Raw genomic sequence first — 225960 nt, 5'->3', positions numbered from 1 at the left:
GAGATTCGCGTCGAGGTCGGACGGGAACCTGCCAACGCGTTCATCCCGCAAGAGCACCTCCCGGGCCGCGAGGCCGAGGTTGACTTCGGCGACGTCGCCATCCGCCTGCGCGGCGAGCTCGTAACCTGCGCGCTGTTCAGCCTTCGGCTCTCCTACTCGGGCAAGGCCGTGCACAGGGTCAGTGCCTCGGCTGGGCAGGAAGCCTTCTTCGAGGGTCACGTCCACGCCTTCAACGTGCTCGGCGGGGTGCCGACCGGGAAGATCCGCTACGACAACCTCAAGGCCGCCGTCGCGAGCGTGATCGGGTTCTCCCGCCAGCGGGTCGAGGCCGACAGGTGGACCGCCGTCCGTTCCCACTACGGCATCGAAGCCTTCTATTGCCAGCCCGGAATCCAAGGTGCGCACGAGAAGGGCGGCGTCGAGGGGCAGATCGGCTGGTTCCGACGCAACCACCTCGTCCCTATCCCCGAGGTCGACTCCCTCGCCGAGCGAATGCCCACCATCCGCAACTCCTTCACCGACTACGCCGACCGGGCGGGGCGTGAGCAGATGTCTTACCGCGGGTTCCTCGCCGAACTATTGCTTGCCGAGTGCGACGATCGCGCCCGACGCCGGTCCGAACGCCGGATCAAGGCCGCCAAGTTCCCCCGCGAGAAGTCCCTGCGGGCCTTCGACTTCGACGCCAACCCCAACATCGATCCCGCCGTGATCCACACCCTCGCCAAGTGCGAATGGGTCCAGAAGGGACAGCCGCTTTGTCTGATCGGGGACTCCGGCACCGGCAAGTCCCATCTGCTGATCGCACTCGGCACCGAGGCCGCCATGGCCGGCTACCGGGTCAAGTACACCCTGGCGACCCAGCTTGCCAACGAGCTCGTCGAGGCCGCCGACGAGATGACGCTGGCGAAGACCATCGCCCGCTACGGCCGCGTCGACCTGCTGTGCATCGACGAACTCGGCTACATGCAACTCGACCGCCGCGGCGCGGAACTCCTCTTCCAGGTCCTCACCGAGCGTGAGGAGAAGGCCTCGGTCGCGATCGCGTCCAATGAGTCCTTCGGCGGCTGGACCAAGACCTTCACCGACCCCCGGCTATGCGCAGCCATCGTCGACCGACTCACCTTCGGCGGCACCATCCTCGAGACCGGCACCGACTCCTACCGTCTGGCCCAAGCCACAAAGCAGCGGACAACCTGACACCCGTCGGGCGCGGAAGCGGTGTCGACGCAAACCAACATCCGCGGCACCGACACGTGCCCGGCGGTGTCAGAACTCGCCAACAAGCGGTGTCGGACGAAACCTCCGCAGCCACGCTGCCGACTCCCATACGCCAACTCGTCGACCTGTCTGCGGGGGCTTACTCCGACCTCTCCACACGGACGCTGCGCCGCTACATGGCCCAAGGCAGCTCACCGGCTACCGGGTCGGTCCCCGCCTGGTGAAGGTCGACCTGAGCGAGCTGGACCACTCGCTCGTCCCATCCCCACGGCGCGTGGTCCCGGATGACGGCGGATGGCACGGCGAGGCATCTGGCACACAGCTGGCACGAAAAAAGTCAGCCCCGGTGATACCGGGGCTGACCTGGCCTTACAGCGGTGGGCGATACTGGGATCGAACCAGTGACCTCTTCGGTGTGAACGAAGCGCTCTCCCCCTGAGCTAATCGCCCGTGCCGTCGAAGACCTTACCTCACGCGAAGAAGGGGCTCTGCAACCAGGTCCAGTGTTCGAGCCCCACGACCGTGGCGACCAGGTAGAAGGCGTTCAGCAGGTACAGGGTGGCCACGACGACGAGGCCGGTGAGGGTGAGCACGACCAGGCGCACGAGCAGGGACTGGCGGCCGAGCCAGTCGGTCCAGGCGTCGTACTTCCCCCGTGCGTAGTCGAGCACGCGACGGGCCCAGATGAACTCCGTGGAGAGGATCGCGAGGCCCGCGAACACGACGAGCCAGCCGGGGCCGGGGTACGGGATCATGATCACACCCGCCGCGAGGACGAGTCCTCCCAGCAGGGCGACACCCACCTGGTAGGTGCGCCGCAGCGTGGGCCTCTCCTCGATGCGGGCGCGGAAGCCCATCCGCTTCCCGTACTCGTTGCCGCTCAGCTCTCCACCGCCTCGTCCGACCTGCCCCGAATCCTACTGATTGGGAGCGCGCGGGTTGGCCGCACGTCGCGTCAGCGGAACCGTTCGTCGTGGGGCACTGCGCCGTCAGAGTGACCGAGGGCCCGCGTGGAGGGGTCTTCCGACTTCGACCCGTCACGCCTTCCACCGACAGTCGTTTTCCGCATGACGAGCCACGCAGGACCCAGAAAGAGGACGTACGATGCGCGACGAGCACACGGTCATCTGCTCACCGGCGGTGTTCGAACTGATCGCCCCGGACGCCCCGGCGGTGCCCGTCAATGTGGAACTGACCTACAACAGCCGGGACCCGTACGCCGTGCAGGCGTCGTTCCGGACCGGCTCCACCACGGCGGTCGAGTGGGTGTTCGCCCGGGACCTCCTGCACGAGGGGCTGATCGCTCCGGCGGGGACGGGTGACGTCCAGGTCCAGCCGGTGCCGCTCGACCCGGACAAGGTGCAGCTCGAGCTCTCCTCGCCGTCCGGCCACGCCGTCTTCATGACGTGCGCGAAGACCCTCGGCGACTTCCTGCACCGCACGTACCTCACCGTGCCGGCGGGCAGCGAGTACGCCTGGCTCGACTTCGACCTGGCCCTCTCCGATCTCCTCAACGACCCCGCGCGGGACTGAACGCGCAGGTCAGAGGCCCTTCGCGCAGCAAAGGGGGGGTGGTTTGAAACCCCCTCGGGGCCTGCGCTAAGGTTCTCCCATCGCCGCAGCGGAAACGCTGCACACGCGGACGTAGCGCAGTTGGTAGCGCATCACCTTGCCAAGGTGAGGGTCGCGGGTTCGAGTCCCGTCGTCCGCTCGGAGGAACCTCGGGTCCCGTCGGACCTCCACGGATCGAAATCCACGGACCTCTCCAAGGACGAGGATCCAGACTCCGGCGGAGTGGCCGAGTGGCTTAGGCAAGGGCCTGCAAAGCCCTGTACGCGGGTTCGATTCCCGCCTCCGCCTCGGGCGATTAGCTCAGTGGGAGAGCGCTTCCTTGACACGGAAGAGGTCACTGGTTCAATCCCAGTATCGCCCACCAGCATTGGTGCAGGTCAGCCCCGGCAGAGCCGGGGCTGACCTTTTTTCGGGCCACGGCCCGAGGTGATGCCCGTGAGCTCACAGCCGAAGTTGCATCTCACGGTCGGCTTACCCGGCGTGGGCAAGACGACCCTTGCTCGCGAGCTGGAGCGGGCCAGCGGTGCCTTGCGGCTGACACCCGACGAGTGGATGCTGCCGCTGTTCGGGGTTCGGTGGGCCGACTTCGGTGGGAAGCGCGACGTTCTGGAAGGCCGGCTCGTCTGGGTCGCCCACCAGGTGTTGCGAGCGGGCGGGTCCGTGATCCTCGACTTCGGCTGCTGGTCCCCCGAGGAGCGATACGCCCTCCGTGCGATCGCCGACCTCGCCGGCGCCGACTTCGAGCTGCACTACGTGACTCTTCCCGAGGACGAGCGCAGGAAGCGAGCAACGGCGCGGTGGCGCGAGGCTCCGGAGGAGACGTTCGAGATGACGCTCGACGACCACGAGCGGTTCCGCACCTCGTTCACGCCGCCCACGACCGACGAGCTCCAAGGCTGCTCACCTCCTCCGCCTCCGATACCGTTCGAGAGCTGGCCCGCCTGGGCTTCCGACCGGTGGCCCACGCTCCCACGCCTGGACATCTGAGCGGTGACCAGGCGCCGACGCGGCTCGGGCCGCCAGGCCCTCGGCCGACCCGCGCAGGGGTTTGCTGCCGGCCCAGCTCGTTTCGTGTCACCTGATCGACAGGGCGGGGATCACGCCGCCACCGCCGCGGGCAGCCCGAACGCCGCCACCATCTCGACGCCGAACGTGGTGAGCTCGACGATCTGCCCGTCCTCGATCCGCAGCACGGAGAAGGCGAACGGTTCGAACGGCCCGTCGCTGCCCGCTCCCCTGGCGTAGACGCCGTAGGCGGGCGCGTTGTTCGCGCGGGTTAGCACGAACCGCAGGTCCTGCGCGTGCGGCCCGTGCAGGATCGGCGCCCAACCCTCGATGACGGTCGCGCGGCCCGAGTACCAGACCGGCACCGCTTCGGAGTTGCCACCGGCGTGGCCCTGGTGCGCCACCAGCACGTCCTCGTGCAGCAGCGCCGCGATCGCGTCGTCGTCCGCTCGTTCCAGCGCGCTCATGAGCTGCCGCACGACCGCGAGCTGGGCACCGGGCTCGGTGGCGGCGCTCCAGTCGGCCCGCCGCTCCGGCAGGTGCACCCGCATGGTCACCCGAGCGCGCTGCAGCCGGCTCGTGACGGCCCCGACGCTCGCGCCGAGCACCTCAGCGGCCTCCGGGGCCGACCAACCCAGCACGTCCCGCAGGATCAGCACCGCCCGTTCCTTCGGGCTGAGGTGCTGCAGCGCGGCGAGGAAGGCGAGCTCGACCGTCTCGTTCGCGACCGCGACGCTGTCCGGCGTCGGCTCAGCAGCGACGAGATCGAGCGTGCCGTCGTCCGGGTATGGCTGCAGCCACGGCACCCGCAGCGCGGGCCCGTCCGAACCGAGCGGCTCCCGCGGGTGCTTGGCGAGGAAGTCCAGGCAGGCGTTGGTCGCGATCCGGTAGAGCCACGCGCGCAGCGTGGCGTCGCCGCGGAACGTGCTGCGCCCGGTCCACGCGCGCAGGAACGTCTCCTGGGTGAGGTCGCGCGCCTCCTCGAAGGAGCCGAGCATCCGGTAGCAGTGCACCTGCAACTCGCGCTGGTGGCGGCCGACCGCCCGCCCGAACGCCGCCTCGTCCCCCGCACGGATCGCGTCCACTCCGTCCGCGCCGCCGGTCATGCCGCCGCTTGTGCCTGGTCCCATACCGCCGCTCCTCTCGTGGTGTCCTCCCCTGTGTGACGGCGCGCAGCCCGGACCCTCATTGCGCGGAGCGTGACCATCGATAGACGTTGCGTATAGGGGCCGACGGCCAGGAACAGGACCCCGCGTCAGCGCCCGAGCTCCGTACAGCACCCGTCGGTGCATCCGGTCTCGCCGGGCGCGTCGTCCTCGTCGAGGTGGACGGGCGGGCAGCAGGTCTCCCCGCGCAGCGCCTCCCGCCCTTCGCGGATCGCGACGGCGGCGAGGCCGAGAGCGACGACCGGGTCGGCCCACCACCAGCCCAGCGCGGAGTTCAGGACGAGCCCGATCAGCACGGCCGCGGACAGGTAGGTGCACAGCAGCGTCTGCTTGGAGTCGGCGACGGCCGACGCCGAGCCCAGCTCGCGACCCGCCCGGCGTTGCGCCCAGGACAGCACCGGCATCACGACGACGCTGATCGCGACGAGCACGATCCCGACGCTGGAGTGATCGGGGTGGTCGCCTGCGACGAGCGGCCGCAACGCCTCCACGGTGACGTAGGCGGCGAGCGCGAAGAACGAGCCCGCGATCACGCGCAGCGCCACCTTCTCGCGGCGTTCCGGGTCGGGGCCGGCGAACTGCCAGGCGACGGCGGCGGCGGAACTGACCTCGATCAGGGAGTCGAGCCCGAACCCGATGAGCGCGACCGACGACGCGATCGTCCCTGCCGCGATCGCCACGACGGCTTCGACGACGTTGTAGGTGATCGTGGCGGCGACGAGCCATCGGATCCGGCGCCGCAGCAGCGCGCGGCGCTCCGGGGCCGTCCCGACGCTGCTCACCGCGCCACACCCAGTGGTTCGGCAACCGCCTCGCCGTAGACGGGACAGAGCGCCACCGCCTCCCCGGTCTCCGCGAGCAGCAGCTCGGCGCTGCGCAGCAGGTCGATCAGCTCCGGGCGGGTCAGCGAGTAGAACGACTGACGCCCCTGCGTCCTGAAGTCGATCAACCCGCAGTCGCGCAAGCACGCGAGGTGTTTCGACACCGTCGACTGCGCCAGCCCGAGCGACCGGGTCAGATCGACCACCCGCGCCTCTCCGTGGGCCAGCCGCTGCACGATCGCCAACCGCGCCGGGTCGGCCAGGGAGCGGAACAGCGCCACCGCCGGGGTGAGGTCCTGCCCACAGCAATCCATCGTCACGCGGCGATGCTATCCCGGCACAGCGATGATCGGTTTCGCTAATCTCGGCGCGTGACGGTGAGCACAGATGAACCAGCCATCACGCCGGATGCTGTCCGGAGCGCGCTGGTGGAAGCATGCCCCGGCGTCCGGGTGGCCACGATCCGGCCGCTCGACGCCGGATACACCAGCAGGCAGTGGGTCGCCGACACCGACGAGGGCCCTCTCCTGGTCAAGGCACCCGTGCGGGACACCGACCCCGAGCACCTCCGGCGGTTGATCGCCACCACTCGTCGAGCCGGCGAAGGCGGGGTCCCGGTGGTGCGGTTCCGCGCCTTCGCGCCGAGGAGCACGGCCCTCCAGCGCCCGGTGCTCGTGCAGGAGTTCCAGGAGGGCACGCCCGCCGACGAGGCGTGGGAGTCGATGGGTCTCGCCGAACGCACGAGGTTCGCCGAGGACCTCGGCCAGGTCGTGGGGCGGGTCCACTCCTGTTCCGGCCCGTGGTTCGGCGACGTGCTCGGCGCGGAGAGATACCCGGACATGCCGAGCTTCCTGCACGCCTTGGTCGACTCCCGGCTGGCCGAGGCTCCGGAGGACCTCACCTCGGCCGGTCGCGGCGGCGTGGCGGCAGCGCTGCACCGGGCGGTGGAGGCCGTGCCCGCGGACGGCACACCGTCGCTGACCCACGGCGACCTCTGGCGCCAGAACGTCATCCTCCGCAACGGGCGGATCGCCTGCCTGCTCGACTTCGAGCACGGCCGCTACGCGGACCGCTTCCTCGACTTCGGCAAGCTCGACGAGCACATCTTCGACGAGTTCCCCGAGGGGAGGCCTGCGTTCCTCGACGCGTACGACGCGGTCTGCCCGCTCCCGGACGGCTGGGAGTCCCGGGTCCGGCTGGGGCACGCCATCCACGCGTTGTCCATGGGCGTCTACTTCCTGCGGTGGACGCCGAAGTGGGCGCCGCAGTACGTGCGGGAGCTGGAGGCCTGGCTGGCCTTGCAGACGTGAATCCGCTTGCGTCCTGAACCGAACGAGCCCCATGCTCCGCGCAATGACGCTCTCCCCTGACGACCGCTCGGCGATCGCCGAGCTGATCTCGCTGCACGGTCACGTCTTCGACGACGGCGATCTCGACCGGCTGGACGTGCTGTTCACCCCGTCGGTCGTCTACGACGTGTCGGAGCTCGGCGGCGGTGCGCTGCACGGCATCGAGGCCATCCGCACGGCAGCGCTCGCGCTCGGCGAACACAACCCGCTCGGCCACCACGTCACCAACATCGTCATCACCGAGCACGGGGACGGCACCGCCCGCGTCCGGTCCAAGGGCATCGGGGTCAACACCGACGGCACGGTGGGCACCGTCACGTACGAGGACGGGGTCGTCGCCACCGAGGCGGGCTGGCGGATCGACCATCGCCGCGTCGTGCCCCGGCGCGTTCCGCTGAACGGTCGGCGCGCCTGACCCGGCCGCTGCCGAGACCTCAGGCGGGGGTCGCTTTCTCCCCCTGCGGCGTGACCACGAACCACGTGCCGTCGGCGCCGTTGTGGCCTGCGTTCGCGAGGGTCCCGTCGTCGTCCCGGTTGCGGTAGAGCGGCCACCCGGCGAGCGTGAGCTGGAAGCTGCCGTCCGCCCGCTGCAACCGCCCGACCAGCTCCTCCTTGACGCCGGCGAGGTCGAGCTCCTGGTCCGGCGGGGCGGTGATCGGGATCCAGTTCTGCGCGCACTGGTCGACGCAGGTGGACGTCGGCGGATCGGCGCGGTCGGCGTCCGAGCGGTACACGAGGCGGCCGGAGCCGTCGGTGAGGACGATGCCGAGCGGGCCGGTCTGCACCGCGTACAGCGTGGGCGCGGGGATGACGGCACCGGAGCCGTGGCCACCACCATGGCCACCGCCGTGCCCGCCCTGGGCTTCGGGCGCTGCGGCAGCGGCTGGTTGATGGCCGGCGTGTTCGGCGTGCTCGTCCGGTTCGGAGGGACCGCAGGCCGCGATACCGAAGGCTGCGATGCAGGCCGAGGCCACGAGCAGGAGGCGTGACAGGGGGGAGCGAATCACGGAACTCGATCCTGCTGCACACGAGTCGAGTCGCCGCCGGAAGCGGGGACGGCAGTCGCTCGGCGGCGCCCGTCGCGCCGTCGGCGGTTCTCGATCGGTGCGGTCGGCCCAGTGGGGCCCATCGACGCTATCCGCCACCTGGCCGAACGTCGACGTCCTGCGTCACCGCCTCGGAACATAACGACAATCATTGTCGTTACTGTGGTGTCCATCAAGCCGTCCCGATGCAGGAGGCAGCCATGCGCCGCGACATCCACCCCGCCTACGGTCCCGTCGTCTACCAGGACCGCTCGACCGGCGATGCGTTCCTCACCCGCTCCACGGCGAGGTCCGCGGAGACGATCGCCTGGGAGGACGGCAACACCTACCCCCTGGTCCGCGTGGACATCACCGCGTACTCGCACCCGTACTGGACCGGGGCGCAGCGCGTCCTGGACGCGGCGGGTCAGGTGGAGAAGTTCCGCCGTCGCTACGGCACGCGCCGTTGATCAGGCGGTCGGCAGGATCCGGCGCGGCAGCAGGTCGGTGACCACCGTGCCGTTGCGGGCGTCGCGCGGCTGCCACTCGCGCGGGTAGCCGAGCGACGCCTCCACGAAGCGCACGCCGTCCTCCCACGTCACGCGTGGGATGTGCAGGTGCCCGTACACGACGGCCGCTGCCCGGTAGCGCACGTGCCAGTCGGCGGTGCGCGTCGTGCCGCACCAGAGCGCGAACTCGGGGTGGCGGAGCACGTCGGTGGGGTGGCGGGTGAGCGGCCAGTGGTTCACCAGGACGGTGGGCAGGTCCGGGTCGCACTCGTCGAGCCGGCGCTCCGACTCCTCGATCCGGGCGGCGCACCACGCCGCCCGGTCCGGGTACGGGTCGGGGTGCAGCAGGTGCTCGTCGGTGCAGATCACCCCGGCGGCGTACGCGGCGGCGAGCCCCTCCTCCGCCGTCATCGTGCCGGCCGGGAGGAACGAGTAGTCGTAGAACGCGAAGAGCGGCGCGACGGTAACCGGGCCACCGGGCCCGTCCCAGACCGGGAACGGGTCCTCGGGCGTGAGCACGTCCAGCTCGCGGCAGGCCTGCACGAGCGCGAGGTAGCGCTGCACGCCGCGCAGCTGCACCGGGTCCTTCCCGCGCGTCCACAGCTCGTGGTTGCCGGGCACCCACACCACGCGGGCGAACCGCTCCCGCAGCAGACCGAGCGCCCAGACGACGTCCCCGACCTCCTCGGCGACGTCGCCCGCGACGATCAACCAGTCGTCGTCGCTGGTGGGATGCAGGGACTCGACCACAGCGCGGTTGTCGGGGTAGCGCACGTGCAGGTCGCTGACGGCCACGAGCCGCGGGTCGCTCACCCCACAGTCGTACCCGACCGCTGCCGAACGGGCTGGCCGACACCGACTTACCGGCGGTAACTTCGGTCACGGGCGACGATCGGGGAGGCGCGATGAACGCGGTTGCACAGGTGCGGCAGGCGATTCGGTGGGGCGTGCGGCACGGGTTCATCCGGCGGGCGCTCGGCAAGCGCCGGCAGGCGGGTGATGTCACCGCCCGGCTCATGCTCGACCCCGGCTTCGTCGCCGACCCGTTCCCCCACTACGCGACGCTGCGCGCGCAGGGCCGCGTCGTCGACAACGGCATCGTGCTCAACACGGCCCACCACGACCTCACCACCGCGATCCTGCGCAGCCCCGACTTCGGCGTGGTCGGCGGCCCGAGCGGGCGGCCACCGGCGATGCTGCGCCTCGCCGTCGCGGCCGGGGGCGACGGCCCGCACGGACCGGTGGATCCCCCGTCGATGCTGGCGACCGACCCGCCCGACCACACCCGCTACCGCAAACTCGTCACCAGGGCGTTCAGCGCCAAGGCGGTGGCCGCGCTGCGGTCGCGGACCGAGGAGATCGCGGCCGAGCTGCTGGACCGGATGGCAGCGAGAGGACCTGCCGCGGACGTGATCGAGGACTACGCCAGCCTGCTGCCCGCCACCGTCATCGCCGAGATGCTCGGGGCGCCGGTCGAGATGCGCCGGCAGTTCCTGCACTGGGGGGAGGGCGCCGCGCTGTCGCTGGACGCCGGCCTGACCTACGCGCAGTTCCGCCGGTCCGAGCGGGACCTCGCCGCCCTGCAGTCGTGGATGGAAGCCCACTTCGCCCACCTGCGCCGGAACCCGGGCGACAACATCCTCTCGGCGCTCGTGCACGCCCGGGACGGCGAGGGGCGGCTCAGCGAGGACGAGCTGATCAGCATCGCGATGCTGCTGCTCGCCGCCGGCTTCGAGACCACGGTGAACCTCATCGGCAACGGTGTCGGGCTCCTCACGGCCCACCCCGACCAGCTCGCGCTGCTGCGGGCCCAGCCGCAGCACTGGGCGCGTGCCGTCGACGAGGTGCTGCGCATCGACTCCCCCGTCCAGCGCACGGGCCGCATCGCGCACCGCGACACCGAGGCGGCGGGCGAGCGCATCCGCGCAGGCCGGCTCGTCGTGCTCATGCTCGGCGGGGCCAACCGCGACCCGGCGGTGTTCCCCGACCCGGACCGGTTCGACGTCACCCGGCCCAACGCGGGCGAGCACGTCGCGTTCTCCAGCGGGCCGCACTTCTGCCTGGGCGCCGCGCTCGCGAGGATGGAGGGCGAGGTCGGCCTGCGGGCCCTCTTCGACCGGTTCCCCGACCTCACCCCCGCCGGCCCGCCCCGCCGCCGTCCCACCCGCGTGCTGCGCGGCTACGCCACGATGCCGGTGCGCCTCTCCCCCGCCACGGTCGACGTCTGAGCCGCTCGTGCTACCGGGGTAACGGCAGGACCAGGGTGGTGAGCAGGTGCTCCAGCTCCGCCTCCGGGTCGGCGGTCAGGCCGGTGTGCACCGGCCCGGCCTGGACGATCGTGCTGCGCGGCGCGGTCAGCCTGCGGAAGCGGCGGCCGCGGTCCTCCCGGCCTGCCGGCGCCGCGTGCCGGGCCTCGACGCGCTCGTGCGAGCAGTGCGACTGCACCGCCTCGAGCGCGGCCGTGATCAGCGCCGGGTCGGCGGCCGGGTCGAGCGCGTGGAGGCGCTGGACGTCGAGGTGGACGCGGGCGCCGAGGAAGTCGAGTGGACGGCTGTAGAGGACGACCCCGGCGTTCAGGGACTCCCCGCGCTCGATCCGCGGCACGACGCGCAGCAGCGCGTACTCGAACGGATGCCTCGTGCTCATCGGCCCGCCCAGAACGGTGTGCCGGGACCGCGGGTGGAGGGCGGGCCCCCGGCCTCGACCCGCTCGTCGATCGCCGCCCGGACGCCGGGGAGCCAGGCGGCGCGCGTGTCGCACCGGGCCACGAGCTGCGTGACGAACGCCGCCCGGACTTCGTCCGCGTCGGCGAAGCCGGGCTCGCCGGCCAGCCACTGGTCGGGCACCGCGTCGGCCGCGGTCCGCACCAGCTCCGGCGTGACCCGCGGGGCGAAGGCTGCATCGGCGGCGTCGAGGTCGGGCTCGCAGCCGAGCAGCACGTGGTCGGCTGCGTCGTAGGACCGCTCCACCCAGGCCGCCGCCCCGGACCAGGCGTGCTGGAAGGTCAGGGTGGCGCCGTGGTCGATCAGGTACGGGCTGCCGTGCCAGAAGAGCATGTTGGTGTTGCGCCACGAGCGGTCGACGTTGCCGACCAGGGCGTCGAACCACAGCACGCGCCCGGCGAATCCGGGGTCGATCGGGAAGGCCTGCGGATCGAGGTCGAGCGCGCCGGGCAGGAAGTCGATCCCGAGGTTGAGCCCCGGGCTCGCGCGCAGCAGCTCCTGCACCTCCTGGTCCGGTTCGGCGACCCCGAGCGCCGGGTCCAGCTCGACGGTGACCAGCTCCGGGACCGGCAGCCCCAGCCCGCGGGCGAGCTCGCCGGTGACGATCTCCGCGACGAGCACCTTCCGGCCCTGCCCGGCCCCGATGTACTTGACGACGTAGGTGCCCAGGTCGTCGGCCTCCATCAGCCCGGGCAGGGAGCCGCCCTCGCGCAGCGGCGTGACGTACCGGGTGGCTGTGACGTGGCGCAGCACCGGATCATCCTCGCACTCGGCCGAGGAAAGCACTGTGGGGCCGCCCTCCCCGAGCGACCCCACTCCCTGCGTGCCGGTTCAGCGGCGGTGCGCCGCCAGGTGCCCAGCGTGCTGCGCCATCATCGGCTGCGGTGCGTGGAACCGTTCGATCTCGCGGCGGTGCTGAGCCTGCCGCCTGCGGACCAGGTGGTCGATGCTGATGCGGCCCGGGCCGACCGCCGCGAGCGCGATGAGGCCCGCGCCGATCACGCCGACGAGCTCCCACCCGCCGTTCGAGATGAAGATGCCGTTGGCGCCGTGCACGAAGACCGCGGCGCCGACCATGATGACGAGCTGAAGTCCGCACATCAGCGGGGTGAGGGCGCCCAGGATCAGCAGCACGCTGCCGGCGAACTCGACCACGGTCACGAACGACGCCGACACGATCGCGAGCGGGATGCTCAGGTTCTCGAAACCCTCGGTGGTGCGGCCGATGCCGTTGATCACCATCTTCTGGTAGCCGTGGGCGAACATCACGACGCCGATGAGGACGCGGGTGATCAGCAGCGCCCAGTCACTAGCTGGCATGGGAAGCGGACGGTTCAACAGATACCTCCATACGGTCTGTGATCGAAGTACCTCAAGGAGTGATCGCAGTTAACCCGAGGGATGCGGCCGGACACGGCCTGTCGGACGAGGACGGCGGCGGCCGAACGGATCTGCGCGACGAGCTGGACCCCCGGTAACAGAGCGATCGTGCAACTGCACGTGCTCGGTCAGTCACCCCGCGCGAGGAACCGCTCGTCGTGATCAAGCCGTTACCGAAGGGGTTGTAACGGTCATGCTTCCGGCCACGGGCCTCACAACCGCCTGTGACCGGTCCCGCTAGGCTCCGCGCCCTGATGATCCCGCCGGAGGATCGAGGAGCGGGGAGGCCCCGTGGGCACTGAGTTGGACTGGTCGAGCGAGTGGCTCACCAGCAGCATCTGGATCGTCAGCGTCTTCGTGGCGACCGCGCTCGGCTCTGCACTGCTGCTCGTGCTGCTGACGCGGTACACGGTGTGGGGGCGGCAGTTCCGCCGCCTCGCCTTCCCCTACTTCTCGCCGCGCGGCGACGAAGGGTGGCGGCCGCTGCTCAGCGTGCTGCTGATCCTCCTACTGGCGATCATGTCGGTCCGCCTCAACGTGCTGCTGTCCTACCAGGGCAACGGCATGCTCACGGCCTTGCAGAACCTCGACGCTCCGAGCTTCTGGCGGTACATCGGCATCTTCTGCATCCTCGCCACGATCCACGTCGTTCGGTCGATGTACGAGGTCTACGTCCAGACCGCCCTCATCATCCGGTGGCGGGTGTGGCTCACGGATCGGATGATCACCGATTGGCTGGACGGGCGCGCCTACCACAAGGGCCGCTACACCCCCGCGGCCGTGGACAACCCGGACCAGCGCATCCAGGAGGACATCAACTCGTTCCCCAACGACTCGATCACACTCGGCGTCGGGGCGGTCAGCTCACTGGTGTCCCTGGTGTCGTTCACGCTCATCCTCTGGCAGCTGTCCGGGCCGCTGACCCTCCTCGGCGTCGAGGTCCCGCGCGCGATGACATTCATCGTGTTCGCCTTCGTGATCATCGCGTCGGTGTTCGCGTTCCGGATCGGGCGCCCGCTGATCCTGCTGAACTTCCTCCAGGAGAGGTTCAACGCGTCCTTCCGCTACGCCCTCGTGCGGCTGCGGGAGAACTCGGAGAACGTCGCGTTCCAGCGGGGTGAGCGGGTGGAGCGGGGAGTTCTGGGCACCCGCTTCAGCGACGTGATCGCCAACGCATGGGCGGTCCTGTTCCGCCTCATCAAGTTCAGGGGCTTCAACCTGTCGGTCAGCCAGATCTCGGTGGTGCTGCCCTACATCATCCAGGCCCCCCGGTTCTTCAGCCAGCAGATCACGCTCGGCGACCTCAACCAGACCTCGAGCGCCTTCGGCGAGGTGCACGACGCCCTGTCGTTCTTCCGCAACGCATACGACGAGTTCGCCAGCTACCGCGCAGTCCTCAACCGCCTCACGGGCCTGATGGACGCCGACGAAGCGGCCCGCGCCCTGCCCGCCGCGGATGTCGAGGAGGCCGACGACCTGCAGGTGCACGACCTCACCGTGCGCCGCCCTGACGAGGGCGTGCTGGTAGACGACCTGGACCTCGAGCTAGCTGCCGGCGCGTCGCTGCTGGTCACCGGCCCGTCGGGCGGCGGGAAGACCACGCTCATGCGCAGCCTGGCCCAGCTGTGGCCGTATGCAGCAGGGTCCGTGCGCCGCCCGACCGGCGACGGCTCGCTCTTCCTCCCCCAGCAGCCCTACCTGCCGCTGGGCACCCTCCGCGACGCGCTCGCCTACCCCGGTCCGGGAACCGAGATGGACGACGCCAGGGCGGCGGACCTGCTGCGCAAGGTGCAGCTGCCGCAGCTGGCCGACCAGCTCGACGAGGTCGACGACTGGTCCCGGCGCCTCTCGCCCGGCGAGCAGCAGCGCCTCGGGTTCGCCCGCATCCTGGTGGTGCGGCCGAAGGTGGCGTTCCTGGACGAGGCCACCTCGGCCCTCGACGAGGGCCTCGAGCAGAGCCTCTACAACCTGCTGCGCGAGGAGCTGCCCGACATGGTCATCGTCAGCGTCGGGCACCGCAGCTCGCTGCGCCGCTTCCACGACGAGCTGCTCGAGCTGGACACCGACGGCCGCTGGGAGCGGTCGGCCCTCCAGCAGCAGTAGCTACCAGGAGGCGAGCGACCCGTCCTCGTGCCGCCACAGCGGCGTGCGCCATGCGTGCCCGCGCTCGGCCGCCCGCCGGACCTCGGCCTCGTCCACCTCGATGCCGAGGCCGGGGCCGGTGGGCCGCTCGATGCTGCCGTGGGTGAACGTGAAGGGTCTCGCGTCGACGAGGTAGCCGAGCAGGCCCGAGTCGTCGCCGTAGCCGATGCCGAGCGACTGCTCCTGGATGAGGAAGTTCGGCGCGGCGAAGTCGACCTGCAGGCATGCGGCGAGCGCGATCGGGCCGAGCGGGCAGTGCGGGGCGAGCAGGACGTCGTGGGTCTCGGCCATCGCCGCGATGCGCCGGGTCTCGGAGATGCCGCCCGCGTGGCTCACGTCGGGCTGGGCGACCGAGATCCCCGCCTCGAACGCCGGCCGGAAGTCCCACCTGGAGTAGAGGCGCTCGCCGGTGGCGACGGGGATCGTCGTGGCCTGCACGACGGCGCCCAGGTCGGGGGTGTGCTCGGGCAGCACCGGTTCCTCGACGAACAGCGGCTGCAGCGGCTCCAGGAGCGGAAGGACCCGGCGGGACATCGCCGTTGAGAAGCGGCCGTGGCAGTCGATGGCGACGTCGACGCCCGGGCCCACGGCGTCCCGCACGGCGGTGACCCGCTCGATCACGCGCTGGATGGCGGCCGGGGTGTCGAGGGGTGCGAGCAGCTCCGACGGCGTCATCTTGACCGCCGTCAGGCCCTTCTCGACCTGCGCCCGCGCGGCGTCGGCCAGCTCGGCCGGCTCGCTGCCGTGCACCCAGCCGTAGACCCGGGCCCGGTCACGCACCGCGCCGCCGAGCAGCTGGTGGACCGGGACGCCGAGGGCGCGGCCCGCGATGTCCCACAGCGCCTGGTCGATCCCCGACACCGCGGAGTTGAGCACCGGCCCACCGCGGTAGAAGCCGCCCTTGGTGAGCACCTGCCAGTGGTCCTCGATGCGGGTGGCGTCCCCGCCGACGAGGTACTCCATGGCCTCCTCGACCGCCCGGGCCGTGGTGGCCGCGCGGCCCTCCACGATCGGCTCGCCCCAGCCGCTGACGCCCTCGTCGGTGTCGAGGCGCAGGAAGAGCCAGCGGGGCGCGACGGCGAAGAGCTCGTAGCCGGTGATCTTCACCGCTGCACCCCCTGCGGGAAGACGAGGATCTTGCTGGCCTGCGCGGTGCCGCGAGCCAGCGCCTCGAACGACGCCGGACCGCCGTCGAGGTCGGTGCGGCTCTCGATCAAGGTGTCCAGGGCGTCCGGCACGCTCGCCGCCCACGCCGCGGTGTCGCGGAACTCGTCGGCGCTGTAGCAGAAGCTGCCGACCACCGAACGTTCCTTCGTCGAGATCTCGTACGCGGCGACGTCGAGCGTCGGCGCACCCATGCCCACCAGCACGACGGTGGTGCCGATCGGAGCGCAGTCGAAGGCGGCGGCGAGCGTCTGCGGGGTGCCGACCGCGTCGACGACGAGGGTCGGCTCCCCGTCGAGCGCGGTGCGCACCGCCGCCGCGAAGTCGTCGGTCGCGGACGGGTTGATGACGGCGGCGCCGAGCCGCGCGTTCAGCTCCCGCCGGTGCGATGCCGGCTCGGAGACCGCCACCCGCTCCGCGCCCTGCCGCCGCGCCGCGAGCACGCAGGCCTGCCCGATGGGTCCCCCGCCGATCACCAGGACGGCCTCGCCCTCGCGGCAGCCGCCGCGGACCAGCGCGTGGTAGCCGACCGCCAGCGGCTCCACGAGCGCGCCGTGCTCGATCGGCATGCCGGCCGGGAGCTTCACGACGTTGCGGGCGGGCACCGCCATCCGTTCCGCGAACGCGGAGTGCAGCTCGGGGGTGACGCCGACGATCCGCTTGTCCGGGCACGACTGCTCCCGCCCCACCCCGCACTGGCGGCAGTTCCCGCACCACAGCACCGGGTTGACGGTCACCGCGTCACCGGCCGCCAGATCCTGGCCCGCCTCGGAACCGACGGCGAGCACCCGTCCGACGGTCTCGTGCCCCATGACCTGCCCGCGCACCCGCCGCCCGTTCTCGCCGGTGTAGCCGTGGACGTCGGACCCGCAGATGCCGGTGGCCACCACCTCGATCAGCACGTCCGCCTGCCCGGGCTCCGGCTCGGGCACGTCGTCGACGGTCAGCTTCCAGAAGTCGGCAAGCACCAGTGCGCGCATGGTCCGACCGTAATCCCGTACCGGGAGACTCGGCGTGGACCGACCACTTTCCGGAAGTGGCAGTGTCCATCCATACGTGAGAGTCACACGAGGGAAAGAGCCACCCATGCCCGGGGCAGCGGACCTGCTCGCGCTGGCGCGCGACGGAGACGGTGACGCGTTCCGCGCGCTCGTCGAGCCGTACCGGCGCGAGCTCGAGGTGCACTGCTACCGCATCCTCGGCTCGGTGCAGGACGCCGAGGACCTGCTGCAGGAGACGTTGCTGGCCGCGTGGCGCGGGATCGGCGGCTACGAGGAGCGCGCATCCCTGCGGACCTGGCTGTACCGGATCGCCACCAACCGCTGCCTCAACGCGCTGCGGGCAGGCGCGCGCCGTCCGCCCGAGTACGCGGACTACCGACCGGAGGTCGCGTTGCCCGAGCCGTCGCACCGGCGAGCGGAACCGAGCTGGCTCGAGCCATACCCGGACGTGCTGCTCGACGAGATCACCGACCACACGCCAGGGCCGGAGGCGCGCTACGAGCTGAGGGAGTCGGTGTCGCTGGCGTTCCTCGCGGCGCTGCAGGATCTGCCGCCGAAGCAGCGGGTGGTGCTGGTGCTGCGGGACGTGCTGGGATACCGGGCCGCCGAGGTGGCGGCGATGCTCGACACCACCGAGGACGCGGTGGCGGGCGCGCTGAAACGAGCACGGCGCGGGATGCCGGGCCCCGGCGGCGGCAGCGCGCCGCTCCCCAGCTCGCCGCAGGAGCGCCGCATCGTGGCCGACTTCGTCCGCGCCTTCGAGGCCGGTGACGTGGATGCGGTCGTCGCCCTGCTGACCGACGACGCGTGGCTGACGATGCCGCCGCTGCCGCTGGAGTACCAGGGCCTGGACGCCGTGCGGAACTTCCTGGCCACAGTCGCGCTCCGGGACGGCAAGCGGCACGTGCTGATCCCGACCAGGGCCAACGGCCAACCGGCGTTCGGCTGCTACCAGCGCGACCCGCGCACCCCGATCCTGCACGCGCACGGCGTGATCGTGCTGACCCTGTCCGGCGACCGGGTCGCCGCGGTGACGCGGTTCATCGACAACTCGCTCCTGGCGACGTTCGGGCTTCCCCGGTCGCTGCGCCCGACGGACGGGCAGGGGTGAACCGATGACCTCGAAGCAGGCATGGGGCCTCGGCCTGGCAGCACTCGCGTCGTTCATGATGGCGCTGGACAGCTCGGTCGTGACGACGGTGCTGGGCACGATCCGGCAGGACCTGGCGGCATCGGTCGAGTCGCTCGAGTGGACGGTCAATGCGTACAACCTGACGTTCGCGGTGCTGCTGCTGACCGGAGCGGCACTGGGCGACCGGTTCGGCCGCCGCCGGATGTTCGCCGTCGGGCTGGCGATCTTCACCGTCGCGTCGGCCGGCTGCGCGCTGTCCCCCGACATCGGCGTTCTCGTCGCGTCCCGGGCGCTGCAGGGGGTGGGCGCCGCGGTGGTGCTGCCGCTGTCGCTCACGCTGATCAGCGCCCTGTTCCCACCGCAGCAGCGCGGCAAGGCGATGGGGCTCTACCTGGGCATCACCGGTCTGGCCACGTTCAGCGGCCCGTTCATCGGTGGCGTCATCGCCGAGGGACTGGCCTGGCAGTGGATCTTCTGGCTGAACGTGCCGGTCGGCCTGGTCGCGATCGTCTTGACGGCGCGGCGGGTCGACGAGAGCTTCGGCCCCAACACCCGGTTCGACCTGGGTGGCGTCCTGCTCGTGACCCTCGGGGCGTTCGGCATCGTCTGGGGCCTCGTGCGCGGGAACGCGGCGGGGTGGAGCAGCGCGGAGGTGCTGGCTGCGCTGGTGCTCGGGGCCGCGCTGGTGGTCGGCTTCGTGCTCTGGGAACGACGCACGCAGGCACCGATGCTGCCGATGCGGTTCTTCCGGGCCAGGGCGTTCGCCACGGCCAACCCGGCGACGTTCGGCCTGTACGCCTCGCTGTACGGCACCCTGTTCTTCCTCGCGCAGTACTTCCAGACGGTTCTCGGGGACGGGCCGCTCGACGCCGGCCTGAAGCTGATGCCGTGGACCGCGACGCTGATGGTGTGCGCACCGATCGCCGGCCGGCTGGTCGACCGGTACGGCGAGCGGACGTTCCTGGTCGGCGGGCTCCTTCTGCAGAGCATCGGCATGGGCTGGATCACCCTGGTCGCCGACACCGACACCGGCTACCTCGAGGTGCTGCCCGCACTGGTCATCGGTGGGATCGGGCTGACCATGGCCATGCCCGCTGCGCAGAAGGCAGTGGTCGGCGCGGTGCAGCCGCGGGAGATCGGCCAGGCCTCCGGCGTGTTCATGACGCTGCGGATCCTCGGCGGGGTGTTCGGCGTCGCCGTCACGGTCGCCGTCTTCGCCGGTGTCGGGAGCTACGCATCGGCCGAGGAGTTCAGTTCGGGCTTCACCGCGGGGATGGGCACCGTCACCGCGTTCGCGATCATCGGCATGCTCGTCGCGCTCGGCATGCCGGGCAGGCGGCCGGCCACCGGCACCGTCACCGCGGACGCGGTGGCTCAGGATGAGAGGGCTCAACTGTGACGGATCTGAAGGATCGGGCCGAGCGGCTCCGGGAGCTGCACGGTGGGGAGATGCTGGTGCTCCCCAACGCGTGGGACGCCGCCAGCGCGGCGGTGGTGGCCGAGGCCGGGTTCCCGGCCGTCGCCACCGCCAGCAACGCCATCGCCGCGATGCTCGGCTATCCCGACGGCGAGGGTGCGCCGTGGCAGGAGATGTTCGCCGCGGCCGGGCGGGTGGCCAGGGCGGTGTCGGTGCCGGTCACCGTGGACGCCGAGGCCGGGTACCTCATGCAGCCGCGGGAGCTGGTGGACCGACTGCTGGAGATCGGAGCGGTCGGCTGCAACCTGGAGGACTCCGACCACCGGGCGGGCGGCCTCGCCGACGCCGAGAAGCACGCCGAGTGGCTCGCGGGCGTCCGCTCCGCAGCCGGCGACGCTGACGTGCCGATCGTGATCAACGCGCGCGTCGACACGTTCCTGCCGAGCAGCGGGATCCCGGAACCGGAGCGGCTTCCGGAGGCGATTCGGCGGGGCCGGCTCTACCGGGAGGCGGGCGCCGACTGCATCTACCCGATCGCGGTGCGGAGCAAGGCGGACATCGCCGAACTCGTCGCAGAACTGCCCGGCCCGGTCAACGGCAACACCGGCGAGGAGCTGGACCTGGCCACGCTCCGGGGCCTGGGTGTCGCGCGGGTGTCCTACGGCCCTCGCTTCTACCACGCGGGCATCGCCGGTTTCCGGGCCGCCGTGCAGGAGCTGCGCGCCTGAGATCACGCGAGCGCGGTGGCGACCCAGCGCGACAGGTCGTCACCGCGGATCGCGGCGGCCATCAGGTCGGGGAAGAGCTCCGGGGTGCAGGCGAACGCGGGGACGCCCAGTGCGGTGAGCGCGGCGGCGTTGTCGTGGTCGTAGGCCGGGGCGCCGCTGTCGGACAGGGCGAGCAGCGCCACCACCTGCACCCCGGCCGCGACCAGCGCGCCGACCCGCCGCAGCAGGTCGGCGCGCGCCCCGCCCTCGTACAGGTCGCTGATCAGCACCAACAGCGTCTCGGTGGGGCGGGCGACGAGGGACTGGCAGTAGGCGATCGCCCGGTTGATGTCGGTGCCGCCGCCGAGCTGGGTGCCGAAGAGCAGCTCGACCGGGTCGCCGAGGGAGTCGGTGAGGTCGGCGACGGCGGTGTCGAACGCGACGAAGCGGGTGCGCAGCGCCGACATCGACGCCAGCACCGCGCCGAACAGGCCCGCGTAGACCACCGACTCGGCCATCGAGCCCGACTGGTCGACCGCGAGGATCACGTCGCGCTGCACGCTCCGGCGCTTCCGCCCGTGCCCGATCAGCCGCTCCGGCACGATCGTGCGCAGGTCGGGCGAGTAGTGCTGCAGGTTGGCCCGGACGGTGCGGGCCAGGTCGATGTCGGCGGGGCGCGGGCGGCGGGTGCGGGCGGAGCGGTCGAGCGCGCCCGTGACGGCCGCGCGGGTGCGGTCGGCGACGCGGCGCTCCAGCTCGCTCACCACGGTGCGTACGACCTCCCGCGCGGTCTCCTTCGTCCGTTCCGGCAGCACGCCCTTCAGCGACAGCAAGGTGCCGACCAGGTGCACGTCCGGCTCGACGGCGGCGAGCAGCTCCGGCTCGAGCAGCATCCGCGTGAGCCCCAGCCGCTCGACGGCGTCGCGCTGCATCACCTGCACCACCGACGTCGGGAAGTACTGCCGGATGTCGCCGAGCCAACGCGCCACCTGGGGCGCCGAGCCGCCGAGGCCGCCCGTCCGGGGACCGCTGCCTTCGCCTCCCCCGCCGTCGTAGAGGGCCGCGAGGGCGGCGTCGACGCGGCGGTCGTCGGGGCTCAGCCCGACGCCGGTGCCGTCCGCGGTGTCGTCCGGGCCGCCGCCCAGCACCATGCGCCACCGCCGCAGCCGCTCGTCGTCACTCATGCACTCACCCCCAGCAGACGCGCGAACACCGGGATCACCAGCTCGGCCCGCTTCTCGTCCAGCCCCTCGGCGACCCGCGCGGCCGGCGCGGGGCCCGCGAGCGCCGCGGCCCGCTCCCCGATCGCCCGCTTCTCGGGGTCGGCGAACGCGCCGAACGTGCGGCGCAGCAGCGGCAGCACCTCGTCGAACTGGTCGGCCGCCACCTCGGCGAGCCAGCGGTCGACCACCCGCAGCAGCCGGTCGTCGTGCACGAGCAGCAACGCGCCACCCGCGAAGAACCCCTCGACGTACGCACCGGCGTGCGCAGCGGGCGTACCGGGCGTGAGCGCGCGGGCCAGCCGCCGCTCGACCTCGTCGGCCGCCATCCGGTCGGTGTCGGCGAGCAACCGCGCCAGCCGGCCGGCGAGCAGCGGCGGCAGCGCGGGCCGCTCCGCGAGCCGTTCGAGCGCCGAGAGCCAGCGGCCGGTGGCCGCCTCGCCGAGCAGACCCGTGACGTCGTGCACGCCGTCGACGAGCCCGGACAGGCGCGCCGCCTCGTCGTCGTCGATCCCGTGCGCCGCGGGCGGCAGGCCGGCGCAGATCCGGGCCAGCACCCGCTCGGCGACGGTGCCGAGCGATCCGGTGTCGGTGCCTCGCACGTCGCCGTAGCGGGTGGCTCGGGCGAGCGCGGGGAAGGCCGCCATGAGGTGGGCGACGTCGGCGTCGCCCGCGGCCCGGGCGTCCAGGGCGGCGAGCGCGTCCGGGAGGGCGTCCGGCAGGTCGGCGAGCAGGCAGCGCTCGACGGCGGCGGTGACGTCGGAGAGCGCGGGTGCGTCGGCCACTGCGGCCCGGACGCGGGCGGTGGCCGCGCCTGCGACCGTGGTGCCGTGGACGCCGGCCGCCACCAGGTCGACCTCGAACTCCGGCTGCCAGGCGAGCTGCCAGGTCTCGCGGAACGTGCCGGTGCTGCGGCGGGCGCTCGCGGCGGGCCTCCCCCACGGGATCCCGAGCACGCGCAGCCGATGCAGCAGCCGGGAGCGTTCCAGCCCACCGGGGTTGCGCAGGTCGAGGTCGAGCTCGCGGGGCTGGGGCTCGCGCTTGAGGCGCAGCCGGCGGGCGGTGGCGGCGAGGTCGGCCGCCAGTGGCGTGAGCGGGGCGTCGTCGGGAACCGCGCCCATCCGCTCTCCGACGACAAGACGCCGGGTGACTAGGTCGAGCTGCACCTCGTCGCCCCCGCACAGCACGGAGAGCGTGGCCTCGGTGACCTCGGCGAGCCCGGCGGACACGCGGTCGCGCAGCGCGGCGAGCGTGTCGGCGAGGCGCACCGCCTCGATCACGTGTGCGGTGGAGACGGGCAGGTCCTCGGCTCGCAGCACCCCCGCCACCGCGGTGAGCCAGCGCGCGGTGACGTCCTCGTCCGCTGTGAAGAGGTGGTGGTACCAGCCGGGGGACGTCACGCCTGCCCCGTAGCCGCTGGAGGCCGCCAGCCGGCCGTGGGTCCAGGGCACCCAGGCGCAGGCCGTCTTGCGCTTCGGCAGCCCGCGCAGCAGGGCCTGGTCGCGGGAAGCGGGCGGGAGCGGGTCGGTGAGCGCCGGCACGTGCCACGCGCCGCAGACGACCGCGATCCGCTCGAAGCCGTCCTTGCGGGTGCGGCGCAGCACCGTGCGCATGTAGGCCTCGCGGCGAGCGTCGTGGTCGCCGACCGGATCGTCCGCACGCAGGGCGGCCATCGCATCGGCGATCACGTCGAACGCGGGCTCCCTGCGGTGCTCGATCATGTCGTCCCACCAGCGCTCGGGGTCGTCGTAGCCCGCGACGGCGGCGAGTCGCGCCAGTGGGTCGCCGGAGCCGCCGGGACGGCCGTCGAGAGCGAACTGGTGGGCGGCCGGCAGGTCGCAGAACCGCACCGGCACACCGGCGTCCACGGCGTGGCGGATGGCCTGCCACTCGGGGCTGAACACGGCGAACGGCCAGAACGCGGCCCGCGAGACGTCGTCGACGACGTAGGCGAGCAGCGCGACGGGCGGCTCGAGGGCGGGGTCGACGGCCATGGGCACGAGTGCGTCGGCCTCGGGCGGTCCCTCGATCAGCACGACGTCCGGTCGGAACGCCACCAGCTCCGCGGTGAGGGCCCGGGACGAGCCGGGGCCGTGGTGGCGGATCCCGAACAGGCGGGTGTCGCTCACCCGCTGACCTCCAGGCCGGCCCGGTAGAAGTCGGCCCAGCCCTCCCGCTCGCGCACCACTGTCTCCAGGTACTCCACCCACACCGCGCGGTCGGCCACCGGGTCCTTGACGACCGCGCCGAGGATGCCGGCGGCGACGTCGTCCGCGCGCAGCACGCCGTCGCCGAAGTGCGCCGCGAGTGCGAGGCCCCCGGTGAGCACGCTGATCGCCTCGGCGGTGGACAGCGTGCCCGACGGCGACTTCACGGCCGTGCGCCCGTCCTCGGTGCGCCCGGACCGCAGCTCCCGGAACACGGTGACCACCCGGCGGACCTCGGCGAGCGCCGCGACGTCCGACGGCAGTTCGAGGGACGCGCCCAGCTGCGCCACCCGGCGGGCGACGATCTCCACCTCGGCGTCGGCCGTGTCCGGCAGCGGCAGCACGACGGTGTTGAACCGGCGGCGCAGCGCGCTGGAGAGCTCGTTGACGCCGCGGTCGCGGTTGTTGGCGGTGGCGATGAGGTTGAAGCCGGGCCGGGCCTGCACCTCGCTACCCAGCTCCGGCACCGGCATCGTCTTCTCGGACAGGATCGTGATCAGGGAGTCCTGCACGTCGGCGGCGATGCGGGTGAGCTCCTCGAGCCGGGCGATCTTGCCGTCGCGCATGGCGCGCAGCACCGGGCTCTCCACCAGCGCGGCGGGGCTCGGCCCTTCGGCGATCAGGCGGGCGTAGTTCCAGCCGTAGCGGATCGCCTCCTCGGCGGTGCCCGCGGTGCCCTGCACGAGCAGCGTGGAGTCGCCGCTGATCGCGGCGGCCAGGTGCTCGGACACCCAGGTCTTCGCCGTGCCGGGCACGCCGAGCAGCAGCAGCGCGCGGTCGGTGGCGAGCGTGGCCACGGCGACCTCGACCAGCCGCCGCGGGCCGACGTACTTGGGCGTGATCTCCGTGCCGTCGGGGAGCGTGCCGCCGAGCAGGTAGGTGACCACCGCCCACGGGGAGAGCCGCCATGAGGGCGGGCGCGGCCGGTCGTCGGCGGCGGCGAGCGCGGCGAGCTCGTCGGCGTGGTCCTGCTCGGCGTGCGGCCGCAACACGGCCGCAGCCATCGATCCGGTCATCGGTCCAGCTCCTCGTGCATCTCACGGCGGAAGGTCAGGGTGGTGGCGAGCTCCCGCCACCAGGGGGCGGCGCCGACCGGGAGGGGCGCGGTGGCGATCGGGTGGCGCAGGCAGCCGATCGGGACGGTGCGGCCGGCCGTGCGGGCGGCGCCACCGAGGCCCCGGTTGCCGGGATGGCTCGCGAGCCAGTCGAGCACGCCGGCGCCCAGCTCGACGGTCCACGGCGCGGGCAGCAGCGCCACCGCCGACGCCATCGCCTGCGGCGTGAGCTTCGCGGCGAGCACCGCCACGGCCGGCCGGTGCAGCCGGGCGGGCAGCAGGCGCACCATCTCGGTGACCGTGCCGTCGATGCTCGCCGGGTCGGCGGCGGCGAGCAGAGCGGCGCCCCACGGCGCGTCGCCCTGCCGCCCGGCTGCGAGGACCCAGCCGCCGCGCAGCACCCCGGGTTCGGCACGGGCGAGCACCTGCTCGGGGGTGCCGTACCGCGTCCAGTGGTCGAGCGGGGTGGCGCCGACGATCCTGCGCAGCAGCTCAGCGGGATGCCGGACGCCGCCTGCGTCGCGCAGGAGGCCGGCATCGTCGGGGTCGGGCAGCGTGACGGCCCACCGCTCCCCGGCCGGCTGCACGAGCCGGGCGGCCCGCTCGCGCATCCGAGCCGCGAGGCGCGACCCGGGCAGCCGGGCCAGCAGCTCGGCGGCCATCTCCCGCACCTGCCCGGCCCGGTCGTCCAGCGCCGTCTCCAGGAACGGTTCGTCGTCGGGGACGAGGTGCTCGCCCAGCACGGCGATCAGCTCGGCCCGCTCCCCTGCCGGCTCGCGCGTCCAGGTCGACCCCAGCGCGGTGCGGGCGGCGCCGGGGTCGGTGGCGAGCGTGCGGCGGAGCCACTCCCGGCGCTGCAGCGGGGTGCCGTACTCCCAGGCGCGGTCGCCGGTGACCGTGACGAGGAACGACCACTCCGGGTTGCGCTCCCCCAGCCAGCTCCCGGCCGGGCCGGCCACGGCCGCGAGCGGCGGGCGGAGCCCCGGCCTGGTGCGCGCGGCCTCGGCGAGCGCGGGCAGGTGCTCCGGCGGCACCCGCATTCCCTTCTGGTGCACCGCCCGCAGCCACTCACCGAGGAGCTCGGAGGGCATGCGCAGCAGTCGCCGCCGGGCCGCGGGCGGGACGAGCGGGCGGACGTCGCGCTCAGCTGCCGGCAGCCTGTTGTCGGGCCGGGCGGGCACGTGGCCGGCGCGCCGGTAGTTCGCGAGCACCGCCGCCGCTGTCAGCAGGGCCTCCTCGGCCTCCCCGGTGACCAGCGGGCGCACCGCCGCCGGCAGCCCCGCCGGATCGACGCGTCGCCGCCCCGTGCCGAGCAGCGCGGTGCTCACGAGATCGTCCCACCCGTTCACAGCCGCATCGCCCGGTCGCCGTCCCAGCAGGTCAGGGGGCGGAGCCCGGCGGCGTTCCACTCGCACGCGACGGTGACCGGGGCGCCCGCCGACACCGCGAGGAGCGGCCACGGGTCCACCCGCTCAGCCAGCGGCAGCGCGGCACCCTCGGGGTCGACGAGGACCCAGTCTGCGCCGTCGGCCACCGGGGCGACGTCGGCGAGGAGGACGGGCCAGCGCTCCAGCCAGGGATCGGCGGCCAGCGCGTCGGCGAAGGACTGCAACGCCGCGCTCACCGAGTCGCCGTCCGGCCGGCCAGCACGAACCGGCTCGTCCATGTCGGCGGCGAGGGCTCGCAGCGGCGCGGCACCCGGGTAGAAGGCGAGCTGCCCGCGGACGACGTGCCCTGCGGGGAACGTGCGGGGCAGCGGCTGGCCGGGCGGGGCGAACGCCAGCACGAGCGCCGGCCGGCCGGTGACCTGCCCGCGCAGCCAGGTGCGGCGCGTGGTGAGGCGCTCGGTGACCTCGTCGGTGACCGCGGCGACCAGCCACTCGTCGGCCACCCGCTCACCGGTCGCGAGCACCCCGGCCGTGTCGATGGGGAAGCCCAGGCGCGTCCGGACCGTGGCGGCGAGGTCGGCGGGCAGGGTGGACAGCCGGGTGCCGGCCCCTGCGAGCACGTGCAGGAGCGCGAGCTCGGCGAGCAGGCGACCGGGCCAGTCGCGACCCCGGCCGATCAGGCCGGCGGCGCGCCGCAGCCCGCCCGCCAGGCCGGGCGCCTGCGCGTCGACCATGCGGGCGGCGACGCCGTACAGCTCCTCCACGTCTGCCCCCGCCAGGCCGCCGCGCACCCGGTCGGCCAGCCATTCGCGCAGCTCCGCGGCGCCTGCGGCGACGCGGTCGGCGCGCTGCTCGGCCCGGCGCGCGGCGGCTTCCGGGTCGCGCGGCGCCTCGGGCTGCGTCGCGCGCCGACCGACCCGCCGAGCCCGCTCGGCCAGCCACGTGCGGACCCACTCCGGTTCCTCCCCCACCGGCACCGCGCCGTCGGTCCACAGGAAGAGCAGGCCGAGCGCGTGCTTGCAGGGGAACTTGCGGCTCGGGCACGAACACCGGAACGCGGGCTCGGCCAGGTCGACGCAGGTCAGGTAGGGGTCCTTGCCACTACCCGAACAGGCACCCCACACGGCGGCATCCGACGCGCCGAGGCCGGTCCATCCGGCGGCCACCGCCTGCGCGCGTCCGGCGGCAACGGACGGGGGATCGGGTGCGACCGCGAGCACCTGGTCCACGCTCCACCGCACCCGCGTCACAATAGGACGCACCTGTGACAGCCCGCGCTGCGGCGATTACCGTGCCCCGACGTGGAGCAGGGGCACGAGGAGGACGCACGCATGGACGGACCGCGCACGCTGGCGATCGACATCGGCGGGTCCGGGCTCAAGGCGATCGTGCTGGAGCCCGACGGCGAGATGGCGTCGGAGCGTACGCGCCGGGAGACGCCCTACCCGTGCACGCCGCCCGTCCTGCTCGACGAGCTGACCGCCCTGGTGGCGACCCAGCCCGAGCACGACCGCATCTCCGTGGGCTTCCCCGGCGCGATCCGGAACGGCCGGGTGCGCGAGGTGCCGGCGTTCTCCCGGCGGGGGCCCGGGCTCCCGCCGGACCCGGAGCTGGTGGCGATGTGGACCGGCTTCGAGCTGGAGGCCGCGCTCGCGGAGCGGTTGGCCAAGCCGATCCGCGTGGCCAACGACGCCGACGTGCAGGGCTGCGCGGTCATCGAGGGCCGGGGCATGGAGCTGGTGATCACCCTCGGTACCGGCGTCGGGTGCGCGGTGTTCTTCGACGGCAGGCTGCTGCCGCACATGGAGCTGTCGCACGGCACGTTCGGCGGCACGTCCATCGAGGTCGCCTGCGGCGACAACGAACGCCAGAAGATCGGCAAGGACCACTGGCGCAAGCGGGTGCACGAGGCGCTCGACGCGTTCGAGGCGATGGTGCTGCCCGACCACCTGTACATCGGGGGTGGCAACGCGAAGAAGCTCGACCCCGACACCATCGGCCCCAACCGGACGATCGTGCCCAACATCTCGGGGCTGCTGGGCGGCATCGCGCTCTGGGAGCGGACGGGTGACAGCCCGCGCGTCCCGACCGCCGCCCCGTCCTGAGGACGCGGCACTATGGCGTCCGTGTCCTCCGACGTCCATGCGACCGACATCACCGCCACCCCTGAGTGGACGGCCCTCGCCGAGCACCACGCGGCCGTCTCCGGCCGCCACCTGCGGGAGCTCTTCGCCGACGACCCCGAGCGCGCCACCGCCCTCACCGCCGCGGGGGCCGACCTCGTCCTCGACTACTCCAAGCACCGCATCACCCGAGACACCCTGCCGCTGCTCGCCGCGCTCGCCCGCGCCGCCGGGCTGCCCGAGCGCACGGAGGCGATGTTCGCGGGCGAGCACATCAACACCAGCGAGGACCGCGCGGTGCTGCACACCGCCCTGCGCGCCCCGGAGGCCACGGCGCTCGCCGTCGACGGCGTGGACGTGCCCGTCGAGGTCCACACCGTGCTCAGGCGGATGGGCGAGTTCACCGACGCCGTGCGGTCCGGGCAGTGGACCGGCCACACCGGTGAGCGGATCCGCGCCGTGGTCAACATCGGGATCGGGGGCTCGGACCTCGGCCCGGTGATGGCGTACGAGGCGCTGCGCGCCTACGCCGACCGCTCGTTCACCATGCGGTTCGTCTCCAACATCGACCCCACGGACATCGCCGAGGCCACCCGCGACCTCGACCCGGCCACCACCCTGTTCATCGTCTCGTCCAAGACGTTCACCACGCTGGAGACGCTCACCAACGCCAAGGTGGCCCGCCACTGGCTGGTCGACGGGCTCGGCGGCGACGAGTCGGCCGTGGCCAAGCACTTCGTGGCCGTGTCGACGAACGCGAAGGAGGTCCGCGCGTTCGGCATCGACGAGGCCAACATGTTCGGCTTCTGGGACTGGGTCGGCGGCCGCTACTCCGTCGACTCCGCGATCGGCCTCTCGCTGATGGTCGCGATCGGCAAGGAGCAGTTCGCCGAGTTCCTCGCCGGCATGTACGCGATGGATTCGCACTTCCGCAAGGCCCCCCTCGAGGAGAACCTCCCGGCGATCCAGGGCCTGCTCAACGTCTGGTACGTCAACTTCTTCGGCACCGAGACCCACGCGGTGCTCCCCTACAGCCAGTACCTGCACCGGCTGCCCGCGTACCTGCAGCAGCTCACGATGGAGAGCAACGGCAAGTCCGTCCGCGGCGACGGCAGCCCGGTCACCACGGTCACCGGCGAGATCTTCTGGGGCGAGCCGGGCACCAACGGCCAGCACGCCTTCTACCAGCTGCTGCACCAGGGCAAGCGGCTCGTGCCCGCCGACTTCATCGGCTTCGCCCAGCCCAACCACGGGATCGACGTGGACGGCGACGGGGACATGCACGACCTGTTCATGTCCAACCTGTTCGCGCAGTCCCAGGCACTGGCGTTCGGCAAGACCGCCGAGGAGATCGCCGCCGAGGGCACCCCCGAGCACGTCGTGCCGCACAAGGTGATGCCGGGCAACCGCCCGTCGTCCACGATCCTCGCGCCGAAGCTGACCCCCTCCACCCTCGGCCAGATCATCGCCTTCTACGAGCACGTCACATTCGTCGAGGGCACGATCTGGGGCATCGACTCGTTCGACCAATGGGGCGTGGAGCTGGGCAAGGTGCTCGCCAAGCAGCTCGCCCCCGTGTTGGCCGCCGACAAGGCCGACACCGGAGGCCTCGACGCCTCCACCGCGGCGCTCGTGCGCCGCTACCGGGAGATGCGGGGGCGCCCCGCCTGACCTGACCGCGAGGAAGGATGGCTGGACCCGACGACGATCGCCCCGCCGGGCTGCGGGAACCGACACCGCTCCCGCGCCCGCGACCCGGTGTCGGCGTGGCCGTCACCGTCCTCCTCGCGCTCGCGGCGCTGGCCGGGCTCTGGGCCGCGTTCACCGGCGTCGGCCCGGCCCAGCTCGACGCCGCGGTGCTCCACGAGTCGGTCGAGTCCCGCACCGACCCGCTCACCGCGGCGGCCGTCGTCGTCACCCACCTGGGCAGCACGGCCGCGATGGCCGTGCTCGCCGTCGTGGCCGGTGTTCGGCTGTGGATCACCGGCCGGCGGGCCGACGCCGTGCTCGTCATCGGTGCGATGGCAGGCGCCCAGCTCGTCTTCCGGGGCCTCAAGCTGCTGCTCGACCGCCCCCGGCCCCCGGAGAGCGGCCGGCTCGTGCACGCCGTGAGCGAGTCGCTGCCCTCCGGGCACGCCACCACGGCCGTCGTCGTGATCGGCACGCTCGTGGTGCTGGCCTGGCCGGGGCGAACCCCCGCCGTCCGCGCCGCCATGGTGGCGGCCGCCGCGGTGTGGGTCGGCGCGGTCGGCCTCACCCGCATCTACCTGGGCGTGCACTGGTTCAGCGACGTGATCGCGGGATGGCTGGTCGGCGGAGCATGGCTCGCGATCTGCGTGGTGGCGTGGAGCTGGTGGCGCGCCCGCGTAACCATGGCCGCCCCCGGAGCGAGAGCAGGGTGATGCCGCGCTCTCGCGGCCGGCTGGTGGTGGTTCGAGATGGGCTGGTTCTGGTTCGACGTCGTGGGCATCCTCGTCATCCTCACGGTCGTCTACCTCCTGGTGGTGGGCGCGGAGCGGCACCGCTGACGGCCGTGCGGATGCTGACGCCGGTTGGTCAGGTTGGCGCGATCCTCGACCGCGCCACGCGTCGGGCGCTCGGAGATGCACGACCCCAGTCGCCCGCCCTCCTGGTTTCGCCATCGGGACTCCCGTGGGAGTGCCGCGCGCTGCGATGCCGCGGTGGCCGGCTAGGAGAAGATCGATCCGGTGGGCGCTCTGGGAGATGCTCGTCTTGCCTCCCAGGGGGAATGCACGGCGACTGTCGGTGGTCACCCCCGTGGGATCGGGTCGGGACCACCGGATAGTTGCGCAGGCACCCGGCGGTGACGGTCTCTCCGCGAACCGCCGTGCCCTCCAGTCGGGGACGGCCGCCCGCGCAACCACGGAACTCGGTCGTTCTACCAACCTGACCCGCTGCTGACGCGAGGGGTCGGGCGAACCGGTGGGACTACTCGGTGGGCCGGGAGCGGGGCACCGAGGGCATCGGGGCGCGGGGTGTCGGGAACGGCGCGCCAAGCCGACGTTCCATGATCAGATCGACACCGCGGGCCGGGTCCGCGACCGAAGACCCAGAGCGGCAACTTGATCACGCCCTCGCCCAGGTGATCGTTCCGAGGTGCGGTTCTCCGCCCCGACCAGGGCGATCCACCTTTCTCCCGGGTCGATCATGGTGCGTTGATCACCGTGAGAGCACGCTTTGCGCCCGCGACCGGGCGATCGTCGCCACCTCGGATCGATCATGCGCACCGGGCTCCTGCCGATCCGCCCCCGCCCGACCGCCGCGGCCGCGGGTGCGCAGCCCAGCTCGAGGCCTCGACCGAACATGATCGCCGCCTGTGGTGCGAGAGCGACAGCTGGCTGCCGGGAACAGGCGCCTCGGCGGACCGGTTGACTCCCCTCGTGGGTCGATCACGGGTGCGGGCGCCTGAGCTGCGGGGGCGTCGCTGGCTGAACACCGGGGGCGCGGACCTCACGCTCGCCGGGCTGCGCGGGAAGATCGTGCTGCTCGACTTCTGGACGTTCTGCTGCATCAACTGCCTGCACGTCCTCGACGAGCTGCGCGAGCTGGAGGAGCGCTACGCGGACGTGCTGGTGACGGTCGGCGTGCACTCGCCGAAGTTCGTGCACGAGGCCGACCCGGACGCCGTCGCGGCCGCGGTCGAGCGGTACGCGGTGCACCACCCGGTGCTCGACGACCCGGAGCTCGTGACATGGGACGCCTACGCGGCGCGGGCCTGGCCGACGCTCGTGGTGGTCGACCCGACCGGCTACGTCGTGGCCCAGCTGTCCGGCGAGGGGCATGCGCACGGGCTCGGGGTGCTGATCGAGGAGCTCGTGGCCGAGCACGAGGCCGCCGGCACCCTGCACCGCGGTGACGGCCCGTACGTCGCCCCGCCGGAGCCCGCGACCGCGCTGCGCTTCCCCGGCAAGGCGATCGCGCTGCCCGGCGGGACGTTCCTCGTCTCCGACACCGCGCACCACCAGCTCGTCGAGCTCGAGCCCGACCTCGTCACCGAGCGGCGGCGGATCGGCACCGGGGAACGCGGCTTCTCCGACTCCCCCGCTCGCTTCTCGGAGCCGCAGGGTCTCCTCCTGCTGCCCGAGCCGGCGAGCGGGTACGACGTCGTGGTCGCCGACACCGTCAACCACGCGCTGCGCGGCGTGCGGCTCGCCGACGGGACGGTCACCACGCTCGCCGGCACCGGGGAGCAGCTGCGCGACCGGGTGGAGCCCGGCGCGAGCGCGGCCCAGCTGTCGTCTCCGTGGGACCTCGCCTGGTGGCGGGGCCGCGTCGTCGTCGCGATGGCCGGCAGCCACCAGCTGTGGTCGTTCGACCCGGCCTCCGGCACGGTCGAGGTGCTCGCGGGCACGACGAACGAGGGCCTGCGCGACGGCCCGTGCGAGGACGCGTTCTTCGCGCAGCCCTCCGGCCTCGCGACCGGCCCGGACGGCGCGCTCTGGGTGGCCGACTCCGAGGTCTCGGCCCTGCGGTCCGTGCACGCCGCCCCCGCCGCGGGCGCCCAGGTGGCGACGGCGGTCGGGATGGGCCTGTTCGACTTCGGGTTCCGGGACGGGCCGGCCGAGCAGGCTCTGCTGCAGCACCCGCTGGGCGTCGCCGTCCTGCCGGACGGATCCGTGGCCGTCGCCGACACCTACAACGGTGCGGTGCGCCGGTTCGACCCCGCGACCCGCACCGTCAGCACCCTCGCCAGGGACCTGCGGGAGCCGAGCGACCTGCTCGTCGACGGGGACACGCTCGTCGTGGTCGAGTCGGCCGGGCACCGGCTCGTCCGGCTGGCGATCCCGGCGAGCACCCGGGTCGATGGCGGTGCTCACCAGGTCCGGCGGGCCCGCACCGACCTCGCCCCTGGCACGCTGGCGCTGCGGATCGACTTCACGCCGCCAACCGGCCAGCACCTCGACGCACGCTTCGGCGACCCCACGTCCCTCACCGTGGCCGCATCCCCGCCCGAGCTGCTCGCCGACGGTGCGGGCACGGCCCCGGGTCTCGCGCGCACGGTGCGGTTCGCCCCGGACGCCCCCGCCGAGGGCGTGCTGCAGGTGAGCGTGGCGGCCGCCGCGTGCGACGACGGCGACGGGGTGTTCGCCGCGTGCCACCGCTACCAGCAGGACTGGGGCATCCCGGTGCGACTGGTCGACGGTGCCGCGGACGAGCTGGTGCTGGACCTGCGGGCGGTGCGCTAGGACCCGGTGGCGCTCGGCAGCAACGCAGGGCAGCCGGACGTCGTGTAGGCGGGGTCGTACTCGAAGTGCCACGGCTCGTTCTCGTAGCGGCGGCACCACCCGTGGGCGACTCCGTTGCGCTCGACCCACGCAGCGGAAGCAAGCGGCTGGATGTCCACCGCGATGCCTCGGACGTGCATCGACTCGTCGGGCTGCAGCACGTACTTGCTGGCCAGCTCCGCGCTGCCGAACTGCTGCACCGCGTCGGCGAACTGCCGCGCCTGCTGTTCCCGGCTCCGCTTGCCGTCGTTGACGCAGAGCTGCACGCCCTGCCCGCCCGCCGCGGTCCGCAGCCGCTGCCAGGCGGCGAGGACGTCCGGGCGCAGCTTCACCGCGGGCTCGTCGACGTAGCGCGCGTCGAGCGGGCACACCGGACCGGTCTCCGGGCCGGGGATCTCCTCGACGATCGCGATCGGCCGCCCCACGACCGGCACCCAGACGAGCACCATCCGACCGGTGGCGCCCAGCGCCGTCACCGCGGCGAGGGCGCCGAACAGCGACGCCACGAGCATTCCGACCACGGCGCGTCGGGTCCTGGCTGAGCGCGCGGTCGACACCGGTTCGAACCTACAGATCGACGATCAGCCGAGCTCCTGCGCCACCACGGCCGCGGCTTGCGCGAGGAGGGCGTAGTCCCGGGTCGCGTCCTCGGCCGCCCTGGACGTCAGCACCGCGAGCGCGATGGGCGCCCCGTCGGGCGGCCACAGGATCGCCACGTCGTTGGCGGTGCCGTAGCTGCCCGTGCCGGTCTTGTCGCCCACCCGCCAGCCCGGGGGCATCCCGGCGCGGATCCGCTCGTCGCCGGTCGTGTTGCCGACCAGCCACTGGGTGAACAGGTCGCGGTCGGCCGGGTCGAGGTGGTCGCCGAGCACCAGCGCCCGGAAGCTCCCCGCGATCGCCCGCGGGGTGGTGGTGTCGCGCTCGTCGCCGGGGATCGCGGTGTTCAGCTCGGGTTCCGCGCGGTCGAGCCGGGAGACCTGGTCGCCGAGCGAGCGGGCGAACGCGGTGATCCCGGGCGGCCCGCCGACGTCGGCCAGCAGCAGGTTGCCCGCGGTGTTGTCGCTGTAGCGGACGGCGGCGTCGCAGAGCTCGCGGATCGTCATGCCGTCGGCGACGTGCTGCGCCGCGACCGGCGAGGGATCGACGAGGTCGGCCTGGGTGAACCGCACGCGCTCGTCCAGGTACTCGGGCGGCGTGCGGTGCAGCACCGCGGCCGCGGCCAGCGCCTTGAACACCGAGCACATCGCGAACCGCTCGTCCGCGCGGTGGGCCAGCTCCCGCCCGGTGCCGGTGTCCACCGCGTAGACCCCGAGGCGCGCGTCGAAGCGCTGCTCCAGCTCGGCCAGCCGATCCGTGCGTACGGGTTCGGGGGCCGGCGGCGCGAGCGGCGGGGACGGGGGCGGGGACGCCGTGGCGCACCCGGCCAGCGGCAGCAGCAGCGCCGCGCCGAGGACGGAACGGCGACTGAGCTTCTTCTCGATCATGCGCAACAGGCAAGCAACGGCCGAGCGATAGCGCAAATATGACGACACGCGGGGCGCGATATGGATCGGCTATCGCCGCTGCTACCGTCTCGCCGTGGATCTCCTCCGGCACCTGGAGTTCTTCGTCACGATCGCCGAGGAGGAGCACTTCGGGCACGCCGCCGCCCGGCTCGGGATCGCGCAGCCCCCGCTCTCGCAGGGGCTGCAGCGGCTGGAGCGGTCGCTCGGCGTGGTGCTGGTCGACCGCAGCTCCCGCGGCGCCCGGCTCAACGCAGCAGGCCGCGACCTCCTCCCGCGGGCCAGAGCCCTCCTGGAGGGAGCCGAGGACCTGCGCCGAGCGGCGAGCGCGCACGGCTCGGCGCCGGTCCGGATCGGCGCCGTGCCGCAGCTCCCGATCCGGACGCTCGCCGCGCTCGTCACCGCGTGCAGCAACCCGCCGGAGATCGTCACCGCGCCGTCCACCGAGCTCCTCGACGCGCTCTCGGCGGGCCGGCTCGACCTCGCCGTCGTGCTGCACCCCGCGCTCCTCGGCTCGCTGCAGAGCGGGCCGGTCCACCACCTCGCCACCACGCTGCTCCTCCCGGCCGGCCACCCGGCGCCGGGTCCCGTGGTCCTGCGGTCGCTGCGTGGGCTGGCGCTCGCCGCTCCCCCGCGGGCCCACGCACCGGCGGCGCACGACCTCCTGCTCGACACGCTGGAACAGCGCGGGCTCGTCACCACCCCGCTGGGCGCTCCGGACGACCGCGCCGCACTGGCGCTCGTCGCCGCCGGGCGGGCGTTCGCGCTCACCGCCGAACCGGATCTCGACGCGCCCGGCGTCGTCCGGCGCGAGATCGCAGGTGAGCCGCTGCCGCTACGGCTGCGCGTGGCGTGGCGGGGTCCGAGGCCCGCCGTCCTCGACGCCGTGCTGGACGTCCTGCCGTGACGGGGCTGGAGCGGGAGATCCGCCGCACGTTCGCCGACGCAGGCGTCCAGGGCCGGCTGCACGCCGCACCGATCGACGGGCCGACCCGCGAGGTCGGGGTGGACCCGGACGAGCCGGCCGTGATGGCGTCGGTCTACAAGCTGCCGTTGCTCGTCGCGTTCTGCCGGCGCGTGGACGCCGGTGAGATCGACCCGCGCGAGCGGGTCACCGTCCACCCGGCCGAGCACACGGCCGGCCCCACCGGCCTGTCCGTACTGCGCGACCCCGTGACGATGTCGTGGCGCGACCTCGCCTGCTCGATGATCAGCGTGTCGGACAACACCGCGGCCGACGTCCTGCTCCGGCGCGTCGGCCTCGCGCACGTGAACGAGACCCTGAGCGACCTCGGGCTGGAGCGCACGCGCGTGCTCGGCGGCACGGCCGACGTCCACCGCAGCCTCGTGACCGACACCGCCACCGCCGACACCGCCGCCGCGTTCCGCGCACTGACCAGCAACGACGCCGCACCGGCCGTTCGTGCGTACGACGCCGTGCTCGCCAGCGCCACGACCCCGCGCGAGATGACCCGCCTGCTCGCCGCCGTCTGGTCCGACCGCGCGGCCTCGCCCGAACGGTGCCGGTTCGCCCGGGAACTGCTCGGCGCGCAGGCATGGCAGCACCGGCTGCGCTCGGGCTTCCCCCCGGTCGGGGTGCGGGTGGCCGGCAAGACCGGCACCCTGGCCGCGGTCCGCAACGAGGTGGGCGTGGTGCAGTTCGACGGCGAGCGCCCGGTCGCGGTCGCGGTGTTCACCCGCGCCGCCCGCGCCGAGGAGCTGCTGCCCCGGGCCGACGCCGTGATCGGCCAGGCCGCTCGCCTCGCGGTCACGGAGCTGCGCTCCGGCCGCCTGTGAGAGCAAGGCATCAGTGGGCGGCCGTGGCGAGCCGGACGGCGACGGTGGCCAGCACCAGCCCGGTGAACTGCTCGATGCGCGCCTTCACGCGCGGGCGCCGCAACCAGCGGCCGAGCCGGTCGACCACGGCGACGTACAGGCCGAACCAGGCCACGAAGAGCACCGCGAAGATCGCGGACAGCAGCAAGGCCTCGACCCGCGGCGAGGCGCTGTCGACGGAGAGGAACTGCGGCAGGAAGGTGACGAAGAACAGCGCCACCTTCACGTTGAGCGCGTTCGACAGGAAGCCCTGCCGCACGTAGGCCGTCCACCGCTGCGGCACCGCGACCACCGCGGCGTCGTCCGGCTCGCGGCTGGTTCGCCTCGCCGACCGCAGCATCTGCACGGCGAGCCACAGCAGGTACACCGCACCGACGATCTTCAGCGCGGTGAACGCCGTTGCCGACGCGATCAGCAGCGCCGACAGCCCGAGCGCGGCACCTGCGGCGTGCACCGCCACGCCCAGCACGCCGCCGAGCATGGTCAGCAACCCGCCCCGGCGGCCGCCGCGCAGCGAGTTGCCGGTGATCAAGGCCTGGTCCGGGCCCGGCATCATGATCAGCAACAGGGCCGCGACCGCGAATGTCGTCATGAAGCGAGCATGGCGGCGGCCGACGAATTAATCCAATGTCAAAATCAGCGGATACTCATTCACATGCTCTATGAATGCCTTTCCCGCGCACGGTGACGACCTCGCCGCTTTCGAGGGCGACGAGCACCGCGCCGTCGGGAGCAACGGCCACGCCGTGCGGCTCGCTCCCCGCTCCGAGGTCGTGCACGGCGGTCACGGCGCCGTCCACGTCGAGGTGGGCCAGGGCGCTCGCGGCCCACAGCGTGACCCAGCAGCCGCCTTCGCCGTCCGGTGCGACGGCGTGCGGGCGAGCGCCCCGGTCCGGCAGGTCGAACTCCTGCAACGGCTCCCCCGGGACGAGCCGCCCGACGCGCCCGGCGCCGATCTCGGCGAACCACAGCGCGTCGCGGTCTGCCGCGATCCCCACGGGGCCGCACCCGGGATCCGGGAGGGGGTGGACGGTGATCTCGCCCGAGGCGTCGACGCGGCCGAGCGCGGCGCCCCGGTTGAGGGTGAACCACATCGCGCCGTCCGGCCCCGCTGTGACCATCGCGGGCATGCCGCTGTCACCGGGCACCGGCGTGAGCGCGACCTCCCCGTCCGGAGCGAGCCGGCCGACGGCGTCCGCGCCGGTGGCCGTGAACCAGACGGCGCCATCAGGCGCGACGGCGATCCCGAACGGCCCGCCGCTGACGGGGAAGCTGCGTCCCGCCCCGCCGAGGCGGTCGATGCGGTCGTCGCCGCCCCGGGTGACCCACACGGCCCCGTCCGGTCCGACCGCGAGCAGCGACGGCCGGGAGGCCGGGTTCCCGAGGTCGTGCAGCTCGGCCGGGCCGTCGGATGGCAGGCGAGCGACCTGGCCGGAGTGCACGAGCGTGACCCAGGCATCGCCCGCGGCATCGACGGCAACGGCGTACGGGCCGGCGCCGGCTTCACCGACCGGGGTTCGAATGAGCATCAGACCTCCTAGACGCGACTGATGTCGCAATAGGAGGATAGAGGCATGTCGATCGCGCGCCGGCCCGGGGGCCGCACCGCTCGCACCCGGACCGCGGTACTGGCCGCCGTCGAGGCCGAACTGCTCGACCACGGTGTCGACGGGCTCACGGTCGACGGGGTGGCGGAGCGGTCGGGCGTGCACCGGGCCACGGTGTACCGGCGGTGGCACGACGTCGGCGGCCTCCTCGCCGACGCGCTGGCCGCCGGCCGGGAGGACGACTGGCAGCCTGCCGACCACGGCTCGCTCGCCGCCGACCTCGTCGCGCTCAACCGGGACGTCGTCGAGCACCTGGCCGGGGAGCGTTCACTGAGCCGGGCGCTGATCATCGCCTCGTACCGCTCCCCCGCGGCCGCCGCCGCCCTGCGCGAGTTCCTCGACGACCGGTACCGCCGCTGCGAGGTGGTCGTCGCCCGGGCCGTGGCCCGCGGCGAGGCGCCGGCAGACACCGACGCCCGACGCCTGCTCGTGGCCGCCACCGCCCCGCTGTACCACGAGATCCTGCTGCTGGGCGGCACCGTCGACGACGCGCTCGCCGTCCGATGCGCCACGGACGCCGCCCGCGCCGCCGCGACGGGTGTCTACACCTGATGCCCCTGAGCGCTAGACGCCCAGCCAGGTCAGCACCGCCATGACGCGGCGGTGGTCGTCGCCCGACGGCGGTAGGGCGAGCTTGGTGAAGATCGACGAGATGTGCTTCTCCACCGCTCCCTGGCTGATCACCAGTGCGCGGCCGATGGCGGTGTTGGTGCGCCCCTCCGCCATGAGCGCCATCACTTCGCGCTCGCGCGGGGAGAGCTCGGCGAGGGGGTCGCGGCGTCGGCGGTGTGCGAACAGGGCCGAGACGACCTCCGGGTCGAGGACGGTGCCGCCGTCGACCACCCGCTGCAGCGCGTCGGAGAGATCGGCGAGCTTGGAGACCCGGTCCTTCAGCAGGTAGCCGACGCCCCCGCCCGCGGTGAGCAGGTCGGAGGCGTAGGACTCCTCGACGTACTGCGAGAGGACCAGGATCGCCGTGCCGGGCACCGTGCGGCGAACTTCCAGTGCCGCGCGCAGGCCCTCGTCGGTGAACGACGGGGGCATCCGCACGTCGACGACGGCGACGTCGGGCTTGTGCTCCTGCACGGCCGTCACCAGGCTCTCGCCGTCGCCGACGGCGGCCACCACGGTGGCCCCTGCCTCGTCGAGGAGGCGGACGAGCCCCTCCCTGAGCAGGAGCGAGTCCTCGGCGAGCACCACACGCATTTAGTGTCCCCCACCCGAAGTCCGGCACCTGCCTCGACGGCCCAGCTCCCCGCTGGGCGCACCGGCGAACCGACCGAGTACGCCCGGTACGAGGCCGGCCCGCCGGCACACCCAGCGGAAAGCTGGATCCGCCGACGCAGGCACCGGACCTCGGGTGGGGAACACTACCGATCATCCCCCACCCCGCGCAGCGGGATCTCGGCGGTCAGCACGGTGGGTCCGCCGGGCGGGCTCACCACGTCCAGCACACCCTCGACGGTGGCGAGGCGGTCGGCGAGCCCGGCGAGGCCGTGGCCCTTCCCGAGGTGGGCGCCGCCGCGACCGTTGTCGCGCACCTGCACCAGCACGCGGCTGCCGTCGGCGCTGACCATCACCGTCACGAGGGAGGCGTTGGCGTGCTTCGCGACGTTCGTGAGCGCCTCGGTGACCACGAAGTACGCGGTGTTCTCGACGGCGGCCGCGAGGCGCTGCCCGTGCGGGAGCGCGACGTCGAGGGAGACCTCCACCGGGCAGCGCGCGGCGGCGGCGGCGAGGGCGGGGCCGAGGCCGCGGTCGGCGAGGATCGGCGGCGCGATGCCGCGGGAGAGGGCGCGCAGCTCGTCGAGGGCCTCGCGGCTCTGCGTCAGGGCCTCCGCCACCAGCGGGCGCGCCTTGTCGGGGTTGTCGTCGAGGCGCCGGGCGACCGCCTCGAGGTCCATGTTCAACCGGACGAGCCGCTGCTGCGGGCCGTCGTGGATGTCGCGCTCGAGCCGGCGCAGGGTCTGCGCCTCGGCCTGCACGGCGGCGCGCCTGCTGGACTCCAGCTGGGCGGCGCGGGCGCGCAGAGCGGCGGTCTGGTTGGTGAGCAGGCCACGCGCCAGGCCCGCCCGGGCGGCGACCAGCCCGCGGATCACCAGCGGTGCCGTCGCCACCATGATCACGCCGAGCGCCGTGTTGAGCACGATCTCGCCCAGCCGGAACTGGTAGCCGAAGATCAGCCAGAACAGGCCACCGTCGCCGTCTCCTCGGGGGAGCGACCACTCCCACGTGACGTACAGCACCGAGCCGAGCCCCCCGACCGTCCAGACCACGGCGATGACGAACATCGCGAGCCGCACCGGGAAGGCCACCACGGCGTGCAGGAGGTCGCGCCAGGACTGCGGGTCGGCGAGCATGCTGAACAGGCGGCCGATGCCCCGGCCGCGCGTCTCGCGGTAGTGGTGCGGCGGCAGCGGGCGGCCCGTGGCCCACTCGGCACCCCGCCGCTCGACGCCCGCCAGCCCGCGCGAGGCCCGCAACGTGCCGGCGAGGATCGGCAGCCCGAGCCACACCACGATCGTGCCGACCCCGGCGGCGAACCCCGCGACCGCGATCACGAACGCGACGATGGCGAGCGGGAGGCCACCGAGCAGGTAGCCGAGACCCCGCCAGAACCGCTGCGAGGCGGTCATGGGCCCGGTGACGGGCACGTATTCGGTCATACCGCGACTCTCGTCCCCCCTCGCGACGCAACCCAGCCGGTGCGCCTCCCGCTGAGGGTAGGGCGAACCCGAACTCGGGCGCGCATAGGCTGATCACCATGGAGAGGCAGACCTGGGAAAGGGTCGACGAGTACTTCACCGGGCAGCTGCTCGGGCCCGATCCGGTGCTCGACGCGGCGCAGGAGGCGAACGCACTCGCCGGGCTGCCTGCGATCGACGTCAGCCCGGCGCAGGGCAAGCTGCTGCACCTGCTCGCCCGCACGGTCGGCGCCCGCCGGATCCTCGAGATCGGCACGCTCGGCGGCTACTCGACGATCTGGCTCGCCCGCGCGCTCCCGGCCGACGGCGAGCTCGTGACGTGCGAGATCAACCCGGCCCACGCCGAGGTGGCCCGCGAGAACGTCGCCCGCGCCGGGCTCGGCGGCGTCGTCGACGTGCGGGTCGGGCCCGCGATCGACACCCTCCCCACCCTCGACGGGCCGTTCGACCTGGTCTTCATCGACGCCGACAAGCAGTCGAACGCGGAGTACTTCCGGCACGCCCTACGCCTGTCGCGGCCCGGCACGATGATCGTGGTGGACAACGTGGTGCGTGGCGGTCGGGTCGCCGACACCTACAACTCCGACCCGGACGTCCGCGGCACGCGGGAGGTGGCCGAGGTGATCGCGCAGGAGCCGCGTGTCGACGCCACCGTCGTCCAGACGGTGGGGAGCAAGGGCTACGACGGCTTCCTCCTCGCGCTCGTCCGACAAGACGCTTAGTCGTTTGCCATAATGCCTTCGTGCTCGACGTGGATCTGGTGAAGGCGCTCGCCAACGACAAGCGCCTGCAGATCCTGGACTGGCTGCGCGACCCGGAGGCGCACTTCCCGCCCCAGCGCGACGGCGACCTGGTCCGCGACGGCGTGTGCTCCCTGTTCATCGCCGAGAAGCTCGGGGTCAGCCAGCCCACGTGCGGCGAGCACCTGAAGGTCCTCAGCCGGGCCGGGCTGATCCACGGCAGGAGGATCAAGCAGTGGGTCTTCTACCGCCGCGACGAGGAGCGGATCGCGGCGGCGAAGGGGCAGCTCGCCGGTGGATGGTGAGAACGACGTCGATCGGATAGCAGCCGCCGGATAATCGCTGCCGGTTCGGCGGAACGCGATGCCAGGATCGCGGCCATGGTCCTCGACCCGAACCGGCGGCTGCAGTCCGTGTACGTCCCGGTCGGCGATGGCGTACGGCTCGCTGTCGACGTCTGGTTGCCGGTCGAGCGGGTCGCGGCCGGCGAGGCGGTCGGTGCGGTTGTCCGGACCACCCGCTACCACCGCGCGCAGGAGCCGGCTCGCGCCGGTCCCGAGTTCGATTCCAACCGGGCGGAGGCCGAGCTGTGGAACGCCGCCGGGTTCGCGTTCGTCGTGGCCGACGCGCGCGGCACGGGCGCGTCGTTCGGGATGCGGGCCGGCGAGCTCGGTGAACGCGAGATCGCCGACTTCGGGGAGCTGGTCGACTGGGTGGCGAAGTGGCCGTGGTCGAACGGCCGGGTCGGTGTCCACGGCACGTCCTACGAAGGCCAGGCCGCCGAGCTCGTCGCGCGGCTCCGCAACCCGCACGTGGCTGCCGTCGCAGCGTTGTTCAGCCCGAACGACCCATATCGGCAGCTCTTCTACCCGGGCGGAGCCGCCACTGCCGGCCGCTTCGCACGGTGGATGTGCGAGAGCCGGCTGAAGGACGGCGTGATCGGGGCTCGCGAGCGACTGGCCGAGATGCAGGGCCTGCCCGCGGAGGCGATCGAACGTCCGACGCCGGTCAAACCGGTCGACGGCCCGGACGGGCGGGCCCTGCTGGCCGAGGCGGTCGCGGAGCACCAGTCGAACACCGACGTGCACGAGCTGATGGACCAGGTGCCGTTCCACGACGACCGGGTGGAAGGGCTCGACTGGGCGGTCACCACACCGGCCGCCGCGTACGAGGCGATCGCCTCGACCGGTGTCCCCCTGTTCGTGCGGGTCGGCTGGGTCGACGGCGCCTTCGTCGCCGGCGCTCTGACCCGCTTCGCCACCCTGCCCAACCACCAGACCGTCGAGATCGGGCCGTGGGGACACGGCGGCCGCACGTACGCCGACCCCCTGCTGCCCGCCGGTCCGCACGACGGAAGTGATCTCGCCACCCTGGAGGGCCAGGACCGCCGCCTGGTGGAGTTCTTCGCGCGATACCTCGAAGCGGACTCGGCGCCGCCTGCGGGAGGCGGCACGCTGACGTACAGCACGCTCGGCACGGGTCAGTGGCGGACCGTGGACTCATGGCCGCCCGACAACCTCGAAGTACGCCGGCTGTACCCGGGTCCGGCCGGCGAGCTGGCGGACGACGCGGGGTACGGGTCGTCGGTCCGGTACGCCGTCGATCCCGGCTCGTCGACCGGTCCCACCAACCGATGGCTCGCCGGCGAGATCGGCCGGGGCGCGGCCTACCCGGACCGGCGGGGCTCCGACGAGACGGTGCTCACCTTCACCTCCGCACCCCTCCCGGCCGACCTCCACGTTCTCGGCTTCCCGGTGATGACGCTCCGCATGGCGACGAACGGCACCGACGGCGTGGTCTACGTCTACCTGGAGGACGTCGGTCCCGACGGTTCGGTTACCTACCTGACCGAGGGCTGCCTGCGGTTCCTCCAGCGCGCGACGGCCGGCCCGCCCGAGCCCACGGGTCTGGGCGTACCGCGCAGCTTCGCACGCGCCGACCGTCTCCCGGTCGAACCCGGGGAGGACCTCGACCTGGTCGTCGAGCTCCTGCCGGTGTCCGCGTTGCTCCGTGCCGGCCACGGGCTCCGGATCGCGATCGCCGGCAACGACGCCTCCTGTTTCTCCTACTACGGCTCGCCGGGCGAGACCTTCACCCTCACGCTGGGCGGGTCCACGCACCTGGACCTTCCCGTCCTACGAACGGGATGATGCGCCGGCCTACCGCGGGTAAGTTCCCCCCATGGAGCCCTCCGACCTCGCCGACATCCTGTCCGCGGTGCGCGACTTCGTCCGCAAGGAGGTCGTGCCGATCGAGGAGCAGATCGACGCCGAGGATGCGATCCCGGAGCGCGTGATCGCCACGTGCAAGGAGATGGGCCTGTACGGCTTCGCGATCCCGCAGGAGTACGGCGGGCTCGGCATGACGCTCACCGAGGAGGCGCAGCTCGCGTTCGAGCTGGGCTGGACCACGCCCGCGCTGCGGTCGCTCTTCGGCACCAACAACGGCATCGCGGGGCAGGTGCTGCTGGTCGGCGGCACGGAGGACCAGAAGCAGGGGTGGCTGCCGCGGCTCGCCTCTGGCGAGGTCACGGCGTCGTTCGGGCTGACGGAGGCCGACGCCGGTTCCGACCCGGCCGGGCTGGCCACCACCGCCCGCCGGGACGGTTCCGACTGGGTGCTGAACGGCTCGAAGCGCTACATCACCAACGCGCCGATCGCGGACGTGATCATGGTGTTCGCCCGCACCAACCCGGACGCCGCCGGCAACCGGGGCATCTCCACGTTCCTCGTCCCCGCCGGCACGAAAGGGCTCACGGTAGGGCCGCGGGACCACAAGATGGGCCAGTTCGGCGCCTGGACCGCCGACGTGTACCTCGACGACGTGCGGGTGCCGGCCGAGGCACTCGTCGGCGGGGCCGACGGCGTGGACCGCGGCTTCCAGACGGCGGCCAGGTGCCTTGCCCACGGCCGCGCGCACATCGCGGCGCTGTGCGTCGGGATGGCGGGACGCCTCGTCCACGAGTCGGTCGAGTTCGCGCGGACCCGCGAGCAGGGTGGCCGGCTGATCGCGTCGTTCCAGCTGGTGCAGGGCCTGATCGCCGACTCGGTGACCGACCACATGGCCGGCCGCTCGCTCGTCCTCGACGTCGCGCGGGCGTACGACGCAGGCACCGACAAGGTGCAGGGCCCGTCGGTCGCCAAGTACTTCGCGAGCGAGATGGTGGGCCGGGTCGCCGACCGCGCGGTGCAGGTGCACGGCGGCGCCGGCTACATCCGCGGCGTGGCGGTCGAGCGGTTCTACCGCGACGCGCGGCTGTTCCGGATCTACGAGGGCACGAGCCAGATCCAGCAGGTGATCATCGCGCGGCAGGCGCTCGGCGACGCCGCCCGTGCCTGAACGGACCTTGCCGCGAGCCCGGAAGTTGACCAAGGTGCTGGACATGGCCGACTTCCTCGAGGACCTCACCCGCAGGGCACTCGCTCGCGAGCCCATCCCCCGCGACGCGGCCCTGCGGGTGCTCGCCGGCGGCGACGAGCTGCTCGACGTCGTCGCCGCGGGTTTCCGCGTGCGGCGGGAGTTCTTCGGCCGCCGGGTCAAGCTCAACACGATCATCAACCTCAAGAGCGGGATGTGTCCCGAGGACTGCGGCTACTGCTCGCAGCGGCTGGGATCCGAGGCGGACGTCCTCAAGTACTCGTGGGTCGCGCCCGACGAGGCGGCGAGCATCGCCGACCGCGCGGTACGAGCGGGCGCCAAGCGCGTGTGCCTGGTCGCGAGCGGCCGCGGGCCGGGCGAGCGCGACATCACCCGCGTGGAACGCACGATCGACGCGATCAAGGCCGACCAGCCCGACGTCGAGGTGTGCGTGTGCCTCGGCCTGCTCTCCGACGGCCAGGCCGACCGGCTGCTGGCCGCGGGCGCGCACGCCTACAGCCACAACCTCAACACCAGCGAGGCCCGCTACCGCGACATCTGCTCCACCCACACGTTCGCCGACCGCGTCGACACGGTGGAGCGGGCGGCTGCTGCCGGCCTCTCCCCCTGCTCCGGCGCGATCTTCGGGATGGGCGAGTCCGACGAGGACGTGCTCGACCTCGCCTTCGCGCTGCGCGACCTCGACCCGGACTCGGTGCCGGTCAACTTCCTGATCCCGTTCGCCGGCACCCCGCTCCAGGGTCGCTGGGAGCTCACCCCCGAACGCTGCCTGCGGATCCTCGCGGTGTTCCGGTTCGTGTTCCCCGACGTCGAGGTCCGGCTCGCCGGCGGCCGGGAGATCCACCTGCGCAGCCTGCAGCCGCTCGCGCTGCACCTCGCCAACTCGATCTTCCTCGGCGACTACCTCACCAGCGAGGGTCAGCCGGGCGCCGACGACCGGCAGATGATCGCCGACGCCGGGTTCACGATCGAGGGCCTCGACGAGCAGACCCTGCCGGACGCCCGTCACGACCTCGTGGTGGTGCGACGCCGGGGCGCGGGCACCGATCTCCCCGCTAACGCCTGATGTCGCTCTTGATGTCGCGCACGATGTCGTAGCGGTCCAGGTTCATCACCTTGTCCCACGCGGCCACGAAGTCGCGCACGAACCTCTCCCGCGCGTCCCGGCTCGCGTAGACCTCGGCGATGGCCCGCAGCTCGGAGTTCGAGCCGAACACCAGGTCGACGCGGCTGGCCGTCCACCTGACCTCGCCGGTCGCGCGGTCCCGGCCCTCGTACGTCTCGGCGCCCTTGGCCGTCGGCTTCCACGTGGTGCGCATGTCGAGCAGGTTCACGAAGAAGTCGTTGGTCAGCGCCCCCGGTGTCGTGGTGAGCACGCCGAGCGGGGACCGGCGGTGGGTCGCCCCCAGCACGCGCAGGCCTCCGACGAGGACGGTCATCTCGGGTGGGCTCAGGCCCAGCAGGTTGGCGCGGTCGACCAGCAGGAACTCCGACGGGAGCCGGTCGCCCTTGCCGCGGTAGTTGCGGAACCCGTCCGCGCGCGGTTCCAGCGGGGCGAACCACTCCACGTCCGTCTGGTCCTGGGTCGCGTCGGTGCGCCCCGGGACGAAGGGCACCTCGACGTCGTGACCCGCTTCCCCCGCCGCCTGCTCCACGGCAGCGCACCCGCCGAGCACGATCAGATCGGCCAGCGAGATCCGCTTGCCGAACGACTCCTGGATCCCTTCGAGGGTGTTCAGCACGTGGGTCAGGTCGTCCGGGTCGTTGACCTCCCAGCCGCGCTGCGGTTGCAGGCGGATGCGGGCCCCGTTGGCCCCGCCGCGCTTGTCGCTGGAGCGGAAGGTCGAGGCCGAAGCCCACGCCGTGGACACCAGCTGGGAGACCGACAAGCCGGAGCCGAGGATCTCCCGCTTGAGCGCGGCGACGTCCTCGGCGTCCACCAGTTCGTGGTCGACGGCGGGGACCGGGTCCTGCCAGATCAGCGTCTCCTGTGGCACCAGCGGGCCCAGGTAGCGCTGGATCGGTCCCATGTCGAGGTGCGTCAGCTTGAACCAGACCCGGGCGAACGCGTCCGCCAGCAGGTCCGGGTCCTCGTGGAACCGGCGCGCGATGGGCCCGTAGACCGGGTCGAGCCGCAGCGCGAGGTCCGTGGTCAGGATCGTCGGGGCGTGCGACTTCGACGGGTCGTGCGCGTCCGGCACGGTGCCCGCCCCTGCGCCGCCTCGCGGAATCCACTGCCACAGTCCGGCGGGGCTCAGCGCCACGTCCCACTCGTAGTCGAACAGGGTGCGGAAGAAGCTGTCGTCCCACCGGGTCGGGGTGGGGGTCCACGTCCCCTCGAGCCCGCTGGTGACGGTGTCCGGCCCCTTCCCGGTGCCGTGGCCGCACCGCCAGCCCAGCCCCTGCTCCTCGAGCGGGGCGCCCTCGGGTTCGGGCCCGAGGTGCTTCTCCGGGTCGGCCGCGCCGTGGGTCTTGCCGAAGGTGTGGCCGCCTGCGATCAGTGCGACGGTCTCCTCGTCGTCGAACCCCATGCGCCGGAACGTCTCGCGGATGTCGCGGGCCGACGTGATCGGGTCGGGGACGGTGTTCGGGCCCTCCGGGTTGACGTAGATGAGCCCCATCTGGTCGGCGGCCAGCGGGCCCGTCAGCTCCCGGACGCCGGTGTGGCGCTCATCGCCGAGCCAGGCGCGCTCGGGGCCCCAGTACACGTCGTCGTCGGGCTCCCAGACGTCCTCCCGCCCGCCGCCGAAACCGAAGGTCCGCAGGCCCATCGACTCCAGGGCCCGGTTCCCCGCGAAGATCATCAGATCGGCCCACGAGATCTTGCGGCCGTACTTCTCCTTCACCGGCCAGAGCAGCCGGCGGGCCTTGTCGAGGTTGCGGTTGTCCGGCCAGCTGTTGAGCGGCGCGAACCGCTGCATGCCGGCGCACGCGCCGCCCCGGCCGTCGCCGACCCGGTACGTGCCTGCGCAGTGCCACACCATCCGGACCACGAGCGGGCCGTAGTGGCCGAAGTCGGCGGGCCACCAGTCCTGGGACGTGGTCAGCACCTCGTCGACGTCCCTCGCCAGGGCATCGAGGTCGAGCGTCAGGAACTCCGCGGCGTAGTCGAAGTCCTCGCCCATGGGGTTCGCGGCGGCCGGGTGCTTCCGCAGGATGCTCAGGTCGAGCTGGTCGGGCCACCAGTCGCGGTTGCTCGTGGGCCGTTGCGGGGGTCTGCGGGGCGCGACCGGGGTGGGGAGGCCGAGCCCGCCCCCGCTCCTCTCGTCAACGGCGTCCGGGCTCCGGTGTACGTCCGTCATCGTGGCGAACCGCCTTTGCCTCTACGTCACAGGCCGGTACCCGCCACAGTAGGTACTGTTTCCGGGCTCCGTCACGCACCTATCGGCCAGGTCCGCGCCTCCTGCGCGCGCACCGCCGACCGGGTGCCGACCAGCGTGGCGACGAACGCGAGCACCAGCGCCACCAGCACGCCGAGGTTCGCGTACGCCCACGGCCCCTCCCGGCCCCCGAGCGGGCCGAGGAGGTAGCCCTGCCAGGCCAGCCAGGTCGCCGAGCTGTTGACGACCAAGCCCCATCCGAGCAGCGTGCAGCCGACCACCACGGCGATCGGGAACGGCCGCACGTCGCCGTAGCGCCCGGCGGGGTCGAAGAGGGCGGCCTCGTCGTAGTCGCCGCGCCGCAGCGCGATGTCGGCGAGCATCACGCCGCACCAGGCCGCCACCGGCACGCCGAGCGTGATCAGGAATCCCTGGAACTGGCCGAGGAACTCCCCACCGAAGAAGACCACGTAGACCGTGCCCAGGATCATGATGATCCCGTCGATCAGCGCGGCGACGTAGCGCGGCACGCGCACGCCCATGGCGAGCATCGCGAGGCCGGACGAGTAGATGTCCAGCACCGCGCCGCCGACCAGGCCGAGCACCGCCACCAGCGCGAACGGAACGAGGAACCACGTGGGCAGCGCGGTGGTGAGCGCACCGATCGGATCGGCGGCGATCCCCTCCGACAGCTCGGCGGACGAGCCGGCGAGCAGCAGCCCGAACGCGAAGAGCAGCAGCGGCGCGAGGGCCGACCCGACCGTCGTCCAGACCACCACGCCACGCCCGGACGCGCTGCGCGGCAGGTAGCGGGAGTAGTCGGCGGCGGCGTTCACCCAGCCCAGGCCGAACCCGGTCATGAGCATCACCAGCGCGCCGACGACCGCCTGGGCCGACCCGCTCGGCAACGCGGCCACGGCCGCGAAGTCGACGTCGTCGACGACGAGCAGGATGTAGACGACGGTGAGCACCGCGGTGACGACCGTGATCACGGTCTGCAGGCGCATGATCAGCTGGAAGCCGAGCACGCCTGCCGCGACGGTGAGCGCGGCCACCACGACCAGTGCCACCAGCAGCGTGCCGGTGCCCCCACCCCAGCCGAGCCGGGAGAAGACGGTGGCCGTTGCGAGCGTCGCGAGCGTGGTGAGGACGGTCTCCCACCCCACCGTCAGCAGCCAGGAGATCGCCGACGGCAGCCGGTTGCCCCGCACGCCGAACGCCGCCCGGCTCATCACCATCGTCGGGGCGGAGCCGCGCTTGCCGGCGATCGCGACGAACCCGACGAGCAGGAACGAGAACACGATGCCGACGATCCCGGCCACCAGCGCCTGCGCGAACGAGATCCCGAAACCGAGCGCGAACGCCCCGTAGCTCAGCCCGAGCACCGAGACGTTCGCGGCGAACCAGGGCCAGAACAGCTGGCTCGGCCGGCCGTGCCGCTCCGCGTCGGAGATGACGTTGATGCCGTTCTCCTCGACGCGGAGCGCCGACTGCTGACCTTCGGCCACAGCGGGAAGGTTAGTGCTCCGCGGGCCGGATGTGGTACTCGAAGACCAGCCCGCCGACGGCGAGCAGCAGCAGCACGCCGCCGATCACCAGCAGCCACACGTGCCAGAAGGCGAGCGCGACCCCGCAGAGCGCGGTGGCCGCGGCCACCCCGACCGGCCAGTAGCTGCCCGGGGAGAAGAAGCCCACGTCACCGGCGCCGTCGGACACCTCGGCCTCCGGCTCGTCCTCCGGGCGCGGCTGCTCGAGCCTGCGCGCGACGAACGCGAAGTACGTCCAGATGATCAGCGAGAGGCCACCGGTGAGGAACAGCGCCGCGATGCCGACGGGCTCGTGGGACAGCACGGTGTAGACGATCGCCGCGAGGAAGAAGAACGCGGTGATGATCGCGAAGATGCGCGATTCGACCTTCATGGCGTGCCTCAGCTCCCCGAGGTGACCGGCTGCGACGCGGAGCGAGCCGTGCGGTCGGTGTTGAACGGGTAGGTGGTGTAGGCCTCGGGCGTGCACAGCTGGCCACAGCCGAGCCGCTGCAACGCCTCACCGGCCGTGTAGGGGGCGCCGGTGTCCGGGTTGACCTGCTGCCGCAGGCCGAGCCACTGGTCGAACAACGCCGGCGAGAGCGCCCTGACCTCGAAGTTCATCATCGCGTGGTAGGTGCCGCAGAGCTCGGCGCACCGGCCGACGAACGCGCCCTCGCGGTCGATCGAGTCGATCTGCCACACGTTGTCCTGGTCGTTGACCTCGGGCATCGGGAAGACGTCGCGCTTGAACAGGAACTCCGGCACGAAGAAGCTGTGGATCACGTCGTTGGACCGCTGCGAGAACTCGATGCGCCGCTGCGTGGGAAGCACGAGCAGCGGGATGGTCTCGCTGGTGCCCAGCGTGCTGACCGGGTTGCCGTCCGGCGTGGTCGCGTCCGGGTAGTTGAACTCCCAGTTCCACTGGAACGCGGTGACGTCGACCCGCAGGTCGGGGTCCGGGGCGTCGATGTCGACGTAGTTCTGCACGTTGACGGTGAACGCGAACAGCACCGCCACGATGATCGTGGGGATCACCGTGAAGGTGATCTCGAGCGGCAGGTTGTACTGCGTCTGGCGCGGCACGCTGTCGTCGCCCTTGCGCTTGCGGTGGAACGCCACCGCCCAGAACATCGCGCCCCAGGTGATCGCGCCGACGACGAGCGCCGCGATCGCCGACCACGTCCAGAGCTGGCGCATCGACTCGGCCTGCGGGGTGATCCCCACCGGCCATCCGAAGCGCAGAACCTCGTCCACCGAGCAACCGGTGGTGAGCGGGAGGACCAGCAGCGCCACCCCGGCCAGCTGGACCGCGCGCCTCGTCGGGCTCTGCCTCCTCGACGAGGATCGGTCTTCCCCGTGCTGTGCTCGGCCCACTGCGCGCCGCCCTCCTGAGACCCGTAGCTGCGTGTTCCCGGCCGACTTCGACCTCGCGTAGAGACTAGCCGAGCAGGCCACCGGGGACCGGCCCGGGTGGGCGCAATCGGGTGGCGCCCGCGGGGCTGTCCGTGCCGGAATGGACGCTGTGGTCGAACTCGCCGTCCCCATGACCCTCGACGCCGTCGCACCCGACGACGAGCGCGCGTTGCGCGACTGGTTCACGGTGCTCACCGCGGCGCAGGAGCACGACGTGCCCACCGGGCCGCCGCCGTGCTGGATCGAGCACCGGGCGCGGCTGGTGGCCACCGATCCCGGTTGCGCCGAGACCGCCTGGCTCGCCCGGGGCGGCGCCGGCGAGGCCGTCGGCGTCGCGGTGCTCGCACTGCCCACGCTCGACAACCCGGAGGTCGCGCTCGCCGAGCTCGTCGTGGCCCCGGCGCACCGCAGGCGCGGGATCGGCCGCCGCCTGCTGCACCACCTCTCGGACGCGGCCCGCGCCGCCGGCCGGTCCCGGCTGATCATCGAGGCGCAGGAGCCGCTCGACGAGCCGGGACCCGCGCCCGCGTTCCTCACGGCGGCCGGGGCCCGCAAGGCCCTCGCCGACCAGCGCAGGCGCCTCACCCTGCCGCCCGCCGACCCCGCCCGGCTGGCGGAGCTCGCCGCCCGGGCGCGCGCGGCGGCCGGGGGGTACGAGCTCGTCCAGAGCCACCGCCAGTACGACCGCCTGGGCGAGTGGGAGCTGGACCTGTAGCCCGTCAGGCGGGCAGGACCGCCTGGATCTCCGCCGCGGCGTCCGGCCCGTATGCGTCGCCGAGGCGGGTCAGGGCAGTCGCACGGTCCCAGGTCCACTCCTGCGGGCCGTCGGTCTCGAGCACCTGCACGGCGATGAGGGAGCCCAGCTGCGCGGCGCGCTCCAGCGACAGTCCGCCCGAGATCGCGGCGAGGAAGCCGGCGCGGAACGCGTCGCCGACGCCGGTGGGGTCGACCTTGCCGGTCTCGGGCACGACACCGACCTTCAGCGTCTGCTCGCCGTGGATCTCCACGCCGTTCTCGCCGTGGGTGGTGATCCGGATCTCCACCTCGTCGGCGACCTGCGCCTCGGTCCAGCCGGTCTTCTTGAGCAGCAGCTCCCACTCGTAGTCGTTGGTCAGCAGGTAGCGGGCGCCCGACACGAGCCGGCGGATCTCCGGCCCCTCCATGCGGGCGAGCTGCTGCGACGGGTCGGCCGCGAACGGGATGCCCAGCTCACGGGCCTCGTCGGTGTGGCGCAGCATCGCGTCGGGGTCGTTGGCGCCCACCAGAACGAGCTCGATCCGGTCGGCCAGCGGGGCGAGGGAGATGTCCCGGGAGCGGGCCATCGCGCCGGTGTAGAACGACGCGATCTGACGCATGTCGTCGTCGGTGGTGCAGACGAACCGGCCCGTGTTGACGTCCGGGCAGACGAGCACGGCGGAGCAGTCGACGCCGTTGGCCTCCAGGCGGGCCCGGTACTCGCCGAAGTCCGCCCCCACCGCACCGACGAGCAGCGGCGAGCGGCCGAGCACGCCGAGCGCGAAGGCGATGTTGCCGGCCACCCCACCGGGGCGGATCACCATGTCGTCGACCAGGAAGCTGAGCGAGAGCCGGTCGAGCTGCTCGAGGACGATCTGGTCGGCGAACCGACCCGGGAAATGCATCAGCTGGTCGGTGGCGATGGATCCCGTCACGGCGATAGGCACGGGGAGTCACCCTACAGACGCGAAGGACCCCGGCCGAGGGGTCCGGCCGGGGTCCTTCTGGGAAGCCGCGATCAGTTGAACGAGTCGCCGCAGGCGCAGGAGCCGCCCGCGTTCGGGTTGTCGATCGTGAAGCCCTGCTTCTCGATGCTGTCGACGAAGTCGATGACGGCGCCCTGCAGGTACGGGGCCGACATCCGGTCGACACCGACCTTCAGGCCGCTGAAGTCGCGGAACAGGTCCCCGTCGAGCTCGCGGTCGTCGAAGAACAGCTGGTAGCGCAGGCCGGCGCAGCCACCGGGCTGGACGGCGATGCGCAGGTGCATGTCGTCGCGGCCCTCCTGGTCGAGCAGCGCCTTGGCCTTGAGCGCGGCGGCGTCGGTCAGCTCGACACCGTGCGTCTCGGTCTCGACGGCGGTGGTGTTGTCGACAGTCATGACTCTCCCCAACAGCGTGCGGCGCGATCCTGTTCCCAGCGTACCTCCGGTACCCGGAGTCGCCCGTGTAGCGGCACGACCGTGACGCGGGCCACGGTCAGCTCTTGCTCCACTGACGGGCCACGTGCTCCGCGAGCGCGGCGAGGGTGCCCGCGGGGTCTGCCATCGAGGCCTCCACGCTGCCTGCGTGCTCGGCCACCCCGAAAGCGGCGTCGACGCCGACCGCCGCGGCCTCCCGCCGCCCCACCGACACCTGCCCGGCGAGCACGATGCACGGCAGGCCGCGGTCGGCTGCACCGCGCGCCACGGCGGTGATGAGCTTCCCGCGCAGCGACTGCCAGTCGAAGCTGCCCTCGCCGGTGACGGCGAGCTGGGCCTTGTCGAGCTCGGTGTCCAGGCCGACGAGGTCGCGCACGAGCCCGGCCCCCGACACCCGCCGTGCACCGAGCGCGAGCAGGGCGGCGCCGAGGCCACCCGCGGCACCCGCGCCCGGCTCGTCGCGCACGTCGACCCCGAACGCCGCCGTCAGGACGTCGGCGAAGCGCGCGAGCGCCGTGTCCAGCTCGGCGACGGCGGCGTCGTCCGCACCCTTCTGGGGACCGAACACGGCGGCGGCACCGTGCTGCCCCAGGAGCGGGTTGTCGACGTCGGCGGCCGCGACGAGCCGCACCCCCAGCTCCGGGGCACCGTCGAGCCGCGCGCAGCGGGCGAGCGAGGCGCCGCCGCCGGAGAGCGGGGCGCCGTCGGCGTCGACGGGCACGGCACCAAGTGCGGCGAGCATCCCCGCGCCCCCGTCGGTGGTGGCGGAGCCGCCCAGCCCGACGACGACCACGTCGACGCCCGCCTCGCGCGCGTCGGCGATCAGCTCACCGACCCCGCGCGAGGTGACCGTGCGCGCCACCTCGGGGACGCGCCGTTCCCGCGGCACCAGGTGCAGCCCGCACGCAGCGGCCGACTCCAGGTAGGCGGTGTCCTCGATCCGCAGCCAGCGCGCCTGCACCGGGTCGCCGAAGGGGCCCGTGACCTCCAGCTCGTGCCACTCGCCTCCGCGCGCCGCGTGCAGCACCTCGACGAAGCCGGTGCCGCCGTCGGCCAGCGGGAGGAGCCGCAGCTCGTCGTCCGGGGCGGTGCGGCGCCAGCCCGTCGCGATCGCCTCGGCCGCCGCCGTGGCGGTCAAGGTGCCGCCGAATGAATCAGGTGCCACGACCACTCGCATGCGCCAGACGCTATCGCCCGTAAGGTGACGTGTGTGAGGTTCCTGCGCCGTTCCACGCCGTCGAAGGTCGGCGCCGACTCGTCCGAGTCCGCGGCGCCTGCGCCCACCGACTCCGACCAGTCCCAGCCCAAGCGCACGACGGGCAAGGGGCGGCCCACGCCGAAGCGGCGCGAGGCCGAGGGCAGACGGCGGGGCCCCGCCGCGCCGCCGCCGCGCACGCAGCGCGAGGCCTCTCGGCTGGCCAAGGCGAACCGGCCGAGCAAGGAGGACCGCCGCCGCCTCGCCGAGGAGCGGCGCGAGCGGATGGCCGCGGGCGACGAGCGCTACCTCATGCCGCGCGACCGCGGGCCGGTCAAGGCCTACATCCGCGACGTGGTCGACTCGCGGCCGCACATCATGGGCCTGTTCATGCCGCTCGCGCTGGTCGTGGTGCTCTCGCTGCTGGTCCCGGTGCCGGCAGCCCAGCAATACCTGAGCCTGTTCAGCCTCGTCGCGCTCAGCACGATGATCATCGAGGGGATCTTCCTCGGCGCCTCCATCACCCGGAAGGCCCGGGCGAAGTTCCCGGACGAGCAGATCAACGGCCTGTCCACGGGCTGGTACGCCTTCACCCGGGCCAGCCAGCTGCGGAAGATGCGCATCCCGAAGCCGCGGGTCCAGCGGGGCGCGAACCCCTGACCAGGACCCTGGTTCTCGGCGGCACCCGTTCCGGGAAGTCCCGGTTCGCCGAGGACCTGCTCCCGGCGGAGGCACCGGTCCGGTACGTCGCCACCGCCCGCCGCAGCGCCGGCGATCCCGAGTGGTCGGCGCGCATCGACGTCCACCGAGCGCGCCGGCCCGCGACCTGGACCACGCTGGAGGACGTCGACGTCGCCGCGGTGGTGCGTGCGGGCGGCGGGGTGCTCATCGTCGACGACCTCGCCACCTGGCTCACCGGCGTGCTCGACGACGCAGGGGCTTGGGAGGCGTCGGCTGTCCCGCCCGCCGTGGGTGCGGCGGTCGACGAGCTCGTGGCGGCCGTCGCGGCGGCGCCGGACCGGGTCGTACTGGTGTCGGCGGAGGTCGGTCTCGGCGTCGTGCCGGAGACCCGGGCCGGGCGGCTCTTCCGTGACGAGCTCGGCGCGCTCAACGCCGCGCTGGCCGCCGTGTGCGACGAGGTCGTGCTGCTGGTGGCGGGCCTGCCGCTGCGCCTGAAGTGAGCCGGGTCCCGGTACCCGGCCCGCGGTGGTCGCGCCGAGCCCTGTAGGAACAGCCCGTGGATCTGCCTGCCGTCACCGCTCCCGACGTCGACGCCCGCCGGGCCGCCGTCGCCCGCCACGCCGAGCTGGACGTGCCCGACGGCGCACTCGGCCGGCTGGCCGAGCTGGGGGTCTGGCTCGCGGCGGCGCAGGGGGCCTGCCCACCGCGCCCGCTCGCGCGGCCACGCCTCGTGGTGATCCTGGGTGACCACGGCATCGCGGCGGCCGGCGTGTCGGTCCACGGCCCCGGTGAGACGGTCCGCCAGGCGACCGCGGTGCGCGAGCACGTGGCGCCGGTCGGCGTCCTCGCGACGGTCGCCGGGGTGTCGGTGCGGGTCGTCGATCTCGCTCTCGACACCGACGACCCGGGCCGCCACCGGGTGCGGCGCGGCAGCGGCCGGATCGACCGGGAGGACGCGCTCACGGCCGACGAGACCGAGAAGGCGTTCGCCGTCGGCCGGGCCCTGGCCGACGAGGAGGTGGACGCGGGCGCCGACATGCTGGTGCCGGCGTCGCTCGGCGTCGGAGCCACCACGCCGGCTGCCACGCTCGTCGCCGCGCTCACGCACACCGAGCCGGTGGCCGTGATCGGGCGCGGCAGCGGGATCGACGACGCCGGCTGGATGCGCAAGGCCGCCGCCGTCCGCGACGCGCTGCGCCGCGCCCGCCCGCACGTGCGCGATCCGCTCGCCCTGCTGCGCGTCGCGGGCGGCGCCGACCTCGCCGCGCTCACCGGGTTCTGCGTGCAGGCCGCGCTCCGTCGCACGCCGGTGCTGCTCGACGGGCTCGTCGTGGGGGCGGCCGCGCTGCTCGCCGACGCGCTCGCGAAGGGAGCCCGCGACTGGTGGCTCTACGCCCAGCGCTCCCCCGACCCCGCGATGGCGCTCGTCGAGGAGCACCTGGCCCTCTCCCCCGTGCTCGACCTCGGCATCCGGCTCGGCGACGGAACGGGTGCGATGGCAGCGGTCCCGCTGCTGCAGATGGCCGCGCGGCTGCTGGCGGAGACCGACGCCAGTTGAGGTCGCTCCGGTTCGCGCTCGGCCTGCTGACGGTCCTGCCGGTGCGGCCGGTCGACCCGACCGCCCGGCTCGGCGCCGGTGCACTGCGCTGGGCGCCGGTCGTCGGCGCGGTGCTGGGCGCGGTCGCGGGCGGGCTGCTCGTCGGGCTGGCCGCGCTCGGGGTGCCACCGCTCGTGGCCGGCCTGCTCACCGTCGGGTTCCTCGCGCTCGCCACCCGAGGCATGCACGTCGACGGCCTGGCCGACAGCGCGGACGGCCTCGGCTGCTACGGCCCGCCGGAGCGCGCGCTCGCCGTGATGCGCGAGGGCGGGGTGGGCGCGTTCGCGGTGGTGACGCTGGTGGTGGTGCTCGGCGCGCAGGCCGCGGCGCTTGCCGAGCTGGCCTCCACCGGGCCGACCGCGGTCGGGGCCGTCGCACTCGCCGCGGCCACCGGCCGGGCCGGCTTCTGCTGGGTGGCCCGGCGCGGGGTACCCGCGGCCCGCCCCGGCGGGCTCGGCGCGCTCGTGGCCGGGTCGCAGCCGTGGTGGGTGCCCACGGCCTGGTGGGCGGCGCTGGCCGCCGCAGGCCTCGCCCTCGGCCCGCACGCGACGATCGGGGTCGTGCTGGGTGCCGCGCTCGTCGTCACGCTGTCCTGGCACACCGCACGCCGCTTCGGCGGCATGACCGGCGACGTGCTCGGCGCCGCCTGCGAGCTCGCGACGACCGCGGTGCTCGTGGCGCTGTCGACCTAGGCCGGGACCAGCGTGCGCATCCAGCTGTGCGTGTCGGGGGCCACCCCGCGCTGGATCTCGGTGAGCAGCTTGCGGAGCTTCATCGTGATCGGTCCGGGCTGGCCCCCACCGATCACGACCTCGCCCTCGTTGTGCTTGACGCGTCCGATCGGGGTGATCACCGCGGCGGTGCCGCAGCCGAAGACCTCGCTGATCCGCCCGTCGGCGGCGCCCTCCAGCCACTCCTGGCCGGAGACGCGACGCTCGGTGACCTGGCAGCCCAGCTCCTTGGCCAGCACGAGCAGCGAGTCGCGGGTGATGCCGGCGAGGATGCTGCCGGTGAGGGTCGGGGTGACCACCTCGGCGTCGTCCCCCGTGCCGAAGACGAAGAAGAGGTTGTTGGAGCCCATCTCGTCGACCCAGCGCCGGTCCTCCGCGTCGAGGTAGGCGACCTGGGGGCAGCCGTGCTGGGAGCCCTGGGCCTGCGGCAGCAGCGATGCGGCGTAGTTGCCGCCCGTCTTCGCGGTGCCGGTGCCACCCAGCGCGGCGCGGGTGTAGTCGGTGGACAGCCACACGTCCACCGGCGCGACACCACCAGGGAAGTACGGGCCCGCGGGTGAGGCGATCAGGACGTACAGGTACTCCGCGGCCGGGCGCACCCCGAGCCCGACCTCGGTGGCCAGCATGAACGGGCGCAGGTAGAGCGACTCCTCGCCGCCTGCGGGCGGCACCCACTCGCGGTCGACGCCCACGAGCTCCTCGAGCGAGGAGAGGAACAGGTCGTCGGGCAGCTCCGCCATCGCCATCCGCGCCGCCGACGCCCGGAAGCGCGCCGCGTTGGCCTCGGGGCGGAAGCTCGCGATCGACCCGTCGGGCTGCCGGTAGGCCTTCAGCCCCTCGAAGATCTCCTGCCCGTAGTGCAGCACCATCGTGGCCGGGTCGAGGCTCAGCGGCCCGTACGGCACCACGGCCGGGTCGTGCCAGCCCGCGCCGGACGACCAGCGGATGGTGACCATGTGGTCGGTGAAGTACCGGCCGAAGCCGGGATCGGCGACCAGCTCCGCCCGCCGGGCTGCGGGCACCGGTGCAGGGTTCGGGGTGCGGGAGAACTGCTCGCTCATACCCGAGACGGTACTAGGCCCCGCAACGGTCGGACGTCCGACCATCGGTGGGAACTAGCGGACGTGCGAGGGGACGAACGGGGGCTTCACGACGGCGCATTCCAGGGCGCGGCCGCGCACGTCGACGCTCACCTGGTCGTCGAGGCCGACGCCGGACGCGGTGTCGATGAGCGCGAGCGCGATGCCGGTCTTGAGCGTCGGCGAGAAGGTGCCGGAGGTGGTGGCGCCGACCTGCTTCCCGTCCACGAGCACGGCCATCCCGGCGCGCGGGACGCCGCGGCCGGTGGCCCGCAACCCGCGCAGGCGCCGCGCGGGCCCGGCCTCCTTCTCGGCGAGCAGCGCCTTGCGGCCCCAGAAGTCCGGCTTGGACCAGCCGACGGCCCACCCGCTCCCGGCCTGCACCGGGGTGATCTCCTCGGACAGGTCCTGCCCGTGCAGCGGGTAGCCCATCTCGGTGCGCAGTGTGTCGCGGGCGCCGAGGCCTGCGGGGCCCCCACCGAGCGGCTCGGCCGCGGCGAGCAGGGCGTCCCAGACGCGGAGGGCGTCGTCGGCGGGCACCAGCAGCTCGTAGCCGCGCTCCCCGGTGTAGCCGGTGCGGCAGACGCGGATGCCTGCGACGTCGGCGAACGCCATGTAGTCCATCCCGGCCAGGTCGGCCGCTCCCGGCAGCACCGTGACGAGCGCCTCGGCGGCCTTCGGCCCCTGCACGGCCAGCACTGCGAGGTCGCGGTGCCGGTCGGTGATCTCGACGCCGTCCGGGGCGGCGGCGCGCAGCATCTCGGCCACCCGGCCGGCGTTGGCGGCGTTGGGCACCGCGAGGACCTCGTCCGGGCCGACGAGGTAGACGATGACGTCGTCGACCACGCCGCCGGACTCGGTGCAGCACAGCGTGTACTGCGCCTTACCGGGCCCGATCTTCCCCAGGTCGGCGGTGAAGCAGCGGTTCACGAACTCCGCGGCGCCCGGCCCGGTGATCGCGAGCTTGCCCAGGTGGCTGACGTCGAACACGCCGACCGCCTCGCGCACGCTCGTGTGCTCGGCCACCGTGCCCGCCGGGTAGGCCAGGGGCATCGACCAGCCCCCGAACGCCCCGAGGGTGGCGCCGAGCGCGGTGTGCCGGTCGTGCAGCGGGCTGGTGAGGAGGTCGGCCACGCGGCGAACCTACCCGGCGGGCCCGTCCCCGGATGTGGAGGTGCGCCCACGACCGAGCAGCGTGCAGAGCGCCCACCCGACGGCGAGCGCGACGGCCGTGATCACCACTTGCCGGGTGGGCAGCAGCGCGGCGAACGTGACGCACATCAGCAGGCCGAGCGCGGACGTCCAGCGCGGCCAGCTGCGCTCCGCGGGGGCCATCCGCAGCGCGGCCAGGTTGATCACGGCGTAGTAGACGAGGACCGAGCAGGCCGAGAGCGCGATCGCCGCGACCGGGCCGGCCAGCGCGGCGATGCCGATCGCGACGACGCCGCCGGCGACGTCGGCGCGCAACGGCGTGCCGCGCGAGGAGATGTGGGCGAGGACGCCCGGCAGCTCCCGGCGCCGAGCCATCGCGAGTGCGGTGCGGCTCACCCCGACCAGCACCGACAGCAGCGCGGAGCCGGCCGCCACTGCGGCCCCGGCGCGGACGAGCACGCCGAGCGCGCTGGTCTCCCCCGCGTCGACCACCGTGACGAGCGGGGTGGCCTCGGTGGCGAGCCGGTCGGTGCCGAGCCCGACCACGAGGGCCGAGGCCACGAGCAGGTAGGTCAGCAGCGTGATGCCCAGCGCGAGCGCGACGGCGCGCCGGATCGTGCGCCGGGGGTCGCGCACCTCCTCGCCGAGCGTCGCGATGCGCGCGTACCCGGCGAAGGCGAAGAAGACGAGTGCGGCGGCGGTGAGCACGCCGAGGCCGCCACCGGGACCTGGCACCGCCTCGCCGTCGGGGTTGGTGAGGGGGCTGACGGCGGTGACGTCCGGGCCGAGCAGCCCGATCACCACCACGACCAGCAGCACCGCGAGCGTCCCGCCGACCAGCGCGTACGCCCCTCGGGCCGTCCAGCGCACCCCCGACGTGTTCAGCACGGTGCCGGCGACGATCACCAGCACGGCCGCCGGCAGCGGCTGCGAGGGGAGGACGTACCCGCCGAAGACGCCGGCCGCCGCGGCCGCCGACGAGGTCTTCCCGACGAGGAACGCCACGCCTGCGAGCCGCCCCGCACCAGGAGCGATCCGCTCCCGGCCGTAGACGTACCCGCCGCCGCTCTCCGGGTGGGCGACGGCGAGGTCGGCGGTGGAGGCGGCGTTGCAGGCGGCGACGATCCCCGCGAGCACGACCGCGACCAGCAGCAACGACCCGGCAGCCGCCGCGGCAGGCGCCCAGACCGCGAACACACCGGTACCGAGCATCGCGGCCAGTCCGAGCACCGTGGCGTCGGCCGTACCCAGTCGGCGCTGCACGCTCGAGGACACGGCGTCCACCCTTGCACCCGGGCCTGGCCGCTCCGACGGCACGTGGGTGTCATTAGCATTTCGAACCGGTCTCGCCCCCTTCTTCCGAGAGGACCCCACGCGTGTCCACCGACCTGCACATCGCCGACGGCTCGCCCGTCACCGCCGACGTCGACGCCGTGGTCATCGGCCTGCTTCCCGCGGCCGAAGGGGAAGAGCTCCCGCGCCTGGCCCCGGGGGCCACGGAGATCGCCGAGGCGTTCGGCGGCGAGGCCGAGCTGGTCGGCCTGCTCGCCGTGGTCGGGGCCGGCGGCAAGGCCGACGAGGTCGTGAAGCTGCCCACGCGCGGGGCGATCACCGCGCCGCTCCTGGTCGGCGTGGGGCTCGGCGCCCCCGACGAGGGCGGGGAACCGCACGCCGAGCAGGTGCGGCGGGCCTCCGGATCCGCGGCGCGCGCACTGGCCGGCACGGACCGCGCCGTCAGCACGCTCGGGCGGCTCGACCTCCGCGCGGCGGCGGAGGGCACCCTGCTCGGCGCCTACACCTTCACCGCCTACCGGTCGAACGGCGGCGGCCGCACGCCCGTCGGCAGCGTCGGGCTGCTCGCCGAGGACGGGCAGGAGGAGGTGCTGCGCACCGCCACCGCGGTCGCCGGTGCCGTCCGGAACGCCCGGGACCTGGTCAACACCCCGCCGAACGACCTCTACCCCGAGACGTTCGCCGCCCGGGCGAAGGAGCTCGCCGAGGCCGCGGGTGTCGAGGTCGAGGTGCTCGACGACGAGGCGCTCGCCGCGGCCGGTTTCGGCGGCGTGCTGGGCGTCGGCGGCGGGTCGTCCCGCAAGCCGCGGCTGGTGCGGCTGCGCTACGCGGGCGGGCCGGACCCCCGCGCGGAGGTCGCGCTCGTCGGCAAGGGCATCACGTTCGACACCGGCGGCATCTCGATCAAGCCCGCCGCGAACATGGACCACATGACCTCGGACATGAGCGGCGCCGCCGCCGTGATCGCCACCACGGTGCTCGCGGCGCAGCTGCAGCTGCCGGTGGCCGTCACCGCCACCGTCCCGATGGCCGAGAACATGCCGAGCGCCACCGCCTACCGGCCCGGCGACGTGCTGCGGATGTACGGCGGGAAGACCGTCGAGGTGCTCAACACCGACGCCGAGGGCCGCCTCATCCTCGCCGACGCGATCGTCCGCGCCGCCGAGGACGACCCCGACTACCTGGTGGAGACGTCCACGCTGACCGGCGCCCAGCAGGTGGCGCTCGGCATGCGCACGGCAGGCGTGATGGGCAGCGACGACTTCCGCGACCGCGTGGCCGCCCACGCCCGCGCCACCGGCGAGGACGGCTGGGCGATGCCGCTCCCCGAGCACCTGCGCGCCGACCTGGACTCCCGCATCGCCGACATCGCCAACGTCACCGGCAGCCGATGGGGCGGCATGCTCGTGGCAGGCACGTTCCTGCGCGAGTTCGTGCCCGACGGCCTCCAGTGGGCCCACATCGACATCGCAGGCCCGGCCTTCCACGCGGGCGGCCCGTACGGCTACGTGACGAAGGGCGGCACCGGCGTACCGGTCCGCACCCTCCACGCCCTGCTCGCCGACATCGCGAAGAACGGCTGACCCCAACCCCGGCGAGTCCGACGTACCGACACGGCGAGTCGGGCGTTCTGCTCGCCGGGGCAGGCCTCCTGCGTCAAGGCCTCCTGGCTCCAGGCCTTGCTTCCTCAGGGCCTCCTGGCGGCGCCGCGCATTGTGCGGGGCCGCCCCTCACAGCTCAAGGGCGCTGCGCGTCGCTCCGCGATCGCTGGCGCGACCCTTGACCTGCGAGCCTCTGCGACCCCTTGAGGGCAAGCAGTGCGGGCAGGCCCAAGGACCTGCCCTCTTGGTGCGCGGCGCCGCCAGGAGGCCGGTGTCGGGCATCTGTTTGCGCGTCGCGCACCCGGTTTGGGCTCGCGCACCCCTTGTCGGTCCATGCAACCGGTCGACGGGCCGCGTGGCCCGAGAACCGGTGCGGGAACCTGGCAGATCAGCCCCGAGCAGTACACGACGGCCTCGCCGGTGACTCTGGCGTGCTCCTCGCGCCGATCAAGCCTGGCCGCGACCTGGCTCCCGCCCCATGATCGCTGTTTCGGCGCGTTCCCGGCCGTATTTGGCCGTTCTCGCGCCGAAGCCGTGATCATGGTCGTGAGGCCAGCTTCGGTGGCGCCGCGCGCCGAAGGGGCTGGCCCGTGGCCTGCCCGCGAAGCGGGCCCTCAGGGGCCGCAGAGGCTCACGGGTCAAGGGTCGCGCCAGCGATCGCGGAGCGACGCGGAGCGCCCTTGAGGCGTGAGGAGCGGCCCCGCACAATGCGCGGCGCCACCGAAGGCCCGGTGGGAGGTGGCCTGAACGGAGCGTGCGCCCCCGGTCGTCGGACTCACCGTGTCAGTCCGCCCGACTCACCGTGTCAGTCCGCCCGACTCGCGGCTCAGGGCTCGAGACCGTCCCGGCCCGCCCGCTTGCGGAGGATGCGCTCGCGAGCGTCGTGGTCGCGCATGCGTTGCGGGTAGCCCACGAGCTGGACGTCGTAGACGGGCATCGAGAGCGAGCGGGCGAACCGGCGCGCCTCGGACGGGCCGGTGATGCGCCGTCTCGTCCACGCGCCGTGCTTGTCGACCAGCAGCAGCGTGGTCTCGGTGACCGTGGTGCGCGGTTCGACGAAGCCCTCGACGCCCTCGTGTGACGCGGCCCAGACGCGCAGGTGCGCCAGCCCGTCGTCGGCGGAGCGTCTGCGAGCGCCGATCCGGCCGTTCGTCAGCCTTGCCAGCAGGCCCATCCGACCCACCTCCCGTTGCGCTCAACGCAGGAGGGCGGTGATTCGCTCCCGGGCCACCAGGCGCCGCGCCCGGCACCGGCGGATGACAAGATGGCTTCGGCGGCGTGACATGCCGTGTCCACACCTGTGGCAGCCGATTGGTAGGGGAGAACACACGTGCCCGAGCACAACGCGGACCTGGTCGTTCTCGGTGGGGGTTCGGGCGGCTATGCAGCCGCGCTGCGCGCCGCCGAGCTGGGCATGTCCGTGGTGCTGGTGGAGCGCGACAAGCTGGGCGGCACGTGCCTGCACTACGGCTGCATCCCCACCAAGGCGCTGCTGCACGCCGCGGAGGTGGCCGACGCGGCCCGCGAGGGCGACAAGATCGGTGTGAAGAGCTCGCTGGCCGGCATCGACATGGCCGGTGTCAACGGCTACAAGGACGGCGTCGTCGCGAAGCTCTACAAGGGGCTGCAGGGGCTCGTGAAGTCCCGCAAGATCAACCTCGTGGAGGGCACGGGCCGGTTCGAGGCGCCGAACGCCGTGGTGGTCGGTGATGATCGTTACGTCGGCCGCAACGTCGTGCTGGCCACCGGCAGCTACGCCAGGTCGCTGCCCGGCCTCGAGATCGGCGGCCGGATCATCACCAGCAACGAGGCCATCCACCTCGACACCGTGCCCAACCGGGTGGTGGTGCTGGGTGGCGGTGTGATCGGCGTGGAGTTCGCGTCGGTGTTCCGCAGCTTCGGCGCCGAGGTCACCATCGTGGAGGCGCTGCCCCGCCTCGTCCCCGCGGAGGACGAGTTCTCCTCCAAGCAGCTCGAGCGGGCATTCCGCCGCCGCAAGATCGCGTTCAAGACGGGCGTGAAGTTCACCGGCGCGAAGCAGACCGACGACTCGGTCACCGTCTCGCTCGAGTCCGGCGAGGAGATCGAGGCCGACCTGCTGCTCGTCGCCGTCGGCCGCGGACCCAACACCGCGGGCCACGGCTACGAGGAGGCCGGCATCACCATGGAGCGGGGGTTCGTCCTCGCCGACGAGCGGCTGCGCACCAACCTGCAGAACGTGTACGCCCTCGGCGACATCGTCCCCGGCCTCCAGCTCGCCCACCGCGGCTTCCAGCAGGGGATCTTCGTGGCGGAGGAGATCGCGGGGCTCGCCCCGGCGCCGATCGACGAGGCCGGCATCCCGCGTGTCACCTACTGCGAGCCGGAGGTCGCCTCGGTCGGGCTCACCGAGGCGCAGGCCCGGGAGAAGCACGGCGACATCCAGACGCTCGTCTACGACCTCGCCGGCAACGGCAAGAGCCAGATCCTGCAGACCCAGGGCGCCATCAAGCTGGTCAAGGCGGGCGGCGAGGGCACGCCCGGCCCGGTCGTCGGGATCCACATGGTCGGCGCCCGCGTCGGCGAGCTCATCGGCGAGGCCCAGCTCGTCTACAACTGGGACGCACAGGCCGAGGACGTCGCGGCCCTCGTGCACGCCCACCCCACCCAGAACGAGGCGTTCGGGGAAGCGCACCTCGCGCTCGCCGGCAAGCCGCTCCACAGCCACAGCTGACCGGCCCTTCGAACCCCGAACCGCAGAAAGAGGAGCTCCGACCCGAAATGGCCTTCTCCGTCCAGATGCCCGCCCTCGGTGAGAGTGTCACCGAAGGCACCGTCACCCGGTGGCTCAAGCAGGAGGGCGACCGGGTCGAAGTCGACGAGCCACTGCTCGAGGTGTCCACCGACAAGGTCGACACCGAGATCCCCTCGCCCGCCGCGGGCGTCCTGCAGCGCATCGTCGCGGGCGAGGACGAGACCGTCGAGGTCGGCGGCGAGCTCGCCGTGATCGGCGACGCCGACGAGGCGCCCGCCGACGACTCCGGCGGCGACGTCGAGACCCCCGCGGAGAACGCGACGCCCGCCGAGGAGGTGGCCGACGCCGAGGAGGAGCCCGCCCCGGCCTCGTCCGACGCGCCCTCCTCCGACCGGGACGAGCCCGCGGAGGCCCCGCGGGCCGCCACGGGGCAGGCCGCTCAGGGCACCGCGGTGCGGATGCCCGAGCTCGGGGAGAGCGTCACCGAGGGCACCGTCACCCGGTGGCTGAAGCAGGTCGGCGACAGCGTCGAGGTCGACGAGCCGCTGCTCGAGGTGTCCACCGACAAGGTCGACACCGAGATCCCCTCCCCCGTCGCCGGCACTCTGCTGGAGATCACGGCGAACGAGGACGAGACCATCGACGTCGGCGCGCAGCTCGCCGTCATCGGCGACGCCGCGGCGGGCGGCGGGCAGGACGCCCCGGCGCAGGCGCCGGAGGAGGCCGCCGAGCCGAAGCAGCGCGAGCCGGAACCCGAGCCCGCACCCGCGCCCTCCCGCCAGCAGGCCGAAGCGCGTCCGTCGGGTGACGGCGCCGCCGCACGGGCCGAGGCGCCCGCCGAGGAGCAGGCCGAGCCCGAGGCCGGGGCGCAGGACAACGGCGCCCGCGGCGGCGCGCCGTACGTCACGCCGCTGGTCCGCAAGCTCGCCGCCGAGCACGACGTGGACCTGTCCACGATCACCGGCTCCGGCGTCGGTGGCCGCATCCGCAAGCAGGACGTGCTGGCCGCCGCCGAGGCGAAGAAGCCGGCTCCGGAGCCCGCGGCCGCTCCGGCGGCGCAGGAGGCCGCTCCGGCACCGGCCGCGCAGGCGGCCCCCGCCGGCGCTCCCCCGCGGCAGGTGCCGAAGCCCGCGGCGGGCGCCCCGGAGCCGGGCACCACCGTGAAGCTGCCGCGCCTGCGCCAGGTCATCGCCCAGCGGATGACCGACTCGCTGCGGATCTCCGCGCAGCTCACCACGGTGCAGGAGGTCGACGTCACGCGGATCGCCGCGCTGCGGGCCCGCGCCAAGGCCGAGTTCGAGCGGCGCGAGGGCGTCAAGCTGACGTTCCTGCCGTTCTTCGCGAAGGCGACCGTCGAGGCGCTCAAGGCGTTCCCGCAGGTCAACTCGTCGATCAACGAGGAGACCAAGGAGGTCACCTACCACGGCGGCGTGCACCTGGCCATCGCGGTCGACACCCCGCGCGGCCTGCTCGTGCCGGTGATCAAGAACGCCGAGGACCTCAACATCGCCGGGCTCGCCCGCCGGATCGCCGACGTCGCGCAGCGCACGCGCGACAACAAGATCGGCCCCGACGAGCTGTCTGGCGGCACGTTCACGATCACGAACATCGGCAGCGCAGGCGCGCTGTTCGACACGCCGATCATCAACCAGCCGCAGGTCGCCATCCTCGGCACGGGCAAGATCACCAAGCAGCCCGTGGTGGTGACGGGACCGGACGGCGAGGACGCCATCGCCGTCCGCTCGGTCTGCTACCTGCCGCTCACCTACGACCACCGGATCGTCGACGGCGCCGACGCCGGCCGGTTCGTGAGCGCGATCAAGGCCCGGCTCGAGGAAGGCGCCTTCGAGGCCGATCTGGGTCTCTGACACGGGGTCGTGAGCGGATACGGGTGCTGGAGCACGCGTATCCGCTCACGACTTCGTAGGGGAATCGGAGGATGATCACACCCCGCCACCCGCGCCCCCGGTCGCGATCCCGAGCGGCTTCGGCGAGGATCTCGGCGTGCGTGTGGTCGTAGCCGGTTCGTCCGGCCTGATCGGTACCGCCCTCGTCGCCGACCTCCGGCACGCGGGTCACGAGGTCCTGCGGCTCGTCCGGCGGCGCCCCGCTGCTCCGGACGAGCGCGGGTGGGACCCGCCGGCGGGCCGGATCGACGACGGGACGTTCGACGGTGTCGACGCCGTCGTCAACCTGGGTGGCGTCGGCATCGGGGACCGGCCGTGGAGCGGTGCCCGCAAGCAGCTCGTACGCGACAGCCGCAACGTCCCGACCGAGGTGCTGGCGACCGCGGTGGCGCGGCACGGCGTTCCGACGCTGCTGAGCGCTTCGGGGGTGCACTTCTACGGCGACACCGGGACCCGCGTCGTCGACGAGACCGCCCCGTCCGGCACCGGGTTCCTCCCGGAGGTGTGCCGCGACTGGGAGGCCGCCACCGCGCCGGCCTCCGAGGCCGGTGCCCGCGTGGTGCTGATGCGCACGGCCGGCGTGCTCGCCCCGCACGGAGGGCTCCTGGGACGGCTGCGGCCGCTGTTCTCGCTGATGCTCGGCGGCCGGATCGGCACGGGCCGCCAGGCGTTCCCCTGGATCTCCCTCGACGACGAGGTCGGGGCGGTGCGGTTCCTGCTGGAGCACGACGAGGTGGCGGGTCCGGTCAACCTGGCGGGCCCCGAGCCGGCCACCAACGCCCAGTTCACCTCGGCGTTCGCGGAGGTGCTGAACCGACCGGCGCCGTTCGTCGTGCCCGCCGCCGTGCTGCGCGGCGTGCTGGGGCAGCTCGCCGAGGAGCTCGTCCTCACCGGCCCGTTCGTCGTGCCGGCGGTGCTGCAGAAGCACGGCTACCCGTTCCGCCACCTGACGATCCGCGAGGCGCTCCAGGCCGCCGTCGAGCGCGCCTGAGAGTACGAGGCCACCGAGGTAGCGTGAGACGCATGGTGACCCGCTCCTGCCGCCGCAGCACCGAGCCCCTGCGGATCGACCACCTCGGCGTCGTCGACTACCTCGCTGCGTGGGACGTCCAGCGCGCCAACGCCGACGCCCGCCGCGCCGGCACCGCCCCCGACGTGCTGATGCTGCTGGAGCACCCCTCGGTCTACACGGCAGGCAAGCGCACGCAGCCCGAGGACCGGCCCACCGACGGCACCCCCGTGGTGGACGTCGACCGCGGCGGACGGATCACCTGGCACGGGCCCGGCCAGCTCGTCGGCTACCCGATCGTCGGGCTGGCCGAGCCGCTCGACGTCGTCGACTTCGTGCGGCGGCTCGAAGAGGCCCTCATCCGAGTGGTGCACGACGCCGGGATCACGACCGCGGGGCGGGTGGACGGGCGCAGCGGTGTGTGGCTGCCGGCCGACGATCGCCGCCCGGAACGCAAGATCGCGGCCATCGGGGTGCGGGTGCAGGGCGGCGTCACCCTGCACGGCTTCGCTCTCAACTGCGAGCCCGACCTCGCCGCCTACGACCGGATCGTGCCCTGCGGCATCACCGACGCGGGCGTCACGTCCCTCTCCGCCGAGCTGGGGAGGCCCGTACCGGTGGCCGAGGTCGTCCACGCCGCGGGCGCGGCCGTCGCAGCGGCCCTCGACGGCTCACTGCCCGTGGCCGAGCACCCCGTGCTCCGGGCGCAGGCGCCGGCCGGGCTCGACCTTCGCCTGCACCCGGCGCTCGGCTGAGCCCGGTCCGGCTCCTCAGCCCAGCTGCGGGGCCACCTCGGACGCGATGAGCTCCACCTGGTCGAGGTCGGCGAGGTCGAGCAGCTGCAGGTAGATCCGGGTGATGCCGGTCTTCTCCCGCCACTGGCCGAGCCGGTCGACCACCTCGGACGTCGTGCCGGCGATCCCGTTCGCGCGCAGGTCGTCCACCTCGCGCCCGATCGTCAGCGCCCGGCGAGCCACCTCGGCGTCGTCGCGGCCCACCGCGATCACCTGGGCGACGGAACGCACGATCTCGGACGGCTCGCGCCCGATCGCCTGGCAGGCCGCGTCGACCCGCTCGAACTGCGCGGCGACGACGTCGATCGGCGAGAAGCCCACGTTGAACTCGTCGGCGAACCGGGCCGCGAGCGCGGGGGTGCGCTTCGGGCCGTGCCCACCGACGATCACCGGCGGGTGCGGCTGCTGCACGGGCTTGGGCAGCGCGGGTGAGTCGGTGACGGTGTAGTGCTCGCCCGAGAACGAGTACCGCTCGCCGGGCAGGGTGTCCCAGAGCCCGGTGATGATCTCGAGCTGCTCGGTGAGCCGGTCGAACCGCTCACCCAGGCCGGGGAAGGGGATGCCGTACGCGGCGTGCTCGGCCTCGAACCAGCCCGCGCCGAGGCCCAGCTCCACGCGGCCGCCCGACATCTGGTCGGCCTGCGCCACGGCCACCGCGAGCGGACCGGGCAGCCGGAACGTGGCCGAGTTCACGAGCGTGCCCAGCCGGATCCGCGACGTCTCGCGCGCGAGGCCGGCGATCGTGAGCCAGGCGTCCGTCGGCCCGGGCTCGCCGGACACGTCGCCCATCTTCAGGAAGTGGTCGGATCGGAAGAACGCGTCGTAGCCGGCCGCCTCGGCGGTGGTGGCGACGCGCAACTGGTCGTCGTAGCTGGCCCCCTGCTGGGGCTCGGTGAAGATCCGCAGGTCCACCCTCCGAACCTAGCCCCGGCGCCCGTGCTACTGCCGTGCAACCCCTGCCTGTGCGCAGACGCGGCGTAGCCTTGGGCCGTGACGATCGCACCCGAGGGTCGCAAGCTCCTGCGCCTGGAGGTCCGCAACAGCGAGACCCCGATCGAGCGCAAGCCGCCGTGGATCCGGACGAAGGCCCGCACCGGCCCGCAGTACACCGAGCTCAAGTCGCTCGTGCGCTCGGGCGGGCTGCACACCGTGTGCGAGGAGGCCGGCTGTCCCAACATCTACGAGTGCTGGGAGGACCGCGAGGCCACGTTCCTCATCGGCGGTGAGCAGTGCACCCGCCGGTGCGACTTCTGCCAGATCGACACCGGCAAGCCCGCCGCGCTCGACCGCGACGAGCCGCGCCGGGTCGCCGAGTCCGTGCGCACGATGGGGCTGCGCTACTCCACGGTCACCGGCGTCGCCCGCGACGACCTGGAGGACGGCGGTGCGTGGCTCTACGCCGAGACCGTGCGGCAGATCCACGAGCTCAACCCGGGCACCGGCGTCGAGCTGCTGATCCCCGACTTCAACTCGCGCGACGACCAGCTCGCCGAGGTGTTCGGCTCCCGCCCCGAGGTGCTCGCGCACAACCTGGAGACGGTGCCGCGGATCTTCAAGCGGATCCGGCCCGCGTTCCGCTACGAGCGCTCCCTCGAGGTCATCACCAAGGCCCGGTCGGCGGGGCTGGTCACCAAGTCGAACCTGATCCTCGGCATGGGCGAGACCCCCGACGAGGTCACAGCGGCGCTGCACGACCTGCACGGGGCCGGCTGCGAGATCATCACGATCACCCAGTACCTGCGCCCGTCGGCCCGCCACCACCCGGTGGAGCGCTGGGTGAAGCCCGAGGAGTTCGTCGAGCACGCCAAGGTGGCCGAGGAGATCGGCTTCGCCGGGGTGATGGCCGGGCCGCTGGTGCGCTCGTCCTACCGCGCTGGCCGGCTCTACGCCCAGACCGTCGCCCACCGCGGCGAGGAGCTCTCCCCCGAGCTGGCCCACCTGGCGGCCGAGGGACCGGCAGCGCAGGAGGCGAGCTCACTGCTGGCGCGCTGACCCGGCTGCAGCCGCGGCCCGGCGCTCGCGGTGCACCGCGACGCCACCCACCACCAGCACAACGCCGGCCACCTCCAGGGCGGTCGGCAGCTGGGCGAGCACGACGATCCCGATCGCCGTCGCGGTGGCCGGCAGGAGCGAGACCATCAGGGCGTAGGTGCCGCGCGGCAGGCGCGCCATGGCGAGCTGGTCGCACACGTACGGGATCACCGACGACGCGATGCCCACGCCGATGCCGGCCGCCAGCGCCACCGGGTCGACGAACGCCGGTGCCGCGTCCAGGAAGCCGATCGGCGCTGCCACGACCGCGGCGACGAGCATGGACAGGGCGAGGCCGTCGATCCCCGAGACGTGCGGGTTCCGCGAGACCCGGTGGCCCAGCACGATGTAGAGCGCGAACAGCACCGCGTTCACCGCGGCGAACGCGAACCCCCACGGCTCGGCGACCAGGCGCACGTCCGAGAGCAGCCAGACGCCCGCGACGGCCAGTCCGAGCGCGGCGCCGTTGCGCAGCGTCCGCGCGCCGACCGCGGCCAGGACGATCACCGGCAGGAACTCGATCGCGGCGACCGTGCCGAGCGGGATCCGGTCGATCGCCAGGTAGAACACGCTGTTCATGATCGCCAGCACCGCTCCCCACGCGAGCACGAGCCGGCGCGTGCCGGCGTCGAGCCGCCGCCACACCCGCCACGGCCTGCGCCACAGCGCGAAGACCAGGCCCGCGGCGGCGATCCGCAACCAGGCCACGCCGAGGACGTCGATCCGCGCGAACAACAGCACCGCGAACGCCGGCCCCAGGTAGTGGAAGACGGCGCTCACGACGAAGTACGCGTGCGGAGGCACCCGGTTGGCCTGCATCGGCCTATCGTCGACGGCGCGACCGGCGAGAGCCATGGACATCGGAAGGCGGAACAGCCTGATGACCTCGTTCCGAACACCCCGCATCGCGAACGGCCTTCCAGGCGGAAGATCCGTGCTCGACGAGGTGAACCGGCGCATCCTCACGCTGCTCTCCGAGGACCCCCGGCAGAGCGCGGCACAGCTCGCGCGCAAGGTGGGGATGTCCGCGCCCGCGGTGCGCGAACGCGTGGCCAAGCTGGAGGAGACCGGCGTGATCCGCGGCTACCGGCTGGACGTCGACCCGGCGGCGCTCGGCCTCCCCGTCACCGCGTGGGTGCGGGTGCGTCCCGGGCCCGGGCAGATCCCGAAGATCGTGGAGCTGGCCGCGCGGGTCCCGGAGGTCAGCGAGTGCCACCGCATCTCGGGGGAGGACTGCTTCCTGATGAAGGTGCACGTCGCGGCCATCGACGCGCTGGAGGACGTCCTCGACAAGTTCCTGCTGCACGGCCAGACCGTGAGCTCCTTCGTCGTCTCCACTCCGGTGCCTCCGCACACTCCCGGAATCGATACCTGAGGCATGCGCTGACACCGGCAGGACACCCGTATCCTCGACACATGGCCGGTGGGAAGCCCGACAAGGAAGCGAAGCAGGCTGCCAAGCGCGCGCGGCGCGAGGCATCCAGGGCGCGCTACAAGCAGATCTGGCAGGCGTTCCAGATGCAGCGCCGCGAGGACAAGGCGCTGCTGCCGCTCATGGTGGGGGCGCTGCTGCTGTCGGTGGCGGTCTTCTTCGTGATCGGGCTGTTCTTCGGCCTGGAGTGGATCCTGCTGCCGCTCGGCATCGCCGTCGGCGTGCTGGCCGCGGTCAGCATCTTCGGCCGCCGGGTCCAGCGCAACGTCTTCAGCAAGGCCGACGGGCAGCCGGGTGCCGCCGGCTGGGCGCTGGACAACCTGCGCGGCCAGTGGCGGGTCACCCCGGGCGTCGCGGGCACCACCCACCTCGACGCCGTGCACCGGGTCATCGGCCGGCCCGGGATCATCCTCGTCGCCGAGGGCGCCCCGCACCGCGTGAAGAGCCTGCTCGCGCAGGAGAAGAAGCGCACGGCCCGCATCGCCGGCACGATGCCGATCTACGACGTGATCGTCGGCAACGACGAGGGCCAGGTGCCGCTCGCCAAGCTGCAGCGTCACCTCACGAAGCTGCCCCGCAACATCAGCCGCCAGGAGATGGAGACCATGGAGGCGCGGCTGGCCGCGCTGGGCTCCCGCGCTGCGGCCATGCCGAAGGGCCCCCTGCCCGCCGGCGCGAAGATGCGCAGCGTGCAGCGCACGGTCCGCCGCCGCTAGCGGTCCAGCGCCACCGCCACCCGCGTCACCATCTCGTCGGGCCCTGCCGTGTCCGGGTCGGTCAGGTACGTCTCGGTCACCGGGCCCGCCGGGCGGTGGCCGAGCTCGCGCACGTGCTCCAGCAGCGCCGTGTAGGCGAGCGGGAGCTGCGGATGGGGCCCGACGTGCAGGGTGGTGGCCCACGACCCGCCGGGCAGGGCGGTCTCCCCTCCGGCCGAGGGCACGCCCACCTGCACGTCGAACTCGTCGACGAGGTCCAGCGGGAACACCGCGACGAGCGGGGCGCGCCCGGCATCCGCGAGCTCACGCAGCACGAGCCGGCACAGCGCACCCGTGTCCTCGTCGAGCGCGTCCGCCCGCACCCGGCCGCTGCGCCCGCGCAGCTGCACCGGCGCCCGGTCCGCGATCGCGACGGCGTACGGCACCCGCTCGGGCGCCCTGCGCAGCGCGTCGAGCGTGCGCAACGCCTGCTCCCGCCGCACGAGCTCGGCGGCCAGCCGCTCGCGCTGCTCCCCGAGCACGACGGCCACGGCCGCGTCGTCGGGCGCGGAGAGCACCTGCCGCACCACCGGCAGCGGCACGTCGAGGCCGCGCAGCAGCGCGATCGTCGTGGCCGTCCGCACCTGCTCGGCGCGGTAGTAGCGGTAGCCGGAATGCGGATCGACCGATGCCGGGACGAGCAGCCCCTCGGCGTCGTAGTGGCGCACGGCCTTGACCGTGAGCCGCGCCAGGCGGGCGAACTCGCCGATCGGCATCAGACCCATCGGCTCACCGGAACCTGCAGGAGTGTCCGCAGCTGCGCGGGCGGCGTCGTGGACGGGTCGGTCAGGTAGACCTCCGTGTGCGGGCCGGCCGGCACGAGCCCCGAGCGCTCGACGAACGAGTACAGCGCGGCGAGCGACGGACCCTCGTCGGCGTACGGGCCCCGGTGCAGCAGCCGCGCCACCCGCTGTGCCCGCGGGCTGCGCAGGTGCACGGGCGCTCCGAAACGGCCGCCGGCCGTCTCGGCGGCGGCGGCGGTGGCGTGCGGCGGCGCCGGCACGAGCAGGCGCCAGTGCCAGCCGTCGGGCTTGCCGAGGTCGAAGCGCAGCGGGTCGCCGTCCTGGCTGTAGCTGCCTTCCAATGGCACGTCCTCGCGGGCGCCGAGTGCGGCCCGCACGGCGAACAGGGCGCGGACGGCCGCGGTGAACGCGGGCGCCTCCGGGGCGCCGGCACCGTCGACGGTCAGCACGACGCGGGCGGGCAGGTCGACGAGCTCCGGGGCGGTGGTGTCGGTGTGCATGACACGAGACGTTCGGGTCTCCCCCACGGGGAGGGTCAAGCGCGGCTGCGGACGACGACCGTGCGGGTGGCGCGGTCGTGCCAGCCGCGGCCGTCCTCGTCACGGGCGAGGGCGGGCAGCACGAGCGCGATCATCGCCGTGCGCAGCAGGGCTCGCGGCACGCCGATCACCGCGGACGAGTCCAGCGAGGCCACCCGGATCCCGAGCGCCGTCATCCCCGCGCTCGCGCCGAACACGGCCACCGGCACGGCGGTGAGCAGGTACCAGATCCCGAGCACCGACCAGCCGAGGTTCGGGTCGTCGAGCGCGGTGAGCATTGCCGCGATCCCGTACGCCAGGAACCAGTCGATCGCGAGCGCCGCCACCCGCCGCCCCAGCCCGGCCACAGAGCTGACGCCCGAGGCGGGTAGCCCCAGCCAATCCCCGGGGTATGGTCCACCCACCTCGGCAGCGGCGCCGGGCAGCCAGGACTCGATCCAGCGGGCCATGGCCACCAGCCTAGGCAGGTGTGACGAGGAGCAGCCTGCCGCCCGAGTCCGTTAACGTCTGCGAAACAAACGAGTGACGGCTGGGCAACAAGGCCACCATAGGTTCGCCGCCGACGAAGCCAGTTCTACCCGACCAGCGTGTCGCATGAAGGAGTCAGTGGGTGTTCAGCAACTCCGAAGAGGTCCTGAAGTACATCTCGGACGAGGGTGTCGAGTACGTCGACATCAGGTTCTGCGACCTCCCCGGAGTGATGCAGCACCTCACCGTCCCCGCGTCCACCGCCGGTGACCTGCTCGAGAACGGTGCGGCCTTCGACGGCTCGTCCGTCCGCGGCTTCCAGGCGATCAACGAGTCGGACATGGCGCTCTTCGCGGACGCCGCCACCGCCCGGCTCGACCCGTTCCGCAAGCACAAGACGCTGAACATCAACTTCTTCGTGCACGACCCGATCACGGGCGAGCCCTACAGCCGCGACCCGCGCAACGTGGCCCGCAAGGCGGAGGAGTACCTGCGCGCCTCCGGCGTGGCGGACACCGCGTTCATGGCGCCCGAGGCCGAGTTCTACATCTTCGACTCGATCCGCTTCGCCTCCAACCCGCAGGAGTCCTTCCACCACATCGACTCGGTCGAGGGCTGGTGGAACACCGGGCGCGAGGAGCAGGGCGGCAACCTCGGCTACAAGATCAACTACAAGAGCGGCTACTTCCCCGTGCCGCCGGTCGACCACTACGCCGACCTGCGCGCCGACATCGTCAGCAACATGATCGAGAGCGGCTTCACCGTCGAGCGCGAGCACCACGAGGTGGGCACCGCCGGGCAGGCCGAGATCAACTACAAGTTCAACACCCTGCTCCACGCCGCCGACGACATCATGCTGTTCAAGTACCTCGTCAAGAACACGGCGTGGCAGCACGGCAAGACGGCCACCTTCATGCCGAAGCCGCTGTTCGGTGACAACGGCTCGGGCATGCACGTCCACCAGTCGCTCTGGAAGGACGGCCAGCCGCTCTTCCACGACGAGTCCGGCTACGGCGGCCTCTCCGACATCGCGCGCTACTACGTCGGCGGCCTGCTGCACCACGCGCCGAGCCTGCTGGCCTTCACCAACCCGACGGTGAACTCCTACCACCGCCTGGTGCCCGGCTTCGAGGCCCCGGTCAACCTGGTCTACTCGGCCCGCAACCGCTCGGCCTGCATCCGCATCCCGCTCTCGGGAAGCAGCCCCAAGGCCAAGCGCATCGAGTTCCGCTGCCCCGACTCGTCCGGCAACCCGTACCTCGCCTTCTCCGCGATGGTCATGGCCGGCCTCGACGGCATCAAGAACAAGATCGAGCCGCCGGCCCCGATCGACAAGGACCTCTACGAGCTGCCGCCCGAGGAGGCCAAGGACATCCCGCAGGTGCCGGGCAGCCTCGGCGCCGTGATCGACCGGCTCGAGGCCGACCACGACTACCTGCTCGAGGGTGGTGTGTTCACCCCCGACCTGATCGAGACCTGGATCGCGTACAAGCGGGAGAACGAGATCGACCCGCTGCGGCTGCGCCCGCACCCGTACGAGTTCGCGCTGTACTACGACGTCTGATCGGTAGTACTGGCTGATCGGTAGTACTGCCTGATCCGCAACGAAGGCCCGGCGTTCCCGTCCTCGGACGGGGAGCCGGGCCTTCGTCGTGCGGCTGCGACGATGGATCCCGTGCCCGATGCGTGGGGCCGTCGTCACCGGCATCGACGCCAGCGCCGGATGCTGGCGCTGGCCAGGCGGCGGTTGGGCGGTGACGCGGACCTCCACCAGGTCGACCTTCGCGACCCATTGCCGTTCGACGAAGGCGTGTTCGACGTCGTGGTCTCGTCGCTGGTCCTGCACTACGTGGAGGACTGGAATCCGACGCTGGCCGAGTTGCGACGCGTGCTCAGGCCTGGCGGGCGGCTCATCGCGTCGGTGGACCACCCGTTCGTGGCGTACACGATCCACGAACCCCGACCCGACTACTTCGCGACCACCAGCTACACATTCGACTGGACGTTCGGCCGGCAGACCGTGCCGATGAAGTTCTGGCGCAAGCCGTTGCACGCCATGACGGGTGCTTTCACCGCCGCCGGCTTCCGCATCTCCACCATCTGTTCTTCGTCGTCGAGGCTTCGTCGTGAGACTCCTCAGCCGTTGCCCCGGTCGAGGGCCCTGGTGAAGGCGGCCTCGTAGGCCAGGAACGTGTCCACGACCACGCGGCGCTGTTCGGGCGTCAACGGGCCGAGGGCTTCCCGCCACGCCTGAGCGCCCGGGGAGAGCCACTGGGAGACGGCGGGCCGGGCATCGTCGGTGAGGTCGACGATGCGGCGGCGGCGGTCCGCCTCGTCCGCGCGCCGGCGCAGGACGTCCTTCTGGGTCAGCTCGCCCACGATCAAGCTCACCGTGGTCGGCGCAACCGACAGTCGCTCGGCCAGCTGGGACACGGTGAGCGGACCGTCGAGCAGCAGCATCGACAACAGCGACAGGTGCCGCGGTGTCAGGTCCAGCGATCGGAGCCGCTCCGGCGGCGGCAGGCGCTTGATCCGACCGACCAGCCGCGGCAGCACGGGCATCAGCTCCCGGATCGCGTCGTCGGTCGACTCCGACGTTGACACTCGCCGACCTCCTCACTACCTTTGGAATCAAATGCTTTGATTCAGAAGACATCGGAGACGGTATGCCGCATCTGATCGTGTACGCCAGCGAGAGCGACCTGACCGGCCACGAGCGTGAGCTGATCGCCGCACTGACCGACGCCGTCGTCGCGGTCTACGGGGAATGGGCTCGCGACATCGCAGTCGTGCAGCTGATCGGCCTCCCCGACGGCCGCTGGGGCATCGGCGGCAAGCCCGTGGAGAACCCGGCCCCACGCGTCACGTTCGGCATCAAGGAGGCCGCCTTCTCCCGTCCCGACGCCGAGGACATCGTGGCTCGGCTCACCGCCGGAGTGACGGACGCCCTGGTCACGGTGCTCGGCGAGCGAGTCCGCTCGGGCGCAGCGGTGGAGCTGGTCGGTGTTCCAGCCGGCCGCAGCAGTGTCGGCGGCAAGGTGGACACCACCTGAGGCGCTCGCACGCTCACCCGCCCTCGCGCGGCGAGCCCCGGCCTTCGTCGTAGGCGGTTGGCGCGGCTGGACGAACCTCGCCGCCCGCGCAGGGCTGTTGCTTCCGCCGAGGAGGTCCGCTCACTAGGCTTGCCCGTCCGGAATTCTCCGCACGCCCGTTGAGCAGGAAGGGGCGGACGATGACGACGCCGGTGGAATGCGTGATCCTCGACATCCCGGACGGACTGCGTCTCGACCTGCTGGGTCTCGTCGTAGAGGTCGGTCGGGTCCGGATCGTGGCCGACCGGGCCGGCCTGCTCGGCGGCCTGCTCGCCTCCCTGACGTGCGGTGGTACTGCCGCCGCGGACAGGCTCGAGGCGATGGCACAGCTGATCCGGACCCAGGAGGGAGCGGCGGCCGAAGGCGGTCGGCCGGAGCCGGAAGCAGCCACCCCTGCCTAGCTCACCAGGTGGTCGGTGGTGCTTCGCGTTCCGCGGAACGCGGCGCGGGGGTTCAGGCGGCGGTCCTGATCCTGCGAGGTAGCAGCGCGTCCAGGATCGGCTGCGGGTCGAGCCGTTCGCCATACCAGTCCGGAGTCAGGGTGGTGCGGGTGATCCGCAGCCGGGCGCGGGTGTGCATCTCGATCAGACTCTCGCGGCTACCGGTCAACATCGGTGCGACGGCGGGAATCGCAGTGTTATCCGGGCGGCTGAACTCCCAGCCGTCGGAGGTCCATCGGATGTGGTAGCCGTGGTCGTGGATCAGGCGGTGGTGGAAGCTGCAGACCAGGACCAGGTTGTCGACGTCAGTGGGGCCGCCGTGCAGCCAGTGCTGCACGTGGTGGGCGTGTAGGTAGTGGGTGTGGGTGCAGCCGGGGAACCGGCAGCCCGCCCCGTCGCGCACGGTCAGCGCCGCGATCTGCGCGGGGGTGGCCAGGCGGCGGGAGCGGCCCAGGTACAGCCGGTTGCCCTTCCGGTCGTTGAGCAGGACCTGGGCGCGGGCGTCGCAGGTCAGCCGCTGCGCGGTGGTGGCCGGGATCTCCGGGCCGCCCTCTAGGCGGGCGGTACCGGTGGTGGCGTCCAGGTGCACGATCACCTGGGCCTGCCCGCGCTCGACCACCGGGCCACTTTCCTCCCCGCCCTCCCGGTTGACCAGGGTGAGCAGGGCATCGGCCCGGCGGGCAGCGACCCGGTCCGCGGCTGGGCCGGGTTCGTGTTCGCGGGCCTGCTGGTCCAGGTCGTCGGGTGCGGGCGAGACCGGATGGTGTGCCGGGGCGCTGGCGGGGACCAAAGATTCGATGGCGCTGATGAGGGCGGCCCCGTCCTCGGGGGTGAGCCGGGCGCGCAGGATCAGGGAGCCGTCCTCGTCCCAGTGCCAGGTCAGGGATCGGCGGACGGCGAGGTCTTCGGGTGGCGTGTGGCGGCGGCGCACGGCCCGCACCACCGTCTCCACATGGCTGGCGGTGCCGGACAACGCGAGGTTGAGCAGCACCCGCTCCGCGGTCTCCGGATCCGCGACCGCGGTGTGCCGCAGCTGCGGCTCCCCGGCGGCGATGTCGGCGGCGATTCGGGTCAGGGTGGCGGTGTCCGAGCCGGTGATGCGGGTGATCGCCCGAACCTTCGAGTAGGAGATCCGCCCAGCAGCGAACGCTTCGGTGATGCGGGGCAGGTGCTGCAGGGCGCGCGCGACCCGCAGGTGCTCGGTGGCGGTGCGCAGGCTCATCCCGGCCCGCCAGGACAGCCAGTGCGCGCACGAGCGGATCCCGTCCCCACACCAGCCACCCCGCTCGTCGAACTCGGCCAGCAACTGCAGGAACCGGCATTCCGCAGCCGCGATGTGCCCGGCCAAACCCAGCAACTCCGACTCCAGCACGGAGGTGCTCATGGCCTGCAACGGAGTCGGCAGCGAAATCACAGCAGCAGCGGGCACGAAAACCCCCTGGAATCGGATCAATGTGCACCCTCAGAATGACACGGGGGTCCGACAATTCCAGGCAGCAGACGTTCCGCGGAACGCAGGGAAAGCAGCGACGTCGTGGTGATCGTGGCGAACGGGTTCGGGAACAGGACAGTCCCCGCCCACTCGGCAGCGACGGTCTCGTCCAAGCAGGCGTGCCCCCGCGTCGGTGACGGCCGCCAGCGCAACCACAATATTCGGTAGTTGTGCCAAACCGGCCACCACGCCACGCAAGAGGGCCGACCGAGCCCGTGAATTCACGCGAAGCCAGGAGCCGTGCCCGACTCCTTGCGGCGCGAGCCGGGAACGGCGCGCCAACCGCAAGCGGAACTCAGCCGAGCCACCGCGCAGCAGCCTCGAAGATGCCATCCGGCGTGCTGTTGAAGGCAATGGCTGCATCAGGCGCACGCCGGCGCACGAGGTTGACGATGCGTTCGAACAGCTCGAGCTGGTTGCGTACGCCACCGCCGATGACGACGACCTCCCACGGGCGGCGGTCGAGCGCCTCGGTGACGACCGCGTCGATGTCGTCGCTCCCGTCGAGCCCGAACAGGCAGGCCTCGACGCCGACCCCGGCGTCGACGAAACGAGCCATGCCGACGGCGATCGCCTCCGCGACGGGCGCGGGGTCCCACGGTCCTGGCACCCGGTACGGGTCGAACCCGATCACCAGCGCGCGTGGTCCGGGAGGTTCGCTGTTCACCTCCCGGAAGCTAGTGCCCCGTAGGTTGAGGACCATGGACGCACCCGCGATCACGCACCGGTTCGTCGACGTGCACGGCCTGCGGATCCACCTGGCCGAGGCCGGGCCGGTGGACGGGCCGGTCGTCCTGCTGCTGCACGGGTTCCCCGAGTGCTGGTACTCCTGGCGCCACCAGCTGGTGGCGCTCGCGGCGGCCGGGTTCCGCGTCGTCGCGCCCGACCAGCGCGGGTACGCGCGCAGCGATGCACCGGCGGCGATCGAGGACTACACGATGCTGCACCTCGTGGGGGACGCGGTCGGGGTGCTGGACGTCGTCGGGGCCGAGCGGGCGGTCGTGGTGGGGCACGACTGGGGTGCCCCGGTCGCATGGCACACGGCGTTGCTGCGGCCCGACCGCGTGCACGGCGTCGTCGGGTTGTCGGTGCCGTTCCGGCCGCGCGGCTCGGCCCGCCCCACCGAGGCGTTCGCCCGCCGCTTCGGTCCCGGGTACTACATGCTGCACTTCCAGGCGCCCGGGGTGGCCGACGCCGAGCTGGCGGCCGATCCGCGGGCGACGTTCCGGCGGCTGCTCGCGAACACGTCGGGCGGGACGCCGCCGCCGCTGCCGGTCGTCGAGCCGGGCGGCGGTTTCCTGGGGTTCCTGCCGGAACCGGACGAGCTCCCGGCGTGGCTCACCGAGCAGGACCTCGACGTCTACGTCGAGGAGTACCGCGACCGCGGGTTCACGGGCGGGCTGAACTGGTACCGCAACATCGACCGCAGCTGGGAGCTCACCGCCGCGTGGCACGGGGCTCCGGTCACGCGGCCCGCGTTGTACCTGGCCGGCGAGCACGACCTCGTGATCGCCGGCGTACCGGCCGACGCCCTCGCCGACTCCCTGCGGCACACGCTCCCCGACCTGCGGGGCGCCACCGTGCTGCCCGACTGCGGGCACTGGACGCAGCAGGAGCGGCCGGAGGAGGTCAGCACCGCGATCGTCGAGTTCGCCGGCAGCCTCACCTGACCCCTTTCACAGACCGGCGTGCAGCGCGCGCAGCAGCCGGGTCAGCTCGGCGCGTTCGTCCGGCGCCAGGTGGGCGACGAGCCGCTCCTCGGCCGCGAGGAACTCGGCGATGTCCCGGTCGATCCGCTCGCGGCCGACGGGCGTCAGCTCGACGGTCGAGGTGTGCCCGCCGGCCGTGCGCCGGGTCTCCACCAGCCCGGCGGCTTCGGCACGCGCCACCCGCTGGCTGATCGCGCCGCCCGAGACGAGGCACGCCTGCGTGAGCTGGGCGGGCGTCATCCGGAACGGCTCCCCCGAGCGGCGCAGGGTGGCGAGGAGGTCGAACGTCGCGCTGTCGATGCCCAGCGCCGCGAGGGTGCGCCTGCGGTGATCGGCGAACGCCTTGGCGATGCGCAGGACGCGCGCCACGACTCCGATCGACGCCACGGGCACGTCGGGGCGCTCGCGCGCCCACTGGTCGGCGATCTCGTCCACCGCGTCACGGTCGTCGTGGCCCACCGCACAGACTTTAGCCCTAAAGACCTGCTACGGTCGAGGCGCCCGAGTCTTTAGAGCTAAAGAGGAGGACCCGTGACAAGGACCGCAGTCGTCACCGGTGGCGCGACCGGCATCGGGCGCGCAGTAGCCGAACAGCTCGGCCGGGAGGGCGCCGAGGTCACGATCGTCGGACGCAGGCGGGACGTCCTCGCAGCGGCCGCGGCCGAGATCGGTGCGAAGGCGGTGGCCTTCGACGCCTCCGACCCGGCGTCCGTCACCGCCGCACTGCCGCAGCTGCCGGAGACGATCGACGTGCTGGTGAACGCGGCGGGCGGCAACACCGACCTGGGAGCCGAGCGGCCGGCCGACCAGCTCGTCGCCACGCGCAGCTCGTGGCTGGCCAACTTCGAGGCGAACGTGCTCACCGCAGTGCTCGTCACGACCGCCCTGCTGCCCCGGATCGCGGACGGGGGGCGGATCGTCAACCTCGGTTCGGTGACCGCGCGGTCGGGCGGCGGCAGCTACGGCGCTGTGAAGGCCGCGCTCGAACCGTGGACCAGCGAGCTCGCCTTCCAGCTCGGCAAGCGTGGGATCACCGCCAACGTGGTGTCACCCGGGCCGACGGAAGGCACCGAGTTCTTCGGCGGGGCGGACTTCCCGCCTGCGCGCCGGGCCTTCGCGGAGAGCCGCAGCGCGGACGGCAGGCTCGGGCGGGCCGAGGAGGTCGCCGCGCTCGTCGCGTTCGTGGCCTCGCCACAGGCTTCGCACCTCACCGGCCAGGTGCTCCACGTGAGCGGCGGGATGCACCTCGGTCGTTGACCGGTGCCGGCCCGCTGCGGCGACGAGCGCCGTCAGCTCCGGCGACGGGTGACGCCCAGCTCGCGCCGCACCAGGCTGCGGTAGAGCGTGTAGCTGCGGCGGGCCTCGACGTGGTTCCCCTCGGCCGCGTGCGTCTCCACGAGGACGCGCTGGGCGCTCTCCCGCAGCGGCTCCGCCTCGACGGCCACCATCGCGACGTCGACGGCTTCCGCGTAGCGACCACGCACCGTGACAGGGTGGTACCGACGCGTCACCGCGTCGTCGCGGGCCGAGCTAGTCCATCTCGATCGGCGGCCCTCCGAGGACGCCGAAGCTGATCGCCCAGTAGGCGATGTAGAGGGCGAGCAGCACGACGCCGTGCCAGCGGCGCAGCCTGCCGGTGGAGATGAAGTAGGCACCCAGCCCGGTCACGACGATGAGGGCGGGCAGGTGCCAGGTGAGCACCTCGGGCTCCACCACGATCCCGCCGGCGAGGAGGATGACGCCCAGCTTGCCGGTGACGGAGAAGACGACGCTGCCGATGACGTTGCCTACGCCGATCTCCGGCACGCCGCGGCGGATGGGTTCCACGGTCAGGAAGATGTCCTCGATGGTGAGGACGGCGGTCACGATCGTCGCGCCGAACAGGGTGCCCTGGAGCCCGTAGGTCTCGAGGATGCCCTCGGTGCCGATGCCCGTGGTCGCGGCGCCGATGACGAGCCCGGCGAGGGCGAGCACCGCGAGGCCGAGCCGGGCCAATCCGGATCGGCGCCGGGTCGTGACGAACGGCATCGTGTCGGAGAACGCCGTCTCGTCCGGTGGCTCGGCGGGAGCTACGGCGGTGGCGCTGGAGGTGGGACCGGAGGTGGCGCTGCCGCCGGACGCGCGGGCCGCGGCGTACGCCTCGTACATCTCGGCGTCCCGGAAGACCGGGGTGTCGGCGCGCGTCTCGCGCGCGGCGACGAAGGCGATGAACACGACGAAGAGCGCGAGCAGGATCGCGCCGTGCACCGGGCCGAGCGGCGCCATCAGCGTGAACACGACCATCACGAGCGGTGCGGCTCCGAGGGCGACGACGTACTCGCGGGGGATGTTCACGCGGGTCGGGGTCAGGAGGGCGGCGATCGCGAGTACGACCCCGGTCATCGAGAGCGCAGTGCCGAACACGACGCCGAGGGCGACCCCCTCCAGGTCCTCCAGGTTGAGCGCCACCCCGAGGAAGATGTCGTCGAACTCGATGCCGGTGAAGATGATCGCCAGCAGGAACACCGACACCCGCAGCCCGCTCGCGATCCCGACGAGGTAGCCGATGAGCTTCTCGGCGCTGTAGATCAGGAGCACCGCGCCCGCGATGAAGACGAGGATCGACGTCACAGGACCACCTCTCGTGGATGGGGGCGCGGTGTCAGCGCCACCTCGTGCGGACCCGCCGCGTCGTCGGCCCGATCGTTGGCGCGGCGCACGGCGGCGGTGACGATGTCGTGGTCCGGGGAGAGGTGGCAGACCGGATCGGTGCGCGCGGCGTCGCCGGTGAGCTGGAACGCCTGGCAGCGGCAGCCGCCGAAGTCGAGCTCGCGGCGCTCGCAGCCGCGGCACGGCTGCGGCATCCAGTCCGTGCCGCGGAACCGCTGGAAGAGCGGCGACTCCTCCCAGATCCACTCGAGCGACCGCTCGCGCACGTTCGCGCGGGGCAGGGGGAGCTCGTGCGCGGCCAGGCATGGCAGCGCGTCGCCGTTGGGTGCGACGACGACCTGGCGGCTCGCCCAGCCGCCCATGCAGGGCTTGGGGTAGCGCTCGTAGTAGTCGGGGAGGATGTAGAGGATCTGCATCCGGCTGCGCAGCCGCTCGCGCGCTTCCCGCACCACCTGCTCGGCCCGTTCGAGCTGCTCCCGGGTCGGCAGCAGGGCGGCCCGGTTGCGCCACGCCCATCCGTAGTACTGGGTGTTGGCCAGCTCGACGCGGTCGGCGCCCATCTCCTCGACGAGCGCGAGGATGCCCTCGATCCGGTCCAGGTTCTGCCGGTGCAGCACCACGTTCACGGTCAGCGGCCAGCCCAGCTCCTTCACGGTGCGGGCGGCATCGATCTTGCGCTGATAGGACGGTGTGCCGGCCAGCCGGTCGGACAGCACCGGCTCGTCGGCCTGCACGCTGATCTGCACGTGGTCGAGCCCGGCCTCGCGCAGCTGCTCGGCCCGCGCGGCGGACAGACCGAGCCCGCTCGTCACGAGGTTCGAGTACATCCCCAGCTCGCGGCCCGTCCGCACCAGCTCGACGACGTCGCGGCGGCGCAGCGGCTCCCCGCCCGACAGGTGCAGCTGCAGCGCGCCGAGCTCCCTGCTCTCGGTGAACACCCGCTGCCACTCCCCCGTGCTCAGCTCGTCGGTGTATCGGCTGAGCTCGAGCGGGTTGGAGCAGTACGCGCAGTGCAGCGGGCACTCGTAGGTGAGCTCGGCGAGCAGCGCGAACGGCCTATCCACGGTCCACCTCCACGCACCGCCGCTCGACGAGCCGGTCGAGGAACGTCCGCACCTCCTCGTCGACGACGCGCGCGTACCGGGAGCTCAGCTCGGCGACGATCTCGGCGACGGTCCGCTTCCCGTCGCACAGTTCGAGCACGTCCGAGCCCGTGGCGTTGAGGACGACGACGGTCTCCGGGGACAGCAGCACGTGCCGCTCCCGGGCGGGGTCGAACGTCAACCGGACGTGCGGCGCGAGGAGGGGCCGGTCGTGACTATCTACAAGCCTGGTCGATGGCATCGAGCATGCTCCAGAGGACGTCGTTCTTGAACGCGAGCGCCGCCACGGCGGCGGCCTGCTCGGCCGGCGTGCGGCAGTGCTCGGTCACGACCTCGAGGGCGTGCTCGGAGTCGCGGGGCGCCTGGGTGAGCCGGGCCCGGAAGTAGGCGAGGCCCGCCGGGTCGATCCAGTCGTAGTGCCGCTCGAACGCGGCGAGGCGCTCGGCCATCAGGTCCGGCGCGAACAGCTCGGTCAGCGACGAGGCGACCGCCTCGACCCACGGCCGGGTGCGGGCGAAGTTCACGTACGCGTCCACCGCGAACCGGACGCCCGGCACGACGTGCCGCTCGTCGGCCACCTCGGTGCGGGAGAGCCCCACCGCCTCGCCGAGCGAGAGCCACGCCTCGATCCCGCCCTCGCCGGGCCCGGTGCCGTCGTGGTCGACGATCCGGCGGATCCAGCGCCTGCGCACCTCCGGGTCCGGGCAGTTGGACAGGATGGCGGCGTCCTTGCGGGGGATGCTCGCCTGGTAGTAGAAGCGGTTGGCCACCCAGCCCTGAACCTGCCGCCGGTTCAGCGAGCCCTCGTTCATGCGGCGGTGGAAGGGGTGCAGCGAGTGGTAGCGCTGGGACTGGGCGCGCAACGCGGAGACGAACTGATCGGTAGCCAAATGATCGGTACCAGCGACCGTCGCCGTCATACCTGCACCTCCATGCCGTCCACGGCCACCTCCATCCCGTGCTCCTCGACGGTGCGCCGCTCGCGCGAGTCGTCGAGCAGGATCGGGTTCGTGTTGTTGATGTGGATGTAGATCTTTCGGGCGATCGGCAGCGGGGCGAGCTGCGCCAGGCTCCCGCCGGGACCGTCGATGGGCAGGTGTCCCATCTCCCGCGACGTCTTGCCGGCCAGGCCGAGCTGGACCATCTCGTCGTCACGCCAGCAGGTGCCGTCGACGAGCAGGCAGGAGCAGTCGTCCAGCTGGTCGCGCACCGGTAGGAACGACTGCATGCCCGGCAGGTGGACGGCGGAGCGGCCGGTGCGCTCGTCGGTGAGGCGGTACCCGACCACCCGCCCCTTCTCCGACCCGGAACCGAAGCGAGCGCGTTTGCTCGTCGGCACGTCGAACGCCCGGTAGGACAACCCGTCACCGAGCGGGACGTCGGCGTCCGGCACCACCGGATGCCAGCGCACCGGGCAGTACGCCTCCAGCGTCCGCAGCAGCGACGTCCCGTCGGCGAGCGTGGCGCGCACCGCCTCCGTCGAGTGCACGTCGACGCCCCGCCCCTCCCGCAGGAGCAGCAGGCCGAGCGTGTGGTCGAGCTCCGCGTCGGTGAGCAGCACGCCCTGGATCGGCGTGGTGCGACCGTCGCGGGGGCGCAGGGCGGGGAAGGACTCGATCTGGCTCCGGACGTCGGGTGAGGCGTTCAGCAGGTACCAGCGCCGCCGGTCGGCGCTCACCGCCACCGACGACTGCGTGCGGGGCCGGCAGGGCCGGGTGCCGTCCCGGACCGCCCGGCATCCCGGGCAGTCGCAGTTCCACTGCGGGAACCCGCCCCCGGCCGCCGACCCCAGCACACGGATCCACATCGTCGGAGTCCCCCTCCTCGGGGGACGCCGCTGCCGACGTCCCCCAGAACCCGTTTCAGTCGTCCATCCGAGCGACGTACATCGTCACCTCGGGTGCGCACGCGAATTCCTCGAACTCGGGGGTCTCCCATTCAGCGAGCTCCACAGGGTCACCTCCTTTCGGTCGCTGTTTCACGATTCGCCGACTCACTCCTCGGGGAGTGCGAAGGTGATGAGCGCGCTGCCGTGGCCCGCGCCGAGCATTCCGGGCAGGAACCCCTCGGCCCATCCGCCCCAGCCGACCGGCACGGCGACGTACTGCCGTCCGTCCACGCTGTAGGTCGAAGGGCTGCTGTGGTGGCCGCTGCCGCACTGGAACTGCCACAGCTGCTCGCCGGTGTTGGCGTCCAGCGCGATGAACTCGCCGGTCGGCTTACCGGCGAACACCAGGTCGCCGGCAGTGGCCAACGTCGACGCGCACATCGGCAGGTCGTTGCGGTAGCGCCACTTCTCGTCGCCGTTCGCGTCGAACGCGCTGATGGACCCCGCCATGTCCTCGATGTCCACCTGAACGCCCGCGCCCCAGTAGGGGATGCTCTCCTTGAACTCCCGGCGCCGCCGGGTGGCGGTCGCCCCGGTGTCCTGCACCGGCACGTAGAAGAGCCCGGTCCGAGGGCTGTAGGACGCGTGCGTCCATTCCTTGGCACCGGCCGGTCCCGGGTAGAAGTGGACCGGTTCGCCCTCCTTGTCGGGGTAGACCTTGGCCGTCACCTGGCCTTCCCGGGTGATCGCCCCCCACGTGATCCGGTCCACGAAGGGCGTGATGCTGACCCGCTCACCGTTGGTGCGGTCCAGCACGAAGAAGTAGCCGTTCTTGTCGAAGTGCCCGAGCAGCTTGCGGTCCTCGTGCTCGAACAGGATGCACTCGGCGATGCTGTCGTAGTCCCACACGTCGTGCGGGGTGCACTGGTAGTGCCAGCGGATCTGGCCGCTGTCGACGTCGACGGCGACGACGCTGTCTGTGAAGAGGTTGTCGCCCTCCCGGACCTCGCCGTCGAAGTCGGGCGCCGGGTTGCCGGTGCCCACGTACAGCAGGTTGGTCTCGGCGTCGAAGGTGCTGGTGAGCCAGCAGTTCGCGCCGCCGCGCTGCCATGCCTCGCCGTCGGGCCACGTCTCGGAGCCGGGCTCACCGGGCTTCGGCACCATGTAGCAGCGCCACTGGTGCTCGCCGGAGTCGACGTCGAAGGCGTCGAGGTGGCCGCGTACGCCGAACTCGCCGCCGGAGCTGCCGACGATGACGAGGTTCTTCACGACCAGCGGGGCGACCGTGGCGCTCTCACCGGCCCGCACGTCGCCGTAGGTCTTGTCCCAGACGCGCTTGCCGTTGGTGGCGTCGAGCGCGAGGACGTGGGCGTTCGCGGTGACGAAGAAGACCTTCCCCTTGGCCACGGCGACGCCGCGGTTCACGTTCCCGCAGCACAGCGACACGTCGAACGGGATCGCGTGCTTGTAGCGCCAGATCTCCACCCCCGACTTCGCGTCGAGGGCCCATACCCAGCCGTCCCAGCCGGATACGAACATCACCCCGTCGACGACGATCGGGGTGGCCTCGAACGAGTACGTGGACGCACCCGCGATCAGTCCGCTCGTGCCGGCCTGGAACACCCATGCCGGGGTGAGCCGCTTGATGTTCTCCGTGTTGACCTGGTCCAGCGGGCTGAAGCGCTGCCCGTTGTACGCCCCGTAGTAGGTGAGCCAGTTCTGCGGCTCCTCACGGGCGTTGAGGATGCGGTCGTAGGTGACTTCTGCCACCACCGGTGGCGCAATATCCGCGCCCGGCGTCTTGTAGTTGAGGAGTCCCTGGTTGATGGCCTCGCCCGCGTCGACGTAATCAGCGGTCGTCATGTCCTCTCCTCCTTCCTATGGCCGTGGCTGTTCGGGCCGGTCGAGTCGAGCCTCCGGTGGAACTTCGCCGAGTACGACGATCGCGCCGGTGAGTCCCCGGCCCTCGTCGTTCCCGGTCGGCGAGCTGAACCAGTAGTAGCCCGGTCCGTCGAGGTTGAGCGTCGCCCGCCCCCGGGAATGGTTGACCAGCCAGATGAACTTCCGGTCGCCATTGCTCGGCAGCAGCGCGCAATGCGTGTTCAGGTCGTCGTTGATGAGCGTGAGCTCGAGATCCCCGCCGTGAGGAAGGACCAGGACCGAGGGGTCCCAGACCAGCTCGTCCGGGTTGATCCGGACCGTCGCCTCCATCCGGCCGTCGCTTCTTTCCGTGGCCTGCGCAATGTTTCCGGTCGCCAGCACGCGGCCCAATGCCGCCTTGTTCTGGCCATCCAGGCCGAGTTTGCCAAGCAGGGCTGTACGCTCCTGCGCGGTACTCGTCACCGGCTCCACCTCCTCATTCGGAACTCTTGTCGAAATTGCCGTCAAGCTGCTTCGGGTTTGAGAATGACCTTCGTGTAGCCCTCGGCCTGCCGCTCGACGCTCTCGTAGGCGGTGGGCGCCTCGCTGAGCGGCAGCTCGTGGGACACGACGAATCCGGGTCTCGCCCGGCCCTGCACGATCAGGTCGCGCAGCTGCCGGTTGTAGCGCTTGACGTTCGCCTGGCCGGTGCCGAGGCGCAGGCCTTTCTCGAACACCGCGTCGAGGGATAGCGGCAGCCGGCCCGGATCCGGCGGCACGCAGTACCCGGGCACCCCGAGCGAGCCGGCGGGCCGCACGACCTGCACGAGCTGGTTCAGCACCTGGTCCGGAGCCGCGCCTGCGACGTGGTGCCCCGACGCGTCGACCCCCCGGTCGGTGCCCTCCCCTCCGGTCAGGTCCTTGATCTGCTGGACCGGGTCGGCCTCGGCGGAGTCGATCGGGGTCGCGCCCATCTCCCGGGCCGTGGCGAGCCACGCGGGCACCCGGTCGACCGCGAAGACCTGAGCCGCCCCACGCAGCAGCGCGGAGTACGCGGCCATCAGGCCGAGGGATCCGGCACCGAAGACCGCGACCGTCTCCCCCGGGCGGACGCCCGCGAGCTCACATCCGTGGTAGCCGGTGGGAAAGACGTCGGCGAGGAGGACGTAGTCCGACTCGTGATCCATTCCAGGGGGCAGCGGCGTGCAGTTGAAGTCGGCGTAGGGCACGCGCAGGTACTCGCCCTGACCTCCCGGATAGGGCGCGATCGCGGAATTTCCGCACAGTCCGAGCGCCACGCCCTGCGGGTTCAACGTCCGGCAGAAGCCGGTCAGGCCTGCGACGCAGTTCCTGCAGAAGCCGCACGCGATGTTGAACGGCATCACGACGCGATCGCCCTGCTCCAGGCCGGTGACGCCGCTGCCGACGTCCTCGACGATCCCGAGGTTCTCGTGGCCGAACACGATGCCCGGCTCGGCCGCGGTGCGGCCCTCGTACACGTGCAGATCGGCGCCGGAGATCCCGGTGGAGGTGATCCGCACGATCACGTCGTTCGGGTGCTCGATCCGCGGGTCGGGGACCTCCTCGACCGCGACGTCGAAGGGCTTCCGGTACACCACCGCCCGCATGAGCCGGTACCCCCAGTCGTGGTCGTCCCCTGTCGCGCGTTCAGCCCCTAGGAGCGCCATCACCTGCTCGTTAGCCTTGGTCGCGCCTTGATGTGGCGGCAGGGCATTCGAGCGGCGTTCATTCGGGTGGTGTTCGTTCGCTGCGCGCTACGTGATCGCTGATCCTGGATCGCTCCGAGCCGCCACCCATAGGGGGATGGGATGAACGGCGCCGAGGGCCCAACGAACGGAGCACCACCCGCAACGAGCGGCGTGGCGCTCGCCGCCGACGACATGCGGACCACCAGTGCGGCCTGGGAGCGCTTCGCCGCCGGAGCGGAGTCGGTGGACGGGGTGCGGCCGGAGATCCTCATGTCCTGGTACCGGTGCCGGGAGGAGTACGAGGTCGACCCGCGCCTGGACCGCGCACCCCCGGCTGCCGAGGTGGGCGCGCACTCGATCGACCACGACGTCGTGTACGCCGAGCTCGGAGGCATGGCGGCGTCGGCGGCCCGCGAGGTGGACGGGCTGAACGGCGTGGTCACCGTGGCCGACGGCGACGGCCGGATTCTGGCGACCTGGGGCAGCAGGCGGATCCTGCACCAGGCCGCCGACAGCAACCTCGCCCCGTGGTCGACCTGGTCGGAGTGGGCGAGCGGCACCAACGGCATGGGCACGGCGCTGGAGAGCCACCGACCGGTGCTGGTGCGGGGCCCCGAGCACTGGTGTCAGGGTTTCCAGGGCTGGGTGTGCGCCGGGGTCGCGGTCCGCGACGTGGTCACCCACGAGCCGCTCGCCGTGCTCAACGTCTCCTGCTGGAAGTCATCGCCCGCGGACGCCGTGCTGCCCTGGCTGGGCACGGTGGCCGCGGCCACCGAGGCCAAGCTGCGCAAGCGGGCCCACCACAGCGGCACACTGCTCGCGGCCGCCCTCGCCGACCTCCGCGTCGCACCCGGCACCCCGCTCGCCGCCGTGGACCTGGCCGGGAACGTCGTGCTCGCCAACAGCGAGGCCGCCGTGCTGATGGGCACCCCGGCCGACCAGCCCGCGTACGCGCCCGCGCACCGGTTCACACCCCAGCTCTCCGCGCTGCCGGTCCTGGTGCGCCGGGCGGCGGAGCGGGCCGGGAAGGACCCGGACTGGACCGGGTCGACGCAGGTCCACGTGCCCTTCCTCGATCTCACCGTCCCGGTCGTGGTCCGGCCAGCCTTCACCGGCACCCACCTCATCGGCATGCTGCTCGCCTTCGGGTCGGCCGCCGGTTCCGGCTGCGACCAGCCGGCCGGGTACCTCGTACCCGCCGCCACGACCGGCCCGCTGCCGAGCCGGGTCGTCGGCCTCCGGGACGATCGGTGGGTCCTGCTCGACCCTCGGGAGATCCGCTACGCGGAGGCCGACCACAACACGGTGTGGCTGACCACCGACCAGGGACGCCTCATGGCCGCCACGAGAGGGCTCGACCGGCTCGAACAGCAACTGGAGGACAAGGGCTTCCTCCGCGTCCACCGCCGGTTCCTGGTGAACCTCGGTCGGGTGCGCGAGGTGGAGCAGGGCTTCAAGGGCGCGCTGTTCCTCGCCACCGACGCCCGCTCCCGCGAGACCGTGCCGGTCTCCCGCCGGCACGCGTCGCAGCTGCGTCAGGCGTTCGGGCTCTGAGCTGCTCACCCCTGTTCCGCGCGGTCGGCGAGCGCTCTGAGCGCACCGCGCGGCACCACGACCACCGGCACCGGCGAGTGCCGGACGATCCGCGACGACCGGGAGCCGATGAACACGTGCTCCAGCGGCCCCGCGGTGCTCGACCCGACGGCGAGGAGGTCGCCGTCGTCCCACCCGATGTCCTCGATCGCGGCCGCCCAGTCGCTGCCGTGGCCCACCGCCGCCTCGATCGCCGACGGCTGCCGCGGCAGCTTCTCGACCTGCTCCAGGACGGCGCGCTGGGACCGTTCGACGTCCGCGGTCCACTCGCGCACCACGGCGTCCTCGGCGCGCGAGCCGATCCCGGCGGTGAGCGGTGTGCGCGGGCGCACGGCGAACGACGCGACGCGCAGGGCGGCCTTCGCCCGCGCGGCCACGCCTGCGACGGCGACGACCAGCTCGTCGGCACCATCGGTGGCGCCGAACGCAGCCGTCACCCGCCGAACCGTGGCGTCGGGCCGGCAGCGGAACCCGCGCGGGCCGAGCACCACCGGGAGCGGCGAGCTGTGCAGCAACCGGTCCGCGACGCTGCCGAACGCGACGCGGCCGAGCACCCCCGCGGTGGACGAGCCGAGCACGAGCAGGCGGGCGCCGTGCTCCCGGGCGACCTCGAGGAGGCCCGCGGACGTCGACCGCGCTCTCGCGACCACGAAGGCGGCACTGCGGTCACCGGGCACCAGGCGCCGCGCCTCCTCGATCGTCTCCTGCGCGCTGCTGTCGAGGTACTCCTGGTACTCGGCGTCGACCCGCGCCATCCCCGGTGGCCACGGCGGCGGCACCACCGTGCAGAAGAGGAGGTCCTCGTCCAGCGAGCGGGCGAGCATCAGGCCGAGGTGCACGGCCGCCGCGGCCCGCTCGTCGCGGGGCAGCCCGACGAGGACCGTCATGACGCGTCCCGGTGGCCGGTGCGGAGCCGCGAGTTGCGGATCCCGTAGGTGAAGTACCAGACCAGCACGACCGCCACCCAGATCGCGAAGACCGCGATCGTGATCGGTCTCAGGCTGTTGATGATCCAGAGACAGCCCAGGACCGACAGGATCGGCGTGACCGGGTAGCCGGGCACGCGGAAGCCGCGGGGCAGGTCGGGTGCCGTGCGCCGCAGGATGATCACGCCGATGGAGACGACGAGGAACGCCACCAGGGTGCCGATGCTCGTCATCTCGGCGAGGAAGTTGATCGGCAGGAACCCCGCGAGCAGCGCGACGGCGAGCGCGACGACGATCGTGTTGTTCACCGGAGTCCTGGTGCGGGCGTTCACCTGCTGGAAGAACTTCGGCAGCATCCCGTCTCGGCCGATCGCGAACAGGATGCGGGTCTGGCCGTAGATCACCACGAGGGTGACGCTGAAGATCGAGACTATGGCGCCTGCCGCGAGGACGGTGCCCGGCCAGCTGGCGCCGACCACGTCCTCCAGGATGGCGGCGAGCCCGGCCTCCTGCCCCTCGAACCGGGCCTGCTGCTGCGCCCCGACGGCGACCAGGGCGACCGCCACGTAGACGGACGTGACGATGAGCAACGCGAGCATGATGGCGATGGGCATCGTCCGCCGCGGGTTCTTCACCTCCTCCCCCGCGGTCGACACCGCGTCGAGGCCGACGAAGGCGAAGAAGATGATCCCGGCGGCACCCGTGACACCCGCGACCCCGAACGGCGCGAAGTCGGCGAGGTTGTCGCTGTTCCAGCCCGTGATGCCGATGACGACGAACATCACCAGCACGGCGAGCTTGATCACAACCATGATCGCGTTGACCGTCGCCGACTCGCTCGCGCCTCGGATCAGCAGCAGCGCGCACAGCGCGATGAGCACGACCGCAGGCAGGTTGATCAGCCCGCCACCCTCCGGCGACTGCGACAGCGCGTCGGGGATCTGGATGCCGAACAGGTTGCCCAGCAGCTGGTTGAGGTACTGCGACCAGCCGACCGCCACCGCAGCACCCGACACCCCGTACTCGAGCAGCAGGCACGCCGCCACCCCCATGGCGACCACCTCCCCGAGCGTCGCGTACGCGTACGAGTACGACGACCCCGACACCGGGACCGCGCTCGCCAGCTCCGCGTAGCACAGCGCCGTGAGGCCCGCGACGACCCCGGCGATCACGAACGACCAGACCACCGCCGGCCCGGCCACCGGCACCGCCTCGCTCAGGATGAAGAAGATGCCCGTCCCGATCGTCGCACCGACCCCGATCATCGTGAGCGGGAACAGCCCGATCGTGCGGGCCAGCTGCCCACCACCGTGGCCGTCGACCCCGGTCTCCGCGGCCATCAGTTCGACCGGTTTGCGCCGGAAGGCTTGCTTCAACATCGGAGCCATGCCATCTCCTCGGTCGGGGCCCACCACGATCCAGGTCGGCCCGCCGGGAGGCGAGCCCCCGAACGGAGCACCCCCACCGCGCCGCCGCGAGCTGCGGCTATCCATCCGCCTGATGGCCAGCAGACGAACTGACTATTTCCTCGCGGTGAGCATCGACTCCTAGCGTGTGGGGCATGCCGCACGCGCTCACCGATCTCCCGGTCCGCACCGTGACGCGTCCGGAGGGGAGCGCGACGCACGAGGTCACCGCGGACGTGTGCGTCGTGGGTGCCGGCATCGCGGGCCTGTCCGCTGCGGTCGAGTCGGCGCGGCTGGGCCGGTCGGTCGTGCTGGTCGACGCGTTGCCCGTGCTCGGCGGGCAGATGGTCAACTCGCTCATCGGCCTGTTCTGCGGCGTCTTCGGCAACGCCCCGGAGCACCGCCAGCTCACCCACGGACTGTTCGACGACGTGTTCGCCGACCTCGGCGCCACCGGTGACCTGTTCTACAACCGCGGCCACACCACCACCGTCGGCTACGACGAGGTGCGGCTGGGCCGGTGGGTCGAGCAGACCGTCGCCACCCACGGGATCCGGGCGATCACCGGCGCCGTGATCGTGGGCGTCACCCGCTCGTCCGACCGGATCGACACCGTCCGGTTCGCCACCCGCTACGGCAGCGTCGAGGTCACCGCCACCGGCTTCGTCGACGCCAGCGGCGACGCGGCGCTGGCATGGGAGGCCGGCCTGCCGTGCCGGCTGCCGGAGCGGGAGATCTACGGCAGCCAGCAGCTCGTCGTCGAACGCCTCGACGAGAGCCGCCGCCCCGACCCCGGCGAGCTGGCCGCGCGGATCGGCGCGAAGGCGGAGGAGTTCGGCCTGCACCGCCACGACGGACTCGCGTTCTTCTTCCCCGGCCGCGGCACCGCGGTGCTGAACATGACCCACATCGAGGCCCCGCTCGACCCGATCGCGGCCGCCGACGCGCAGATCCGCGGCAAGGAGCAGGCCGACCGGGCGATCGCGCTGCTGCGGGCGGAGTTCCGCGAGGTCTTCGGCAACGCGCGGGTGCGCAGCTACGGCTTCCCCGGGCGCCGCCAGACCCGGTGGGTCGCCGCAGTACACCAGCTCACCGTCGACGAGGTCCGCGCCGGCACTCGGTTCCCCGACGCGGTGGCCCGCACGGCATGGCCGATCGAGCTGCACGACACCCCGCAGGGCTACGTGTGGGAGACGTTCGGCCCCGACCACGTCCACTACGTGCCGCTGCGCGCGATGACCCCGCCAGACGTGCACAACCTGCTCGTCGCGGGCCGCTGCATCGACGGCGACGCGGCAGCGCTGTCCAGCGTGCGGGTCATGGGGCCGTGCGCCGCCGAGGGGTTCGCCGCCGCGCACGTGCTCGACCTCGTCGGCAAGGACAGCGTGCACGACGTCGACCTCGGCGACCTGGCCGAGCGCGTCGCCCCGAACGTCGAGAGCTCGGGCTAGCCGCCGCTTCCCCGCAGCAACGTCCGGATCTCCCGGAGCGCGACCGAGACGGTCGCCAGGTCCGACCGGCCGGCCGCGGCGATCTCGTCGAGCAGGCGCAGGCAGCGCCTCGCCGCGGCGTCGGTCGTCGCGATCCAGTCCCGAACCTGCTCATGGCCGTCGCTGCCCGGCCAGCTGGTGCGCACCACCTCCGCGGTGATCGCCGAGTGGACGACGTGCAGGTCCTCCCGCAGCGCCGCCCTGGCGAGGGCCGGCCAGCGCTCGTCGCGCGGCAGTTCGAGGATCCGGGCCCGCAGCCAGCCGAGCCGCAGGTGCTCCTCGAGCGCGAAGTGGACCACCGCCACGTCCCGGACAGGACGCTCGGTCGAACAGGCCACGGACGTGACGTCGAGGGCCGCGACGAGCTCGGGCGACGTCCGGACCGCCCTCGCCAGGTCCTCGGGAACGCCCGCGTCGACGTGGCCGCGGACCGTCCGGTCCAGAACGCTGCGCCGGTCCTCGCCGATCAGCTCCGGGATCAGCGGCGTGAGCTCCCGCACCCCCGGCTCGAAGAGCTCGATGGCCTCGGCCACGTCGAGCGGCTGCTCACGGTTGCGCAGCAGCCACCGCGTGGCCCGCTCGGCCAGCCGGCGCAGCTCGAGGAAGAGCGAGATCTGGGTGCGGGTGGTGACGACGTCGTCGAGCGCCTCGAGCCGCGCCCAGAGCGCACTCAGCCCGAAGATGTCGCGGGCCGCCGTGTGGGCCCGCGCCACGTCGGGCGCCGCGAGGCCCGTCTCCTCGGTCAGACGCGACACGAACGTCATGCCCGCCCGGTCGACGACGCCGTTCGCGACGCGGGTCGCGATGATCTCCCGCCGCAGCGGGTGCTCCTGGATCTGCCGCGCGTAGCGGTCGCGCAGCGCGTCGGGGAAGTACCGCTCGAGCTCCCGGCCGAGGAACGGGTCCTCCGGCACGTCGGAGTCGACCAGCTCGTCGAAGAGCTCGATCTTGCTGTAGGCCAGGAGGAGAGCGAACTCCGGCAGCTGGAGCCCACCGCCGATCTCTGCCCGGCCCATGAGCTCCGCGGTGCTCGGCAACTGCTCCTGCGCCCGGTCGAGCCGCCCCGAGTGCTCCAGCGCGTCGAGGTAGCGGGCATGGACGTCCCGCATCGCGGGCGCCTGCGCCGAGTCGAGGTGGACCGCGCGGGTCAGGCGGTCGTTGTCGGCGAGCACGTGGGCCGCGACGTCGTCGGTCATCGCGGCGAGCAGCTCGTCGCGCTGCTTGCGCGTGAGGTCGCCGTCCCGCGCCACGCGGTCGAGCAGGATCTTGATGTTGACCTCGCGATCGGAGCAGTTCACCCCCGCCGAGCCGTCGACCACGTCGGCGTTGATCTGCCCGCCGCGCAGTGCGTACTCCGTGCGGGCCCGCTGGGTGAACCCCAGGTTCCCGCCCTCCCCGACCACCCGGCACCGCAGCCTGGCGGCGTCGACCCGAACGGCGTCGTTCTGCTTGTCGCCGACGTCCGCGTTCGGTTCGGTCGACGCCTTGACGTACGTGCCGACGCCGCCGTTCCACAGCAGGTCCACCGGGGCTTCGAGGATCGCTCGCACGAGCTCGTCCGCGGAGAGCGAGTCGGCGTCGACGCCGAGGGCCCGGCGCACCTCGTCCGACAGCGGCACCTCCCTCGACGCCCGGGAGAACACCCCGCCACCTGGGGAGATGAGCTCAGGGTCGTAGTCGGCCCATGACGAGTGGGCCATCGCGAACAGCCGCGCGCGCTCGTCGTGGCTGCGCTCCGGGTCGGGATCGGGGTCGACGAACACGTGGCGGTGGTCGAAGGCGGCCACCAGCCTGATGTGCCGCGACGACAGCATGCCGTTGCCGAACACGTCGCCGGACATGTCACCGATCCCGGCGACGGTGACGTCCTCGTTCTGCACGTCGATGCCGAGCGACCGGAAGTGCCGCCGCACCGAGACCCACGCGCCGCGCGCGGTGATGCCCATCGCCTTGCGGTCGTAGCCGGTGGACCCACCGGAGGCGAACGCGTCGCCGAGCCAGAAGCCGTACTCGTGGGAGACCGCGTTGGCGAGGTCGGAGAACTCCGCGGTGCCCTTGTCCGGGGCGACGACGAGGTACGGGTCGTCGCCGTCGTGCCGGACCACCCGGTGCGGCGCCACGACGCGGCCGTCGACCACGTTGTCGGTGACGTCGAGCAGCCCCCGGACGAAGGTGCGGTAGCAGGCCTGCAGCTCCTGGGGCGACCGCACGACGAACGCACCCTTCGCGCCCACGGGCACGGCGACCGCGTTCGTGACGGTCTGAGCCTTGACGAGACCGAGGATCTCAGTGCGGAAGTCCTCCGGCCGGTCCGACCAGACCAGGCCACCGCGGGCGATGGGGCCGCCGCGCAGGTACACGCCCTCGACCCGCGGTGAGTACACGAAGGTCTCGAACGCCGGCCTCGGCTCCGGCAGGTCGGGGATGCCGCGCGGGTCGAGCTTGAAGGCGAGCGAGGTGGCCCCGTCGGTGAAGGAGTTCGTCCGCAGCGTGGCGGTCACCAGGTTCAGGATGCTGCGCAGCACGCGGTCCTCGTTCAGCCGCGCGACCGTGTCGATGCGCCGCTCGATCTCGGCGGCGGCCCGCTTGGCGGCGAGACCGCGGTCATCGCGCACGTCGTGGTCGGGGTCGAACCGGATCGCGAACAGCTCGACGAGCAGCGCCGCGATGTCCGGGTTGTCCACGAGCGTCGTGGCCATGACGTCACGGCTGAACGTCGTCCCGACCTGCCGCATGTACCTGACGTAGGCGCGGAGGACGGTGGCGTCCCGCCCCCGCAGGCCGGCGCGGAGCACGAGGCGGTTGAACCGGTCGTTCTCGATCTCGCCGCGCCACACGGCGGCGAGCGTGTCCTGGAAGCGTTCCCGGACGTCGGCGACGTCGAACTCGCCCAGGTCCTCGTGCCGCAACCCGAGGTCGTAGATCCACACCGGCTGCGCGCCCGCCGGCCGGATCTCGTAGGGTCGTTCGTCGACCACCCGCGTGCCCATGTTCTCCAGCAGCGGCACGACGTCGGAGAGCATCAGCGGCTCGCCGTACCGGTAGAGCTTCAGGCGGGGCAACGGGTCGATGCTGTCGAGCACGAAGTACAGGTGCATCGCGAGGCCGTCCGGCGGCTCCCCCGCCAGCAGGGCCTCGACCCGGCGGATGTCGCTGACGGCGGTCCGCGCCGTGTGGTCGTCCTGGTAGCCGGAGGGCATCGCGTTCGCGTAGCGGCTGAACAGCAGCACCCCCTGTCCCTCGCCGAACTCCTCGACGAGCGCGTCGGCGAGGTCGTCGGTCCACGTGCGCAACGCCGAGGTGAGCCGGGCCTCGATCAGGGACGGGTCCAGGTCGGACACCGTGCCGGGCTCGACGTAGACGACGAAGTGCAGCCGGACCACGGAGGAGTCCGTCACGAGCGTCGACTCCTCGGCGTGCACGCCGTGGAACGCGGTCATCAGCGTGTCCCGGATGCCGACCCGGGCCGCCTCGTCGAGCCGTCCGAGCGGCAGGTCGACGAAGCAGGAGAAGAACCTCCCGAAGCCGTCCCGGCGCACGCGCAGCCGCAGCCGCTGCCGGTGCTGCAGCTCGATGATCGCCATCGCGTCGCCGTACAGCTCGTCCGCGGTGGACTGCAGGATCTCGTCCCTCGGGTAGCCGTCGAGGATGTCGACGAGCACCTGCGCCTCGTAGGTGTGCCGGGGATCGGCGGCCCGATCGAGCACCGCCCGCATCTTCTGCCGCACGATCGGGATGTCGGCGAGCGCGGCCTTGGCCACGCTCCTCGGGTAGAGCCCGAGGAAGCGGCGCTCGCCGACGGCCCGCCCGTTCTCGTCGAACCGCTTGACGCCGACGTAGTCGAGATGGGTCCCGCGCTGAACGGTGGCGCGGGAGTTGGCCTTCGTGATGTTGAGCAGGACCGGTTCCTGGATCTTCCGCTGCACGTCGGGCGGAAGAGCCGAGACCGGATGGGACGCGGTCCTGCGCCGGACGTCGCGCAGGACACCGAGCCCGGACCCGTCGACCGCCCGCAACACCTCCTCGTCGGGCCCGCGCACCAGCTCGTACTCGCGGTAGCCGAGGAACGTGAAGTGATCGTCGGCGAGCCAGCGCAGGAAGTCAGCGGCCTCCGCCCGATCCTGCGGTTCGACGACCACCGCCTCGGACGGGAGGGCCTGCGCGATCGAGACCGCCCGCTCTCGCATGGCGGCCTGGTCCTCGTCGGCCGCTCGCACGTCCTCGAGCACGCGGACCAGGTCCCGCCTGAGCTGTTCGAGCACGGCCGGGTCGGCCTGGCGGTCGATCTCGATGTGGTGGAACGACTCCCGCACGACATCCGCGTTCCCCGGCTCGTTCTCGCCGAGCACGCCCAGCAGCTCGCCGTCGGCGCCGCGCACCACCTCGAAGACCGGGTGCAGCGCGAGGTGCAGGCCGAACCCCTGCCTGTCGAGCTCCGTCTCGAGCGACTCCGGGATGAACGGCATGTCGTCGGTCACGACCTGCACGACGGTGTGCGGGCACGCGAAGCCCTCTCCGTCGAACGTCGGCGAGCAGACCGTGACGTTGAGCCTCCCCGCCCGGCGGCGGCGCGCCAGCCGCAGGTGGGCGAGCGCGATGCCGAACAGGTCGGGGACGGCGCGGGCGGCGAGGTCCTCGGCGGCGACCCGCTCGTAGTACCGGTCGACGAGCGCGAGGTACATGCGCGCGCCGTCCCCACCCATGCGCTTCGACGCATAACGCCGCACTCGTTCGATGACCTCGGACCGATCGTCGTGCGGGATGGCACGCATCTCTCGCTCCTCCCGGATCGCCTCACCATGAAGGCTCCACCTTCGAGGCCGCGTTGGGGAGTCGCTTTCCCTTGTGCATTCGCGCCACTCGGCTCATCCTCGGCCTGGTACGCACGAGGGAGCGGCCGATGGCAGGAACACCACCGGAGCCGTACGGCGACTACGAGTACGACCTGGTCCACGAGCCGGGCCTCGAGTTCGAGGTGCAGCACGAGCAGCACCACGACAGCAGCCCGCCACCGAAGCCCGATCCGGGTGGCGACTACGGCTACGACGAGGCGCACGACTGCAGGTCGACCGGGACTACCGGTAACCCCGCTTGAGCAGGTATCCGGCTCCTGCCTCGTAGCCCTCGGGACCGAGCAGCTCGAACCCGAACGCGTCGGCGAGCCGGTTGGTCGTGTTGAAGGCGGCGCAGACGGCCAGCGCGTCCTCGACCTGCTGGGGTGAGACCCCGGCGGCGAGCACCTCCCGCACGTCCTCCGCGTCGATGGTCCCGTCCCGGGTCAGCTTGCCGAGCATCCGCAGCGTGGCCCGCAGCGGCTCCGCGATGGGTGCCGACTCCAGGTCGGCCAGCACCGCCGCGACCCGTGGCCGGTCCTGGTACGCCTGAGCGGCGGTCGCGGTGTGCGCGCCGACGCAGAACGCGCACTCGTTCACGGCGGACACGTGAGCCGCCATCAGCTCCCGGTCGCCCACTGACCAGGCGGACGGTCCGCGCATCGCGAGGTGGGTGAACTCCTTGGCCCGGGCGCCGTAGAAGTCGGACCGGTAGAAGGTCAGCTTGGCGGCGTCGGGCACCGCGTGCCCGGAGAACAGCCGGATGACCGCGAACAGCAGCTTGGTTCCCGCGCCGTAGCCGCGGTCGAGGACGTCAAGACGCATGATCGGGCCTCCCCTCGGCGGTCGCTTCCGCCAGGGCGGCCAGTCCGGCTTCGTACAGCCGGGCGGACTTGCCGACGGCCGCGCAGATCACAAGCTCGAAGAGCTGGTCCTCGGTGCAGCCCGACGTCTTCGCCGCAGCCCAGTCCGCGTCGCCGACCTGCGCGGGCCGGTCGGCGACCTTGCCGATCAGCAGGTCCAACGGCGGTGGGAGGCCATCGTTGGCGAAGGCCCGCGCTCGTTGCTCGGCAGGTGCCTCACCCTCCCCGTCCAGCACGCGGTCCACCAGAGCCCGGTGCGCTGCTCGCTTCTCGTCCTCGTCCGGCACGGCCACTCCCGGCCTCCTCCGCCTCTGAGCCATCTGCCCTCGAGTACATGACGATCGGCAGGCCGCCGAATGTGACACCGGGCTCGCTCCGGACGGGCGATCCATTGCGTGCGAGCGAGTCCACCAACCGCTGCAACGCCGGGTTCGGGTTGTCCGGGCTCCAACACGCGTGCAGCGTCACGGAGTGCGCGTCGGCCGGCGCCAGCTCCAGGTACCGCACCCCGTGCACCCCCATCGCCCGGATCGACCTGGGCACGAGCGCGCACCCGGTGCCGGCCCGGACGAGAGCGAGCATCGTCGGCACCTGGGACACCAGCTGGCTCACCCGGTACCGGTTCATCCCGATCATGGCGGCGCAGATGTCGTGCAGGTACCGCGAGCCCTCGGGGCTGTAGCCGATGTACTCGTCGGTGACGTCCGCGAGCGCGACCGGCCCGTCGGCCGTCGCGAGCGGATGCCCGCCGGGCACGGCCAGCACCAGGTCCTCGGAGTGGACGAGCACGGACGCGAACTGCTCCGGGATCGGCGGGCGCACGAGCCCGAGGTCGAGCTCCATCGCGCCGAGCAGCTCGAACTGGCCGGGGCTCGCCAGCTCGGTCAGCGCGACGCCGACCGCCGGGAGCCGCTCGTGGACGAGCGCGAGGAAGTCGCCGAGGACGGCATAGGCGCCGATCGCGGTGAACGCGAGCCGCAGCGCGCCGGTCTCCCCCTCCGCGGCGCGGCGGGTGGCGTCGGGCGCCGCGTCGATCAGGGCGAGGGCGCGGCGGCAGTGGGCGAGGAAGACCTCACCCGCGGCGTTGAGCCGAACCCCACGACCCACCCGGTCGAAGAGCGCCACTCCCAGCGCCGCCTCCAGTGCCTGGACCTGGCGCGAGAGCGGCGGTTGCGTCAGGTTGAGCCGGGCCGCGGCCCGCCCGAAGTGCTGCTCCTCCGCGACGACGACGAACCCGCGGAGCTGGTGCAGCGACACATCCATACCGTGCACGGTATCGGTCCATACGGGATCGGGCTTGGACGTGCATCATGGGATGCGCTTACCGTCCGAGCGTGCCCCGACTCGCCGTCGCCATGACCCCCGCGCGCTTCGCCGACGTGTGTGATGCCGCCACCCGCGAGCTCCTCGAGGAGCGCTTCGACGTGACGTGGGCCGGCGAGCAGCTGGAGCTCGTCGCCGGTGCCGACGTGGTGCTCACGAGCTGGGGTACGCCCCACCTGGACGCCACGCTGTGCCCGCCGGTCGTCGCCCACGCCGCGGGCTCGGTGAAGCGGCTCGTCGACCCGGTGGTGTTCGACAGGGGCGTCGCGGTCTTCTCGGCGGCCGGCCGGATCGCCTGGTCCGTCGGCGAGTACTGCCTGGCCGCCATCCTGACGCTCGCCCGGCAGCTCCCCCGCTTCGACACGGCGATGCGCGCCGGCGAGTGGAAGCCCGGGTACCTGCGCGGCCACGAGATCCGCGGCCGGTCGGTCGGGCTGCTCGGCGCGAGCTCGACGGCAAGGGCGCTGATCACGCTGCTGAAGCCGTTCGGCTGCGACATCGTCGTCTACGACCCCTTCCTCGACGCGAACCGGGCGGCGGCGCTCGGCGTGCGCACCGCCTCCCTCGACGAGGCGCTCGCCTGCCCGATCGTCTCGGTGCACGTGCCGAACGTGCCCGAGACGGTCGGCATCGTGAGCCGGAAGCTGATCGAGGCGCTCCCCGACGGCGCGGTCTTCGTCAACTCCTCCCGCGGCCCGGCCGTCGTCCAGGAAGCGCTGCTCGAGCACGTGCTGGACGGACGGATCGCCGCCGCACTCGACGTCTACGACGTCGAACCGCCGACGCTCGCCCCCGGGCACCTCGCCGCACCGAACCTCCTGCTGACCCCGCACATCGCGGGCGACACCACCGAGGGCCACCTCGCGCTCACCGGATACGTGCTGGCGGACGTGCTCGCCTACCTCGAACGGGGCGAGCGCGGGCCGAGCTTCGTCGACCCGGCGTCGTGGGAGATCGCGGCCTGATGTCGCGCATCAGATCCGTCGAGGTCTTCCCCGTCGCCGTCCCGTTCGCGAAGGACTTCGTGCTCGGCAGCGGGGCCGTCGGCACCTCGGAGCGCGCCGGCCACGTCGTCTTCGTGAAGATCACCACCGAGGACGGGGTCGTCGGCTGGGGCGAGCAGCGCGCGCTGCCCAGCTGGAGCTACGAGACCGCCGAGACCATCGCCGTGGTGATCAAGCGGTACCTCGAACCGTTGCTGCTGGAGCTCACCCCGTTCGACGTGGAGTTGTTCCACCGCCGCGCCAACCGGGTGCTCAGCCCGTCGGTGTCCAACGGCTTCCCCTTCGCGCGGGCCGCCGTGGACCTCGCCCTGCACGACGCCGCCGGCCGGGCATCCGGCCTGCCGGTGCACGCGCTGCTGGGCGGGCGGGTCCGCGAGGAGATCCCGCTCTGCTCGGCGATCGGGGTGGACGGTCCGGCCGCCGTTCGCGAGCGGGTGCAGCAGTCCGCGGACTACGGCGCGTACAAGGTCAAGATCGCGGGCGACCCGGACGCCGACGCCGCCGCGGTCCTCGCCGTGGCCGAGGTGGCCGCCGGCAAGCCGCTGTGGCTGGACGCCAACCAGTCCTACCGGCCGAGCGCGCTGAGGCAGCTGCTCGGACGGATCGGCGACGTGCCCGGTCTGCACTGCGTCGAGCAGCCCGTGCCCAGCACCGACCTGCTCGGCCTGCGGCGCCTGCGCGGGATGATCGACCTCCCGGTGGCGGTCGACGAGGGCAGCTTCACCGCAGCCGATCTCGCGCGGATCGTGCACCTGGAGGCCGCCGACCTGGTCGTCGTCAAGATCGCCAAGTCGGGTGGCATCCGCAACGCGCGGGGGACGGCCCAGGTGGCGCTCGCCAACGGCCTGGAACTGCTGGCCAGCGGCCTGACCGACTGCGGGATCGGGTTCGCCGCCGCGCTGCACCTGTTCAGCCAGCTCGACCTCGCGCTCCCCGCTGAGCTCAACGGCCCCGAGCTGCTCGCGGACCTCTACGTCGACGGGCTGCGGATCACCAAGGCCGTGGCAACCGTGCCGGATGCGCCCGGCCTCGGCGTCGAGGTCGACGAGGAACGCATCCGTGCCGAAGCACAGGACCTGTTCACCTGAGATCTCGGGAGCCGACGATGCCTCACCGAATGAGCCGCCGCACCGCGTTGAGGCTGGCCGGGCTCGCCGGCCTGCTCGCCGGCTGCTCCTCCCGCCCGCAGGGGGTCGCCACCTGGTCGATGTGGTCGAGCAGCCCGGCCGAGGCCGAGGTCTGGGCGGCCTTCAGCGACCACGTCGAGCAGCGGATGGGCGTCGAGTCGATCCCCAACCTGACCTCGTCGAGCGGTTACCCCACCAAGCTCGACCTGCAGCTCGTGAGCGGAACGGCGAGCATCGTCACCGCCATCAACGGGCAGCTGCTGCCCACCTACGCCGCACGCGGCGCGCTCCGCCCGCTCGACGACCTCATCGCCGCCGATCCCGACTTCGACGTCGACGACTTCTACCCGACGATCCGCGCCATCTCCTCGTTCGCGGGCCGGCCGTACATGATCGGCTTCGACGTGGCGCCGAACGTCCTCTACGTCAACAAGACGCTGCTCGCCGAGCGCGGCGTCGACCCGCCGTCGACCACCGAACCGATGACGTGGGCGCAGTTCCGGGAGCTCGCGATCGAGCTGTCCGCGCCGCCCGACCGGTTCGGCTTCACCTGCGCCCCGGCCATCGACGACCTCGTCTCCTGGATCTACTGCGCGGGCGGCAACGTCATGAACGCCGACGCCACGGCCAGCGCGCTGGCGGCGCCGGAGGCGATGGAGGCCCTCGACTTCGTGATCGGCCTGTTCGTCCGCGACGAGGTCACGCCGCCGATCGCCAACCTCGTCACCGAGAACGCGCTGTCCAACTTCCTGGAGGGGAACGTCGCGTTCATGCAGAACGGCCCCTGGCAGGTCGTGAACGCGCGGAAGGCGAAGTTCGAGTGGGACGTCGTCCCCTTCCCGGCCGGGCCGGCCGGCAGCACACCGCGTGTATCGGGCTCCGGTTTCGCCATTCCGGCAGCCGTCGAGGGCGCCGAGCTCGAGCTCGCCTGGAACCTGGTCAAGACGCTCACCGGCACCGACGCGCTCAACATCTACGCCAAGGCCGGCCGCAACAACCCGGCCCGCTACTCGGCCGGGTCGGCGTTCCGGCCACCGCCTGCGAACGTCGGCATCGTCCAGCGGATCCTCGCAGGCGAGATCGCGGGCGGGCACCCGTTCGACGTCACCACGAACTGGAACCAGGTCAAGCAGATGCTCAACCAGGACCTGCCCCGCAGCTTCCTCGGGCAGATCACCCCTGCCGAGGCGGTCGCAGGCCTGACCCCGCGGCTGGACGTCCTCATGACCCAGCACCAGGACAACGTGCGCCTCGCCGCCCAGCGGCGGGGCTGAAGGAGGGCGACGTGGCCGTCCGGACCGTCCCGAGAGCGGCAGCGCCGCCCAGCCCGCCCCCGCCGAGGCGGCGACGGCGCGACGGGCAGGCGCGCGCGGCGTGGCTCTTCCTGCTGCCGAGCTTCGCGGGGTTCCTGGTCTTCACCGCGGGCCCGGTGGTGGCCGCCGGGGTGATCTCACTGCTGGACTGGAACCTCTTCAGCCCGCCGACGTTCGCCGGGCTGGACAACTTCTGGCGCCTCGGCGCCGACCCGACGTTCTGGTCGGCCCTGGTCAACACCGCCTGGTTCACGCTCGCCTGCGTGCCGCTGACCATCGCGGTCAGCCTGGCGCTCGCCCTGCTGCTCAACCGGGGCCTGCGGCGGATGGCGGTGTTCCGCTCCCTCCTGCTGCTGCCCTACGCCACGATCACCGTGGCCGTGGCGTTCGTCTGGATCTGGCTCTACATCCCCACCGGCGGGCTGGTGAACGCGGCGCTCGGGCTGGTCGGCATCGACGGGCCGGCGTGGCTCATCTCCGACACGTGGGCGATGCCCGCGCTGATCCTGATGAGCGTCTGGAAGGGCTTCGGCTTCGGGATGGTGGTGTTCCTCGCCGGCCTGCAGGCCATTCCGCAGCAGCTCTACGAGGCCGCGCGCGTGGACGGCGCCAGCCCGTGGCAGAGCTTCCGCAAGATCACGATCCCGATGCTGTCGCCGTCGTTCTTCTTCGTGGTCGTCACGTCGATCATCGGATCGTTCCAGGTGTTCGACCAGGCCCTGATCATGACGAACGGCGGTCCGGGAACCGGCACCACCACGCTCGTCATGTACATCTACCGGACCGGCTTCGAGAACTACGACCAGGGATACGCCGCCGCGCAGTCGCTGGTGCTCTTCGCGTTCATCGCCGTGATCACGGGGATCCAGTTCCTCCTCCAGCGAAGGCTGGTCCACTATGACAACTGAGCTCACCCGCAAGCTCGTCGTCTTCGCCTGCTTCCTCGTCACCGCCGTCACGCTGATCCCGGTCGTGATGATGGTGCTGGTGGCATTCCAGTCCGACGCCGAGTCGATGGCCGCCACACCGTCGTTCTGGCCGACCAGCTGGCACCCGGAGAACCTGGAGCGCGCGTTCGACCTCGTGCCGCTCGGGCAGTACCTGCTCAACACCGTGATCTTCGCGGGCGGCACCACCCTGCTGGAGACGGCCACGGCGGCGCTCGCGGCGTACGCGTTCGCGCGGCTGGAGTTCCGCGGGCGGGGCGTGCTGTTCGGCATCTACCTCGCCACGCTCATGATCCCGACGCAGGTGACGCTGATCCCCCAGTTCGCGCTGGTGGCGAAGCTGCAGGGGATCGACACCTGGGCCGGTATGATCATCCCGCACGCCTTCACCGCGCTCGGCGTGTTCCTGTTGAGGCAGTTCTTCCTCGGCATCCCCCGCGACTACGAGGAGGCGGCCCGCATCGACGGCGCCAACCGCTGGCAGGCGTTCACGCGGATCATCCTGCCGTTGGCCGTGCCCGCGATCGCCACGCTCGCGGTGTTCAAGTTCATCGGCCAGTGGAACAACCTGCTCTGGCCGCTCGTCATCTCCAACACCGACGCCACCCGCACCATCCCCGTCGGCCTCCAGGCCTTCCAGGACACCCACGGCACCCAGTGGAACCTGCTGCTGATGGCCGCGACCGTCACCACCGTCCCGCTGATCGTCATCTTCTTCCTGACACAGCGCTGGTTCGTCCGGGGCATCACCATGAGCGGGTTCGGAGGCCGCTGATCCCATGACCCACATCTGGTCCGTCTTCACGAAGGCCTGGTCCGCGCTGCCCGCCGAGGAGCTCGGCCCGCTGGTGGCCGGGCTCGGCTTCACCGGCGCCGAAGTGCCGGTGCGCGAGAACACGCGCGTCACACCCGCCGACGCCGAGGAGCGGCTGCCCGGCTTCGTCGAGCGGATGCGCGCCGAGGGCGTCGACGTCATCAGCGTCGCGGCCGACCTCGCCGAACCGACGTTCGCCGCCTGCGCGAGCGCGGGCGTTCCGCTGATCCGGATCATGGCCGGGCTCGGCCCCGACGGTTACGCGGCCTCGGTGGCACGGGTCCGCGAACAGCTGGAGGAGGCAGCTCCCCTCACCGAGCGGTACGGCGTGCAGGTCGGCGTGCAGCCCCACCACGGGCGCTTCGTCTCCTCGGCGCTGGGGGTCGCGCAACTGCTCGACGGGCTACCCGTCGACCGGTTCCGGGTGGTCTGGGACGCCGGGCACGACGCCCTCGCCGGCGACGACCCGCGCGTCACGCTGGAACTCGTGGCCGACCGGCTCGCGATCGTCAACCTCAAGAACGGCGTGTACACGCGGTCCGACGGAGGTTGGAGGCACTGGTGGGTGCCCGGCCCGGAGGGCATGGCCGACTGGGCCGCGGCGTTCGCGGAGCTGGCCCGGCTGGGCTGGACGGGCCCGGTCTGCCTGTCGGGCGAGTACTCCGACAAGGGAGTGCCCGTGGAGGACCGGCTACGGGCCGACCTCCGCGCGGCGCAGGAAGCCGCCGGGCCACTGCACGGCGGGAGGCTCGTGGCCACCGGGCCACCAGCCCCCCGCCGTTCAACGCTCAGGGAACGATGACGACCTTCATCGGGTCGCCGTCGCGCTCGCGCACCACCCGGAACGCCTCGGCGATGTCCTCGAGCGGGAACCGGTGGGTGACGAGTTCCTCGCCACGCAGACCGCCGCCCGCGGCCATCGCCATCGCGCGCTTGACGTTGTTGCCGCCCTCGCCGCGCGAGGTGTACATCGAGATGTCGCTGCGCACGGCCGCGGACAGGTCGAGCGTGACCGGGCCCGGGTAGAAGGCGACGAACACGATCTTCCCGGCGCGCTTCGTCATGGCGATGCACTGGTCGGGCACGTCGGCGCCCCCGGAGGTCTCGATCACCCAGTCGGCGCCGTCGCCGCCGGTCAGCTCCCGCACCCGGGCGACCGGGTCGGTCTCCCGGGCGTTGATGACCTCGGTGGCGCCCAGCCGGGCACCGAGCTCGAGGCGCGACGCCCGGGTGCCGACCAGCGTGACGCTGCGGGCGGCGAGCTGCCGGCACAGCTGCACGGTCATCAGCCCGATCGGGCCCGGCCCGACGACCACCACGTCCTGGCCGGCCATGTACCCGCCCGCGACGTCGATGCCGTAGAGACCGGTGCCCGCGGTCGTCACGAGGACGGCGTCGGCGAACGAGATGTTGTCCGGCATCTTGTAGAGCGCCTTGACGTCGTGCACGGCGTACTGGGCGAACCCGCCGTCGACGGTGATGCCGCTGGCCCGCTGCCCCTTGCCCGGCTTGGCGTAGTTCAGGCAGGCCGTGTACTTGCCGATGATGCAGTTGTCGCAGCGCCCGCATCCCGCGTGCACCTCGATCGCGACGCGGTCACCGACCGCGAACTCGTCGACCGACTCCCCGAGGGCCACCACCGTGCCCGCCCACTCGTGACCGGGCGTGAACTCGCCGAACGGCGGGGTCTGCGGGAAGTGGCCGTCGAAGATCTTCAGGTCGGTGCCGCAGGTGCCGCACATGGCGACCTCGACGAGCACCTGGTGCGGGCCGGGCTGGGGCACCGGACGGTCGACCACCCGGATGTCGCCGGGCCCGAACAACACGGCGGCGCGCATGGAGTCCGGGATCGGGCGAGTGGTGGCGGAAGCCGTCTGCACGTCGGCGGTCATGTCACTCCTCATGTTGCTCTGGCGGGATGCGGGGGCAGGTGCGGATCAGCGCCAGCGCGCGTCCCCGCTCTGCACACCGAGCGAGTCGACGGCGTCGATGACGGGGCCCGCGTCGACGAGCTGGTCGTAGACGGGCGGCTCCTTCTCGAGGATGCCGAGCTCACGCATGCGGTTCATCGTCTTCTTGATACGGGCCTTGTCGAGCCCGGTGTTGACCGGGAAGGCGCCCTGCTGGCCGAGCAGGGAGTCGTAGGCCTGCGCGATGACCTGCTCGTCGAACTCGGTGGCCTTCGCGACGATCTTGACGGTCTCGTCCTTGTTCTCGTACATGAAGCGGTGGGCGCGGGTCAGCGCCGTCATGAACTTGACCGCAGTATCGCGGTTGGCCTGCAGCCACGCGCGGGACACGAAGAACGTGCCGTAGTGGTAGTCCGGCACGACGTTCGACAGCTCGGCGATCGAGTGGAAGCCGGGGTGGTCGCGCTGCACGGCGATGGCCTGCTCGGTCTGCAGGATCGCGTTCTGGATCCGCCCGTCGACGAGGGCCGAGTTGTAGGACTGCGCGTCGACCGGGATGTACGACACGTCGTTCTGGGTGAGCCCCGCCGACTGCAGCACCAGCCGGGTCATCACCTCGCGGAACGCGCCGACCTCCTGCACGCCGACCTGACGGCCACGCAGGTCCGCCGGGGTGAGCACGTCGGCGGGGGCGACCGACGAGACCGTCAGCTTGTCGGTGTAGGCGCCGATGATCACGACGTCACCACCACCCGCCGCCGCGTTGACGACCGGCTCGATGCTCGACGCGCCGATCTCCAGCGCGCCGGCGACCACACCCTGCACCACCGAGACACCGGACTTCAGGTTCTGCGTCTCGACGGTCAGTCCCGCCTCGGAGAGGAAGCCCTTCTCGATCGCCACCGCGAGGTCGGCGTTGGCGAAGCTGGTCACCCCGGTCGGCAGGCCCACCCGGATCGTCGCCTGCCCCTCGGGCGGGGTCTCGCTGCTCTGGGTCGGGGCGTCGCCGAACGCCCCGCACCCGGCGAGCGTGCCCGCCACGGCGAGGGCCGCGAGCGCGGTACGAAGACGTCTTACGGGTCGTCGCATGGATCAGTCCTTTGCTGCCCGCCGCACGACGCCGCGCTCGGCCCTGCGAGGAGCGCCGACGGCGTTCAGCAGGATCGGGACGAAGGTGCGGTCGGGGCGGAAGCTGGTGGCGTTGGTGACGATCGGTTCGAGGCGTGCGAATGCCGTGAAGAACTACGCGTGCGGACGGTCAGTCGCATGCCGGTCACAACATACGACAGAGCCGACCGCATGATCAGGTCGATCCGGACACGGCAGCGTCACGGCATCGCATCTCGCGCGCCGACACGTTTGGGCGTATCGTCCTGTCCAATCGCGGAAGTACGATTCCGCTTGGCGGAATGTGAGCTCATCGGGGAGCTGGCATGACCACTGAACCCACCGGCACGGCGGAGGAAACCGGCAGTTCGACCAAACCGCGTGAGCTGCGGCGGGTCGTCTTCGGCGCGCTCGTCGGCACCGCGCTGGAGTGGTACGACTTTTTCATCTACGGCACAGCCGCAGCGCTCGTGTTCAACGTGTTGTTCTTCCCGCAGAGCGACCCGGCAGTGGGCACGATCACAGCGTTCGCGACCTTCGGCGTCGGGTTCGTGTTCCGGCCGCTCGGCGGGATCCTCTTCGGACACATCGGCGACCGCATCGGGCGGCGGGCGACGCTGATCCTGACCACGCTCGTCATGGGCCTGTCCACCGGCGTGATCGGGCTGCTGCCGACCTACGAGACGATCGGCGTCTGGGCGCCGGTGCTGCTCGTGCTGCTGCGCGTGCTGCAGGGCCTGGGCGCCGGAGCCGAGTTCGGCGGCGCGTCCACCCTGCTCGCCGAGCACGCCCCGCCGTCCCGGCGCGGCTACTACTGCTCGTACGCCCAGACCGGCGTGCAGGTCGGGCTGGTGCTCGCCACCGTGTCGTTCCTGCTGGTCGGCCTGCTGTCCGAGGAGGAGCTGCGCGCCTGGGGCTGGCGGGTGCCGTTCCTCGTGAGCTTCCTGCTGATCGGCGTGTCGCTGTACGTGCGGCTGCGGGTCGAGGAGTCGCCGGTGTTCCGGCGGATGCTCGCCGAGCAGCAGGTGATCAAGCTGCCCGTCCTGGAGACGCTGCGCAGCTACCCGCGCAACCTCCTGATCGGCGTGGGCGCACACATCGCCGACACCGCCTGCGCCTACCTGTACGCCACGTTCACCGTCTCCTACGCCACGACCACCCTCGGCATCTCCCGCCCGACGGTGCTGACGGGCGTGATCGTGTTCGGCCTCGTCGTGATCGTGCTGCAGCCGGTGTACGGGGCACTGTCCGACCGGATAGGGCGCAAGCCGCTCAACCTGTTCTCCATGGTGTTCACCGCGATCTTCATCTTCCCGTTCTTCCTGCTGCTGGAGACGCGGCAGCCGGTGCTGGTGGTGCTGGCACTCGTGGTGGCCACGGCGTTCGGGTGGGCCCCGGTGATCGCGGTGCAGCCGGCGTTCTACGCGGAGCTCTTCGGCGCGCGCGTGCGCTACAGCGGGTTCGCCACCTCGCGGGAGGTCGGCGCCGCCCTTGCCGGGTTCACACCGCTCATCGCGGCGGCGATGGTCGCCGCGGCCGGCGGCGCCCCGTGGGTCGTCGCCGCCTACATCGCCGGCCTCTGCGTGATCTCACTGGTCGCGTTCCTCGCCGCCCCGGAGAGCAAGGACATGGACATCACCGAGGCCGGCCCCAGTCGGCTCGGCCGGCTCAGTCGGCCGGGCTGACGTGCACGTCCAGGTGCTCGTGGATCGCGGCCGCCTGGAACGCCCTCGCCACCGGTGAGCCGGGACGGTCGATCACGATCTTCATCGCGACCCCCCGCTGGGTGGCGCGCTCGTGGGCGTCGACCAGCACGGCGAGCCCGGACGAACCGAGGAAGGTGACGCCCGTCAGGTCGAGCACCAGCCCGGCCGGTGCCCTCCCGCCGGGGCCGTCGATGATCTCGTCGAGCGCCGCGCGCAGCCGCGGCCCCGAAGCGATGTCGACCTCCCCGCTGACGGTCAGCACGCTGACCGGACCTGTCTGGACCGGCGTGATCGTCACCATCCTCCGGCTGCTCCGCTCGATGTCGTGGCACTACCTGGCGAGCGAAGAACCATACCCCGAATGGGGGACGGGTGCCGGGTCGCGATCAGCCGATCCTCGGCTGCTCGTTTCCGGCAGTGAGCCGCGCGTAGACGTCCCCGGAGCGCCCGAGGGGACGAACGCCCTCGAGCAGCCGGACGAGCTCCGCCGCGTCGAGCCAGCCGTCCGAGGCGAACCGCATGGTCTCGACCGGCGAGTAGTTGTACCGGTACGCGCCGAGCTCCTGGACCCGTTCCAGCACGGCGAGGGCCCGCTCGTGCGTGGGCGGCAGGTACTCGAACGACAGCGCGGGCAGCGGCCGGGAGAGCCCGGCCAGCACGTCCGCCTCGAAGCCCTCGACGTCGATCTTGCAGAAGGCCGGCACGCCGTGCTCGGCGATCAGCTCGTCGAGGGTGGTCACCTCCACCTCGACGGAGCGGTCCCACCGCACCCGGGCGAAGCTCCGGTCGGCGGCCACCGACTCCCGCCAGTCCTGGGACATCGACGACACGGTCGGCGTCGCCGTCGACACCCCGAGCCGTGCCCGCCCCACCTGGGCACCGATCGCCCGCGGCTCGATCGTCACATCGCGGTCGCGCCCGAAGAGCAGGCGCAGCACGCGCAGGCAGTCCGGCTGGGGCTCGACGGCGACCACGCGCGCACCCAGCCGCCGCCACGTGCGCACCCGCCCGCCGACGTGGGCGCCGATGTCGAACGCGAGATCGCCCGGGCCGAGGAACTCGCCGTACAGGCGCACCGCCCGGCGGTGCTTGGCTGGCTGGCCGTGGTAGATGACCAGCGAGCGCGCGATACCCCATGCACGGGCGAACATCGGGAGACCGTACCGCGGCGCGCGATCAGCGCCTCCGGAACTCCGCGAACCAGCGGGCGAACGCCGGATCGTCCTGGTCAGGGATGCGGTTGATCGCCACGGCGCCGAGATCGCCCGTCGCGAAGGCCTCGATCTCGTCGCGGGTGAGCGGCCACGGCGGCCCGTCGGGTTCCGGGTCCGCGTCGCCGCGGGCAGCCGCCACCACGACCAGCGTGCCACCGGGCGCGACGAGACGGGCGACCTCGCCGATCGCCCGGCGCCGTGGCGGCTCGGGCAGCGCCTGGACCGTGTAGACCTCGACGACCAGGTCGTGGACCCCGAGCCAGTCCGGGGGCAGCGCGAGCAGGTCCGCCACGACGTAGCGCACCGTGCTGCCGGGATGCCTGTCGCGGGCCAGGTCGACGGCGGTCCCCGAGACGTCGAAAGCGACGGTGTCGTACCCGAGCGTGGCCACGTGCTCGGCGTCGGCGCCGAGCCCGCAGCCCACCACCACGGCGCGCAGGCCCGTTCCATCCGGTGCCCGTTCCCGCGTCCAGGCCGCCAGCAGGGGATGCGGCTGCACCCGGTTCCACGGCACGGCCACCGAACCGGCGCGACCCGCGGAGTACAGCTCCTCGAACCAGCCGGTGGGATCACCTGCCCGTAGCGACCGCGCGGCCAGGCGGTCGGCATGCCGCTCCCAGTTCTCGTCCACGGCGCTATCGTTGCGGCTGAACCACGGACGCGGGAGGTGAGATCGATCGACCCACGACCACGGGCGCTCTCCTCCCGGTGCACGGAGTAGCGCCTCCGGCTCCCTGGAAGGCACGCCGTGACCGCCACCCCGCTCCCCACCCCCGTCTCCGACATCATCGCCCGGCTCAGGGCCGCCGGCTGCGTCTTCGCCGAGGACGAGGCCAGGCTGCTCCTCGACACCGCCCGCACCCCCGCCGAGCTCACCGACATGGTCGAGCGGCGCGTGGCGGGTCTCCCCCTCGAACACGTACTGGGCTGGGCCGAGTTCGCCGGGCGGCGCGTCGCCGTCGACCCGGGCGTCTTCGTCCCCCGCCGCCGCACCGAGCTCCTCGCCCGCGAAGCCGCCGCACGGGCGCGCCCCGGCGCCGTCGTCGTCGACCTCTGCTGCGGCTCGGCTGCGGTCGGCGTCGCGGTGGCGGCCATCGTGCCCGGCATCGAGCTGCACGCCGCCGACGTCGACCCGGCGGCTGTTCGCTGCGCGCGCCGCAACGTCAGCGCGGTGGGCGGCCAGGTCTACGAGGGCGACCTCGACGCCCCGTTGCCGGCCTCGCTGCGGGGCCGGGTGGACGTGCTCGTGGCCAACGCCCCGTACGTACCCACGGACGCGGTCGGGCTGATGCCGCCCGAGGCGCGGCTGCACGAGCCGCGCGTGGCCCTCGACGGCGGCGCCGACGGTCTCGACATCCAGCGCCGCGTCGCCGCTGCGGCTCCCCGCTGGCTCGCCCCCGGAGGGCACCTGCTGATCGAGACGAGCGAGCGCCAGGCCCCGCACACGGCCGCGGCGATCGGTGCCGCGGGCCTCACCGCGCGGGTGGTGCACGACGCCGAGCTCGATGCGACGGTGGTCGTCGGCCGGCGTTGATCGTCATCGCAGCCGGTCCGGGGAGCGCCGCGGGGTACCGTCGCAGGTGGGGAGGCGCAGATGAGGAACGAGGCGTACTGGGCGCGCTACGAGTCGGTGATCGACCAGCAGATCCGCAAGGCCGAGGAGCGGGGCGACTTCGCCGACCTGCCGGGCAAGGGCAAGCCCCTGCCCGGCCTCGACGGCCCCGACGACGAGAACTGGTGGGTCAAGGGCTGGATCCAGCGCGAAGGGGTTCCGTCCGACGCCCTGCTGCCCACCCCGCTGCAGCTGCGCAAGGAGGCCGAGCGGCTCCCGGAGACGGTGCGCGACCTGCCCACCGAGGAAGCCGTGCGCGCCGCGGTCTCGGAGCTGAACCGGCGGATCGCGGAGTGGGTGCGCGCGCCGTCCGGGCCGGCCGTCCCGGTCAGGCGGGTCGACCCCGAGGCGATCGTGCAGGGGTGGCGGGACGCGCGCTCGGCCCCGCCGCCTGCGCCGGCACCGCCTGCTCCCGCCCGCAGGCGCTGGTGGCGGCGCAGCGGCTGATCCCGCTCGCTACCGCCGGGGCTGCTCGCTCGGGCCCACGTGGTCGTCGAGCCATTCGGTGAGCGGCTGCAGCTCCCGCCACGTCCGGGCCACTCGGTCCAGGGTGCCCGGCTCGTGCAGCACGTCGTCGGGCTCCCAGGACCGCCACGCGTAGAGGCCCTTGTGCCGCAGCAGGTCGATGCGCGGGTGGTCGGGGTCGAAGCCGCGGGGGCGGGTCTTGAGGGTCTCCCCCGCCAGCGTCAGCTCCTGGAGCGCCGCGAGGCGCTTCTCGAGGTCGCCGCCACGGCGGTCGTCGGCGACGGCGGTGCGGTAGCGGGCGACCTGGTCGGGCGCCATCCGGTAGTAGCCGCCCGCGACCAGCAGGCCGTCGGAGCCGACCTGCACGTAGAACGGCCCGACGGTGGCGCCGCAATGGGTCTTGTACGGGGTCTTGTCGTGCGAGAACCGGACGTCGCGGTACGGCCGGAAGATCTTCCCGGACCCGAACTCCGGCTCCAGAGCGGCGAGCAGCTCCTGCATCGGCGCGCGGACGTCCGCCTCGTACACGGCCCGCTGGTCGGTCCAGTAGGCCTTCGAGTTGTCGGCCACGAGCCCGTCGTAGAACTCGACGGCGCCCTCACCGAAACCCGTGAACGTCATGGCGTCCGGTCCCCCACCTCGGCTGCGTCCTTCACCTGCGCCTCGTCCTCCTCGTCGGCAGGCGGATCGGAATCGGCGGCACCATCGGCCGGTGTGGGCTCGGCGGGGGCGGGCTCGGCCGGCGCTGGCTCGGCGGCCGCCGCCGGGCCCTCCAGCACCTCGCGCGGCTTGCGGACGAGCGCGATGTAGAGCACCGCAGCCGCGAACACCAGCACGGAGACCACCACGTTGATCCGGATGTCGCCGAACACCCGCGTGGCGTGGTCGGTGCGCATCTGCTCGATCCAGAACCGGCCCGCCGTGTAACCCGCGACGTACAGCGCGAACGCCCGGCCGTGCCCCAGCCGGAACCGCCGGTCGGCCCAGACCACGAGCCCGGCGACGGCCAGGTTCCACAGCAGCTCGTACAGGAAGGTCGGGTGCACCACCTGGACGGGCACGTGGTTCAGCGCGACGCCACCGAGGGCGTCGGGGAGACCGGTGGAGGGGTCGACGCGGTCGTAGATCTCCAGCCCCCACGGCAGCGTTGTGGGCGCGCCGTACAGCTCCTGGTTGAACCAGTTGCCGATCCGGCCGATCGCCTGCGCCGCCACGATGCCCGGCGCCACCGCGTCGGCGAAGAACCCGAGCGGCACCCCGCGGCGCCGGCACCCGATCCAGGCCCCGACGGCGCCGAGCGCGACCGCGCCCCAGATCCCCAGGCCGCCCTCCCAGATCCGGAGCGCACCCCACGGGTCGCCGCCCGGGCCGAAGTAGGTCTGCCAGTCGGTCAGCACGTGGTAGAGCCGGCCGCCGACCAGGCCGAACGGCACCGCGAACACCGCGACGTCCGTGACGGTGCCCTGCTGCCCGCCGCGTGCGACGAAGCGCCGCTCGCCCCAGAGGACCGCCACGACGATGCCGGCGATGATGCACAGCGCGTACGCCCGGATCGGGATCGGGCCGAGCATCCAGACACCGCGGTCGGGACTCGGGATGTTCGCCAACACTGTGACGACGGCAGGGCTGACGAGGGCTGGGCTCACGCCGCCACGGTAGCGCCACGATCCCGCGGCGGCGGGATCGGTCGGGTCGGCGCGGACATGATCACCTGGTCGCGAAGTAGTGGCCCTGCTTCAGGTCGGCGAGGAGGCCGTGCCGGGTGGGCTCCCATCCCAGCAGCTCGCGCGTCAGGTCGCTGGAGGCGGCGGCGTCCATGCCGAAGAACCGCCCGAGCCAGCCGAAGTGGTCGGCCGCCTGCTCGGCGGGGACGGAGACGACCGGTAGGTCGAGGCCGTCCGCGATCGCCTCGGCGATCTCGCGGGTGGGCACGCCCTGCTCGGCGACGGCGTGCAGGACCGAGCCGGCGGGTGCGCCCTCGACGGCGAGGCGGACGAGCACGGCGGCGTCGGCCCGGTGCACCGCGGCCCAGCGGTTCTCGCCGTCGCCGATGTAGGCGGAGACGCCCTTCTCGCGAGCGATGCCGACCAGGGCGGCCACGAACCCGGGGTCGCCGTCGCCGTGGACTGTCGGCGCGAACCGCACGACCGACGAGCGCACGCCCCGTCCGGCCAGTGCGAGCGTCGCCTGGGCGTTCGCCAGCCGCGGGTAGACGGCGGGGTCCGGCTGGTCCCGTTCCGTGACGGAGCGCCCGGGAGCGAACCCGGCGAGGCCCGAGGCGATCACCAGCGGCCGGTCCGTGCCCTCGAGGACCGCGCCGATGGCCTCGATCGCCTGCCGGTCGAGCTGCGCCGCCCGCTCCATCTGCGAGAAGTCGTGGTGGTAGGCCAGGTGGACGACCCCGTCGGAGGCCTCCGCGCCGGCGCGCAGGCTGTCTGGATCGTCCAGACCGCCGCGGAGCACCTCGGCCCCGAGGGCGGCGACCGACGCCGCCGCGGTGTCCGAGCGGGCGAAGCCGAGGACCTGGTGTCCGGCCACCGACCAGCTCGCGGACGGTGGCCGAGCCGATCCAGCCGGAAGCCCCGGTGACGAAGACGCGCATGACGACCTCCCAGTGATGTCACTTGATGCCATCACCCTACTCCGTGATGTCAGCCGGTGTCATCACTAGGATCGTGCCATGGGTCGCTGGGAGCCGAACGCGAGCGGGCGACTTCGCGCGGCCGCGCTGGAGCTCTACGTCGAGCGCGGCTACGAGCAGACGACCGTCGCCGAGATCGCCGCACGTGCCGGGCTCACCGCGCGGACGTTCTTCCGGCACTTCGCCGACAAGCGCGAGGTGCTCTTCGCCGGCTCACCCCTGCAGGACGTGCTCGTGGCCGCCCTCGACGCCGCCCCCGCCTCCGCGTCACCGATGGAGGCCGTCGCCGCCGCCCTCGACGCCGCCGCCGAGGTGCTGACCGACCGCGAGTTCTCCCGCCTGCGCCAGGTCGTCATCGCCGCGAACGCCGAGCTGCAGGAGCGCGAGCTGATCAAGTTGGCGACGCTGTCCGCCGCACTGGCCGATGGGCTGCGCAAGCGCGGGGTCGCCGACCCCGTGGCCCGCCTGGCGGCCGAGACGGGCATCGCCGTGTTCCGCGTGGCGTTCGAACGCTGGGTCACCGAGCCCGAGGATCGGGGACTGGCGCGGCTGCTGCGCGAGTCGTTCGACGAGCTGAAGGCGCTCACCGCCGGAGGCGGGTGAGCAGCCCTCAGGCCGGCTGCGGGGCGCGGCGCACGCCGCCCGCCAGGTCCTGCGCCAGCGCGCGCACGCCGTCGGCACCGGCGCTCTCGGCCGCCGTGACGAACGCCGACCCGACGACGACGCCGTCGGCGAAGCCTGCGACCTCCGCGGCCTGGTCGGCCGACCGGACACCGAGGCCCACGGCGATCGGGAGCGACGTGTGGGCGCGGCACCGGGCCACGAGAGTGGGAGCGGCGCTCGCGACGGCGTCGCGCGCGCCGGTGACGCCCATCGTCGACGTGGCGTAGAGGAACCCGCGGGTGGCGGCAGCGGTGGACGCGATCCGCTCCTCGGTGGAGGAGGGCGAGACCAGGAAGATCCGGTCCAGGCCGTGGGCCTCCGACGCGGCGAGCCACTCGTCGGCCTCGTCGGGGATCAGGTCGGGCGTGATCACGCCGAGCCCGCCCGCCGCGGCGAGGTCGCGGGCGAACGCGTCGACGCCGTAGCGCAGCACCGGGTTGTAGTAGGTCATCACGACCGCCCGGCCACCTGCCGCGGCGACCCGCTCGACCACCGAGAACACCTCACGCAGCCGGAAGCCCGCGCGCAGCGCGGTGTCGGCGGCCGCCTGGATCGTGGGCCCGTCCATCACCGGGTCCGAGTACGGGATGCCGACCTCGAGCAGGTCGCAGCCACCCTCGACCATCGCGTCGAGCAGCTCGACCGAACCGTCGACGGTCGGGTAGCCGGCCGGCAGGTAACCGACGAGGGCACCCCGGCCCTCCGCCCGTGCGGCCTCGAAGATCTTCTCGACCTCGCTCATCGCGGCGGCCCCTCCGTCAGGCTGGCTTCGGCGATCGCGGTGCCGCTGGCCTCCTCGGCGCTCTCCCCCTCGGAGATCATGCCGAACCACTTGGCCGCCGTGTCGAGGTCCTTGTCCCCACGTCCGGACAGGTTCACGAGGATCACCGCCTCCGGTCCGAGCTCCTTGCCCAGCTTCAGCGCGCCGGCCACGGCATGGGCCGACTCGATCGCCGGGATGATCCCCTCGGTGCGCGAGAGCAGCGCGAACGCGTCCATCGCCTCGGCGTCGGTGATGGGGCGGTACTCGGCCCGCCCGATGTCCTTGAGCAGCGCGTGCTCCGGGCCGACACCGGGGTAGTCGAGCCCGGCCGAGATCGAGTGCGACTCCGCGGTCTGGCCGTCCTCGTCCTGCAGCAGGTACGACAGGGCGCCGTGCAGCGCGCCCGGGGAGCCCGCGGTCAGGGTGGCGCCGTGCCGCCCGGTGGAGACGCCGTCGCCGCCGGGCTCGAAGCCGACCAGCCGCACGCCGGGGTCGTCGAGGAAGGCGTGGAAGATGCCGATGGCGTTCGAGCCGCCACCGACGCACGCGGCCACGACGTCCGGGAGCCGCCCGACGCGTTCGAGCACCTGCTCGCGCGCCTCCAGGCCGATGATCCGGTGCAGGTCGCGCACCATCACCGGGAACGGATGGGGCCCAGCGGCCGTGCCGAGCAGGTAGTGCGTGTCGTCGACGTTGGTGACCCAGTCGCGCAGGGCCTCGTTGATGGCGTCCTTCAGCGTGCGGGAGCCGGTTTTCACCGGCACCACCGTGGCGCCGAGCAACCGCATCCGGGCGACGTTGAGGGCCTGCCGCTCGGTGTCGACCTCACCCATGTACACGACGCACTCCAGGCCGAGCAGCGCACAGGCGGTGGCCGTGGCCACGCCGTGCTGGCCGGCACCGGTCTCGGCGATCACGCGCTTCTTGCCCATCCGCTTGGTGAGCAGCGCCTGCCCGAGCACGTTGTTGATCTTGTGTGAGCCGGTGTGGTTGAGGTCCTCGCGCTTGAGCAGGATCCGAGCGCCGCCCGCGTGCTCACCCAGCTTGGGGACATCCGTCAAGGGGGACGGCCGGCCGGTGTAGTCGCGGTGCAGGCGGTCGAGCTCGTCGAGGAACTCCCGGTCGCCACGGGCCTTCTCGTAGACCGTGGTGAGCTCGTCGAGGGCCGCGACCAGCGCCTCCGGCACGAACCGCCCGCCGTAGCGGCCGAAGTGGCCCCGCTCGTCCGGCTCGTGGTCCGACGGGTGCGCGACCCCGTCGCTCGCCTTGCTGTTCGTGCTCACCGAACCATTCTCGAACACGACGGGTGGAAGCCGGCAGCCACCAGGCTCCGCACCGCCCCACCGGGGTCTCCGCTGGTGACGAGCCCCTCGCCGACGAGCACGGCGTCGGCGCCCCACCCCGCGTAGGTGAGCAGGTCGCCGGGCCCGCGCACACCGGACTCCGCCACCCGCATCACGTCGGTGGGAAGGCCGGGCGCGATCCGCCCGAAGATCGTGCGGTCGACCTCGAGGGTGTGCAGGTTGCGCGCGTTCACCCCGATGACCTTGGCCCCCGCTTCGAGCGCGCGGTCGGCCTCCTCCTCGGTGTGCACCTCGACCAGCGCCGTCATCCCGAGCGACTCGACCCGGTCGAGCAGGGCGTCGAGCGCGTTCTGCTCCAGCGCGGCCACGATCAGCAGCACCAGGTCGGCGCCGTACGCCCGCGCCTCGTGCACCTGGTACGGGCTCACCACGAAGTCCTTGCGCAGGACCGGCACGTCGACCACGGCGCGCACCGCGGCGAGGTCGGCCAGCGACCCGCCGAAGCGGCGGCCCTCGGTGAGCACGCTGATCACCCGCGCACCGTTCTCGGCGTACGCGGCGGCCAGCTGGGCCGGGTCGGCGATCTCCGCCAGATCACCCTTCGACGGGCTCCGCCGCTTCACCTCCGCGATCACCCCGATACCCGGGGCGCGCAGCGCGGCCATCACGTCCCGCGGAGGCGGGGCCGCGGCCGCCCGCCGCTTGATCTCCGCGAAGTCGACCTCGGCCTCACGCACCGCGAGATCGGCCCTGACACCGTCAACGATGGAATCGAGGACACTCGCTCCGCCGTTCGCCATGGCAGCTGTCCCCCTCTCCGGATAGGGCCGGGCGCGAATCATGCTAGCCAGGCGCACTTCGCGGCCCGTCGCCAGGATCGTCCCCCGCGTCGCCCGGCGGCGCCTCGGCGGGGTCGACCGTGGGGTCGCGCCCCTCGTCGAGCTCCTCCCACGCGGCCCGATCCGGGTCACGCTCCACCCGTCGCTCCCCCGGCGCCGCATACCGCGCGCCGAGCCGAGGCAGCCGCCGCTCCCGCACGAGCACTGCGATCCCCACGGCGAGCAGCACGAGCGCCCCGGCGACGGCCAGCAACGGCGCACCCGTGGCGTCGGTCGCGTTCGGGTCGGTGAGCAGCGCCCGCACGCCGAGCACCAGCACCCCGGCCCCGGTCAGCCCGAGCAGCGCACCGACCAGCCTGCGCAGCACGCCGCCGGTGGCCACCACGCCCGCCACCCCGGCGAGCGCCAGCAGCGCCGTGCCGCCCAGCCACGGCGCCACCGAGGCGCCGGTCAGCTCCACCGGCGCCGCCCCGGGCCGCAGCACCCGGTACCAGACCGTGGCCGAGCCGGCCCAGAGCAGCACCGCGGACAGCACCAGACCGGCACACGCCGTGCCCAGCGCCCGAGGACTCGGGCGGTCGGTCACCGCGGGGTGGTGGACGGCGCCGAACCCGACCCGTGCGCAGCGACCGGCTCCGGCGGAGGGCCTGCCTCCGCGGGCACCTCGCTCCCCGGCTTCGTCAGCGTCGCCGCGGTCGCCACAGCCGACAGCACCGCACGCGCCTTGTTCAGGCTCTCCGCGTCCTCGGCGGCCGGGTCGGAGTCGGCCACGATGCCGCCGCCCGCCTGCACGTAGGCCACCCCGTCGCGCACCAGTGCGGTGCGGATCGCGATCGCCGTGTCGGCATCGCCCGCGAAGTCGAGGTAGCCCACGATCCCGCCGTAGAGCCCGCGCCGCGTCGGCTCCAGCTCCTCGATGATCTCCATCGCCCGCGGCTTCGGCGCCCCCGAGAGCGTGCCGGCCGGGAAGCAGGCCGTGACCGCGTCGAACGCGTTGCGGTCGGCGCGCAGCCGGCCGGTGACCGTCGACACCAGGTGCATGACGTGGCTGTAGCGCTCCACCGAGAAGAAGCTGTGCACCTTCACCGTGCCGGGCTCGCAGACCCGGCCGAGGTCGTTGCGCCCGAGGTCGACGAGCATGACGTGCTCGGCGCGCTCCTTCTCGTCGCTGCGCAGCTCCTTCTCCAGGAGGATGTCCTCCTCCTCGTCGGCACCGCGCCAGCGGGTACCGGCGATCGGGTGGGTCGTCGCCGTGCCGTCCCGCACGGTGACCAGGGCTTCCGGGCTGGATCCCACGATCTCGAAGCGTTCGCCGCCTGCCGACTCCAGCCGCAGCAGGTACATGTACGGGCTGGGGTTGGTGGCCCGCAGCACGCGGTAGACGTCGAGCGGGTCGGCCCGGCACTCGGCCTCGAACCGCTGCGACAGCACCACCTGGAACGCCTCGCCCGCGCGGATCTGCTCCTTGGCCTCCTCAACCGCCGCGTGGTGCTCTGGGGCCGTGCGGCGGCGGGTGAACCGCGGTTCCACGGCCTGGAACACCGCCACCGTGGACGGGGCGGGCGCGGCCAGGTCGGCGGTCATCCGGTCGAGGCGCGCCACGGCGTCGTCGTACGCCTCGTCCACCCGCTCGTCGGTGGCGTCCCAGTTGATCGCGTTGGCGATCAGGGTGACCGTGCCCTCGTGGTGGTCGACCGCGGCCAGGTCGGTGGCCAGCAGCATCACCAGCTCGGGGATGCGCAGGTCGTCCACCGCCAGCTCGGGCAGCCGCTCCAGCCGCCGGACCACGTCGTAGCCGAGGTACCCGACCATCCCCCCCGTGAGCGGGGGCAACCCGGGCAGCCGCTCGCTGCGGAGCTCCTCGACCACCGTGCGCAGCGCGGCGATCGGGTTGCCCGAGGTGGGCAGGCCGACCGGGACCTCGCCGGTCCACACCAGCTCGCCGTCGACCGCGGTGAGCGTGGCCCGGCTGCGGGCGCCCACGAACGACCACCGCGACCACGACCGCCCGTTCTCCGCCGACTCGAACAGGAACGTGCCGGGCCGGTCACCGGCCAGCTTGCGGTAGACCCCGAGCGGGGTCTCGTCGTCGGCGAGCAGCCGCCGGGTCACCGGGATCACCCGGTGCCCGACGGCCAGCGCGCGGAACTCCTCGCGGCTGGGGGTGACCGCTCCAAGGGCACCGTGCGGTGCGAAAGCGGTCATGGGTCCATTATCTCGACCACGACCAGCGTGTTCCCGTCGGCGTCGTGGAACCTGCAGGAGATTCTCAGTTCGGGAACGAGAAAATGGGGCTGTGAAGGATTGGGCCGGGGCCGCACCCGACGAGACCAGCGCGCCCCGCAGGCGCGGACGCCGCCCCGGTGGCGGCGACACGCGCGCCGCGCTGCTCGACGCCGCGCGCGCCGTGTTCGCCGAGCGCGGCTACGACGGCGCCACGGTGCGGGCGATCGCCGAACGCGCGGGCGTGGACCCGGCGATGGTCAACCACTGGTTCGGCGGCAAGGAGCCGCTGTTCGTCGCGGCCCTGGACCTGCCGGTCGACCCGGCTACTGCCCTCAACGAGGTGCTGCCGGGAGACCCGGAGCACCTCGCCGAGAGGATCCTCAGCAGGTTCCTGCAGACCTGGGACGCGACCGGCGCCGCCCAGCTCTCCACCCTGATCCAGAGCATCGCCAGCCACGACGCGGCCGCCGGCCTGCTCCGCGAGTTCATCACCCGCGTGCTGGTGGTCAAGGTGCTGGCTGCCGTCGCCCCCGACCGGCCCGAGCTGCGCGCCACCCTGTGCGGCACGCAGATGTTCGGGCTCGCGTTCGTCCGCTACGTGCTGAAGGTGGAGCCGCTCGCGTCGGCCGACCACGAGACGATCATCGCCGCGGTGGCGCCGAACCTGCAGCGCTACCTCACCGGGCCGCTGCCGTGAGCCCGTCGACGAAGGCCCCGAAGCGCTCCTTGCGATCCGGCGAACACAGGAACGGGCAGGTCATGCAGTACGCGTCGGAGGGCCGTTCCACCGCAGGCTCCGTCTTGTAGTACAGGCAGCAGGCCGCCCGCACCGGCACCGTGTAGGTCTCGGTGCCCCACTCGAGGCGTTCCCGACCGCCGCGGTCCCGCAGCCGCGCCCCCTGGGCGGTGAGCGCCTCGACGAGGGCGGCTCCGACACGTTCCGCCCCCTCCCGGTCGGCCCCCGCGTAGAGCGGCGCGTAGTGCGCGGCGCTCCGCACGGCGTCGGCAGCGCTGTTCCACAGCGGCACGAGGCCGTAGCGGGTGGCGGCGCGCACGGCGTCGAGCAGCGGACGCAGGGTGGCCACGGCGTCGGCGGCCACGCGGTGGAGCAAGGCGGTCAGGTCGGGCAGCACCTCGGCGTCCGGCTGGCCCGCCGCCGGGTCGCCGGGCAGCACGAGGAGCGTCGCGTCGCGCACGGCGAGCAGCCCGGCGTCGGCGTGCACGGACAGGTGCCCGGCCCGCACGTCCCAGGCGCGGTGCTCGAGCACCAGCGCGGCCGTCACCCGGCCCAGCACGGCGTGCACGATCGCACCGCCCACCGTGGTGGCCGCTACGGATGCCAGCCCCGCCGGGTTGTCCTGTTCCCGCGCCTGCGCGCACCACCCGACGACGTGCGGCACGGCCTCCGCGAGCGACGTCCAGCCCGCCTCGGCCGGCACGCCGATGCGCGGCGCATAGGCGTCCGGGTACTCCGGCCGCAACCCGCGCAACCGATCGACCGTGGCCGCCAACGCACTCATGAGGTGAGGCTAACCTGATCACCGCGGGCGGGGGAAGGGTGCCCTCAGACGGGGCGCCGGGGGTCGATGAAGCCGGACTCGTACGCCGCCACGACCGCCTGGGTCCGGTCGCGGGCACCGACCTTCGCGAGCACGTTGCCGACGTGCGTCTTCACCGTCTCGACACCGACCAGCAGCTCCCGGGCGATCTCGGCGTTGGACAGGCCGCGCGCCATGAGCCGCAACACCTCGCCCTCCCGCTCGGTGAGCCCGGCGCCGCGCAGCGCGTCGCCGCCGCACCGGCCCCGGGTGGCGACGAGGTCGCGCACCGCCGCCGGGAACAGCAGCGACTCCCCTTCGGCCACCGTCCGCACCGCCTGCACGATCTCCGCGGGCCGCGCCCGCTTCAGCAGGAACCCGGTGGCGCCCGCCTGCAACGCGTCGTAGACGTAGCCGTCGTTGCCGAACGTCGTGAGCATCAGCACCCGGGGGCCGTCCGGTCCCCACGACGACACGAGGTGCCGCGTGGCCGTGATCCCGTCGACCCGGGGCATCCGCACGTCCATCAGGACGACGTCCGGCTCGAGCCTGCGCACGAGCCCCGGGACGTCCGCGCCGTCGGACCCCTCGCCGAGCACCTCGATGTCCCGCTCGGCGTCGAGGATCGCCCTGAGCCCGGCCCGCACCAGTTCCTCGTCGTCGACCAGCAGCACGCGGATCATTGCGGAATCTTCTCGGGTCCCACCGGGAGTCGGGCGGCGACGCGCCAGCGCCCGCCGTCGGGGCCTGCGGAGAGCTCACCACGCAGCACGCTCACCCGCTCGCGCATCCCCGCGATCCCGCGGCCGCCGCCGTGCCGGGCCGCGCCTGCGACCAGCGGGTTGGTGAGCTCCAGCTCCACCGCGTCCGCCGTGACCGTGACGCGGACGTCGACCGGCACCGGCCCGGCGTGACGCAGGGCGTTGGTCAGCCCCTCCTGCACGATCCGGTAGGCCTCCTGCGACACCGCGCGCGGAACGACCCCGGTCAGGCCTTCGCGGCACAGCTCGACCGGCACCCCGGCCGACCGGGCGCCGTCCACCAGCGCGTCGAGATCACCGAGGTCCGGCTGGGGCGCCCGGTCCCCACCGCCCTCGTCGCGCAACAGGCCGAGCACGTGGTCGAGGTCGGCGAGCGCCGCGCGGCCCGCCTCGGCGATGGCATCGAGCGCCGAGGCGACGAACGCCGGGTCGGTGTCCAGCACCCTGGCGGCGGCACCCGCCTGCAGGGTGGTGATCGTGAGGGCATGTCCGACCGAGTCGTGCAGCTCCCGGGCGAGGCGGTTGCGCTCGGCCAGCGCACGCTCCGCGGCGTGCGCCGCGGCGAGCTCGGCCGCCATCCGCTCGGTGCGGGTCGGCCCGAGCACCCGTGGCGCGAGCCGCGCCAGTGCGGCACCTCCGGTCGACGCGGCGTGCAGCAGCAGGACCGGCAGCAACGCGCCCACCGGTGGCAGCCACCACGCGCCCCCGCCCGTCGGGAACGGTTCGAGGACCGTCCACGGTGCGACGAGGAAGCCGATCGTCGTGGGGACGACGACGAGCGTGACCAGCGCGGCCAGCCCGCCCGCCGCGGCGTTGAGCAGCAGCCACACGGCGGCGCGGCGGCGGCCCGGCCACGAGTCGACGGTGGCTGCGTCCGGCTCGGGGACGTCGGCGCCGAGGAGCGTGCGGGCCGCGGTGATCGCCAGGGCGCGCACGCCCGGGACGAGGGTGACCCCGACGGCGATGCCAACGGCCGGCACCACGATCAGGACCGCCCCGAGCACGTCGAGGCCGCCGTTCGTCACCGTCGCGACGATCAGCGCGACGAGCGCCACGTACGGCAGCAGGATCACCGCACCCAGGAGCAGGTGCACGTACCGGCGGTAGGTCAGCCCGTCGGTGAGCGGGGCGATGAGACGCCGGAACACCGGACGATCGTCGCAGAGGGGCCGCCGGCGCCCCTCCCCCGCGAGGGGGAGCGATCTCGTCCAGACGCGGGATTCGGAGGGCCGCGGGCGTCGACATCGTGGTCGGCATGACTTCCTCGACCACCGCCCCGCCGCGGGCGTCGACGCCAGCAGGCGTGCGGGTCCTCGGCTGGCTCGCCGCCGCGGGCACCCTGCCGTACCTGACGCTGAAGCTCACCTGGCTCAGCGGGGGCACGGCCGGGATGACCGACCCGGCCCTCCTCGCCGAGCCTGCGATCGTGGTCGGCAACGCCGTCACGTTCGCGATGGACCTCGTCGTGATCGTGCTCGCACTCGCACTGACGCACCGGTGGGGCGACCGGCTCCCCGTGTGGCTGGTGCTGCTGCCGATGTGGGTGGGCACCGGCTTCCTCGTCCCGATGGCCATCTCGATCATGCCGGCCATCACGGTGGAGACGCTCACCGGCGGCGCGCGCTCCGTCGCCTTCGAGCCGTGGCTGCAGCCGCTCGTCTACGGCGGGTTCGCCTGGCAGGGCGTGTTCCTGTGCGTCGCGTTCGGGGCGCACGCCGCCCGCCGGTGGTCCGGGCTCGTCACCGCGGTGGAGCCACCCGCGCCGGGCCTGGTGCCGTTCCTGCGGGTCGTGACCGCCGGTGGCTGCGTCATGGCCGGGGCGAGCGCGCTCCTGCACCTGGTGGTCGGGCTCACCGCCGGGTCGGCGGTGGCCCTCGGCGTCGAGGCCGTGAACGCCGCGCTCGCGATCGCCGGTGCCGCCGGGGTGGCCGCGCTGGTGCGCACCCGCCCGGTATCCCGCTGGGCGGCGGTCGCGGCGGCCTGGACGGGCAGCGCCGCGATGTTCGCGTGGGGCCTCTACACGGTGACGGTCGGGATGACGACCACGGCGCTCGGCGGCGGCTCGGACGCCGCCGCAGGCGGGGCCCAGCTCACCGGCCTGCTCGGCGGGTTCGCCCTCGCGGTGGCCGGGATGCTCGCCCTCGTCGGCGCCGGGGAGAGCCGGAGTGCGTGAAGGGGATCGCGGTCATCCGGCCGCGTCGACCACCTGGATGCGCACCCGCTTGTTGCCCTTGCCCTTCGACTCGGTGCCGGTCACCTTCACCGCGCCCACCTCGGCGGTGCTCGCGACGTGGGTACCGCCGTCGGCCTGCTTGTCCAGCCCGACGATGTCGATCACGCGCAGCGGGTCGATCTCACGCGGGATGAGGTTGGCCGCGGTGCGGATCAGCGCCGGGTCGGCGTCGGCGGCGTCGCGACCGAGGAACTCGACCACCACCGATCTCGCCGCCGCCAGCTCCTCGTTGATCCGCGTCTCGAGGCGCTTGCCCAGCTCGGCGGAGATCGACTCGAGGGGGAAGTCCAGCCGCCCCGACCCGGGCTCCATGTTGCCGCCGGTGACCGGGATCGCGAACTCCGACCACACCACCCCGCACAGCACGTGCAGCGCGGTGTGGGTGCGCATCAGCAGGTGCCGGCGCGACCAGTCGATCTCACCGGCGAGCCCGGTGCCTGCCCCCGGCAGCTCGGGTGAGTCCACCCAGTGCCAGATGCGGCCCGCCTCCCGCTTCACCTTCGTGACGGTGACCGGCCCGCCACCCCAGTCGAGCGTCCCGAGATCGTGCGGCTGGCCGCCGCCGCCCGGGTAGAACGCGGTGCGCGCGAGCGCCACGCGCCCGCCGTCCCGGTCGACCTCGGTGATCGCGGCCTCGAAGGAGCGGAGGTAGGCGTCGGTGGCGAAGAGCTCCTCTGTCACATATCCGACATTAGGACGTCGGCCTCGAAGCAGGTGTGGGTGCCCGTGTGGCACGCGGGCCCGGTCTGCTCGACCATGACGAGGACGGCGTCGCCGTCGCAGTCGAGGCGCACCTCGTGCACGTGCTGGACGTGCCCGGAGGTCTCGCCCTTCACCCAGTACTCCTCCCGGGAGCGCGACCAGTACGTCGCGCGGCCCGTGGTGAGCGTGCGGTGCAGCGCCTCGTCGTCCATCCACGCGACCATCAGCACGTCACCGGTGCCGCGCTCCTGCACCACCGCGCAGACCAGCCCGTCCGGGGTGCGCTTGAGCCGGGCCGCGATCCCGGGATCGAGGGCCGAGTCGGCGACCCTGGTCATCGAACCTCCACGTGCGCGGCACGCAGGCCGTCCTTGACGTCCTTGATCCGCAGCTGCCCGAAGTGGAAGACGCTGGCGGCGAGCACCGCGTCGGCGCCCGCGCTGATGGCGGGCGGGAAGTGCTCAACCGCGCCCGCGCCCCCGCTGGCGATCACCGGGACGTCCACGACCGCCCGCACCGCCTTGATCATCTCGAGGTCGAACCCGGCCCGGGTGCCGTCGGCGTCCATCGAGTTGAGCAGGATCTCACCCACGCCAAGCTCCTGGCCGCGCGCGGCCCACTCGACGGCGTCGATCCCGGTGCCGCGGCGCCCGCCGTGGGTGGTGACCTCCCAGCCCGACGGCGTCGGCGCGCCACCCTCGGGGACCTTCCGCGCGTCGACCGACAGCACGATGCACTGCGCGCCGAACCGGCGGCTCGCCTCGTGCAGCAGCTCGGGGCGCAGGATGGCCGCGGTGTTGATGCCGACCTTGTCCGCACCGGCTCGCAACAGCGTGTCGACGTCGTCGGTGGTGCGGATCCCGCCGCCGACCGTGAGCGGGATGAACACCTGCTCCGCGGTGCGCCGCACGACGTCCAGCATCGTGGCGCGCTCCCCCGACGACGCCGTGACGTCGAGGAAGGTCAGCTCGTCCGCACCCTCGGCGTCGTAGACGCGGGCCATCTCCACCGGGTCGCCCGCGTCGCGCAGGTCGGTGAAGTTGACGCCCTTCACCACCCGCCCGGCGTCGACGTCCAGGCAGGGGATGACGCGAACGGCGACCCCCATCAACCCGCCGCCCGTCCAGCCGGCTGCACGGCCCGCACGGCGGCCAGGGCCTCGGGGAGGGTGAACCGGCCCGCGTAGAGCGCCTTGCCGACGATCGACCCCTCGATGCCCACCCCGGACGCCGCCAGCTCGGCGAGCGCCACCAGGTCGGCCACCTCCGCGATGCCGCCGGAGGCGACCACCGGGGCCTTCGTCGCCCCGGCGACGGACTGCAGCAGGTCCAGGTTGGGGCCGCGCAGGGTGCCGTCCTTGCCGACGTCGGTGACGACGTAGCGGGCGCAGCCGTCGCGGTCGAGCCGCTCGAGGACCTCCCAGAGGTCGCCGCCGTCGCGGGTCCAGCCGCGGGCCGCGAGCCGGTGCTCGCCGTCGACGATGCGCACGTCCAGGCCGACGGCGATCCGCTCGCCGTGCCGCGCGATCGCCCGGGCACACCACTCCGGGTCCTCCAGCGCGGCCGTGCCCAGGTTCACGCGGGCGCAGCCGGTGGACAGGGCGCGCTCCAGCGAGGCGTCGTCGCGGATGCCACCGGACAGCTCCACCGCCACGTCCAGCTCGCCGACGACGTCGGCCAGCAGCTCCGCGTTGGAGCCGCGACCGAAGGCGGCGTCGAGGTCGACGAGATGGATCCACTCGGCACCGTCGCGCTGCCACTGCAGCGCCGCCTCACGGGGGGCGCCGTAGCCGGTCTCGGTGCCGGCCTCGCCCTGGACCAGCCGCACGGCTTGACCGTCGGCGACGTCGACGGCGGGAAGGAGCGTGAAACTCACGTGACGAGCCTACCGAGCGTGCACGGGCGGTTCCGCCGCTGCTCCGGGGGCCTGCGCGCAACGGCCGAACAGGTGAGCCCACCGCAGCACGTGCCGCAGCGGCGCATCCGGGTCCGGCGCACAGGCCCGCCGATCGGCACGCGACGCGCGCCGGGCGGCTAGCCCACCACGTCCCGCAGCCAGTTCCGCAGCACGGTGGCGCCGGCGTCGCCGGACTTCTCCGGGTGGAACTGGGTGGCCGCGAGCGGGCCGTTCTCGACGGCGGCGACGAAGTCCTCGCCGTGGTGGGCCCACGTGACCAGCGGCGGCTTGATGGCGTGCGACTCCTCCAGCTCCCACTGCCGCACCCCGAAGGAGTGCACGAAGTAGAAGCGGGTGTCGTCGTCGAGGCCGGCGAACAGGGTGGAACCGGCCGGCGCGCGCACGGTGTTCCAGCCCATGTGCGGCAGCACGTCGGCCTTGAGCCGCTCTACGGTGCCGGGCCACTGCCCGCACCCGGTCGTGCGCTCGCCCCACTCGACGCCGAGGTCGAACAGCACCTGCATGCCGACGCAGATGCCCAGCACCGGGCGCCCGCCTGCGAGGCGGCGCTCGATGATGCGCGGCCCGTCGACGGCGGCCAGGCCGGTCATGCAGGCGGCGAAGGCGCCCACCCCGGGCACGACGAGGCCGTCGGCCTCCAGCGCGGCATGCGGGTCCGCCGTGACCGTGACATCGGCGCCCACGCGCTGCAGCGCGCGTTCCGCGGAACGCAGGTTGCCCGATCCGTAGTCCAGCACGACGATCCTCGACACGCCCCCAAGGGTACGTCGTGCCCCACCCGGGTCAGGGACGCGACCACAGCTCCCCCGGGTCCCGTCCCGGCCGGAAGCCGGAGTCCAGCGCCACCTGCGCCGCGTCCGCGAACCGGTTCGCCAGGTCCCGCGGCCGGTGCGCGTCGCTGCCGAAGGAGACCGCATCGCCGCCGGCATCGCCCCACCACCGCACCAGCTCGGGAGCGAGCGGAACCCTCGTGTTGATCTCCAGGGCCCGGTCGCTCCCGGCGAGCACGGTGAGCACCTCGCGGAACTCGTCCTCGAACTCGGCGGGCCGGAAGGGCCGACCGCCCGACGGCCAGTGCCGCACCGGGTAGTCGATGTGGGCGAGCACCTCGAACGGGGCGTCCGAGGCGACCATCCGCCGCGCCTCCGCCAGGTAGTCGCGCAGGACGTCGCCGGCGGCCCCGTCGCCCATGGCGTGGTCGACCAGGCGCGGTGTGCCCGGTCCGCCGACCGAGTGGACCGACCCCAGCACGCGGTCGAACCGCCCGCCCGCGAGCAGCGCGGCCGTCCCCTCCGGGTGCCAGTGCGGCTCCGACAGCTCAACGCCCGACAGCACCCGCAGCCCCGGGAACCGCTCCCGGCAGCGCTGCACGCAGGCGAGGTAGCCCTCCACGTCCAGTGCGGGCGGAGCCACCTTGCCGTCCGCCCGCAACCAGCGGTTCAGCACGTCCGGCAGCGCGTCACCCGGCCGCACCACCCACGGCGTCAGGTCCGCGTGCTCGGTGAACGCCACCGACGGCAGCCGCAGCCGAGCGGCCCGCACGCAGGTGGCCGCCATGTCACCCTCGGCGGCGTCCCACGACCACTCGGTGTGGACGTGGTTGTCGCCCGGCAGCGTCAGAGCGTGCCCTTGGTCGATGCGATCCCCGTGATCCGGGCGTCCGGCTCGACGGCGGCGCGCAGCGCCCGGGCGATCGCCTTGTACTCCGCCTCGGTGACGTGGTGCGGGTCGCGCCCGTCCAGCACGCGGACGTGCAGGGCGAGGTGGCCGTGGAAGGCGAGCGACTCGAACACGTGCCGGTTGAGCACGGTCGGGTAGTGCCCGCCGACGACGAAGCCCTGCATGACGTCCGGCTCGCCGGTGTGCACCGTGTAGGGGCGGCCCGAGACGTCGACGACGGCCTGGGCGAGCGCCTCGTCCATCGGGATCCAGGCGTCGCCGAAGCGGCGGATGCCCTTCTTGTCGCCCAGCGCCTGCCGGATCGCCTGCCCGAGCACGATCGCGACGTCCTCGACGGTGTGGTGGACGTCGATGTGGACGTCCCCGGAGGCGCGGACCGTGAGGTCGAAGGCGCCGTGCTTGCCGAACGAGTCGAGCATGTGGTCGTAGAACGGCACCCCCGTCGCGATCTCGGTGGTGCCGCTGCCGTCGAGGTCGATCTCGACGAGCACCTTCGACTCCTTGGTGATCCGCTCCACGCGGCCGATCCGGGTCATCGCTTGATCTCCTGACTCACGACATCCGCAGCGACCTGCAGGAACTCGTCGTTCTCCTCCGGGGTACCGATCGTGACCCGCAGGTGCTCCGGGATACCGACGTCGCGGATCAGCACCCCCCGGTCGAGGAAGGCCCGCCACGCGCGCGAGGCCTCGGCGAACCGCCCGAACAGCACGAAGTTGGCGTCGCTGGGCACCACGTCGTAGCCGGCGGCGGCGAGCGCGGGGACCACGCGCTCGCGTTCGGCCCGCAGCAGCGCCACCGAACCGAGGGTGGCATCGGCGTGGCGCAGCGACGCGCGTGCGGCGGCCTGGGTGAGCGCGGACAGGTGGTAGGGCAGCCGCACCAGCTGGAGGGCGTCGACCACGGCGGGCGCCGCGGCGAGGTAGCCGAGGCGGCCGCCCGCGAACGCGAACGCCTTGCTCATCGTGCGGCACACGACGAGCTTGTGCCCGTGGCTGCCGAGCAGGCTGATCGCGCTGGGGCAGCCCGAGAACTCGGCGTAGGCCTCGTCGACCACCACCATCCCGGGCGCGGCGTCGACCAGCACGGCCAGGTCGTCGGGGTCGATGCTCTGCCCGGTGGGGTTGTTGGGGCTCGTCAGGAACGCGAGGTCGGGGGCGCGCTCGCGCAGCACCGACGCGGCCTCGCGGACGTCGAGGGAGAAGTCCGGACGCCGCGGAGCGGCCAGCCACTCGGTGCGCGTGCCGGAGGCGATGATCGGGTGCATCGAGTACGACGGCTCGAACCCGACGGCCACCCGCCCCGGCCCGCCGAACGCCTGCATGATCTGCTGCAGCACCTCGTTGGACCCGTTGGCGGCCCAGACGTTCGCGCAGCTCAGGGGAACGCCCGTGGATGCGGCGAGGTACTCGGCGAGGTCGGTGCGCAGCCCCACCGCGTTCCGGTCCGGGTAGCGGTGCAGGTCCACCGCCGCCGCGTGCACGGCCTTCGTGACGTCGGCGACCAGCTCCGGCGGCGGCGGGTACGGGTTCTCGTTGGTGTTGAGCCGCACCGGCACGTCCAGCTGGGGGGCGCCGTATGGGCTGCGGCCGCGCAGGTCCTCGCGCAGCGGCAGGTCGTCGAGGGTGACGTCGGCCCCGAGGATGTCGTGGACGGCTGTCATCGGGCGAACCTCGCGGTGACCGCTTCCCCGTGCGCGGGCAGGTCCTCGGCCCCCGCGAGCGTGACGACGTCGTCGGCAACGGCCCGCAGGGCGTCCTCGGTGTACTCGACCACGTGCACGCCCTTCAGGAACGTCTGCACCGACAGGCCCGCCGAGTGCCGGGCGCACCCGCCGGTGGGGAGCACGTGGTTGGAGCCCGCGCAGTAGTCGCCGAGCGACACCGGGGCGTACGGCCCGACGAAGATCGCGCCCGCGTTCCGGACCCGCAGCGCGACGTCGCGGGCGTCGCGGGTCTGGATCTCCAGGTGCTCGGCGGCGTATGCGTCCACGACGGTGAGCCCGGCGTCGAGGTCCTCGACGAGCACCACGCCCGACTGCGGGCCGGTGAGCGCGGTGCGGATCCGCTCGCCGTGCTTGGTGGCCGCCACCCGCTGCTCCAGCTCGCGGTCGACCGCCTCGACGAGCTCCTGCGACGAGGTGACCAGCACCGACGCGGCCGCCGGGTCGTGCTCGGCCTGGCTGATCAGGTCGGCCGCGACGTGCACCGGGTCGGCGGTGTCGTCGGCGAGCACCGCGATCTCGGTGGTGCCGGCCTCGGCGTCGATCCCGATCAACCCGCGCAGCAGGCGCTTGGCGGCCGTGACGTAGATGTTGCCCGGCCCGGTGACCATGTCGACCGGGTCGAGCTCGGCGCCGTCGGTGTCGGTGCCGCCGTAGGCCAGCAGCGCGACGGCCTGCGCGCCGCCGACCGCCCACACCTCCTCGACACCCAGCAGTGCGGCCGCCCCCAGCACCGTGGGGTGCGGCAGGCCACCGTGCTCGGCCTGCGGCGGCGAGGCCAGCACGATCGACCCGACCCCCGCGGCCTGGGCGGGTACCACGTTCATGACCACGCTGGACGGGTAGACGGCGAGCCCGCCCGGGGCGTAGAGGCCAACCCGCTGCACCGGCAGGAACCGTTCGGTGACGGTGCCGCCCGGCGCGACCCGGGTGACGATGTCGGTGCGCCGCTGGTCGGCGTGCACGCGCCGGGCGCGCTCGATCGAGGTCTCCAGCGCGGCGCGCACGGCCGGGTCGAGCGCGGCCAGCGCGCCGTGGCACGTCTGCGTCGGTACGCGCACACCGCTCGGGCGCACCCGCTCGAACCGCTCGGCGAACTCGAGCGCCGCCTCGACACCGCGCTCGCGCACCGCGTCGACGATCGGCCGCACCTGGTGCAGCGCCGCGTCCACGTCCTGCTCCGCCCGCGGCAGCAGCGCGCGCAGGGCAGCGGTCCGGGGCAGTGGGGCACCACGCAGGTCGAGTCGGCGAAGCATGTGGCCCAGCCTAATCCGCCGCGGAACCCGCGCCTGGGCGCCGCAGCGCTGTTTGCAGGAGATCCGTCCCGCGCCACCGATCAAGAGTGCGGAGCGTCACGTGTCGGCGTGGCAGGCCCCCGCCCCCACCGCAGCCAGGCCCGCGCGGTCGCCGTCGGCGAGGCCCACCGTGTCCGACGTGGCGTGCATGACCTGGGCCGGGTCCTTGACGTGGTCCAGGCCGACCAGGTGGCCCAGCTCGTGCAGCAGGACACCCCGGGCCACCGCCGCCTCGGCCGGGTCGCCGAGGGCGTGTGCGAACCAGGCGCGGTTCAGCCCGACCGAACCGGTGACGTAGCGCGCCGACGCCGTTCCCGTCGGGGCGATCACGTGCGGGAACGTCACCCCGAAGAGCTCCTCACCGGGTGCGGTGATCTCCGCGTCGTCCACCCAGTCGACGAGCACCGGCGCCCACCGCTCGCCGTACCGCACCGGCTGGACCGGTTCCCGGTCCTCCGAGATCCGCTCCGACGTGGCCCCGTCGTCGACGAAGGCGAGGCCGGTGGCGGCGCTGATCTCCGCCATCGCCGCGCGCACCAGCTGCCCGCCCGCGTCCGGCACCTCGTCCTGGTTGATGACGAAGTGCACGGGCCGGCACGGGTCGAAGGCGATCGGTGATCCGTCCGGCCGCGTCCCGATGTAGGCGTGGTCACCCGTGGCCGCCGTCCGGACCGGCGGGAGGACGCGGCTGGGGTAGCGCGAGTCGGCCGGCAGCGGCGGGTACTCCGGGCCGAGCTGCGGTGTGGGGTCGACGGTGCCGGCGGCGGGAGCGGCGGACCCGGGCACCAGAACGACCCCCGGTGTGACCAGCCGGAGCGCCGCGGGCGCCACGAACACCAGCACGATCGCGATCGCCACCCCGGCGGTGACGTCGACGACCGGGCGTCGCGGCGGTGGGGCGTCCCTCCGCCGGTCGCGACGCTCCGCCTGCGATCTCTCCACGAACCCCACGGAACCCCCCTCGTCGAGGGCGATTATCACCACGGAGATCGGGAGGGCTCCCGGCTCGGTGACCGCCGTGGACGGCCGTCACCCGGCGAACGCCGCGATCACCCCCGCCGCAACGGCCGCCCGCTCCACCATCCCCTCGACGCTGACGTGCTCGTGCCTCGCGTGCGCCCCGCCGCCCACGGCCCCGAGGCCGTCGAGCACCGGGAGGCCGATGGCGGCGGCGAAGTTGCCGTCACTGGCCCCGCCCACCGCCGTCTCGGGCAGGTCCACGCCGAGCTGCGCCGCCGACGCGCGTGCGAGCGCGTACATCGCCGCGATCGGCGCGGTTCGCTCCATGACCGGCCGGTTCCAGCCGCCGCTCACGGTGATCGCGGCGCGCGGGTCGTGGGCGTGCAGGCCGGCGAGCAGCGCGTCGATCCGGTCCTGCGCGGCGAGCGACGGCACGCGCACGTCGATCGACGCCTCCGCGGAGCCCGCCACCACGTTGGACCGGGTGCCTCCTCGCAGCAGGCCGACGTTGACCGTGGTGCCCTCGGCGAGGTCGGTCGCCGCGTGCAGGGTGCGGACGGCGCGGGCGATCTCGTCGATCGCGCTCGCCCCCGCGGTCGGGTCGAGCCCGGCGTGCGACTCGACCCCGCGGACGTGCACGTCGAACAGGCCGACGCCCTTGCGCGCGGTCTTCACCGCGCCACCGCCTGCGCTCGCCTCGAACACCAGCACGGCCGCGGCGTCGGCGCAGGCGGCCTCGATGAGCGGCCGGGAGAACGGGCTGCCGATCTCCTCGTCACCGGTGAGCACGAGGCGCAGCGGCGGGTGCGGTGTCCCGGCCGCCCGCAGGGCCCGGATCGCCCAGACCGCCTGCACGAGCCCCGCCTTCATGTCGAACACGCCGGGCCCCGTGACGCGGTCCCCCTCGACCCGCACCGGCCAGGAGTCGAGCGTGCCTGCGCTCCACACGGTGTCGTAGTGCGCGAGCAGCGTGAGCCCGTCGCCCACCCCTTCGTACTCCAGCACCACGACGTCCCCGTGGGCGACGGCCTCGTACTGGGTGCGCTCGACCGGCGGGCCGAGGCGGTCGGCCAGCCACGCCTCCAGGTGGGCGAGGCCCTTGGTCAGGAGCAGCGGGTCGTCGCTCGGGGTCTCGCGCTCGGCGTACTCGACGAGGTCGGCCACCATCTCGGCGCGCCGCGCGGCGAGCAGCCGGTGCAGCGCGGGGACGTCCACCGCGTCCAGTGCCGACGGGGCGGGCACGGTCATCGCCGGGCTCCCGCGAGCTCGGCGATGCGCTGCTCGGACATCGCAGCGCCTGCCTCCAGCTCGGCGATCTGCGCCACCAGGCGCTCCAGTCCGGGAACGGCGATCCCGAGCTGCGCCGCCCGGTCCAGCACCGGGCGGTAATGCGTGGGCACCTCGGTGGGCCGGTGGCGCACCGCGATGTCGCGCCAGATCCCGCTGCGGTCCTTGGCCTGGGTCCGGAGCCATGCGACGAGGGCGTCCGTTGCGGTGTCCTTCGCCGTGCCGTCGTCGCCGGCGTACGGGGCGGGGTCGAACGCGTCGAAGGGCTCCAGGGCGATCCCCTCCGCCGCGGCCACCGCGTAGACCTCGCCGGCGAGGGCGTGCATGACGCCGCGGTGCCGGTCGATCAGCTCGGCCATCGGCGCGTCGGCGAGCGCGGTGGCCACGAGCATCGCGCCGAACCCGAGCTTCGACCACAGGTACCCGGCGACGTTCCCGGTGGCCTTGGCCGGGCCCCACGCCTGCAGGTCGGCGACGACCTCACGCACCCGGGCCGAGTCGCTCCCGTCCAGCTCGCCGACGACCAGCGCGCCCAGCCCGCCGTCGCGGATCTCCCCCGGCGCAACGACGTCGGCGAACAGGTTGACGAAGGCGCCCACGGTGCGCTCCGGCCCGACCAGGGCGGCGATCGCCTGCTCGTTGAGCCCGTTCTGCAGCGAGACGACGAAACCGTCGGGCGCGAGGCGCGGCGCGATCCAGTCGAGCGCGCGGCCGGTGGCCTGCGCCTTCACGGCGAGCAGCACGCGTCCGACGCGTTCCGGCCCCGGCTCGTCCGGGGTGAGCGCGGCCGCGACCGGCGCGGCGGTGCGCTCGTCGCCGCGCCGCACGACGATCCCGCGCTCGCGGATCGCCCGGACGTGCTCGGCGTCGGCGTCCACGACGGTGACCTCGTGCCCGGCCCGGGCGAGGTGGTGGCCGAGGGTGCCGCCGATGGCGCCGGCCCCGACGATCACGTAGCTCACGTCGATCCTTCCTGCAGGAGGGTGGTGGTCGGGTGGTGGATCGGCAGCGCGGTGGTGCCCGCCGTCGCGCCGCCGTCGACGCGCAGCACCGCGCCGGTGACGAACGCGGCCTCGGCACCCGCGAGCCAGACGACGGCCGCGGCGATCTCGCCCGCCCGCCCGGGCCGCCCGAGCGGGTTGACCGCCACGGCGGCCGCGTACTCCGGCGTGACCGGGTTGACCGGGCTGTCCACCTCGACGAAGCCCGGCGCCACCGCGTTCACGCGCACGCCCCGGTCGGCGAGCTCCACGGCGCAGGCCTTCGTGGCCATCTCCAGCGCGGCCTTCGAGGTGCAGTAGTGCGCCGCACCCGGACGCGCGCGGGTGGCCGCGCCGGAGCTGATGTTGACGACGGCGGCGGGCCGCCCGGCCGCCGCGACCGCGACGGTGAGCAGCACCGGCGCCCGGACGTTGACGTGCTGCACGCGATCCCACGCGGCGGCCGTCATGTCGGCGAGCGGCGTGGCCGGGTAGATGCCCGCGGCGTTCACCAGGACGTCGACCGGCCCGGCCAGCGCGGCCGCCCGGTCGACTAGCTCCGCGCAGCCCGGGTCGGCGAGGTCGGCGACGAGCGCGTGCGCACCGAGCCGGGCCATCGCCGCGTCCAGCTCCGGACCACGGGCGTCGACACCGGTGACCGTGTCACCAAGCGCGGCGAACGCCTCCGCGACGGCCAGCCCGATGCCGCCCGCTGCGCCGGTGACCAGCACGTGCCTCACGTGAGCTCGGTCCCCTTCGTCTCGGGCATCGTCGCGTAGACGGCCACGCCGACCAGCGCGGCGACCGCCACGTACAGCCAGACGTAGCCGCCCAGCCCGTTCGCGCTCATCCACGTGGTGATGTACGGGGCGGTGCCGCCGAAGATCGCGACGGCGAGCGCGTACGGCAGCCCGATGCCCGTGCTGCGCACCTCGGCGGGGAACTGCTCGGCCATCACCACCGCGCAGTTGGCCGAGTAGCCGGCGATCAGGGTGACGCCGATCAGCTCCACGACCAGCAGCGCCAAGAACCCGCCGACGAAGAGCAGCTGGAACAACGGCCAGGACAGCAGGACGAACCCGATCGCGAACGCGAGCAGGGTGGGCTTGCGCCCGTAGCGGTCCGACAGCAGGGCCACGAACGGCAGCAGGCACAGGAAGTACGCGATCGCGATGGTGTTGGCGAGCAGCGCCTGCTGGAGCGGGATGCCGATGGCCTTGCTCGCGTAGCCGGGCATGTAGCTGATCCACACGTAGTAGGTCAGCGTGCCCGCGATCGTGATGCCGACGACGCGCAGCGCGGCGACCGGGTGCTCGGTGAGCATGCCGACGATCGGGTGCCGCCCCTGCGTACGGCCCTCGCCGCTGGCCCGCTGGAAGCTCTCGGTCTCCTGGACGCTCACCCGCAGCCACAGCCCGACCAGCCCGAGCAGGCCGCCGATGCCGAACGCGACGCGCCAGCCCCAGGACTGCATCGCCTGCTCGCTGAGCGTCGAGGTGAGCACGAAGCCCATGAACGACGCGATGAGCGCGCCCGCCCCGACCGACACCTGCTGCCACGAGCCGGCGAACGCCCGCCGCCGCGGCGCGGCCGACTCCACGAGGAACGACGAGGACGAGCCGAACTCGCCTCCCGCGGAGAAGCCCTGCACGAGCCGGGCGAGCAGCAGGATCAGCGGCGCGGCGATGCCGATCGCGGCGTAGGTCGGGGTGATCGCGATGACGAACGCCGCCCCGGCCATCAGGCTGATCGTGAGCATCAGCCCCTTCTTGCGGCCGTGCCGGTCGGCGTACGCACCGAGCACGGCGCCGCCGATCGGGCGCATGACGAACCCGACGGCGAACACGGCGAGGGTCGACAGCAGCGCGGCCGTCTCGTCGCCCGGCGCGAAGAACTGACCGGCGAAGACCGGCGCGAGGGTGGCGTAGACGGCCCAGTCCACCCACTCGACGGTGTTGCCGATCGAGCCGGCGACGATCGCCTTGCGCTGGACCGGGGTGAGGCGGGTGCCGATGGCGGCTTCGGTCATGGTCGGTTCTCCTGGTCGAGCAGGTCGGCGGCGAGCGCCGCGATCTCGGCGTGGGTGGCGAACCAGACGTCGGTGTGGCCCGCGATGTGGGCGATCAGCTCCCGCAGCACGACCAGGCGGGACCGGTGGCCGATGACGTGCGGGTGCAGGGTGAGCTGGAACAGGCCGCCCTCGGCGCGGGCGGCGTCGAACTCGTCGCGCCAGATCTCGAGGAGCGCGCGGGGCGGGGTGTAGGGGCGCAGCGCGCCGTAGCGCTCCATCATCAGGTACGGGGCGTCGTCGCGGATCCACTCGACCGGGATCTCGACGATGCCGGTGCGGCGGCCGTCGGCGAGCAGCTCGTAGGGCTCGTCGTCGGCCATCAGGGACGAGTCGTAGCGCAGCCCCAGCTGCTCGATGATCGCGAGCGTGTTGTCGGAGAAGTCCCAGCTCGGGGTGCGGATGCCGACCGGGCGGGTGCCGGAGAGCTTCTCCAGGACGTCCAGCGCGCGGCCGGTGAGGTCGAGCTCGTCGGCGCGTTCGAGCAGCATGTTGCGCTCGTGGATCCAGCCGTGGACGGCCACCTCGTGCCCGCCCGCCGCGTAGGACTCCACCTCGTCGGGGTGCAGCAGTGCCGACACCGCGGGCATGAAGAAGCTGGCGCGCACGCCGTACTCCGCCAGCAGCGCGAGGATCTTGGGGGCCGCCACCCGGGCGCCGTACTCGCCCTGCGCGAGCTTGCCGGGCCGGGTCTCGGCGTCGCGGAGCGGGATCGTCTCGTGGTCGGAGTCGAACGAGAGCGCGACGGCCACGCGCGCCCCTCCCGGCCAGCTCGCCGGCACGAGCCGCTGCCCGGCTCGCACCCGGTGCACGTGGCCCCGCCAGGTGGGCTCGTCCCACTGCCACGGTTCGGTCATGCGATGCGCTCCCTCGTGCCGTCGGGGTTGATCCGCACGTAGGCCCGCTTGAGGGTGCGGGCCTGCAGCGTCATGTCGGCCGCGCGCACGCCAGGGAGCGCGCCGACGACGTCGGTCAGGTACTGGTAGAGATCGCCGTAGCCGGGCAGCAGGCCGTGCAGGCAGAGGTTGAACCGGCCGGTGGTGGCGCTGACGTACTGCGTGGACGGGTGCTTGGCCAGCTGCGCGCCCACGTTCTCCAGCTCGCCGGGCTCCACCGACAGCCACTGCATGAACTCGACCCCGAGGCCGATCAGCCGCGTCTCGAACAGCGTGCGGAACCGCAGGCAGCCGCGGCGCACCAGCGACTCCACCCGCCGCGCCGCCGTCGACTCGCTGACGCCGCATGCGGCCGCGAGCTGCGCGTAGCTCGCGCGGCCGTCGGCGGCGAGCAGGCGGGCGATCGCGAACTCCTGCTCGGTGAGCCGCTCCGGCTCGCTCCACTCGCGGTGCCCGGTGCGCGCGCCGTCGGGGCGCAGGAGCGCCACGGCCTCCGGGGTGAGCAGGCCGGTGTCCCACTCCTCAACCGCGGAGAACTTGCGGACGACCACCATCGACTCGGTCTCGGTGATGTCGTCGGGACACGGCAGGTCGTCGACCAGCACGCGGGTGACGTCGTGGTGGTCGCGGACCACCACCTCCGCGGCCACGTCGGCGCTGCCGGTGACGACCGTGACGAAGCGGGCCTCGGGCAGGTCGGCCAACGCCCCCGCCACGGAGTTGGCGGCACCGGGCCGGCAGCGCATCCGGACCATGAGCGAAATCCCGAGACCGCACCGCAGGTGGTCCAGCACGCCGGTGACGCCGACGAGCCCGGAGTCGATCAGCTGCTGCCCGCGCCGCGCCACCGTCGACTCCGGCGCGCCGAGCGCCCGGGCGACCTGGGTCCAGGACGCGCGGCCGTTCAGCTGCAGCGCGGCGACGAGCCGGCGGTCCAGCTCGGTCAGGCTGACGCTCTCACTCACACAGCCACTATCCGTTGAGGGATTCCGTCATGTCAAGCCCCGCTAGTGAGGGAAGACGGCACGAGCGGGAAAGTGGCTTTGCTGCAATCCGGGTGTGCGTCAGGGTGCCGGCATGACGATCAGCAGCTCCCCCCACGTCGCCATCGTCACCGGCGCCAACCAGGGCATCGGCGCCGCCACCGCCGTGGCACTCGGCCGCCGGGGTGCGGCGGTGCTCGTGGCCTACTTCCGTCCGGGCGACGACGAGGGCCAGCCCGCCGAGTACAACCGCCTGCGCCGCGGGGACGCCGCCGACGTCGTCGCGGAGATCGAGCGGGCCGGCGGCACGGCGTGCGCGGTGGAGGCCGACCTGCGCGACCCGGGCAGCCCGGCCCGGCTGTTCGACGCCGCCGAGGAGCGGCTCGGGCCGGTCGACATCCTGGTCAACAACGCGAGCGGCTGGTTGCAGGACACCTTCAGGTCCGCGGATGTCGACCGGTTCGGGCGCCCGATGCAGCCGGTCACCGCGGAGACGTTCCGGCAGCAGTTCGCCGTGGACGCGATGGCGCCCGCGCTCCTGATCGCGGAGTTCGCGCGCCGCCACCGCGCCCGCGGCGGCACGTGGGGCCGCATCGTCGGGCTCACGTCCGGCGGGCAGCACGGCTTCCCCGACGAGGTGTCCTACGGCGCGGCCAAGGCGGCTCAGGAGAACTACACGATGTCGGCGTCCGTGGAGCTCGCCCCGTACGGCGTCACCGCCAACATGGTCCACCCGCCGGTCACCGACACCGGATGGGTCAACGACGAGGTGCGCGCGGGCGTCGCCGCAAGCACCGAGCTCACCCACGTGGCCACCCCCGACGAGGTGGCCGACGTGATCGCGTGGGTCGTGTCGGAGGAGGCCCGCCTGCTCAACGGCAGTGTCCTGCGCCTGCGCTAGGGACGGAGGTCCAGGCCCAGGTCGAGGGCGCGCACGGAGTGGGTGAGCGCCCCGATCGACAGGTAGTCCACCCCGGTCTCGGCGTAGGCGCGTGCGTTCTCCAGCGCCAGGCCACCCGACGACTCCAGCTTCGTCGGGCGGTCACCGCGGCGGCGGACCGCCTCGCGGGTGCGCTCGACGTCGAAGTTGTCGAGCAGCACCAGCTCGGCCCCGAGCGCGAGCACCTCGTCGAGCTGGTCGAGGGTGTCCACCTCCACCTCGTACGGGAGGTCGGGCGCCGCGGCCCGGGCCGCCTCCAGCGCCGCGCCGACCGAACCGGCGGCCGCCACGTGGTTGTCCTTGATCAGGACGGCGTCGCCGAGGCCGAGCCGGTGGTTCACGCCCCCGCCGCAGCGCACCGCGTACTTCTCCAGCAGCCTCAGCCCGGGCAGGGTCTTGCGGGTGTCGCGGATGCGCGCGCCGGTGCCGGCCACGGCGTCCACCCAGGCCGCCGTCGCCGTCGCGACGCCGGAGAGGTGGCAGAGCAGGTTGAGCGCAGTGCGCTCGGCGGTGAGCAGCCCCCGCACCGGGGCCCGGACGGTCAGGGCCGAGTCGCCTGCTGCGAGCCGGTCGCCGTCGGCGCGGGTGTCCAGCACCTCGTACTCGCCGACGACCTCGTCGAGCACCGCGCGCACCGCGGGCAGGCCGGCCAGCACGCCGGGCTCGCGCGCGGCGAAGGCCGCGACGGCCACGGCGTCGGAGGGCACGGTGGCCGCGGTCGTGGCGTCCGGGCCGTAGCGCAGGTCCTCCTCCAGCGCGGTCGCGACGACGCGCCGCAGATCGGCGAGGTCGGGGCCGACCAGCGCGGAGCTTGCGGAGCGCGCATCGACACCAGCCGTCCCGGTCATGCCGCCACCGCCGTTCCAGTTCGTACGACCGGCCGGCCGGTCGGGTCCAGGGTGAGTTCGAGGCTCGCACGTTGCCACCGGTCGTCGCGCTCGGGGAAGTCGGTGCGCACGTGGCAGCCGCGGCTCTCGGTGCGGGTGCCGGCCGCGGCGAGCACGGCCTGGGCGAGCAGGGTGAGCGCGGCGTCCTCCACGCCTGCCCGGCCGGCGGGGACGCCGAGGGCGGTCGCGGCCTCGATCCGGTCGGACGCCGCGGCGATCCCGGCTGCGTCGCGGCCGATGCCGGCCGCCGCCGACATCGCCCGCTGCACGAGCTCGCGGGGCGCCAACGGCACCGCGGGCCACGGCACGAGGCAGTTGCCCGCCACGGGACGTGGCGTGTTCCGGTCGGCGGCCACCGCCCGCGCCGCCCGCGCCCCGATGACGAGCCCCTCCAGCAGCGAGTTGGACGCGAGCCGGTTGGCGCCGTGCAGGCCGGTGCGGGCCACCTCGCCTGCGGCGTAGAGCCCCGGGACGGACGTGCGGCCGTGCAGGTCGGTGACCACGCCGCCGCACGCGTAGTGCGCGGCAGGCGTGACCGGGATGGGCTCGCGCCCCGGATCGATCCCCGCCGCGCGGCAGGCCGCGTGGACGGTCGGGAACCGCCGCGCGAAGTCCGGGATGGCCGTCGCGTCGAGGTGCACGCAGTCGGCGCCGGTGGCGGCGAGCGTGTGGCTGATGGCCTTCGCGACGACGTCGCGCGGCGCGAGCTCGGCGAGCGGGTGCACGCCGGTCATGAACCGCCGGCCCGCGCGGTCGAGCAGCAACCCGCCCTCGCCGCGCACGGCCTCGGTGACCAGCGGTCGCCTGCCCACCGCAGGCCCGGTGTAGAGGACGGTGGGGTGGAACTGCACGAACTCCACGTCGGCCACGGCGGCGCCCGCCCGCAGCGCGAGCGCCAGGCCGTCGCCGGTGGCCGTGGCCGGGTTCGTCGTGCTCAGGTAGAGCTGGCCGTAGCCACCGCTCGCCAACAGCACGGCGGGCGTGCGCAGCACCCCCGGCCGGCCGGCGTCGTCGAGCACCGCGAGCCCCGCCACCGCGCCGCGCTCGTCGCGCAGCGCGTCGACGGCGACGTGCCCGGGAAGCAGCGGGAGCCGCCGGTCGGTCGTGGCGGCCAGCAGGGCCCGTTCCACCTCGGCGCCGGTGGCGTCACCGCCCGCCGGCACCACGCGGAACGCCGAGTGCCCGCCCTCGCGGGTGCGGGCGAGGCGGCCGTCTGCGTCGGAGTCGAACACCGCGCCCCGCGCTCGGAGCCGGGCGACGGCGGCCGGGCCGTCGTAGAGGATCTCGGTGACGGCGGCGGCGTCCGACAGGCCCGCCCCGGCGGTGAGGGTGTCGGCGACGTGCGCCTCGACGGTGTCGCCCGGCACGTCCCCCAGCACCACGGCGATGCCGCCCTGCGCGTAGCGGGTGGAGCCTGCGTCGACGGCGTCCTTCGTCACGACGACGACGCGGAGGCCGAGCTCGGCGGCGTCGAGGGCCGCGGTGAGCCCGGCGACCCCGGACCCGACGACGACGAGGTCGGCCGCCGCCTCCCACCCGGCGTTCACTCGCCGCCCCCCGGCTGCCCGATCTCGATCATCCGCTGCACCGCGGCGCGGCCGCGGGCGGCGAGCTCGGGGTCGACGTGCACCTCGTCGCGGCCCTCGCGCAGCGCGCGCAGCAGCTTCTCCGGGGTGATCATCTTCATGTACCGGCAGGACGCCCGGTCGTTGACCGCGCGGAAGTCGATCTCGGGCGCGGCCCGGCGCAGCTGGTGCAGCATGCCGACCTCGGTGGCCACGAGCACCGACTTCGCCTTCGAGCTGCGGGCGGCGTCGAGCATCCCGCCCGTCGAGAGGATCTTGACCCGGTCCGCGGGGACCGCGCCGGTCCCGGCGAGGTAGAGCGCGGAGGTCGCGCAGCCGCACTCCGGGTGGACGAAGAGCTCGGCGTCCGGGTTGGCCTGCGCCTTCGCGGTCAGGGTCGCGCCGTTGATGCCGGCGTGCACGTGGCACTCCCCCGCCCAGACGTGCATGTTCTCCCTCCCCAGCACGCGGCGGACGTGCGCGCCGAGGAACTGGTCGGGCAGGAACAGCACCTCCTTCTCGGCCGGGATCGAGGCCACCACCTCGACCGCGTTGGACGAGGTGCAGCAGATGTCGGTCTCGGACTTCACCGCGGCCGTCGTGTTGACGTAGGAGACGACCACCGCGCCCGGGTGCTCGGCCTTCCAGTCCCGCAGCTGGTCGACGGTGATCGAGTCGGCGAGCGAGCAGCCGGCGGCGGCGTCGGGGATCAGCACCGTCTTGTCCGGGCTGAGGATCTTCGCGGTCTCGGCCATGAAGTGCACGCCGCAGAACACGATGGTCGACGCGTCGGACTCGGCCGCGATGCGCGAGAGCGCGAGGGAGTCGCCGGTGTGGTCGGCGACGTCCTGGATCTCGGGCAGCTGGTAGTTGTGCGCCAGCAACACGGCGTCGCGGCGGCGGGCCAGAGCGCGCACCTCGTCGGCCCATCCGGGTTCCAGCGACCCGCCGAGCAGGGGCTCGGCGATCGTCGGGCTTGCGGTCATGACCCCTCCTGGTTTTCGACTGTCAGTCGGAAACATGAGCGATCGTAACAGCGCGATCCCCGCCGCACCCCCTCCGCGTGACCGGGAACTCATCCCGGCGCAACCCGGAGTTCACGCCGGGTGCCGGGGGCGGCACCCTACGATCCGACCATGACGCGCCCGACCGAGCACGAGGTGCTCGCCGCGGTGCTGCAGATCCGGGACGGCTGCCTGCAGGTGCTCGCCTGGCAGCGGGGCCGCGAGCCCGACTCCGGGCGGTGGGCGCTGCCCGGAGGGCTCCTCGGCGACGACGAGGACGTCGAGCGCTCGGTCCGCCGCCAGCTCGCCGAGAAGGTCGACCTGCGCGAGGTCACCCACGTCGAGCAGCTCGGCGTGTTCAGCCGGCCGGACCGGGTGCCGGACGTCCGCCGGGTCGCCACCGCGTTCCTCGGGCTCGTGCCGTCCGACGCCGACCCGGCCGTGCCCCCTGACACCGCGTGGCACCCGCTCGCCGCACTCCCCCCGACCGCGTTCGACCACTCCGCGATCGTCGCCGACGCCCGCGACCGGCTGCGCGCGAAGCTCTCCTACACCAACCTCGGGTTCGCACTCGCCCCCCGCGAGTTCACGATCTCCGCCCTGCGCGACCTCTACGTCGCCGCTCTCGGGCACCCGGTCTCGGCCACCAACCTGCAGCGCGTGCTGACCCGCCGCCAGGTCCTCGAACCGACCGGCGAGGTCGCCCCGCCCGGACCCGCGGGCGGCCGACCTGCAGCGCTCTTCCGTTTCACCGAGCGCACCCTCCGCGTGACCGACGCGTTCGCCGTGCTGCGGCCACCGAGCGGACCCGGCGAAGCAACCCGGGTAGCCGTACCGTAACGCCGTGCCCGAGACGCTCCCGCTGTTCCCGCTGGGCACCGTGCTGCTGCCCGGGGCAACGCTGCCGCTGCACGTCTTCGAGCCGCGCTACCGGCAGCTCACCGTCGACCTCGTCACGGGCACGGTGCCCGACCGCGAGTTCGGTGTGGTCGCCGCCCGGGAGGGCTGGGCTCCCGACGAAGACGGCATCGCAGGGCTGCACACCGTCGGCTGCACCGCGCTGCTGCGCGACGCCCGGCGCCTCCCCGACGGCCGCTACGACCTCGTCACCGAGGGCTCCCGCCGGTTCCGGCTGCTCGACCTCGACGCCGACTCCAAGCCGTACCTGATGGCATCGGTCGAGCCCCTCCCCGACGAACCCGCCGACGACGCAGCGGTCGGCGAGCTCATCCGCATCCTGTCCACCGCCGCCCGCGCCGCGCACCGCCGCTACTGCGCCGCCGCGTGGAAGGCCGGCGAGTGGTCCGAGCCGGAGCCCGACGTCGAACCCGGCAAGCTCCCCCACGTCCTGGCGTCCGACTGCCTGCTCCCCGTCGGGGACCGGCAGCGCCTGCTCGAGCTGACCTCCCCGGTCGATCGGCTCCGGCTGGTGCGCGTGCTACTGGCGCGCGAGGCCAGCCTGCTCTCCCAGCTCCGCGCGATCCCCGCGCCGATCACCACCTACGCCGTCGACCACAGCGTCAACTGACCGACCGGCGCGACGCGCCAGCGCGACCTGCGCCACCGCTATCCCGGCGAGCATCACCGCCCCGCCGACCACCTGGCCGGCCGCGAGCCCCTCCCCGAGGACCACGTAGGCCAGCCCGGCGCCCACCAGCACCTCGAGGGTCAGCACGAGGCTCGCCGCGGTCGGGGGCAGCAGCCGCTGCGCGGCCACGGCCAGCAGCACGCCCGCGGCCGTGCCGACCAGCCCGACCCACGCCACCAGCAGCACGACGGGCACGGCGACGCCGTTCAGGTCGACGTCCCGGGCGAGCGCGGCGAGCGGGAACGGAGCGACCGCACCGGTCAGGAGCAGGGCGCCGGAACTCACGGTCGTGCCCCACGCCGCCAGCACCAGCGGGTCGTGCCTGCGCAGCCCCCGGTCGGCCAGCACGAAGCGGGACGCCATGGTGACCGCCGCGAGCAACCCGAGCACGAACCCGAGCCCGTCCAGCGTGAACCCGGCCCACACGCGGCTCACCATCCCGAGCCCGACCAGCGTGCCCATGATCCCGACCCACACCAGGCCCGACACCGGCTCGCGCCGCACGAACCGCACCCACAGCGCCACCAGCACCGGGGCCAGGTACTCCAGCAGCAGCGCCACCCCGACCGACAGCCGGGACAGCGACATCATGAAGACGACCTGGTTCGCAGCCAGGCTGATCAGGCCGTACGCGCCGATCAGCCACCAGTCCCGGCGTGCGACCCGCACCCGGCCGCGGCGCACCAGCAGCGCCACGGCCATCAGTGCCACGGCGGCGACCAGCAGGCGCGCCTGCACCACGTTCACGGCCGGCAACCCGGTGGTCCCGAGCGCCTTCATCGCCGCCGCCGCGCTGCCCATCGCCAGCGCGGCGCCGAGCGCCAGCCACAAGCCCACGAACCGACCTGTCGAGCGCTGCACGCTGGTGGTCATGCACCCACCTTGATGTAATGCCCTAGTGCAGTTCAACCCTTACGGAGGTACGGCAGCGCAGCTCGCGGTCGCCCTCGTGAACGCCGGTCCCGCCGCCACCCCGGACGCCGTCGACGACGTGCTGACCACCTACGACTACCGGCCCGCCGAGGACGTCGGCCCCACCGAGGTCCTCGAGCTGGCGGAATGGGCCGGCCGGCTGGGTGCCGTCTTCGCCGAGACCGACGTGGGCCGGCGCGTCCAGCTGGTCAACGCGCTGCTCGCCGACGTCGCGGCCCCGCCCTACATCTCCCAGCACGACGGGCGCGCTCCGCACTTCCACTACGCCGAGCACGACGCGCCGCTCGTGCACCGCATCAAGGCCTACACGGCGGGCGGCCTCGCCCACGCCCTCTGCGACGACCCCGACCGCATCGGCCGGTGCGACCGCCCCGGATGCGGCGCCGTCTTCGTCGACACCTCGCGAAACGGCAGGCGCCGCTTCTGCACCACACGCTGCGCCAACCAGACCCACGTGGCCGACCACCGCAGGCGCCGCCAGGACGGATGAGCTGCGGTATCGATCAGGCGGAACGCTTCACCGGCACGACGTCGACGAGTCGGTCGGCACCCAGGAAGCCGAGCGGATTCGCGGTGAGCAGCGGCACCCGGGCCGCGGCAGCGGTCGCTGCGATCTGCAGGTCGAGGCGGCGCGGTCGCGGGTTGCGTCCGGCGGCCCGGACGAGCGTTGCGAGAACGCCGTAGAGCTTCGCCTCCTCGACGCCGAACGGGAGGATCTCGTAGTCCGCGAGGACCCGGCGCAGGCGGGCCTCCCGACCCTCGGAGTCCTGACCCGTGTTCAGACCGAACGCCAGCTCGCCGACACTCACGGCACTCACCACGGCGACCCGGTCCTCGTAGTCGGAGAGATCCAGCGCTTCGGCCTCGATGAGCACGCATGTGTCCAGTAGGACGTACATCTCAGTACTCGATGCGGTCGTCGCCGAAGATCAGGTCGTCCGCCTCCCGATCGCGGTGCCACTGCTCCACGTCGATCGGCGGCAGCTGCCGGAACTGGTCCTGCAGCTCCCGCACGGTGTACCGCTTCTTCCTCGGATTGTCCCCGTGCGGCACCAGGTCGGCGACGGGCTTGCCGTTGCGGGTGATGACGAAGCTCTCGCCCGCCTCGACCCGGCGCAGGATCTCGCCGCTGTCGTTGCGCAGCTGCCGTTGGGGGATGATCTCGGGCACGCTCAACCGTAGCAGCTTCATGCTACGGAACCGCTACAGCCTCATATCTCCAGGCCGTTGCGCTCCACCAGGCACCCATCGGGCCATTCGGCGAGCGAGGCGCGCACCTCCCGCACCATCGACACCCCGCCGTACACCTGCACCCGGCCGTCCGCGCGGATCATCCGCGTGCCGCCGGACGCGCGAACCCAGCCGCACCGTTCATAGAACGGCGCGACGTGCTCCCCGCAGGTGAGGTAGCCGAACGGGACGTCGAGGTCCACGAGCACGCCGTCGGCGCGCCACAGCAGCTCGCGGCCGAGCCCCGTGCCCCGCTCCGCCGGCGCCACGGCGACCAGCCCGACGTCACCCACGAGCACCGAGACGTCCCGCTCTGGCACGCGCAGGAACCGGCGCAGGACGCCCACGTGCGCCACCGCGCGGCCGGCCCGCCAGGCGACCAGCCGCAGCTCCGGGCGGCCGCTCGACCAGCTGCGGATGCCCGTGAACTCCGTGGACCGGGGGAAGGCCTGCGCCAGCAGCTCGGCGAGCAGGCCGTGCTCGTCGGCCGTGACGTCGTCCTCCCAGGAACACGCCCAGGAGGGCTCAGCGGCTCGTGCGCTCACCGTGCCGGCTGCAGCGGGCCGTCCAGCCCGTCGGGGTCACCTGCACGACCATGCGCCGCGCGCACTCCGGGCAGAAGCGAGGCGGCTCCAGCACTCGCCGGTCGGCGCAGCGCGCGTGCACGCCCGCCGCTCCGGCCGGCTTCCCGCACTGGTCGCAGAACACGGGTCAGATGGTCTCGTTGAGGGCCTTGATCGGCATCTGCAGCTCGCCGAGCAGGTCGATGTCCGCCTCGGCCGGACGCCCCAGCGTGGTCAGGTAGTTGCCGACGATCACGGCGTTGATGCCGCCGAGCAGGCCCTGCCGCGCCCCCAGGTCGCCGAGCGTGATCTCCCGGCCGCCCGCGAACCGCAGCACGGTGCGCGGCATCGCCAACCGGAACGCCGCCACCGCGCGCAACGCGTCGCGCCCGTCGAGGGGCTCCAGGTCACCGAACGGGGTGCCGGGCCGCGGGTTGAGGAAGTTCAGCGGCACCTCGTCCGGGGTGAGCGTGGCCAGCTGCGCTGCGAACTCGCCGCGCTGCTCCAGGCTCTCCCCCATCCCGAGGATGCCGCCGCAGCACACCTCCATGCCGGCCTCGCGCACGAGCCGCAGCGTCTCCCAGCGCTCCTCCCACGTGTGTGTGGTGACGACGTTCGGGAAGTGGGAGCGGGCGGTCTCCAGGTTGTGGTTGTAGCGGTGCACGCCCATCGCGGCCAGCTGGTCGACCTGCTCGGGCGTGAGCATGCCCAGCGAGCAGGCGATGTTGATGTCCACCTCGTCCTTGATCGCCGCGATACCCGCCGCGACCTGCGTCATCAGCCGCTCGTTCGGCCCGCGGACGGCCGCGACGATGCAGAACTCGGTGGCCCCGGTCTTCGCGGTCTGCTTCGCGGCCTCCACCAGCGACGGGATGTCCAGCCACGCCGAGCGGACCGGCGAGTCGAACAGGCCGGACTGGGAGCAGAAGTGGCAGTCCTCTGGGCAGCCGCCGGTCTTCAGCGAGATGATCCCCTCCACCTCGACCTCCGGCCCGCACCAGCGCATCCGCACCTCGTGGGCCAGCTCCAGCAGCGGTTCGAGGGCCTCGTCGGGGAGCCGCAGGACGTCGAGCACCTGCTCCTCGGACAGGCCGACGCCGTCGGCGAGGACCTGGGACCGGGCGGTGTCGAGGATGGCGAACTGCGTCGTCGTCACGCGTCGGGAGTCTGCCATCCGCCACCCAGTTCGGGCGCAAGACTGTGACGCGCGACGGCCCCGAACCGCTCCGGATCGAGCGCGCCCGCCCCGTGGGGGACGGCGCCGAGCAGCGGGACACCGCTGGTGGCGGGCAGGTCTGCGAGGTTGCAGCGGGCGGCGAGGTCCGGTTCGGCCGGCCACGCGCCGACCACGACCCCCGGGCACGCCAGTCCGCGGCGGCGCAGCGCCTCGACCGTGAGCTCGGTCGCGTTGAGCGTTCCCAGCCCGGCAGCGGCGACCACCAGCACCGGGGCCGCGAGGAGCGCGGCGACGTCGGCCAGGGTGCCGTCGTCGGTCATCCGCACCAGCAGCCCGCCCGCCCCCTCGACGAGCACCAGGTCGTGGTCCGCGGCGAGCGCGGTGGCCGCGTCGGCCGCGGCCCGCGGCGTGACCGGCGGCATCCCCGCCCGGCGGGCGGCGGTGGCGGGAGCGAGCGGGTCGGGGTAGCGGGCGAGCTCGCAGCCGGTGGTGCCGGGCACGAGCCGCAGCACGGTGGCGACGTCGCCCGGCTCGCCGTCGGCTACGCCGGTCTGCGCGGGCTTGAGCACGGCAACCCGTTCCCCGCGGGAGGCGGCGACCGCGGCGAGGGCGGCCGTGACGATCGTCTTGCCGACCTCGGTGCCGGTGCCGGTGACGACCAGGATCATGCGTGGGCCATCGCGAGGACGTCTGCGAGCACCGCGCGCACCTGCCCGAGCTCGGCGTCGGTCACCGTGGCGCGGGCCGTGAGCCGCAGCCTGCTGGTGCCTTCGGGCACCGACGGCGGCCGGAAGCACCCGACGCGCAGGCCCCGCTCGGCGCAACGGCGGGCAGCGGCCACCGCGACGTCCGGCTCGCCGAGCACGACGGCCACCACCGCGGACGGCGGGGCCGGCACCCCGGCGGCGGCCGCCAGCGCGGCGGCCACCCGCAGGACGGCGCCGGGCCGCTCCGGCTCGGCGCGCAGCACCCGCAGGGCGGCCAGCGCGGCGCCCGCCGCCGCCGGTGCGAGCCCGGTGTCGAAGATGAACGAGCGGGCGGTGTCGACGAGGTGCGCGGTCACCGCCGCCGGGCCGAGCACCGCGCCACCCTGGCTGCCGAGCGCCTTGGACAGCGTCACGGTCGCCACCACGTCGTCCGCGCCCGCCAGTCCGGCCGCTGCCAGCAGGCCGCGCCCGCCCGGCCCCACGACTCCGAGCCCGTGCGCCTCGTCCACGACGAGCAACGCACCCCGCCGCCGGCAGACCGCGTGCAGCTGCGCCAGCGGCGCGAGACCGCCGTCCACGCTGTTCACGCTCTCGGTGACGACGAGGGCCCGTTCCTCGGTCCGCGCGGCCAGCACTGCGTCGACCGCGTCGGAATCGTCGTGGGGGACCACGGCGACCCGCGCCCGGGAGAGGCGGCAACCGTCGATGAGGGAGGCGTGGTTGGCGGCGTCCGACACGACCAGCGCGTCCGGGCCCGCGAGCGCGGCGAGCACGCCGAGGTTGGCGGTGTAGCCGGAGGAGAACACGAGCGCCGCCTCGGCGCCGCAGAACGCGGCGAGCTCCGCCTCCAGCTCGGCGTGCAGCGCCGTGGTGCCCGTGACGAGCCGCGATCCCGTGGAGCCCGCTCCCCAGGTCCGCGCCGCCCGAACCGCGCCCTCGACGATCCGCGGGTCGGCGGCGAGGCCGAGGTAGTCGTTGCCGGCGAGGTCGACCAGGGGCTCGTGCGGTGTCCGAGGCCGCAGCTCCCGGTGCAGCCCGGCGGCGCGGCGGTGGGCGGCGTGCGGTTCGAGCCAGGCGAGCGGGTGCGCGGGATCGGGGGACGTCACGAGCGCAGACGGTAACCCGCGTACGAGGATGGTCGGGACTGGAGGAGGATCACATGGGCGGGATCCGCTGGGCGACGTTCGACTGCTTCGGGACCCTCGTGGACTGGCGGCACGGCATCGCGAACGGCATCGACCTGTTGTTCCCGGGGCAGGGCGGCACGCTGCTCGAGGTCTACAACGGCCACGAGGCCGAGGTGCAGACCGAGTCCCCCGGCATGCGCTACCGCGGCGTGCTGGCCGAGGCGCTGCGCCGCACCGCCCGCGACGCGGGACTGGATCTGCGCGCGGACGACGCACACGTGCTCGGCGACACGATCGCCTACTGGCCCGTCTTCCCCGAGGTCGCGGCGAGCCTCACCGAGCTGCGCGCGGCGGGCTGGCGGATCGCCCTGCTGACCAACTGCGACCAGGATATCATCGGCGAGACCCAGCGCAGGCTCGGCGCCCCGGTCGACACGGTCGTGACGGCGGAGATGGTCGGCTCGTACAAGCCGAACCACAACCACTTCACCCGCTTCGAGGAGGCGTTCGGGGCCACCCGCGACCGCTGGGTCCACGTGGCGCAGAGCTATTTCCACGACATGGAGCCCGCGAAGGCCCTGGACGTGCCACGAGTGTGGATCAACCGGCAGGCCGACGGGCGTGACCCCTCGATCGCCGACGCCGTCCTGCCCGACCTCCACGGGCTCACCGCCACCGTCGAGGCCGTGAACGGGAGAGCGCGCTCGTGAACGCACAGCCGGGAATCTTCGCCCTCGGCACGCCCGAGCACGGCTACCTGGAGTTCGACCTCGCCCCCGACGCCGAGCCCACCGACCTCGTGACCGCGGCGGCCGGGCTCGTCGAACCGCTCTCGACCACGGGCGGGGTCAACCTCGTCGTCGGGTTCCGGCCGGAGCTGTGGGCCCATGTGGCCGAGCCGGTCGAGGTGCCCGCGTCCGCCCGCGGTTTCGAACGGCCGCTCGTGGGTGCCGGTGGATGGACGATGCCGGCCACGCAGCACGACGCGTGGATGTGGGTGGCGGGCGGCGACCGGACGGCCGTGTTCGACAACGGCCGAGCGATCGTCGCGGGCCTCGCGCCGGTGGCCCGGCTGCGCCGGGAGACGACCGGGTGGCTCTACCGGCACGACCGCGACCTCACCGGGTTCATCGACGGCACGGAGAACCCGTCCCTCCTGGAGGCGCCAGCGGCCGCGCTCGTGCCCCCGGGCGAGCCGGGGGCGGGCAGCAGCGTCGTGCTCGTGCAGATGTGGGAGCACGACGGTGACGGCTGGGAGGCCCTGCCCACCGATGGGCAGGAGAACGTCATGGGCCGCACCAAACCCGACAGCATCGAGATGGACGACGTCACGAAGCCCGCCGACAGCCACGTCGCGCGCACTGCGCTCGAGGTCGACGGCGTGGAGCTGCCGATCTTCCGGCGCAACGTCGCCTTCGGCGGCGTCTCGCGGCACGGCACGGCGTTCGTCGGCTTCAGCTGCGACCAGTGGCGCCTGGAGGAGATGCTGCGCCGGATGGCCGGCGTCGGCGACGGCGTGCGCGACGCGCTGACCCGCTACACCCAGCCCGTCACCGGCGCCTACTACACGGTGCCGTCCATCGAGGCGCTTGCCCGGTTCGCACCACCCGAAGAGGACTGACCGGGCCGGAGGTAGGTCACCTCGCGGCGGTACGGCTCGAACCCGGCCCGCTCGTACACCCCGAGCGCACCGGTGGGGTTCTCCGCGTCCACCGTGAGCGAGGCGGTCGCGTAGCCCTGCTCGACGGCGGCGCGCAGCACGTGCCCGAGCAGGACCCCGGCGATCCCGCGCCCGCGGTGCGCGGGAAGCGTGCCGACGGTTCCGACGTAGAGATCGCGAACGCCGGTGCGGGAGGTGTCCGCGGCGGACTCGTAGCTCATGACGTAGCCGGCGATGGAACCGTCCCCGGTGAGGGCGGCCACCGAGCAACCGGGGCGGAAGGAGCGGCTTCCCGTGCGCTGGTACGCCCACGCCGTGGGGCCGACCGCCGCCGATCCCCAGTGGTCCGCGAACGCGCTGTTGTGCGCGCGGCGCAGCGGCTCGTCCCAGCGCACCGCGGCGTACGGCGGGCCGAGCGGCACCACCGTGATACCGGGCGGTGGCGGGACCGGGCGCACCGGCACGGCGAGGTCGCGGACCAGGTCCGACCACCACCGCACCGGCCGCATCCCGGCGCGCTCGGCGAATGCGATCCCACCTGCCCCGGACTCGCTCAGCCGCACGACGACCGCGGCACCCAGCGCGTCGGCACGCCGGTGCACGGCGGCCATCAGAGCGGTGCCGATCCCCCGCCTCCGGTGCGCCGGGTGCACGGCCGCGTCGACGATGAGCCGCGGGCCGAGCGGCGGGCCGCTGCGCAGGCGGGCCGCCTGGTAGGCCACCGCCCGGTCGTCCGCGTCGAGCACGAGGAGGGTGTCCCGCTCCAGGTCGAGCTCCGGGTCGGCGAGCTCCTCGGCGCAGTCGTCGGCGTCGTAGTGCTCGTCGCGGCGGTCGACCTCCTCGACGGCCTCCAGCAACGCAGCCCACCGCGCCGCGTCGGCGGCCTGCATCGGGCGGGCCTGCAGGCCGTGGGGCAGATCGATCACCACGCCAGCACGGTACGCCCGGACGTCAGTCGGGCCGGCGGAACTCCTGGGCGTCCTCGTCGAGCACGAGCACCCGCGCCGTCGGGATGTCGAAGAACAGCCCGACCAGTGCCGCGTCGACCCCGTGCTCCCGCAGCGCCGCGAGCTGCTGCGCGACGTTCACCATGGCCAGCGCGTCGACCTCGCTGTACCCGGCGGCGAGCGCGGCCCGTCCGACGGGATGCCCGCCGCGCAGCGCCTCCAGGCTGGGGGCGCCCGAGGCGAGCCAGTCGCCGAGCGGGTCGCCCGGCTGCCGCGCTCCGTCGAGCAGCCCGCGCATCGCCCCGCAGCCGGAGTGCCCGCACACGGCGATCAGCGGGACGCGCAGTATCTCCCTGGCGTAGTGCAGCGCGGCGCGCATCGACGTCCCGGCCACCAGGTTGCCGACGTTCTGCACCGTGAACAGGTCGCCCGGTCCGCTGCGGGTGATCAGGTTGGGCTGCACGCGCGAGTCCGCGCAGCACAGCAGCAGCCCCTTCGGCGCCTGGCCGTGTGCGAGCTTCTCCAGGGTCGGGCGGATCAGCTCGGCCGCGTCCGCGTGGTACGCGGCGACGCCTGCGAGGAGCGGCGCGTGGGGGGTGTGGTCGACCTCTTGCCCCGGTGCCATTTGCCACTGCGACCACGTCCCGTACCCGTGGCGCGGGCGGTCACCCCGTCGGCGCGCCCCCGGCTCGGTCACGACGACGTCGGCGCCGGTCGCCCGCTGGCGGGCCGTCCAGGCGTCCAGGTGGTCGAACGCGGCGTGGTCGAGGTAGTCGACGACGAGCTCGACGCGCACCGGCTCGCCCGCCGGCACCGTGGCGAGCGTGCGGGAGAGCGCGGGCACCGACAGGAAGCTCAGCGTGCCCTCGACGACGACCCGCCAGGGTGCGGCGCCGTCCGGCTCGACGACCCGGACGCGGGCACGCACCGCGCGGCGCAGCATCACGAGGCCGGCCAGCACGAGGCCGATCGCGACCCCTGCGAGGAGGTTCAGCGCGAGCACGCCCGCGACCGTGCCGAGGTAGACGACCAGCTCCCCGTGCGAGCGGGCGGCCCGGATCTGCTCGGGCTTCACCAGCTGCAGCCCGACGACCACGAGCAGGCCCGCGAGCGCGGCGAGCGGGATCAGCTCGACGACGCCCACCAGCACGATGCCGAACACCGCGACCCAGACGCCGTGCAGCACGGCCGACGCACGGGTGCGCGCCCCGGACTTGACGTTGGTGGCGCTGCGCACGATCACACCGGTGACGGGCAGCCCGCCCAGCAGGCCGGAGATCGTGTTGGCGGCGCCCTGGCCGATCAGCTCGCGGTCCGGGTCGGTCCGCGGGCCCGTCTGCTGCATGCGGTCGACGGCGACGGCGGACAGCAGGCTCTCCACGCTCGCGATCAGCGCGATCGTGAGCATGCCGGCCCCGATGCCCAGCCAGGGCAGGTCCGGCAGCAGCGTCGGGAGCGTGATCGCCTCGAGCAGGTTGCCCGGCAGGTCGACGCGCGGGACATCGGGCAGCGCGACGGCGAGCGCGGTGGCGGCGATGACGGCGACGAGCGCGCCCGGGAGCACGCGCACCCGGTGGGGGAGCCGGGGCCACAGCAGGAGCAGCGCGATCGTGGCGGCGCCGATCAGCACGGCGCCCGGCCGGAGCTCCGCCACCTGGGCCGGCAGCTCGGTCAGCGCAGCCATCGCCCCGGTGGGCGGGCTCCCGCCGACCACGACGTGCGCCTGCGAGAGGGCGATCGTGATGCCGATCCCGGCGAGCATGCCGTGCACGACGCCCGGCGGGATCGCCTGGCTGTACCGCGCGATCCGGGCGTAGCCGAACGCGATCTGCAGCAGCCCCGCGCCTACGGTGATCAGGCACGTGGCCTGCCAGCCGAAGCGGGTGACGAGCTCGGCCACCACGACGGTCAGCCCGGCCGCGGGCCCGCTGACCTGCAGCGGGGAGCCGCCGAGCAGGCCGACGACCACGCCCCCGACGACCGCGGCGATCAGCCCGGCCATGAGCGGCGCGCCCGAGGCGAGTGCGATGCCGAGCGACAGCGGTACGGCGACGAGGAAGACGACGAGCGAGGCGAGCACGTCGGCGCGCACCGCGTCGCGGCGCCGCGGCGGGGCGTGCTGGGCGGGACGGGGCAGGGAGGTGGTCATGTCGGGAACTCCGAGCAGTCGGCGTCGGGAACGGTGCGAACGGTGGGGCGCGGTGGTCAGGGAACGACCTCCCTCCTCTGTCCGTTCCGTCGGTTTCGTCCGATCATCGGGCCCGCGATCGGCTTAACCCGGAATTCATGTTCATCTGCAACGGTGCGATCCATACTGCTCACAGGCTCGCCCGTTCGGACGCATCGACCGCCCGGTTTGCCCCTTTCGTGCGAATCGACGGTCCACACGATCCGGTGACGCACCGCCGGGCTGCGTTGAATGCGATCTGCGCGACCGTCCCCATTACCCTCGGCCGCCATGAGCACCGCCGCCGACACCGATCACCCGGCGCTCTCCCGGCGCCGCGAGCTCGGCGCCACGAGCGCCCGCTCGCTGCTCCTCACCGTGCTCGGCGAGTTCGTCCTCCCCCGCGACCACCCGGTGTGGACCCAGGTGCTCATCGACGTCCTGGGCGGGCTCGGCGTGGAGCCGAAGTCCGCCCGCCAGGCACTCGCCCGCACCGCCGCCGAGGGCCTGCTCGCGTCCGACCGCGCCGGCCGCCGCGTCCGCTGGACGCTCAGCGAGCAGGGCCGCAGGCTGCTCTCCGACGGCGCCGCCCGGATCTACGGCTTCGGCGCGCCCGTGCCGCGGTGGGACGGGCGCTGGCTGGTGCTGCTCGTCAGCGTGCCCGAGGCCCGCCGCCAGCTGCGGCACCGGTTGCGCACCCGGCTGGCATGGGCCGGCCTCGGGTCACCCGCCCCCGGCGTGTGGCTCACCCCGGACCCGCGCAAGCAGGACGAGGTGGCAGAGGTGATCGCCGAGCTCGGGCTCACCGCCGTGACGAGCTCGTTCGTCGGCCCGTTCGGCGCGATCGGTGCGGAGCGGCAGGTGGTGGAGCAGGCCTGGGACCTCGCCGAGGTGGAGACGGCCTACGAGGAGTTCCTCGACAGCTTCGCCGACACCACGCCGGCGGAGCCCGCCGACGTGCTCGTCCACCAGATCCTCCTGGTGCACGCGTGGCGCCGCTTCCCGTTCCTGGACCCCAAGCTGCCCCCCGAGCTGCTGCCCGAGGAGTGGGCGGGCGCCCGCGCCGCCGCTCTCTTCGACACCCTGCACGCCCGCTGGGGCGGGGAGGCCCAGCGGCACTGGCAGGAGATGGTCGGCACGCTCGGCTGACGAGAGCCGGGGAAGTAATACCAGCGCTACTCTTACCACGTGCGCATCACGAGCAAGGGCCAGGTGACGATTCCCCAGCAGGTCCGCCGCGAGCTCGGCCTCGAACCGGGGGACGAGGTGGAGATCGTCGTACGGGACGGCGTCGCGACGATCGTGCCCGCCCAGGGACCGTCCGGGCGTGGACGGCGGATCGTGGACGCTCTCCTCGGCCGCGGGGACGTCGAGCTGTCCACCGACGAGATCATGGCGCTCACCCGCGGTGAGTGAGGGCACGGAGAAGGGCACCATCGTCGACTCGGACGTCCTGCTCGACGTCTTCACCCAGGACCCGAAGTGGAGGCAGTGGTCCTCCGACCGGCTTGCGGAAGCGCTCGAACAAGGGCCGGTGCTGATCAATCAGATCGTCTACGGCGAGGTCTCGCTGCGGTTCTCCGCCATCGAGGCCCTGGACGCGGCGCTCGGTCCCGACCGCTTCATCCGAGCGAACGTGCCGTGGCCCGCCGCGTTCCTCGCGGCCAGGTGCTTCCAGACCTATCGCAAGCGCGGCGGCACGCGGACCTCCACGCTCCCGGACTTCCTCATCGGCGCGCACGCCGCCGTGCTCGGCCTGACGCTGCTCACCCGCGACGCCACCCGGTACCGGACGTACTTTCCCGGTGTCCGGCTCATGGCGCCCGGAGGCGCCTGAAGGATCAGCCCAGGCAGCCCGGCCCCAGCAGTGCCTTGAGGTCGCCCATCAGCGCCGACGAGTGGGTGACCTTGAGCCCGTCGTCGAGCTTCCACGTGGTGGTCTTGCTGCCGTAGACGAGGTTGAGGTGCACCTCGGACGTGCCCGGGTGGTGCGAGAGGACCTCCTTGAGCTTCGACACCCGCTGCGGGGTGACCAGCTCGGTGCGGATGCTGACCTTCACCGGGGCACCCGCGCCCCCGGCGCCCGCCGAGAGGTCGGGGACCGCGAGGTCGGCCACGATCAGCGAGACGCGGTCGTCGCGCTTGTTGACCCTCGCCTTGACCAGCACGATCGCGTCCTCGGCCACGTCGACGCCGACCACCTGGTAGGTGCGCGGGAAGAACAGCACCTCGATGCCACCGGCGAGGTCCTCCAGCTGCGCCGACGCCCACGGCTCGCCGTTCTTGTTCACCCGCCGGTTCACGCCGGTGAGGATGCCGCCGATCGTGACCTGGTGGCCGTCGGCGATGCGGCCGTCGGAGGCACCTTCCAGGATCGCCGAGATCGACATGTCGGACTTGGACAGCAGCACCTGCTCCAGCCCCTGCAGCGGGTGGCCGGACACGTAGAGCCCCAACATCTCCCGCTCGACGGCCAACCGGTGCTTCTTGTCCCACTCGTCGTCGGGCACCTTCACGTCGAACACGGCGTCGAGCTCCGACGGACCCGAGCCGTCCATCGACCCGAACAGGTCGAACTGCCCCATCGAGGCGGCCTTCTTGGTGGTCATCACCGCGTCGATGGCGTCGGCGTGCACCAGCAGCAGGCCCTTGCGCGGGTGACCGAGCGAGTCGAACGCCCCGGCCTTGATCAGCGACTCGATGACCTTCTTGTTGCAGACGACCGCGTCGACCTTGCGCAGGAAATCGGAGAAGTCGGTGTAGGTCCCCTTCTCCTTCCGCGCCGCGACGATGGCGTCGACGACGTTCTCGCCGACGTTGCGGATGCCGCCCAGGCCGAACCGGATGTCGGCGCCGACCGGCGCGAAGTTGCGCACCGAGTCGTTGACGTCCGGCGGCAGCACGGTGATGCCCATCCGCCGGCACTCGGCCAGGTAGACGGCGGCCTTGTCCTTGTCGTCGCGGACGGACGTGAGCACCGCGGCCATGTACTCGGCCGGGTAGTTGGCCTTGAGGTAGGCGGTCCAGTACGAGACCAGCCCGTACGCCGCCGAGTGGGCGCGGTTGAACGCGTAGTCGGAGAACGGCAGCAGGATGTCCCACAGCGTCTTGACCGCGGCGGCCGAGTAGCCGTGGTCCTTCATGCCCTGGGCGAAACCCTCGTACTCCTTGTCGAGGATCTCCTTCTTCTTCTTGCCCATGGCGCGGCGCAGCAGGTCGGCCTTGCCGAGCGTGTAGCCCGCGAGCTTCTGGGCGATCGCCATGACCTGTTCCTGGTAGACGATCAGGCCGTAGGTCTCGCCGAGGATGTCCTTGAGCGGTTCGGCCAGCTCCGGGTGGATCGGAGTGACCTCTTGCCGGCCGTTCTTGCGGTCGGCGTAGTCGTTGTGGGCGTTGGCGCCCATCGGGCCCGGCCGGTACAGCGCGCCGACGGCGGAGATGTCGTCGAACTCGGTGGGGGCCATGCGCCGCAGCAGGTCGCGCATCGGCCCGCCGTCCAGCTGGAACACCCCGAGCGTGTCGCCGCGGCCGAGCAGCTCGTAGGTCTTCGGGTCGTCGAGCGGGACGGACTCGATCTCGAGCTTCGGCTTGCCGTTGAGCTCGATGTTCTCCAGCGCGTCGTCGATGATCGTGAGGTTGCGCAGGCCGAGGAAGTCCATCTTCAGCAGCCCGAGCGTCTCGCAGGCGCCCATGTCGAACTGCGTGATGATGGCGCCGTCGGCCTCGCGGCGCTGGATCGGGATGACGTCGATCAGCGGCTTGCTCGACATGATCACGCCGGCCGCGTGCACGCCCCACTGCCGCTTGAGGCCCTCCAGGCCCCGCGCGGTGTCGATGATCTCCTTGACCTGCGGGTCGGCCTCGTAGAGCGCCCGGACCTCGGTGGCCTCCGAGTAGCGCTTGTGGGACGGGTCGAAGACGCCCGAGAGCGGGATGTCCTTGCCCATGACGGCCGGCGGCATCGCCTTCGAGATGCGGTCGGCCACCGCGTAGCCCGGCTGGCCGTAGAGCACCCGCGCCGAGTCCTTGATCGCGGCCTTCGCCTTGATCGTGGAGTAGGTGATGATCTGCGCGATCCGGTCCTCGCCGTACTTCTCCGTCGTGTAGCGGATCATCTCGCCGCGCCGACGTTCGTCGAAGTCCATGTCGATGTCGGGCATCGAGATGCGCTCGGGGTTGAGGAACCGCTCGAAGATCAGCTTGTGCTCGATCGGGTCGAGGTCGGTGATCCCGAGTACGTACGCGACCAGGGAGCCTGCCGCCGAGCCACGGCCGGGGCCGCACCGGATGCCGACGGACTTGGCGTGCTGGATGAGGTCGGCCACCACGAGGAAGTAGCCGGGGAAGCCCATCTGGATGATGACGCCGACCTCGTACTCGGCCTGCTTGCGGTACCGCTCGGTGATGCCGTTCGGGAACCGCATGTGGAGGCCGCGCTCGACCTCCTTGACCAGCCAGCTCTCCTCCGTCTCCCCCTCGGGGACGGGGGCGCGCGGCATGAGGTCCTGGCCCTCGGTGAACGTGACGTCGACCCGCTCGGCGACCAGCAGCGTGTTGTCGCAGGCCTCGGGGAACTGCGGGTCCCACTGGGCGCGCATCTCGGCGGCCGACTTGAGGTAGAAGTCCTGCGCGTCGAACTTGAACCGGCCGGGGTCGGCGAGGGTCTTGCCGGTCTGCACGCACAGCAGCACCTCGTGCGGCCGGGCGTCCTCGGCGTAGGTGTAGTGCAGGTCGTTGGTGGCCAGCCCCGGCAGGTCGAGCTTCTTCTTGAGCTCGAAGAGGTCCTTCTGGACCTGCTTCTCGATCGCGATGCCGTGGTCCATCAGCTCGCAGAAGAAGTTGTCCTTGCCGAAGATGTCGCGGTAGTCGCTCGCCGCCTGGCAGGCGTCGTCGAAGCGGCCCTGCTGCAGCAGCCGCTGCACCTCACCGGACGGGCAACCGGTGGTGGCGATGATCCCCTTGCCGTAGGTCTCCAGCAGCTCCCGGTCCATGCGGGGCTTGTAGTAGTAGCCCTCGAGCGAGGCCAGCGACGAGAGCCGGAAGAGGTTGTGCATCCCCTCGGTGTTCTCGGCCAGCAGCGTCATGTGGGTGTACATCTCACCCGGGTTGTCGTCGCTGACCTGCTGGCCACCCAGCGTGGCGCGCTTGCGCTCGTGCCGGGAGCCCGGCGAGAGGTAGCCCTCCATCCCGATGATCGGCTTGACGCCGTTGGCGTTGGCCTTGCGCCAGAACTCGTAGGCCCCGTACACGTTGCCGTGGTCGGTCATGGCCAGGGCCGGCATCTCCATCCGCGCGGCCTCTTTGAACAGGTCGTCCAGCCGCGCCGCCCCGTCGAGCATCGAGAACTCGGTGTGGGTGTGCAGGTGCACGAAGCTGTCGGTGCTGCTGGCCGCCATGGGGTGGGGAGCTCCCTCCTGGCGCCGCCTCGGGCGGCGCGCGAACATGCAGAACCTGACCTCCGCCGCCGGGCGGCGAGGGTGCTGGGGACGGCTCAATCTAGCTCTGGCCCCCGACAGTTCCGAGAACCCGGTCCCGGCCCCGCCGAACCTCCTGCTCACCCCGCCGAACGGCGTGTCGGCCCATGCGCCCGGACTCCGCCGCCCGGCGCACCCGTTGTCCGCCGACGCCACCGGTCGACCGGGCGCGGGAGCGCAAAGCGGGTGCGCGAGGCTCACTAGACTCCCCTGCGATGGCCCCCGACACCTCCCCCTACACCGACCTCGTCGCGCGGGTTCCCGTCCGTGCCGAGTCGCTCGAGCTGCGGGGCGGGCGCACGCAGCTGTGGGTCTACGGGCCGGACGACGCCCCGCACCGGATCGTGTTCGTCCACGGCCTGCGGGGGGACCACCACGGCCTCGAGCCGATCGTCGCCCACCTCGAAGGCGCGCAGGTCGTCGTGCCCGACCTGCCCGGGTTCGGGGCGTCGCCGCCGCTGCCATCGGACCGGCACGACATCGACGGCTACGCCGCCTGGACGCGCGACCTGCTCGCCGCCGTCGCACCGGCGGGCGACGCCGTGCTCGCCGGCCACTCGTTCGGCTCGATCATCGCGGCCGCCGCGGTCGCCCGCGGCGCTGCCGTTCGAGGCCTCGTGCTCGTCAACCCGATCGCGGCGTCGGCGCTGGCCGGGCCACGCCGGTTCCTGACCGGGCTCACGGTGGCCTACCACCGCCTCGCCGAGGCACTCCCCGAGAACGCCGGCACGTGGCTGCTGCGCCATCCCCTCATGACGCGGATCGCGAGCGTCGCCATGGCCACCACCCCCGACGCGGGGCTGCGCCGCTGGATCCACGCGGAGCACGACCGGTACTTCTCCACGTTCGCCGACCGGCGCACGCTCCTGGAGGCGTTCCACGCGTCGGTGCGCCACGACGTCGCGGAGTCGGCGGCAGGGGTGGGCGTGCCGACGCTCCTCGTGGCGGCCGAGCGCGACGACATCGGCCCGCTACCCGCCCAGCGCGCGCTGGCCGCGCTGTTCGCCGACGCCCGGCTCGCCGTGGTGCCCGCCACCGGGCACCTGGCCCACTACGAGGCGCCGGCTGCCGTTGCCCGGGAGATCGCGTCGTTCCTCGCCGCGTTGCGGCCGGCATGAGGGTCCTGCTCGACTGCCGCTACGTGCGCACCGGCCGGCACGACGGCATCAGCCGCTACACGGTCGGCCTGGCCTGCGCGCTCGCCGAGCTCCACCCGGGCGTCGAGCTGCTGGTGAGCGACGAGCGCCAGCTCGCCGCGCTGCCGGACCTGCCGTGGCACCGGGTGAGCGCGCCGACGAGCGTCCTGGAGCCCATCGTCGCGCGGCAGGTGCGCCGGATCGGGGCCGACGTGGTGTTCTCCCCGATGCAGACGATGGGCAGCTGGGGCCGGGACTACGCGCTGGTCCTCACGCTGCACGACCTCATCTACTACCGCAACCGCACCCCGCCCCCGGAGTTCGCGCTGCCGATCCGCCTGCTGTGGCGGCTGTTCCACCTCGCGTGGTGGCCGCAGCGGCTGCTGCTGAACCGCGCCGACGCCGTCGTCACGGTGTCGGAGACGACCGCGGCGGCGATCGCCGAGCACCGGCTGACCCGCCGCCCCGTCACCGTGGTGCCGAACGCGCCCGACCCGGTGCCGGACCTCCCGCGGGCCCCGCGCACCGGGGCACTGGTCTACATGGGCTCGTTCATGCCCTACAAGAACGTGGGCACCCTGGCGGGCGCGATGCCGGCGCTCCCCAACCACGAGCTGCACCTGATGAGCCGGATCGGCCCGGACGAGCGCGCCCGGCTCACCGCGCTCGCGCCGGGCGGGAACCTCGTCTTCCACGACGGCGCGAGCGACGAGACCTACCGCGACGTGCTGCGCGGCGCCACCGCCCTCGTCTCCGCCTCCCGCGACGAGGGCTTCGGCATCCCGCTGGTCGAGGCGATGGCGCTCGGCACGCCGCTCGTGGTCAGCGACATCCCGGTGTTCCGCGAGGTCGGCGGCGACGCGGCGACCTACGTCGACCCCGACGACGTGCACGGCTTCGTACAGGCGGTGAAGGAGCTCCAGGACCCGGCCGTCTGGGAACACCGTTCGGCGGCCGCGCGGGCGCAGGCGGCGCGCTACAGCTGGGAGGCCTCGGCCCGGATCCTGCTGGCCCTGTTGGAACGGGTGGCGGGCTCCCGCCGCTGACCCCCGAAGTTCAGGAAAGCCACATTCCTGTACTGCAGGTTCATGAAAGTGGCTTTCCTGAACGTGGAGCGCCGCCTCAGGCCGCCCGGTGCGCCGCCACCGCCTCGCGGCCGAGCACCTGGGCGTAGATGCCCTCGAACCGGTCGAGGGTGGCCTCGGCACCGTGGGCCGCGACCATCTCCCGGCTCGCGGCACCCATCCGGCGCCGCATGGCGGCGTCGCCCAGCAGGGCGCCGAGCCGAGTGGTGAGCTCCTGCACGTCGCCGGGGGTGTAGAGCCAGCCGTTGCGACCGGGCCGCACCAGGTGGGGCAGCGCCATCGCGTTGGCGGCCACGACCGGCAGGCCCGCGGCCATCGCTTCGAGCGTGACGAGGCTCTGCAGCTCGGCGACGCCAGGCATGCAGAACACGTCGGCACCCGCGTAGGCCTCGAGCAGCTCCTGCTCGGAGACGAACCCGCGGAAGCGCACCCGCTCGCCCACGCCGAGCCCGGCCGCGAGCGCGCTCCACTCCTCGCGACGCGCGCCGTCGCCGACGATCTCGAGCCGGCCCGGCACCTCGTCCGGCAGGGCGGCGAACGCCCTGATCAGCTCGTCGACCCGCTTCTCCTGGTCGAGGCGGCCGACGAACAGGACCGTGGGGACGGGCCCCGGGGAGTGCGGGATGGCGCGGTAGCGGTCGGCGTCGATGCCGCACGAGACCGGGAGCGCGTCGACGAGGCCTGCGTGCCGCACGAGCAGCTCCACCGCGCGCGGGGTGGGCGCCGTGACGACCTGCGCCTTGCCGAAGACCCGGCCGAGGTCGCGCCACGCCCATGCGTGGAAGGCGTGCCGCAGCGGCCGCGGGATCGGGCTGTAGCCGATCAGGTTCTCCGGCATGAGGTGGTTGGTGGCGACGAGCGGGCGCCCGGTGCGGTGCGCGGCCCTGACGACGCCGCGCCCGACGACCATGTGGGCGTTGGTGTGCACGACATCGGGGTCGATCTCGTCCATCAGCGCGTAGGTGGCGGGGAACGCCTCCCACGGCATGCAGACCTGGAAGCCGTCGTGCTGGTAGTAGCGGTGCGAGCGCACGCCGTGGACGACGACGCCGTCGCGGGTCTCGCGGGACGGCGGTCCGGTGGGTGACGGGGCGACGACGTGGACCTCGTGTCCACGCCCGACGAGCCCGGTGGCGAGGCGCTCGACGAAGCGCGCGGCGCCGTTCACGTCGGGCGGGTAGGTCTCCGCGCCGACCAGGATCCGAAGCGGCTTCACGGGATGTGTCCTCTCGGGATGGAAGATACCGGCGCTGGGGATCACCGGCGGTGCACGGGATCGGCCGGGCGCGGCTGCGCGTCCGGCGGGGATGGTTGGGGAGGTGGGACCGGCTGCGGCGCTGCCGCGGCCCCGGGTCCGATGCGGGCGGCGCGCGCGGCCGCCGCGTCGGGGTGGTGGCGGGCGAGCGCGATCACGCCCGCGGTCGCCGTGATCGCCGCGCCCGCCAGCAGCACCCAGGTCTCGGCAGGCGTGGCGACGCCCTCGCCGAGGAGCACGGCGCCGAGCAGCACGGCGACGATCGGGTCGACGACGGTCAGGCAGGCGATGACGACCTCGGGTGGGCCGGACGCGAACGCCTGCTGCACGAGCCACCCGCCGACGAGCACCGCGGTGGCGATCCCGGCCACGGCGGCGAGCACCGGGAGCTCGAGCGGCCCGACGTCCCCCGCGATGACCGACTGCGACACCGCCCGCACGAGCGCCGACACCAGGCCGAACGCGGCCGCCCCCGCAGTGGCGCAGGCGACGCAGCGGATCCAGCCGGAGCGGGCGAGGCCCAGCCCGGCGAGGGCGAGGACGGCGCCTGCGACGACGAGGCTGGCGATCAGGGTGGCCTGGTCGGGCGGGGGTGAGCTGACGGCGGTGCCGGCCGCCCCGCCGACGAACACGGCGACCCCGGCGATCGTGAGCAGCACCCCGACGACCACCCCGGGTGCGGGCCTCCGGTCGGTGCGCATCGCGGTGAGCAGCACCGCGATCGGGACGGCCAGCACGCCGAGCGGCTGCACGACCGAGAGGGGCGCCAGCACCAGCGCCGTGGCGTGCAGCACCGATCCCCCTCCGGCGAGGGCGAGACCGGCCAGCCAGCCCGGACGGCGGGTGATGTCGCGCAGGCCGCGCAGCGACAGCACCTTGCCGGGCCGGTCGTCGTCGTCCCGGCGCGATCCGGCGGTGACGGCGCCGTGCTGGAGCACCGCGGCGCCTGCGAAGCAGGCGGCCCCGAGGAGGGCGAGCACGATGGCGACGCCGGGTCCGGCGAGCTCGCCGATCATCCTGATCATGCGGCACCCCGCAGGCTCGGGGACACGGGCACCGGTTCGAGGACGCGCTCAGCCGCGAGCCGGGTCGCCCGGGCCGTCATCACCAGAACCACTATCACCGCTGCACAGAGAACACGCTGCACCCCACCGAGGAAGGGAAAAAACGGTGAACCGGCGATAACGATCGGAACATGATTCAGCAGAAAGAAGGTGCTGATCACGGCCGCGATCACGGCCGCCCAGGTCAGCGGCACGGCTGCGGGCTGCCACGCCGGCACCGTGCGGGCGTGCACCGCAACCAGCAACGCGGCGAGCGGCAGAACCGCGAACACCCAGCCACCCGCGATGCGGTGCACGGTGGAGACCAACCCCGGGGTGGTGCCGGGGGTGTGGGTCGGGAAGAGCGCCACGAGCACGAGCGCCACCGCCGCGCTCAGGAAGAGCCGTGCAGGTACCCGCGCCGAGGGCAGGCCTGCGCGTTGCAGGCCGGTGGCGAGCGCCACGCAGGCCACCGCCAGGCCGATCGCGGCGGCGCCGAGCAGCGCGTAGCCGCCCGGCTGGAAGACGTAGTCGCTGATCACGGCCGTGAGCGGGTCGAGCGAACCGATGCTGCTCAGGTGCAGGAACCCGAGGGGGAGGAGCGCGACGATCACGGCCGCAGTCACGATCGACTCCCCCGCCCACGCCACTCCGGCGGAATCCCGCCCGCTCCCCCCGGTCGACGTCATGGGCATACCGTGCCAGCCGACCTCTGAGACGGACATCAGGAACTCCACCGAGTCCCTACGGGGGTAATCCCCCACTCGCCCGTCCGGCCCACTCCTCGTCATGACGGGACCGGCCCGTCGTCGGGCAGCGGGTCGGCGCGCTGCACCTGTCCGGGCAGCAGCGGGGCGACGGCCAGCTCCCGGGCGGTGGCCCCGGCCGGCGCCGCGTGCACGGCGCGCACGTCCGGTCGCGCGGCCACCGCGTCCAGGCCCGACCGCTCCGCCTGCACGACCAGCGCGAGGACGCACGGCGCGGACGGGTCGGCGAGCGCCCTCGCCTCCGCGGCCGCCACCTCGGCCGCCCGCCCGGCCTGCCGCTGCGCGTCGGTGGCCGCCTGCTGCTGGGCGCGCCGCCGCGCGGCGTCGAGGGCGGCCGGCACCGGCATGCCCTGCTCGAGGGGCTCGAACCGCAGCGCCGTCTGCACGCGCGGCATCGGCACCCGCAGCACCACCGTCACGGGGGTGGTGCCCGCGACGGCCACAACGGCGGCCGGATCCGGTAGCTCCGCGGCGAACTGGACGAGCGCGAGCGCCGTCGTCCCCGGTGCGGGTAGCTCCCCGGGCACCCGGTGCAGGTAGGCGGCCACGTCCTCCCCCGGCTCCGGGCCGAGGCGGATCGACCCGGGTGCGGGCGCCGGGGCGGAGGCCGGGAACTGCGTCCCGGCGTACCACGCGGCGAGCAGCACGACGGCCGCGCACGCCAGCAGCACGCCGGCTCTCGCCCGCCCGGTCACGCCGCACCCCCTCCCCCGGTGGTGTTTTCCCAGTGTCGGGCGTGCGGCGGACGACGGTGGCAGCGGGTCCCCGCAGGCGGACCCGGATCCCCATCCGGGCCGCCGGCCCACGCGCTCAGTCGCGCAGCAGCTCCAGCGCCCGCTCGAGGTCCGCCGGGTACGGGCTGGTGAACTCCACCCAGCGGCCGTCCGCCGGGTGCTCGAAACCCAGTGAGCGGGCGTGCAGCCACTGCCGCGCCAGCCCGAGCCGCTTCGCGAGAACGGGGTCGGCCCCGTAGGTGATGTCGCCGACGCACGGGTGGCGCAGCGCGGCGAGGTGCACGCGGATCTGGTGGGTGCGCCCGGTCTCCAGCCGCACGTCCAGGAGGGACGCCGCGCGGAAGGCCTCGATGGTGTCGTAGTGGGTGACGCTGGGCTTGCCGCCCGCCACCACGGCGAACTTGTAGTCGTGGCGCGGGTGCCGGTCGATGGGGGCGTCGATGGTGCCGCTGGAGGGATCGGGGTGCCCCTGGGCCACCGCGTGGTAGCGCTTGTCGACCGTGCGCTCCTTGAACGCGCGCTTCAGCACCGTGTACGCGTGCTCGGCTGCGGCGACGACCATCACCCCGGTGGTGCCGACGTCGAGGCGGTGCACGATCCCCTGCCGCTCCGCGGCACCCGAGGTGGAGACGCGGTAGCCGAGCGCGGCGAGCCCGCCCAGCACGGTGGGGCCGGTCCACCCGGGGCTCGCGTGGGCCGCGACGCCGACCGGCTTGTCGACGACGACGATCTCGTCGTCGGCGTGCAGCACGGTGAGCCCTGCGACCACCTCCTCGGGCCCGGTGATGGGCGTGACCGGCTCGGGGTCGGGCAGCTGCACCTCGAGCCACGCGCCCGCGGTCAGCCGGTCGGACTTCCCGGCCGCGCGGCCGTCGACCGCGATGCGACCGTCCTCGGTGAGCGCGGCCACCGCCGTGCGGGACAGGCCGAGCAGCCGGGACAGGCCGGCGTCGACGCGCATGCCGTCGAGGCCGTCGGGCACCGGGAGCTGGCGGGTCTCACTCACCGGCCGGCTCGCCCTTCCCCGCCTGCTTGCGGCCGGGCTGTTTCGAGGCGCTGCGCGTGCCGTCGAGCTCCCTCCCGAGCAGGGCGAGCAGCACGAGCAGCGCACCGCCGGAGACGATCGAGGAGTCGGCGAGGTTGAACACCGGCCAGACCCGTCCGTCCGGGGCCAGCAGCGAGACGATGTCGACGACGTGCCCGTGCAGCGGGCCGGGCGAGCGGAACAGGCGGTCGGTCAGGTTGCCCAGCGCGCCGCCGAGCACGAGCCCGAGCGCAACGGCCCACCCCGTGGACCGCAGCCGGCGCGCCACGCGCACGATCACCACGACCACGGCGATCGCCACGATCGTGAGCACCCACGTGTAGCCGGTGGCGAGGGAGAACGCGGCGCCCGGGTTGCGCACGAGCTGCAGGTAGACCAGGCCGCCGAGGATCTCCACCGGCGCGCGGTCCTCGAGCTGAGCGACCGCGACCACCTTCGTGACGATGTCGAGTGCGAGCACGGCCACGGCGATCAGCGACAGCACCCGGACCTTGGGCCCGGCCGGGTCCGCCTGCGCCTCGCCCGGCTCTGATCGCTGACTCGCGTGCTCACTCACGCCCCCATCATCCCCTACCGTCGCTCGCCTCCCGCCCGGCGTGCCAGCGCGCGAGGCGTCCGCGCTGGTCGACGGCCCGGATCCGGTCCTCGGCGGCCTTCCGCGCCTTCGCCGTGGTGACGACGAGCAGCTGGTCGCGCTCGCGCAGCCGGGTGTCGTCGGTGGGGGTGAAGCCATGACCGTTCCGCACGACGAGGCTGACCACGGCGCCGCGGGGCAGCCGCAGCTCGCGCAGGTACACCCCGCGCAGCTGCGAGCCGACCGGCACCTTGATCTGCAGCAGGTCGGCGGAGAGCTGGTCGAGCGGGGCGGCGTCCACGGAGAGCTCCCGCGGCTCCGCCTCCCGCGACACCCGCAGCCGCCGCGCCACCCACGGGAGCGTGGTGCCCTGCAGCAGGGTGAGCCCCACGACCAGCACGAACACGACGTCCACCAACGCCCGCCCGCTCGGCGCGCCCTCGATGAACGCGACCAGCGCGAACACGATGGGCACCGCTCCACGGAGCCCGGCCCACGAGAGGAACACCTGGTCGCGCCAGTCCAGCCGGAACGGCCCGGCGGACGCCAGCACCGAGAGCGGTCGCGCGGCGACGATGAGCACCACGCCCGCGACGAGTGCCGGCACGATCGCGTCGACCAGCCGGGGCGGCGACACGAAGAGCCCGAGCAGCACGAACAGCCCGATCTGGGCGAGCCAGCCCATCCCCTCTGCGAACGAGCGGACGTCACCGCGGTGCGGGAGGTCGGCATTTCCCAGCACCAGCGCCGCGACGTACACGGCGAGCAGGCCGGACGCGTGGGCGAGCTGCCCCGTCGAGTAGGCGAGGACGCAGACGGCGAGCGCCGCGAGCGGGTACAGGCCGGTGGCCGGAAGCGCGGCGCGCCGCAGCGCCCACGCCCCGGCGAACCCGAACAGCGCACCGAGGACACCCCCGGCACCCAGCTCGTAGACCACGAGCAACGGGGTGAGCCAGGTGATCGGGTCACCCGATGCCAGCAGGACCACCGTGAGCACGACGGGCGCGTCGTTGGCGCCGGACTCCAGTTCCAGCATCCCGGCCAGCCGCGAGGACACCCCGACGCCGCGCAGCACCGAGAACACCGCTGCCGCGTCGGTGGAGGACAGCACCGCGCCCCAGAGGAACGCCGCGCGCCAGTCCAGCCCCAGCAGCAGGTGCAGGCCCGACGCGATCACCCCGATGCTGACGGCCACCCCCACCGTCGAGAGCGCGATACCCACACCGAGCGCCGGGCGCACGGCCGTCCAGCGGGTGGTGAGCCCGCCCTCGGCGAGGATCAGCACCAGCGCGGCGAGCCCGATCGACTCGGTGAGCCGCGCGTCGGAGAACTGGATGCCGAGAACGGACTCGCCGAGCAGGACCCCGATCGCCAGGTAGACCAGCAGCGAGGGCAGCCCGAGCCAGGTCGAGACCCGCACGGCGAACACGCCTAGCAGCACGACGGCGGCCGCTACGCCGAGCGCCACCTCCAGGCTCGCCATGCCCACCTCCGCCCCCGCTACACGGTATCGGCGCAGGTCGCAGGCCCTGCCGCAACCCGCCCAACCGGGGGACGGCGAATACCCGCGGTGCCCCGGAGTTCCGGTGCACCCACCCGCCGGCCGATCTCCGCACCGCGAACCCCGGGGCGGGCGGGGAGGGGCTAGCCCCACCCCAGTGCGGGGACTTGCAGGATGGTGTCCCCCACCACTGCTCCCTAGCCTGCTCACATGGTCATCGCGTCGCCCGTGGAGGGCGCTCCGGCGGCACGCCCGTCGCACCGCGACCCGCTGCGCGCCCTGGCTGCGCCGTCCACCTGGCTCGCGGCCGCGCACCTGCTGCTCGACGCCGTGATGGGTCTCGCGTCCGCGTTCGTGCTGGGGCTGGGGCTGTTCTTCAGCGTCGTGCTGCTTCCACTCGCGCTCCTCGGGGTGCCGGTGTGGATCGTCACCGCGTGGGTGAGCGCGGGCCTGGCGCGCCTGGAACGCGCGCGCTACCGCGTCCTGCTCGGCGTCGACATCGACCCGGAGCCGCTGCCTGCGTTCCAGCCCAACCCGCTGCGCTACGGCGGCGCCCTGCTGCGCGACCCCGGGGTGCGCCGCCGAGCCGCCCACCAGCTGATCGCCGCGCCGATCGGCGTGCTCACGAGCGGGATCACGTACGCGCTGCTGTCCGGTGCGCTGGCGTTGCTGGCGACGCCGCTGCTCGCCGTCGCGGTCCCGGACGACGGCACGGTCACCTACGGGATCCCCTTCGTCGACACCGCTGCCGGGCGGTCCCTGCTCGCCGGCCTGGGCCTCGTCCTGCTGCTCGCCGCCCCCGCCGTGCTGCACGGGCTCGCCGCCGCGGACATCGCACTCGCCCGCACCCTGCTCGGGCCCGTGCCCGAGGCGCTCGCCCGCCGGGTGGACGAGCTGGAGCGCAGCCGTGCCCGGGTCGTCGACGCCGGGGAGGCGGAGCGGCGCAAGCTGGAGCGCGACCTGCACGACGGCACCCAGCAGCGGCTCGTCGCGCTCGGGATGACCCTCGGCCGCGCGAAGGCGCGGTACAAGCAGGACCCGGCGGCCGTCGGCGAGCTGCTCGACGACGCCCACCAGCAGGCCAAGGACGCCGTTACCGAGCTGCGCGGGCTCATCCGCGGCCTGCACCCCCCGGTGCTCACCGACCGCGGGCTCGACGCGGCGCTCTCGGCCATCGCCGTCCGTTGCCCCGTCCCGGTGCTGCTCACCGTCGAGATCGACGAACGGCCGAGCTCCACGGTGGAGGCGATCGGCTACTTCGTGGTCGCCGAGGCGCTCACGAACGTCGCGCGCCACTCCCGGGCCGCCCACGCCTCGGTCGCCGTGCGGCGGGAGCGCGGTGGACCGATGTGGATCACGGTGACCGACGACGGCGTGGGCGGCGCAGACCCCGACCGCGGCACCGGGCTGCGCGGCCTCGCCGACCGGGTGTCCGGGGTCGACGGCCAGCTGCGCGTCGACTCCCCCGTCGGCGGGCCCACCGTGCTCACGGTCGAGCTCCCGGTCGCTGCGACGGGACGCACCCGATGACCGCTGCGCGCGTCACCGTCGCCGAGGACTCGGTGCTGCTGCGGGAAGGGCTCTCGCGGCTGCTCACCGAGGCCGGGTTCGAGATCGCGGACGCCGTCGGCGACGGCGAGGCGCTCCTGCGGTCGGTCGCCGCCGACCGGCCCGACGTGGTCCTCGCCGACGTCCGGATGCCGCCCACCCACTCCGACGAGGGGCTGCGGGCGGCGCTGGTGATCCGGAACCGGTGGCCGGAGGTGGCGGTGCTCGTGCTGTCGCAGTACGTCGAGGAGCGCTACGCCACCGAGCTGCTCGCCGGTGACACCCGCGGCGTCGGCTACCTGCTGAAGGACCGCGTCGCCGACGTCGAGACGTTCGTCGAGGCCCTGCACCGCGTCCGGGCGGGCGGCACCGCGCTCGACCCCGAGGTCGTCTCGCAGATCTTCGCCCGCTCCCGGCGGGCCGCGCCGCTGGCCGCGCTCACCCGCCGCGAGCGCGACGTACTCGCCCTGATGGCGGAAGGCCGCTCCAACGCCGGGATCGCCGCGGAGCTCGTCGTCGGCGAGGGCGCTGTCGAGAAGCACATCAGCGGGATCTTCGGCAAGCTCGCACTTCCCGCGGCGCCCACCGACCACCGGCGTGTGCTCGCCGTGCTCAAGTACCTGGAGGACTGACCGGTGAGCACCCCCGCGCCCGCGAAGGCGAACCCGGTGGTGGTGGCCGCCGCCGTGCTCGCGGTCCTGCTGGCCTGCGGCGCCGGCGCGTTCGCGCTGCTGTCCGAGATCGTCACCAGCACCGTCGAACGGACGAACGTCTTCCCGCCGGTCACCGGCCGGCTGCTGATCGACGCCGACGGCGACGTGACGATCGGCCCCAGCGCCGACGGGCGGGTCCACGTGCGCACGGTCGTCCGGCACGGGCTCGGCGAACCCGAGATCGTGCAGGAGTCCACGGCGGTGGGCGTCCGCCTCGGCGCCGGCTGCCGGGAGTTCCTCGCCGTCCGGTGCGACGTGCGGCACCAGGTCCAGGTCCCGCCCGCGTTCCACGTCGTGATCGACGGCTCCGACGGCGACGTCACCGCGAGCCGGCTGACCGGACCGCTGACGGTCGACCGGTCCGACGGCGACATCACGGTGGTCGACCTGACCGGCCCGCTGGACCTGCGCTCGCGCACGGGCGAGATCCGGGGTGAGGCCCTGCGCGGCGAGGTGCTGCTGGCCGAGTCCGTCAACGGTGACGTCCAGCTGGAGCTGCTGGTGCCCCCGCGGTCGGTCGAGGTCACCGCGCGCGATGGCGAGGTCGACGTGGCCGTGCCGGGCGACACGACCTACCGGGTCGAAGCGGACACCCGGTCCGGCGAGGAACGCGTGCTCGTACCCCTCGACCCGGCCTCCACCCGCACCCTGCGTCTCCACGGTGTGAGCGGCGACGTGACCGTCCGCCCCACCCGCTGACCGGTCAGGCCACCGTCCAGGAGAGGGTGGCGGCCTGCCTGGACCGGTCCAGCCGCTCGAGCTCCTCGGCCACCTCGGGCACCGCGCTCTCCGGCAGGCACAGCCGCCGCGTGACCCACGCCGGGTCCTGCCGGGGCGGCAGATCCCGCTCCCACCGCTGGACGACCGGGTCGATCCCGATCTCGCGCAGCACGGCGACCGCGTCGTCGGTGGTCGCGGGGTCGGGTCGGTGCAGGTCGTGGAACCGCACCCAGAGCGGGTCGAGCCAGGCCATCGGGTGCCGCCCCATCATCTCGACGACGACGCCGCGGTGCGCCGCCGCCGTGAGCGCCTCGAGGAACGGCACCAGGTCCACGACGTTGTGCAGCACGTGGTGGCAGACCACCACGTCGGCGGTGCCCGCTGCGGGTGCGGCGTCCGGCCACCGGCCGAGCACCGTGCGATGGGGCACGCCGCGGGCCCGGGCCTCGGCGGCGAACGCGTCGAGCATGTCCTGCTGCTGGTCGGCGCCGGTGAGGTGACCGGCGCGGCCGGCGAGCGCGAACGACGCCGCGCCACCGCCGCAGCCGACGTCGAGCACGCTGCCCCCGTCGGGGAGCAGCGCGTCCGCGGACCGGCGCGACGGCGTGTCGACGGGCTCGACCGGAGGCGCGAAGAAGGCGACCTCGTGGTGCCACGGGTCGATGGCCGCCCGCGCGAGGATCTCCGGCGGGATGCCCCGGCCCTCCTGGAGCTCGGCCCACCGCGTCGCCGCCGGTCCCCCCATGGCCGACGAGTATGCCGCGGACGACCGGATCAGGCGCGGGCGACCAGAGCGGCGATCTCGACGCTCTTGCCGTCCGGGGCGGCGACATTGCCGCGCAGGGTGGGCTCCGGCGCCGCGCCATCGGTCCCGGAGCCGTAGGCCACCGACACCGCGAGCACCTCCCCCGCGACGAACGCCTCGTGGGCGCGCACCGCGTCGAGCACGCCGGCCGGGCCGTCGACGGTGAGCTCGATCCGGTCGGCGACGTCGAGGCCCGCGTCGCGGCGGGCCTGCTGCACCACCCGCACGACGTCGCGCGCGGTGCCCTCGGCGGCCAGCTCCGGCGTGATCGCCGTGTCGAGCACGACGAGACCGGTGGAGCCCGGGAGCGCCGTCGTCGAGCCCGGGTCGGCCGACACGAGCTTCTCGCTGAACTCGCCGTCGAGCAGCTCGATCCCGGCCGCGGTGACGGTGCCGTTCTCGTTGCGGGACCACTCCCCCGCCTTGACGGCGCGGATCACCTTCTGGGTGTCGCCACCCAGCCGCGGCCCGCAGGCACGGGCGTTCACCGCCACCTCGAACCGCCCGTGGGCGGCGACGTCGGTGGTCAGCGCGACGTCCTTGACGTTCACCTCGTCGCGCAGGATGTCGGCGAACGGGGCGAGCGACTCGGCGTCGGTGGCGGCCACCGTGAGCCGGGCCAGCGGCAGCCGCACCCGCAGCCCGCGCGCCTTGCGCAGCGAGAGCGCGGCCGAGGCCACCTGCCGCACCCGTTCCATCGCGGCGACCAGCGCGTCGTCGTGCGGGAGGTCGGCCGAGGACGGCCAGTCCGCCAGGTGCACCGACCGCTCCCCGGTGAGCCCCTGCCAGATCCGCTCCGCCGTGAGCGGCAGCAGCGGGGCGGCCACCCGGCAGGTCACCTCCAGCACGGTGTGCAGGGTGTCGATCGCGTCGTCGTCGCCTGCCCAGAACCGGTCGCGCGACCGCCGGACGTACCAGTTGGTCAGCGTCTCGGCGTGGTCCCGCACCCGCTCGCACGCGCCCGCGACGTCGTAGACGTCGAGCGCCGCCGTCAGCTCGTCGACGAGCGCCGCGGTGCGGGCGAGGATGTACCGGTCGAGGACGTGCGGCGAGTCGGTGCGCCGCACCCCACGCCGCCCGGCGTAGAGCGACAGGAAGTACCAGGTGTTCCACAGCGGCAGGAGCGCCTGGCGGACACCCTCCCGGATGCCCTGCTCGGTGACGACGAGGTTGCCACCGCGCAGGATCGGCGAAGCCATGAGGAACCAGCGCATGGCGTCGGAGCCGTCCCGGGAGAACACCTCGTTGACGTCCGGGTAGTTCTTGCGCGACTTGGACATCTTCTGCCCGTCGTCACCCAGCACGATCCCGTGGGCGACGCAGGAGCGGAACGACGGCCGGTCGAACAGCGCCGTGGCCAGCACGTGCAGCGTGTAGAACCAGCCGCGGGTCTGCCCGTTGTACTCGACGATGAAGTCGCCCGGGTAGTGGTGCTCGAACCACTCGCGGTTCTCGAACGGGTAGTGCACCTGCGCGAACGGCATCGAGCCGGACTCGAACCAGCAGTCGAGCACCTCCGGCACCCGGCGCATCGTGGACTTCCCGGTCGGGTCGTCCGGGTTGGGGCGGGTCAGCTCGTCGATGTGCGGGCGGTGCAGGTCAGTCGGCCGCACGCCGAAGTCGCGCTCCAGCTCATCGAGCGAGCCGTACACGTCGGTGCGCGGGTACTGCGGGTCGTCGCTCGTCCACACCGGGATCGGCGAGCCCCAGTAGCGGTTGCGGGAGATCGACCAGTCGATCGCGTTCTCCAGCCACTTGCCGAACTGGCCGTCCTTGATGTGCCCCGGCACCCAGGTGATCTGCTCGTTCAGCTCCACCATGCGGTCCCGGAACTCCGTGACCTTCACGAACCAGGAGTCCACCGCGCGCTGGATCAGCGGGTTGCCGCAGCGCCAGCAGTGCGGGTACGGGTGGTCGTAGGTCTCGTGGCGCAGCAGCACGCCCTTCGCGTGCGGGGCGCCGCGCTTGAGGTCGGCGATGATGTGCGGGTTCGCGTCGAACACCTGCATGCCGGCGTACGGGGGCACTCGCTCGTCGAACTCGCCCTTGCTGTCCACCGGCACGACGACCGCGATGCCCGCTGCGTCGGTGACGAGCTTGTCCTCCTCACCGAACGCGGGCGCGATGTGCACGAGCCCGGTGCCGTCCTCGGTGGTGACGTAGTCGGCGGCGAGCACCCGGTGGGCGTTCTCCCAGCCGGTGAAGAAGTCGAACGGCGGGGTGTAGGACAGCCCGAGCAGCTCGGTGCCGGGGAAGGTGCGCAGGACGTCCGGCTCTTCGCCCAGCTCGCGGGCGTACGCGGCGACGCGGGCGGAGGCGAGGACGTACCGCTCCCCGTTCGCCGCGACCAGTGCGTACTCCACCTCGGGGTGCACGGCCATCGCGAGGTTGGACGGCAGCGTCCAGGGCGTGGTGGTCCAGATCAGCGCGAGCGCGCCGTCGAGGTCCGAGCCGTCGGCCCGCAGCCGCAGCCCGACGGTGACGGCCGGGTCCTGCCGGTCGACGTAGACGTCGTCCATCTTGGTCTCGGTGGCCGACAGCGGCGTGCCGTCGTGCCAGCAGTACCAGAGGACGCGGAAGCCCTGGTAGACCAGACCCTTGTCCCAAAGGGTCTTGAACGCCCACATGACGCTTTCCATGTAGTCCAGGTCGAGCGTCTTGTAGTCGTTGTCGAAGTCGACCCAGCGGGCCTGGCGGGTGACGTAGTCGCGCCACTCCCCGGTGTAGCGCAGCACGGACGAGCGGCAGGCGTCGTTGAACGCGGCCACGCCCATCGCGTCGATCTCGGCCTTGCTCTTCAGCCCGAGCTGGTGCTCTGCCTCGACCTCGGCGGGCAGGCCGTGGGTGTCCCAGCCGAACCGGCGCTCGACGTGCTTGCCACGCATGGTCTGGTAGCGCGGCACGACGTCCTTGACGTAGCCGGTGAGCAGGTGCCCGTAGTGCGGCAGACCGTTGGCGAACGGCGGACCGTCGTAGAAGACGAACTCGTTGCTGCCGTTGTCGCCGGTGGGCCGGGCGTCGACCGAGGCGCGGAACGTGTCGTCGCGCTCCCAGAAGTCCAGGACCTCCCGCTCGAGCGCCGGGAAGGACGGGTGCGCGGGAACCGACGGGTAGCGGTCGCGCTGCGCCGACGGTTCGTTCGCAAGCTCGCTCATCGTGGTGGTGCTCCTCGTGCGTGGCCGGTGGTGCTGCCTGCACGGGGACGACGCTCTCGCGAGCGCCGCGGTACCACCCCGCTTGCCGCCCCGTGACGGGACGGCCTCTCGTTCGACGGCTGTGACGGGCCGCTCCCGTCCGGTTCTACTCCGCCCCGTGGGGGCGTTTCTTCCGGAGGCTCCCCGGTGATGGCCGGATCGGTGCCTGTACGAGCAAGGGTAGCGCCCGGGCGCCACCCGGTATTCCGCCGGGCCCGCCTACCTGGTGGCGGTCTCCTGGGCGGCGAGGGTGCGGACGGGGCTGCACCAGGCGCACGGGGTGAAGCCCAGCTCGACGGCCTCGCGGGCCGGCAACGGGATCGTGGCCTTCCCGGTGAGGGCACGGCAGCTGCTCAGGTGGTAGCGCGGCTGCTCGTCGACGACCAGCACCTCGTTCTCCAGCCCGGCGACGACCGCAGCTGCCGCGGGGTCGCGCTGCTCCTCCGGCGGCTCTGCATCACCCGCAGGGGCCGCCGCGGCATCCGCGGCGCCGTCCTCGGCGGCGGTGCCGTTCGTGGCAACGGGCGCGGCCGCGGTGTCGGAACCCTGCGTCGCGGGCGCACTCTCCGCCGGCTCCACGGCTCCCGCCGGCTCGACACCGGCGTCCGGGGCCTCGGACACCGGGGCTGCCGGCTCGTCCTCGGCCGGCTCCTCGCCGGAGGTACCGGCAGCGTCGGTCCCTCGGGAGACGCCCTCGGGCTCGCGGGCGGCGGGCGCCACCGTGGTGGGGCTGTCGCCTGCCGGCCCGTCGACGCGGCCGTTGGTGACCGCCTCGGTGGGCGGTGCACCGGGCGACACCGTGGGAGGCACGGACGCGCTCGGCTCGGCCGCGGCGGGCTCGCCCGTCGTGGGCGCGGCCGTCGTCGGCGCGGCCGTCGACGGGCCCGCGTCGTCCCCGGCGGACGCCTCCTCGCCCGCACCCGTCGATGGGGTGTCGGCGGTAGCCGGAGAACCCGATTTTGTCACGCTGAGTGACGAATCAGCGCTCGACCGGGCGTTCTCCCGAGAAGCGCTGGACGGTTGTTCCGCAGAGGCGGACGGTTGCACGACGGGCATCACGACGGTCTTCGTGGTGTCCGACGCGTCGTCGTACCGCTCACCGGTCGCTCCCGCGGCGGTGCGACCAGGTGTATCGGCCGACCTCGGGATGACCGGGAGCACCTCTGTGACCGGCTCCGGGTCGTGGCTGCGGGTGCGCGGGAGCTCCGTGACGGGCGCAGCGGCCGCCTCGGCGCCGGCCCGGACTGCGCTCCGCCGCTGCAGCCAGTCGATGAGCAGGACCGCAGCGGCGGCAACGCTCACACCGACGGACACCCACGCCCACAGGACGCTGCCGGACAGCAGCGCCACCACCAGCAGGCCGAAGGCGATCAGAACGAGGATCAGGACCAGCAGCAGCACGTCTCACTCCGTCTTGCGGAGGTGCGGCACATCTCTTGGGCCGCACCCACCCGGGTCGGTCGAGGTCAGCTCCCGGCGTCGGCGCGCTGGCCGTAGCCGGTGGAGGCGTATCCGCCGTTCGAGCTGGACCGGCTGTCGGACGGCGCCGCGGAGCCGCGTTCCCCGAGGTCGCGCAGCTGCGACTCCAGGTACGTCTTGAGCCGGGTTCGGTACTCGCGCTCGAACGTCCGCAGCTCGTCGATCTTCTTCTCGAGCACGGACTTGTCGCGCGTGATCGTGCCGATGATCTCGGCCTGCTTGCGCTCGGCGTCACCGACCAGCGTGGCGGCCTTGTCGCGCGACTGCCTCTCCAGGGTGTCGGCCCTGGTGCGCGCGTCGTTGAGCATCGTCTCGGCCCGCGCGCGGGCGTCGTTGACGAGCGCATCCGACTTGCTGCGCGCCTCGGAGAGCAGCTGCTCCGACTTGGTGCGGGCGTCGCTGAGCATCGCGTCGGCCTCGGACTTGGCCTCGGCGGTGAGCCGCTCGGCCATCTCCTGGGCCATGCTCAGGACCTTCGCCACCTGCACGTGGTGGTCGCCGCCCTCGGAATCGAGCGCCACCCCCATCGAGCGTGGTGGCTCGGGCCGCTGGATCTGCTGCGTTGGCGGGGAGACCGCGCCCATCGCAGCAGGCCGCGAGCGGGCCTCTTCCAGATCGGCCTGTGCGTTCCCGAGACGCTGGTCGAGCTGAGAGACCTGCTCGCGCAGGTCCTCGTTCTCCTCGATCAGGCGAGCCAGCTCGGCCTCGACCAGGTCCAGGAACGCGTCGACCTCGTCCTCGTTGTACCCCCGCTTCCCGATCGGGGGCTTGCTGAACGCGACGTTGTGGACGTCGGCGGGCGTCAGCGGCATCGGATCACCTCATGCAGTCCTCGGCGGCGGCACCGTGTGACTGGGGCTCACAACGGCGTCGGCTGGGCAACGTTCATCAGTATGAACACCACCAGCAGTAGAACCATAATCGACAGGTCCAGTCCCACGCCGCCAATCCGGAGGACGGGGATCACTCTCCGCAACAACTTCACAGGCGGGTCGGTTGCCGTGAAGATCAGTTCGAGGGCGACGGCGCTGGGACCCACCGGCACCCACTGGCGCGCGAAGCTGCGCACGAGCTCCACCACGATGCGGCTCACGAGCAGGAGCCAGAAGAAGAACAGCAGGTAGTAGAGGACGAACTGGATGGCGAGGGACACGGCGCCGATCCTAGCTGCGCGGGGTGTTCCTACTCCGCCCGGAAGCCGCGATCCGCGTCGGAGACGCCTCCGGAGACGCTCCGCTGGGCGAGCATCCGCGCGTCGTCGGCAGACACCTCGACGTCGGCGGGTGTGAGCAGGAAGACCCTGTTGGTGACCTTGTCGAACCCGCCGTGGAGGGCGAACACGAGCCCCGCTGCGAAGTCGACGAGCCGCTTGGCCTCCGCGGCCTCGAGCTCGGTCAGGTTCATGATCACCGGAACGCCGCTGCGGTACCGCTCGCCGATCGTGCGCGCGTCCCGGTAGCTGCGGGGCTGCAGCGTGGTGATGCGGCTCAGCGCGGCCGCGCCCGTCGCGGGGCGATCACGCTGCTCGGGAACGGCGGCCGGCACCGGGGCGACCGACCGGAGCGGTTCCTGCAGGTCAGGCTCCATGGCGAGCGCGCCGCGAACCGGGGAGGCCACCCCGGTCGGGCCACGGCCGGGCGTGCGGTCGACCGCGACCGGACGGGCCGGGCGGCGGTCCCACTCGTCGTCGTAGCGGTCGCGCCGGCCGGGGTCGGACTCGTCCTCGTAGGAGAAGCGGTCGTCCCAGCGGTCGTTGGCGTAGTCGCGGGGTGAGCGGCGGGGCTCGGCATAGCGGTCCGCGAGCGGTTCGTCGGCGTACTCGCCCAGCTCCTCGGCGGGCACCATGCCGAAGTAGGCCTTGAGCCGGTACATCGCGCCCATCCGCGCTCCCATCATCGACTGCCCCGACGGCCGGTCACTGCCCCCAGCGACCGACGATCACCGCGAGGTTAACGGTCGTTCCCCCACAAGAGCCGTTCCGACACGCACGACACCCGATCCGTGCCGGATCGCGGCCTCCAGATCGCCGCTCATGCCGGCCGAGAGGACCGTGGCCTGCGGAAACCGATCACGGAGCGCGGACGCGGCTTCGGCGACGTCCGCGAACGCGGAGTCCGGATCGGCCCCGAGCGGGGCCACCGCCATCAGCCCGGCGAGGTGCAGCCCGGCGCACGTGGCGACGTGTTCGGCGAGCGGGAACAGGTCCGGTCGGGGCACGCCTCCTCGCAGTGGGTCACCGTCCACGCTGTACTGCAGCAGAATCGGTAACCGATCGGTGCGCCCACCGGTCTCTCGTTCGCGCCGTACGGCCGCATCCAATGCGTCCGCGAGCCGGGTCGAATCCACAGACTCCACCCGATCGGCCCAGCGCACCACGGACCTGGCCTTGTTCCGCTGCAGGCTCCCGACGAAATGCCACCGCGGATGTGCCTCCGGACGCAGCGCGGCAACGGCGGCGACCTTCTCCCCGGCCTCCTGCACGCGGTTCTCCCCGAAGGCGGTGAGGCCGAGATCCAGCAGCGTCGCGACGTCCTCGGCGGGCACCGTCTTGGTCACCGCGAGCAGTTCCACCGAGGCCGGGTCCCGGCCGGCGGCGACGCACGCCGCCTCGATCCGCTCCCGGACAGCGGCGAGCCGCCGCGCAAGCTCCTCACGTCGATCCACGCGCACCATCGAACCCTCCGCGCCACGCCGGGGAGCGAACGGCCCCGTTCCGACGAACGGCGCGTTCGTCGGATAGGTACCGACCAGCGAGCCGTTCGTCGGGAAAGGGGGCTGTCTCAGCGGGGGTCGAGCCAGGTGATCGCCGCCTGGCGGCCGCTGCGCGGGTCCCGGCGGTGGCTGTACAGCTCGGGGGTCTCGCGCGTGCAGCGCGGGTCGCCGCCGATGCGGGCGACGCCCAGCTCCGTGAGCTGGTGGTAGAGCCCGGCGCGCAGGTCGAGTCCCGGCGTTCCCCGCCGGGTGCGCACGGCGCTGCCGGGGAGGCGGGCGTCCACCTCCGCGCGCATCGCGGCCGGCACTTCGTAGCAGCCGCCGCAGATCGCGGGGCCGAGCAGCACCTCGACCGCGTCCCGCCGCGCGCCGAGCGCCTCCATGGCGGCCACGGTGGCCGGCAGCACCCCCGCAGCGGCGCCGACCCGGCCCGCGTGGGCGGCCCCGACGACCCCGGCGACGGGGTCGGCCAGCAGCACCGGGACGCAGTCGGCGGCCAGCACGGCGATGCCCACCCCTGGAAGGGCGGTGACGACGGCGTCCGTGCCGGGCACGTCCGGGGCGTCGGGGGCGGGCACCGTGTCGATCGTGGCCACCCGGGTGCCGTGCACCTGCTCGAGGAACACGACCGGCACCCCGAGCTCGCGACGCAGCCGCGCCCGGTTCGCGGCGACCGCCGCCGGGTCGTCCCCGACGAGCGCGGAGAGGTTGAACGAGGCGAAGTCGCCGCGCGAGCGGCCGCCGGCCCGGGTGCTCACCACCCGCCGGACGCGAGGACTCACCGCTTCATGAACGGCGGAACGTCCACGTCGTCGTCGAGGTCGGTGACGTCGACCGGCTGCGTGTAGAGGGGAGCCGAGGAGCGTTCCGACACGTGCGGGCGCTGGGGCTCGGGCACCGGCTGCTCGTACGCGGCCTCCCGGCGCGGGGCGTCCGGTTGGCGCTGCAGGGGCGTGTACCCGGTGCCACCGGCCGCGGGCGGGGTGGCGGGCGGGAGGGTGCCTGCCTGGTTCGGGGCGGTCGGGTGGGCCGGCTGGCCCGTGGCCGCGCCACGTCCGCTGGTGTACGGCGTGGACTGTGCGGCTGCCGAACCGTTGCCGGCGGCGTGCCCCGCGCCGTTCTGGGCACCGTTGCCGTTCGGGACCGACGCCGACGGCGGCGGGCTCGACGGCGGCGGGCTCGGCTGGCTGCCGGGCACCGTGGGGGGCGGGGCGGCGGGCGCGCTCGGGGCGGCGGCGGGCGCCGAGCCGTTGCCGGCGGCGGACGCCGTGGTGCCGCTCACGCCGGCGGCGATCACCCCGGGGGACGTCTTCTCCTGCGACTTGAACGCGGTGGGCTCGAGCTTCTTGTGCGTCGGCCCGCCCGCCTCGAAGCCCGCGGCGATGACGGTGACCCGCACCTCGTCGCCGAGGGAGTCGTCGATCACCGTGCCGAAGATGATGTTGGCCTCGGGGTGCGCCGCCTCCTGTACGAGCGAGGCGGCCTCGTTGATCTCGAAGAGGCCGAGGTCCGACCCACCCGCGATCGACAGCAGCACGCCCTGCGCCCCGTCCATCGAGGCCTCGAGCAGCGGCGAGTTGATCGCCTTGCCGGCGGCCTGCACGGCGCGCCCCTCCCCGCGGGAGGACCCGATGCCCATCAGGGCGCTGCCCGCGCCCGACATGACGGACTTGACGTCGGCGAAGTCGAGGTTGATCAGACCCGGGGTGGTGATCAGGTTCGTGATGCCCTGCACACCGGACAGCAGCACCTCGTCGGCCGAGCGGAAGGCGTCCATCAGCGAGACACCCACGTCGCCGAGCTGCAGCAGCCGGTCGTTCGGAATCACGATGAGCGTGTCGCACTCGTTGCGCAGGGAGGTGATGCCCTCCTCGGCCTGCCCCGCCCGGCGGCGCCCCTCGAACGTGAACGGCCGGGTGACGACGCCGATCGTGAGCGCGCCGAGCTTCCGCGCGATCGAGGCGACGACGGGCGCGCCGCCGGTGCCGGTGCCACCGCCCTCGCCGGCGGTGACGAAGACCATGTCGGCCCCCTTGAGGACCTCCTCGATCTCCTCGCGGTGGTCCTCGGCGGCCTTGCGCCCGACCTCGGGGTTGGCGCCCGCGCCAAGGCCGCGGGTCAGCTCCCGCCCGATGTCGAGCTTCACGTCGGCGTCGGACATCAGGAGGGCCTGCGCGTCCGTGTTCACCGCGATGAACTCGACGCCCTTCAGGCCGACCTCGATCATGCGGTTGACGGCGTTGACGCCGCCGCCACCGATGCCGACGACCTTTATCACGGCCAGGTAGTTGTGCGGGGGCGTCATAAGGGCGCACCTTCCAGTCAAGCTCGGGTCCGTCCCCGGGGGTCCGGGCCATCCAGGGAGACGCTAGGTCTCGTCCCGGTCTCGGTCCAGCAGGCGCGCCGCTGGCACGCCAGCCCCCAAAGGGGTCGATCTTCAATGCTGATCTTCCCCTCCGGCCCGCCAGAACGGGCCAGCGGGGGCCGCGCGTCACCATAGCGGGCGATCCGACGACACCCGACCGGTGCGCGGTATCGGATCAGCGGCGGATCGTGGGCAGGTCCGGGCTCGTCACGTCGTAGACGGTGCCGGGCTGGGTGAGCAGCGCGGTGAGGGCGGCGGCCTTCTCCTCCGCCCGCTCCGGTGTGCCCCAGCGCACCTCCTTGCCGTCGAGCATGCGCAGTGTCACCTGGCCGGGGGCGCCGGGCGCCATGACGCTGGCGCCCGCGGTCTCGACCTGCGCGCGCAGGGCGTCCGGCAGCGCCGTGAGCACGGTCACGGCGGCGACCGTCACCGGGTCACCGGAGCGCGGCGTGGTCGTCAGCCGGGGCAGGCCGGGCGGGGGTGCGCCCGGGTAGACGACGCCGGAGCGGTCGACGAGCGCAGGCCCCCGCGACGTCGTGACCGTCGCCACCGGCACCCGCTCCGTGACCGCGACGGTGACCGTGTGGGGCCACGACCGCCCCACGGACACCGACTCGACCGGGGGCAGGGCCGCCACCCGGGTGGCCACGCCCTCGACGTCGACGGCGGCGAGCGGGGTGCGGGCCTGCACCGCGGCCGCCGCGAGGACGTCGGCCTCCGACACCGTGACGGCGCCGGTCACCTCCACCAGCTCGACGTCGAACAGACCGGCGTCGTAGAGCAGCACGCGGACCCCGAAGCCGAGGGTGACGAGCAGCAGCAGCCCGGCCACCAGGGCGGCGAGACGCCTGCGCCGGTAGCGCTCCTTCGACACCGGACGGGGAAGGGGGCGCTCCGGGTCGCGGGGCGGGCGGGTGGCCGGCCGGTCGGCGACGGCACGACCGACTCCGCGTTCACCCCGCCGTCCACGACCCGGGCGACTCACCGCTCGCCCTCCCGCTTCTCCAGCTCGAGGAGGATCTCCGGCGCCAGGACGGTGACGTCGCCCGCGCCCATCGTGACGACGAGGTCGCCCGCCGCGGCGATGTCGGCCACGACGGAGGGCACGTCCTCCCAGCGGGGAACGAAGCGCACGCGGTCCCGGGGCAGCGGCACAGCGTCGGCGATCAGCGCCCCGCTCACCCCGGGCTGCGGGTCCTCCCGCGCGCCGTACACGTCGAGCACGACCACCTCGTCGGCGAGCCCGAGCGCCGCTCCGAACTCGGCGGCGAAGTCGCGGGTGCGGGAGTAGAGGTGCGGCTGGAACGCCACCACCACCCGGCCCCGCCCGTCGACCCGCCCCTCGGCCACCTGGCGCGCGGCCCGCAGCTGGGCCGCGACCTTGCTCGGGTGGTGGGCGTAGTCGTCGTACACCGCGACGCCCGCGGCCCGGCCGCGGAACTCGAACCGCCGCCGCACACCGTCGAACGCGGCGAGCCCGGCGAGCAGCGCGTCGGGATCGGCGCCCAGCTCGACGCCCGCGAGCAGCGCGCCGAGCGCGTTGAGCGCCATGTGCTCCCCGGGCACGGCGAGCCGCAGGAGGTGCTCACGGCCCTGATGAGCCAGCACGATCCGGGCGCCGGTGCCGTCGGGGCGGAACTCGACGAGCCGCGCGTCGGCGGCGGCGCCGACGCCGTACCGGCGCACCCGGATGCCGCGAGCCTCAGCGCGGGAGGCGAGCGCGGCGGCGCCCGGGTCGTCCACGCACGTCACGAGCGCTCCACCGGGCTCGATCCGGCCCAGGAACTCGTCGAACGCGGCGACGTAGGCCTCGGCGCTGCCGTAGTGGTCGAGGTGGTCGGCCTCCACGTTCGTCACCACCGCCACCGCGGGCGAGAACGCGAGGAACGACGCGTCGCTCTCGTCGGCCTCCACGACGAACACGTCACCGCTGCCCTCGTGCGCACCCGAACCGGACGCCGCGAGGTCGCCCCCGATCGCGAAGGAAGGGTCGAGCCCGCTGTGCTGCAGCGCCACCGTGAGCATCGAGGTGGTGGACGTCTTGCCGGCCGTGCCGGTGACGGCGGCCAGCCGCCGCCCCTCCGTGAGCGCGGCGAGCGCCTGCGCCCGGTGCACGACCGGCAGGCCGCGCTCACGCGCGGCGGCCAGCTCCGGGTTGCTCTCCCGGATCGCCGACGACACCACCACGGTGGCCGGCGGCTCCGGCAGGTGCGCCGCGTCGTGCCCGACGGCGACGTCCGCGCCCAGCGCGCGCAGCGCCAGCACCGTGCGGGAGTCCTTGGCGTCCGACCCGGACACCGCCGCACCCCTGGCCAGCAGGATCCGCGCGATGCCGCTCATCCCGGCGCCGCCGATCCCGATCAGGTGCACGCGCTTCGCGAGCTCGATCATCGATCCCTCCACGGCGGCAGCACCTGCGTGGCAGGCTCCGGCGTCGCACCGACCAGCTCGAGGACCATGCGGGCGAGCGTATCGGCGGCGTCCGCGTGCCCCGACGAGCGCGCGGCGGCCCCGGCCTCGGCCAGCCTGAGCGGGTCGCGAAGCAGCGGCGCGAGCTCGGCTACCACCCGCTCGCCGGTGAGGTCGGCGTCGTCGACCAGCACCCCACCTCCCGCGGCCACCACCGGGCGGGCGTTGAGCGACTGCTCGCCGTTGCCGTGCGGCAGCGGCACGTAGACGGCGGGCAGGCCCACGGCCGACACCTCCGCGACGGTCGTGGCGCCTGCGCGGCACAGCACGGCGTCGGCTGCGGCGTAGGCGAGGTCCATCCGCTCGATGTACGGCAAGCCGAGGTACCCCCGCGCGGGCGGCGCGGGCTCCCCGCCCTTGCCGTGCGCGTGCAGCACCGCGATCCCGGCCCGCAGCAGCTCGGGCAGCGCCGCAGCCACCGCGGTGTTGAGCGTGCGGGCGCCGAGCGAGCCACCGAACACGAGCAGCACCGGCCCGTGCGGCGGCAGGCCGAAGAACTTGCGGGCCTGCGGGCGCAGGCTCTCGCGGTTCAGCGCGGTGATGGACCGCCGCAGCGGCATCCCGACCACCCGCTCGCCGGGCAGCCCGCTGCCCGGCACCGCCACCGCGACGATGTCGGCGAAGCGGGCGCCGACCTTGTTGGCGAGGCCCGCGCGGGCGTTCGCCTCGTGCACGACGATCGGGACCCGCCCGCGGGCGCCCAGGTACGCGGGGAGCGCGACGTAACCACCGAACCCGACCACGGCCTGGGCGTCGACCCCGGCGAGCACCTCGCGCACGCGCCCGACGGCGCTGCGGACCTTGCCCGGGAGCCGCAGCAGGTCGGCGCTCGGCTTGCGCGGCAGCGGCACCGGCGGGATCAGCTCGAGGGGGTAGCCGCGAGCCGGGATGAGCGTGGTGTCCAGGCCCTTCTCGGTGCCGAGTGCGGTGATCCGGGCATCCGGCCGCAGCGCGCGCACGGCATCGGCGAAGGCGAGCGCGGGCTCGATGTGCCCGCCGCTCCCGCCACCCGCGATGACGATCGACGGCCCGCCGGTGGACGGCCGGGTCATCGCACCCGCCCTCGCTGCACGGGGGCCCGGTACGGCTCGGGCAGCGGCAGCCGCAGCAGCCGGGGGAGGTGGCCCTGGCCGTGCTGCTTCAACGCCGCGATGGCTTCGGGCTCGTGCCGCGCCGCGTTGGCGAGCACCCCGAAGACGAACATGGTGACCACGAGGGACGTGCCTCCCGAGGAGATCAGCGGGAGCTGCAGCCCGGTCACCGGCAGCAGCCCCACGACGTACCCGATGTTGATGGCGGCCTGCGCCACGAGCCAGGTTGTCGACGTCGCGACGACCAGCCGCAGCCACGGGTCGACGCTGCGCGCGGCGATCCGGAAGCCGGTGTAGGCGAGCGTCGCGAAGAGCGCCAGCACCGCGAACGCGCCGATGAAGCCCAGCTCCTCGGCCACGATCGCGAAGATGAAGTCGTTGTGGGCGTTGGGCAGGTAGCTCCACTTGGCGCGGCCCTGCCCGAGGCCCTGCCCGAAGAGGCCCCCGTCGGCGAGCGAGTAGAGCGCCTGCCGGGCCTGGAACCCGGCCTGCTGCGGGTCGGCGCTCGCCGGGGAGAGGAACGCCGTGATGCGACTCATCCGGTACTCGGCGCTGAGCGCGAGCACGATGGCCCCGGCGGTAGCGCCGCCGGACAGGGCGAGGATCAGCCGCATCGGCGCGCCGCCGAAGTACAGCAGCGCCACGAGCACGATGCCGAGCGAGATCGTCATGCCCAGGTCGGGCTGCAGCACCAGCAGCGTCAGCAGCACGACCGTGACCGGCACCACCGGCGACAGCGCGTACTTCCAGCGGTGCATGACGGCCCGGCGCGCCACGAGCACGTGGGCGCCCCACAGCGTGAGCGCCACCTTCACCGCCTCGGACGGCTGCACCGAGAACGCCCCGATCGCGAACCACGCCCGCGACCCGTTGCGGGTGTCCCCGACGAACAGCACCGCCACGAGCGCCAGCGCGCCGACGACGAGCGCCGCGGGCGCGAGCGACCGCAGCCTGCGCGGGGAGATCCGCAGCCCGAGGAAGAACATCAGCAGGCCGGGCACGCAGAACATCAGCTGCCGGGTGAACACCGAGTACGAGGAGCCGTCCGCGGTGAGCGCCTCCACCGAGGATGCGGACAGCACCATGACCAGCCCGAACAGCGTGAGCAGGCCGAACACGCCCAGCACGAGGTGCAGCGAGGTGAGCGGGCGGCGCAGCCACTGGCCGAGGGCAGCGGCCGTGCGGCCGACCGCGAGGCGCAGCCCGTGCGGGCGCGCCGTGATCCTCCTCGCGACCGCGCCCTTGGTGCCCCTCGACGACGCACCCCTCCCCGCGCCCCTCGGTGTCGCGCCCCTCGAGGTCGCGGCCCGCGACGCCGTGCGCACGGAACGGTTCCGCTCCAGGCCCGGGATCCGCTCCCCCGCCCGCGGCCACGGCACGGTCACGACGCCTCCGACCCGGCGCCGCCCAACCCGGTGGCCGCCGCCACGAACCGCTCGCCGCGTTCCGCGTAGTCGGCGAACTGGTCCATCGAGGCCGCGGCCGGGGCGAGCAGGACGACGTCGCCGGGGCGGGCGAGGGCGGCGGCGCGCCGCACGGCGGTCGTCATGACGTCGGTCGTCGGCGTGGAATCGGACACGGGGGCATCGTCACCCGGCACGACCTCGGCGACGGGGAGGTCGGGCGCGTGTCGCGCGAGGGCGGCGACGATCTCGGCGCGGTCGCTGCCGATCACGACTGCGCCGCGGAGCCCGCGGGCGTGCCGCGCGACGAGGTCGTCAACGGAGGCGCCCTTGAGCAGCCCGCCGACGATCCACACGACGGGGGCGGGGGCCTGTGCGGCGAGCGACGCGGCGGCGGCGTGCGGGTTGGTGGCTTTCGAGTCGTCGACGTAGCGGACGCCGTCGACCGTGGCCACCACCCCGCCGCGGTGCGGGCCCGGCCGGAAGTCGTCCAGTCCGGCCCGGACGGCGTCCGGGCCGACGCAGGCGGCCCTGGCGAGGGCCGCGGCGGCGAGCGCGTCGGCGATGCCGGGCGCTCCGGCGGGGTGCACGGTGGCCGCCTCCACGAGCGGGCCGCCGTCGAAGGCGCGGTCGACGAGCATCCCGTCCACGATCCCGAGCTGGTCGGAGGCCGGTTCGCCGAGGGTGACGCCGACCCGCCGCGGTGCAGGGGACTCGGCGAGCAGCGCGGCGGCCGTGGGGTCGTCGACCCCGGCGACGGCGACGTCCGCCCGCAGCGCACGCGCCTTCGCGGCGGCGTACGCGGCGAACGAGCCGTGCCAGTCGAGGTGGTCGTCGGCCACGTTGAGCACGCACCCGGCGAGCGGCCGGATCGACGGCGACCAGTGCAGCTGGAAGCTGGAGAGCTCCACGGCGAGCACCTCGTGGCCCGCCCGCACCGCCTCTACGACGGGGTAGCCGATGTTGCCGCAGGCCACGGCGTCGCGGCCGGCGGCGCGCAGGATCGCCGCCAGCATGCCGGTGGTCGTGGTCTTGCCGTTGGTGCCGGTGACGACGAGCCACGCCGGAGGGCGCTCCAGCGCCTGGCCGATCCACCAGGCCAGCTCGGGCTCCCCCACCAGCGGCGCGCCCGCCGCCGCGGCCGCGGCGACGAGCGGGTGGTCCGGGCGCCGCCCCGGCGAGGTGACGACGAGCGCGGTGCCCGCGGGCACACCGTCCGGGTCGTCACCCGCCTCCGCACCCGGCGGGAGGTCGGCGAGCGCAGCGGGCCGGGCGTCGGTGACGGTGACCCGCGCCCCGATCTCCACCAGCGCCGCAGCGGCCGCGAGCCCCGAGACACCGGCCCCGGCCACGAGCACCGGAGCGCCGGACAGGTCGTCGGGCCTCATCACGCGGTCACGCTCCCAATGGTTCGCGGGCGATGGACATGCTGTGAGTGGACAAGAGTGCTACAGCCCTCGTATCCACTTCCGACCACCTCGGGTCAGCCGCCGCCCGCGGCCGTGAGCCACTCCTGGTAGAAGAGGCCCAGCCCCAGCGCGGCGCACATGGCCGCTAGCAGCCAGAACCGGATGATCACCGTGGTCTCGGCCCACCCCGCGAGCTCGAAGTGGTGGTGGAAGGGCGCCATCCGGAACACCCGGCGGCGGGTGGTGCGGAACACCGCGATCTGCACGGCGACCGACAGCACCTCGACCACGAACACGCCGCCGATCACCACGAGCAGCAGCTCGGTGCGCGTGACGATCGAGAGCCCCGCGATCAGCCCACCGATGGCCAGCGAGCCGGTGTCGCCCATGAAGATCCGGGCGGGCGCGGCGTTCCACCAGAGGAAGCCGATGCAGCCGCCCATCGCGGCGGCCGCGACGAGCGCGACGTCGAGCGGGTCCCGGACCTGGTAGCAGCCGGCGGCGCTGGCGATCGCGCAGTTGTTGCGGAACTGCCAGAACCCGATGATCGTGTAGGTCGCCAGCACGATCGCGCCGGTGCCCGCGGCCAGCCCGTCGAGCCCGTCGGTGAAGTTCACCGCGTTCGACCAGCCGGCGATGATCAGGTTGGCGAGCAGCACGAAGCCGATGGCGCCGAACGACAGCACCGTGATGTCGCGGACGAACGAGAGGCTGTCCGAGGCGGGCGCGAGCCCGTCGGCGTTGGCGAACCGCAGCGCGAGGATGCCGAAGATCGTGGCCGTGAGCACCTGGCCCACGGTCTTCGAGGTCTTGTTGAGGCCCAGGTTGCGGGCCCGGCGCAGCTTGATGAAGTCGTCGAGGAAGCCGACGATCCCCAGCGCCGTGGTGAGGAACAGCACCAGCAGGGCCGACGCCGTGATCGGCTCGCCGGTCAGCAGGTGCGACGCGATGTAGCCGAGCCAGATCGCGAGCAGGATCGCGACCCCGCCCATGGTGGGCGTGCCCCGCTTGGCCTGGTGGCTCTGCGGGCCCTCGGCCCGGATCTCCTGCCCGAACCCCTGCCGGGCGAAGAACCGGATGAGGTAGGGGGTCAGCAGGATCGAGACCGCGAGCGCGACACCCGCGGCGATGAAGACACCTCTCACCGGGGCACCGGTCCCGGAGCCCGCAGCAGCCCGTCGGCCACCCGTTCCAGCCCGGCCGCCCGCGAGGCCTTCACCAGCACGACGTCGCCGGGTCCTGCCTCGGCCCGCAGCAGCTCCACGGCCTCTGCCACGTCCGCCGTTCGCCGGGCTCCCGGGTAGTCGGCGGTGCCGACCGCCACGAGCCGGTCGATGCCGAGGCTGCGGGCGAGCGCGGCGATCTCGGCGTGGGCGGCGGCCGTTGCGTCGCCCTGCTCGGCCATCGTGCCGAGCACGGCCCACGTCCGCCGGGTGCCGTCGCCGAGCGCGGCGAGTGCGGTCAGCGCGGCGCGCATCGACTCGGGGTTGGAGTTATAGGCGTCGTTGACGACCGTGAGACCGTCCGCGCGGTCGGTGACCTCCATCCGCCACTTCGAGGCGGGCTCCGCGGCGCTCAGGGCGGCTGCGACCCCGTCCGGGGTGCCGCCGAGCTCCAGGGCGACGGCCGCTGCGGCGAGCGCGTTGCCCACGTGGTGCTCGCCCACGAGCCGCAGCGCCACCGGCGCGCTCCCGGCGGGCGCCACGAGCGTGAAGCGGGGTTGGCCGCCGTCGAGCCGCACGTCCTCGGCGCGCACCTTCGCCCCGCTGTCGTTCGAGCCGCGCCCGAACGTCACGACCCGGGCCGCCGTGCGTCCCGCCATCCCCGCGACGAGGGGGTCGTCTGCGTTCAGCACCGCGATCCCGTCCGCGGGCAGCGCCTCCACCAGCTCACCCTTGGCCCGCGCGATCGCCTCCACCGAGCCGAACTCCCCGACGTGCGCGCGCCCCACGTTGAGCACCACCCCGATCCGGGGCGGGACCGCGGCGGCGAGCCGCGCGATGTGGCCGACCCCGCGTGCGGAGAACTCGAGCACGAGGTGGCGGGTGGCGGCGTGGGCGCGCAACGCCGTCCAGGGCAGGCCCAGCTCGTTGTTGAACGACCCGGGCGGCGCGACGGTGGGCCCGAGCGGGGCGAGCACCGCGGCCAGCAGGTCCTTCGTGGAGGTCTTGCCGGAGCTGCCGGTGACGCCGACGACCGCGGCGGGCAACGCCCGCACCACGTGTCCGGCGAGCGCCGCCAGCGCGGACAACACGGCGGCGCCCGCGCCGTCGTGGTCGCTCTCGTCGAGGTAGGTACCGCTCTGCCGGGCGACCGGCGGCGCGATCACGGCGGGCGCGTCGACCTCGCGGCCGGCGAGCACCCCCGCGGCCCCGGCGGCCACCGCGCCCGCGGCGTACGCGTGCCCGTCCACCCGCTCACCCGGAAGGGCGACGAACAGGCCGCCCGGCCGGATCGCGCGCGAGTCGAACTCGACGGCGGTCACCCGCTCGTCCCCTGAAGCCCGGTGGAGGCGTCCACCGGTGACGGCGGCGACGTCGGCCAGCCGCATCTCGATCATGCTCTCGTCCTGCTGCTCATCGGCCGTATCCGATCATCCGGGTGCACGGGGCCCGCTACCGCGTTCCCTTGAGTGCTGCGCTCAGCGCCACCGCCAGCTCGGCGGCGTCGTCGAAGGGGTGTTTCACGCCGTCGACCTCCTGGCCCGTCTCGTGCCCCTTCCCGGCGATGACGACGGCGTCCCCCGGCTTCGCGTAGGCGACGGCGGCGGCGATCGCCGCGCGCCGGTCCCCGATCTCCATCAGGTCGCCGGCATGCGGCTCGGCCTTCGCGCCCGCGAGCATCTGCGCGCGGATCTCGGCCGGGTCCTCGCTGCGTGGGTTGTCGTCGGTGACGATCAGCAGCTCGGCGCGCGCGGCGGCGGCCGCGCCCATCCGGGGCCGCTTGCCGCGGTCGCGGTCACCGCCGCAGCCGAGCACGACGATCAGCCGGCCCGCCACCTGCGGGCGCAGCGCGTCGAGCAGCGCGGCGACGGCGCCCGGCTTGTGGGCGTAGTCGACGATCGCGAGGAACGGCTGTCCCTCCTCGACCCGCTGCATCCGCCCGGGCACCGTCACGCGGGTGAAGCCCTCTGCGGCCACCGCGGCGGGCACCCCCGCGGCGTCGAGGCACGCCAGCGCCACCGCCGCGTTGGCGACGTTGAACGCCCCGGGCAGCTGCAGCCGCACGGGCAGCCGGGCGCCGTCGGGGGCGAGCGCGGTGAACGACTGCGTGCCGTCGGGCCCGGTGCGGGCGTCGAGCGCCCGCCACGCCGCGGGACCCGTTGTGGAGACGGTCACCGCGTCCGGCGTACGGGCGGCCAGCCGCCGCCCCCACTCGTCGTCGACGCACACGACCGCGTGCTCGGCCCGCCCGTCGAAGAGCGCGGCCTTGGCCTCGAAGTAGTCCTCCATGTCGCGGTGGAAGTCCAGGTGGTCCTGCGACAGGTTGGTGAAGGCCGCGACGGCGAACCGGGTGCCCGCGACGCGGCCCAGTGCGAGCGCGTGGCTGGACACCTCCATCGCCACGTCGGTGACGCCGTCCTCGGCCATCACGGCGAACAGCGCCTGCAGGTCCGGTGCCTCCGGGGTGGTGAGCGCGGTGGGCAGGCGGCGCCCGTCGATCCGCGTGCCGACGGTGCCGACGAGCCCGGCCGTTCGGCCCGCGGCGGCGAGCCCGGCCTCCAGCAGGTGAGCCGTGGTGGTCTTGCCGCTGGTGCCGGTGACGCCGAGCACGCGCAGGCGCGCGGTGGGGTCGCCGTGGACGAGCGCGGACACCGCGCCGAGCACCTCGCGCGGGCGGGGGTGCACCAGCAGCGGGACGCCTGCCATGGCCGGCCGGCGGGCGCCGTCCGGGTCGGTCAGCACGGCCACGGCGCCTCCGGCGAGCGCGACCTCGGCGTAGTCGGCCCCGTGCGCTCGGGAGCCGGGGAGGGCGGCGAACAGGTCGCCCGGGCGGGCGTCGGACGCCCGGAGCGTGACACCGGTGACGGTCGCCGCGCCCGCGGCCGGTACCCCGATGGCGGCACCGAGCGCGCCGAGCGTCACCGGTCGCACCACCTGCGGACGCGGCGGTGCGCCGGCCGTGGCTGGGGGAGCTTCGCGCGCGGGCGACACGTCGCGGAAGGCTACCGGCGCGCCACTCTGCGCCCCTGCCCGCATCGCCCGCGCGTCACCCCTCCGCGCGCCGGACGGCCTGCCGGGCGCGTCGGTCGGCGCCGGCCCGTTCGGCACGATCATCCGGCCTACGGCAGCTGCAGGGTCTGGACCGGCGGCTGCTGGTCGGTCACGGGCAGGCGCTCGCGCTGGGCGAGGTAGGTGGCGATGTCGTGGAACAGTGGCGCCGCGCTCGAACCGGCGCGCGGGGCGTCGAGCATCATCGCGATGACGTAGCGCGGGTTCTCGGCGGGCAGCATCCCCGCGAAGGTGATCCAGTGCAGCTGCCGGGAGTAGCAGCCGCAGGCGGGGTCCACCTGCTGCGCCGTCCCGGTCTTCCCGGCCACCACGTACCCGGGCACGGCGGCCTGGTAGCCCGTACCGCGCTGGCCGTGGGCGTCCTGGGTGACCGCGGTGAGCATCGTCCGCAGTGCCGCGGCGGTCTGGGGCGAGATCACCCGCACGGGCTCGGGTGCCGGCGGGGTGACCTGCACGCCGTCCGGGCCCGTGGTGCTCGCGACGATCCGCGGTGGCACGCGCACCCCGTCGTTCGCGACGGTCTGGAGGATCCCGGCCATCTGCAGCGTCGTGACCGTCAGTCCCTGCCCGATCGGCAGGTTCCCGAACGTCGAACCGGACCACGACTCGCGCGGCGGCACCTGGCCCGGCTCCTCGCCGGGCAGGCCGACACCGGTCCGCTGGCCGAGGCCGAAGCGGGCGAGCATGTCGGCGAACCGCTCCTCCCCCACCTTCTGCGCCGTCATGATGGTGCCGACGTTCGACGACTTCGCCAGCACCCCGGTCAGCGTGAACTGCTCGGTGCCGTGGTCCCACGCGTCCCGGATCGTGCGGTCGGCCACCCGGATGCTGCCCGGCACCGTGAGGACGTCGTTGGGCGTGGCGATGCCGTCCTCGATGGCCGCGGCCATCGTGATGACCTTGTTGACCGACCCGGGCTCGAACGTGTCCTGCACGGCGGTGTTGCCCAGCTGCCCGGGCGCCGCGGTGGACAGGTCGCGCGGGTCGAAGGTCTGGCCGTTCGCCATGGCCAGCACCTCGGACGTGTGCGCGTCCAGGACCACCGCCGACGAGGTCGGCTTCGCCCCGGTGCGCAGCACGTGGTCCGCGAGCGCCTGCTGCACGGTGTACTGCAGGTCGGAGTCGAGGGTGAGCTGCAGGTCAGAGCCCTGCACGGCCGCCCGCTCGAACCGGGTGCTCCCCGGGATCACGGCGTTGGAGTTCTCCGCGGTGTCCACGACCCGCAGCCCCTCGAAACCGGCGAGCAGGTTGTCCTGCGAGCTCTCCAGCCCGACGCGGCCGGTGAGCTTGCGCTCGTCGGTGTTCCAGGTGGCGGTGCCGATCACGTTCGCGGCGAGGGTGCCGCCCGGGTACTGCCGATCCTCCCGCCGTTCCTCCGCGATCTCGGGGAACCGGTCCCGCAGGGTGCGTGCGACGTCGGGGGTGACGAGCTTGGCGAGCACGACGTAGCCGCGGTCGCTCGTGAGCAGCTCGACGAGCTCGTTCTGGTCCTGCCCGGTGGCCCTGGCGATCGCGGCGGCCATCTCCGCCGCGTAGCGGGGCGCGTCGGGACCGCGGGTCTGGGTGATCATCCGCGGGTTCGTGACGAGCGCGCGGGCGTCCACGCTGAACGCGAGCGGCTCACCGGTGCGGTCCAGGATCGCGCCACGCTCGGCGGGCAGCCGGATGTTGGTGGTCGACTGGCGCTGCGAGGCAGCGCGCAGCTCACCGGCCTCCACCGTCTGCACGACCACGAGCTTGAGCGTCGCGATCGCCAGCACGATGACGAGCAGCACGCGGCCGATCCGGAGCCGGCGAGCGCTCAGCACCGCCTGGTCCGGCGGGCGCCGAGGCGGTCTCGGCGACGACACCTGCCGGGCCGCCGCACCGGCGGCCCGGGGCCGGGGCGGGGCCGACGGCATCAGCCGGCGTCCGTCCTGCCGCCACCCGCGCGGGCCGCTGTGCCCGGCGCGGCACCCTGCGCCTGCGTGCTCCGCGCCTGCGAGCCCTGTGTCGACTCACCCGTCGACTCGCGCTGCGCCGACTCACGCTGCGCCGACTCACGCTGCGCCGACTCACGCTGCGCCGACTCACCCTGGCCGGCGTCCTCGGCCGACGCGTCGTCGCCATCGACCGCCGCGGCCCCGGCCTCTTCGGTGTCGGGCGCGGCGAGCTGTGCCGTGCCGTCCGGAACCGCCGCCCCGGGTACCGCCCCCTCCGGCGTGCTCCCGTCGGTGCCACCCTCGGCGGGCGGCTGGGCGCCTGCGGGCGGTGCGGGCGGGGCCGGTGGCGGCGGGGGGACCGCGGCCCGCGGCTGCCCCACCACGTCGACGTTCCCGTCGACGGCCACCACGAGCCGCGCCGGGTCGCGCACCGGCACCATGCCCAGCTCGCCCGCACGGCGGGCCAGCTCGGGCGCCGACGCGAGCACCGCGACCTCCTGCTTGAGGCGCTCGGCCTGCTCGCTGAGCACCCGCGCCTCCGCCGTGGCGTCCTGGAGCTGGTAGGAGTCGGCGGCCGCTGCCGTCGAGAGCCACAGCGTGGCCACCAGCCCGGCGGCGAGCAGCACCATGATCAGCAGCACGAACTGCGGCCGCCCCGCAGGAGCCGCGCCCCGGGCGGGACGCGCACCGGTGACGCGCCGCACCCGCTCGTCGCGGCGCGCGTACGCCTTCTGCTGGGCCGAGCGCCGCTCGGCACCCACCCCCGGATCGAGGACGGGTACGACGGGGGCGGCGGCCGCCCCATCGGCAGCACCCCCTGTGAATCCCCGCTGCGCGGGGATGGCCGCGGTGCGGCCGCGCACGGCGGTGCGCCCGCGCTCGGTGACTGGAGCACTCATGGCACCACCCCGTTCCGGACCAGCTGAATCGGATGTTCCTGATGGACCGTCACGCCGCCTCCCGGATGCGTTCGGCGGCACGCAGGCGGACCGGCGCCGCCCGCGGGTTCTCGCTGATCTCGTCCGCGCTCGCCTGCTCGGCCCCGCGGCTGAGCAACCGGAGCTCGGGTCCGTGGCCGGGCAGTTCGACCGGCAGGTCCACCGGCGTGCGGGACGACGCACGCGCCGCCAGCTCCCGCTTGACCATGCGGTCCTCGAGCGAGTGGTAGGCGAGCACGACGATCCGCCCGCCGACGGCGAGCGCGTCGATCGCCGCGGGAAGCGCGGCACGCAGCGCCTCCAGCTCACCGTTGACCTCGATCCGCAGCGCCTGGAACGTGCGCTTCGCGGGATGGCCACCGGTGCGCCGGGACGCCGCGGGAACCACGTCGTAGAGCAGCTCGACCAGCTCGCTGCTGCGCCGCAGCGGCGCCTTCTCCCGCCTGCGGGCGACGGCGGCCGCGATCCGGCCCGCGAAGCGCTCCTCGCCGTACTCGCGCAGCACCCTCGCCAGCTGCGGCACCGAGTAGGAGTTGAGGACCTCGGCTGCGGTCGGGCCCGTCGTGGGGTCCATCCGCATGTCGAGGTCGGCGTCGCGGGAGTAGGAGAAGCCGCGCTCGTCGGCGTCGAGCTGCAGCGACGAGACGCCGAGGTCGAACAGCACGCCGTCGACCCGGGGAAGCCCCAGTTCCCCGAGTACGTCGGCGATGCGGTCGTACACGGCGTGCACGAGGTGGATCCGGTCGGCGTGCGCGGCGAGCCTGCGCCCGGCCATCGCGAGCGCCTCCGGGTCGCGGTCGAGCCCCACCAGCGTCAGCCGCGGGTGCTCTGCGAGCAGCGCGGCGGCGTGGCCACCGAGCCCGAGGGTGGCGTCGACGAGGACCGCCGGCCGGTCGGCGAGCGCCGGCCGCAGGAGCTCGGCGACCCGGGGCAGGGCCACGGGGACGTGCCTGGCCCCAGCTGGCCCGTCCTCGTGGTCGTGCTGCCCCACCGCACACCTCCCTGCCCCGTGTCGCCGCCCCCGCGCCGCCCCCGCGCCGTCTCGGGCTGCCTCCCGGCGATGCCTCCACCCGGCAGACCTGGCACCGGGGAAGGTGCGCCAGGGCTACCGGGTGGTGGCACCGGCGGGTTGGATGTCACCCGCGTACGCCTCGTGCTCAGATCAGTCCGGGGAGCACCTCCTCCTGTGCCTTCGCATAGGTGTCCTCGTGCTGTTCCTGGTACCGCTGCCATGCCTCGGCGTCCCAGATCTCGGCGCGGGTGAACGCGCCGATCACCACGCACTCCTTCGTCAGCCCCGCGTAGCGGCGCAGCTCGGGCGTGATGGCGATGCGACCCTGGGAGTCGGGGTTCTGCTCGTCGGTGCCGGAGAAGAGGTTGCGCTGGAAGACGCGGGCCGACTCGCTCGTCAACGGCGCCGACGCGACCTTCTGCGCGAGCTCGGCGAAGGCTTCGCGGGTGAACACGTACAGGCAGTGGTCCTGCCCCTTCGTGATCATCAGCCCGCCTCGCAGCTCGTCGCGGAATTTCGCGGGCAACGTGAGCCGCCCCTTGTCGTCCAGCTTCGGGGTGTAGGTGCCGAGGAACACCGGCCCCACCTCCACCTGCGGCCCCGTTGTGCCCCAGCGATCACCACATTACCCCACTTCGCCCCACCGTCAACTCGGACAACCGCTCGTCGTTCGGGAAAGAACACGGAAAACACCTGGTCAGGCGCGGTGGGGCAACGTGGGGGACCACCCGCTCGCGCGACGGCTGACAGACACGGACGGTGAGCGTCGAGCCCGTCCGGCGGCCGATTGACCCTGCTGCTGCCCGCATTCCGCCCCCCGTACGGCGCACGAACAGCCCAGTGGCGGACGCGGTGGGGCAGAGTGGGGAAACTCTGCGGTACCCCATCGGAGGGAGATACGCGCAGCTGTTTGACAGACTGGACACGCGTCTCGCCCCCACGGGACGTGTGAACGACCACGGAGGAGGTCTCGTGGCCGAGCTTGTGAGGTCACCGTCGTCGGCAGAGGCGCAGTCGTGACCGCCACGAGCAGCCGCCCCGGACTCGACGGTGACACCGGCGCCGGGATCGGCGACGTGGCGGAGCTGTGCGGCCGGATCGCGGGCAACGTGCAGCGGGTCATCGTCGGCAAGCCGGACGTGGTGCGGGTCGCCCTCGTCACGCTGCTCGCCGAGGGCCACCTGCTCGTCGAGGACGTGCCCGGCGTCGGCAAGACGTCGCTCGCCAAGGCGCTCGCGCGGTCCATCGACTGCTCGGTCAGCCGCGTGCAGTTCACCCCGGACCTGCTCCCGGGCGACATCACCGGCCTGTCCATCTTCAACCGGCAGACCACGGAGTTCGAGTTCCGGCCCGGCCCGGTCTTCGCCAACATCGTGATCGCCGACGAGATCAACCGCGCCTCGCCGAAGACGCAGTCGGCGCTGCTGGAGTGCATGGCCGAGCACCAGGTCACCGTCGACGGCGCCACCTACGCGCTCGCCAGCCCCTTCATGGTTGTCGCCACGCAGAACCCGGTGGAGATGGACGGCACCTACCCACTCCCCGAGGCCCAGCGCGACCGCTTCACCGCGCGCGTCAGCGTCGGCTACCCCGACCTCGCGGCCGAGCTCGCCATGGTCGACGAGCACAGCGCGGCCGATCCGCTCGAGATGCTGCGGCCGGTCACCGACGCGCGGCGGGTCCGGATGGTGGTCGACATCGTTCGCCGGGTCCGGGTCAGCCCGGAGGTGCGCCAGTACTGCGTCGAGTTGGTCGGCACCACCCGCCGCATCCCGGACGTCCGGCTCGGCGCGTCCCCGAGGGCCACCCTGCAGCTGGTGCGGGCGGCGCGCGCGCAGGCCGCGCTCGCCGGCCGCGGCTTCGTGGTGCCCGACGACGTGCAGGCCGTGGCGGTGCCGGTGCTGGCCCACCGGCTGATGCTCACGCCCGACGCGCTGGCCTCCCGCCGCTCCGCCGTCGACATCGTCCGCAGCCTGCTCGGGCGCCACCCGGTACCGGCACACCGGGGCGGCTGAGGCGTGGCCTCCCGCAGCCGCTTGTCCGGCCTCACCACGCGCGGGCGCTGCCTTCTGGCGGGTGGCGGCGCCACCGCCGTGTGCGCCGTCATCCTGGACGAGCGCGACCTGCTGCGCGTCGGCGTGTTCGTGGCGCTGCTGCCGCTGCTCGCCCTGCTGCTCGCTTCTCGCAGCCGTCGCAACGTCCGCGTCGAGCGCGTGCTCGATCCGCCGAGGGTGCCGGTCGGCGCCCAGGTGGACGTCGAGCTGCAGCTCGCGGGCGGCCCGCTGCTCGGGGCGCTGCGGTTGGCCGATGGTGCACCGGACGCCGCAGGCCCGCAGGCCGACGCCCCGCCGCGCTTCACGGTGCACCGGCTCTCCAGCCGCGGCACCGCCACCCTGACCTATCCCCTCCAGCCGGTGCTGCGCGGCGTGCACCGGGTGGGCCCGCTCACCGGCACCGTCACCGACCCGCTCGGCCTCGCCGAGTTCGACCAGGAGCTCGCCGAGCCCCAGCGGCTCGTCGTCCTCCCCCGGGTCGTCCCGCTGCGCGGCGTGCCGCCTGCACTCGGCGCGGGCGAGGGCACGGCCGGAGCCGCCCTCAGCCACCAGGGCCAGGGCGCCACCGACGTGCTGATCCGCGCGTACCGGCAGGGCGACGAGCTGCGGCGGGTGCACTGGCGCAGCAGCGCCCGGCACGGCGAGCTGATGGTGCGGCTCGAGGAGCGGCCCTGGCGCGGCGGGATGACCCTGCTGCTCGACCGCCGCGACGCAGCGCATCGCGGGCGGGGTGCCGACTCGAGCCTCGAGTTCGCCGTCAGCCTCGCGGCCAGCGTGTGCATGCACCTCTTCGCGCGCGGCGAGCCGGTCACGCTCGTCACCGAGGACGGCATCGAGCTCACGCCGCCGGGTTCCGCCTTCGGCCGCGAGCAGGTGCTCGACGCGCTCGCCGGCCTGCGCCCGTCCGCGCGCACCGATCTCGGCGGTCCGGAGCTCACCAGTGGCACCGAGGTGCTGGCCGTGCTGGGCGCCATCGCCCCCGGGCAGGTCGAGGCCCTGTGCTCGCGCCACCCCGCCGGGGGCCACGCGGTGCTCTGCGACACCGCCACCTGGGATCCCGCGGGCGGTCGCAGCAGCGCCGTCGAGAGCACGTCGGCGCTGCGCCGCGCGGGCTGGCACGTCGCGGTGGCCACCGCGGCCATGACGCCGGCACACGTGTGGGACCAGCTGGTCGCAGGCGCCGCGCCCGCATTCTCGGGTCGGCGATGACGCGCCCCGCTCCCCCACCCCGGCAGCGCCGGGACCAGGAGGCCCCGCCGCGCAGCCGGGCCGCCACCGCCACGGTCCCGCGCCAACGCCCGGCCGCAGAGGAGCCGGTACGCCCCTCCGCCCAGGAGCCCGCGCCGCCGCCCGCCCCGGAACCGGCTGCGCCGGCACGTCGCGTGCCGTGGGTCGCCACGCTCGCGAGCGGCGTGGCGGTGCTGCTGGCCGGTGGTCCGGTCACCGCCGTCATCCAGGGCACCTCCTGGTTCGGGTACGCGCTCGTGGCCGTCGCGGTCGTGGTCGCCGCAGGTCTGCTGCTGCACCGCCTCGGTCCCGTCGTCACCGTGATCGGCCAGTGCGCGGCCGTGCTCGTCGTCCTCACGGTCTTCTTCGCCGACGGTGCCCTGCTCGGGTTCCTGCCGGGCCCCGCGGCGTTCGGCCACTTCGGCGCGCTCGTCACCGGTGCGGGCCAGCAGATCAACACGAGCACGGCCCCCGTCGCGGCCACCCCGGAGATCCTCTTCCTCCTCACGGCCGCGTTCGGGCTGCTCACGGTCGGCGTGCACGGGGCCGCGGTCCTCGCGGGCGCCCCCGCGGCGGCCGGGGTACCGCTGCTCGCGGTCTTCGCGGTGCCGGCGGCGCTGGCCGACCAGATCCTGCCGTGGTGGGCCATGGCGGGCGCCGCCGTCGGCTTCGGCCTGCTGCTGGTCGCCGCAGGCGCGTTGCACAGCCAGCTCACCGGGGGCACCGCGCTCGTGGCCTGTGCCGTCGTCGTAGCGCTCGGCGTCGGCGCCGTCACCCCGTTCATCGGCACGGCCGGGCGGTTCGCGGGCGACGGTGGGAGCGGGCCGGCCGGCTCGATCGGCCTCACGCCGTTCACGGCGCTGCGCGGGCAGCTCGAGCAGGCCACCCCAGCCGAGCTGTTCGAGGTGCGCGGCCTCCGGCGCCCCACCTACCTGCGCGCGCTCACCCTGCGCCAGTACGTCCCCGACCGGGGGTGGGAGGCCACCCGGCCCGCGCCCGGGATCCCGCTACCGGGCCCCGTGCAGCAGCAGCCGGACGTGCCGGGTGACTTCGTCGACGTCGAGATCAGCAACGAGGCCTTCCGCGACTACTGGCTGCCGCTCTACGGCGAGCCCATCGACGTCGCCGACCTCCCCGAGACCCAGTGGCTCTACGACGCCTCCAGCGGCACCGGCTACACCGGCAGGCCCCGCCAGGAGGACGGCTGGCGGCAGCGCGCGATCCTCCCCACCCCCTCGATGCAGGAGCTGCGCGCCGCCCAGGGCATCGAAGGCGTGGGGCTCGAGTACCTCGACACCACGGGCGTCGACCCGCGCGTCGGCAACATCGCGCAGGAGGTCATCGGCAACGCGGGCCCCGGCTTCGACCGGGTGTTCGCCATCCAGAGGTGGTTCGCCGGTCCCGGCTCCCAGTTCACCTACAGCCTCCAGACCAAACCCGGCTCCGGCGACGACGCGCTCGTCGAGTTCCTGACCGTCGGCAAGACCGGCTACTGCGAGCAGTTCGCCTCGGCCATGGCCGTGATGCTGCGGACCGTCGGCGTGCCGGCGCGGGTCGCGATCGGGTTCACGGCGGGCACCGACCAGGGTGACCACCGCACGATCACCACGGCCGACGCGCACGCGTGGGTGGAGGCGTGGTTCCCGCGCATCGGCTGGACGGCGTTCGACCCCACTCCCCTCACCGACGGCCGCCGGATCGACCCGCCCTACGTGGCGGAGGCCGAGTCCGAGCAGGCGAACCAGGAGAGCGACCAGGCCGAGGCGGCGCCCACCCTCGAGCCGCAGCCGGCCGACGAGCAGGCCCCTGAACCCGTCACGCCCGAGGCGGACCAGCCGGAAGCGGCGGCGCCGTCCGCCGTCTCCCCTGGCGTCGACATCCCGCTGTGGCCGTTCATCGCCGCGCTCGTGGCGGCGGTGGCCGCGCTAGTACCGGCGATGATGCGGATCCGCGATCGCAGACGCCGGCTCGCCGCCGTGGCCCGCGGCGGCGAGGAAGCCGCCGGGGCGGGCTGGGAGGAGCTCCTCGCCGAGTCGACCGACCGCGGTGCCGAGTGCCCGCCGAGCGACACCGTCCGCGCAGCGGCCCGCCGCCTGGTGCGCGAGCACAACCTCGAGCCGGACGCCCAGCAGGCGCTGCGTCAGGTGATCGGGGCGGTCGAGGCGAGCTGGTTCGGCGGAACCCACCCCGGCCCGGGTGAGCTCGACGTGCCGGTGCGCGCGGTGGCGGCCGGGATCGCGGCGGGCAGCGGGCTGTCGCTGCGGGGCAGGCTCCTGCCCCGGTCGGTGGTGCAGCGCGTGCGGGCACGCCGGTCGGAGTCGCAGGCCCGGGCGGGCACCCGCTCCGAGGCCGTCACGACCCGCTGAAACTCACGGCGCGGAAACGCGCCCGGGCGAACACACCCTTGAAACACACCACGGACTCCGCACATACCGGACTGGGATGTGCGGAGTCCGCGGGATGCGTGCTGCCGGTTATTCCTGCTCGAAGCGGCGGCGGAAGCGCTCTTCCATCCGACCGGTGAAGCGGTTCTTGTCCGGCTCGGCGTTCTTCGCCGGTGCGGCCTGGCCGTTCGCGCCCACCGATGTGACGGCGAGTACGGCTCCTCCGAGCATCATGAGGAACCCGACCACGCTCAGCACCGGGAAGCTGCCCAGCCACAGCTGGGGTACGGCTACGCCGACGACGAGCAGCACGAGGCCGACGACGAAGAGCGCGACGCCCTGGAGGCGGCGGCGACGCGTCGGCTTGCGCAACCGTCCACCACGCACGGTCGACGCGAACTTCGGGTCCTCGGCGTAGAGAGCGCGCTCGATCTGTTCGAGCAGCCGCTGCTCGTGCTCGGAGAGGGGCACGGCTTCACCTCCGGCACTGTTCATCCTGTCGGGTCATATTCCATGGTGCCGGAACGACGCGACGAGCGCCCAGGCTGGGCGTCTGATGATGAGGATACGAGCCAGAACGCCCGCCGACTACCCGGACTCGTCGAGCGGACGGGTCGATCTTTCCCGATCATCGGACGCGCACGGTGACCGGGCGCTCCCTGGAGCCTCCCGGGCGGCATCATCCCAGGTGCGAGACCCGGAAACGGGTGGGTACGCCGGCGGACACGCCGCGTGCCGACTCCGTCACATGCGGTCCGGCGCGGCGCGACACCGCCGTGTCACGGCCGTGATCGTGCCGTGATCTCCTCCGTGCGCCGTCGACGAGCGGCGCAACCGGTGCGCCGAAGCGCGCCCCGGGCCCTGCGTCAGACGCGGCGGGCCATGGCGTGCAGGCGGGCGGCGACGTCGAGCAGCGGCGCAGCGGCGGCGGCCAGGTGCTCCAGCTCGGCCACCTCCCGCGCGGCGGACGGGCCGCCGTCGCGGACGGAGCCGGGGATCCAACCGTCCAGCACACCGTCGCCCTGCAGCACATCGACCCGCAGCGGGCCGGCCGACTCCAGGAGCGCGCGCAAGGTGCCGGCGTCGAGCCGCCTGCGCAGCGCGTCGTCGGGTCCGAACCGCCCGTCGGGGTCGACCAGCAGCGCCCGAGCCTCGGCGAGCCTGCCGGCGAGGGCGCGTGCCAGCACCGCGGCATAGCGCCCGGCGACGAGCACCGAGACCGCCCCTCCCTCGGCCGTGGCGGTGGCGAGAGCGGACACCGCGGCCGCGGCGTCGTCCACGACCTCGAGCAGGCCGTGGCCGAGGACCAGGTCGGCGCCTCCGGCCGGGGCGACGTCGGCGAGCGCGTCCACATCGCCCTGCACCGGCGTGACGAGCTCGTGCACCCCCGCGTCCCGCGCCCTCCGCTGGAGAGCGGCGAGCGCGTTCGGGCTGTTGTCCACGACGGTGACCGCACAGCCGAGGCGCGCGAGCGGCACCGCCCACGCACCACTGCCGCCGCCGACGTCGAGCACGCGGGGGACCTCCCCCGGCCGCCGGTCGCGCACGCTGGTGATCTCGGCCGCGAGGGTGCGGTGCACCGCGCCGCCGTCGACGCCGGCCACCTCGGCCGCCGGGCCACTCACCATGCGAGCATCACGGGCGCAGCCTAGTGGTTCCGACCGGGTCTCCGGCCGCGGCCGGGTGTTCGGCGCGCCCACCGGGGCGCCGCTCGATGCGGGAGCGGACCGGACATCACGATCTGCATCACCCCGGCCGGCGTCGACCTGAGCAGGGGTTCCACCTGCCGCCGAACCCGTTCACGTCGTCCTCGCGGGTGCGAATCGTGGCGGGCGCCCACCTCCCTGTGACAGAACGAGTTCGGGCTGCGCGTCCACAGCTCCCGGTCGGGGGCGTTGCCCCCACCCGAACGAGGTAGGTTGATCGCCGTGCTGGTGGTGGCCACATTGAGCTTGAAGGGCGGGGTCGGGAAGACCACCGTCGCGCTCGGGCTCGCCGGTGCGGCGCTGCAGCACGACGTGCGCACGCTCGTGGTGGACCTGGATCCCCAGGCCAACTCGACGATCGCCCTCGACCCGGCGCCCACCACGGCCACGGTGGCCGACGTGCTCGACGAGCCGCGCCGCTCGGTGCTGCACAGCGCGATCGCCCGGAGCGGCTGGGGTGACGCCGTGGACGTGCTCGTCGGCGCCGAGCAGACCGAGCGGCACAACCATCCCGACCCGAGCCCCAAGCAGCTGGACCAGCTGCGGCGGGCGCTGCAGCGGCTCACGCACCCCGAAGGGCTGCTGGGCGACCGCATCGGCGACGGTGCCGACGAGCCGTACCGGCTGGTGATCATCGACTGCCCGCCGTCGCTGGGGCAGCTCACCCGGAGTGCGCTCGCCGCGGCACACCGCGCGGTGCTGGTGACGGACCCGACGATGTTCGCGGTGTCGGGCGTGCAGCGCGCCTTCGACGCCGTGCAGACCGAGCGCCAGCGGGGCAACCACGACCTGCAGCCGCTCGGCGTGCTGATCAACCGGGTGCGACCGCGCAACACCGAGCACGAGTTCCGGATCAGCGAGCTGCGGGAGCTGTTCGGCCCGCTCGTGCTCACCGGGGTGCTGCCCGACCGCTCGGCCATCCAGCAGGCCCAGGGCGCGTGCATGCCCATCCAGCGCTGGGACACGCCCGGCGCGCGGGAGGCCTCGGCCGTGTTCACCCTCCTGCTGGGCCGGGTGCTGCGCAGCGACCGCCGCCGCGACCCGTCCGAAGCGCTCGCGGCACCGCCCGCCACCCGCTGACGACACGATCAGCGAGCGGAACTCAGCGCACCGGAACCGACGCCGTGACGAGGCCGACGAACTGTTCGGCCTGGCGCAGCATGTCGTCGGCGTCGCGCTTTCCCACGAGCCGGGCGATCCCCGCCTCGGCCGCCGCCCGGGTGGCCGAGCAGGCCGAGAAGAAGGCCGCCCACTCGGCGAGCTCCGGCGCGACCTCGGCGAGCAGCTCCCATACGTTGCGGGTGGCGCCGCGCCGGGGCTGCGGGCGCGCCCGCACCGCGAGCACCGCGGCCCCCGCGCGTAGCGCGGCCAGGTAGGCCGCCGGGTAGCGGTGCAGCGGGTCCTCGGCCCGGTGGGCCTCCGCGAGCCCGTCGGCCGCCTGGCGCAGCAGCCCCAGGGCAGCACGGGACGTGGGCGCAGCGGCCGGACCGGGGCCGGGTCGGGCCCGCGCCGGCCCCGTGCGCTGCGTGGGCACACGTGCCGTTGTCGTGATGGTCATCGTCGCCTCCTCCATGCCTCTCAGTCGGCAACCCGAACGAGGTCCCACACGCCGGGGCCGGCGCGCATGCGCAGCACGAACTCCCGGGCGGGCGCCTCCGGCTCGCCCGCGGACCTGGCCAGCACCCGCCAGCACCGGAGCCGGTCGCCCCCGACCGGCATGGGCGACGGGAACGGCCACGGCGACTCCTCGATCCAACGCTCCCGCACGTCCGTGATCAGGTAGCGCGGGCCGCGCCGCATCGGCCTGCGCTGGAACTCGACGGGCTCACCGTCCTGCCACCGCACCTGCACCGGCGTGGGCTGGCGCGATCCGAAGAGGTTGAACGGACTCATCGCACACCCTCACTCACCGGCATACGCTCCTCCCCCGGCACGGTTCGCCGCACCCGGTGGCGGGGCGCTTCCCCCGCCCCACCGACCGGGGCGTCGAGATCGAACGCATGTTCGACCGATGTCCAGTGAAGCGTGCCGCGGCTTCTGCGTCAAGTCCGGGCCACCGCGGTGTGCCCGGGCCCCCGGACGTGGTGAGATGGACGGGTGACCAGGGCTCCGGCGCGCCAGCTCGTCCGGCTCGGGCCGGACGATCTCGCCGACCGGCTCACCGAGGCGCTGCACGTCTACGTCTCCGCGATGGGCTATCCCCCCAGCACCGCGCGCCACCGGCGCACGCTGTGGCTCGAGCACGTGCGAAGGCCGGGCTGGCGCGCGGTCGGCTGGCTCGACGCAGCGGGTTCCCTGCTCGGCATCGCCTACGGGTACGCGGGCGGGCCCGGTCAGTGGTGGTACGAGGAGGTGCGCCGCGGGCTCGCCACCGCGGGCCCGGAGGCCCAGCGCTGGCTGGAGGACTACTTCGAGCTCACCGAGCTGCACGTCCGCCCCGACGCGCAGGGCCTCGGGCTCGGCGAGTCGTTGCTACGGGCGCTGCTCACCGACGTCCCGAACGCGCGCGTGCTGCTGTCCACCCCCGAGTACGGCGCCGACGTCCCCGGCCGTGCATGGCGCCTCTACCGGCGCACCGGCTTCCAGGACGTCCTGCGCCAGCACCGCTTCACCGGCGACGCCCGCCCGTTCGCGGTGCTCGGCCGCACGCTCCCCCTGTCCCCGTCCAGCTGAACGCGCGGGGACGCCGGCGTCGGATCGCAAGTCGTGATCACGAGTCGGCAGGACTCGATGTGGCGGGTGGGTGGAGGGCGGTGACGCCCGCGAGGACGAGGTCGATGCCGGCGAGGAACTGTTCGCGGTCGTCGTGCTCGCGCATCTGGTTCGCGACGGCCCGGATGAACGGGTAGTCGTCGGGGTCGAGATCTCGCCATGCCCTGGATGCGGTGTCGAGGAACTCGGCGCGGTCAGCTTCGGACCCGGGGACGCTGCCGTCGCCGGTGGCCTGCGAGTTCTGGGTGGTGGCGCCGAGGATGTAATGGACGAGCGTCGAGGTCGTGGTGAACCAGTCGCCCTGCGGCACGCCCAGCGTGCGGACCGGCCGGCCGATGCCTTCGAAGATCCGCAACGTCACCGGCCCCCATGGCTTGCGGGTGAGCTGCACCGCGAGCTGGGCGGCGAGCCACGCGTGTTCGGTGACCGCGTCGAACAGGCCGAGTGCGACGGCGCGGATCTCGTCCTGGGGCGTGCCCGCGGCCTCGGCGGGCTGGGTACGCGGGGCCAGCGCGGTGGCGACGACGGTGTCGGTCGCGGCCTCCAGCAGCTCGTCCATGTTGCCGATGTGCCAGTAGATCGCGCCGGGACCGGTGGCCAGGCGGCCGGTCAGCGCCCGGACCGTCAGGGCACCCTCCCCCACCGCGTCCAGCAGCTCGACCGCTGTCTCGACGATGCGCTCCCGCGTGAGCACCTGCCTGCGTCGCTGTGACTGCCGGGTCCGCATGGCCATGCCGACATTCTCACAGGCTTGGAGCGTCGATCCAACATGGAGTACCGTTCCATTACTGGAGCGACGCTCCATAGAAGGAGGCTCGACGTGCATGACGTCGTGATCGTGGGTGCCGGTCCGGTGGGCCTGTTCCTCGCCGGTGAGCTCGCGCTGGCGGGCTGCTCGGTCCTGGTGCTGGAGCGGGAGCGGGAGCGGGAGCGGGAGCAGACATCGCCGTGGAAGGCGCTCCCGCTGGGGATGCGGGGCCTGAACGCCGGATCGGTCGAGACGTTCTACCGCCGCGGGATGCTGGCAGAGCTGCTGAGAGCCTCAGGAGCCGACGGGGAGCAGATCGGCGCGGACCCGGACGCGCACGAGCCGCCGGCTCCCCGTGGAGTGAGCCACTTCGCGGGCATGCGGCTCGACCCGGCCCGCATCGACGCCGCCGCCCTCCCGTTCCGGCTGCCCGGCCCGGCGATGGAGGGCATCATCACCAGCCTCGACGCGGTCGAGGCGGTGCTGACCGAGCGGGCCGTCGGGCTCGGCGTGCAGATCATGCGGGGCGTTCCGGTCGAGGCCGCGACCCAGGACGGCGACACCGTCGTGGCACGAGCAGGCGGGCGCGGCCACCGGGCGCGCTGGCTCGTGGGGTGCGACGGCGGACGCAGCACGGTGCGCGAACTGGCGGGCTTCGACTTCGTCGGCACCGAACCGCTGTTCACCGGCTACGCCGCTCGCGTCACCTTCGCCGATCCGCAGGAGCTGGACCTGGGCTTCAACCTGACGCCGACCGGCATGTACCTGCGGACGCCCTTCGAGGGACACCTGGGCATGATGGACTTCGACGGCGGCGCCTTCGACCGCTCGCAGCCGCTGACGCGCGAGCACCTCCAGACGGTCCTGCGCCGGGTCTCCGGCACCGACGCGACGCTCACCGAGGTCCACCTCGCCTCCAGCTTCACCGACCGCGCGATGCAGACCACGACCTACCGCAACGGCCGCATCCTGCTCGCAGGCGACGCCGCCCACATCCACTCCCCGCTCGGCGGCCAGGGGCTCAACCTCGGCATCGGCGACGCCGTGAACCTCGGCTGGAAGCTCGCCGCCACCGTTCACGGCACCGCACCGGACGGCCTGCTCGACACCTACACCGCCGAACGCCACCCGGTCGGCGCGGCGATCCTCGACTGGTCACGCGCCCAGGTCGCGACCATGAACCCCGGCCCCAACGCCCCGGCCCTGCGACGGCTGGTCCACGACCTGCTCGACACCCGCGACGGGACCACCCACGTGTACCGCAGCACCTCGGGACTGTCCCACCGCTACGACCGCGGCGGCGACGAGCCGCTCGTCGGCCGGACCGCCCCGGACTTCCGGCTCGCCGACGGCACCCGCCTCGGCGACCTGCTGCACGGAGGACACGGCGTGGCGCTCGACCTCACCACCGACCAGCGCCTGCACGACGCGGCGACGAGCTGGAAAGGCCGGGTCATCTACGCGGCCGGGCCGGTGAGCAACGACCTCGGTTTCAGCGCCCTGCTGATCCGACCCGACGGCGTCGTCGCCTGGACCGACGACTCCGACCCGGATCGCGAGGCGTTCCGGCACGCCGCGACCCACTGGTTCGGCGACCCGGCACCCTGACGGGACGAGCTGAACCGGGCACCACCGCGGCAGCGGCGTCCACCGAAGTCGGCGTGTGGCGGCCCACCTACCGCATGGACGACCCGGCCGTGCGGGCGCACGGTCCACGGCCCGGCGCCACGGGTTTGGCACCATGCACCCGTGTCCTCCTCCCGCCTCCGGATCCTGCCGCTGCTCGGACTGCTGCTCGCCGCGCTCGCGCTGAGCGGGTGCGCTCGGGTGCAGGCGGCGCTCGCGGTGCAGCCAGACGACACGGTCACCGGGCAGATCGTGGTGGCCACCCCCGAGACCGGGCCGGACGACAAGGGCCCGCCGATCACGCTGCCGCCGGACCTGGCGTCCGACGTCGACGTGTCGGCGTACCGCCAGGACGGCTTCACCGGATCCGTGCTGCGGTTCGACGGGCTGACGTTCGAGCAGACCGCTCAGCTCGCGCAGGCGGCCGGACCCATCGGGAACAAGGTGCGGTTCGAGATTCGCCGCGCGGGCAGCCGGGTGCTGATCGGCGGGGCCGTCGACCTCACCACGGTGTCGGTCGACCGCGCCGACTTCCAGCTCAAGATGAACTTCCCGGGCCAGATCGTGGAGTCCAACGGCGACGCCGACTCCAGCGAGGTGGCCTGGACGTTCACGCCCGGTGAGGTGGGCGACTTCTCGGCCGTGGTGACCTACCCCGACCCGCAGGCCCCCTCGCCCGTCAACTGGACGCTCGGGCTCGCCGCCATGGTGGGGCTCGCGTCCGCCGCGGTGGTGCTCCTGGCCCGCCGCACGCGCAACCCGCCGGTCAGCAACCCGTGAGGGCCGGGGCGGCTCGGCGGGCGCCCAGGCCGAGCCGCTGCACCAGCTCCACCGTGGCGAGCGAGCGGTTCAGCGTGTAGAAGTGCAGCCCGCGCACGCCCTCGGCGAGCAGGCGAGCGCACATCTCGGCGGTGACGTCCATGCCCTCGGCGCGGAACGCGGCCGGGTCGTCGGCGTAGCGCTCCATCCGCTGGACGAGCGCGGGCGGCAGTGGCGCGCCGGACAGCTCCGGACCGCGCCGCAGCGTGCGGATCGTGGTGAGCGGCATGATGCCGGGCAGGAGCGGCACGTCGCACCCGGCGGCGGCCAGCCGGTCGCGCAGCCGCAGGAAACCCTCGGGCTCCAGGAACAGCTGGCTGATCGCGAAGTCGGCGCCGGCGCGGATCTTGGCTACGAGCCGGGCGAGGTCGGTGTCGAGGTCGAGCGAGCGCGGGTGCCCGTAGGGGAAGGCTGCGACACCGACGCAGAAGTCGCCGAGCCTGCGCACGAGGCGCACGAGGTCGTCGGCGTACGTGAGGCCCTGCGGGTGCGGCACCCACTCACCGAGGGGGTCGCCGGGAGGGTCGCCGCGCACCGCGAGGACGTTCGAGATCCCGGCCGCGGCGTAGGCCCCGATCACCTGCCGCAGCTCGGCCACCGAGTGCGAGACGGCGGTGAGGTGCGCCATCGGCACGAGGGTGGTGTCGGTGGCGATCCGCGCCGTGGTGCGGATCGTGCGGTCACGGTTGGAGCCGCCCGCCCCGTACGTGACCGATACGAACGCCGGGTCAAGCGGCTCGAGACGCCGGATCGCACGCCACAGCTCGGCCTCCCCGGCCTCGTCCTTCGGCGGGAAGAACTCCACCGAGAACACGGGCCGCTCGCCGCTGATCCGCTGGGTGACCTTCACACACTGGAGCGTAGTCGCTCTGCCCGACGCGTCCGTTTCGCTCCCGCGGGTACCGACTTCCCTGGATCCGGCGACTCGCGGGCCTGGTGGGGCATGGTTACGCTCGCCCTGTGGCCCGCTCGACGCGACCCCCGCTCCCCCGCCCCCGACCATCGGGGTGGTCCCCGTGAGCCGCGCGGGCACCGTGCACCACCCACCGCCGGAACCCGGCTCCGGTGACGGGGGGCGCCCCGGCGGCTCCGAGGTCACCGCCGCCGTCGAGGCGGCGCTCACCACCTACCTGCGCAGCCGCACGGCCGATGCCGGCACGATCGACCCGGTGTTCGGGGAAGCCACCGAGGCGCTCGCCGACTTCGTCCTGCGCGGCGGCAAGCGGATCCGCCCCACGTTCGCCTGGTGGGGGTGGCGTGGCGCGGGAGGGCCGGTAGAGGCACCCGAGGCGCTGGCGGTGCTGCGCGCCATCAGCGCCCTGGAGCTGATCCAGGCCAGCGCGCTCATCCACGACGACCTGATGGACGCCTCCGCCACCCGGCGCGGCCGTCCCACCGTGCACGTCGAGTTCGCCCGCAAGCACGCCGCGGAGCGCTGGCGCGGCCAGCCCGCCCGGTTCGGGGCGGCCGCCGCGATCCTCCTGGGCGACCTCGCCCTCGCGTGGGCCGACGACATGCTGCACGCCGCGGGCCTGTCGCCCGCCGCCCTGCGCCGCGCGGCGCCCGCGTGGCGGGCGATGCGCACCGAGGTGCTCGGCGGGCAGTACCTCGACGTGCTGCACCAGTCCACCGGCGACATGTCCGTGCGGGCCGCTCTGCAGATCGACCGGTACAAGACCGCGGCCTACACCGTCGAGCGGCCGTTGCACCTCGGGGCGGCGATCGCCGACGCCCCGCCGGACCTGGTGGCCGCCTACCGCCGGTTCGGCGCCGACATCGGCGTGGCGTTCCAGCTGCGGGACGACCTGCTCGGGGTGTTCGGCGACCCGGAGGTCACCGGCAAGCCCGCAGGCGACGACCTGCGTGAGGGCAAGCGCACGCTGCTGGTGGCCGTCGCGGTGGAGCGGGCGGAGCAGCGGGGGCAGCACGACGCACGCCAGGCGATCATGGACGCCGTCGGCGACCCCAGGCTGGACGAGGCGGGCGTCGAGCGGGTACGCGGGCTGCTCACCGACCTCGGCGCCGTGCAGGCGGTCGAGCAGCGGATCGCCGCGCTCACCGGCTCGGCGCTGGACGCCCTGTCGGCCGCCGACGTCGAGGAGCCGGCCGCGTCGCAGCTCGCCGAGCTGGCGGTCACGGCCACGCGGAGACGCAGTTGACGCGGAGCTGCCGTTGAGCCGGGGCGTGCCCGGGCGCACCGACCACGTGGTGGTCGTCGGCGCCGGGCTCGCGGGGCTCTCGACCGCGCTCCACCTGCTCGGTGCCGGCCGGCGCGTCACCGTGCTGGAACGCGCCGAGCACCCGGGCGGCCGGGCCGGCCGGCTCGACCTGCGCTCGCCGCGCGGGACCTACCACGCCGACCCCGGCCCCACCGTGCTCACGATGCCCGAGCTGCTCGACGAGGCCTTCTCCGCCGTCGGGGAGAAGATCGACGAGCGGCTCGAGCTCGTACCGCTCGACCCCGCCTACCGGGCCCGCTTCGCCGACGGCTCCACGATCGACGTGCACACCGACGCCGAGGCGATGGCCTCCGAGGTCCGGGCCACCTGCGGAGCCGCGGCCGCCGCCGGGTACGAGCGGACGCGGGCGTGGCTCACCCGGCTGTACGAGGTGGAGATCCACCGGTTCATCGGCGCCAACCACGACTCGCCGCTGGGTCTCGTCGGTCCCGACCTGGCCCGGCTCGCCGCGCTCGGCGGCTTCGGCCGTCTCGGCCCGCGGGTGGCCCGGATGCTGCCCGACGAGCGGCTGCAGCGGATCTTCACGTTCCAGTCGCTGTACGCGGGCGTGCCGCCGCACCGCGCGCTCGGCGCGTACGGCGTGATCGCCTTCATGGACACCATCGCGGGCGTGTACTTCCCGCGCGGCGGCATGCGGCGGGTCGGGCAGGCGCTGGCCGACGCCGCGGTGAACGCGGGTGCGCGGATCCACTACGGACGCACGGCCACCGGTCTCGAGCGGCGCGGCGGACGCGTCACCGCGGTCCGGCACGCCGGCCGCGACGGCGCCGACGGCGAGCGCCTGCCGTGCGACGCGGTCGTCCTCACCCCCGACCTCCCGGTCGTCCACGACCTGATCGGGCGAGCGCCGCGACGCGCGGTGCCGCTGCGCTGGTCGCCGAGCGCGGTCGTGCTGCACGCCGGGCTGCGCACGCCGCGGCCGGAGCTCGCCCACCACACGATCTCGTTCGGCGCGGCCTGGCGCCGGACGTTCGAGGAGATCATCGACGAGGGTCGGCTGATGAGCGACCCGTCGATCCTGGTCACCCGGCCCACCGCAACCGATCCCGGACTCGCGCCCGCCGGGTCGGAGCTGGTCTACGTGCTGGCGCCGTGCCCGAACCTCGTGCGGGGCCGCATCGACTGGGCCCACGTCGGCCCCGCCTACCGCGACGAGCTGCTCTCCGTCCTCGCGGACCGCGGGATCGAGCTCAGGGCGGATCTCGACGTCTCCGACCTGGTCACGCCGGTCGACTGGGCCGCGGCGGGACACGCCGCGGGCACCCCGTTCTCCGCCGCCCACACGTTCGCCCAGACCGGGCCGTTCCGCCCCCGCAACCTGGTGCGGGGCGTGGAGAACGCCGTGCTCGCAGGCTGCGGCACGACCCCCGGCGTCGGGATCCCGCCGGTGCTGATCTCCGGGCGGCTCGCCGCACAGCGCATCACGGGTGCCGCTGACCTGCCGCCCTCGCGGGCGCGCAGGGTACCCACCGGGCGCTGACAGGGGTCGTGCGAGCATGGATCGCGTCATGAAGCCACCATCACCGGTCGACGGGTCGACGCTCCCCGACACGGCAGCGGAACGCGCAGCCGCGCCCAGCGGCGCGCCCGACATCCTCGACGCGCCGCCCCCCGTCGAACCCGGTCCTGCCCCCCGGCGATCGTGGCGCGACCGGTTCGGCCACCCGGCCCGCCGCCCGCTGCTCCTGGGGCTCGCCGCCGCGCTGATGCTGCTGATCGGCGGCTTCGGCGCGGGCGGGGTGCTGGTCCACGACCCGGTGCTCACCAACTCGCCGCTCGGCTTCTGGCGGTACGGGCACGGCCGCGAGCTGGCCAGCGTGCTCATGTACGGCGGCGTCGGCCTGATGGTGTGGGCGTGGATCCTGCTGGGCCGCGAGGTGCTCGCCCACCGGGCGCGTGGCCGCGCGGTGCTCACCACGGCCGCCGTCTGGACGGCGCCGATGCTGTTCGCACCGCCGCTGTTCACCCGCGACATCTTCAGCTACCTCGCCCAGGGCGGCCTGCCGCTGGCCGGATTCGACCCGTACGCGGTGGGCCCCGAGGCGTTGCCGGGGATCTTCGCCGACAACGTCCACTACTTCTGGCAGGACACCCCGGCGCCGTACGGGCCGCTGTTCATCCTGATCGCGAAGGCCGTCGCGTGGGTCACCGGCGACACGATCATCCTCGGCGTCGTGCTGATGCGCCTGGCGCTGCTGCCCGGCCTGCTGCTGTTCGTGTGGGCGCTGCCCGAGCTCACCCGCCGGCTCGGCGGCCGCGTGTCCGTCGCGCTGTGGGTGGCGGTCGCCAACCCCTTGACGGTCATCCACATGGTCGGCGGAGGCCACAACGACCTGCTCGTCGTCGGCCTGCTCGCCACCGGCGCGCTCATCGCGCTGCGCGGCAGGCACGCGCTCGGCATCGCACTCGTCACACTGGCCATGGCCGTGAAGGCGAGCGCCGTGATCGCGCTGCCGTTCCTCGTGCTGGTGTGGGCGGCACACATGTCCGGCTCGCAGCGGGCGCGCATCGCGAAGGCGATCGCGGCCGGTCTCGCCGTCTTCGTCGCGGTGTTCGCAGCCTGCACGTTCGCGGCCGGGGTCGGGCTGGGCTGGCTGCCCGCGCTGAGCGCCCCGTCGATGATCGTGAACTGGATGTCGCTCCCCACCGCGGTGGGCGAGTTCACCCACACCCTGCTCAGCGCCCTCGTCAACGTGCCGAAGCAGCCGTTCATCAACGTCTCGCGCGTGCTCGGCGGGATCCTGCTGGTCTACATCGCCGTGCGGCAGTGGCTGGCAGCGCGCGACGGCGGTCCGGACGCCGTGCGCCGCGCCGGTGTCGTGCTCCTGGCCACCGCCGTGCTCTCCCCCGCCATGCTGCCCTGGTACGTCAGCTGGGGCATGGCGCTGGTCGCGGCCACCGCCTGGTCGGTGCGCGCGCTGCAGATGACCGTCTTCGTGTCGGTGATGCTCACGATCTGCTACTACTCCAACGGCGAGGACGCCCTCTACAACCCGCCGTACCTCATCGCGTGGGGGCTGGTCGCGGTGCTCGCCGCGGTGTCGCTGGTGCGTCCCGACCCGCTGCGCCTGTCCGCCGGCGCGTGGCAGCGGCCCCGGCAGGAGTTCCCCGCGAACATCGTCGACGGTGCAGAGCAGCGCACGAGCTGAGCTCGACGCCGCCGGGATCACCGACCCGGCGCTGCGGGCCGGCTACGCCGTCTGCCGGGCGCTGAACGCGCACCACGGGCGTACCTACTTCCTCGCCACCCGGCTGCTCCCCGCCGCGCGCCGGCCCGCGGTGCACGCGCTGTACGGCTTCGCGCGCTACGCCGACGAGATCGTCGACGACCTCGGCGACGCCCGCCCCGTCGCCGAGAAGGCGGCCCAGCTCGACCTGTTGGGCACGCAGCTGCAGCAGGCGCTGGCCGGGGAGCGGGCGGAGCACCCGGTGCTCGCCGCCGTCGCCGACACCGCCCGCCGGTACGCGCTCGATCCCGCCCACTTCGTCGACTTCCTCGCGTCGATGCGGATGGACACCGAGGTCACCGAGTACGCCACGTTCGACGAGCTCGGCCGGTACGTGCACGGCTCGGCCGCGGTGATCGGCCTCCAGATGCTGCCCGTGCTCGGCACCGTGGTGCCGCGGGAGGAGGCCGAGGACCCGGCCGCGGCGCTCGGCGTGGCGTTCCAGCTCACCAACTTCCTGCGCGACGTCGGTGAGGACCTCGACCGGGGCCGCGTCTACCTGCCCGCCGCGGAGCTGGCGGCGTTCGGCGTCGACCGCGATCTCCTGACCTGGTGCCGCCGCACCCGCACCCGCGACCCGAGGGTGCGCAGAGCGCTGGCCCACCTGGGCGCGCACACCCGCGCGGTGTACCGACGCGCCGAGCCGGGTGTCGGGATGCTCGAACCGGTGTCCCGCGAATGCGTGGCCTGCGCGTTCAGGCTCTACCGCGGCATCCTGGACCGGATCGAGGCCGTCGACTACGACGTCCTGAACCGCCGGGTCTCGGTCCCCCCGCGCACCCGGGCGGCCGTGGCCGTCCCCGGGCTGCTCCGCGCCCTGCTAGCGCGCGCCCGCGCGTGAGGGATCGCATGTTCCGCGAGTCGCGCTGTGGGTGTGCGCGAGTCGCGGTGCGTGCAGGCGTCAGAAGGCCATCGCTTGGGCTCTGCGCTTGACCTCGCGGTGCCGGCCGGCGCGCAGTGACGCGACCGGGGTGCCCGGCAGCGAGTCGTCCTCCGCGAAGAGCCAGCGCAGGATGTCATCGTCTGCGTAGCCGCCGTCCCTCAGGACGGTGATGGTGCCCGACAACCCCTTGATCACCGCGCCGTCGTCGCCGAGGAAGTCGGTCGGGACGACGACTCCCCCGTCGCGCCGGAACGACAGCAGATGGCCGTCGCGCACGAGCTGATGCACCCGGGAGACCGGCTGACCCAGCCGCTGCGCCATCTCCGCGATGGGCAGGGTCGCGATGTCCGCCGACAGCCCGACAACGTCGTTCACGGGGCGATACGATGCCACAGGCGCGCCGCGTGGGAGAAGCGGAAAGCTCGGACGGTACCGTCATCGCGTGAACGCCCCGGCTGCCGCGCTGCTCGACGCGCGCTACCGGGTGGGCTCGTTGCTCGCCCGCGGCGGAATGTCCACCGTGTACCGCGGCACCGACACGCGGCTCGACCGGCCGGTCGCGATCAAGGTGCTGGATCCCCGGCTGGCCGCCGATCCCGCGTTCCGCGGCAGGCTGGAGCGCGAGGCCCGCTCCGCGGCGCGCATCGACCACCCCGCCGTCGTCGACGTCTACGACCAGGGGCAGGCCCCCACCGGTGCCGGCACCGGCCTCGGTGGCGACGGGCCGTTGCTGTTCCTCGTCATGGAGCTGGTGGAGGGCGGCACGCTGCGCGACGTCCTGCGCGCGCGGGGCCCACTCGGGGTCCCGGCCGCGTTCGCGGTGATGGAGCAGGTGCTCTCCGGCCTGTCGGCGGCCCACCGGCTCGGTCTGGTGCACCGCGACGTGAAGCCGGAGAACGTGCTGATCAGCCGCACGGGCGAGGTCAAGGTCGCCGACTTCGGCCTGGTCACCGCGAGCGCACAGGCGGGCGCCAGCACGGCCGGGATGATCATGGGGACGGTCGCGTACCTCTCCCCCGAACAGGTCGCCACCGGCAAGGCCGACGCGCGCAGCGACGTCTACGCGGCCGGCATCATGCTGTACGAGCTGCTCACCGGGGCACCGCCGTACGGCGGCGACACGGCGATCTCGGTGGCGTACCAGCACGTGAACTCCGAGGTGCCGCCGCCGTCGCAGATCGCAGGCGAGGTGCCCCCCGAACTGGACGAGCTCGTACTGCGCAGCACCCGGCGCGACCCCGCCGTCCGCCCGGCCGACGCGGCGGCGATGCTCGCCGAGCTGCACCGGGTGGCCGTGCACCTGGACGTCCCGCGCGTGCCGCCGCCCGTGCCGCCGCCGCGTCCGGTCGAGGAGCAGGACACCGTGCCCGCCGCGCCACAGCGCCTCGCCGCCGGAACCACCGGAACCGGGGTGGGTACGGCGGTGAGCGCCGCCCTTCCCGTCCCGGGACCGCGGGGCACCCGCGCCCTCCCCCGCCCCGACGACGGCGGCCCGCCGCCGCACGTGCGCGCCCGCAGGCGCAGCCGCCGGGCCTTCGCGGTGTGGACGGCGATCGTCCTCGTGCTGGCACTGCTCGTCGGGGTCACGGCGTGGTGGCTGGGCAGCGGGCGCTGGACGGAGATGCCGAGCCTGGTGGGGTTGGAGGCCGTGGCGGCGCAGCGGCTCCTCAGCGAGTCCGATCTCGTGGGGCGGGTGACCGAGGCCTACGACGACGAGGTCGCCGAGGGCCTCGTCAGCGCCACCGACCCGGCGCCGCTCGCGGAACTGCTGCGCGGCACCATCGTGCAGATCACCGTGTCGACCGGACGTCCCACGGTGCCCCAGATCGCGGCGGGCACCTCGGTGGCGGACGCCGAGCAGGCGCTGCGCGCCGCCGGTCTCACGCCCGTGCGCAGCTCCGGGGACACCGACGACAGCGAGTCGGTGCCCGCCGGCGCCGTGCTGCGAACCGACCCGAAGGCCGGCACCGCGCTGCGGGTCGGCCAGCCGGTGACGATCGTGGTGAGCAGCGGCGAGTCGGACACCGTGAAGGTGCCCGACGTGGTCGGCAAGGACTTCGACGACGCCGCCGAGATCCTCGAGGAGCTCGACCTGCGCGCCAAGGGCCGTAGCGTGATCCCGTTCCTCGGCCGCAGGGACGGCCAGGTGGTGGAGCAGAGCCCGCGGGCAGGCGCGACGGTGGAGCGGGAAACGACGGTCACGCTCACGACGGTCTAGACGGTGTCCTGGTCGCCGCGGCTCGAGGTCTCCGGGCTCGAGGTGTGCCTTCCCAGGGCCTCCTGGCGTCGGCATCTCCTTGTCCTTGTTCGTCGCGCACCCCGTTTCGGCTCACGCACCCCGATTCGGTCCATGCGACCGGTCGCCGGGATGCATCAGCCAAGAAGGGGGCGTGAGCTGCGAAGATCACCAGTTGGGTGCGTTTCCCGACGCAGGGCGTCGGTTTTCGCGCCGAAGCCGTGATCTTGGTGGTGAGACCGGCCTTCGGTGGCGCCGCGCGCCGAAGGGGGCAGGCCTGCAGCCTGCCCGCGAAGCGGGCCCAGAGGGGCCGCAGAGGCTCACGGGTCAAGGGTCGCGCAGCGATCGCGAAGCGACGCCGCAGGCGCCCTTGAGGCGTGAGGGGCGGCCCCGCACCATGCGCGGCGCCACCGAAGGCCTGGTGGAGGTTGGCCTGGATGATGCGCGGCGCTGCGAAAAAGGCCTGGTGAGTGATGTCGGCTCGAGAC

222 protein-coding genes, 4 tRNA genes and 1 pseudogene (1 of these 227 only partly in view) are annotated in these 225960 nt (G+C 73.4%); 87 read left to right on the top strand and 140 right to left on the bottom strand.

The window, feature by feature from the left end; genetic code table 11:
• A protein-coding gene (istB, locus tag FB388_RS40840; protein WP_142099957.1) for an IS21-like element helper ATPase IstB crosses the window boundary here: on the top strand, positions 1-1197 show its 3' portion. Its footprint begins 348 nt before the window's first position; the window shows 1197 of its 1545 coding nt (coding positions 349-1545); its start codon lies off the left edge, out of view; its stop codon occupies positions 1195-1197.
• 399 nt (positions 1198-1596) lie between these two features.
• Here istB and FB388_RS10830 read toward each other — a convergent pair.
• Together FB388_RS10830 and FB388_RS10825 are read right to left on the bottom strand one after the other, a co-directional pair.
• Positions 1597-1668, bottom strand: a tRNA-Val gene (locus FB388_RS10830).
• Positions 1669-1688: 20 nt separating this feature from the next.
• On the bottom strand, positions 1689-2075 hold the full coding sequence (locus FB388_RS10825) for a TIGR02611 family protein (protein WP_142099955.1): 387 nt from the start codon (positions 2073-2075) through the stop codon (positions 1689-1691).
• Between the two features lie 247 nt (positions 2076-2322).
• Here FB388_RS10825 and FB388_RS10820 point away from each other — a divergent pair, with 247 nt between their 5' ends.
• From FB388_RS10820 to FB388_RS10800, 5 genes are all read left to right on the top strand, one after another.
• A complete protein-coding gene (locus FB388_RS10820; protein WP_142099953.1) occupies positions 2323-2751 on the top strand; it encodes an SsgA family sporulation/cell division regulator in 429 nt (142 codons plus the stop codon).
• A 105-nt stretch (positions 2752-2856) separates the two neighbouring features.
• Positions 2857-2929 (top strand) — tRNA-Gly (locus tag FB388_RS10815).
• Between the two features lie 77 nt (positions 2930-3006).
• Positions 3007-3078, top strand: a tRNA-Cys gene (locus FB388_RS10810).
• Position 3079: 1 nt separating this feature from the next.
• Positions 3080-3154: transfer RNA gene (locus FB388_RS10805), tRNA-Val, on the top strand.
• A 71-nt stretch (positions 3155-3225) separates the two neighbouring features.
• A complete protein-coding gene (locus FB388_RS10800; protein WP_211361848.1) occupies positions 3226-3777 on the top strand; it encodes a P-loop nucleotide/nucleoside kinase family protein in 552 nt (183 codons plus the stop codon).
• A gap of 110 nt (positions 3778-3887) precedes the next feature.
• On the opposite strand, the gene FB388_RS10795 is transcribed toward FB388_RS10800, so the two are convergent.
• The 3 genes from FB388_RS10795 to FB388_RS10785 form a co-directional block, all read right to left on the bottom strand.
• On the bottom strand, positions 3888-4925 hold the full coding sequence (locus FB388_RS10795) for an RNA polymerase subunit sigma-70 (RefSeq protein ID WP_246121810.1): 1038 nt from the start codon (positions 4923-4925) through the stop codon (positions 3888-3890).
• A 125-nt stretch (positions 4926-5050) separates the two neighbouring features.
• Positions 5051-5743: a cation diffusion facilitator family transporter gene (locus FB388_RS10790; RefSeq protein ID WP_246121808.1), complete on the bottom strand. Its 693-nt coding sequence runs from the start codon at positions 5741-5743 to the stop codon at positions 5051-5053.
• Complete coding sequence (locus FB388_RS10785) at positions 5740-6096, bottom strand: ArsR/SmtB family transcription factor (RefSeq protein WP_142102884.1); 357 nt, start codon at positions 6094-6096, stop codon at positions 5740-5742. The genes FB388_RS10790 and FB388_RS10785 overlap by 4 nt, the downstream gene beginning before the upstream one ends.
• A 138-nt stretch (positions 6097-6234) precedes the next feature.
• On the opposite strand from FB388_RS10785, the gene FB388_RS10780 reads away from it, so the two are divergent.
• Together FB388_RS10780 and FB388_RS10775 are read left to right on the top strand one after the other, a co-directional pair.
• Entirely contained in the window at positions 6235-7092 is an 858-nt protein-coding gene (locus FB388_RS10780) for a phosphotransferase family protein (protein ID WP_170225556.1), read from the top strand.
• Positions 7093-7135: 43 nt separating this feature from the next.
• Positions 7136-7546, top strand: coding sequence for a nuclear transport factor 2 family protein (locus FB388_RS10775; RefSeq protein WP_142099946.1), 411 nt, complete (start codon positions 7136-7138; stop codon positions 7544-7546).
• A 19-nt stretch (positions 7547-7565) separates the two neighbouring features.
• On the opposite strand, the gene FB388_RS39875 is transcribed toward FB388_RS10775, so the two are convergent.
• A complete protein-coding gene (locus FB388_RS39875; RefSeq protein ID WP_211361847.1) occupies positions 7566-7916 on the bottom strand; it encodes a hypothetical protein in 351 nt (116 codons plus the stop codon).
• 39 nt (positions 7917-7955) lie between these two features.
• Here FB388_RS39875 and FB388_RS39870 point away from each other — a divergent pair, with 39 nt between their 5' ends.
• Together FB388_RS39870 and FB388_RS10765 are read left to right on the top strand one after the other, a co-directional pair.
• Positions 7956-8120: a hypothetical protein gene (locus FB388_RS39870; protein WP_211361846.1), complete on the top strand. Its 165-nt coding sequence runs from the start codon at positions 7956-7958 to the stop codon at positions 8118-8120.
• Between the two features lie 257 nt (positions 8121-8377).
• Positions 8378-8626: a type B 50S ribosomal protein L31 gene (locus FB388_RS10765; protein WP_142099943.1), complete on the top strand. Its 249-nt coding sequence runs from the start codon at positions 8378-8380 to the stop codon at positions 8624-8626.
• Here FB388_RS10765 and FB388_RS10760 read toward each other — a convergent pair whose 3' ends face one another.
• Complete coding sequence (locus FB388_RS10760; protein WP_142099941.1) at positions 8627-9478, bottom strand: metallophosphoesterase family protein; 852 nt, start codon at positions 9476-9478, stop codon at positions 8627-8629.
• A 92-nt stretch (positions 9479-9570) separates the two neighbouring features.
• Here FB388_RS10760 and FB388_RS10755 point away from each other — a divergent pair, with 92 nt between their 5' ends.
• Complete coding sequence (locus FB388_RS10755; protein WP_142099939.1) at positions 9571-10893, top strand: cytochrome P450; 1323 nt, start codon at positions 9571-9573, stop codon at positions 10891-10893.
• A gap of 10 nt (positions 10894-10903) precedes the next feature.
• On the opposite strand, the gene FB388_RS10750 is transcribed toward FB388_RS10755, so the two are convergent.
• From FB388_RS10750 to FB388_RS10740, 3 genes are all read right to left on the bottom strand, one after another.
• Positions 10904-11311 (bottom strand): DUF3037 domain-containing protein, encoded by a 408-nt coding sequence (locus FB388_RS10750; RefSeq protein WP_142099937.1) that lies wholly within the window; start codon positions 11309-11311, stop codon positions 10904-10906.
• Positions 11308-12141 carry a HipA family kinase gene (locus FB388_RS10745; RefSeq protein ID WP_246121807.1) on the bottom strand — a complete coding sequence of 278 codons (834 nt, stop codon included), beginning with the start codon at positions 12139-12141 and terminating at the stop codon, positions 11308-11310. Before FB388_RS10745 ends, FB388_RS10750 begins: the two co-directional genes overlap by 4 nt.
• A 78-nt stretch (positions 12142-12219) precedes the next feature.
• Positions 12220-12726 (bottom strand): DoxX family protein, encoded by a 507-nt coding sequence (locus tag FB388_RS10740; protein ID WP_142099935.1) that lies wholly within the window; start codon positions 12724-12726, stop codon positions 12220-12222.
• 333 nt (positions 12727-13059) lie between these two features.
• Between FB388_RS10740 and FB388_RS10735 the strand changes: the two genes are divergently transcribed.
• Complete coding sequence (locus FB388_RS10735) at positions 13060-14871, top strand: ABC transporter ATP-binding protein/permease (protein ID WP_142099933.1); 1812 nt, start codon at positions 13060-13062, stop codon at positions 14869-14871.
• Here the strand turns inward: FB388_RS10735 and dgoD are convergent, their stop codons facing one another.
• Together dgoD and FB388_RS10725 are read right to left on the bottom strand one after the other, a co-directional pair.
• Positions 14872-16017, bottom strand: coding sequence for a galactonate dehydratase (dgoD, locus tag FB388_RS10730; RefSeq protein ID WP_142099931.1), 1146 nt, complete (start codon positions 16015-16017; stop codon positions 14872-14874).
• Entirely contained in the window at positions 16014-17054 is a 1041-nt protein-coding gene (locus FB388_RS10725; RefSeq protein WP_142099929.1) for a zinc-dependent alcohol dehydrogenase, read from the bottom strand. The genes dgoD and FB388_RS10725 overlap by 4 nt, the downstream gene beginning before the upstream one ends.
• A gap of 106 nt (positions 17055-17160) precedes the next feature.
• Between FB388_RS10725 and FB388_RS10720 the strand changes: the two genes are divergently transcribed.
• Genes FB388_RS10720 through FB388_RS10710 form a run of 3 tightly spaced genes read left to right on the top strand, consistent with a single transcriptional unit; the run spans position 17161 to position 20352 of the window.
• On the top strand, positions 17161-18186 hold the full coding sequence (locus tag FB388_RS10720) for a sigma-70 family RNA polymerase sigma factor (RefSeq protein WP_142099927.1): 1026 nt from the start codon (positions 17161-17163) through the stop codon (positions 18184-18186).
• Positions 18187-18190: 4 nt separating this feature from the next.
• Complete coding sequence (locus tag FB388_RS10715) at positions 18191-19606, top strand: MFS transporter (RefSeq protein ID WP_142099924.1); 1416 nt, start codon at positions 18191-18193, stop codon at positions 19604-19606.
• Positions 19603-20352: an isocitrate lyase/PEP mutase family protein gene (locus tag FB388_RS10710; RefSeq protein ID WP_142099922.1), complete on the top strand. Its 750-nt coding sequence runs from the start codon at positions 19603-19605 to the stop codon at positions 20350-20352. Before FB388_RS10715 ends, FB388_RS10710 begins: the two co-directional genes overlap by 4 nt.
• A gap of 2 nt (positions 20353-20354) precedes the next feature.
• On the opposite strand, the gene FB388_RS10705 is transcribed toward FB388_RS10710, so the two are convergent.
• The 5 genes from FB388_RS10705 to FB388_RS10685 are packed head-to-tail and all read right to left on the bottom strand — an operon-like array spanning position 20355 to position 27442.
• Positions 20355-21515 carry a VWA domain-containing protein gene (locus tag FB388_RS10705; RefSeq protein ID WP_142099920.1) on the bottom strand — a complete coding sequence of 387 codons (1161 nt, stop codon included), beginning with the start codon at positions 21513-21515 and terminating at the stop codon, positions 20355-20357.
• Entirely contained in the window at positions 21512-23680 is a 2169-nt protein-coding gene (locus FB388_RS10700; RefSeq protein WP_142099917.1) for a DUF5682 family protein, read from the bottom strand. The genes FB388_RS10705 and FB388_RS10700 overlap by 4 nt, the downstream gene beginning before the upstream one ends.
• Positions 23677-24762, bottom strand: coding sequence for an ATP-binding protein (locus FB388_RS10695; protein ID WP_142102881.1), 1086 nt, complete (start codon positions 24760-24762; stop codon positions 23677-23679). Before FB388_RS10695 ends, FB388_RS10700 begins: the two co-directional genes overlap by 4 nt.
• Before the next feature lie 8 nt (positions 24763-24770).
• Positions 24771-26141 carry a DUF5691 domain-containing protein gene (locus FB388_RS10690; protein ID WP_246121806.1) on the bottom strand — a complete coding sequence of 457 codons (1371 nt, stop codon included), beginning with the start codon at positions 26139-26141 and terminating at the stop codon, positions 24771-24773.
• 17 nt (positions 26142-26158) lie between these two features.
• Positions 26159-27442, bottom strand: a complete 1284-nt coding sequence (locus FB388_RS10685; RefSeq protein WP_246121805.1) for an SWIM zinc finger family protein — start codon at positions 27440-27442, stop codon at positions 26159-26161.
• 60 nt (positions 27443-27502) lie between these two features.
• On the opposite strand from FB388_RS10685, the gene FB388_RS10680 reads away from it, so the two are divergent.
• The 4 genes from FB388_RS10680 to FB388_RS10665 all read left to right on the top strand — a co-directional run bounded on the left by FB388_RS10680 (position 27503) and on the right by FB388_RS10665 (position 33531).
• Positions 27503-28306, top strand: coding sequence for an ROK family protein (locus FB388_RS10680; protein WP_211361845.1), 804 nt, complete (start codon positions 27503-27505; stop codon positions 28304-28306).
• Positions 28307-28327: 21 nt separating this feature from the next.
• Positions 28328-29995 (top strand): glucose-6-phosphate isomerase, encoded by a 1668-nt coding sequence (pgi, locus tag FB388_RS10675; protein ID WP_425468539.1) that lies wholly within the window; start codon positions 28328-28330, stop codon positions 29993-29995.
• A gap of 17 nt (positions 29996-30012) precedes the next feature.
• A complete protein-coding gene (locus FB388_RS10670) occupies positions 30013-30726 on the top strand; it encodes a phosphatase PAP2 family protein (RefSeq protein WP_142099911.1) in 714 nt (237 codons plus the stop codon).
• A gap of 999 nt (positions 30727-31725) precedes the next feature.
• A complete protein-coding gene (locus FB388_RS10665) occupies positions 31726-33531 on the top strand; it encodes an NHL domain-containing thioredoxin family protein (protein WP_246121804.1) in 1806 nt (601 codons plus the stop codon).
• Here FB388_RS10665 and FB388_RS10660 read toward each other — a convergent pair.
• Together FB388_RS10660 and bla are read right to left on the bottom strand one after the other, a co-directional pair.
• Positions 33528-34082 carry a D-alanyl-D-alanine carboxypeptidase family protein gene (locus FB388_RS10660; RefSeq protein ID WP_142102875.1) on the bottom strand — a complete coding sequence of 185 codons (555 nt, stop codon included), beginning with the start codon at positions 34080-34082 and terminating at the stop codon, positions 33528-33530. The genes FB388_RS10665 and FB388_RS10660 overlap by 4 nt on opposite strands.
• 69 nt (positions 34083-34151) lie before the next feature.
• Positions 34152-35054, bottom strand: a complete 903-nt coding sequence (bla, locus tag FB388_RS10655; protein WP_142099907.1) for a class A beta-lactamase — start codon at positions 35052-35054, stop codon at positions 34152-34154.
• A 94-nt stretch (positions 35055-35148) separates the two neighbouring features.
• Between bla and FB388_RS10650 the strand changes: the two genes are divergently transcribed.
• Together FB388_RS10650 and FB388_RS10645 are read left to right on the top strand one after the other, a co-directional pair.
• The gene (locus tag FB388_RS10650) at positions 35149-35979 is read left to right on the top strand and encodes a LysR family transcriptional regulator (protein WP_142099905.1); all 831 of its coding nucleotides are present in this window, start codon (positions 35149-35151) and stop codon (positions 35977-35979) included.
• The gene (locus FB388_RS10645) at positions 35976-36869 is read left to right on the top strand and encodes a serine hydrolase (RefSeq protein ID WP_142099903.1); all 894 of its coding nucleotides are present in this window, start codon (positions 35976-35978) and stop codon (positions 36867-36869) included. The genes FB388_RS10650 and FB388_RS10645 overlap by 4 nt, the downstream gene beginning before the upstream one ends.
• Before the next feature lie 10 nt (positions 36870-36879).
• Here FB388_RS10645 and FB388_RS10640 read toward each other — a convergent pair whose 3' ends face one another.
• Positions 36880-37500, bottom strand: a complete 621-nt coding sequence (locus tag FB388_RS10640) for a LysE family translocator (protein WP_142099901.1) — start codon at positions 37498-37500, stop codon at positions 36880-36882.
• A 55-nt stretch (positions 37501-37555) separates the two neighbouring features.
• Positions 37556-38437 (bottom strand): Vgb family protein, encoded by an 882-nt coding sequence (locus FB388_RS10635; protein ID WP_142099899.1) that lies wholly within the window; start codon positions 38435-38437, stop codon positions 37556-37558.
• Positions 38438-38482: 45 nt separating this feature from the next.
• On the opposite strand from FB388_RS10635, the gene FB388_RS10630 reads away from it, so the two are divergent.
• A complete protein-coding gene (locus FB388_RS10630; RefSeq protein ID WP_142099897.1) occupies positions 38483-39067 on the top strand; it encodes a TetR-like C-terminal domain-containing protein in 585 nt (194 codons plus the stop codon).
• Positions 39068-39079: 12 nt separating this feature from the next.
• Here FB388_RS10630 and FB388_RS10625 read toward each other — a convergent pair whose 3' ends face one another.
• Positions 39080-39721, bottom strand: a complete 642-nt coding sequence (locus FB388_RS10625; protein WP_142099895.1) for a response regulator transcription factor — start codon at positions 39719-39721, stop codon at positions 39080-39082.
• Positions 39722-39885: 164 nt separating this feature from the next.
• The gene (locus FB388_RS10620; RefSeq protein WP_142099893.1) at positions 39886-41181 is read right to left on the bottom strand and encodes a sensor histidine kinase; all 1296 of its coding nucleotides are present in this window, start codon (positions 41179-41181) and stop codon (positions 39886-39888) included.
• 98 nt (positions 41182-41279) lie between these two features.
• Between FB388_RS10620 and FB388_RS10615 the strand changes: the two genes are divergently transcribed.
• From FB388_RS10615 to bioB (FB388_RS10595), 5 genes are all read left to right on the top strand, one after another.
• Positions 41280-41942 (top strand): O-methyltransferase, encoded by a 663-nt coding sequence (locus FB388_RS10615; protein WP_142099891.1) that lies wholly within the window; start codon positions 41280-41282, stop codon positions 41940-41942.
• A gap of 20 nt (positions 41943-41962) precedes the next feature.
• The gene (locus FB388_RS10610; RefSeq protein WP_170225554.1) at positions 41963-42265 is read left to right on the top strand and encodes an ArsR/SmtB family transcription factor; all 303 of its coding nucleotides are present in this window, start codon (positions 41963-41965) and stop codon (positions 42263-42265) included.
• Positions 42266-42340: 75 nt separating this feature from the next.
• Positions 42341-44110, top strand: a complete 1770-nt coding sequence (locus tag FB388_RS10605; RefSeq protein WP_142099889.1) for a CocE/NonD family hydrolase — start codon at positions 42341-42343, stop codon at positions 44108-44110.
• A 31-nt stretch (positions 44111-44141) separates the two neighbouring features.
• The gene (locus FB388_RS10600) at positions 44142-45299 is read left to right on the top strand and encodes an acyl-CoA dehydrogenase family protein (protein ID WP_142099887.1); all 1158 of its coding nucleotides are present in this window, start codon (positions 44142-44144) and stop codon (positions 45297-45299) included.
• A 43-nt stretch (positions 45300-45342) separates the two neighbouring features.
• Positions 45343-46404 (top strand): biotin synthase BioB, encoded by a 1062-nt coding sequence (gene bioB, locus FB388_RS10595; protein WP_142099885.1) that lies wholly within the window; start codon positions 45343-45345, stop codon positions 46402-46404.
• Here the strand turns inward: bioB (FB388_RS10595) and katG are convergent.
• From katG to ctaC, 4 genes are all read right to left on the bottom strand, one after another.
• Positions 46394-48640, bottom strand: a complete 2247-nt coding sequence (gene katG, locus FB388_RS10590) for a catalase/peroxidase HPI (protein ID WP_142099883.1) — start codon at positions 48638-48640, stop codon at positions 46394-46396. The two genes, bioB (FB388_RS10595) and katG, sit on opposite strands and share 11 nt — an antisense overlap.
• Before the next feature lie 71 nt (positions 48641-48711).
• Positions 48712-50166 (bottom strand): purine-cytosine permease family protein, encoded by a 1455-nt coding sequence (locus FB388_RS10585; RefSeq protein ID WP_142099881.1) that lies wholly within the window; start codon positions 50164-50166, stop codon positions 48712-48714.
• Positions 50167-50176: 10 nt separating this feature from the next.
• On the bottom strand, positions 50177-50578 hold the full coding sequence (locus tag FB388_RS10580; RefSeq protein WP_142099879.1) for a cytochrome c oxidase subunit 4: 402 nt from the start codon (positions 50576-50578) through the stop codon (positions 50177-50179).
• A gap of 8 nt (positions 50579-50586) precedes the next feature.
• Positions 50587-51480 carry an aa3-type cytochrome oxidase subunit II gene (gene ctaC / locus FB388_RS10575; protein ID WP_246121803.1) on the bottom strand — a complete coding sequence of 298 codons (894 nt, stop codon included), beginning with the start codon at positions 51478-51480 and terminating at the stop codon, positions 50587-50589.
• A 220-nt stretch (positions 51481-51700) separates the two neighbouring features.
• On the opposite strand from ctaC, the gene FB388_RS10570 reads away from it, so the two are divergent.
• A complete protein-coding gene (locus FB388_RS10570; RefSeq protein ID WP_142099875.1) occupies positions 51701-52315 on the top strand; it encodes a GNAT family N-acetyltransferase in 615 nt (204 codons plus the stop codon).
• Positions 52316-52319: 4 nt separating this feature from the next.
• Here the strand turns inward: FB388_RS10570 and FB388_RS10565 are convergent, their stop codons facing one another.
• From FB388_RS10565 to FB388_RS10555, 3 genes are all read right to left on the bottom strand, one after another.
• A complete protein-coding gene (locus FB388_RS10565) occupies positions 52320-53240 on the bottom strand; it encodes a carbohydrate kinase family protein (RefSeq protein WP_142102871.1) in 921 nt (306 codons plus the stop codon).
• A 113-nt stretch (positions 53241-53353) separates the two neighbouring features.
• Complete coding sequence (locus FB388_RS10560) at positions 53354-53716, bottom strand: HesB/IscA family protein (protein ID WP_142099873.1); 363 nt, start codon at positions 53714-53716, stop codon at positions 53354-53356.
• Positions 53717-53813: 97 nt separating this feature from the next.
• Positions 53814-54932, bottom strand: coding sequence for a glycerate kinase family protein (locus tag FB388_RS10555; protein ID WP_142099870.1), 1119 nt, complete (start codon positions 54930-54932; stop codon positions 53814-53816).
• Positions 54933-54965: 33 nt separating this feature from the next.
• On the opposite strand from FB388_RS10555, the gene FB388_RS10550 reads away from it, so the two are divergent.
• Genes FB388_RS10550 through FB388_RS10535 form a run of 4 tightly spaced genes read left to right on the top strand, consistent with a single transcriptional unit; the run spans position 54966 to position 57920 of the window.
• On the top strand, positions 54966-55610 hold the full coding sequence (locus tag FB388_RS10550) for a DUF3043 domain-containing protein (RefSeq protein ID WP_142099868.1): 645 nt from the start codon (positions 54966-54968) through the stop codon (positions 55608-55610).
• Positions 55529-56131, top strand: coding sequence for a bifunctional adenosylcobinamide kinase/adenosylcobinamide-phosphate guanylyltransferase (cobU, locus tag FB388_RS10545; protein ID WP_342787916.1), 603 nt, complete (start codon positions 55529-55531; stop codon positions 56129-56131). The genes FB388_RS10550 and cobU overlap by 82 nt, the downstream gene beginning before the upstream one ends.
• Before the next feature lie 56 nt (positions 56132-56187).
• Complete coding sequence (locus tag FB388_RS10540) at positions 56188-57189, top strand: nicotinate-nucleotide--dimethylbenzimidazole phosphoribosyltransferase (protein ID WP_142099866.1); 1002 nt, start codon at positions 56188-56190, stop codon at positions 57187-57189.
• Complete coding sequence (locus FB388_RS10535; RefSeq protein WP_142099864.1) at positions 57186-57920, top strand: adenosylcobinamide-GDP ribazoletransferase; 735 nt, start codon at positions 57186-57188, stop codon at positions 57918-57920. The genes FB388_RS10540 and FB388_RS10535 overlap by 4 nt, the downstream gene beginning before the upstream one ends.
• Here FB388_RS10535 and FB388_RS10530 read toward each other — a convergent pair.
• From FB388_RS10530 to FB388_RS10520, 3 genes are read right to left on the bottom strand one after another with little or no spacing between them, the layout of a single operon-like run.
• Positions 57917-59020, bottom strand: a complete 1104-nt coding sequence (locus FB388_RS10530) for a branched-chain amino acid aminotransferase (RefSeq protein ID WP_142099862.1) — start codon at positions 59018-59020, stop codon at positions 57917-57919. The genes FB388_RS10535 and FB388_RS10530 overlap by 4 nt on opposite strands.
• A gap of 54 nt (positions 59021-59074) precedes the next feature.
• Positions 59075-60172: a glycine cleavage system aminomethyltransferase GcvT gene (gene gcvT / locus FB388_RS10525; RefSeq protein ID WP_142099860.1), complete on the bottom strand. Its 1098-nt coding sequence runs from the start codon at positions 60170-60172 to the stop codon at positions 59075-59077.
• Between the two features lie 9 nt (positions 60173-60181).
• A complete protein-coding gene (locus tag FB388_RS10520) occupies positions 60182-61465 on the bottom strand; it encodes an APC family permease (RefSeq protein ID WP_246121802.1) in 1284 nt (427 codons plus the stop codon).
• Positions 61466-61566: 101 nt separating this feature from the next.
• On the opposite strand from FB388_RS10520, the gene FB388_RS10515 reads away from it, so the two are divergent.
• Positions 61567-63066: a leucyl aminopeptidase gene (locus FB388_RS10515; protein ID WP_142099859.1), complete on the top strand. Its 1500-nt coding sequence runs from the start codon at positions 61567-61569 to the stop codon at positions 63064-63066.
• Positions 63067-63910: 844 nt separating this feature from the next.
• Here FB388_RS10515 and FB388_RS10510 read toward each other — a convergent pair.
• Complete coding sequence (locus FB388_RS10510) at positions 63911-64258, bottom strand: oxidoreductase (protein WP_142099857.1); 348 nt, start codon at positions 64256-64258, stop codon at positions 63911-63913.
• Between the two features lie 156 nt (positions 64259-64414).
• Here FB388_RS10510 and lpdA point away from each other — a divergent pair, with 156 nt between their 5' ends.
• The 4 genes from lpdA to lipB all read left to right on the top strand — a co-directional run bounded on the left by lpdA (position 64415) and on the right by lipB (position 69489).
• Positions 64415-65797 carry a dihydrolipoyl dehydrogenase gene (gene lpdA / locus FB388_RS10505; RefSeq protein ID WP_142099855.1) on the top strand — a complete coding sequence of 461 codons (1383 nt, stop codon included), beginning with the start codon at positions 64415-64417 and terminating at the stop codon, positions 65795-65797.
• A gap of 47 nt (positions 65798-65844) precedes the next feature.
• Positions 65845-67686, top strand: coding sequence for a 2-oxoglutarate dehydrogenase, E2 component, dihydrolipoamide succinyltransferase (gene sucB, locus FB388_RS10500; RefSeq protein ID WP_142099853.1), 1842 nt, complete (start codon positions 65845-65847; stop codon positions 67684-67686).
• A 136-nt stretch (positions 67687-67822) separates the two neighbouring features.
• A complete protein-coding gene (locus FB388_RS10495; RefSeq protein WP_142099851.1) occupies positions 67823-68716 on the top strand; it encodes a TIGR01777 family oxidoreductase in 894 nt (297 codons plus the stop codon).
• 32 nt (positions 68717-68748) lie between these two features.
• Positions 68749-69489, top strand: coding sequence for a lipoyl(octanoyl) transferase LipB (gene lipB / locus FB388_RS10490; RefSeq protein ID WP_211361844.1), 741 nt, complete (start codon positions 68749-68751; stop codon positions 69487-69489).
• Positions 69490-69504: 15 nt separating this feature from the next.
• On the opposite strand, the gene FB388_RS10485 is transcribed toward lipB, so the two are convergent.
• Complete coding sequence (locus FB388_RS10485; protein WP_142099847.1) at positions 69505-70440, bottom strand: LLM class F420-dependent oxidoreductase; 936 nt, start codon at positions 70438-70440, stop codon at positions 69505-69507.
• A 78-nt stretch (positions 70441-70518) separates the two neighbouring features.
• Between FB388_RS10485 and lipA the strand changes: the two genes are divergently transcribed.
• Positions 70519-71520, top strand: coding sequence for a lipoyl synthase (lipA, locus tag FB388_RS10480; RefSeq protein WP_142099845.1), 1002 nt, complete (start codon positions 70519-70521; stop codon positions 71518-71520).
• Here the strand turns inward: lipA and FB388_RS10475 are convergent.
• Positions 71503-72378, bottom strand: a complete 876-nt coding sequence (locus FB388_RS10475; RefSeq protein ID WP_246121801.1) for an EamA family transporter — start codon at positions 72376-72378, stop codon at positions 71503-71505. The genes lipA and FB388_RS10475 overlap by 18 nt on opposite strands.
• 115 nt (positions 72379-72493) lie before the next feature.
• Here FB388_RS10475 and FB388_RS10470 point away from each other — a divergent pair, with 115 nt between their 5' ends.
• Entirely contained in the window at positions 72494-72934 is a 441-nt protein-coding gene (locus tag FB388_RS10470; RefSeq protein WP_246121800.1) for an Lrp/AsnC family transcriptional regulator, read from the top strand.
• Between the two features lie 41 nt (positions 72935-72975).
• On the top strand, positions 72976-73707 hold the full coding sequence (locus tag FB388_RS10465) for a DUF4191 domain-containing protein (protein WP_142099839.1): 732 nt from the start codon (positions 72976-72978) through the stop codon (positions 73705-73707).
• Here FB388_RS10465 and FB388_RS10460 read toward each other — a convergent pair.
• From FB388_RS10460 to FB388_RS10450, 3 genes are read right to left on the bottom strand one after another with little or no spacing between them, the layout of a single operon-like run.
• Positions 73704-74471 (bottom strand): MerR family transcriptional regulator, encoded by a 768-nt coding sequence (locus tag FB388_RS10460; protein ID WP_142099836.1) that lies wholly within the window; start codon positions 74469-74471, stop codon positions 73704-73706. The two genes, FB388_RS10465 and FB388_RS10460, sit on opposite strands and share 4 nt — an antisense overlap.
• Positions 74462-74989 (bottom strand): GyrI-like domain-containing protein, encoded by a 528-nt coding sequence (locus tag FB388_RS10455; protein WP_142099834.1) that lies wholly within the window; start codon positions 74987-74989, stop codon positions 74462-74464. The genes FB388_RS10460 and FB388_RS10455 overlap by 10 nt, the downstream gene beginning before the upstream one ends.
• Before the next feature lie 35 nt (positions 74990-75024).
• Complete coding sequence (locus tag FB388_RS10450; protein WP_142099832.1) at positions 75025-75477, bottom strand: RDD family protein; 453 nt, start codon at positions 75475-75477, stop codon at positions 75025-75027.
• Between the two features lie 161 nt (positions 75478-75638).
• Here FB388_RS10450 and glnA point away from each other — a divergent pair, with 161 nt between their 5' ends.
• Both glnA and FB388_RS10440 read left to right on the top strand, forming a co-directional pair.
• Entirely contained in the window at positions 75639-77060 is a 1422-nt protein-coding gene (gene glnA, locus FB388_RS10445; RefSeq protein ID WP_142099830.1) for a type I glutamate--ammonia ligase, read from the top strand.
• Positions 77061-77171: 111 nt separating this feature from the next.
• Positions 77172-77678 (top strand): class I SAM-dependent methyltransferase, encoded by a 507-nt coding sequence (locus FB388_RS10440; protein WP_425468538.1) that lies wholly within the window; start codon positions 77172-77174, stop codon positions 77676-77678.
• Here the strand turns inward: FB388_RS10440 and FB388_RS10435 are convergent.
• Positions 77633-78058, bottom strand: coding sequence for a MarR family winged helix-turn-helix transcriptional regulator (locus FB388_RS10435; protein ID WP_142102865.1), 426 nt, complete (start codon positions 78056-78058; stop codon positions 77633-77635). The genes FB388_RS10440 and FB388_RS10435 overlap by 46 nt on opposite strands.
• 104 nt (positions 78059-78162) lie before the next feature.
• Between FB388_RS10435 and FB388_RS10430 the strand changes: the two genes are divergently transcribed.
• On the top strand, positions 78163-78549 hold the full coding sequence (locus tag FB388_RS10430) for a tautomerase family protein (RefSeq protein WP_142099828.1): 387 nt from the start codon (positions 78163-78165) through the stop codon (positions 78547-78549).
• A 179-nt stretch (positions 78550-78728) separates the two neighbouring features.
• On the top strand, positions 78729-78989 hold the full coding sequence (locus FB388_RS10425; protein WP_142099826.1) for a hypothetical protein: 261 nt from the start codon (positions 78729-78731) through the stop codon (positions 78987-78989).
• A gap of 52 nt (positions 78990-79041) precedes the next feature.
• Here FB388_RS10425 and FB388_RS10420 read toward each other — a convergent pair whose 3' ends face one another.
• Together FB388_RS10420 and FB388_RS39325 are read right to left on the bottom strand one after the other, a co-directional pair.
• Positions 79042-80412, bottom strand: a complete 1371-nt coding sequence (locus FB388_RS10420) for an HNH endonuclease signature motif containing protein (protein WP_142099824.1) — start codon at positions 80410-80412, stop codon at positions 79042-79044.
• A gap of 403 nt (positions 80413-80815) precedes the next feature.
• Entirely contained in the window at positions 80816-81223 is a 408-nt protein-coding gene (locus tag FB388_RS39325; protein WP_170225552.1) for a hypothetical protein, read from the bottom strand.
• Between FB388_RS39325 and FB388_RS10410 the strand changes: the two genes are divergently transcribed.
• Complete coding sequence (locus FB388_RS10410; RefSeq protein WP_142099822.1) at positions 81222-82190, top strand: alpha/beta fold hydrolase; 969 nt, start codon at positions 81222-81224, stop codon at positions 82188-82190. The two genes, FB388_RS39325 and FB388_RS10410, sit on opposite strands and share 2 nt — an antisense overlap.
• Before the next feature lie 6 nt (positions 82191-82196).
• Here the strand turns inward: FB388_RS10410 and FB388_RS10405 are convergent, their stop codons facing one another.
• The gene (locus FB388_RS10405; RefSeq protein WP_142099819.1) at positions 82197-82688 is read right to left on the bottom strand and encodes a MarR family winged helix-turn-helix transcriptional regulator; all 492 of its coding nucleotides are present in this window, start codon (positions 82686-82688) and stop codon (positions 82197-82199) included.
• A gap of 72 nt (positions 82689-82760) precedes the next feature.
• Between FB388_RS10405 and FB388_RS10400 the strand changes: the two genes are divergently transcribed.
• Complete coding sequence (locus tag FB388_RS10400) at positions 82761-83486, top strand: SDR family NAD(P)-dependent oxidoreductase (protein ID WP_142099817.1); 726 nt, start codon at positions 82761-82763, stop codon at positions 83484-83486.
• 32 nt (positions 83487-83518) lie between these two features.
• Here the strand turns inward: FB388_RS10400 and FB388_RS10395 are convergent, their stop codons facing one another.
• Genes FB388_RS10395 through FB388_RS10350 form a run of 10 tightly spaced genes read right to left on the bottom strand, consistent with a single transcriptional unit; the run spans position 83519 to position 91297 of the window.
• Positions 83519-83740, bottom strand: a complete 222-nt coding sequence (locus tag FB388_RS10395) for a BTAD domain-containing putative transcriptional regulator (protein ID WP_142099815.1) — start codon at positions 83738-83740, stop codon at positions 83519-83521.
• A gap of 19 nt (positions 83741-83759) precedes the next feature.
• The gene (locus tag FB388_RS10390; protein WP_142099813.1) at positions 83760-84839 is read right to left on the bottom strand and encodes a sodium:calcium antiporter; all 1080 of its coding nucleotides are present in this window, start codon (positions 84837-84839) and stop codon (positions 83760-83762) included.
• Positions 84836-85942: a pyrroloquinoline quinone biosynthesis protein PqqE gene (pqqE, locus tag FB388_RS10385; protein WP_142099811.1), complete on the bottom strand. Its 1107-nt coding sequence runs from the start codon at positions 85940-85942 to the stop codon at positions 84836-84838. Before pqqE ends, FB388_RS10390 begins: the two co-directional genes overlap by 4 nt.
• On the bottom strand, positions 85935-86222 hold the full coding sequence (gene pqqD, locus FB388_RS10380; RefSeq protein WP_142099809.1) for a pyrroloquinoline quinone biosynthesis peptide chaperone PqqD: 288 nt from the start codon (positions 86220-86222) through the stop codon (positions 85935-85937). Before pqqD ends, pqqE begins: the two co-directional genes overlap by 8 nt.
• On the bottom strand, positions 86197-86901 hold the full coding sequence (gene pqqC, locus FB388_RS10375) for a pyrroloquinoline-quinone synthase PqqC (RefSeq protein ID WP_142099807.1): 705 nt from the start codon (positions 86899-86901) through the stop codon (positions 86197-86199). The genes pqqD and pqqC overlap by 26 nt, the downstream gene beginning before the upstream one ends.
• Entirely contained in the window at positions 86898-87788 is an 891-nt protein-coding gene (gene pqqB / locus FB388_RS10370; protein WP_142099805.1) for a pyrroloquinoline quinone biosynthesis protein PqqB, read from the bottom strand. Before pqqB ends, pqqC begins: the two co-directional genes overlap by 4 nt.
• A gap of 55 nt (positions 87789-87843) precedes the next feature.
• Positions 87844-87933 carry a pyrroloquinoline quinone precursor peptide PqqA gene (gene pqqA, locus FB388_RS40310; protein ID WP_246121799.1) on the bottom strand — a complete coding sequence of 30 codons (90 nt, stop codon included), beginning with the start codon at positions 87931-87933 and terminating at the stop codon, positions 87844-87846.
• Between the two features lie 41 nt (positions 87934-87974).
• Entirely contained in the window at positions 87975-89672 is a 1698-nt protein-coding gene (locus tag FB388_RS10360) for a PQQ-dependent dehydrogenase, methanol/ethanol family (RefSeq protein WP_142099801.1), read from the bottom strand.
• A 15-nt stretch (positions 89673-89687) separates the two neighbouring features.
• Complete coding sequence (locus FB388_RS10355; protein ID WP_142099799.1) at positions 89688-90152, bottom strand: MSMEG_3727 family PQQ-associated protein; 465 nt, start codon at positions 90150-90152, stop codon at positions 89688-89690.
• Between the two features lie 41 nt (positions 90153-90193).
• Positions 90194-91297 carry a glutathione-independent formaldehyde dehydrogenase gene (locus FB388_RS10350; RefSeq protein ID WP_142102862.1) on the bottom strand — a complete coding sequence of 368 codons (1104 nt, stop codon included), beginning with the start codon at positions 91295-91297 and terminating at the stop codon, positions 90194-90196.
• A 252-nt stretch (positions 91298-91549) separates the two neighbouring features.
• On the opposite strand from FB388_RS10350, the gene FB388_RS10345 reads away from it, so the two are divergent.
• On the top strand, positions 91550-92932 hold the full coding sequence (locus FB388_RS10345; RefSeq protein ID WP_246121798.1) for a DNA-binding protein: 1383 nt from the start codon (positions 91550-91552) through the stop codon (positions 92930-92932).
• 5 nt (positions 92933-92937) lie between these two features.
• Here the strand turns inward: FB388_RS10345 and FB388_RS10340 are convergent, their stop codons facing one another.
• Together FB388_RS10340 and FB388_RS10335 are read right to left on the bottom strand one after the other, a co-directional pair.
• The gene (locus FB388_RS10340; RefSeq protein WP_142099797.1) at positions 92938-93858 is read right to left on the bottom strand and encodes a universal stress protein; all 921 of its coding nucleotides are present in this window, start codon (positions 93856-93858) and stop codon (positions 92938-92940) included.
• A complete protein-coding gene (locus FB388_RS10335) occupies positions 93855-95285 on the bottom strand; it encodes an APC family permease (RefSeq protein WP_142099795.1) in 1431 nt (476 codons plus the stop codon). The genes FB388_RS10340 and FB388_RS10335 overlap by 4 nt, the downstream gene beginning before the upstream one ends.
• A 173-nt stretch (positions 95286-95458) precedes the next feature.
• On the opposite strand from FB388_RS10335, the gene FB388_RS10330 reads away from it, so the two are divergent.
• Entirely contained in the window at positions 95459-96754 is a 1296-nt protein-coding gene (locus tag FB388_RS10330; protein ID WP_142099793.1) for an FAD-dependent oxidoreductase, read from the top strand.
• On the opposite strand, the gene FB388_RS10325 is transcribed toward FB388_RS10330, so the two are convergent.
• Positions 96751-101565 (bottom strand): NAD-glutamate dehydrogenase, encoded by a 4815-nt coding sequence (locus tag FB388_RS10325; protein WP_142099791.1) that lies wholly within the window; start codon positions 101563-101565, stop codon positions 96751-96753. The two genes, FB388_RS10330 and FB388_RS10325, sit on opposite strands and share 4 nt — an antisense overlap.
• Before the next feature lie 128 nt (positions 101566-101693).
• Here FB388_RS10325 and FB388_RS10320 point away from each other — a divergent pair, with 128 nt between their 5' ends.
• Positions 101694-101888 carry a hypothetical protein gene (locus tag FB388_RS10320; RefSeq protein ID WP_142099789.1) on the top strand — a complete coding sequence of 65 codons (195 nt, stop codon included), beginning with the start codon at positions 101694-101696 and terminating at the stop codon, positions 101886-101888.
• Here FB388_RS10320 and FB388_RS10315 read toward each other — a convergent pair.
• The 3 genes from FB388_RS10315 to FB388_RS10305 are packed head-to-tail and all read right to left on the bottom strand — an operon-like array spanning position 101869 to position 103751.
• Complete coding sequence (locus FB388_RS10315; RefSeq protein WP_142099787.1) at positions 101869-102450, bottom strand: carboxymuconolactone decarboxylase family protein; 582 nt, start codon at positions 102448-102450, stop codon at positions 101869-101871. The genes FB388_RS10320 and FB388_RS10315 overlap by 20 nt on opposite strands.
• Complete coding sequence (locus FB388_RS10310; RefSeq protein ID WP_211361843.1) at positions 102440-102733, bottom strand: hypothetical protein; 294 nt, start codon at positions 102731-102733, stop codon at positions 102440-102442. The genes FB388_RS10315 and FB388_RS10310 overlap by 11 nt, the downstream gene beginning before the upstream one ends.
• A complete protein-coding gene (locus FB388_RS10305; protein ID WP_142099785.1) occupies positions 102705-103751 on the bottom strand; it encodes a LysR family transcriptional regulator in 1047 nt (348 codons plus the stop codon). Before FB388_RS10305 ends, FB388_RS10310 begins: the two co-directional genes overlap by 29 nt.
• 71 nt (positions 103752-103822) lie before the next feature.
• Between FB388_RS10305 and FB388_RS10300 the strand changes: the two genes are divergently transcribed.
• Genes FB388_RS10300 through FB388_RS10275 form a run of 6 tightly spaced genes read left to right on the top strand, consistent with a single transcriptional unit; the run spans position 103823 to position 109818 of the window.
• Positions 103823-104776, top strand: coding sequence for a hydroxyacid dehydrogenase (locus FB388_RS10300; RefSeq protein WP_142099782.1), 954 nt, complete (start codon positions 103823-103825; stop codon positions 104774-104776).
• The gene (locus FB388_RS10295; protein ID WP_142099780.1) at positions 104776-105903 is read left to right on the top strand and encodes a mandelate racemase/muconate lactonizing enzyme family protein; all 1128 of its coding nucleotides are present in this window, start codon (positions 104776-104778) and stop codon (positions 105901-105903) included. The genes FB388_RS10300 and FB388_RS10295 overlap by 1 nt, the downstream gene beginning before the upstream one ends.
• Positions 105904-105920: 17 nt before the next feature.
• Positions 105921-107216 carry an ABC transporter substrate-binding protein gene (locus FB388_RS10290; RefSeq protein WP_142099778.1) on the top strand — a complete coding sequence of 432 codons (1296 nt, stop codon included), beginning with the start codon at positions 105921-105923 and terminating at the stop codon, positions 107214-107216.
• Positions 107217-107227: 11 nt separating this feature from the next.
• Positions 107228-108163 carry a carbohydrate ABC transporter permease gene (locus FB388_RS10285; protein WP_142099776.1) on the top strand — a complete coding sequence of 312 codons (936 nt, stop codon included), beginning with the start codon at positions 107228-107230 and terminating at the stop codon, positions 108161-108163.
• Positions 108153-108977 (top strand): carbohydrate ABC transporter permease, encoded by an 825-nt coding sequence (locus FB388_RS10280; protein ID WP_142099774.1) that lies wholly within the window; start codon positions 108153-108155, stop codon positions 108975-108977. The genes FB388_RS10285 and FB388_RS10280 overlap by 11 nt, the downstream gene beginning before the upstream one ends.
• Before the next feature lie 4 nt (positions 108978-108981).
• The gene (locus FB388_RS10275; RefSeq protein WP_142099772.1) at positions 108982-109818 is read left to right on the top strand and encodes a sugar phosphate isomerase/epimerase family protein; all 837 of its coding nucleotides are present in this window, start codon (positions 108982-108984) and stop codon (positions 109816-109818) included.
• Here the strand turns inward: FB388_RS10275 and FB388_RS10270 are convergent.
• Both FB388_RS10270 and FB388_RS10265 read right to left on the bottom strand, forming a co-directional pair.
• Positions 109805-110908: a zinc-dependent alcohol dehydrogenase gene (locus FB388_RS10270; protein ID WP_170225551.1), complete on the bottom strand. Its 1104-nt coding sequence runs from the start codon at positions 110906-110908 to the stop codon at positions 109805-109807. The two genes, FB388_RS10275 and FB388_RS10270, sit on opposite strands and share 14 nt — an antisense overlap.
• Before the next feature lie 45 nt (positions 110909-110953).
• Positions 110954-112015 carry an ABC transporter substrate-binding protein gene (locus FB388_RS10265; protein WP_142099768.1) on the bottom strand — a complete coding sequence of 354 codons (1062 nt, stop codon included), beginning with the start codon at positions 112013-112015 and terminating at the stop codon, positions 110954-110956.
• A 344-nt stretch (positions 112016-112359) separates the two neighbouring features.
• Here FB388_RS10265 and FB388_RS10260 point away from each other — a divergent pair, with 344 nt between their 5' ends.
• Positions 112360-113718 carry an MFS transporter gene (locus FB388_RS10260; RefSeq protein ID WP_142099766.1) on the top strand — a complete coding sequence of 453 codons (1359 nt, stop codon included), beginning with the start codon at positions 112360-112362 and terminating at the stop codon, positions 113716-113718.
• Here the strand turns inward: FB388_RS10260 and FB388_RS10255 are convergent.
• From FB388_RS10255 to FB388_RS10245, 3 genes are all read right to left on the bottom strand, one after another.
• Complete coding sequence (locus FB388_RS10255) at positions 113702-114040, bottom strand: STAS domain-containing protein (protein ID WP_142099764.1); 339 nt, start codon at positions 114038-114040, stop codon at positions 113702-113704. The two genes, FB388_RS10260 and FB388_RS10255, sit on opposite strands and share 17 nt — an antisense overlap.
• 85 nt (positions 114041-114125) lie before the next feature.
• Positions 114126-114890 (bottom strand): FkbM family methyltransferase, encoded by a 765-nt coding sequence (locus FB388_RS10250; protein ID WP_142099762.1) that lies wholly within the window; start codon positions 114888-114890, stop codon positions 114126-114128.
• 25 nt (positions 114891-114915) lie between these two features.
• Positions 114916-115584, bottom strand: coding sequence for a class I SAM-dependent methyltransferase (locus FB388_RS10245; protein WP_142099760.1), 669 nt, complete (start codon positions 115582-115584; stop codon positions 114916-114918).
• Positions 115585-115701: 117 nt separating this feature from the next.
• On the opposite strand from FB388_RS10245, the gene FB388_RS10240 reads away from it, so the two are divergent.
• Both FB388_RS10240 and FB388_RS10235 read left to right on the top strand, forming a co-directional pair.
• Positions 115702-116487 (top strand): putative protein N(5)-glutamine methyltransferase, encoded by a 786-nt coding sequence (locus FB388_RS10240; protein ID WP_142099758.1) that lies wholly within the window; start codon positions 115702-115704, stop codon positions 116485-116487.
• A gap of 60 nt (positions 116488-116547) precedes the next feature.
• On the top strand, positions 116548-117012 hold the full coding sequence (locus FB388_RS10235; protein WP_142099756.1) for a DnaJ family domain-containing protein: 465 nt from the start codon (positions 116548-116550) through the stop codon (positions 117010-117012).
• Between the two features lie 9 nt (positions 117013-117021).
• Here the strand turns inward: FB388_RS10235 and FB388_RS10230 are convergent, their stop codons facing one another.
• From FB388_RS10230 to FB388_RS10220, 3 genes and pseudogenes are all read right to left on the bottom strand, one after another.
• Positions 117022-117651, bottom strand: a complete 630-nt coding sequence (locus FB388_RS10230; protein ID WP_142099754.1) for a DUF2461 domain-containing protein — start codon at positions 117649-117651, stop codon at positions 117022-117024.
• On the bottom strand, positions 117648-118601 hold the full coding sequence (gene lgt / locus FB388_RS10225; RefSeq protein WP_142102855.1) for a prolipoprotein diacylglyceryl transferase: 954 nt from the start codon (positions 118599-118601) through the stop codon (positions 117648-117650). Before lgt ends, FB388_RS10230 begins: the two co-directional genes overlap by 4 nt.
• Positions 118602-118737: 136 nt before the next feature.
• Positions 118738-119632, bottom strand: a pseudogene (locus tag FB388_RS10220) (SDR family oxidoreductase).
• A 78-nt stretch (positions 119633-119710) separates the two neighbouring features.
• Here FB388_RS10220 and FB388_RS10215 point away from each other — a divergent pair.
• Positions 119711-120274, top strand: coding sequence for a helix-turn-helix domain-containing protein (locus FB388_RS10215; protein ID WP_142099752.1), 564 nt, complete (start codon positions 119711-119713; stop codon positions 120272-120274).
• Positions 120275-120281: 7 nt separating this feature from the next.
• On the opposite strand, the gene trpA is transcribed toward FB388_RS10215, so the two are convergent.
• Genes trpA through FB388_RS10190 form a run of 5 tightly spaced genes read right to left on the bottom strand, consistent with a single transcriptional unit; the run spans position 120282 to position 125445 of the window.
• Entirely contained in the window at positions 120282-121076 is a 795-nt protein-coding gene (trpA, locus tag FB388_RS10210; RefSeq protein ID WP_142099750.1) for a tryptophan synthase subunit alpha, read from the bottom strand.
• Positions 121073-122380: a tryptophan synthase subunit beta gene (gene trpB / locus FB388_RS10205; RefSeq protein WP_142099748.1), complete on the bottom strand. Its 1308-nt coding sequence runs from the start codon at positions 122378-122380 to the stop codon at positions 121073-121075. Before trpB ends, trpA begins: the two co-directional genes overlap by 4 nt.
• On the bottom strand, positions 122377-123201 hold the full coding sequence (gene trpC / locus FB388_RS10200) for an indole-3-glycerol phosphate synthase TrpC (protein ID WP_142099746.1): 825 nt from the start codon (positions 123199-123201) through the stop codon (positions 122377-122379). Before trpC ends, trpB begins: the two co-directional genes overlap by 4 nt.
• 43 nt (positions 123202-123244) lie before the next feature.
• On the bottom strand, positions 123245-123826 hold the full coding sequence (locus tag FB388_RS10195) for a Trp biosynthesis-associated membrane protein (protein WP_142099743.1): 582 nt from the start codon (positions 123824-123826) through the stop codon (positions 123245-123247).
• The gene (locus FB388_RS10190; protein WP_142099741.1) at positions 123823-125445 is read right to left on the bottom strand and encodes an anthranilate synthase component I; all 1623 of its coding nucleotides are present in this window, start codon (positions 125443-125445) and stop codon (positions 123823-123825) included. Before FB388_RS10190 ends, FB388_RS10195 begins: the two co-directional genes overlap by 4 nt.
• Before the next feature lie 91 nt (positions 125446-125536).
• Here FB388_RS10190 and FB388_RS10185 point away from each other — a divergent pair, with 91 nt between their 5' ends.
• Complete coding sequence (locus tag FB388_RS10185) at positions 125537-126163, top strand: TetR/AcrR family transcriptional regulator (RefSeq protein ID WP_246121797.1); 627 nt, start codon at positions 125537-125539, stop codon at positions 126161-126163.
• Here FB388_RS10185 and FB388_RS10180 read toward each other — a convergent pair.
• Genes FB388_RS10180 through FB388_RS10170 form a run of 3 tightly spaced genes read right to left on the bottom strand, consistent with a single transcriptional unit; the run spans position 126144 to position 128913 of the window.
• On the bottom strand, positions 126144-126986 hold the full coding sequence (locus FB388_RS10180; protein ID WP_142099737.1) for a hypothetical protein: 843 nt from the start codon (positions 126984-126986) through the stop codon (positions 126144-126146). The two genes, FB388_RS10185 and FB388_RS10180, sit on opposite strands and share 20 nt — an antisense overlap.
• A 44-nt stretch (positions 126987-127030) precedes the next feature.
• On the bottom strand, positions 127031-127687 hold the full coding sequence (locus FB388_RS10175) for a response regulator transcription factor (RefSeq protein WP_142099735.1): 657 nt from the start codon (positions 127685-127687) through the stop codon (positions 127031-127033).
• On the bottom strand, positions 127684-128913 hold the full coding sequence (locus FB388_RS10170; RefSeq protein WP_246121796.1) for a sensor histidine kinase: 1230 nt from the start codon (positions 128911-128913) through the stop codon (positions 127684-127686). The genes FB388_RS10175 and FB388_RS10170 overlap by 4 nt, the downstream gene beginning before the upstream one ends.
• A gap of 107 nt (positions 128914-129020) precedes the next feature.
• Here FB388_RS10170 and FB388_RS10165 point away from each other — a divergent pair, with 107 nt between their 5' ends.
• Entirely contained in the window at positions 129021-129938 is a 918-nt protein-coding gene (locus FB388_RS10165; protein ID WP_142099733.1) for a hypothetical protein, read from the top strand.
• Between the two features lie 12 nt (positions 129939-129950).
• Here FB388_RS10165 and FB388_RS10160 read toward each other — a convergent pair whose 3' ends face one another.
• The 16 genes from FB388_RS10160 to FB388_RS10090 form a co-directional block, all read right to left on the bottom strand.
• A complete protein-coding gene (locus FB388_RS10160; protein WP_142099731.1) occupies positions 129951-130679 on the bottom strand; it encodes an alanyl-tRNA editing protein in 729 nt (242 codons plus the stop codon).
• Positions 130676-131038, bottom strand: a complete 363-nt coding sequence (hisI, locus tag FB388_RS10155) for a phosphoribosyl-AMP cyclohydrolase (RefSeq protein ID WP_142099729.1) — start codon at positions 131036-131038, stop codon at positions 130676-130678. Before hisI ends, FB388_RS10160 begins: the two co-directional genes overlap by 4 nt.
• Entirely contained in the window at positions 131035-131808 is a 774-nt protein-coding gene (hisF, locus tag FB388_RS10150) for an imidazole glycerol phosphate synthase subunit HisF (RefSeq protein WP_142099727.1), read from the bottom strand. The genes hisI and hisF overlap by 4 nt, the downstream gene beginning before the upstream one ends.
• Complete coding sequence (priA, locus tag FB388_RS10145) at positions 131808-132575, bottom strand: bifunctional 1-(5-phosphoribosyl)-5-((5-phosphoribosylamino)methylideneamino)imidazole-4-carboxamide isomerase/phosphoribosylanthranilate isomerase PriA (RefSeq protein WP_142099725.1); 768 nt, start codon at positions 132573-132575, stop codon at positions 131808-131810. The genes hisF and priA overlap by 1 nt, the downstream gene beginning before the upstream one ends.
• A 158-nt stretch (positions 132576-132733) precedes the next feature.
• Entirely contained in the window at positions 132734-133369 is a 636-nt protein-coding gene (hisH, locus tag FB388_RS10140) for an imidazole glycerol phosphate synthase subunit HisH (RefSeq protein WP_142099723.1), read from the bottom strand.
• Positions 133370-133400: 31 nt separating this feature from the next.
• Positions 133401-134231, bottom strand: a complete 831-nt coding sequence (locus tag FB388_RS10135; RefSeq protein WP_281290410.1) for a PHP domain-containing protein — start codon at positions 134229-134231, stop codon at positions 133401-133403.
• A 2-nt stretch (positions 134232-134233) separates the two neighbouring features.
• Complete coding sequence (gene hisB / locus FB388_RS10130; RefSeq protein WP_142099719.1) at positions 134234-134833, bottom strand: imidazoleglycerol-phosphate dehydratase HisB; 600 nt, start codon at positions 134831-134833, stop codon at positions 134234-134236.
• On the bottom strand, positions 134830-135960 hold the full coding sequence (locus tag FB388_RS10125) for a histidinol-phosphate transaminase (protein WP_142099717.1): 1131 nt from the start codon (positions 135958-135960) through the stop codon (positions 134830-134832). The genes hisB and FB388_RS10125 overlap by 4 nt, the downstream gene beginning before the upstream one ends.
• Positions 135957-137276 carry a histidinol dehydrogenase gene (gene hisD / locus FB388_RS10120; RefSeq protein WP_142099715.1) on the bottom strand — a complete coding sequence of 440 codons (1320 nt, stop codon included), beginning with the start codon at positions 137274-137276 and terminating at the stop codon, positions 135957-135959. The genes FB388_RS10125 and hisD overlap by 4 nt, the downstream gene beginning before the upstream one ends.
• 96 nt (positions 137277-137372) lie before the next feature.
• Positions 137373-138257, bottom strand: a complete 885-nt coding sequence (locus FB388_RS10115) for a matrixin family metalloprotease (RefSeq protein ID WP_142099713.1) — start codon at positions 138255-138257, stop codon at positions 137373-137375.
• 87 nt (positions 138258-138344) lie between these two features.
• On the bottom strand, positions 138345-139523 hold the full coding sequence (locus FB388_RS39865; protein ID WP_246121794.1) for a M20 family metallopeptidase: 1179 nt from the start codon (positions 139521-139523) through the stop codon (positions 138345-138347).
• Positions 139520-140524 carry a ketopantoate reductase family protein gene (locus FB388_RS39860; RefSeq protein WP_211361842.1) on the bottom strand — a complete coding sequence of 335 codons (1005 nt, stop codon included), beginning with the start codon at positions 140522-140524 and terminating at the stop codon, positions 139520-139522. The genes FB388_RS39865 and FB388_RS39860 overlap by 4 nt, the downstream gene beginning before the upstream one ends.
• Positions 140521-141282 (bottom strand): SDR family NAD(P)-dependent oxidoreductase, encoded by a 762-nt coding sequence (locus tag FB388_RS10105; RefSeq protein ID WP_142099711.1) that lies wholly within the window; start codon positions 141280-141282, stop codon positions 140521-140523. Before FB388_RS10105 ends, FB388_RS39860 begins: the two co-directional genes overlap by 4 nt.
• On the bottom strand, positions 141279-142571 hold the full coding sequence (locus tag FB388_RS10100; RefSeq protein ID WP_142099709.1) for an MFS transporter: 1293 nt from the start codon (positions 142569-142571) through the stop codon (positions 141279-141281). The genes FB388_RS10105 and FB388_RS10100 overlap by 4 nt, the downstream gene beginning before the upstream one ends.
• Complete coding sequence (locus FB388_RS10095; protein WP_142099707.1) at positions 142568-143467, bottom strand: polysaccharide deacetylase family protein; 900 nt, start codon at positions 143465-143467, stop codon at positions 142568-142570. The genes FB388_RS10100 and FB388_RS10095 overlap by 4 nt, the downstream gene beginning before the upstream one ends.
• The gene (locus FB388_RS10090; protein ID WP_142099705.1) at positions 143464-144471 is read right to left on the bottom strand and encodes an Lrp/AsnC family transcriptional regulator; all 1008 of its coding nucleotides are present in this window, start codon (positions 144469-144471) and stop codon (positions 143464-143466) included. The genes FB388_RS10095 and FB388_RS10090 overlap by 4 nt, the downstream gene beginning before the upstream one ends.
• Positions 144472-144583: 112 nt before the next feature.
• Here FB388_RS10090 and FB388_RS10085 point away from each other — a divergent pair, with 112 nt between their 5' ends.
• Positions 144584-145390, top strand: a complete 807-nt coding sequence (locus FB388_RS10085) for an SDR family NAD(P)-dependent oxidoreductase (protein ID WP_142099703.1) — start codon at positions 144584-144586, stop codon at positions 145388-145390.
• Here FB388_RS10085 and nadC read toward each other — a convergent pair.
• Genes nadC through nadA form a run of 3 tightly spaced genes read right to left on the bottom strand, consistent with a single transcriptional unit; the run spans position 145387 to position 148867 of the window.
• Complete coding sequence (gene nadC / locus FB388_RS10080) at positions 145387-146277, bottom strand: carboxylating nicotinate-nucleotide diphosphorylase (protein WP_142099701.1); 891 nt, start codon at positions 146275-146277, stop codon at positions 145387-145389. The two genes, FB388_RS10085 and nadC, sit on opposite strands and share 4 nt — an antisense overlap.
• The gene (locus FB388_RS10075) at positions 146274-147863 is read right to left on the bottom strand and encodes an L-aspartate oxidase (protein WP_142099699.1); all 1590 of its coding nucleotides are present in this window, start codon (positions 147861-147863) and stop codon (positions 146274-146276) included. The genes nadC and FB388_RS10075 overlap by 4 nt, the downstream gene beginning before the upstream one ends.
• Positions 147860-148867 (bottom strand): quinolinate synthase NadA, encoded by a 1008-nt coding sequence (gene nadA, locus FB388_RS10070; protein WP_142099697.1) that lies wholly within the window; start codon positions 148865-148867, stop codon positions 147860-147862. Before nadA ends, FB388_RS10075 begins: the two co-directional genes overlap by 4 nt.
• Positions 148868-149017: 150 nt before the next feature.
• Here nadA and FB388_RS10065 point away from each other — a divergent pair, with 150 nt between their 5' ends.
• Positions 149018-149725, top strand: a complete 708-nt coding sequence (locus FB388_RS10065) for an NUDIX hydrolase (RefSeq protein WP_142099695.1) — start codon at positions 149018-149020, stop codon at positions 149723-149725.
• Positions 149726-149729: 4 nt separating this feature from the next.
• Entirely contained in the window at positions 149730-150413 is a 684-nt protein-coding gene (locus tag FB388_RS10060) for an LON peptidase substrate-binding domain-containing protein (RefSeq protein WP_142099693.1), read from the top strand.
• Here FB388_RS10060 and FB388_RS10055 read toward each other — a convergent pair.
• Positions 150324-151346 (bottom strand): DMT family transporter, encoded by a 1023-nt coding sequence (locus FB388_RS10055; RefSeq protein ID WP_142099691.1) that lies wholly within the window; start codon positions 151344-151346, stop codon positions 150324-150326. The two genes, FB388_RS10060 and FB388_RS10055, sit on opposite strands and share 90 nt — an antisense overlap.
• A gap of 25 nt (positions 151347-151371) precedes the next feature.
• On the opposite strand from FB388_RS10055, the gene FB388_RS10050 reads away from it, so the two are divergent.
• Entirely contained in the window at positions 151372-151896 is a 525-nt protein-coding gene (locus FB388_RS10050) for a CGNR zinc finger domain-containing protein (protein ID WP_142099689.1), read from the top strand.
• 13 nt (positions 151897-151909) lie between these two features.
• Here FB388_RS10050 and FB388_RS10045 read toward each other — a convergent pair whose 3' ends face one another.
• The 7 genes from FB388_RS10045 to FB388_RS10015 are packed head-to-tail and all read right to left on the bottom strand — an operon-like array spanning position 151910 to position 156189.
• Positions 151910-152305 (bottom strand): PIN domain-containing protein, encoded by a 396-nt coding sequence (locus tag FB388_RS10045; RefSeq protein WP_142099687.1) that lies wholly within the window; start codon positions 152303-152305, stop codon positions 151910-151912.
• A 1-nt stretch (position 152306) separates the two neighbouring features.
• The gene (locus FB388_RS10040) at positions 152307-152597 is read right to left on the bottom strand and encodes a type II toxin-antitoxin system Phd/YefM family antitoxin (RefSeq protein WP_142099685.1); all 291 of its coding nucleotides are present in this window, start codon (positions 152595-152597) and stop codon (positions 152307-152309) included.
• A 20-nt stretch (positions 152598-152617) separates the two neighbouring features.
• Positions 152618-153181 (bottom strand): GNAT family N-acetyltransferase, encoded by a 564-nt coding sequence (locus FB388_RS10035; RefSeq protein WP_142099683.1) that lies wholly within the window; start codon positions 153179-153181, stop codon positions 152618-152620.
• A complete protein-coding gene (bsaP, locus tag FB388_RS10030) occupies positions 153162-153344 on the bottom strand; it encodes a biotin synthase auxiliary protein BsaP (protein ID WP_142099681.1) in 183 nt (60 codons plus the stop codon). The genes FB388_RS10035 and bsaP overlap by 20 nt, the downstream gene beginning before the upstream one ends.
• A 3-nt stretch (positions 153345-153347) precedes the next feature.
• Complete coding sequence (gene bioB, locus FB388_RS10025) at positions 153348-154373, bottom strand: biotin synthase BioB (RefSeq protein WP_142099679.1); 1026 nt, start codon at positions 154371-154373, stop codon at positions 153348-153350.
• Entirely contained in the window at positions 154352-155044 is a 693-nt protein-coding gene (gene bioD, locus FB388_RS10020; protein ID WP_142099677.1) for a dethiobiotin synthase, read from the bottom strand. Before bioD ends, bioB (FB388_RS10025) begins: the two co-directional genes overlap by 22 nt.
• Positions 155041-156189 (bottom strand): 8-amino-7-oxononanoate synthase, encoded by a 1149-nt coding sequence (locus FB388_RS10015; protein ID WP_142099675.1) that lies wholly within the window; start codon positions 156187-156189, stop codon positions 155041-155043. Before FB388_RS10015 ends, bioD begins: the two co-directional genes overlap by 4 nt.
• Positions 156190-156242: 53 nt before the next feature.
• Here FB388_RS10015 and FB388_RS10010 point away from each other — a divergent pair, with 53 nt between their 5' ends.
• Entirely contained in the window at positions 156243-156920 is a 678-nt protein-coding gene (locus FB388_RS10010) for an HAD family hydrolase (RefSeq protein WP_142099674.1), read from the top strand.
• Complete coding sequence (locus FB388_RS10005) at positions 156917-157831, top strand: Dyp-type peroxidase (protein ID WP_142099673.1); 915 nt, start codon at positions 156917-156919, stop codon at positions 157829-157831. The genes FB388_RS10010 and FB388_RS10005 overlap by 4 nt, the downstream gene beginning before the upstream one ends.
• On the opposite strand, the gene FB388_RS10000 is transcribed toward FB388_RS10005, so the two are convergent.
• Together FB388_RS10000 and FB388_RS09995 are read right to left on the bottom strand one after the other, a co-directional pair.
• The gene (locus FB388_RS10000) at positions 157774-158799 is read right to left on the bottom strand and encodes a GNAT family N-acetyltransferase (RefSeq protein WP_142099671.1); all 1026 of its coding nucleotides are present in this window, start codon (positions 158797-158799) and stop codon (positions 157774-157776) included. The genes FB388_RS10005 and FB388_RS10000 overlap by 58 nt on opposite strands.
• Positions 158800-158821: 22 nt before the next feature.
• The gene (locus tag FB388_RS09995) at positions 158822-160966 is read right to left on the bottom strand and encodes a SulP family inorganic anion transporter (protein ID WP_142099669.1); all 2145 of its coding nucleotides are present in this window, start codon (positions 160964-160966) and stop codon (positions 158822-158824) included.
• A gap of 309 nt (positions 160967-161275) precedes the next feature.
• On the opposite strand from FB388_RS09995, the gene FB388_RS09990 reads away from it, so the two are divergent.
• From FB388_RS09990 to FB388_RS09980, 3 genes are read left to right on the top strand one after another with little or no spacing between them, the layout of a single operon-like run.
• On the top strand, positions 161276-162133 hold the full coding sequence (locus FB388_RS09990) for a PaaX family transcriptional regulator (RefSeq protein ID WP_142099667.1): 858 nt from the start codon (positions 161276-161278) through the stop codon (positions 162131-162133).
• Between the two features lie 39 nt (positions 162134-162172).
• Positions 162173-162400 (top strand): AbrB/MazE/SpoVT family DNA-binding domain-containing protein, encoded by a 228-nt coding sequence (locus FB388_RS09985; protein ID WP_142099665.1) that lies wholly within the window; start codon positions 162173-162175, stop codon positions 162398-162400.
• Entirely contained in the window at positions 162393-162821 is a 429-nt protein-coding gene (locus tag FB388_RS09980) for a type II toxin-antitoxin system VapC family toxin (protein ID WP_142099663.1), read from the top strand. Before FB388_RS09985 ends, FB388_RS09980 begins: the two co-directional genes overlap by 8 nt.
• Before the next feature lie 4 nt (positions 162822-162825).
• Here the strand turns inward: FB388_RS09980 and dnaE are convergent, their stop codons facing one another.
• Positions 162826-166380 (bottom strand): DNA polymerase III subunit alpha, encoded by a 3555-nt coding sequence (gene dnaE / locus FB388_RS09975; protein ID WP_142099661.1) that lies wholly within the window; start codon positions 166378-166380, stop codon positions 162826-162828.
• Positions 166381-166673: 293 nt separating this feature from the next.
• Here dnaE and FB388_RS09970 point away from each other — a divergent pair, with 293 nt between their 5' ends.
• Together FB388_RS09970 and FB388_RS09965 are read left to right on the top strand one after the other, a co-directional pair.
• Positions 166674-167576, top strand: a complete 903-nt coding sequence (locus FB388_RS09970; RefSeq protein WP_142099659.1) for an alpha/beta fold hydrolase — start codon at positions 166674-166676, stop codon at positions 167574-167576.
• The gene (locus FB388_RS09965; protein ID WP_142099657.1) at positions 167573-168640 is read left to right on the top strand and encodes a glycosyltransferase family 4 protein; all 1068 of its coding nucleotides are present in this window, start codon (positions 167573-167575) and stop codon (positions 168638-168640) included. Before FB388_RS09970 ends, FB388_RS09965 begins: the two co-directional genes overlap by 4 nt.
• A 76-nt stretch (positions 168641-168716) precedes the next feature.
• Here FB388_RS09965 and FB388_RS09960 read toward each other — a convergent pair whose 3' ends face one another.
• The 7 genes from FB388_RS09960 to FB388_RS09930 form a co-directional block, all read right to left on the bottom strand.
• Positions 168717-169895 carry a glycosyltransferase gene (locus FB388_RS09960; RefSeq protein WP_211361841.1) on the bottom strand — a complete coding sequence of 393 codons (1179 nt, stop codon included), beginning with the start codon at positions 169893-169895 and terminating at the stop codon, positions 168717-168719.
• 41 nt (positions 169896-169936) lie between these two features.
• On the bottom strand, positions 169937-170959 hold the full coding sequence (locus FB388_RS09955) for a DMT family protein (RefSeq protein ID WP_142099655.1): 1023 nt from the start codon (positions 170957-170959) through the stop codon (positions 169937-169939).
• Positions 170956-171666: a DUF998 domain-containing protein gene (locus FB388_RS09950; RefSeq protein ID WP_170225550.1), complete on the bottom strand. Its 711-nt coding sequence runs from the start codon at positions 171664-171666 to the stop codon at positions 170956-170958. The genes FB388_RS09955 and FB388_RS09950 overlap by 4 nt, the downstream gene beginning before the upstream one ends.
• Before the next feature lie 98 nt (positions 171667-171764).
• On the bottom strand, positions 171765-172439 hold the full coding sequence (locus FB388_RS09945; protein WP_142099651.1) for a hypothetical protein: 675 nt from the start codon (positions 172437-172439) through the stop codon (positions 171765-171767).
• A 115-nt stretch (positions 172440-172554) separates the two neighbouring features.
• Positions 172555-173439 (bottom strand): RluA family pseudouridine synthase, encoded by an 885-nt coding sequence (locus FB388_RS09940; protein ID WP_142102849.1) that lies wholly within the window; start codon positions 173437-173439, stop codon positions 172555-172557.
• A 37-nt stretch (positions 173440-173476) separates the two neighbouring features.
• Positions 173477-174079 carry a signal peptidase II gene (gene lspA, locus FB388_RS09935; protein ID WP_142099649.1) on the bottom strand — a complete coding sequence of 201 codons (603 nt, stop codon included), beginning with the start codon at positions 174077-174079 and terminating at the stop codon, positions 173477-173479.
• A gap of 7 nt (positions 174080-174086) precedes the next feature.
• Positions 174087-175580, bottom strand: coding sequence for a potassium/proton antiporter (locus FB388_RS09930; RefSeq protein ID WP_142099647.1), 1494 nt, complete (start codon positions 175578-175580; stop codon positions 174087-174089).
• Between the two features lie 228 nt (positions 175581-175808).
• Here FB388_RS09930 and FB388_RS09925 point away from each other — a divergent pair, with 228 nt between their 5' ends.
• Genes FB388_RS09925 through FB388_RS09915 form a run of 3 tightly spaced genes read left to right on the top strand, consistent with a single transcriptional unit; the run spans position 175809 to position 178558 of the window.
• The gene (locus FB388_RS09925; protein WP_142099645.1) at positions 175809-177128 is read left to right on the top strand and encodes a sensor histidine kinase; all 1320 of its coding nucleotides are present in this window, start codon (positions 175809-175811) and stop codon (positions 177126-177128) included.
• The gene (locus FB388_RS09920) at positions 177125-177778 is read left to right on the top strand and encodes a response regulator (RefSeq protein ID WP_142099643.1); all 654 of its coding nucleotides are present in this window, start codon (positions 177125-177127) and stop codon (positions 177776-177778) included. Before FB388_RS09925 ends, FB388_RS09920 begins: the two co-directional genes overlap by 4 nt.
• A 3-nt stretch (positions 177779-177781) precedes the next feature.
• Complete coding sequence (locus tag FB388_RS09915; RefSeq protein WP_142099640.1) at positions 177782-178558, top strand: DUF4097 family beta strand repeat-containing protein; 777 nt, start codon at positions 177782-177784, stop codon at positions 178556-178558.
• Between the two features lie 4 nt (positions 178559-178562).
• Here FB388_RS09915 and FB388_RS09910 read toward each other — a convergent pair whose 3' ends face one another.
• From FB388_RS09910 to mraZ, 21 genes are all read right to left on the bottom strand, one after another.
• Positions 178563-179324: a class I SAM-dependent methyltransferase gene (locus FB388_RS09910; RefSeq protein ID WP_142099638.1), complete on the bottom strand. Its 762-nt coding sequence runs from the start codon at positions 179322-179324 to the stop codon at positions 178563-178565.
• 29 nt (positions 179325-179353) lie between these two features.
• Positions 179354-182539, bottom strand: coding sequence for an isoleucine--tRNA ligase (ileS, locus tag FB388_RS09905; RefSeq protein WP_142099636.1), 3186 nt, complete (start codon positions 182537-182539; stop codon positions 179354-179356).
• Positions 182540-182797: 258 nt separating this feature from the next.
• Positions 182798-183979 carry a hypothetical protein gene (locus FB388_RS09900; protein WP_142099634.1) on the bottom strand — a complete coding sequence of 394 codons (1182 nt, stop codon included), beginning with the start codon at positions 183977-183979 and terminating at the stop codon, positions 182798-182800.
• A gap of 65 nt (positions 183980-184044) precedes the next feature.
• Positions 184045-184869: a DivIVA-like cell division protein Wag31 gene (gene wag31, locus FB388_RS09895; protein WP_142099632.1), complete on the bottom strand. Its 825-nt coding sequence runs from the start codon at positions 184867-184869 to the stop codon at positions 184045-184047.
• Between the two features lie 47 nt (positions 184870-184916).
• Positions 184917-185210: a YggT family protein gene (locus FB388_RS09890; RefSeq protein ID WP_142099630.1), complete on the bottom strand. Its 294-nt coding sequence runs from the start codon at positions 185208-185210 to the stop codon at positions 184917-184919.
• A 29-nt stretch (positions 185211-185239) separates the two neighbouring features.
• Positions 185240-185938, bottom strand: a complete 699-nt coding sequence (locus FB388_RS09885) for a cell division protein SepF (RefSeq protein ID WP_142099628.1) — start codon at positions 185936-185938, stop codon at positions 185240-185242.
• 57 nt (positions 185939-185995) lie between these two features.
• A complete protein-coding gene (locus FB388_RS09880) occupies positions 185996-186730 on the bottom strand; it encodes a YggS family pyridoxal phosphate-dependent enzyme (RefSeq protein WP_142099626.1) in 735 nt (244 codons plus the stop codon).
• Positions 186731-186837: 107 nt separating this feature from the next.
• Positions 186838-187530 carry a peptidoglycan editing factor PgeF gene (pgeF, locus tag FB388_RS09875; protein ID WP_425468537.1) on the bottom strand — a complete coding sequence of 231 codons (693 nt, stop codon included), beginning with the start codon at positions 187528-187530 and terminating at the stop codon, positions 186838-186840.
• 17 nt (positions 187531-187547) lie between these two features.
• Positions 187548-189074, bottom strand: coding sequence for a cell division protein FtsZ (ftsZ, locus tag FB388_RS09870; RefSeq protein WP_142099624.1), 1527 nt, complete (start codon positions 189072-189074; stop codon positions 187548-187550).
• Positions 189075-189309: 235 nt separating this feature from the next.
• Entirely contained in the window at positions 189310-190119 is an 810-nt protein-coding gene (locus FB388_RS09865) for a cell division protein FtsQ/DivIB (protein WP_142099622.1), read from the bottom strand.
• Complete coding sequence (murC, locus tag FB388_RS09860) at positions 190116-191525, bottom strand: UDP-N-acetylmuramate--L-alanine ligase (protein ID WP_142099621.1); 1410 nt, start codon at positions 191523-191525, stop codon at positions 190116-190118. Before murC ends, FB388_RS09865 begins: the two co-directional genes overlap by 4 nt.
• On the bottom strand, positions 191522-192655 hold the full coding sequence (gene murG / locus FB388_RS09855; RefSeq protein WP_142099620.1) for an undecaprenyldiphospho-muramoylpentapeptide beta-N-acetylglucosaminyltransferase: 1134 nt from the start codon (positions 192653-192655) through the stop codon (positions 191522-191524). Before murG ends, murC begins: the two co-directional genes overlap by 4 nt.
• Positions 192652-194079 carry a putative lipid II flippase FtsW gene (gene ftsW / locus FB388_RS09850; protein WP_246121792.1) on the bottom strand — a complete coding sequence of 476 codons (1428 nt, stop codon included), beginning with the start codon at positions 194077-194079 and terminating at the stop codon, positions 192652-192654. The genes murG and ftsW overlap by 4 nt, the downstream gene beginning before the upstream one ends.
• Positions 194076-195485, bottom strand: a complete 1410-nt coding sequence (gene murD, locus FB388_RS09845; protein WP_142102843.1) for a UDP-N-acetylmuramoyl-L-alanine--D-glutamate ligase — start codon at positions 195483-195485, stop codon at positions 194076-194078. Before murD ends, ftsW begins: the two co-directional genes overlap by 4 nt.
• A 95-nt stretch (positions 195486-195580) precedes the next feature.
• Positions 195581-196651 carry a phospho-N-acetylmuramoyl-pentapeptide-transferase gene (gene mraY, locus FB388_RS09840; protein ID WP_142099618.1) on the bottom strand — a complete coding sequence of 357 codons (1071 nt, stop codon included), beginning with the start codon at positions 196649-196651 and terminating at the stop codon, positions 195581-195583.
• Positions 196648-198066: a UDP-N-acetylmuramoyl-tripeptide--D-alanyl-D-alanine ligase gene (locus FB388_RS09835; RefSeq protein ID WP_142099616.1), complete on the bottom strand. Its 1419-nt coding sequence runs from the start codon at positions 198064-198066 to the stop codon at positions 196648-196650. Before FB388_RS09835 ends, mraY begins: the two co-directional genes overlap by 4 nt.
• Positions 198067-198121: 55 nt before the next feature.
• Positions 198122-199600, bottom strand: a complete 1479-nt coding sequence (locus FB388_RS09830) for a UDP-N-acetylmuramoyl-L-alanyl-D-glutamate--2,6-diaminopimelate ligase (RefSeq protein ID WP_425468558.1) — start codon at positions 199598-199600, stop codon at positions 198122-198124.
• Positions 199601-199788: 188 nt separating this feature from the next.
• Positions 199789-201546 (bottom strand): peptidoglycan D,D-transpeptidase FtsI family protein, encoded by a 1758-nt coding sequence (locus tag FB388_RS09825; RefSeq protein ID WP_342787887.1) that lies wholly within the window; start codon positions 201544-201546, stop codon positions 199789-199791.
• 92 nt (positions 201547-201638) lie between these two features.
• The gene (ftsL, locus tag FB388_RS09820) at positions 201639-202559 is read right to left on the bottom strand and encodes a cell division protein FtsL (protein WP_142099612.1); all 921 of its coding nucleotides are present in this window, start codon (positions 202557-202559) and stop codon (positions 201639-201641) included.
• 49 nt (positions 202560-202608) lie between these two features.
• Positions 202609-203589 carry a 16S rRNA (cytosine(1402)-N(4))-methyltransferase RsmH gene (gene rsmH, locus FB388_RS09815; protein ID WP_142099610.1) on the bottom strand — a complete coding sequence of 327 codons (981 nt, stop codon included), beginning with the start codon at positions 203587-203589 and terminating at the stop codon, positions 202609-202611.
• A gap of 166 nt (positions 203590-203755) precedes the next feature.
• Positions 203756-204187 (bottom strand): division/cell wall cluster transcriptional repressor MraZ, encoded by a 432-nt coding sequence (gene mraZ, locus FB388_RS09810; RefSeq protein ID WP_142102839.1) that lies wholly within the window; start codon positions 204185-204187, stop codon positions 203756-203758.
• A gap of 439 nt (positions 204188-204626) precedes the next feature.
• Between mraZ and FB388_RS09805 the strand changes: the two genes are divergently transcribed.
• From FB388_RS09805 to FB388_RS09795, 3 genes are read left to right on the top strand one after another with little or no spacing between them, the layout of a single operon-like run.
• Positions 204627-205625 (top strand): AAA family ATPase, encoded by a 999-nt coding sequence (locus tag FB388_RS09805; protein ID WP_142099608.1) that lies wholly within the window; start codon positions 204627-204629, stop codon positions 205623-205625.
• A 3-nt stretch (positions 205626-205628) separates the two neighbouring features.
• Positions 205629-206873: a DUF58 domain-containing protein gene (locus FB388_RS09800; protein WP_142099606.1), complete on the top strand. Its 1245-nt coding sequence runs from the start codon at positions 205629-205631 to the stop codon at positions 206871-206873.
• Positions 206870-209257, top strand: a complete 2388-nt coding sequence (locus tag FB388_RS09795) for a transglutaminase TgpA family protein (protein WP_142099603.1) — start codon at positions 206870-206872, stop codon at positions 209255-209257. Before FB388_RS09800 ends, FB388_RS09795 begins: the two co-directional genes overlap by 4 nt.
• Before the next feature lie 108 nt (positions 209258-209365).
• Here the strand turns inward: FB388_RS09795 and FB388_RS09790 are convergent, their stop codons facing one another.
• Positions 209366-209746 carry a DUF3040 domain-containing protein gene (locus tag FB388_RS09790; RefSeq protein ID WP_142099601.1) on the bottom strand — a complete coding sequence of 127 codons (381 nt, stop codon included), beginning with the start codon at positions 209744-209746 and terminating at the stop codon, positions 209366-209368.
• A 395-nt stretch (positions 209747-210141) separates the two neighbouring features.
• Positions 210142-210903, bottom strand: a complete 762-nt coding sequence (locus FB388_RS09785) for a class I SAM-dependent methyltransferase (RefSeq protein ID WP_142099599.1) — start codon at positions 210901-210903, stop codon at positions 210142-210144.
• A gap of 300 nt (positions 210904-211203) precedes the next feature.
• On the opposite strand from FB388_RS09785, the gene FB388_RS09780 reads away from it, so the two are divergent.
• On the top strand, positions 211204-212061 hold the full coding sequence (locus FB388_RS09780) for a ParA family protein (protein ID WP_142102837.1): 858 nt from the start codon (positions 211204-211206) through the stop codon (positions 212059-212061).
• Between the two features lie 22 nt (positions 212062-212083).
• Here the strand turns inward: FB388_RS09780 and FB388_RS09775 are convergent, their stop codons facing one another.
• Positions 212084-212539 carry an SAV_6107 family HEPN domain-containing protein gene (locus FB388_RS09775; protein ID WP_170225549.1) on the bottom strand — a complete coding sequence of 152 codons (456 nt, stop codon included), beginning with the start codon at positions 212537-212539 and terminating at the stop codon, positions 212084-212086.
• 20 nt (positions 212540-212559) lie between these two features.
• Entirely contained in the window at positions 212560-212874 is a 315-nt protein-coding gene (locus FB388_RS09770) for a hypothetical protein (RefSeq protein WP_142099597.1), read from the bottom strand.
• Between the two features lie 204 nt (positions 212875-213078).
• On the opposite strand from FB388_RS09770, the gene FB388_RS09765 reads away from it, so the two are divergent.
• The gene (locus tag FB388_RS09765) at positions 213079-213654 is read left to right on the top strand and encodes a GNAT family N-acetyltransferase (protein ID WP_142099595.1); all 576 of its coding nucleotides are present in this window, start codon (positions 213079-213081) and stop codon (positions 213652-213654) included.
• 37 nt (positions 213655-213691) lie between these two features.
• On the opposite strand, the gene FB388_RS09760 is transcribed toward FB388_RS09765, so the two are convergent.
• Entirely contained in the window at positions 213692-214426 is a 735-nt protein-coding gene (locus tag FB388_RS09760) for a TetR/AcrR family transcriptional regulator (protein WP_142099593.1), read from the bottom strand.
• Positions 214427-214513: 87 nt separating this feature from the next.
• On the opposite strand from FB388_RS09760, the gene FB388_RS09755 reads away from it, so the two are divergent.
• Entirely contained in the window at positions 214514-216049 is a 1536-nt protein-coding gene (locus FB388_RS09755; RefSeq protein ID WP_142099591.1) for an FAD-dependent oxidoreductase, read from the top strand.
• Positions 216050-216190: 141 nt separating this feature from the next.
• The gene (locus FB388_RS09750; protein WP_142099589.1) at positions 216191-216847 is read left to right on the top strand and encodes an LppM family (lipo)protein; all 657 of its coding nucleotides are present in this window, start codon (positions 216191-216193) and stop codon (positions 216845-216847) included.
• On the opposite strand, the gene metF is transcribed toward FB388_RS09750, so the two are convergent.
• A complete protein-coding gene (gene metF / locus FB388_RS09745) occupies positions 216834-217736 on the bottom strand; it encodes a methylenetetrahydrofolate reductase [NAD(P)H] (protein WP_246121790.1) in 903 nt (300 codons plus the stop codon). The two genes, FB388_RS09750 and metF, sit on opposite strands and share 14 nt — an antisense overlap.
• A 184-nt stretch (positions 217737-217920) precedes the next feature.
• On the opposite strand from metF, the gene FB388_RS09740 reads away from it, so the two are divergent.
• From FB388_RS09740 to FB388_RS09725, 4 genes are read left to right on the top strand one after another with little or no spacing between them, the layout of a single operon-like run.
• Positions 217921-219045 carry a polyprenyl synthetase family protein gene (locus FB388_RS09740; protein ID WP_211362030.1) on the top strand — a complete coding sequence of 375 codons (1125 nt, stop codon included), beginning with the start codon at positions 217921-217923 and terminating at the stop codon, positions 219043-219045.
• Positions 219046-219058: 13 nt separating this feature from the next.
• On the top strand, positions 219059-220606 hold the full coding sequence (crtI, locus tag FB388_RS09735; protein WP_142099587.1) for a phytoene desaturase family protein: 1548 nt from the start codon (positions 219059-219061) through the stop codon (positions 220604-220606).
• 28 nt (positions 220607-220634) lie between these two features.
• Positions 220635-222275 carry a polyprenol phosphomannose-dependent alpha 1,6 mannosyltransferase MptB gene (gene mptB / locus FB388_RS09730; RefSeq protein WP_246121789.1) on the top strand — a complete coding sequence of 547 codons (1641 nt, stop codon included), beginning with the start codon at positions 220635-220637 and terminating at the stop codon, positions 222273-222275.
• Positions 222253-223194, top strand: a complete 942-nt coding sequence (locus FB388_RS09725) for a phytoene/squalene synthase family protein (RefSeq protein ID WP_142099585.1) — start codon at positions 222253-222255, stop codon at positions 223192-223194. Before mptB ends, FB388_RS09725 begins: the two co-directional genes overlap by 23 nt.
• A gap of 60 nt (positions 223195-223254) precedes the next feature.
• Here the strand turns inward: FB388_RS09725 and FB388_RS09720 are convergent, their stop codons facing one another.
• The gene (locus tag FB388_RS09720; RefSeq protein WP_342787885.1) at positions 223255-223611 is read right to left on the bottom strand and encodes an Rv2175c family DNA-binding protein; all 357 of its coding nucleotides are present in this window, start codon (positions 223609-223611) and stop codon (positions 223255-223257) included.
• 67 nt (positions 223612-223678) lie between these two features.
• Here FB388_RS09720 and pknB point away from each other — a divergent pair, with 67 nt between their 5' ends.
• A complete protein-coding gene (pknB, locus tag FB388_RS09715; RefSeq protein WP_246121788.1) occupies positions 223679-225454 on the top strand; it encodes a Stk1 family PASTA domain-containing Ser/Thr kinase in 1776 nt (591 codons plus the stop codon).
• The last annotated feature ends 506 nt before the right edge of the window (positions 225455-225960 follow it).

This window comes from Pseudonocardia cypriaca (assembly GCF_006717045.1).
In the GTDB taxonomy this organism is placed as follows: domain Bacteria; phylum Actinomycetota; class Actinomycetes; order Mycobacteriales; family Pseudonocardiaceae; genus Pseudonocardia; species Pseudonocardia cypriaca.
Note: the sequence above shows the minus strand (reverse complement) of the source record. Positions and strands in the feature narration are given on the sequence as shown.

Excerpts from the sequence above, each read along its gene's own strand:
- FB388_RS10825 (WP_142099955.1), bottom strand. The coding sequence starts at position 2,075 with ATGGGCTTCCGCGCCCGCATCGAGGAGAGGCCCACGCTGCGGCGCACC.
- FB388_RS10820 (WP_142099953.1), top strand. The coding sequence starts at position 2,323 with ATGCGCGACGAGCACACGGTCATCTGCTCACCGGCGGTGTTCGAACTG.
- FB388_RS10795 (WP_246121810.1), bottom strand. The coding sequence starts at position 4,925 with ATGGGACCAGGCACAAGCGGCGGCATGACCGGCGGCGCGGACGGAGTG.
- FB388_RS10785 (WP_142102884.1), bottom strand. The coding sequence starts at position 6,096 with ATGGATTGCTGTGGGCAGGACCTCACCCCGGCGGTGGCGCTGTTCCGC.
- FB388_RS10775 (WP_142099946.1), top strand. The coding sequence starts at position 7,136 with ATGACGCTCTCCCCTGACGACCGCTCGGCGATCGCCGAGCTGATCTCG.
- FB388_RS10765 (WP_142099943.1), top strand. The coding sequence starts at position 8,378 with ATGCGCCGCGACATCCACCCCGCCTACGGTCCCGTCGTCTACCAGGAC.
- FB388_RS10755 (WP_142099939.1), top strand. The coding sequence starts at position 9,571 with ATGAACGCGGTTGCACAGGTGCGGCAGGCGATTCGGTGGGGCGTGCGG.
- FB388_RS10750 (WP_142099937.1), bottom strand. The coding sequence starts at position 11,311 with ATGAGCACGAGGCATCCGTTCGAGTACGCGCTGCTGCGCGTCGTGCCG.
- FB388_RS10725 (WP_142099929.1), bottom strand. The coding sequence starts at position 17,054 with ATGCGCGCACTGGTGCTTGCCGACTTCTGGAAGCTGACCGTCGACGAC.
- FB388_RS10720 (WP_142099927.1), top strand. The coding sequence starts at position 17,161 with ATGCCCGGGGCAGCGGACCTGCTCGCGCTGGCGCGCGACGGAGACGGT.
- FB388_RS10715 (WP_142099924.1), top strand. The coding sequence starts at position 18,191 with ATGACCTCGAAGCAGGCATGGGGCCTCGGCCTGGCAGCACTCGCGTCG.
- FB388_RS10705 (WP_142099920.1), bottom strand. The coding sequence starts at position 21,515 with ATGAGTGACGACGAGCGGCTGCGGCGGTGGCGCATGGTGCTGGGCGGC.
- FB388_RS10695 (WP_142102881.1), bottom strand. The coding sequence starts at position 24,762 with ATGGCTGCGGCCGTGTTGCGGCCGCACGCCGAGCAGGACCACGCCGAC.
- FB388_RS10670 (WP_142099911.1), top strand. The coding sequence starts at position 30,013 with ATGGCTGGACCCGACGACGATCGCCCCGCCGGGCTGCGGGAACCGACA.
- FB388_RS10660 (WP_142102875.1), bottom strand. The coding sequence starts at position 34,082 with ATGCTCGTGGCGTCGCTGTTCGGCGCCCTCGCCGCGGTGACGGCGCTG.
- bla (WP_142099907.1), bottom strand. The coding sequence starts at position 35,054 with ATGATCGAGAAGAAGCTCAGTCGCCGTTCCGTCCTCGGCGCGGCGCTG.
- FB388_RS10640 (WP_142099901.1), bottom strand. The coding sequence starts at position 37,500 with ATGACGACATTCGCGGTCGCGGCCCTGTTGCTGATCATGATGCCGGGC.
- FB388_RS10635 (WP_142099899.1), bottom strand. The coding sequence starts at position 38,437 with ATGCTCATTCGAACCCCGGTCGGTGAAGCCGGCGCCGGCCCGTACGCC.
- FB388_RS10630 (WP_142099897.1), top strand. The coding sequence starts at position 38,483 with ATGTCGATCGCGCGCCGGCCCGGGGGCCGCACCGCTCGCACCCGGACC.
- FB388_RS10625 (WP_142099895.1), bottom strand. The coding sequence starts at position 39,721 with ATGCGTGTGGTGCTCGCCGAGGACTCGCTCCTGCTCAGGGAGGGGCTC.
- FB388_RS10620 (WP_142099893.1), bottom strand. The coding sequence starts at position 41,181 with ATGACCGAATACGTGCCCGTCACCGGGCCCATGACCGCCTCGCAGCGG.
- FB388_RS10615 (WP_142099891.1), top strand. The coding sequence starts at position 41,280 with ATGGAGAGGCAGACCTGGGAAAGGGTCGACGAGTACTTCACCGGGCAG.
- FB388_RS10605 (WP_142099889.1), top strand. The coding sequence starts at position 42,341 with ATGGTCCTCGACCCGAACCGGCGGCTGCAGTCCGTGTACGTCCCGGTC.
- FB388_RS10600 (WP_142099887.1), top strand. The coding sequence starts at position 44,142 with ATGGAGCCCTCCGACCTCGCCGACATCCTGTCCGCGGTGCGCGACTTC.
- bioB (WP_142099885.1), top strand. The coding sequence starts at position 45,343 with ATGGCCGACTTCCTCGAGGACCTCACCCGCAGGGCACTCGCTCGCGAG.
- katG (WP_142099883.1), bottom strand. The coding sequence starts at position 48,640 with ATGACGGACGTACACCGGAGCCCGGACGCCGTTGACGAGAGGAGCGGG.
- FB388_RS10580 (WP_142099879.1), bottom strand. The coding sequence starts at position 50,578 with ATGAAGGTCGAATCGCGCATCTTCGCGATCATCACCGCGTTCTTCTTC.
- FB388_RS10570 (WP_142099875.1), top strand. The coding sequence starts at position 51,701 with ATGGACGCTGTGGTCGAACTCGCCGTCCCCATGACCCTCGACGCCGTC.
- FB388_RS10565 (WP_142102871.1), bottom strand. The coding sequence starts at position 53,240 with ATGCATTTCCCGGGTCGGTTCGCCGACCAGATCGTCCTCGAGCAGCTC.
- FB388_RS10560 (WP_142099873.1), bottom strand. The coding sequence starts at position 53,716 with ATGACTGTCGACAACACCACCGCCGTCGAGACCGAGACGCACGGTGTC.
- FB388_RS10555 (WP_142099870.1), bottom strand. The coding sequence starts at position 54,932 with ATGCGAGTGGTCGTGGCACCTGATTCATTCGGCGGCACCTTGACCGCC.
- FB388_RS10530 (WP_142099862.1), bottom strand. The coding sequence starts at position 59,020 with ATGAGCGAGCAGTTCTCCCGCACCCCGAACCCTGCACCGGTGCCCGCA.
- FB388_RS10510 (WP_142099857.1), bottom strand. The coding sequence starts at position 64,258 with ATGGGCCTGCTGGCAAGGCTGACGAACGGCCGGATCGGCGCTCGCAGA.
- sucB (WP_142099853.1), top strand. The coding sequence starts at position 65,845 with ATGGCCTTCTCCGTCCAGATGCCCGCCCTCGGTGAGAGTGTCACCGAA.
- lipB (WP_211361844.1), top strand. The coding sequence starts at position 68,749 with ATGGTGACCCGCTCCTGCCGCCGCAGCACCGAGCCCCTGCGGATCGAC.
- FB388_RS10475 (WP_246121801.1), bottom strand. The coding sequence starts at position 72,378 with ATGCAGGCCAACCGGGTGCCTCCGCACGCGTACTTCGTCGTGAGCGCC.
- FB388_RS10465 (WP_142099839.1), top strand. The coding sequence starts at position 72,976 with ATGGCCGGTGGGAAGCCCGACAAGGAAGCGAAGCAGGCTGCCAAGCGC.
- FB388_RS10460 (WP_142099836.1), bottom strand. The coding sequence starts at position 74,471 with ATGGGTCTGATGCCGATCGGCGAGTTCGCCCGCCTGGCGCGGCTCACG.
- FB388_RS10455 (WP_142099834.1), bottom strand. The coding sequence starts at position 74,989 with ATGCACACCGACACCACCGCCCCGGAGCTCGTCGACCTGCCCGCCCGC.
- FB388_RS10450 (WP_142099832.1), bottom strand. The coding sequence starts at position 75,477 with ATGGCCCGCTGGATCGAGTCCTGGCTGCCCGGCGCCGCTGCCGAGGTG.
- FB388_RS10435 (WP_142102865.1), bottom strand. The coding sequence starts at position 78,058 with ATGCCCGTGCTGCCGCGGCTGGTCGGTCGGATCAAGCGCCTGCCGCCG.
- FB388_RS10430 (WP_142099828.1), top strand. The coding sequence starts at position 78,163 with ATGCCGCATCTGATCGTGTACGCCAGCGAGAGCGACCTGACCGGCCAC.
- FB388_RS10425 (WP_142099826.1), top strand. The coding sequence starts at position 78,729 with ATGACGACGCCGGTGGAATGCGTGATCCTCGACATCCCGGACGGACTG.
- FB388_RS10420 (WP_142099824.1), bottom strand. The coding sequence starts at position 80,412 with ATGAGCACCTCCGTGCTGGAGTCGGAGTTGCTGGGTTTGGCCGGGCAC.
- FB388_RS10410 (WP_142099822.1), top strand. The coding sequence starts at position 81,222 with ATGGACGCACCCGCGATCACGCACCGGTTCGTCGACGTGCACGGCCTG.
- FB388_RS39325 (WP_170225552.1), bottom strand. The coding sequence starts at position 81,223 with ATGGTCCTCAACCTACGGGGCACTAGCTTCCGGGAGGTGAACAGCGAA.
- pqqD (WP_142099809.1), bottom strand. The coding sequence starts at position 86,222 with ATGCCATCGACCAGGCTTGTAGATAGTCACGACCGGCCCCTCCTCGCG.
- pqqC (WP_142099807.1), bottom strand. The coding sequence starts at position 86,901 with ATGACGGCGACGGTCGCTGGTACCGATCATTTGGCTACCGATCAGTTC.
- pqqB (WP_142099805.1), bottom strand. The coding sequence starts at position 87,788 with ATGTGGATCCGTGTGCTGGGGTCGGCGGCCGGGGGCGGGTTCCCGCAG.
- FB388_RS10360 (WP_142099801.1), bottom strand. The coding sequence starts at position 89,672 with ATGACGACCGCTGATTACGTCGACGCGGGCGAGGCCATCAACCAGGGA.
- FB388_RS10350 (WP_142102862.1), bottom strand. The coding sequence starts at position 91,297 with ATGCGGGCGGTGGTGTACCGGAAGCCCTTCGACGTCGCGGTCGAGGAG.
- FB388_RS10340 (WP_142099797.1), bottom strand. The coding sequence starts at position 93,858 with ATGACGGTCCTCGTCGGGCTGCCCCGCGACGAGCGGGCCGCGGCGGCC.
- FB388_RS10335 (WP_142099795.1), bottom strand. The coding sequence starts at position 95,285 with ATGGCTCCGATGTTGAAGCAAGCCTTCCGGCGCAAACCGGTCGAACTG.
- FB388_RS10330 (WP_142099793.1), top strand. The coding sequence starts at position 95,459 with ATGCCGCACGCGCTCACCGATCTCCCGGTCCGCACCGTGACGCGTCCG.
- FB388_RS10325 (WP_142099791.1), bottom strand. The coding sequence starts at position 101,565 with ATGCGTGCCATCCCGCACGACGATCGGTCCGAGGTCATCGAACGAGTG.
- FB388_RS10320 (WP_142099789.1), top strand. The coding sequence starts at position 101,694 with ATGGCAGGAACACCACCGGAGCCGTACGGCGACTACGAGTACGACCTG.
- FB388_RS10315 (WP_142099787.1), bottom strand. The coding sequence starts at position 102,450 with ATGCGTCTTGACGTCCTCGACCGCGGCTACGGCGCGGGAACCAAGCTG.
- FB388_RS10305 (WP_142099785.1), bottom strand. The coding sequence starts at position 103,751 with ATGGATGTGTCGCTGCACCAGCTCCGCGGGTTCGTCGTCGTCGCGGAG.
- FB388_RS10295 (WP_142099780.1), top strand. The coding sequence starts at position 104,776 with ATGTCGCGCATCAGATCCGTCGAGGTCTTCCCCGTCGCCGTCCCGTTC.
- FB388_RS10290 (WP_142099778.1), top strand. The coding sequence starts at position 105,921 with ATGCCTCACCGAATGAGCCGCCGCACCGCGTTGAGGCTGGCCGGGCTC.
- FB388_RS10280 (WP_142099774.1), top strand. The coding sequence starts at position 108,153 with ATGACAACTGAGCTCACCCGCAAGCTCGTCGTCTTCGCCTGCTTCCTC.
- FB388_RS10275 (WP_142099772.1), top strand. The coding sequence starts at position 108,982 with ATGACCCACATCTGGTCCGTCTTCACGAAGGCCTGGTCCGCGCTGCCC.
- FB388_RS10270 (WP_170225551.1), bottom strand. The coding sequence starts at position 110,908 with ATGACCGCCGACGTGCAGACGGCTTCCGCCACCACTCGCCCGATCCCG.
- FB388_RS10265 (WP_142099768.1), bottom strand. The coding sequence starts at position 112,015 with ATGCGACGACCCGTAAGACGTCTTCGTACCGCGCTCGCGGCCCTCGCC.
- FB388_RS10260 (WP_142099766.1), top strand. The coding sequence starts at position 112,360 with ATGACCACTGAACCCACCGGCACGGCGGAGGAAACCGGCAGTTCGACC.
- FB388_RS10255 (WP_142099764.1), bottom strand. The coding sequence starts at position 114,040 with ATGGTGACGATCACGCCGGTCCAGACAGGTCCGGTCAGCGTGCTGACC.
- FB388_RS10250 (WP_142099762.1), bottom strand. The coding sequence starts at position 114,890 with ATGTTCGCCCGTGCATGGGGTATCGCGCGCTCGCTGGTCATCTACCAC.
- FB388_RS10235 (WP_142099756.1), top strand. The coding sequence starts at position 116,548 with ATGAGGAACGAGGCGTACTGGGCGCGCTACGAGTCGGTGATCGACCAG.
- FB388_RS10230 (WP_142099754.1), bottom strand. The coding sequence starts at position 117,651 with ATGACGTTCACGGGTTTCGGTGAGGGCGCCGTCGAGTTCTACGACGGG.
- lgt (WP_142102855.1), bottom strand. The coding sequence starts at position 118,601 with ATGCTCGGCCCGATCCCGATCCGGGCGTACGCGCTGTGCATCATCGCC.
- FB388_RS10215 (WP_142099752.1), top strand. The coding sequence starts at position 119,711 with ATGGGTCGCTGGGAGCCGAACGCGAGCGGGCGACTTCGCGCGGCCGCG.
- trpA (WP_142099750.1), bottom strand. The coding sequence starts at position 121,076 with ATGAGCGAGGTCGAGAAGATCTTCGAGGCCGCACGGGCGGAGGGCCGG.
- trpC (WP_142099746.1), bottom strand. The coding sequence starts at position 123,201 with ATGGCGAACGGCGGAGCGAGTGTCCTCGATTCCATCGTTGACGGTGTC.
- FB388_RS10190 (WP_142099741.1), bottom strand. The coding sequence starts at position 125,445 with ATGACCGCTTTCGCACCGCACGGTGCCCTTGGAGCGGTCACCCCCAGC.
- FB388_RS10180 (WP_142099737.1), bottom strand. The coding sequence starts at position 126,986 with ATGAGTGCGTTGGCGGCCACGGTCGATCGGTTGCGCGGGTTGCGGCCG.
- FB388_RS10175 (WP_142099735.1), bottom strand. The coding sequence starts at position 127,687 with ATGATCCGCGTGCTGCTGGTCGACGACGAGGAACTGGTGCGGGCCGGG.
- FB388_RS10165 (WP_142099733.1), top strand. The coding sequence starts at position 129,021 with ATGACTTCCTCGACCACCGCCCCGCCGCGGGCGTCGACGCCAGCAGGC.
- hisI (WP_142099729.1), bottom strand. The coding sequence starts at position 131,038 with ATGACCAGGGTCGCCGACTCGGCCCTCGATCCCGGGATCGCGGCCCGG.
- hisF (WP_142099727.1), bottom strand. The coding sequence starts at position 131,808 with ATGGGGGTCGCCGTTCGCGTCATCCCCTGCCTGGACGTCGACGCCGGG.
- hisB (WP_142099719.1), bottom strand. The coding sequence starts at position 134,833 with ATGACCCGGATCGGCCGCGTGGAGCGGATCACCAAGGAGTCGAAGGTG.
- FB388_RS10125 (WP_142099717.1), bottom strand. The coding sequence starts at position 135,960 with ATGACAGCCGTCCACGACATCCTCGGGGCCGACGTCACCCTCGACGAC.
- hisD (WP_142099715.1), bottom strand. The coding sequence starts at position 137,276 with ATGCTTCGCCGACTCGACCTGCGTGGTGCCCCACTGCCCCGGACCGCT.
- FB388_RS39865 (WP_246121794.1), bottom strand. The coding sequence starts at position 139,523 with ATGACCGTGCCCGCCCCGTCGGCACTGGACGCGGTGGACGTCCCCGCG.
- FB388_RS10100 (WP_142099709.1), bottom strand. The coding sequence starts at position 142,571 with ATGACCGAAGCCGCCATCGGCACCCGCCTCACCCCGGTCCAGCGCAAG.
- FB388_RS10095 (WP_142099707.1), bottom strand. The coding sequence starts at position 143,467 with ATGACCGAACCGTGGCAGTGGGACGAGCCCACCTGGCGGGGCCACGTG.
- FB388_RS10085 (WP_142099703.1), top strand. The coding sequence starts at position 144,584 with ATGACGATCAGCAGCTCCCCCCACGTCGCCATCGTCACCGGCGCCAAC.
- nadC (WP_142099701.1), bottom strand. The coding sequence starts at position 146,277 with ATGACCGGGACGGCTGGTGTCGATGCGCGCTCCGCAAGCTCCGCGCTG.
- nadA (WP_142099697.1), bottom strand. The coding sequence starts at position 148,867 with ATGACCGCAAGCCCGACGATCGCCGAGCCCCTGCTCGGCGGGTCGCTG.
- FB388_RS10065 (WP_142099695.1), top strand. The coding sequence starts at position 149,018 with ATGACGCGCCCGACCGAGCACGAGGTGCTCGCCGCGGTGCTGCAGATC.
- FB388_RS10055 (WP_142099691.1), bottom strand. The coding sequence starts at position 151,346 with ATGACCACCAGCGTGCAGCGCTCGACAGGTCGGTTCGTGGGCTTGTGG.
- FB388_RS10045 (WP_142099687.1), bottom strand. The coding sequence starts at position 152,305 with ATGTACGTCCTACTGGACACATGCGTGCTCATCGAGGCCGAAGCGCTG.
- FB388_RS10040 (WP_142099685.1), bottom strand. The coding sequence starts at position 152,597 with ATGAAGCTGCTACGGTTGAGCGTGCCCGAGATCATCCCCCAACGGCAG.
- bioB (WP_142099679.1), bottom strand. The coding sequence starts at position 154,373 with ATGGCAGACTCCCGACGCGTGACGACGACGCAGTTCGCCATCCTCGAC.
- bioD (WP_142099677.1), bottom strand. The coding sequence starts at position 155,044 with ATGATCCTGGTCGTCACCGGCACCGGCACCGAGGTCGGCAAGACGATC.
- FB388_RS10010 (WP_142099674.1), top strand. The coding sequence starts at position 156,243 with ATGGGCGGGATCCGCTGGGCGACGTTCGACTGCTTCGGGACCCTCGTG.
- FB388_RS09995 (WP_142099669.1), bottom strand. The coding sequence starts at position 160,966 with ATGACCACCTCCCTGCCCCGTCCCGCCCAGCACGCCCCGCCGCGGCGC.
- FB388_RS09990 (WP_142099667.1), top strand. The coding sequence starts at position 161,276 with ATGAGCACCGCCGCCGACACCGATCACCCGGCGCTCTCCCGGCGCCGC.
- dnaE (WP_142099661.1), bottom strand. The coding sequence starts at position 166,380 with ATGGCGGCCAGCAGCACCGACAGCTTCGTGCACCTGCACACCCACACC.
- FB388_RS09970 (WP_142099659.1), top strand. The coding sequence starts at position 166,674 with ATGGCCCCCGACACCTCCCCCTACACCGACCTCGTCGCGCGGGTTCCC.
- FB388_RS09965 (WP_142099657.1), top strand. The coding sequence starts at position 167,573 with ATGAGGGTCCTGCTCGACTGCCGCTACGTGCGCACCGGCCGGCACGAC.
- FB388_RS09955 (WP_142099655.1), bottom strand. The coding sequence starts at position 170,959 with ATGATCAGGATGATCGGCGAGCTCGCCGGACCCGGCGTCGCCATCGTG.
- FB388_RS09950 (WP_170225550.1), bottom strand. The coding sequence starts at position 171,666 with ATGACGTCGACCGGGGGGAGCGGGCGGGATTCCGCCGGAGTGGCGTGG.
- FB388_RS09940 (WP_142102849.1), bottom strand. The coding sequence starts at position 173,439 with ATGCGCGTCGACGCCGGCCTGTCCCGGCTGCTCGGCCTGTCCCGCACG.
- FB388_RS09930 (WP_142099647.1), bottom strand. The coding sequence starts at position 175,580 with ATGGCGAGCCTGGAGGTGGCGCTCGGCGTAGCGGCCGCCGTCGTGCTG.
- FB388_RS09925 (WP_142099645.1), top strand. The coding sequence starts at position 175,809 with ATGGTCATCGCGTCGCCCGTGGAGGGCGCTCCGGCGGCACGCCCGTCG.
- FB388_RS09920 (WP_142099643.1), top strand. The coding sequence starts at position 177,125 with ATGACCGCTGCGCGCGTCACCGTCGCCGAGGACTCGGTGCTGCTGCGG.
- FB388_RS09910 (WP_142099638.1), bottom strand. The coding sequence starts at position 179,324 with ATGGGGGGACCGGCGGCGACGCGGTGGGCCGAGCTCCAGGAGGGCCGG.
- ileS (WP_142099636.1), bottom strand. The coding sequence starts at position 182,539 with ATGAGCGAGCTTGCGAACGAACCGTCGGCGCAGCGCGACCGCTACCCG.
- wag31 (WP_142099632.1), bottom strand. The coding sequence starts at position 184,869 with ATGCCGCTGACGCCCGCCGACGTCCACAACGTCGCGTTCAGCAAGCCC.
- FB388_RS09885 (WP_142099628.1), bottom strand. The coding sequence starts at position 185,938 with ATGGGCGCGATGTACCGGCTCAAGGCCTACTTCGGCATGGTGCCCGCC.
- FB388_RS09880 (WP_142099626.1), bottom strand. The coding sequence starts at position 186,730 with ATGGTGCGCGTGGATCGACGTGAGGAGCTTGCGCGGCGGCTCGCCGCT.
- ftsZ (WP_142099624.1), bottom strand. The coding sequence starts at position 189,074 with ATGACGCCCCCGCACAACTACCTGGCCGTGATAAAGGTCGTCGGCATC.
- murC (WP_142099621.1), bottom strand. The coding sequence starts at position 191,525 with ATGATCGAGCTCGCGAAGCGCGTGCACCTGATCGGGATCGGCGGCGCC.
- murG (WP_142099620.1), bottom strand. The coding sequence starts at position 192,655 with ATGACCCGGCCGTCCACCGGCGGGCCGTCGATCGTCATCGCGGGTGGC.
- murD (WP_142102843.1), bottom strand. The coding sequence starts at position 195,485 with ATGAGGCCCGACGACCTGTCCGGCGCTCCGGTGCTCGTGGCCGGGGCC.
- FB388_RS09835 (WP_142099616.1), bottom strand. The coding sequence starts at position 198,066 with ATGATCGAGATGCGGCTGGCCGACGTCGCCGCCGTCACCGGTGGACGC.
- ftsL (WP_142099612.1), bottom strand. The coding sequence starts at position 202,559 with ATGAGTGCTCCAGTCACCGAGCGCGGGCGCACCGCCGTGCGCGGCCGC.
- FB388_RS09795 (WP_142099603.1), top strand. The coding sequence starts at position 206,870 with ATGACGCGCCCCGCTCCCCCACCCCGGCAGCGCCGGGACCAGGAGGCC.
- FB388_RS09785 (WP_142099599.1), bottom strand. The coding sequence starts at position 210,903 with ATGGTGAGTGGCCCGGCGGCCGAGGTGGCCGGCGTCGACGGCGGCGCG.
- FB388_RS09775 (WP_170225549.1), bottom strand. The coding sequence starts at position 212,539 with ATGACCATCACGACAACGGCACGTGTGCCCACGCAGCGCACGGGGCCG.
- FB388_RS09770 (WP_142099597.1), bottom strand. The coding sequence starts at position 212,874 with ATGAGTCCGTTCAACCTCTTCGGATCGCGCCAGCCCACGCCGGTGCAG.
- FB388_RS09760 (WP_142099593.1), bottom strand. The coding sequence starts at position 214,426 with ATGGCCATGCGGACCCGGCAGTCACAGCGACGCAGGCAGGTGCTCACG.
- mptB (WP_246121789.1), top strand. The coding sequence starts at position 220,635 with ATGAAGCCACCATCACCGGTCGACGGGTCGACGCTCCCCGACACGGCA.